The sequence below is a fragment of the Citrobacter sp. On2M genome, from assembly GCF_018035235.1.
Taxonomy (GTDB): Bacteria; Pseudomonadota; Gammaproteobacteria; order Enterobacterales; family Enterobacteriaceae; genus Citrobacter; species Citrobacter meridianamericanus.
Genome location: NZ_WPCV01000002.1, coordinates 1,095,759 through 1,326,444, shown reverse-complemented (window position 1 = coordinate 1,326,444; position 230,686 = coordinate 1,095,759). Strand labels below are relative to the sequence as shown.

Annotated in this window: 210 protein-coding genes, 2 tRNA genes, 4 pseudogenes, 2 riboswitches and 1 other annotated feature (1 of these 219 running past the window's edge); of the genes and pseudogenes, 92 read left to right on the top strand and 124 right to left on the bottom strand. The window is 51.2% G+C overall.

Features of this window, described 5'->3' with window-relative positions:
* The first annotated feature begins 55 nt into the window (after nt 1-55).
* Both On2M_RS08395 and On2M_RS08390 read left to right on the top strand, forming a co-directional pair.
* Nucleotides 56-298: a DUF4224 domain-containing protein gene (locus On2M_RS08395; RefSeq protein ID WP_071667664.1), complete on the top strand. Its 243-nt coding sequence runs from the start codon at nt 56-58 to the stop codon at nt 296-298.
* Entirely contained in the window at nt 273-1,283 is a 1,011-nt protein-coding gene (locus On2M_RS08390; RefSeq protein WP_210904632.1) for a tyrosine-type recombinase/integrase, read from the top strand. The genes On2M_RS08395 and On2M_RS08390 overlap by 26 nt, the downstream gene beginning before the upstream one ends.
* 2 nt (nt 1,284-1,285) lie before the next feature.
* On the opposite strand, the gene On2M_RS08385 is transcribed toward On2M_RS08390, so the two are convergent.
* The 4 genes from On2M_RS08385 to On2M_RS08370 form a co-directional block, all read right to left on the bottom strand.
* The gene (locus On2M_RS08385; protein WP_210904631.1) at nt 1,286-1,909 is read right to left on the bottom strand and encodes a hypothetical protein; all 624 of its coding nucleotides are present in this window, start codon (nt 1,907-1,909) and stop codon (nt 1,286-1,288) included.
* A 12-nt stretch (nt 1,910-1,921) separates the two neighbouring features.
* The gene (locus On2M_RS08380) at nt 1,922-2,248 is read right to left on the bottom strand and encodes an STAS-like domain-containing protein (RefSeq protein WP_149282021.1); all 327 of its coding nucleotides are present in this window, start codon (nt 2,246-2,248) and stop codon (nt 1,922-1,924) included.
* Nucleotides 2,241-3,164: a hypothetical protein gene (locus tag On2M_RS08375; RefSeq protein WP_149282022.1), complete on the bottom strand. Its 924-nt coding sequence runs from the start codon at nt 3,162-3,164 to the stop codon at nt 2,241-2,243. Before On2M_RS08375 ends, On2M_RS08380 begins: the two co-directional genes overlap by 8 nt.
* Before the next feature lie 119 nt (nt 3,165-3,283).
* Nucleotides 3,284-3,373 (bottom strand) — tRNA-Ser (locus On2M_RS08370).
* Nucleotides 3,374-3,466: 93 nt separating this feature from the next.
* Here On2M_RS08370 and mtfA point away from each other — a divergent pair.
* The 5 genes from mtfA to On2M_RS08345 all read left to right on the top strand — a co-directional run bounded on the left by mtfA (nt 3,467) and on the right by On2M_RS08345 (nt 8,103).
* Nucleotides 3,467-4,264: a DgsA anti-repressor MtfA gene (gene mtfA, locus On2M_RS08365; protein WP_151218921.1), complete on the top strand. Its 798-nt coding sequence runs from the start codon at nt 3,467-3,469 to the stop codon at nt 4,262-4,264.
* Between the two features lie 99 nt (nt 4,265-4,363).
* Nucleotides 4,364-4,439 (top strand) — tRNA-Asn (locus tag On2M_RS08360).
* A 260-nt stretch (nt 4,440-4,699) separates the two neighbouring features.
* A complete protein-coding gene (locus On2M_RS08355; RefSeq protein ID WP_151219698.1) occupies nt 4,700-5,737 on the top strand; it encodes an extracellular solute-binding protein in 1,038 nt (345 codons plus the stop codon).
* Complete coding sequence (locus tag On2M_RS08350; protein WP_187258793.1) at nt 5,721-7,409, top strand: iron ABC transporter permease; 1,689 nt, start codon at nt 5,721-5,723, stop codon at nt 7,407-7,409. The genes On2M_RS08355 and On2M_RS08350 overlap by 17 nt, the downstream gene beginning before the upstream one ends.
* Nucleotides 7,410-7,419: 10 nt before the next feature.
* On the top strand, nt 7,420-8,103 hold the full coding sequence (locus On2M_RS08345; RefSeq protein ID WP_187252232.1) for an ABC transporter ATP-binding protein: 684 nt from the start codon (nt 7,420-7,422) through the stop codon (nt 8,101-8,103).
* 24 nt (nt 8,104-8,127) lie between these two features.
* Here the strand turns inward: On2M_RS08345 and ldtA are convergent, their stop codons facing one another.
* The 23 genes from ldtA to pduF form a co-directional block, all read right to left on the bottom strand.
* Nucleotides 8,128-9,057, bottom strand: a complete 930-nt coding sequence (ldtA, locus tag On2M_RS08340) for a L,D-transpeptidase (protein WP_151219701.1) — start codon at nt 9,055-9,057, stop codon at nt 8,128-8,130.
* 116 nt (nt 9,058-9,173) lie between these two features.
* Complete coding sequence (cobT, locus tag On2M_RS08335; protein ID WP_151219702.1) at nt 9,174-10,238, bottom strand: nicotinate-nucleotide--dimethylbenzimidazole phosphoribosyltransferase; 1,065 nt, start codon at nt 10,236-10,238, stop codon at nt 9,174-9,176.
* A gap of 24 nt (nt 10,239-10,262) precedes the next feature.
* Nucleotides 10,263-11,006, bottom strand: coding sequence for an adenosylcobinamide-GDP ribazoletransferase (cobS, locus tag On2M_RS08330; RefSeq protein ID WP_210904630.1), 744 nt, complete (start codon nt 11,004-11,006; stop codon nt 10,263-10,265).
* Entirely contained in the window at nt 11,003-11,548 is a 546-nt protein-coding gene (gene cobU / locus On2M_RS08325; RefSeq protein ID WP_187252230.1) for a bifunctional adenosylcobinamide kinase/adenosylcobinamide-phosphate guanylyltransferase, read from the bottom strand. Before cobU ends, cobS begins: the two co-directional genes overlap by 4 nt.
* Nucleotides 11,545-13,065: a cobyric acid synthase gene (locus On2M_RS08320; protein ID WP_210904629.1), complete on the bottom strand. Its 1,521-nt coding sequence runs from the start codon at nt 13,063-13,065 to the stop codon at nt 11,545-11,547. Before On2M_RS08320 ends, cobU begins: the two co-directional genes overlap by 4 nt.
* On the bottom strand, nt 13,062-13,877 hold the full coding sequence (locus tag On2M_RS08315) for an energy-coupling factor ABC transporter ATP-binding protein (RefSeq protein WP_210904628.1): 816 nt from the start codon (nt 13,875-13,877) through the stop codon (nt 13,062-13,064). The genes On2M_RS08320 and On2M_RS08315 overlap by 4 nt, the downstream gene beginning before the upstream one ends.
* 8 nt (nt 13,878-13,885) lie before the next feature.
* Nucleotides 13,886-14,563 carry an energy-coupling factor ABC transporter transmembrane protein gene (locus tag On2M_RS08310; protein WP_151219964.1) on the bottom strand — a complete coding sequence of 226 codons (678 nt, stop codon included), beginning with the start codon at nt 14,561-14,563 and terminating at the stop codon, nt 13,886-13,888.
* A complete protein-coding gene (locus tag On2M_RS08305; RefSeq protein ID WP_003030289.1) occupies nt 14,550-14,831 on the bottom strand; it encodes an energy-coupling factor ABC transporter substrate-binding protein in 282 nt (93 codons plus the stop codon). Before On2M_RS08305 ends, On2M_RS08310 begins: the two co-directional genes overlap by 14 nt.
* 2 nt (nt 14,832-14,833) lie before the next feature.
* Entirely contained in the window at nt 14,834-15,571 is a 738-nt protein-coding gene (cbiM, locus tag On2M_RS08300; protein ID WP_003834098.1) for a cobalt ECF transporter S component CbiM, read from the bottom strand.
* Nucleotides 15,568-16,281: a cobalt-factor II C(20)-methyltransferase gene (locus On2M_RS08295; RefSeq protein ID WP_210904627.1), complete on the bottom strand. Its 714-nt coding sequence runs from the start codon at nt 16,279-16,281 to the stop codon at nt 15,568-15,570. The genes cbiM and On2M_RS08295 overlap by 4 nt, the downstream gene beginning before the upstream one ends.
* Complete coding sequence (locus On2M_RS08290; protein WP_151224673.1) at nt 16,278-17,072, bottom strand: sirohydrochlorin cobaltochelatase; 795 nt, start codon at nt 17,070-17,072, stop codon at nt 16,278-16,280. Before On2M_RS08290 ends, On2M_RS08295 begins: the two co-directional genes overlap by 4 nt.
* Before the next feature lie 10 nt (nt 17,073-17,082).
* Entirely contained in the window at nt 17,083-17,868 is a 786-nt protein-coding gene (locus On2M_RS08285) for a cobalt-precorrin-6A reductase (RefSeq protein WP_151219707.1), read from the bottom strand.
* Nucleotides 17,865-18,590: a precorrin-3B C(17)-methyltransferase gene (locus tag On2M_RS08280; RefSeq protein ID WP_003030278.1), complete on the bottom strand. Its 726-nt coding sequence runs from the start codon at nt 18,588-18,590 to the stop codon at nt 17,865-17,867. Before On2M_RS08280 ends, On2M_RS08285 begins: the two co-directional genes overlap by 4 nt.
* Complete coding sequence (gene cbiG, locus On2M_RS08275) at nt 18,590-19,645, bottom strand: cobalt-precorrin 5A hydrolase (RefSeq protein WP_187252226.1); 1,056 nt, start codon at nt 19,643-19,645, stop codon at nt 18,590-18,592. Before cbiG ends, On2M_RS08280 begins: the two co-directional genes overlap by 1 nt.
* Nucleotides 19,626-20,399: a cobalt-precorrin-4 methyltransferase gene (locus tag On2M_RS08270; protein WP_151219709.1), complete on the bottom strand. Its 774-nt coding sequence runs from the start codon at nt 20,397-20,399 to the stop codon at nt 19,626-19,628. The genes cbiG and On2M_RS08270 overlap by 20 nt, the downstream gene beginning before the upstream one ends.
* Nucleotides 20,392-20,961, bottom strand: a complete 570-nt coding sequence (locus tag On2M_RS08265) for a decarboxylating cobalt-precorrin-6B (C(15))-methyltransferase (protein ID WP_048235107.1) — start codon at nt 20,959-20,961, stop codon at nt 20,392-20,394. The genes On2M_RS08270 and On2M_RS08265 overlap by 8 nt, the downstream gene beginning before the upstream one ends.
* Nucleotides 20,951-21,556, bottom strand: a complete 606-nt coding sequence (locus On2M_RS08260; protein ID WP_210904626.1) for a cobalt-precorrin-7 (C(5))-methyltransferase — start codon at nt 21,554-21,556, stop codon at nt 20,951-20,953. The genes On2M_RS08265 and On2M_RS08260 overlap by 11 nt, the downstream gene beginning before the upstream one ends.
* Nucleotides 21,550-22,686, bottom strand: coding sequence for a cobalt-precorrin-5B (C(1))-methyltransferase CbiD (gene cbiD / locus On2M_RS08255; protein ID WP_151224675.1), 1,137 nt, complete (start codon nt 22,684-22,686; stop codon nt 21,550-21,552). Before cbiD ends, On2M_RS08260 begins: the two co-directional genes overlap by 7 nt.
* Complete coding sequence (locus On2M_RS08250) at nt 22,683-23,315, bottom strand: cobalt-precorrin-8 methylmutase (RefSeq protein ID WP_151219713.1); 633 nt, start codon at nt 23,313-23,315, stop codon at nt 22,683-22,685. Before On2M_RS08250 ends, cbiD begins: the two co-directional genes overlap by 4 nt.
* A 10-nt stretch (nt 23,316-23,325) precedes the next feature.
* On the bottom strand, nt 23,326-24,285 hold the full coding sequence (gene cbiB, locus On2M_RS08245; protein ID WP_151219714.1) for an adenosylcobinamide-phosphate synthase CbiB: 960 nt from the start codon (nt 24,283-24,285) through the stop codon (nt 23,326-23,328).
* Entirely contained in the window at nt 24,282-25,661 is a 1,380-nt protein-coding gene (locus tag On2M_RS08240) for a cobyrinate a,c-diamide synthase (protein WP_210904625.1), read from the bottom strand. Before On2M_RS08240 ends, cbiB begins: the two co-directional genes overlap by 4 nt.
* A gap of 87 nt (nt 25,662-25,748) precedes the next feature.
* Nucleotides 25,749-25,924: riboswitch (cobalamin riboswitch) on the bottom strand.
* Nucleotides 25,925-26,257: 333 nt separating this feature from the next.
* The gene (gene pocR, locus On2M_RS08235) at nt 26,258-27,169 is read right to left on the bottom strand and encodes a regulatory protein PocR (protein WP_151219716.1); all 912 of its coding nucleotides are present in this window, start codon (nt 27,167-27,169) and stop codon (nt 26,258-26,260) included.
* Nucleotides 27,170-27,369: 200 nt separating this feature from the next.
* On the bottom strand, nt 27,370-28,179 hold the full coding sequence (gene pduF / locus On2M_RS08230) for a propanediol diffusion facilitator PduF (protein WP_151219717.1): 810 nt from the start codon (nt 28,177-28,179) through the stop codon (nt 27,370-27,372).
* A gap of 525 nt (nt 28,180-28,704) precedes the next feature.
* On the opposite strand from pduF, the gene pduA reads away from it, so the two are divergent.
* From pduA to On2M_RS08125, 21 genes are all read left to right on the top strand, one after another.
* Entirely contained in the window at nt 28,705-28,986 is a 282-nt protein-coding gene (gene pduA / locus On2M_RS08225; RefSeq protein WP_003030255.1) for a propanediol utilization microcompartment protein PduA, read from the top strand.
* Entirely contained in the window at nt 28,986-29,798 is an 813-nt protein-coding gene (gene pduB / locus On2M_RS08220) for a propanediol utilization microcompartment protein PduB (protein WP_151219718.1), read from the top strand. The genes pduA and pduB overlap by 1 nt, the downstream gene beginning before the upstream one ends.
* 18 nt (nt 29,799-29,816) lie before the next feature.
* The gene (gene pduC, locus On2M_RS08215; protein ID WP_210904624.1) at nt 29,817-31,481 is read left to right on the top strand and encodes a propanediol/glycerol family dehydratase large subunit; all 1,665 of its coding nucleotides are present in this window, start codon (nt 29,817-29,819) and stop codon (nt 31,479-31,481) included.
* 10 nt (nt 31,482-31,491) lie between these two features.
* Nucleotides 31,492-32,166 (top strand): propanediol dehydratase medium subunit PduD, encoded by a 675-nt coding sequence (gene pduD / locus On2M_RS08210; RefSeq protein ID WP_187252222.1) that lies wholly within the window; start codon nt 31,492-31,494, stop codon nt 32,164-32,166.
* 14 nt (nt 32,167-32,180) lie between these two features.
* The gene (gene pduE, locus On2M_RS08205; protein ID WP_151224677.1) at nt 32,181-32,699 is read left to right on the top strand and encodes a propanediol dehydratase small subunit PduE; all 519 of its coding nucleotides are present in this window, start codon (nt 32,181-32,183) and stop codon (nt 32,697-32,699) included.
* A 15-nt stretch (nt 32,700-32,714) separates the two neighbouring features.
* Nucleotides 32,715-34,547 carry a diol dehydratase reactivase subunit alpha gene (locus tag On2M_RS08200; protein ID WP_210904623.1) on the top strand — a complete coding sequence of 611 codons (1,833 nt, stop codon included), beginning with the start codon at nt 32,715-32,717 and terminating at the stop codon, nt 34,545-34,547.
* Nucleotides 34,537-34,887, top strand: coding sequence for a glycerol dehydratase reactivase beta/small subunit family protein (locus On2M_RS08195; RefSeq protein ID WP_151219720.1), 351 nt, complete (start codon nt 34,537-34,539; stop codon nt 34,885-34,887). The genes On2M_RS08200 and On2M_RS08195 overlap by 11 nt, the downstream gene beginning before the upstream one ends.
* A 19-nt stretch (nt 34,888-34,906) precedes the next feature.
* Nucleotides 34,907-35,182, top strand: a complete 276-nt coding sequence (gene pduJ / locus On2M_RS08190; protein WP_001057752.1) for a propanediol utilization microcompartment protein PduJ — start codon at nt 34,907-34,909, stop codon at nt 35,180-35,182.
* Nucleotides 35,183-35,206: 24 nt separating this feature from the next.
* Nucleotides 35,207-35,671, top strand: coding sequence for a BMC domain-containing protein (locus On2M_RS08185; RefSeq protein WP_151219721.1), 465 nt, complete (start codon nt 35,207-35,209; stop codon nt 35,669-35,671).
* On the top strand, nt 35,671-36,303 hold the full coding sequence (locus On2M_RS08180) for a phosphate propanoyltransferase (RefSeq protein WP_210904622.1): 633 nt from the start codon (nt 35,671-35,673) through the stop codon (nt 36,301-36,303). Before On2M_RS08185 ends, On2M_RS08180 begins: the two co-directional genes overlap by 1 nt.
* Nucleotides 36,300-36,791: a microcompartment protein PduM gene (pduM, locus tag On2M_RS08175; RefSeq protein WP_151219722.1), complete on the top strand. Its 492-nt coding sequence runs from the start codon at nt 36,300-36,302 to the stop codon at nt 36,789-36,791. The genes On2M_RS08180 and pduM overlap by 4 nt, the downstream gene beginning before the upstream one ends.
* Before the next feature lie 3 nt (nt 36,792-36,794).
* Nucleotides 36,795-37,070, top strand: coding sequence for a EutN/CcmL family microcompartment protein (locus On2M_RS08170; protein ID WP_003030211.1), 276 nt, complete (start codon nt 36,795-36,797; stop codon nt 37,068-37,070).
* Nucleotides 37,071-37,078: 8 nt separating this feature from the next.
* Nucleotides 37,079-38,086, top strand: coding sequence for a two-domain cob(I)yrinic acid a,c-diamide adenosyltransferase PduO (pduO, locus tag On2M_RS08165; protein ID WP_151219723.1), 1,008 nt, complete (start codon nt 37,079-37,081; stop codon nt 38,084-38,086).
* A complete protein-coding gene (gene pduP, locus On2M_RS08160; protein ID WP_210904621.1) occupies nt 38,083-39,468 on the top strand; it encodes an aldehyde dehydrogenase family protein in 1,386 nt (461 codons plus the stop codon). The genes pduO and pduP overlap by 4 nt, the downstream gene beginning before the upstream one ends.
* Before the next feature lie 10 nt (nt 39,469-39,478).
* Nucleotides 39,479-40,591 (top strand): 1-propanol dehydrogenase PduQ, encoded by a 1,113-nt coding sequence (locus tag On2M_RS08155; RefSeq protein WP_210904620.1) that lies wholly within the window; start codon nt 39,479-39,481, stop codon nt 40,589-40,591.
* Complete coding sequence (gene pduS, locus On2M_RS08150) at nt 40,588-41,943, top strand: cobalamin reductase PduS (RefSeq protein ID WP_151219726.1); 1,356 nt, start codon at nt 40,588-40,590, stop codon at nt 41,941-41,943. Before On2M_RS08155 ends, pduS begins: the two co-directional genes overlap by 4 nt.
* A gap of 2 nt (nt 41,944-41,945) precedes the next feature.
* Entirely contained in the window at nt 41,946-42,500 is a 555-nt protein-coding gene (gene pduT / locus On2M_RS08145) for a propanediol utilization microcompartment protein PduT (protein ID WP_151224680.1), read from the top strand.
* Nucleotides 42,500-42,850: a propanediol utilization microcompartment protein PduU gene (gene pduU / locus On2M_RS08140; protein ID WP_032939586.1), complete on the top strand. Its 351-nt coding sequence runs from the start codon at nt 42,500-42,502 to the stop codon at nt 42,848-42,850. Before pduT ends, pduU begins: the two co-directional genes overlap by 1 nt.
* 3 nt (nt 42,851-42,853) lie before the next feature.
* Nucleotides 42,854-43,306 (top strand): propanediol utilization protein PduV, encoded by a 453-nt coding sequence (pduV, locus tag On2M_RS08135; protein ID WP_151224681.1) that lies wholly within the window; start codon nt 42,854-42,856, stop codon nt 43,304-43,306.
* Nucleotides 43,291-44,505, top strand: coding sequence for an acetate/propionate family kinase (locus tag On2M_RS08130; RefSeq protein ID WP_151224682.1), 1,215 nt, complete (start codon nt 43,291-43,293; stop codon nt 44,503-44,505). Before pduV ends, On2M_RS08130 begins: the two co-directional genes overlap by 16 nt.
* 92 nt (nt 44,506-44,597) lie before the next feature.
* Nucleotides 44,598-45,464, top strand: a complete 867-nt coding sequence (locus On2M_RS08125) for an L-threonine kinase (RefSeq protein WP_210904619.1) — start codon at nt 44,598-44,600, stop codon at nt 45,462-45,464.
* 40 nt (nt 45,465-45,504) lie between these two features.
* Here the strand turns inward: On2M_RS08125 and On2M_RS08120 are convergent, their stop codons facing one another.
* From On2M_RS08120 to phsA, 7 genes are all read right to left on the bottom strand, one after another.
* Nucleotides 45,505-45,840 carry a DUF496 family protein gene (locus On2M_RS08120; RefSeq protein WP_103771301.1) on the bottom strand — a complete coding sequence of 112 codons (336 nt, stop codon included), beginning with the start codon at nt 45,838-45,840 and terminating at the stop codon, nt 45,505-45,507.
* Nucleotides 45,841-46,077: 237 nt separating this feature from the next.
* Nucleotides 46,078-47,136 carry an FUSC family protein gene (locus tag On2M_RS08115; protein ID WP_210904618.1) on the bottom strand — a complete coding sequence of 353 codons (1,059 nt, stop codon included), beginning with the start codon at nt 47,134-47,136 and terminating at the stop codon, nt 46,078-46,080.
* A gap of 86 nt (nt 47,137-47,222) precedes the next feature.
* Nucleotides 47,223-47,690: a DNA gyrase inhibitor SbmC gene (sbmC, locus tag On2M_RS08110; protein WP_210904617.1), complete on the bottom strand. Its 468-nt coding sequence runs from the start codon at nt 47,688-47,690 to the stop codon at nt 47,223-47,225.
* A gap of 123 nt (nt 47,691-47,813) precedes the next feature.
* Nucleotides 47,814-48,986, bottom strand: coding sequence for a serine-type D-Ala-D-Ala carboxypeptidase DacD (gene dacD, locus On2M_RS08105; RefSeq protein ID WP_151219732.1), 1,173 nt, complete (start codon nt 48,984-48,986; stop codon nt 47,814-47,816).
* A gap of 133 nt (nt 48,987-49,119) precedes the next feature.
* Nucleotides 49,120-49,893, bottom strand: a complete 774-nt coding sequence (gene phsC / locus On2M_RS08100; RefSeq protein ID WP_151219733.1) for a thiosulfate reductase cytochrome B subunit — start codon at nt 49,891-49,893, stop codon at nt 49,120-49,122.
* Nucleotides 49,890-50,468 carry a thiosulfate reductase electron transport protein PhsB gene (gene phsB / locus On2M_RS08095; RefSeq protein WP_151219734.1) on the bottom strand — a complete coding sequence of 193 codons (579 nt, stop codon included), beginning with the start codon at nt 50,466-50,468 and terminating at the stop codon, nt 49,890-49,892. Before phsB ends, phsC begins: the two co-directional genes overlap by 4 nt.
* 14 nt (nt 50,469-50,482) lie before the next feature.
* Nucleotides 50,483-52,756, bottom strand: coding sequence for a thiosulfate reductase PhsA (gene phsA, locus On2M_RS08090; RefSeq protein ID WP_210904616.1), 2,274 nt, complete (start codon nt 52,754-52,756; stop codon nt 50,483-50,485).
* Nucleotides 52,757-53,154: 398 nt separating this feature from the next.
* On the opposite strand from phsA, the gene sbcB reads away from it, so the two are divergent.
* Complete coding sequence (gene sbcB, locus On2M_RS08085; RefSeq protein WP_210904615.1) at nt 53,155-54,579, top strand: exodeoxyribonuclease I; 1,425 nt, start codon at nt 53,155-53,157, stop codon at nt 54,577-54,579.
* A gap of 59 nt (nt 54,580-54,638) precedes the next feature.
* Here sbcB and plaP read toward each other — a convergent pair whose 3' ends face one another.
* The 3 genes and pseudogenes from plaP to On2M_RS08065 all read right to left on the bottom strand — a co-directional run bounded on the left by plaP (nt 54,639) and on the right by On2M_RS08065 (nt 58,064).
* Entirely contained in the window at nt 54,639-56,000 is a 1,362-nt protein-coding gene (plaP, locus tag On2M_RS08080; protein ID WP_151219736.1) for a putrescine/proton symporter PlaP, read from the bottom strand.
* A gap of 214 nt (nt 56,001-56,214) precedes the next feature.
* Nucleotides 56,215-57,199 (bottom strand): annotated as a pseudogene (locus tag On2M_RS08070) (LysR family transcriptional regulator).
* 40 nt (nt 57,200-57,239) lie between these two features.
* Nucleotides 57,240-58,064, bottom strand: a complete 825-nt coding sequence (locus On2M_RS08065; RefSeq protein WP_210904614.1) for an SDR family oxidoreductase — start codon at nt 58,062-58,064, stop codon at nt 57,240-57,242.
* A gap of 175 nt (nt 58,065-58,239) precedes the next feature.
* On the opposite strand from On2M_RS08065, the gene hisL reads away from it, so the two are divergent.
* The 9 genes from hisL to hisIE all read left to right on the top strand — a co-directional run bounded on the left by hisL (nt 58,240) and on the right by hisIE (nt 65,469).
* Complete coding sequence (gene hisL, locus On2M_RS08060) at nt 58,240-58,287, top strand: his operon leader peptide (protein ID WP_100250077.1); 48 nt, start codon at nt 58,240-58,242, stop codon at nt 58,285-58,287.
* Nucleotides 58,263-58,385, top strand: a sequence feature (His leader region). Its footprint overlaps the gene before it by 25 nt.
* Nucleotides 58,386-58,429: 44 nt before the next feature.
* Nucleotides 58,430-59,329 carry an ATP phosphoribosyltransferase gene (gene hisG / locus On2M_RS08055; protein ID WP_003030161.1) on the top strand — a complete coding sequence of 300 codons (900 nt, stop codon included), beginning with the start codon at nt 58,430-58,432 and terminating at the stop codon, nt 59,327-59,329.
* 5 nt (nt 59,330-59,334) lie between these two features.
* Nucleotides 59,335-60,639 (top strand): histidinol dehydrogenase, encoded by a 1,305-nt coding sequence (gene hisD / locus On2M_RS08050; protein WP_187252211.1) that lies wholly within the window; start codon nt 59,335-59,337, stop codon nt 60,637-60,639.
* Nucleotides 60,636-61,715 (top strand): histidinol-phosphate transaminase, encoded by a 1,080-nt coding sequence (gene hisC / locus On2M_RS08045; RefSeq protein ID WP_151219738.1) that lies wholly within the window; start codon nt 60,636-60,638, stop codon nt 61,713-61,715. The genes hisD and hisC overlap by 4 nt, the downstream gene beginning before the upstream one ends.
* Complete coding sequence (gene hisB, locus On2M_RS08040; protein ID WP_210904613.1) at nt 61,712-62,779, top strand: bifunctional histidinol-phosphatase/imidazoleglycerol-phosphate dehydratase HisB; 1,068 nt, start codon at nt 61,712-61,714, stop codon at nt 62,777-62,779. The genes hisC and hisB overlap by 4 nt, the downstream gene beginning before the upstream one ends.
* Entirely contained in the window at nt 62,779-63,369 is a 591-nt protein-coding gene (gene hisH / locus On2M_RS08035; RefSeq protein WP_210904612.1) for an imidazole glycerol phosphate synthase subunit HisH, read from the top strand. The genes hisB and hisH overlap by 1 nt, the downstream gene beginning before the upstream one ends.
* Nucleotides 63,369-64,106, top strand: a complete 738-nt coding sequence (hisA, locus tag On2M_RS08030; protein WP_187252208.1) for a 1-(5-phosphoribosyl)-5-[(5-phosphoribosylamino)methylideneamino]imidazole-4-carboxamide isomerase — start codon at nt 63,369-63,371, stop codon at nt 64,104-64,106. The genes hisH and hisA overlap by 1 nt, the downstream gene beginning before the upstream one ends.
* Nucleotides 64,088-64,864 carry an imidazole glycerol phosphate synthase subunit HisF gene (hisF, locus tag On2M_RS08025; RefSeq protein ID WP_210904611.1) on the top strand — a complete coding sequence of 259 codons (777 nt, stop codon included), beginning with the start codon at nt 64,088-64,090 and terminating at the stop codon, nt 64,862-64,864. The genes hisA and hisF overlap by 19 nt, the downstream gene beginning before the upstream one ends.
* Nucleotides 64,858-65,469 (top strand): bifunctional phosphoribosyl-AMP cyclohydrolase/phosphoribosyl-ATP diphosphatase HisIE, encoded by a 612-nt coding sequence (gene hisIE / locus On2M_RS08020; RefSeq protein ID WP_210904610.1) that lies wholly within the window; start codon nt 64,858-64,860, stop codon nt 65,467-65,469. Before hisF ends, hisIE begins: the two co-directional genes overlap by 7 nt.
* A 54-nt stretch (nt 65,470-65,523) precedes the next feature.
* On the opposite strand, the gene wzzB is transcribed toward hisIE, so the two are convergent.
* A complete protein-coding gene (gene wzzB, locus On2M_RS08015; RefSeq protein ID WP_210904609.1) occupies nt 65,524-66,507 on the bottom strand; it encodes an LPS O-antigen chain length determinant protein WzzB in 984 nt (327 codons plus the stop codon).
* Nucleotides 66,508-66,902: 395 nt separating this feature from the next.
* On the opposite strand from wzzB, the gene On2M_RS08010 reads away from it, so the two are divergent.
* Complete coding sequence (locus tag On2M_RS08010; RefSeq protein ID WP_210904608.1) at nt 66,903-67,907, top strand: NAD-dependent epimerase; 1,005 nt, start codon at nt 66,903-66,905, stop codon at nt 67,905-67,907.
* 59 nt (nt 67,908-67,966) lie between these two features.
* On the opposite strand, the gene ugd is transcribed toward On2M_RS08010, so the two are convergent.
* The 36 genes and pseudogenes from ugd to On2M_RS07830 form a co-directional block, all read right to left on the bottom strand.
* Nucleotides 67,967-69,133: a UDP-glucose 6-dehydrogenase gene (gene ugd / locus On2M_RS08005; RefSeq protein WP_151219744.1), complete on the bottom strand. Its 1,167-nt coding sequence runs from the start codon at nt 69,131-69,133 to the stop codon at nt 67,967-67,969.
* 198 nt (nt 69,134-69,331) lie between these two features.
* Entirely contained in the window at nt 69,332-70,738 is a 1,407-nt protein-coding gene (gndA, locus tag On2M_RS08000; protein WP_210904607.1) for an NADP-dependent phosphogluconate dehydrogenase, read from the bottom strand.
* A gap of 170 nt (nt 70,739-70,908) precedes the next feature.
* Nucleotides 70,909-72,279: a phosphomannomutase CpsG gene (gene cpsG, locus On2M_RS07995; protein ID WP_210904606.1), complete on the bottom strand. Its 1,371-nt coding sequence runs from the start codon at nt 72,277-72,279 to the stop codon at nt 70,909-70,911.
* A gap of 18 nt (nt 72,280-72,297) precedes the next feature.
* Complete coding sequence (gene cpsB / locus On2M_RS07990) at nt 72,298-73,722, bottom strand: mannose-1-phosphate guanyltransferase (protein ID WP_210904605.1); 1,425 nt, start codon at nt 73,720-73,722, stop codon at nt 72,298-72,300.
* Nucleotides 73,723-74,582: 860 nt separating this feature from the next.
* A pseudogene (galE, locus tag On2M_RS07985) lies at nt 74,583-75,564 on the bottom strand (UDP-glucose 4-epimerase GalE).
* Between the two features lie 62 nt (nt 75,565-75,626).
* Nucleotides 75,627-76,763, bottom strand: a complete 1,137-nt coding sequence (locus On2M_RS07980; protein ID WP_210904604.1) for a glycosyltransferase family 4 protein — start codon at nt 76,761-76,763, stop codon at nt 75,627-75,629.
* Entirely contained in the window at nt 76,753-77,784 is a 1,032-nt protein-coding gene (locus On2M_RS07975) for a glycosyltransferase family 4 protein (protein ID WP_210904603.1), read from the bottom strand. The genes On2M_RS07980 and On2M_RS07975 overlap by 11 nt, the downstream gene beginning before the upstream one ends.
* Nucleotides 77,784-78,641 carry a glycosyltransferase family 2 protein gene (locus On2M_RS07970; RefSeq protein WP_210904602.1) on the bottom strand — a complete coding sequence of 286 codons (858 nt, stop codon included), beginning with the start codon at nt 78,639-78,641 and terminating at the stop codon, nt 77,784-77,786. The genes On2M_RS07975 and On2M_RS07970 overlap by 1 nt, the downstream gene beginning before the upstream one ends.
* Nucleotides 78,622-79,995, bottom strand: coding sequence for an O-antigen polysaccharide polymerase Wzy (gene wzy / locus On2M_RS07965; RefSeq protein ID WP_210904601.1), 1,374 nt, complete (start codon nt 79,993-79,995; stop codon nt 78,622-78,624). The genes On2M_RS07970 and wzy overlap by 20 nt, the downstream gene beginning before the upstream one ends.
* On the bottom strand, nt 79,985-81,238 hold the full coding sequence (locus On2M_RS07960) for an oligosaccharide flippase family protein (RefSeq protein ID WP_247604925.1): 1,254 nt from the start codon (nt 81,236-81,238) through the stop codon (nt 79,985-79,987). The genes wzy and On2M_RS07960 overlap by 11 nt, the downstream gene beginning before the upstream one ends.
* Before the next feature lie 236 nt (nt 81,239-81,474).
* Nucleotides 81,475-82,227, bottom strand: coding sequence for a glycosyltransferase family 2 protein (locus tag On2M_RS07955; protein WP_210904600.1), 753 nt, complete (start codon nt 82,225-82,227; stop codon nt 81,475-81,477).
* A 634-nt stretch (nt 82,228-82,861) separates the two neighbouring features.
* Entirely contained in the window at nt 82,862-84,748 is a 1,887-nt protein-coding gene (locus On2M_RS07950; protein ID WP_210904599.1) for a nucleoside-diphosphate sugar epimerase/dehydratase, read from the bottom strand.
* 38 nt (nt 84,749-84,786) lie between these two features.
* Entirely contained in the window at nt 84,787-85,347 is a 561-nt protein-coding gene (locus On2M_RS07945; RefSeq protein WP_210904598.1) for a sugar O-acyltransferase, read from the bottom strand.
* Nucleotides 85,340-86,383 carry a glycosyltransferase family 4 protein gene (locus On2M_RS07940; RefSeq protein WP_210904597.1) on the bottom strand — a complete coding sequence of 348 codons (1,044 nt, stop codon included), beginning with the start codon at nt 86,381-86,383 and terminating at the stop codon, nt 85,340-85,342. Before On2M_RS07940 ends, On2M_RS07945 begins: the two co-directional genes overlap by 8 nt.
* On the bottom strand, nt 86,383-87,327 hold the full coding sequence (locus tag On2M_RS07935; protein ID WP_210904596.1) for an NAD-dependent epimerase/dehydratase family protein: 945 nt from the start codon (nt 87,325-87,327) through the stop codon (nt 86,383-86,385). The genes On2M_RS07940 and On2M_RS07935 overlap by 1 nt, the downstream gene beginning before the upstream one ends.
* A gap of 396 nt (nt 87,328-87,723) precedes the next feature.
* The gene (galF, locus tag On2M_RS07930; protein WP_210904595.1) at nt 87,724-88,617 is read right to left on the bottom strand and encodes a GalU regulator GalF; all 894 of its coding nucleotides are present in this window, start codon (nt 88,615-88,617) and stop codon (nt 87,724-87,726) included.
* A gap of 165 nt (nt 88,618-88,782) precedes the next feature.
* Nucleotides 88,783-90,177 (bottom strand): colanic acid biosynthesis protein WcaM, encoded by a 1,395-nt coding sequence (gene wcaM, locus On2M_RS07925; RefSeq protein WP_210904594.1) that lies wholly within the window; start codon nt 90,175-90,177, stop codon nt 88,783-88,785.
* An 11-nt stretch (nt 90,178-90,188) separates the two neighbouring features.
* Nucleotides 90,189-91,409, bottom strand: coding sequence for a colanic acid biosynthesis glycosyltransferase WcaL (gene wcaL / locus On2M_RS07920; protein ID WP_210904593.1), 1,221 nt, complete (start codon nt 91,407-91,409; stop codon nt 90,189-90,191).
* Nucleotides 91,406-92,686 carry a colanic acid biosynthesis pyruvyl transferase WcaK gene (wcaK, locus tag On2M_RS07915; protein ID WP_210904592.1) on the bottom strand — a complete coding sequence of 427 codons (1,281 nt, stop codon included), beginning with the start codon at nt 92,684-92,686 and terminating at the stop codon, nt 91,406-91,408. Before wcaK ends, wcaL begins: the two co-directional genes overlap by 4 nt.
* A gap of 23 nt (nt 92,687-92,709) precedes the next feature.
* Nucleotides 92,710-94,188 (bottom strand): MOP flippase family protein, encoded by a 1,479-nt coding sequence (wzxC, locus tag On2M_RS07910; RefSeq protein ID WP_210904591.1) that lies wholly within the window; start codon nt 94,186-94,188, stop codon nt 92,710-92,712.
* Nucleotide 94,189: 1 nt separating this feature from the next.
* Nucleotides 94,190-95,584 (bottom strand): undecaprenyl-phosphate glucose phosphotransferase, encoded by a 1,395-nt coding sequence (gene wcaJ, locus On2M_RS07905; RefSeq protein WP_210904590.1) that lies wholly within the window; start codon nt 95,582-95,584, stop codon nt 94,190-94,192.
* 53 nt (nt 95,585-95,637) lie between these two features.
* Complete coding sequence (gene cpsG, locus On2M_RS07900) at nt 95,638-97,008, bottom strand: colanic acid biosynthesis phosphomannomutase CpsG (protein WP_151219758.1); 1,371 nt, start codon at nt 97,006-97,008, stop codon at nt 95,638-95,640.
* 126 nt (nt 97,009-97,134) lie between these two features.
* Complete coding sequence (gene cpsB / locus On2M_RS07895) at nt 97,135-98,571, bottom strand: mannose-1-phosphate guanyltransferase (RefSeq protein WP_187253357.1); 1,437 nt, start codon at nt 98,569-98,571, stop codon at nt 97,135-97,137.
* On the bottom strand, nt 98,571-99,797 hold the full coding sequence (gene wcaI, locus On2M_RS07890) for a colanic acid biosynthesis fucosyltransferase WcaI (RefSeq protein WP_151219759.1): 1,227 nt from the start codon (nt 99,795-99,797) through the stop codon (nt 98,571-98,573). Before wcaI ends, cpsB (On2M_RS07895) begins: the two co-directional genes overlap by 1 nt.
* Nucleotides 99,794-100,273 (bottom strand): GDP-mannose mannosyl hydrolase, encoded by a 480-nt coding sequence (locus On2M_RS07885; RefSeq protein ID WP_151219760.1) that lies wholly within the window; start codon nt 100,271-100,273, stop codon nt 99,794-99,796. Before On2M_RS07885 ends, wcaI begins: the two co-directional genes overlap by 4 nt.
* A 2-nt stretch (nt 100,274-100,275) precedes the next feature.
* Complete coding sequence (locus On2M_RS07880; protein ID WP_210904589.1) at nt 100,276-101,241, bottom strand: GDP-L-fucose synthase; 966 nt, start codon at nt 101,239-101,241, stop codon at nt 100,276-100,278.
* A 2-nt stretch (nt 101,242-101,243) separates the two neighbouring features.
* Nucleotides 101,244-102,365, bottom strand: coding sequence for a GDP-mannose 4,6-dehydratase (gmd, locus tag On2M_RS07875; RefSeq protein ID WP_151219762.1), 1,122 nt, complete (start codon nt 102,363-102,365; stop codon nt 101,244-101,246).
* A gap of 24 nt (nt 102,366-102,389) precedes the next feature.
* The gene (wcaF, locus tag On2M_RS07870; RefSeq protein ID WP_151219763.1) at nt 102,390-102,944 is read right to left on the bottom strand and encodes a colanic acid biosynthesis acetyltransferase WcaF; all 555 of its coding nucleotides are present in this window, start codon (nt 102,942-102,944) and stop codon (nt 102,390-102,392) included.
* Nucleotides 102,945-102,953: 9 nt separating this feature from the next.
* Nucleotides 102,954-103,700, bottom strand: coding sequence for a colanic acid biosynthesis glycosyltransferase WcaE (gene wcaE / locus On2M_RS07865; RefSeq protein WP_210904588.1), 747 nt, complete (start codon nt 103,698-103,700; stop codon nt 102,954-102,956).
* 5 nt (nt 103,701-103,705) lie between these two features.
* Nucleotides 103,706-104,923, bottom strand: a complete 1,218-nt coding sequence (gene wcaD, locus On2M_RS07860) for a colanic acid polymerase WcaD (RefSeq protein WP_210904587.1) — start codon at nt 104,921-104,923, stop codon at nt 103,706-103,708.
* Nucleotides 104,898-106,115 (bottom strand): colanic acid biosynthesis glycosyltransferase WcaC, encoded by a 1,218-nt coding sequence (gene wcaC, locus On2M_RS07855; RefSeq protein ID WP_187253364.1) that lies wholly within the window; start codon nt 106,113-106,115, stop codon nt 104,898-104,900. Before wcaC ends, wcaD begins: the two co-directional genes overlap by 26 nt.
* Nucleotides 106,112-106,600, bottom strand: coding sequence for a colanic acid biosynthesis acetyltransferase WcaB (wcaB, locus tag On2M_RS07850; protein ID WP_210904586.1), 489 nt, complete (start codon nt 106,598-106,600; stop codon nt 106,112-106,114). Before wcaB ends, wcaC begins: the two co-directional genes overlap by 4 nt.
* A 2-nt stretch (nt 106,601-106,602) precedes the next feature.
* On the bottom strand, nt 106,603-107,445 hold the full coding sequence (wcaA, locus tag On2M_RS07845) for a colanic acid biosynthesis glycosyltransferase WcaA (RefSeq protein WP_151219765.1): 843 nt from the start codon (nt 107,443-107,445) through the stop codon (nt 106,603-106,605).
* A 77-nt stretch (nt 107,446-107,522) separates the two neighbouring features.
* On the bottom strand, nt 107,523-109,685 hold the full coding sequence (wzc, locus tag On2M_RS07840) for a tyrosine-protein kinase Wzc (RefSeq protein ID WP_187253366.1): 2,163 nt from the start codon (nt 109,683-109,685) through the stop codon (nt 107,523-107,525).
* Nucleotides 109,682-110,131: a low molecular weight protein-tyrosine-phosphatase Wzb gene (gene wzb, locus On2M_RS07835; RefSeq protein ID WP_210904585.1), complete on the bottom strand. Its 450-nt coding sequence runs from the start codon at nt 110,129-110,131 to the stop codon at nt 109,682-109,684. The genes wzc and wzb overlap by 4 nt, the downstream gene beginning before the upstream one ends.
* Before the next feature lie 5 nt (nt 110,132-110,136).
* A complete protein-coding gene (locus tag On2M_RS07830) occupies nt 110,137-111,276 on the bottom strand; it encodes a polysaccharide export protein (protein WP_151219767.1) in 1,140 nt (379 codons plus the stop codon).
* Between the two features lie 655 nt (nt 111,277-111,931).
* On the opposite strand from On2M_RS07830, the gene On2M_RS07825 reads away from it, so the two are divergent.
* Entirely contained in the window at nt 111,932-113,515 is a 1,584-nt protein-coding gene (locus tag On2M_RS07825; RefSeq protein ID WP_210904584.1) for a TerC family protein, read from the top strand.
* 44 nt (nt 113,516-113,559) lie between these two features.
* On the opposite strand, the gene asmA is transcribed toward On2M_RS07825, so the two are convergent.
* The 3 genes from asmA to udk all read right to left on the bottom strand — a co-directional run bounded on the left by asmA (nt 113,560) and on the right by udk (nt 116,751).
* On the bottom strand, nt 113,560-115,410 hold the full coding sequence (gene asmA, locus On2M_RS07820; protein ID WP_210904583.1) for an outer membrane assembly protein AsmA: 1,851 nt from the start codon (nt 115,408-115,410) through the stop codon (nt 113,560-113,562).
* Nucleotides 115,411-115,436: 26 nt separating this feature from the next.
* A complete protein-coding gene (gene dcd / locus On2M_RS07815; RefSeq protein ID WP_003834269.1) occupies nt 115,437-116,018 on the bottom strand; it encodes a dCTP deaminase in 582 nt (193 codons plus the stop codon).
* 91 nt (nt 116,019-116,109) lie between these two features.
* Entirely contained in the window at nt 116,110-116,751 is a 642-nt protein-coding gene (gene udk, locus On2M_RS07810) for a uridine kinase (RefSeq protein WP_151219770.1), read from the bottom strand.
* Between the two features lie 315 nt (nt 116,752-117,066).
* On the opposite strand from udk, the gene On2M_RS07805 reads away from it, so the two are divergent.
* Nucleotides 117,067-120,396, top strand: a complete 3,330-nt coding sequence (locus tag On2M_RS07805; RefSeq protein ID WP_210904582.1) for a diguanylate cyclase — start codon at nt 117,067-117,069, stop codon at nt 120,394-120,396.
* On the opposite strand, the gene alkA is transcribed toward On2M_RS07805, so the two are convergent.
* Nucleotides 120,364-121,233 carry a DNA-3-methyladenine glycosylase 2 gene (alkA, locus tag On2M_RS07800; protein ID WP_151224702.1) on the bottom strand — a complete coding sequence of 290 codons (870 nt, stop codon included), beginning with the start codon at nt 121,231-121,233 and terminating at the stop codon, nt 120,364-120,366. The genes On2M_RS07805 and alkA overlap by 33 nt on opposite strands.
* Before the next feature lie 136 nt (nt 121,234-121,369).
* Between alkA and yegD the strand changes: the two genes are divergently transcribed.
* On the top strand, nt 121,370-122,722 hold the full coding sequence (yegD, locus tag On2M_RS07795) for a molecular chaperone (protein WP_187258730.1): 1,353 nt from the start codon (nt 121,370-121,372) through the stop codon (nt 122,720-122,722).
* 99 nt (nt 122,723-122,821) lie between these two features.
* Here yegD and On2M_RS07790 read toward each other — a convergent pair whose 3' ends face one another.
* A complete protein-coding gene (locus On2M_RS07790; RefSeq protein WP_151219965.1) occupies nt 122,822-122,881 on the bottom strand; it encodes a type I toxin-antitoxin system Ibs family toxin in 60 nt (19 codons plus the stop codon).
* A 278-nt stretch (nt 122,882-123,159) separates the two neighbouring features.
* Here On2M_RS07790 and On2M_RS07785 point away from each other — a divergent pair, with 278 nt between their 5' ends.
* The 7 genes from On2M_RS07785 (at nt 123,160) to yegQ (ending at nt 135,669) form a co-directional block, all read left to right on the top strand.
* Nucleotides 123,160-124,407 (top strand): MdtA/MuxA family multidrug efflux RND transporter periplasmic adaptor subunit, encoded by a 1,248-nt coding sequence (locus On2M_RS07785; protein WP_187253371.1) that lies wholly within the window; start codon nt 123,160-123,162, stop codon nt 124,405-124,407.
* Nucleotides 124,407-127,529 carry an MdtB/MuxB family multidrug efflux RND transporter permease subunit gene (locus On2M_RS07780; RefSeq protein WP_210904581.1) on the top strand — a complete coding sequence of 1,041 codons (3,123 nt, stop codon included), beginning with the start codon at nt 124,407-124,409 and terminating at the stop codon, nt 127,527-127,529. The genes On2M_RS07785 and On2M_RS07780 overlap by 1 nt, the downstream gene beginning before the upstream one ends.
* Entirely contained in the window at nt 127,530-130,610 is a 3,081-nt protein-coding gene (mdtC, locus tag On2M_RS07775; protein ID WP_210904580.1) for a multidrug efflux RND transporter permease subunit MdtC, read from the top strand.
* Complete coding sequence (locus On2M_RS07770) at nt 130,607-132,019, top strand: MFS transporter (protein WP_187253374.1); 1,413 nt, start codon at nt 130,607-130,609, stop codon at nt 132,017-132,019. The genes mdtC and On2M_RS07770 overlap by 4 nt, the downstream gene beginning before the upstream one ends.
* Nucleotides 132,019-133,422: a two-component system sensor histidine kinase BaeS gene (gene baeS, locus On2M_RS07765; RefSeq protein WP_187253375.1), complete on the top strand. Its 1,404-nt coding sequence runs from the start codon at nt 132,019-132,021 to the stop codon at nt 133,420-133,422. The genes On2M_RS07770 and baeS overlap by 1 nt, the downstream gene beginning before the upstream one ends.
* Nucleotides 133,419-134,141, top strand: coding sequence for a two-component system response regulator BaeR (gene baeR, locus On2M_RS07760; protein ID WP_187258726.1), 723 nt, complete (start codon nt 133,419-133,421; stop codon nt 134,139-134,141). The genes baeS and baeR overlap by 4 nt, the downstream gene beginning before the upstream one ends.
* Nucleotides 134,142-134,307: 166 nt before the next feature.
* The gene (gene yegQ, locus On2M_RS07755; protein ID WP_151219777.1) at nt 134,308-135,669 is read left to right on the top strand and encodes a tRNA 5-hydroxyuridine modification protein YegQ; all 1,362 of its coding nucleotides are present in this window, start codon (nt 134,308-134,310) and stop codon (nt 135,667-135,669) included.
* Between the two features lie 268 nt (nt 135,670-135,937).
* Here yegQ and clpA read toward each other — a convergent pair whose 3' ends face one another.
* Together clpA and clpS are read right to left on the bottom strand one after the other, a co-directional pair.
* Nucleotides 135,938-138,214 carry an ATP-dependent Clp protease ATP-binding subunit ClpA gene (gene clpA, locus On2M_RS07750; protein ID WP_187253378.1) on the bottom strand — a complete coding sequence of 759 codons (2,277 nt, stop codon included), beginning with the start codon at nt 138,212-138,214 and terminating at the stop codon, nt 135,938-135,940.
* A 30-nt stretch (nt 138,215-138,244) separates the two neighbouring features.
* A complete protein-coding gene (gene clpS, locus On2M_RS07745) occupies nt 138,245-138,565 on the bottom strand; it encodes an ATP-dependent Clp protease adapter ClpS (RefSeq protein ID WP_151219778.1) in 321 nt (106 codons plus the stop codon).
* Nucleotides 138,566-138,888: 323 nt separating this feature from the next.
* Here clpS and cspD point away from each other — a divergent pair, with 323 nt between their 5' ends.
* Nucleotides 138,889-139,113 (top strand): cold shock-like protein CspD, encoded by a 225-nt coding sequence (gene cspD, locus On2M_RS07740; RefSeq protein WP_003036813.1) that lies wholly within the window; start codon nt 138,889-138,891, stop codon nt 139,111-139,113.
* Nucleotides 139,114-139,191: 78 nt separating this feature from the next.
* Here cspD and macB read toward each other — a convergent pair whose 3' ends face one another.
* On the bottom strand, nt 139,192-141,138 hold the full coding sequence (gene macB / locus On2M_RS07735; protein ID WP_210904579.1) for a macrolide ABC transporter ATP-binding protein/permease MacB: 1,947 nt from the start codon (nt 141,136-141,138) through the stop codon (nt 139,192-139,194).
* Entirely contained in the window at nt 141,135-142,250 is a 1,116-nt protein-coding gene (gene macA, locus On2M_RS07730) for a macrolide transporter subunit MacA (protein ID WP_187253379.1), read from the bottom strand. Before macA ends, macB begins: the two co-directional genes overlap by 4 nt.
* 160 nt (nt 142,251-142,410) lie before the next feature.
* On the opposite strand from macA, the gene On2M_RS07725 reads away from it, so the two are divergent.
* Nucleotides 142,411-143,358 carry a VirK/YbjX family protein gene (locus tag On2M_RS07725; protein ID WP_151219781.1) on the top strand — a complete coding sequence of 316 codons (948 nt, stop codon included), beginning with the start codon at nt 142,411-142,413 and terminating at the stop codon, nt 143,356-143,358.
* Here the strand turns inward: On2M_RS07725 and On2M_RS07720 are convergent.
* Complete coding sequence (locus On2M_RS07720; protein WP_151219782.1) at nt 143,355-145,013, bottom strand: ATP-dependent endonuclease; 1,659 nt, start codon at nt 145,011-145,013, stop codon at nt 143,355-143,357. The two genes, On2M_RS07725 and On2M_RS07720, sit on opposite strands and share 4 nt — an antisense overlap.
* 369 nt (nt 145,014-145,382) lie before the next feature.
* On the opposite strand from On2M_RS07720, the gene aqpZ reads away from it, so the two are divergent.
* From aqpZ to On2M_RS07695, 5 genes are all read left to right on the top strand, one after another.
* On the top strand, nt 145,383-146,078 hold the full coding sequence (gene aqpZ, locus On2M_RS07715; RefSeq protein WP_151219783.1) for an aquaporin Z: 696 nt from the start codon (nt 145,383-145,385) through the stop codon (nt 146,076-146,078).
* Nucleotides 146,079-146,222: 144 nt separating this feature from the next.
* Nucleotides 146,223-147,122: a lysine exporter LysO family protein gene (locus On2M_RS07710; RefSeq protein WP_210904578.1), complete on the top strand. Its 900-nt coding sequence runs from the start codon at nt 146,223-146,225 to the stop codon at nt 147,120-147,122.
* A 155-nt stretch (nt 147,123-147,277) separates the two neighbouring features.
* Nucleotides 147,278-148,930, top strand: coding sequence for a hydroxylamine reductase (hcp, locus tag On2M_RS07705; RefSeq protein ID WP_151224706.1), 1,653 nt, complete (start codon nt 147,278-147,280; stop codon nt 148,928-148,930).
* 10 nt (nt 148,931-148,940) lie between these two features.
* On the top strand, nt 148,941-149,909 hold the full coding sequence (gene hcr, locus On2M_RS07700) for an NADH oxidoreductase (RefSeq protein WP_187253383.1): 969 nt from the start codon (nt 148,941-148,943) through the stop codon (nt 149,907-149,909).
* Between the two features lie 201 nt (nt 149,910-150,110).
* Entirely contained in the window at nt 150,111-151,730 is a 1,620-nt protein-coding gene (locus On2M_RS07695) for an FAD-NAD(P)-binding protein (protein ID WP_210904577.1), read from the top strand.
* Nucleotides 151,731-151,832: 102 nt separating this feature from the next.
* Here On2M_RS07695 and On2M_RS07690 read toward each other — a convergent pair.
* Nucleotides 151,833-152,006, bottom strand: a pseudogene (locus On2M_RS07690) (DoxX family protein); the annotation flags it as partial.
* A 153-nt stretch (nt 152,007-152,159) separates the two neighbouring features.
* On the opposite strand from On2M_RS07690, the gene poxB reads away from it, so the two are divergent.
* From poxB to On2M_RS07670, 4 genes are all read left to right on the top strand, one after another.
* Nucleotides 152,160-153,878, top strand: a complete 1,719-nt coding sequence (poxB, locus tag On2M_RS07685) for a ubiquinone-dependent pyruvate dehydrogenase (RefSeq protein ID WP_151219788.1) — start codon at nt 152,160-152,162, stop codon at nt 153,876-153,878.
* 155 nt (nt 153,879-154,033) lie between these two features.
* Complete coding sequence (ltaE, locus tag On2M_RS07680) at nt 154,034-155,035, top strand: low-specificity L-threonine aldolase (RefSeq protein WP_061067664.1); 1,002 nt, start codon at nt 154,034-154,036, stop codon at nt 155,033-155,035.
* Nucleotides 155,036-155,045: 10 nt separating this feature from the next.
* Nucleotides 155,046-156,476, top strand: a complete 1,431-nt coding sequence (locus On2M_RS07675; RefSeq protein WP_187253386.1) for an SDR family oxidoreductase — start codon at nt 155,046-155,048, stop codon at nt 156,474-156,476.
* Nucleotides 156,477-156,573: 97 nt separating this feature from the next.
* The gene (locus tag On2M_RS07670) at nt 156,574-157,587 is read left to right on the top strand and encodes an NAD(P)-dependent oxidoreductase (protein WP_115643591.1); all 1,014 of its coding nucleotides are present in this window, start codon (nt 156,574-156,576) and stop codon (nt 157,585-157,587) included.
* Here the strand turns inward: On2M_RS07670 and On2M_RS07665 are convergent.
* Together On2M_RS07665 and On2M_RS07660 are read right to left on the bottom strand one after the other, a co-directional pair.
* Nucleotides 157,584-158,414, bottom strand: a complete 831-nt coding sequence (locus On2M_RS07665) for an N-acetylmuramoyl-L-alanine amidase (protein WP_187253388.1) — start codon at nt 158,412-158,414, stop codon at nt 157,584-157,586. The two genes, On2M_RS07670 and On2M_RS07665, sit on opposite strands and share 4 nt — an antisense overlap.
* Nucleotides 158,411-158,734 (bottom strand): heavy metal-binding domain-containing protein, encoded by a 324-nt coding sequence (locus tag On2M_RS07660; RefSeq protein WP_001160725.1) that lies wholly within the window; start codon nt 158,732-158,734, stop codon nt 158,411-158,413. Before On2M_RS07660 ends, On2M_RS07665 begins: the two co-directional genes overlap by 4 nt.
* 126 nt (nt 158,735-158,860) lie before the next feature.
* Between On2M_RS07660 and On2M_RS07655 the strand changes: the two genes are divergently transcribed.
* The 7 genes from On2M_RS07655 to yegS all read left to right on the top strand — a co-directional run bounded on the left by On2M_RS07655 (nt 158,861) and on the right by yegS (nt 164,412).
* Nucleotides 158,861-159,376, top strand: coding sequence for a lipoprotein (locus On2M_RS07655; RefSeq protein WP_151219791.1), 516 nt, complete (start codon nt 158,861-158,863; stop codon nt 159,374-159,376).
* 225 nt (nt 159,377-159,601) lie between these two features.
* Nucleotides 159,602-160,330 (top strand): arginine ABC transporter ATP-binding protein ArtP, encoded by a 729-nt coding sequence (artP, locus tag On2M_RS07650; RefSeq protein WP_003027295.1) that lies wholly within the window; start codon nt 159,602-159,604, stop codon nt 160,328-160,330.
* Nucleotides 160,331-160,346: 16 nt separating this feature from the next.
* The gene (gene artI / locus On2M_RS07645) at nt 160,347-161,078 is read left to right on the top strand and encodes an arginine ABC transporter substrate-binding protein ArtI (RefSeq protein WP_187253389.1); all 732 of its coding nucleotides are present in this window, start codon (nt 160,347-160,349) and stop codon (nt 161,076-161,078) included.
* Nucleotides 161,079-161,084: 6 nt separating this feature from the next.
* Nucleotides 161,085-161,801 (top strand): arginine ABC transporter permease ArtQ, encoded by a 717-nt coding sequence (artQ, locus tag On2M_RS07640; protein WP_016153668.1) that lies wholly within the window; start codon nt 161,085-161,087, stop codon nt 161,799-161,801.
* Nucleotides 161,801-162,469 carry an arginine ABC transporter permease ArtM gene (gene artM / locus On2M_RS07635; protein ID WP_151219792.1) on the top strand — a complete coding sequence of 223 codons (669 nt, stop codon included), beginning with the start codon at nt 161,801-161,803 and terminating at the stop codon, nt 162,467-162,469. Before artQ ends, artM begins: the two co-directional genes overlap by 1 nt.
* Before the next feature lie 180 nt (nt 162,470-162,649).
* Entirely contained in the window at nt 162,650-163,381 is a 732-nt protein-coding gene (gene artJ / locus On2M_RS07630; RefSeq protein WP_151219793.1) for an arginine ABC transporter substrate-binding protein ArtJ, read from the top strand.
* Nucleotides 163,382-163,512: 131 nt separating this feature from the next.
* Complete coding sequence (yegS, locus tag On2M_RS07625) at nt 163,513-164,412, top strand: lipid kinase YegS (protein WP_151219794.1); 900 nt, start codon at nt 163,513-163,515, stop codon at nt 164,410-164,412.
* Between the two features lie 22 nt (nt 164,413-164,434).
* Here the strand turns inward: yegS and fbaB are convergent, their stop codons facing one another.
* A complete protein-coding gene (gene fbaB, locus On2M_RS07620) occupies nt 164,435-165,487 on the bottom strand; it encodes a class I fructose-bisphosphate aldolase (RefSeq protein WP_210904576.1) in 1,053 nt (350 codons plus the stop codon).
* A gap of 252 nt (nt 165,488-165,739) precedes the next feature.
* Between fbaB and On2M_RS07615 the strand changes: the two genes are divergently transcribed.
* From On2M_RS07615 to On2M_RS07605, 3 genes are read left to right on the top strand one after another with little or no spacing between them, the layout of a single operon-like run.
* Nucleotides 165,740-167,017: a nucleoside permease gene (locus tag On2M_RS07615; protein WP_187253390.1), complete on the top strand. Its 1,278-nt coding sequence runs from the start codon at nt 165,740-165,742 to the stop codon at nt 167,015-167,017.
* The gene (locus On2M_RS07610; protein WP_187258716.1) at nt 167,014-168,018 is read left to right on the top strand and encodes an ADP-ribosylglycohydrolase family protein; all 1,005 of its coding nucleotides are present in this window, start codon (nt 167,014-167,016) and stop codon (nt 168,016-168,018) included. The genes On2M_RS07615 and On2M_RS07610 overlap by 4 nt, the downstream gene beginning before the upstream one ends.
* Complete coding sequence (locus On2M_RS07605; protein ID WP_187258715.1) at nt 168,015-168,980, top strand: PfkB family carbohydrate kinase; 966 nt, start codon at nt 168,015-168,017, stop codon at nt 168,978-168,980. Before On2M_RS07610 ends, On2M_RS07605 begins: the two co-directional genes overlap by 4 nt.
* Here On2M_RS07605 and On2M_RS07600 read toward each other — a convergent pair.
* From On2M_RS07600 to thiM, 3 genes are read right to left on the bottom strand one after another with little or no spacing between them, the layout of a single operon-like run.
* Nucleotides 168,954-169,700, bottom strand: a complete 747-nt coding sequence (locus tag On2M_RS07600) for a GntR family transcriptional regulator (RefSeq protein ID WP_151219797.1) — start codon at nt 169,698-169,700, stop codon at nt 168,954-168,956. The two genes, On2M_RS07605 and On2M_RS07600, sit on opposite strands and share 27 nt — an antisense overlap.
* 40 nt (nt 169,701-169,740) lie before the next feature.
* On the bottom strand, nt 169,741-170,541 hold the full coding sequence (gene thiD, locus On2M_RS07595; RefSeq protein ID WP_187258714.1) for a bifunctional hydroxymethylpyrimidine kinase/phosphomethylpyrimidine kinase: 801 nt from the start codon (nt 170,539-170,541) through the stop codon (nt 169,741-169,743).
* The gene (gene thiM / locus On2M_RS07590; RefSeq protein WP_187258713.1) at nt 170,538-171,326 is read right to left on the bottom strand and encodes a hydroxyethylthiazole kinase; all 789 of its coding nucleotides are present in this window, start codon (nt 171,324-171,326) and stop codon (nt 170,538-170,540) included. The genes thiD and thiM overlap by 4 nt, the downstream gene beginning before the upstream one ends.
* Before the next feature lie 31 nt (nt 171,327-171,357).
* Nucleotides 171,358-171,454: riboswitch (TPP riboswitch) on the bottom strand.
* 204 nt (nt 171,455-171,658) lie between these two features.
* Between thiM and On2M_RS07585 the strand changes: the two genes are divergently transcribed.
* On the top strand, nt 171,659-171,991 hold the full coding sequence (locus On2M_RS07585) for an RcnB family protein (protein ID WP_187253394.1): 333 nt from the start codon (nt 171,659-171,661) through the stop codon (nt 171,989-171,991).
* 55 nt (nt 171,992-172,046) lie between these two features.
* Here the strand turns inward: On2M_RS07585 and On2M_RS07580 are convergent, their stop codons facing one another.
* From On2M_RS07580 to apbC, 6 genes and pseudogenes are all read right to left on the bottom strand, one after another.
* A complete protein-coding gene (locus On2M_RS07580) occupies nt 172,047-173,030 on the bottom strand; it encodes a fimbrial protein (protein ID WP_151219801.1) in 984 nt (327 codons plus the stop codon).
* 11 nt (nt 173,031-173,041) lie between these two features.
* Nucleotides 173,042-175,531 carry a fimbrial biogenesis outer membrane usher protein gene (locus tag On2M_RS07575; protein ID WP_210904575.1) on the bottom strand — a complete coding sequence of 830 codons (2,490 nt, stop codon included), beginning with the start codon at nt 175,529-175,531 and terminating at the stop codon, nt 173,042-173,044.
* Nucleotides 175,532-175,545: 14 nt separating this feature from the next.
* A pseudogene (locus On2M_RS07570) lies at nt 175,546-176,227 on the bottom strand (fimbrial assembly chaperone).
* Nucleotides 176,228-176,290: 63 nt separating this feature from the next.
* Nucleotides 176,291-176,821, bottom strand: coding sequence for a fimbrial protein YehD (gene yehD / locus On2M_RS07565; RefSeq protein WP_210904574.1), 531 nt, complete (start codon nt 176,819-176,821; stop codon nt 176,291-176,293).
* A 282-nt stretch (nt 176,822-177,103) separates the two neighbouring features.
* Entirely contained in the window at nt 177,104-177,379 is a 276-nt protein-coding gene (locus On2M_RS07560) for a DUF2574 family protein (protein WP_151224717.1), read from the bottom strand.
* A 275-nt stretch (nt 177,380-177,654) separates the two neighbouring features.
* A complete protein-coding gene (gene apbC, locus On2M_RS07555) occupies nt 177,655-178,764 on the bottom strand; it encodes an iron-sulfur cluster carrier protein ApbC (RefSeq protein ID WP_048211189.1) in 1,110 nt (369 codons plus the stop codon).
* 163 nt (nt 178,765-178,927) lie between these two features.
* Between apbC and metG the strand changes: the two genes are divergently transcribed.
* Together metG and On2M_RS07545 are read left to right on the top strand one after the other, a co-directional pair.
* Nucleotides 178,928-180,961, top strand: a complete 2,034-nt coding sequence (gene metG / locus On2M_RS07550; protein WP_151224718.1) for a methionine--tRNA ligase — start codon at nt 178,928-178,930, stop codon at nt 180,959-180,961.
* A gap of 163 nt (nt 180,962-181,124) precedes the next feature.
* Nucleotides 181,125-181,583, top strand: coding sequence for a YehR family lipoprotein (locus On2M_RS07545; RefSeq protein ID WP_187253397.1), 459 nt, complete (start codon nt 181,125-181,127; stop codon nt 181,581-181,583).
* Between the two features lie 42 nt (nt 181,584-181,625).
* Here the strand turns inward: On2M_RS07545 and On2M_RS07540 are convergent, their stop codons facing one another.
* Genes On2M_RS07540 through On2M_RS07530 form a run of 3 tightly spaced genes read right to left on the bottom strand, consistent with a single transcriptional unit; the run spans nt 181,626 to nt 184,544 of the window.
* Nucleotides 181,626-182,096 (bottom strand): DUF1456 family protein, encoded by a 471-nt coding sequence (locus On2M_RS07540; protein ID WP_003027346.1) that lies wholly within the window; start codon nt 182,094-182,096, stop codon nt 181,626-181,628.
* A gap of 46 nt (nt 182,097-182,142) precedes the next feature.
* Entirely contained in the window at nt 182,143-182,862 is a 720-nt protein-coding gene (gene btsR / locus On2M_RS07535) for a two-component system response regulator BtsR (RefSeq protein WP_103770480.1), read from the bottom strand.
* Nucleotides 182,859-184,544, bottom strand: coding sequence for a sensor histidine kinase (locus On2M_RS07530; protein ID WP_151219809.1), 1,686 nt, complete (start codon nt 184,542-184,544; stop codon nt 182,859-182,861). The genes btsR and On2M_RS07530 overlap by 4 nt, the downstream gene beginning before the upstream one ends.
* A 225-nt stretch (nt 184,545-184,769) precedes the next feature.
* On the opposite strand from On2M_RS07530, the gene mlrA reads away from it, so the two are divergent.
* Both mlrA and On2M_RS07520 read left to right on the top strand, forming a co-directional pair.
* Nucleotides 184,770-185,501 (top strand): HTH-type transcriptional regulator MlrA, encoded by a 732-nt coding sequence (gene mlrA / locus On2M_RS07525; protein WP_151219810.1) that lies wholly within the window; start codon nt 184,770-184,772, stop codon nt 185,499-185,501.
* Nucleotides 185,502-185,575: 74 nt separating this feature from the next.
* Nucleotides 185,576-185,683, top strand: a complete 108-nt coding sequence (locus On2M_RS07520; RefSeq protein WP_151219811.1) for a protein YohO — start codon at nt 185,576-185,578, stop codon at nt 185,681-185,683.
* Here On2M_RS07520 and On2M_RS07515 read toward each other — a convergent pair.
* The 5 genes from On2M_RS07515 to bglX form a co-directional block, all read right to left on the bottom strand.
* Nucleotides 185,664-186,395 carry an ABC transporter permease gene (locus tag On2M_RS07515; RefSeq protein ID WP_187258709.1) on the bottom strand — a complete coding sequence of 244 codons (732 nt, stop codon included), beginning with the start codon at nt 186,393-186,395 and terminating at the stop codon, nt 185,664-185,666. The genes On2M_RS07520 and On2M_RS07515 overlap by 20 nt on opposite strands.
* Entirely contained in the window at nt 186,379-187,326 is a 948-nt protein-coding gene (locus On2M_RS07510; RefSeq protein ID WP_210904573.1) for an ABC transporter ATP-binding protein, read from the bottom strand. Before On2M_RS07510 ends, On2M_RS07515 begins: the two co-directional genes overlap by 17 nt.
* Complete coding sequence (locus On2M_RS07505; RefSeq protein WP_278237814.1) at nt 187,319-188,485, bottom strand: ABC transporter permease; 1,167 nt, start codon at nt 188,483-188,485, stop codon at nt 187,319-187,321. Before On2M_RS07505 ends, On2M_RS07510 begins: the two co-directional genes overlap by 8 nt.
* Nucleotides 188,486-188,500: 15 nt before the next feature.
* Nucleotides 188,501-189,418 (bottom strand): ABC transporter substrate-binding protein, encoded by a 918-nt coding sequence (locus tag On2M_RS07500; RefSeq protein WP_210904572.1) that lies wholly within the window; start codon nt 189,416-189,418, stop codon nt 188,501-188,503.
* Between the two features lie 225 nt (nt 189,419-189,643).
* Nucleotides 189,644-191,941 carry a beta-glucosidase BglX gene (gene bglX / locus On2M_RS07495; protein ID WP_210904571.1) on the bottom strand — a complete coding sequence of 766 codons (2,298 nt, stop codon included), beginning with the start codon at nt 191,939-191,941 and terminating at the stop codon, nt 189,644-189,646.
* 232 nt (nt 191,942-192,173) lie between these two features.
* Between bglX and dld the strand changes: the two genes are divergently transcribed.
* On the top strand, nt 192,174-193,883 hold the full coding sequence (gene dld, locus On2M_RS07490; protein WP_210904570.1) for a D-lactate dehydrogenase: 1,710 nt from the start codon (nt 192,174-192,176) through the stop codon (nt 193,881-193,883).
* Nucleotides 193,884-193,982: 99 nt separating this feature from the next.
* Here the strand turns inward: dld and pbpG are convergent, their stop codons facing one another.
* Both pbpG and On2M_RS07480 read right to left on the bottom strand, forming a co-directional pair.
* Nucleotides 193,983-194,930, bottom strand: a complete 948-nt coding sequence (pbpG, locus tag On2M_RS07485; RefSeq protein WP_151219817.1) for a D-alanyl-D-alanine endopeptidase — start codon at nt 194,928-194,930, stop codon at nt 193,983-193,985.
* A gap of 180 nt (nt 194,931-195,110) precedes the next feature.
* On the bottom strand, nt 195,111-195,698 hold the full coding sequence (locus On2M_RS07480; RefSeq protein ID WP_151219818.1) for a Yip1 family protein: 588 nt from the start codon (nt 195,696-195,698) through the stop codon (nt 195,111-195,113).
* A gap of 164 nt (nt 195,699-195,862) precedes the next feature.
* Between On2M_RS07480 and On2M_RS07475 the strand changes: the two genes are divergently transcribed.
* Nucleotides 195,863-196,435, top strand: coding sequence for a DedA family protein (locus On2M_RS07475; RefSeq protein ID WP_151219819.1), 573 nt, complete (start codon nt 195,863-195,865; stop codon nt 196,433-196,435).
* Between the two features lie 24 nt (nt 196,436-196,459).
* Here the strand turns inward: On2M_RS07475 and mdtQ are convergent, their stop codons facing one another.
* Complete coding sequence (gene mdtQ / locus On2M_RS07470; RefSeq protein ID WP_210904569.1) at nt 196,460-197,899, bottom strand: multidrug resistance outer membrane protein MdtQ; 1,440 nt, start codon at nt 197,897-197,899, stop codon at nt 196,460-196,462.
* Between the two features lie 169 nt (nt 197,900-198,068).
* Here mdtQ and On2M_RS07465 point away from each other — a divergent pair, with 169 nt between their 5' ends.
* Nucleotides 198,069-198,803 carry a class I SAM-dependent methyltransferase gene (locus On2M_RS07465; protein WP_151219820.1) on the top strand — a complete coding sequence of 245 codons (735 nt, stop codon included), beginning with the start codon at nt 198,069-198,071 and terminating at the stop codon, nt 198,801-198,803.
* A gap of 183 nt (nt 198,804-198,986) precedes the next feature.
* Here the strand turns inward: On2M_RS07465 and dusC are convergent, their stop codons facing one another.
* From dusC to On2M_RS07435, 6 genes are all read right to left on the bottom strand, one after another.
* Nucleotides 198,987-199,937 (bottom strand): tRNA dihydrouridine(16) synthase DusC, encoded by a 951-nt coding sequence (gene dusC, locus On2M_RS07460; protein WP_151219821.1) that lies wholly within the window; start codon nt 199,935-199,937, stop codon nt 198,987-198,989.
* A 61-nt stretch (nt 199,938-199,998) separates the two neighbouring features.
* On the bottom strand, nt 199,999-201,192 hold the full coding sequence (locus On2M_RS07455; RefSeq protein ID WP_151219822.1) for a 3-hydroxybenzoate 6-monooxygenase: 1,194 nt from the start codon (nt 201,190-201,192) through the stop codon (nt 199,999-200,001).
* A 14-nt stretch (nt 201,193-201,206) separates the two neighbouring features.
* A complete protein-coding gene (gene maiA / locus On2M_RS07450; protein WP_210904568.1) occupies nt 201,207-201,851 on the bottom strand; it encodes a maleylacetoacetate isomerase in 645 nt (214 codons plus the stop codon).
* Between the two features lie 8 nt (nt 201,852-201,859).
* Nucleotides 201,860-202,561 (bottom strand): fumarylacetoacetate hydrolase family protein, encoded by a 702-nt coding sequence (locus On2M_RS07445; protein WP_151219823.1) that lies wholly within the window; start codon nt 202,559-202,561, stop codon nt 201,860-201,862.
* A gap of 15 nt (nt 202,562-202,576) precedes the next feature.
* Nucleotides 202,577-203,614 carry a gentisate 1,2-dioxygenase gene (gene gtdA, locus On2M_RS07440; RefSeq protein ID WP_210904567.1) on the bottom strand — a complete coding sequence of 346 codons (1,038 nt, stop codon included), beginning with the start codon at nt 203,612-203,614 and terminating at the stop codon, nt 202,577-202,579.
* Between the two features lie 11 nt (nt 203,615-203,625).
* Nucleotides 203,626-204,984 (bottom strand): aromatic acid/H+ symport family MFS transporter, encoded by a 1,359-nt coding sequence (locus On2M_RS07435; protein WP_210904566.1) that lies wholly within the window; start codon nt 204,982-204,984, stop codon nt 203,626-203,628.
* A 127-nt stretch (nt 204,985-205,111) separates the two neighbouring features.
* On the opposite strand from On2M_RS07435, the gene On2M_RS07430 reads away from it, so the two are divergent.
* The 8 genes from On2M_RS07430 (at nt 205,112) to preA (ending at nt 212,103) form a co-directional block, all read left to right on the top strand.
* Nucleotides 205,112-206,020, top strand: coding sequence for a LysR substrate-binding domain-containing protein (locus On2M_RS07430; RefSeq protein WP_151219826.1), 909 nt, complete (start codon nt 205,112-205,114; stop codon nt 206,018-206,020).
* Nucleotides 206,021-206,151: 131 nt separating this feature from the next.
* Nucleotides 206,152-206,550 carry a CidA/LrgA family protein gene (locus tag On2M_RS07425; protein WP_016153711.1) on the top strand — a complete coding sequence of 133 codons (399 nt, stop codon included), beginning with the start codon at nt 206,152-206,154 and terminating at the stop codon, nt 206,548-206,550.
* Nucleotides 206,547-207,242 (top strand): CidB/LrgB family autolysis modulator, encoded by a 696-nt coding sequence (locus On2M_RS07420; protein WP_210904565.1) that lies wholly within the window; start codon nt 206,547-206,549, stop codon nt 207,240-207,242. Before On2M_RS07425 ends, On2M_RS07420 begins: the two co-directional genes overlap by 4 nt.
* A 148-nt stretch (nt 207,243-207,390) precedes the next feature.
* Nucleotides 207,391-208,275, top strand: a complete 885-nt coding sequence (gene cdd / locus On2M_RS07415; RefSeq protein WP_187253409.1) for a cytidine deaminase — start codon at nt 207,391-207,393, stop codon at nt 208,273-208,275.
* A gap of 163 nt (nt 208,276-208,438) precedes the next feature.
* The gene (gene sanA / locus On2M_RS07410; protein WP_151219829.1) at nt 208,439-209,158 is read left to right on the top strand and encodes an outer membrane permeability protein SanA; all 720 of its coding nucleotides are present in this window, start codon (nt 208,439-208,441) and stop codon (nt 209,156-209,158) included.
* Nucleotides 209,159-209,160: 2 nt separating this feature from the next.
* Nucleotides 209,161-209,400 (top strand): DUF2542 family protein, encoded by a 240-nt coding sequence (locus On2M_RS07405; RefSeq protein ID WP_005129200.1) that lies wholly within the window; start codon nt 209,161-209,163, stop codon nt 209,398-209,400.
* Between the two features lie 232 nt (nt 209,401-209,632).
* Nucleotides 209,633-210,874, top strand: a complete 1,242-nt coding sequence (locus On2M_RS07400; protein ID WP_210904564.1) for an NAD(P)-dependent oxidoreductase — start codon at nt 209,633-209,635, stop codon at nt 210,872-210,874.
* Nucleotides 210,868-212,103 (top strand): NAD-dependent dihydropyrimidine dehydrogenase subunit PreA, encoded by a 1,236-nt coding sequence (gene preA / locus On2M_RS07395; protein WP_210904563.1) that lies wholly within the window; start codon nt 210,868-210,870, stop codon nt 212,101-212,103. Before On2M_RS07400 ends, preA begins: the two co-directional genes overlap by 7 nt.
* A 57-nt stretch (nt 212,104-212,160) precedes the next feature.
* Here the strand turns inward: preA and mglC are convergent, their stop codons facing one another.
* The 6 genes from mglC to folE form a co-directional block, all read right to left on the bottom strand.
* A complete protein-coding gene (gene mglC / locus On2M_RS07390; protein ID WP_003027393.1) occupies nt 212,161-213,171 on the bottom strand; it encodes a galactose/methyl galactoside ABC transporter permease MglC in 1,011 nt (336 codons plus the stop codon).
* 15 nt (nt 213,172-213,186) lie between these two features.
* Complete coding sequence (gene mglA / locus On2M_RS07385; RefSeq protein WP_005129207.1) at nt 213,187-214,707, bottom strand: galactose/methyl galactoside ABC transporter ATP-binding protein MglA; 1,521 nt, start codon at nt 214,705-214,707, stop codon at nt 213,187-213,189.
* 71 nt (nt 214,708-214,778) lie between these two features.
* A complete protein-coding gene (gene mglB / locus On2M_RS07380) occupies nt 214,779-215,777 on the bottom strand; it encodes a galactose/glucose ABC transporter substrate-binding protein MglB (protein WP_003027399.1) in 999 nt (332 codons plus the stop codon).
* Between the two features lie 295 nt (nt 215,778-216,072).
* Nucleotides 216,073-217,095: an HTH-type transcriptional regulator GalS gene (galS, locus tag On2M_RS07375; RefSeq protein WP_151219832.1), complete on the bottom strand. Its 1,023-nt coding sequence runs from the start codon at nt 217,093-217,095 to the stop codon at nt 216,073-216,075.
* Between the two features lie 144 nt (nt 217,096-217,239).
* Nucleotides 217,240-218,397, bottom strand: a complete 1,158-nt coding sequence (yeiB, locus tag On2M_RS07370; RefSeq protein WP_210904562.1) for a DUF418 domain-containing protein YeiB — start codon at nt 218,395-218,397, stop codon at nt 217,240-217,242.
* A gap of 14 nt (nt 218,398-218,411) precedes the next feature.
* Nucleotides 218,412-219,080 carry a GTP cyclohydrolase I FolE gene (folE, locus tag On2M_RS07365; RefSeq protein WP_003027410.1) on the bottom strand — a complete coding sequence of 223 codons (669 nt, stop codon included), beginning with the start codon at nt 219,078-219,080 and terminating at the stop codon, nt 218,412-218,414.
* Nucleotides 219,081-219,401: 321 nt separating this feature from the next.
* On the opposite strand from folE, the gene fghA reads away from it, so the two are divergent.
* Nucleotides 219,402-220,238, top strand: a complete 837-nt coding sequence (gene fghA, locus On2M_RS07360; RefSeq protein WP_187253413.1) for an S-formylglutathione hydrolase — start codon at nt 219,402-219,404, stop codon at nt 220,236-220,238.
* On the opposite strand, the gene On2M_RS07355 is transcribed toward fghA, so the two are convergent.
* Both On2M_RS07355 and On2M_RS07350 read right to left on the bottom strand, forming a co-directional pair.
* Nucleotides 220,239-220,628, bottom strand: coding sequence for a helix-turn-helix domain-containing protein (locus On2M_RS07355; RefSeq protein WP_151219835.1), 390 nt, complete (start codon nt 220,626-220,628; stop codon nt 220,239-220,241).
* The gene (locus tag On2M_RS07350) at nt 220,606-221,988 is read right to left on the bottom strand and encodes an L-serine ammonia-lyase (protein WP_151219836.1); all 1,383 of its coding nucleotides are present in this window, start codon (nt 221,986-221,988) and stop codon (nt 220,606-220,608) included. Before On2M_RS07350 ends, On2M_RS07355 begins: the two co-directional genes overlap by 23 nt.
* A 215-nt stretch (nt 221,989-222,203) precedes the next feature.
* Between On2M_RS07350 and serB the strand changes: the two genes are divergently transcribed.
* The 3 genes from serB (at nt 222,204) to On2M_RS07335 (ending at nt 226,769) form a co-directional block, all read left to right on the top strand.
* Nucleotides 222,204-223,091, top strand: a complete 888-nt coding sequence (serB, locus tag On2M_RS07345) for a phosphoserine phosphatase SerB (protein ID WP_151219837.1) — start codon at nt 222,204-222,206, stop codon at nt 223,089-223,091.
* 30 nt (nt 223,092-223,121) lie between these two features.
* Nucleotides 223,122-224,444, top strand: coding sequence for an MFS transporter (locus tag On2M_RS07340; RefSeq protein ID WP_151219838.1), 1,323 nt, complete (start codon nt 223,122-223,124; stop codon nt 224,442-224,444).
* Between the two features lie 339 nt (nt 224,445-224,783).
* Entirely contained in the window at nt 224,784-226,769 is a 1,986-nt protein-coding gene (locus On2M_RS07335) for a ligand-gated channel protein (protein ID WP_151219839.1), read from the top strand.
* Between the two features lie 63 nt (nt 226,770-226,832).
* Here the strand turns inward: On2M_RS07335 and lysP are convergent, their stop codons facing one another.
* On the bottom strand, nt 226,833-228,302 hold the full coding sequence (gene lysP, locus On2M_RS07330; RefSeq protein ID WP_210904561.1) for an amino acid permease: 1,470 nt from the start codon (nt 228,300-228,302) through the stop codon (nt 226,833-226,835).
* A 195-nt stretch (nt 228,303-228,497) separates the two neighbouring features.
* The gene (yieE, locus tag On2M_RS07325) at nt 228,498-229,379 is read right to left on the bottom strand and encodes a DNA-binding transcriptional regulator YeiE (protein WP_151219840.1); all 882 of its coding nucleotides are present in this window, start codon (nt 229,377-229,379) and stop codon (nt 228,498-228,500) included.
* Between the two features lie 119 nt (nt 229,380-229,498).
* Between yieE and On2M_RS07320 the strand changes: the two genes are divergently transcribed.
* The gene (locus On2M_RS07320) at nt 229,499-230,548 is read left to right on the top strand and encodes a YeiH family protein (protein ID WP_151219841.1); all 1,050 of its coding nucleotides are present in this window, start codon (nt 229,499-229,501) and stop codon (nt 230,546-230,548) included.
* 65 nt (nt 230,549-230,613) lie between these two features.
* Nucleotides 230,614-230,686: the 5' portion of a deoxyribonuclease IV gene (gene nfo, locus On2M_RS07315; protein WP_151224731.1), read on the top strand. Its footprint extends 785 nt past the window's final position; only the first 73 of its 858 coding nucleotides appear in the window; it begins with the start codon at nt 230,614-230,616; its stop codon lies off the right edge, out of view.

The following is a 230,686-nucleotide window of genomic DNA, read 5'->3' as shown; positions in this document are numbered from 1 at the left end:
ATTTACGGATCCTGCCTGGTATGTTTTTACAGGCAGGCCATCAGAGAGATGAGCTATGCACGAACTTACACTGTCTCCTCAGGAAATTGCAGAAATTACTGGCTATCAGCGCTACACCCACCAGCAGCGACAGCTGCGGTGTCACGGCATACCGTTCACCACTGATGGGCGGAACCGCCCAATTGTATTGCGCAGAAGTATTGATCCCGGAGTTTCTGAATTACCTAAGGTCGATGAATATGTTGCACTTGAGCCAAATTACGACGCAATCAATGGGCAGACCAAGAAAAGATCCTAAAGACATGCACCTCCCGCCACGCGTAACTAAAAACCGTTATAGCTATGTGTGGAAGCCAAAAGGAACAAAACAAAGCGTAACTCTTGCACCTATTACCGGGACGAGTATGTCCCGGCTATGGGCGCGTTATGAGGAAGAAAAAGCCAAGCGTTCAGACGTAATGACATTTTCTAAATTATGGAAGTTATTCACCAGCAGCCCAGCTTTTGCTGAACTGGCTCCGCGAACACAGACTGATTACAGGTCGTATGAAAAAAACCTGGTCCCAGTGTTCGGGAATATGCGAGCAGATGACATAAAAATTGAGATGGTCAGGATCTATATGGATAAACGTGGCCAACGCAGTATTAACCAGGCAAACCAGGAACTCGGCGGGATGTCGCGTGTTTTCTCATGGGGATATGAACGAGGGTACGTGAAAGGAAATCCGTGCAAAGGAGTGCGCAAGTTCTCTTTAAAAGCCCGTGACGTGTACGTGACAGACGAAGAATATCAGGCAATCTATGAAGAGGCGGCACCAGCTCTCCGGGTTGGCATGGAGATATCTTACTTATGTGCAGCTCGCGTTTCGGATGTTCTCTCTCTCAAATGGTCGCAAGTAAGTGAGGAAGGCATTTTTATCCAGCAGGGAAAGACAGGGACTAAACAAATAAAAGTCTGGACTGAACGGCTTCATAACGCCATCGAACTTGCAAAAACTCTGGGTGGACGGGAAACGGTTATCTGTAGCAGCAAAAAAACTAAATACTCGAAAAGTGGGTTTAATGATCTGTGGGAAACGGCAAGGGAAGCAGCAGGAAAAAAACTAGATAGAAAACTGCCGTGTACTTTTCATGATCTCAAAGCAAAAGGGATTTCAGATTACGATGGTTCAAGTAGGGAAAAGCAGCTTTTCTCCGGACACAAAACAGAGAGCCAAGTTTTAGTTTATGACAGGAAGATTAAGGTTTCCCCAACTCTAAATTTACCGCCGATTGAAAAATAGCACTAACCTAAACTCTTATGCCATTTTTCAACCACAGACCATTTTTCTTTAAGCAATTTCAGTAGATGTAACGGCTTTGAAGGCAAATGATTATTTTGAAATTGACTATAAACTTGATTCATAGCCTCGCTTGAAAGGGAAAGGATTTCTTGCACTCTAGACGCTCTTTCTTGTTGCGTCATGTTATGTGCAGTTTCGCAGTCAAGTGTTACTTTTGTGAGAAAGTCTGCAATGAATAAATTATCAATGTGAATGCCCCTTGCATCAAGGAGTTCAATGTATTTGATAGATTGATTAATTTTTGTAAAAACCGTCATGATGAACATCTGTGAGGATGCTTCATCATGCTTAATTTGGGTTTTAATCTTGATGCCATTCATGTTTTTAACGACTGGCTTTGGCGATTTACATCTATCTAACCAATAATCAATCGCTAAGTCACTAACTTCATTCAATAATTTTGACAGAGCGTCAACGAGAGATTTGCTTTCAGAGCGAGTAGCAAGCTTTGCAGAGTTGTTATATGTAACAGCCCATCCTATAAATACTAAAACTATACTGGCAAGACTAAAAACCCAAGTATTTTGGGCTACTAAATCCAGTAGCCCAGGTTGCTCTTTGACCACTTAAACTATCCTTTAAGCCTTCTCAGGCTCGGCATTGTCTATAAAACGCTCAATTTGCTCTTTGTAGAATGGTAAATCACTTTTAATCACTAAGCGTTTTTTTATGCCTACTTTTGGCAGTCCCTCTTTTCGAACTAACCCACCAAAGGCTTCTTCAAGGAAAGAGGATCCTATGCCTAAAGCAATGCCGTTGAAGTCCACGACAACCTCTTCGTCACCAGCGCGTAAAGCGGGGACCAAGAAGTCTTTACGGAACTTTTCAGCACTATACGGACTATCGCTTACAAACCGACCAAATGGGGTTTTTGAAAAGTCCTTAGCAATGACGATGTTAATCATCTTCTCCTCTCCTCGGAACCAAAGACCACTCGATTAGGGTTCCTGGTATGTTCTCAGGCAGCCACTCACAATTGGGCTTCCCATCACTAGAATTATAGCGGTATCTGGCGTGTCCAGTTAATACTAGTAGTGTTTCGGACTCCGCACATCCAGAACCTATAGGCCTTTTTATATCCTCAGAACCATTCCCACGTCCAGCATTTAAATGTCTAGAATGGCCTGAAGACAAAGCTGTTGAAACGGTTATGCTCTCACCTATCGTACCAGAAGAATCAATCACTGGTCCAAACGACCTATGTATTCCTAACCCTAGGTCACATATGATGAAAACTACGGCATTTTTTTCTTTACTGTACCATGAGCATTGCCACCAACGTTTTCCACCTAATGCTGCAATTTGCCCTTGAAAACAAGGATCCTCATATGCATGGTATGACACATTAAGCATAGCTTCGTTCAATGCTGAACTCATCAATCCGAAAGCATCGGCATTCAAAAGTGCTTTCTCTTGGAGAGTTGTAACTGTCTCAAGCCAATGCTCAAAAGGTTCGACGGCAGATTGATAGTATCTTTTTTCCTGAACTAAACCTTGTAATTTCTTAAAGGTATTTGCTGTTAGTGCAGATGACAAGCCAGTGCTGACGATCCATCTATGTCCGTCAGGGTTTTCTTCTTTTTTAGGAAATTTGAACCGTATGCGACTTTGGACTTTTGTAATTAACTGAGCTCTGCTAACTATCGCAAACAAAAGTACTGTCGCAGCCGCGCTCGCGTAGACGACCTTAGATAGATCAATAGTGAGCTCGTGCTCATTTTTAACTGCAACAACATCGATAAAATTAAGAAAATTAAGGGTAGCTGGACGATGTTCGTCTGAGTAAACACACAATGTTTTGGGACTGGTGAGTTTAGTCATTTCCGCTATCCTTGCAAAATATTGAAAGGGGGATCAGTTTTTATACCAAGCGAATATACCAACACTTTACCAAGTGTGACATCTGTCGTTGTAGTGAAACGACATAAGTGCTTGAATAGTGGCGGAGAGAGGGGGATTTGAACCCCCGGTAGAGTTGCCCCTACTCCGGTTTTCGAGACCGGTCCATTCAGCCGCTCTGGCATCTCTCCGTTTTAGCGGTTGCCATGATGCCAGGTAATTTGGCATTTTAACAGACCCAGTTCCGTCAATTTCGTTCAAGTGACGAGTTTGCGAGCAAAACGATGATTAAGTGGCCCTGGAAAGAACAAGAAACAACCCGGAGTGATGACTGGCCGTGGGATGACGCCCTGGCCATTCCCCTTCTTGTAAATCTCACCGAGCAAGAACAAGCCAGACTTATCGCCCTTGGCGAGCGCTTTTTGCAACAAAAAAGACTGGTCGCACTGCAGGGGTTTGAGCTGGACCCGCTGAAAAGTGCACGTATTGCTCTGCTTTTCTGTTTACCTGTTCTGGAATTAGGGATCGAGTGGCTCGACGGGTTTCACGAAGTGCTCATCTACCCAGCCCCCTTCGTCGTGGACGATGAGTGGGAAGACGATATTGGGTTGGTGCATAATCAACGCGTTGTACAATCCGGACAGAGCTGGCAGCAAGGCCCGATAATCCTCAATTGGCTTGATATTCAGGATTCCTTTGATGCCTCCGGCTTTAATCTGATCATCCATGAAGTGGCGCATAAGCTTGATATGCGTAACGGCGATCGCGCCAGCGGTGTTCCGGCGATCCCCCTGCGCGATATTGCCGGTTGGGAACACGATCTGCATGCCGCAATGAACAACATTCAGGATGAAATCGATCTGGTTGGTGAAACCGCATGTAGCATAGATGCCTACGCAGCAACGGACCCGGCCGAATGCTTTGCCGTGTTATCCGAGTATTTTTTCAGCGCGCCTGAATTATTTGCTCCGCGTTTTCCTGCCTTATGGCAACGTTTCAACCAATTTTATCGCCAGAACCCTATGGAGCGGTTACGCGATACCCGAGAAGACGACGATTATCGCTCACCAAATGTGCATTAACACTGAATTTGAAGATTAATTAACCAATTGAAATGACGTACTAATTTTACTGTTGACACCTCATGATGAGGTCAGTAATATGCGCCTCGTTCACACGATTCCTCTGTAGTTCAGTCGGTAGAACGGCGGACTGTTAATCCGTATGTCACTGGTTCGAGTCCAGTCAGAGGAGCCAAATTTAAGAAGCCTGCTCAGGAAACTAAGCAGGCTTTTTGCATTTAAATCCGCCTTAAAACATCCCCTTTAAGCGGCCTGCCTGTCATAACATCCCCATTCCACGCCATATCACATCGTTGATTAAAGTTATGTAAATGTAAATTATTTACACTTTGCAATGATTGTAAGTGTTAGTGATTATCATTTATTGTACGCAAGCCATAAGAACGAGCCCCTGCTCGGTTCACTGTATGTTCCAATTACTCTGGGATAAAAACGATGAATGCTCTACCTCGCACCGGACTGCGCCGAATCACGCTTGCCTCTGCCCTGATTTTCTCTGTTAGCCTGCCGGCTTTCGCTCAGGAAACATTAACGCTATACACCACCCGCGAACCGGGCCTGATCCAACCTTTACTTGATAGCTGGACTAACACCAGCGGTATCAAAGTGAGTACGGTCTACATCAAGGACGGTATGCTTGAGCGTGTTAAAGCTGAAGGCAAAAACTCCCCTGCCGACCTGCTGATGACCGTCGATGCCGGTAATCTCATTGACTTAGTGGAAGCGGGTGTTACCCAACCGGTAGAATCCGAAGCGCTAAAAACCGCCATACCTGCCAACCTGCGCGGTGCGGATAATCAGTGGTTTGCGCTTTCTATGCGCGCCCGCGTTCTGTATGCCGAGAAGTCGCTGCCAATCGATAACTGGCACTACGAACAGCTCGCCAGCCCCGAGTACAAAGGTAAGGTTTGTATTCGTTCCGGTCAGCATCCGTACAATACGGCGTTGATCGCCGCGATGATTGCCCATCACGGTGAAGTCAAAACGGAAGAATGGCTGCGCGGCGTGAAGGCCAATCTGGCACGTAAAGCGACCGGCGGCGACCGTGACGTTGCTCGCGATATCCTCGGTGGAATATGTGATATTGGTCTGGCTAACTCCTATTACGTCGGCCATATGAAAAACGCCAAAGAAGGCAGCGATGCTCGTCAGTGGGGCGATGCCATTAAAGTTGTAAAACCTACCTTTGAAAATGGCGGAACGCACGTTAACATCAGCGGCGCTGCCGTAGCCCGCTATGCGCCAAATAAAGCCGATGCGGTTAAACTCTTGGAGTACCTGGTTTCCGCACCAGCTCAACAACAATATGCGAAAGCGAATTTTGAATATCCGGTACTGAAAGGCGTGACGCTTGACCCGGTTATCAGCGCCACAATTGGTGAAATCGACGTTGATAAAACGCCGCTAATCGAAATCGTGAAGTATCGTAAACAGGCTAGTCTGCTGGTAGATAAAGTTGGATTCGATCAATAAACCTCTGCAGGTTCCGACGTTACGCGGCCTGGTTTCCGGGCCGCAGTCATTATTAACGCCACTGCATCTTGGCGCGCTGTGCATAGCACTTGGCGTCCTGACCCCTATCGTTGCACTGATCTGGCAAGCCACTCAGGCCGATTTATCCCACTGGGATAATCTCATGACATATGTACTGCCTTCAGCGCTAAAAAACACCGTGCTGTTGCTGGCAGGTGTCGCGGTAATGGTCGGCGTCATTGGCGTAGGCAGCGCATGGGCGGTAACGGCATGGGATTTTCCTGGGCGCAAAATTCTCAGTTGGGCGCTGCTGTTGCCGCTGGCGATGCCGACTTACATCGTTGCCTTTGCCTGGCTCGATCTGCTGCACCCAATTGGCCCTCTGCAAACCTTTATTCGTTTCTTATTGGGCTTTGACAGCCCGAGACAGTTTCGCTTGCCCGATTTACGTTCCCTTTCCGGCGCAATCCTTCTGCTCGGCTTAGTACTTTATCCTTACGTCTATCTGACAACCCGTGCCATGTTTATCAGCCAGCCGGCCCATTTACTGGAAGCCGCACGTACGTTGGGATGTAGCGCTACCGGAACCTTTTTTCGCGTTGTTCTTCCCATGGCACGTCCGGCACTGGCCGTTGGGATCAGTCTGGCGCTGCTGGAAACGCTTAACGATATCGGCGCATCGGAATTCCTCGGAGTTCAAACGTTGACCGTTACCGTGTACACCACGTGGATCTCTCGCTCAGATTTATCAGCCGCTGCACAAATCGCCTGTATGATGCTGATGTTTATATTCTTGATTCTGACGCTGGAATTTTACGGCCGTAGAAAGCAGGGATTCAGCAGCAGGAGCCTGCGGGAAATTCAACCCACTCGCGTGCAGGGCTGGCGGGGCTGGCTACTTGGTATCGTTATTTCGCTGCCGGTTGTGCTGGGCTTTTTGGCCCCGGTCCTGTTTTTAATCTGGGAAAGCGCTAAACGCATAGGCGACGAGAACCCTGTCTCCTCCTCGTTACTGTCTGCATTACAAAATACGTTATCACTGGCAGCGGGAACCACGCTGGTGGTGGTTTGCGTCAGTATGTTAGTGGCCTGGAGCGCGCGTCATAGCGCCGCAGACAACACCATGCCAGGATTTCGTCGCGGCGTGATGCGTCTGGCCTCTTTAGGCTATGCGGTTCCCGGTACAATTCTGGCGATTGGGTTTTTAACCCCCGCCATGGCCGTCGACCGTTGGTTAGCAGATTTACTGGATGTTCGCGGCCTGCCGCTGATGTCTGCCGGGATCCTGCTGGTAATTTGCTGTGCCATGCGTTTTCAAGCGATTGCCATCGGCGCTCTGGACTCCGGCCTGGGACGTATTCCGCCATCCCTGGAACAGGCTTCGCGACTGTTGGGTGAGAATGGTATAGGGACATTTGCACGGGTTCATTTTCCATTGCTGCGCCCGGCGTTAGTGAGTAGCGCCCTGCTGGTTTTTGCCGATGCCATGAAAGAGCTGCCCACAACGCTGCTTTTACGACCAGTAAATTTCGAAACGCTGGCAACGTTGCTGTATGCAGAAGCTGCGCGTGGAACCTATGAAGAAGGTGCTATCGCCGCGCTAATGATTGTTTTAGCAGGTACGCTACCGGTTATTTTGTTGGTGCGTCACCAGATGACTCGCCGTGGTTAAGAGATCAACAATGTCAGAAATTGCATTACAACTCCGGGATGTGCATGTTGCCTACGGCAACAGCCAGCAATCGGTACTGCACGGATTTTCAATGTCGGTACGTAAAGGGGAAATCGCCTGTCTGCTGGGCGCTTCAGGCTGCGGAAAAACCACGGTGTTACGCGCAGTTGCCGGATTTGAACGACTACGCAGCGGAGAGATTTTTGTGTCGCAGCGCCGCGTGGCTGGCCACGGTGTTCATCTGCCACCGGAAAAACGGCATGTCGGCATGGTCTTTCAGGAATACGCCTTATTCCCCCATTTGACGGCGCAGCAAAATGTGGCCTTTGGGTTGCGACGCATGCCGCGTGAAGAGCAAAAGTTCCGTGTGGAGGAGCTGTTAAAAATGGTGGAACTACACAGCCATGCCAGCCGGTATCCGCATGAACTTTCCGGCGGTCAGCAGCAGCGTATCGCGCTGGCACGGGCGCTGGCCCCGCATCCAGAAATCCTGTTGCTCGACGAACCTTTTTCCAGCCTTGATAAGCGTACACGTGAGCGTCTTGGCAACGAGGTGCGGGATATTTTGCGCGCGGCCGGGCAAACGGCACTGCTGGTTACCCACAGCGAACACGAAGCGCAGCTGATGGCAGACCATATTGGCGTGGTAAAAATGGGGCAGTATCAAATAAAAAAAGCGACCCATCCGACCTGAAGGTCACCAGGGTCGCCCTGAAAATTAATAATGTTTCTGTACCAGGCTGATGTTCACCGGCATACCGGAGCGTCTCTCCAGCGCCTGATTGCCGCGACTCACATCCACGTCATTCCCGCTAATGAAAGTGCGCAGCGCGGGAGTGACCGGCAAGGGAACCTTTCTGTCAGACTCGTATTCCGAACGGTTTCTTGACAAGGGTTCGTGTACTTCCACCCAGCGACTCCCGTCCGGCTCTACGCTGTATTTCACCGGTCGGTCTATCAGTTGCACACGCGTCCCTACCGGTACGGTATCAAACAGATATTTAATGTCGTCGTTACGCAAACGGATGCAACCCTGGCTTACCCGCAGACCAATACCGAAATTCGCATTTGTGCCATGAATGGCATAAAGCCTGCCGATATAAATCGCATACAACCCCATCGGGTTATCTGGCCCTGCAGGAACAAATGCCGGCAAACTTTCCCCGCGAGCCGCGTATTCACGTCGGGTATTAGGCGTCGGCGTCCAGCTCGGCGCTTCCTGCTTACGTTCTACCGCCGTCACCCAATTGCGCGGCGTTTCTCTGCCCGCCTGACCAATACCGATGGGCAAAACTTCAACCGTATTGCCGCCAGCGGGATAATAGTAAAGACGCATTTCTGCGACATTGATGACAATCCCCTCGCGTACGGTATCGGGTAATATCAATTGCTGTGGCACAACCAACGTTGAACCAGACTTAGGCAGAAAAACATCCACGCCGGGATTGGCTTCAAGCATGTTACTCAACCCCTGCCCGTACTGCGCGGCAAAGGCTTCCAGCGGTTGAGTATTGCCATCTGGAATAGTGATTGTCAGAGGGGTGCCCACCAGGCGACTGCCTTCTGGCGGCAGCGGATAACTCACTGCTTGTGATCCCTGACTCACAAGCAGTGCAAAAAGCGCAAAAATCAGTTTTACCCGACGCATTTTTTCCTTTCCTTCGTCGCAGCCGATATCCGTTAAGTATAGCTTTTTTATCTGTTTTAGGGAGTTACATCGAGTTGGCTGATGAAAACCCCGCACTCAAACGGGGTTACAGCTGGCTATGCTTCCTTCCCATCCGGAAGCACAATGTTGCTGGCGGCTAGCTGCCCCATGTTACTGTACATGGCACAGGCGGCTTCAATAATTGGCATCGCCAGAGCGGCCCCGCTGCCTTCCCCCAAACGCATCCCCATATTGAGATACGGATCCAGTTCAAGATGCGCCAGCGCGGTGCGGGCGCCCTTCTCAGCGGAGAAATGTGACGGTATCAGATAGGGTTTAATCTGCGGCGCAATCTGGCAGGCTGCCAGCGCAGCAGAGTAAGAGAGAAAACCATCCAGCACAACTGGAAGGCCACAGGAGGCTGCCCCCAACATCACACCCGCCATGCCGACAAGATCAAACCCACCAACTTTAGCCAGTACATCAATACCGTCATTGCGATCCGGTTGATTGACGGCAATGGCTCGCCGCACAACGTCTACTTTATTGCCTACTCTTGAAAGCGGCAGGTTAGCGCCGATACCGACCACATTCTCGGCATCGCTTCCAGTCAGCACGCTGACGATTGCCGCCGCGGGTGTCGTGTTGGCCATACCAAGTTCACCGACCCCAAACAGCGTTACGCCGTCCCTGGCCAGTCCATGAGTATAACGGATAACTTCCAGCAGTAGCTCCTCGGCCTGTGAACGGCTCATTGCCGGGCCCTGGGCAATATTGCCGCAGCCGCGCGCCACGCGCATATTTACTACGCCAGGAATAGGTTCAGCATCAATACCGACATCAATCACATGTACCTTTGCCCCCGCCTGAGCAGCCAGCACGCAAACGCCGGTCGTCCCACGCGTCATATTAGCAGCCTGAATAGCCGTGACGATTTTAGGCGAAACGGCAACCCCTTCATCCCACACGCCGTGATCGGCGCACATCACCAGCATCGCTTTGCCATTCACATGCGGAACGCCCTTCAGGCCGGGCATTCCGGCCAATTGCACAGCGAGTGACTCGAGCCGACCAAGACTTCCCGGTGGCTTAAGCAAGCCATCGATATGCTGCTGTGCACGCAGCATCGCGGCACTATCAGGTGAAGGTATGGTGTGGAGTAAAGAGGTTAAAGTCTGCATAGGGGTTCCAGTATGTTGGCTGACTCAGAGCAGAGCCAGCAGGAAAATCAACTCGCCAAGTTCAATGGCTGCGCCCAGCGTATCGCCGGTTTGCCCACCCAACGTGCGTTTTAATAACTGCCCAAGAATGAAAATCGCCACTATCGTGACAACCAGTGCTGCTACGCCGTGCATACCGGGAAGCAGTACGGCGGCAAGGACTGCCGCAAATCCCAACGTAACGCAGGTTTGACGCCCGGAGACTTTGCCGATAAAGACATTGCCCAGCCCTTCTTCGCGAGCGTAACGATGTCGATACATCAGCAAAACAGCGGTACCCCGCCCGGCAACACAAGCCGCAGCAAGCGCCGCCAGCATCGGTGTGCCACGCAAAGCCAGTTCGCTCACCACCAGCACTTTCGCCAACAACACGAAAATCAACGCCAGTCCGCCGTGGGTTCCCAGGCGGCTGTCGCGCATGATTTCCAGCATCCGTTCGCGTCGACGGGCAGAGAAAATACCGTCACAGGTATCCGCCAGACCATCGAGATGAAAACCACCGGTCAGCAGCGCGAGGGTCAACACTGCAAACAGCGCCGCCAGGGGGATACCGCACCAGGCCTGCAGCGCCATAAAGACCAGTCCCGTTATCCCGCCCAGCACCACGCCAATCAGCGGAAACATCACAATGCCACGTGAATAGTGCTCGAAATCCAGTCCTTGCGACCAGCGAGCAGGAACGGGCAAGCGACTGATAAAAGAGAGCATTGCCCAGAACAACTTACTCATTTAATTTTGACTCCAATTCCTGATACCACCAGCCAGACCTCATCGGCTGCTGCTGCCAGTCGCTGATTCACACGTCCTGCAATATCGCGAAAATGCCGTGCCAGACGGTTCTCCGGAACAATCCCCATTCCTACCTCATTCGTGACCAGCACAACCTTTGCCGGGCATCGCTGACAGGCGGCAATCAGCGAACGGATCTCATCCTCGATCGACTGTTCCATCGCCGCGTAATCCCAGTTATCCGGATTGCTGTCACCGCCCAGCGCAAACAGCAGGTTGGTCACCATCGTGGTGATGCACTCCAGCAGAATGGCTTCTTGCGGATCGTTTGCAGCCGTTATCAGTTCATCGAGATGTTGCCAGCATTCGGCTGTACGCCAGTGCGCAGGGCGTCCATCGCGATGATGCTGAATTCGTGCCGCCATCTCCTCATCAAAGATCTGCGAAGTCGCGATATACAAAACGTTTGGAGAATCCGCGATCAGCGCTTCCGCATGTCGACTTTTACCGCTTCGCGCGCCGCCGGTAACCAGAATCATCATACTGGCTCCCGGTGTTGCTGCATGATGGTATAAATTTTATCAATATCGATGTGTTGCCTCATCGCATCCGCCAGCAGATCAAACTGCTGCGATTTATATTGCGCGTAATGGAAGGTGGAATCCAGCGGTGCTAACCCTTTACGTACGCGCAGGCCATTAACCAGCCCCCGGGTAAATTCATCGCTGTCAAACAGACCGTGAAGATAAGTACCAAACGCCAGGCCATCCGGCGTAACCGCGCCGTCAGCCACGTTGCCACCGTCCTTGCACAGCGTCATCACCGCCCGGCATTCTTCAGCTAAGGTCGTTTCGCCCATGTGAATTTCATAACCACGAACGGATAACCCCGCCGCGCCCGCCAGCCAGTCAGGCAGCGAGGAGGACATTTTTCCCTCAACCAAAGTGGTAGTTTTGTGCTGGGCAAAATGCGTTACAGTATTGAGCAAGCCCAGCCCCGGCAGCGTGCCGAGTCCTGACTCCACTTCATCGATGATCGTATCGCCGAGCATTTGATAGCCACCGCAAATCCCCACCACCGGCACGTTGTTACTATGCAATTGCACGACACCGTGCGCCATCCCGCTCTCACGCAGCCACACCAGATCGCCCAGCGTATTTTTACTGCCCGGCAGAATCACCAGATCGGCCCCCGCCAGTTCTTCAGGCTGACGCACATAGCGCACACGTACATCCGGCTGTGCGGCAAGCGCATTGAAATCAGTAAAATTCGAAATGTGCGGTATTTGCACAACGGCGATGTCGATGTCGCGCTTATCAGTGCGCAAATATTTACCCTTTTGCAGCGCTACGCCATCTTCATCTTCCAGATCCACATCCAGCCATGGCATGACGCCCAGAACCGGCACTCCGGTCAGCGCTTCAATTTGCTCAATACCGGAATACAGCAACGCCACATCACCGCGAAATTTATTGATGATCACCCCTTTGACCCTGGCGCGTTCATGATCGTGCAATAGCGCCAGTGTGCCGTAAATGGAGGCAAACACCCCGCCACGGTCGATATCCGCCACCAAAATAACAGGACATCGCGCCATTTCAGCCATACCCATATTGACGATATCGCGATCGCGCAGGTTAATCTCTGCCGGGCTTCCCGCCCCCTCCAGCACCAGCACATCGAACTCTTGCGCCAGACTGTTATAAACTGACAGGATTTGATCCCGCAGACGCGGTTTATACTCGTGGTAGCTCACCGCATCCATGTCGGTCGCGACTTTGCCCATCAGCACAACCTGCGCTTTACGGTCGCTGGTTGGTTTAAGCAGCACCGGATTCATACGCACATCTGGCGTAATCCCTGCAGCTTCGGCCTGAAAAATTTGTGCGCGCCCCATCTCCTTGCCTTCTGGCGTAATGCCAGAGTTCAGCGCCATGTTTTGCGATTTGAACGGCGCAGTACGCAGTCCATCCTGATAAAAAATTCGACACAGCCCGGCGACCAACACGCTTTTACCCACATCAGATGCCGTTCCCTGCAACATTATCGCCTGCGTCATGACGCCTCCTTCAGTGCGTTCTCTCGCATACAACTAAAAAATTCAGCCTCTGTTTTACACAGCGGGAAGCCCAGCTCTGTATGCAGCTTCACCAGCCAGGGCTGAGTTAATCCCGCTTGTTCAATCAGTTCCGTACGGGCGAAAACGTCCCCCGGCGTGCCGTGTGTTAGCACCTCGCCCCGGCGTAAAACGTAAACTGCATCACTGACTTCATAGATAAGATCGATATCATGGCTGGAGATAACCACGTGGTTGCCTTGCGCTACGATGCGTTTGATTATCTCAATCATCTGCGTACGGCCTGATGGGTCAAGCCCTGCTGTAGGCTCATCCAGCAACAGGTATTGCGCCTGCAACACCAACGCCCCGGCAATTGCCACACGTTTTTTTTGCCCGTGACTTAAACACTGAATCGGTTGATGGCGAAAATGCTGAGCATCGACCAGCGTCAGCGCATCTTCCACCCGGCGGGCGATTTCAGCTTCATCCACGCCAAGGTTGCGCAGGCTGAAAGCAATGTCACTGTCGATATCGGTGTAAAAGATTTGCTGATCGGGATCCTGAAATACAGTAGCCACCTGCTGACGCAGTGCCAGTAGGCCACGCTTGCTGTAATCCAACGGTTTGCCTTGCCACATCACTGCCCCTTGCTGCGGGCGCAGTAAGCCACTCAGATTCATAAATAGCGTGGATTTTCCGCAGCCATTGGCACCAACCAACCCCGTAACGGCATGCGTAGAAAAGTCCAGCGTTAGCCCCTTGAGGATCGGGTCATCCTGATAGCGAAACCAAAGCGCTGAGGTGGCAAGCATACTTTTCCTTACAGGTGAAAATCACCCTGATAAAGTTTGATATCCAGTGTGGTAGTCATTTGCTGGTAGCGGATCAACACGCGGGTAAACAGCAGTCCCACCAGCATCGCCAGCGAGCGATAGCCCAACGGCAAGCTACGATACCCAAAACGCAGCGTTTGTGCGCGATGAATAGCCAGCGCCTCGTCTAACAGGATAAAAATAAAGCGCCAGGTTAACAGGATCTGCTCAGTAAGCAGGCGAGGAACGTGCGCGCGTTTGAGTAAGATAATCAGCTGCGGAAACGGTAGATTCAGCACCAGCCAGAGCGTTGCCGCCAACGCAGCCAGGCTGCGCCAGAAGGTTTCATTGGCGGTGAAAAGTCCTGAGGCACTAACGCCCAACCAGTAGCTGCCAACGGGAATGCTGGCCAGCAGAGTCTGCGGATCGCGACTAAAACTAAACAGGATGGTCACTACCCCTATCGTCAGAAAACCAAACGGTAATGCCATCCAGCGGCACCAGCGCCAGAACGAAATGCGTAGCAGCCAGCAGCTCAGCGCGGCAATCAGTAACAGCTCGATACCCTGCCCCAACGGGGGCAGAGTAAACGCCAGAATCATCATCATTAGCCAGAGCAGAAATTTCCGCACCGGTGAGACATGAAACCAGCGGCTTTGATAGCTAAGCCTGTCAAGCCCGGTCATCACGACGTTGCCTGCCTTTGGTGTAACCCAGTATGTAGAAAATTACGGCTGCACCCAGCGATCCCTGGAGCGTAAACAACAGGCTTTCAATCTCACCGCTTGCCGGTTCATACAACGGCTGGAACCATGGCTCATAATGCGGGGCAATAGCCTGAATCTGACTCTCTGCTTCACCGTCTGAACCGCCGTATTCTCCACCGTGGTTGATAAAGAACGGCAGGATCACCAGCGCCACTACCATGCCCAATATAATCAGCGTCTTTTTCATCGTTAATGTCCTTGTGCGGTTATTAACTGGCGTTTGGTTAGCTGATCGTAAATCAGCACGGTGAGTAACCCTTCCGCAATCGCGATGGGGATTTGTGTCAGACAGAAAATCCCCATGAATTTAATGATTGAACCGGTAGCGCCAGCAGACGGGTCCGGGAACGCCACGCCCAGTTGCACTGAGGTGACGAAATAGGTGACAAGATCCGCCAACATCGCGCACAAGAAGACACAAACATCACGACGCAGCCCCGCACGGCAGGCCATTTTCCACACCATGTAACCCACTACCGGGCCAATCACCGCCATCGACATGCCGTTAGCGCCGAGCGTCGTCAAACCACCGTGCGCCAGCAGCAGTGCCTGGAACAGCAAAACGATCGCCCCGAGGATAGCAACTACACCTGGCCCGAACAGAATAACCGCCAGGCCTACGCCGGTAGGGTGTGAACAACTTCCGGTAACGGAAGGAATTTTCAGCGCCGACAGCACAAAAATAAAGGCGCCGCACAGTGCCAGTAAAACTTTCTGGTGGTTATCTTCCTGCACGATTTGGCGCAGGCGCACCAGCCCGTACCACAGGCAGGGTAAAAACAGCAGCCACCATGCCAGCGCCCACATCGGCGGCAGGAAACCTTCCATAATGTGCATCGCGAACGCTTGCTCAGGAACAATCATCAGTAATAGCGCCGCAGCCAACCCGCTGAAAGACAGCTGTTTTAGCTGTTGTTCAAGCTTCATTGTGCATACTCCCACTGTTTGTTGACCAGAATGGTCGAGAAATAAGGCAGCGGCTGATCGTCGCTCACCTCGTCGAGATGGCGCCAGCACTGCTCGCCCGGCAGCGTGGCTTCAGACATCATCAGCGCGTAGTCCAACAACCCCTCTTGCTGCAGCAACGCTTTGATGCGCGCAAAGCGACCGTAAACTTTCATCAGCACCAGGCTGTCATGCTGCTTTAACGCCTGCTGAATTTCAGCTTCCGGCGCGGTACAGGAGACCACTGCCAGCGATTGTTGCTCCATGGCGAGCGGAGTTTTCGCACGCGCGGCAATCGCAGCGAAAGAGGTCACGCCCGGGACAATTTCTAACCAGTCAGGCGAACCAATGCGCTGCAGTAAAAAGACCCAGGTGCTGAACAGCATGGCGTCACCGAGCGTAATAAAGCCTACCCTCTTCCCGGCTTCAACTTCCTGAACCAGCGCGGTTGCCACCTCATCCCAGACGGCCTCTTTTTCCGCGCTGTCGGCACTCATGGGAAAATGACAGCAGCGGACCTCGGTCTGCTCGCCGATATACTCCCGTACAATCGACAGCGCCAGGCTATCGCCGCCTTTGCGTCCGGCGGGCGCATAGAGAATATCCAGCATGCCCAGCGTGCATGCAGCACGTACGGTGATCAGATCGGAAGCGCCAGGTCCGGTGCTTAATGCGTACAGTTTTCCGCTCATGCTGCTTCCTCCAGCGCCACATTAAGCGCCTGCTGTAAATGCGCCACAAACATCGCGCGAACCGCCGGGTTTTCCCCCAGTCCGCTGAGCCACGGCGTAGCCGGTATCCCTGCTGCGTTGAACAACGTTTTCCACGAATCGTCTTCGTCGGAGGCCATATCGTTAATCGCATGGTCACCGGCGACTAACATCAGCGGCATCAGATGTACCGCCGTGACGCCTTCCTGAGATAAACTTTCAATCAGCACATCTACTTCCGGGTAGCTTTCCACCGCCCCGACTCGCGCCGGGAAGCGCTGCGCCGTCATCATGTGGTCAAGACAGGCATAGGCAGCAAAAGCGTGATGGCTTGCCCCGTGTCCCATAAACACTACTTTTTCTTTTTCACCCAGCGCCGGCATCTGCTGTTGCAACGCCAGCATCAACTGTGCGTAATCTTCAACGCTGCTCAAAAGCGGTACACCCAGCGTCAGGCGAGAAAACAGCGAGCGCATACTTTGTACTTCGCGGACAATTTTTTCGTATTCGTCGCCGTTGATGATGTGCAGCGACTGAATCGCGACATCCTGATACCCCTGCTCCGCCAGCTTTTGAAGCGCCTGCAGCGGTGTGTCGATTTCAATGCCGTCACGCTGTTTGAGCTTGCGGATTATCATCCCTGAGGTAAACGCCCGGAACAGGTCACGGTCAGGGCAACTGGCTGCGAGATCGCGCTCACAGGCCACAATATTTTTCTCACAGGTGTCGTGATAGCTGGTGCCAAAGCTGACCACCAGAAGCGCCTTTTTCATCTCTAACTCCTTAAGCAGCGGCCAGCCAGCGCGTTAAACGCGCCGCAAAGGCGGCCTGACTTTCCAGTAACTCTTCTCCCGTCACCAACGGTGCCGGACGTGTAATCACGATGCAGGGGATACCGGCATCCAGACAGGGTTGCACTTTTTCCTGATACCCCCCTTCCGCGCCTGATGCCTTAGTAATCACCACATCAGCCTGACAATGTTGATAAAACGCAGCGTTGAACTCGGCGCTAAACGGCCCACACAGAGCAAAGATCTCACCGACGCCAAATCCCAGGTCCGCGCATTGCTGAATGACCTCAGGTACAGGCAAGACGCGCGCCAGCAGCGTTTTCTCTGGCAACTCTTTGCGCCAGATCGCCAGATCTTTACTGCCGGTCGTCAGCAGCACTCGTTCACCGAAACGCCGCGCGACCTCGCTGGCTTGCTGAATACTCTGTACGGTATACAGGTGCGAGTGGGTTAAACCGCTTAACTGTTCGGGGCGCTGATAGCGGCTCAGCAGTACGCCCGCCGCTTCGCAGGCATTCATGATGTTGCGACTCACCACCTCGGCGTAAGGATGCGAAGCATCAATCACCCAGCGCGTCCGATTTTCCTGCAGCCAGGCAATCATTTGCTCACGTTCCAGACGCCCGCAGCGCACCTGACCTTTGATGTCTCCCGCCAGTTGCTTTCCCGTCGGGGTCGCAACTGACAGGGTGTAGGCCACGTTTGCCGCATCCAGTTGCTGGCACAGCATGCGCGCATCGCTGGTGCCGCCCATGACCAGCACATCACCATAATTCACAGCACATAACCTCGGGGTGTGATCATCAGCCCGTCCTGAACATAGGTGGTTTTGTTGCCCACGATCACAAGACTGGTCATATCAACCGGCTCAAAATCCATTTCACCCAGCGTGGTCAGCCATTTTTCCTGCTTTTTACGTCCGGCCGACTTCACAATACCGACCGGCGTTTGTGCACTCTTGCTGGCAGATAACAGCTCAAATGCGCGCGCCAGATGTCCTTCGCGACCCCGACTGCGTGGGTTGTAGAAACAGATAACAAAATCGGCCTCACCGGCGGCAACGATGCGTTTTTCGATAACCGGCCACGGCGTTAACAGATCGCTTAAGCTGATGTGGCAGAAGTCGTGCATCAACGGCGCGCCCAGCAAAGAGGCGGCGGCAATACTGGCGGTCATACCTGGTATCAACCTGACCTCAACGTCCAGCTTTTGCTTGCTGACCAGCTCGAGTACCAGTCCGGCCATACCGTAAATCCCCGCGTCACCGCTGCTGATCAACGCCACATTGTGACCCGCCTGCGCCAGTTCGATCGCCGCCTGACAGCGTTCAATCTCTTTGCACATTCCGGTTTTGATCACCTGCTTGTCACCTGTGAACGCTTTTACCAGGTGGGTGTAGGTTTTATAGCCAACGATGATTTCCGCTGCCTGCAATGCTTCAACAGCTTCCATGGTCATCATTGCCTGCGAGCCAGGGCCAATTCCAATTACGCTTAACATCAGTGTGAAACTCCCAAAGTGATAGTGACGCCCTGTTCTCGCAGGGTCTCGCCTAACAGTTGTCCGTGGCTAAGCAGCCAGGCTGCAGGACCGGAAACGCTTCCTGTGCCCACCGTTTTGCGCACAAACGATGAAGCCGGAAAACGGTGTTCATGCTCACGCAGCGCGTCAGCAGTAAAGGTTTCGAAAGGAACCCGACAGCACGAAGCTAATTGGATAAGTCCCTGTTCATTTTTTTTCAGCGTGATGCTGCCAATTGCTTTTAACGCCAGCGGATCGAGCTGCTGGGCTTCGAGTTGCCTGGCCAGCAGCGCAGCCAGCAGCGGAAACGGCGTATCGCGACGACAACCAATTCCGGCGACAACCCGCTGCGGCACCAGCTTCCAGTGAGGAACCGGCAGGTCGGGTAAATTAGTGCGTAAGGTGATGCACACCAGCGCATCCAGTTCAGGAAGCGAGTTGAGATCGGATACCGTGATAAAACCGCGTCGATCGCAATGGCTGACATCCTGCGTCAGTTCGTCATCCCACCACAGGCCTACGCGCTTGTTACTAACCAGCATCTGATTGACGATCTTCACCGCCGAGCGGAAATCGCTCATCCGGGCATTCAACTGAAATGCCAGCGTATCCAGTGCCGCCATATCATTGACATCTGTCGCCGTGGTGATCACCGGGTCAGCGCCCAACATACCCGCCAGATAACGAGCCAGCGCATTCGCGCCCCCGGCGTGACCGGAGAGCAGGCTGATAACGTGCTGGGCACGTTCATCAATGACCACCACCGCCGGATCGCAAAATTTGTCGTTGACCAGCGGGGCCAGCACGCGCACCGCGATACCGGTCGCGCCGATAAAAATCAGCGCCGAATAATTTGCAAACGCTTCGCGGGCGGTATTGGCAAAGCCGTTTTCGAAGGGAATAAACCCCTCCTCCAGCAGCTTTTCACTGGTAAAACAGGTCACCGGCAGCATGGCCGCCAGACGCTTCGCCAGCACGACACCACCGGGCGTCAGGCAAAAAAGCGCAATGGATTCAGGCTTTACGGTATTCATGGCTAAAGTCCGCCGCATAGAGTTTGGAGTAGTGATACTCCGAGCCCAGGAAATTACCGACCAGAATGAGGGCCGTTTTGCGGATACCCGCATCGCGTACCTTGTCGCCAATATCCGCCAGCGTACCGCGCACAGTCTGGCTTTCCGGCCAGGTTGCTTTGTAGATCACCGCCACGGGCGTGGTCGCAGGATAACCGCCTTCAACAAGGCGTTCAGCCACCCGATGAATACGCTGGACGGACAGATAAATCGCCATTGACGTCTGGTGACTGGCAAATGACTCCAGCTGTTCGCGCTCCGGTACCGGCGTGCGCCCTTCCAGACGTGTGATGATCAGGCTTTGTGAGACCTCTGGTACGGTATACTCAACGCCCAACTCCGCCGCCGCGCCGAGAAATGCGCTGACGCCAGGCACCACCTGCCAGTCAATCCCACGCTTGGTCAGTTCCTCGCCCTGCTCGCGCACGGAACCGTATAGCGAAACATCGCCGGTTTGCAGACGCACGACGGTCTTCCCTGCTTTCACGCCGGCCTCCATCAGGTCGAGGATCTGCTCCAGATGCAGTTCGGCGCTGTCGTGACATTCTGCGCCGGCAGGGCAATATTCCAGCAGTTCGGTGTTAATCAGCGATCCAGCGTAGATAACAACCTGCGCCTGCTGTAGCAACCGGTAACCTTTGAGGGTAATCAGCTCGCGATCGCCAGGACCTGCGCCGACAAACCACACGCTACGGGGATCAAAAATCTCAGACATGGTTTCCTTCCTTCTGACAGGCGATAACAAATACGGGGTTATTCGGTTTGAAATAATGACCATTGCCAAGCGAGGTAAGCGAGGAAACCTGTAGCTGCAGGCAATCCACGCCCTGTACGCCAAGATGGTCCAGATGTGCCAGCGCGGTGTTGAGGTTTTCCTGGAGGATAAACGTCATCACCAGCCGCCCTGCGGGATGCAATTGACGCATTGACCAGTCAATCAGTTCGGTCAAATGGCCGCCGCTGCCACCCATAAAAATGGCATCGGCTTTTTCTGCGATAGTCATCGGTGCAACGCCGGGAAAAATATCGATGTTTGCGCAGGCAAAATGCTGACGGTTCTCATCCAGCAGCCTGAGCGCTGCCGGGTTACGCTCAATTGCTGTCACGCGTAATCCAGGGTATTGCAGCGCGGCTTCTATCGACACGCTGCCGGTTCCGGCACCAATATCAATCAGGTGACTGGCGCGGTGTAATTCAAGTTTTGAGAGGGCAAGTGCGCGTACCGCTTCTTTGGTCATCGGCACTTTCTCTCCACGCAGAAACAGCTCATCTTTCATCAAGGATCACCACTGCATTCATGTCATAGTCGGCGTTAACTTCACTCACGGGCAGGAAATGGATCCGTTCGTTTTCCATCGCCAGGTTTTCGCCAATCACCATCCAGCGATGTCCCTTGCCTCGCGCTATCAGCTGTTGCGCAATTTCACGCGGGCCGCACAGCCCATCTGTCACCATCGCCACCTTGTTATGCCGCGCCAGTTCATCGAAACAGACGCTGCGACCATGGCTACTGGTCAGCCACATATCGTTCATATCAATACCGGACTGCGCACACAGATACTGCACCGCACTAATGCCGGGAATAATGCGCACATTTTCAATACCAAAATGCGCCACCATGCGCGTTCCGATCCCATAGAACAGCGGATCGCCAGACGCCAGCACCACAACCTGTTGCGCCCGGTGCGTATTAATCCAGTCCAGCAGTTCCGGGATATTGGCACCGAGAACAAACTGTTCGCCGGTAAAATCCGCGAACTGCTGCAAATGCCGCTTACCGCCGACCAGAACATCAGCCGTTGCAACCGCTTCGCGTGCCGCAGGCGTCATCAAATGCAAACCGGCAGGTCCCATCCCCACAACGCTTAACATTGCATCTCCTCAGCAATCTCTGCGATCGGACGATTACAACCCAGCACCTGGTTATCAAAGGAGAACATGATGGCGTCGCAGGTCGGGGGATTTTTGGTAAAACGCAACGTTTGCAGGACGCGCATACAAATGCGCTTAGCCAGATGGTCATAAATGCGCTGAAAACCATACGCTTCTATGTGTTCCATCGCCGCCTCGGTGGTATCGCAGTCGCTGACCAGCGTCAGTAGTTCCAGCGGCGCGCCAAGTAACGCGAGATGGGCCACCAGCGTTTCCATACGCGCGTCGGCAATATGGCTATGGGTATGGAAAATGCCCGCCGCGATTTTGACAAGCTTGCCCGGATGTCCCACCAGCACGATTTGCCGGAACCCCAGACGTACAGCTTCTTCAATCATGTAGCCGACAAAGTTGCTCATGGTGACAACCACCTGGGTGTCAATCCCCATCTGCTCGCGCACAAAACGTTCGCCATGGTTTCCCGGTACCAGTACGACGCGTTCCAGCCCCGCCGCTCGCTTAATTTCCAGCTCCAGCGACAGCGAACGTTTCCAGCTCTCTTCCGACATCGGCGTGACGATCCCCGTGGTGCCGATAATCGAAATGCCACCCAGAATACCCAGGCGCGAGTTGTAGGTTTTTTGCGCCCGCTCTTCGCCTTCCGGCGCGAAAATCTCAATCTGTGCCCCTCGATTCGGGCCAATCGCCTCACGCACCGCTGACTCAATGGTCTGGCGAGGTGTGCGGTTAATCGCTGAACTGCCCACCGGCAGGCCGATCCCTTTGCGGGTTACCGTACCAACGCCTTCCCCGCCTTGAAGGGTTATCTCTTTACTCTCGTTTAACGTCACGCGCGCAAAAATCAGCATGCCGTGAGTGGCGTCCACATCATCGCCACCGTCTTTGCGAATAGCGGCTATCGCCTGCTGCCCTTCGATATGCGGCGACTCCACGTTCAGACACAGCGTCACCCCGGAAGGCGTCACAATAGAAACCTGATGGATCAAGTGTTGGCGTAATACCATCAGCGCCGCCACTTTTGCCGCCGCCGTCGCGCAGGATCCGGTGGTATATCCTTTACGCAGTGCTTTACCGTTGTGCCACACCGGCGTATCGAAAGCCTCGCTCATCGCGCCCCCTGCATGTGATAAAGCATGGCATTGACGATAGCGGCAGCGACATTACTTCCCCCTTTACGGCCTAACGCGGCAATGGCGGGCAGACTGCTTTGGGTGAGCGCATCTTTCGACTCTTCGGCACCGACGAACCCTACCGGTACGCCAACCACACCACTGACGGCGACATCATGCTCCAGCAGGCGAAACAACGCTGTCGGCGCGTTACCAAACACAAACAGCTTTTCACCTTCTTCCTTCACTGCGATATCGACGGCCGCCATCGAGCGAGTAATGCCCTGCTCTTTGGCCGTCCGCACAACCCGTGGGTCGCTGATGTAGCAGCGGCATTCACCGCCAAATTTTGCCAGCAACGTTTTATTAATCCCGGACAGAGCCATCGTGGTATCGGTATAAATCACGCTTGAGCGGCTAAGCGCCGCACAAAACTGTTCCAGCACATCACTGGAAAACCACAGAATGTCCAGCCAGTCGAAATCCGCGGTTGTATGAATGACCCGCTTGATAATGGCTTCATGTAACGGGCTGGCAAACTGATAGTCCGGGCGTGTTTCACGAATAATCTCGCCAATAATGTCGAAACTTTTGGCCTCAATCGCCTGGGGTTGCTGGATATATTGCATGGTGTTGTCCTCAGGCCACACCGACCAGCAGCCACCGCAGCGCAATAAACAGCGCCAGTGCCAGCGTCGATGCCACCCACATCAATCGAATCGTATGGGAAATGTCGTCTACCGAAATGTCGCGCTGCGCATCACCGATCCACGGTTTCTCAACGCGCTCGCCAAAGTAGTCATTAGGACCACCCAGACGAATGCCTAATGCCCCGGCCACGGATGCCTCCGACCACGCACAGTTTGGGCTGCTGTGGTTATAGCGATCGCGCCAGCCAATCTGCAAAGCTCGTGCGCCGTTCTGGCGGCATAAAAATGCTGCAGCGCTCAGCAGCAACCAGCTCAGTCTCGCGGGAATATAATTTGCGATATCATCCAGACGGGCGCTGACCATACCGATGGCTCGGTATTTTTCATGTTTGTAGCCCACCATGGAGTCAAGGGTGTTTACCGCTTTATAGGCCATCGCCAGGGGCGCACCACCGAGAAGCAGGAAGAACAGCGGCGCGATAATGCCGTCAACGGTATTCTCCGCTACGGTTTCCACTACACCGCGATTAATCTGCGGCGGTTGTAGTTGCGAGGTATCACGTCCCACAATCCATGACAGCTTTTCCCGACTGGCGGCCAGGTTACCGGCACGTAGCGGACGTTCTACATCCTGCGCGGCGTTTGCCAGGCAGCGCCCGGCCAGCACGGTGAAAATCATCCAGACCTCAACAACCCAACCAAACCAGGGATGAATTGATTGCGCCAGCGCCAGTATTCCCCAGGACACAGCCCAGGTCAGTCCAACCACTACAATCCACATCAGCGCGCCACCGATGCGTAACGCGCGGTCGCTATGGCAGTAACGCCGAACAACACGTTGCACGGCAGAAATCAGATTGCCAATCCAGCGCACCGGATGCGGCCAGTTCTGCGGATCGCCAATGATAAAATCGAGTAGCCAGGCAACACACCACGCGAGGATCGTCATAGCGCACTCCTCGCGGCTGCCAGCCAATGGTTAAGCATCTGCGGGCGTTGAGCAAAATGAACGTGTAGATAGCTGGCGAAGGTATTTCCTGACTGCCAGCCACCAGACCAGGCTTGCAGCGTTTTGCCATCGCGAACTTTGCGACAGTTCATCACTGCTGACGTTTCAGGGGTAAAATCGGAGTAGTGGAATTCATGACCGCGCAGCACTTCGCCTTTGGCAGTTAATAATGTTTGCTGCGCGGCCTGCGCTTCACAGTAACCAAATCGGGTCAAACGTTTACCCATTTTGCTGTGGCCGGGAATAATATCCGCCATCAACCAGGTCTCGCCCTGACTGTCCTCAAGTGAACTACCGAGATACATCAGTCCCCCACACTCCGCGTAAATCGCGACGCCTCGTTGGTGCGCCGCCCGCAACTGTTCAAGCATCGGGACATTTCCGGCCAGCGCTGCAGCATGTAACTCAGGATATCCGCCTCCTAGCCAGATCATCTGACAGTCGGGTAAGCAGTTGTCGTGCAAGGGGCTAAAACGGACAATCTTAAGCCCCGTGCGCTCCAGCAGCGTAATATTGTCCGGATAGTAAAAGTTGAATGCTTCGTCATCGGCGATGGCAAGCGTTAGCCCTGCCCCTGCGTCTGCTGCCGGTAGCGCGGGCCATTCGCCAACAGGAAGGGTGTTTAACTGGCTTAATGCCAACAACGCGTCGATATCAAGGGTTTGCTCCAGCGTCGCGGCGAATGCCTGCCACGGTTGCTGGCTGATAACCGACTCGCGCGCGGTAACTAAACCCAGATGACGTTCAGGAAGCGCAATGCCGTCCACACGGGGAACGTAGCCTAAGACGGGTACGGCGCAGTAACGTTCGATCGCCACCTTCAGCAGTTGGTAATGTGTTTCGCTGTTGACCCGATTAACAATGACGCCTGCGATGTTCAGGGTTGGATCAAAATGCTGAAAGCCCATTACCGTTGCGGCGATCGAGGTGGAAACGGCTTTGCCATCAACCAATAAGATAACCGGACAGCCTAACTGTTTAGCCATCGCGGCAGTGCTGCAATAGTTTGGGTCGGTACCATAGCCGTCATACAGTCCCATGACACCTTCGATAACGGCGATATCCGCATGTTGCATCTGCTCGCGAAATAATGCGTTCAGCGTGGGAACGGGAAGCATGAAGCTATCAAGATTGCGGGAAGCGGTACCGCACACCGCGGTATGCCAGCCGGTATCAAGGTAATCAGGACCGACTTTGCAAGGCTGGACGCGTAATCCGCGCTTTTTCAACAAGCTCAACAAGCCCAGCGTCACCGTGGTTTTACCACAGCCGCTTCCGGTACCTGCAAGAACAAATGCGTGAAAATTGGCCGCCATACCCTGATCCTGTTCAGGGTGGTAGGGGTGTAGAGATACCCAGTCTCTCGACTGTATGCATCTGAACCACCCACTTCCCACCGAAGTTGTTGGTAGTCACTGACAGGCAGGTCTTCTGGCTTAGCGTCATCCTCACCCGCCCTTCCCAATCTTGCGATCAGTGGTCAATACGGGGTCGTCAGCATCACAGCAGCGGGGGCTGCGGGGGATTCTCACCCCCTTCCCTGCCACAAACGTGGCAAACCTGTCAGTTCAAGAGCCTGATTAATTAAGCTCTATGTTATGAGGTAAATTCACGACCTCATGACAATAATTCAATTTAAAATCTTTCCGGGTTCATTCAGCCAATATTCTGGCTTTAACCCATTGACTTCATAAGTTCGTATTCTGAATGAAAATGTCGTTAAAGAATAAAGAAAGTCCTTCACACAGACACTGTATCTCATCACAAAAATAAAAACTGGTGCAGTTTATCCCTCTAATACTATTATTTTGTTGCGCTATGACAATTTATTGGCAGCTGTCATTATTTTTCATTTTATAATGATTGGCATAGCACCACATATCAAAAATCGGCAATAGCAAAATATTGCTATTTACGCAGACTCTCCGCGTGAAATGACATTTATTTGCTGGCGAAATGCCTGCGGCGTAACCTGATACGTTTGACGGAACACCTTGCAAAAATAGCTGGTTTGCGAAAAGCCTAAATTACGCGCAATGCTGGCTATACTCCAGTCACTGTGGCAAAGCAACTCTTTGGCACTTGCCATTCTCTGTTGGTTTACCCATGCGTTAAAACCGATACCCTGATATTTTTTGAACAATTTACTGAAATAGTAAGGGCTAAGGAAAACATGTGAGGCGACATCTTCCAGACGCAATTCGTCTGATAAATGCGCATCAATATAGCGCAGGGCTTTTTTCATCTTACTGTCATGCGGATTGGTACTGCGGTTAGTGCGTACCGGCTCTGACTGCTGTGGATTGTCTTTGATAACGACAAAATTAAGTTGTTTCTTAAGACAGTTTTCTACAATGAGTTTCAGCAGATCTGCTGAGGCGATGACTCGTGAATAGTCCATTTCCGGTACATTTCGAAATTCATTGACCAGTTCGGGATCAGCTTGCCAGCGGTCATCGACGTTGAGAATATCAACCAGACCAACGTCGTTACTTAAGCGTACCTGACCACAGAGCACAAACCCAACCAGGTGGCCCGCGATGACCAGAGGAATGGAAAAATCAGTAAGTCCGGCATGACAACGATAGATGCAGGGTTGATCGGATTTAGACGCTTCCAGCCCTCCGCAGCGGTCGCTCATACGACAACGGGTGCTGTGCTGAGGATGCTGGCGCATCAACTGGCAAAAAGGAGTGAAATTAAAGAGCTCAGAAATTTCATCACCGTGAATATTGACAACCACAACGGCCAGACTGGTGGCCTGTGCAAAATCCTGTGCGATTTTATTAATGAGTTCTGAGTTCAGGGCACTCGCAGAAATCATGATAAAACCTCTCAGTTAATTTATTGTTATAAAGAAACATATTATTCACATTCATTTTCATCCTGCCATTCTGAGCAATGATGAAAGTCATCAGCGAACATAACAAAAGTCTCCCATTGTTGGGAGACTTTTTCAGCGGTTCAGGAAACCGGATCACGAAAACAGTTTTTACCTTTCAAAAATAAGCTTTTTCCGTGAAGCTAGCTCTCATTTTCCTCCAGCTTACACGCATTACACGGTAAATTTTTGCCAATAAAATAACGATAAATTGCAGCACCCGCGCAGGCGCCGATGATGGGGGCCACAATCGGAACAATGAAGTATGGGATATCACGTCCGCCGGTCATCGCGACATCTCCCCATCCGGCCATCCAGGCAAACAATTTGGGACCAAAATCACGTGCCGGATTCATTGCAAATCCGGTAAGCGGGCCGGTGGATGCGCCGATAACAGCAACGAGAATACCAATCAGCAACGGCGCTAACGGCCCCTTGGGAACACCGTTACCGTCGTCGGTCAGCGCCATGATCATCCCCATCAGAATCGAGGTAATCACCACTTCAACCAGCGCGGCCTGCCAGACACTGAGCGCGGCGGCAGGATAAGTACTGAATATGCTGGCAAGTTGCAGGCTTTCAAGACTTCCGCGTATCATCTGGTGGGCTGATTCATACTCGGTAAACAGACTGCCATAGAGCAAATAAGCCAGCAGAGCGCCACCGAAGGCCCCCGCGACCTGAGCCACGGTATAAGGCAAAACCTTGCGCCCCGGAAAGCAGGCAAATAACCACAGAGCGATAGTAATAGCAGGATTGAGATGTGCACCAGAAATTCCGGCCGTCAGGTAAACTGCAAGCGAGATCCCCAGACCCCATATGATGCAGATCTCCCACAATCCCAGGCTGGCACCTGCGACTTTCAGGGCGCTCAGGCATCCAATTCCAAAAAACAAAAACAGCCCGGTACCCAAAAACTCAGCAATGCATTGCGCTTTTAGTGAATCGTTCATTGTGACACCTTCTAAGCAGAGTTCGTGTCTTTACCAGCGGACTCCTTGCTGGCAAGTAGAATACTTCGAGGCTTACTATAAAAAGCCATGTCGGCAAATTGTTGGCAATCTGAGGGCGATATGACTTTCAAAATCGTGTTGCGATAGCAAATTCTTGCGATCACTTTTATTAAACAAAGCCAGATGACGTGGAATTCCTCTATTACATGTACATTTTAAAAATAATAAAATATTGCCAATAGCATAATCTTGTTTTCAGATAACCGTCACAAATTCATCCCCCCCGCATAGCAAATGATATTTCACCTGTCACGTTAAAAAGTGTAAATATGGAATTAACATAGCCAAATAATCACATCAGCATTTCATAATATATTCAATAAAAACAACACTATAAAATAAATAACAGCAATTTTATATCACCAGAACCTCACTATTTTTTCACTCATACTTTCAAGTCAGCCATTCTTTTTCCTCGCTTCTTTTTATAGTCATGAACATCGGGACAACCCAGGCGAGGTCTTTATGCAACAAGAAGCGTTAGGAATGGTAGAAACCAAAGGCTTAACTGCAGCCATAGAGGCCGCAGATGCAATGGTGAAATCAGCCAATGTAATGCTGGTCGGCTACGAAAAAATTGGTTCGGGGCTGGTAACAGTCATTGTCCGCGGCGATGTCGGCGCTGTCAAAGCAGCAACAGATGCTGGTGCCGCCGCAGCCCGAAACGTGGGAGAAGTGAAAGCCGTACACGTCATTCCACGCCCTCATACCGATGTAGAAAAAATCTTACCGAAGGGAATTAGCTAATGAGCAGCAATGAGCTGGTTGAACAGATCATGGCGCAGGTGATTGCTCGCGTGGCGACGCCAGAACAGCAGGCTATCCCTGAAAATAATCCTCCAACACGAGAAACGGCTATGACAGAGAAAAGCTGCAGTTTAACGGAGTTTGTCGGTACCGCGATTGGCGACACAGTCGGTCTGGTAATCGCCAACGTAGATAGCGCCTTACTGGACGCGATGAAACTTGAAAAACGTTATCGATCTATTGGCATCCTTGGCGCACGTACAGGTGCGGGCCCGCACATCATGGCCGCCGATGAAGCGGTAAAAGCCACAAATACTGAAGTCGTCAGCATCGAGTTGCCACGTGATACCAAAGGCGGTGCAGGTCATGGGTCACTGATTATTCTCGGCGGCAACGATGTTTCCGACGTGAAACGCGGCATTGAAGTTGCACTGAAAGAGTTGGATCGCACCTTTGGCGACGTTTATGCCAACGAAGCCGGTCATATCGAGATGCAATACACCGCGCGCGCCAGCTATGCGCTGGAAAAAGCCTTTGGCGCACCGATTGGTCGAGCCTGCGGCATCATTGTCGGCGCACCAGCATCCGTGGGTGTCCTGATGGCTGATACGGCGCTGAAATCTGCCAACGTGGAAGTTGTGGCCTACAGCTCCCCAGCCCACGGCACCAGCTTCAGTAACGAAGCTATCCTGGTCATTTCAGGCGATTCCGGCGCGGTTCGCCAGGCCGTTATCTCCGCCCGCGAAATCGGTAAAACCGTACTCGGGACTCTCGGCTCAGAGCCGAAAAACGATCGTCCGTCCTACATCTGATATCAGTGAGGCTGATTCATGAGATCGAAAAGATTTGAAGCACTGGCGAAGCGCCCTGTGAATCAGGATGGCTTCGTTAAGGAGTGGATCGAGGAAGGCTTCATTGCGATGGAAAGCCCGAACGACCCCAAACCGTCGATTAAAATCGTCAACGGTACAGTCACTGAACTGGACGGCAAATCCGCCAGTGAATTTGACCTAATTGACCATTTTATTGCCCGCTATGGCATTAACCTGGCCCGCGCGGAAGAAGTTATGGCGATGGATTCGGTCAAACTGGCCAATATGCTTTGCGATCCTAACGTGAAGCGCAAAGATATTGTGCCGCTAACCACCGCAATGACACCGGCAAAAATTGTCGAAGTAGTGTCACATATGAACGTCGTTGAGATGATGATGGCCATGCAGAAAATGCGCGCTCGTCGTACCCCGTCTCAACAGGCACACGTCACTAACGTTAAAGATAACCCGGTGCAGATTGCCGCTGATGCCGCTGAAGGCGCATGGCGCGGGTTTGACGAACAGGAAACCACCGTTGCTGTTGCGCGTTATGCGCCATTTAACGCCATTGCACTGTTAGTCGGCTCACAGGTTGGGCGTCCTGGCGTGTTAACCCAGTGTTCACTGGAAGAAGCGACTGAACTGAAACTCGGCATGCTAGGCCACACCTGCTATGCAGAAACAATCTCCGTCTATGGTACAGAACCCGTCTTTACTGACGGCGACGACACGCCATGGTCGAAAGGCTTCCTCGCCTCTTCCTACGCCTCCCGCGGTCTGAAAATGCGCTTTACCTCCGGTTCTGGCTCAGAAGTTCAAATGGGTTATGCCGAAGGTAAATCGATGCTTTATCTGGAAGCCCGCTGTATTTACATCACCAAAGCTGCTGGCGTACAGGGTTTACAAAACGGTTCCGTAAGCTGCATCGGTGTGCCTTCCGCTGTACCGTCGGGTATCCGCGCCGTGCTGGCAGAAAACCTGATCTGTTCTTCTCTGGATCTGGAATGCGCCTCCAGTAACGACCAGACCTTTACCCACTCGGATATGCGCCGTACTGCGCGCCTGCTGATGCAGTTCCTGCCCGGGACTGACTTCATCTCTTCCGGGTATTCCGCAGTGCCCAACTACGACAACATGTTTGCGGGTTCTAACGAGGATGCCGAGGATTTTGACGACTACAACGTTCTTCAGCGCGATCTGAAGGTAGACGGTGGGTTGCGTCCTGTTCGTGAAGAAGACGTTATCGCCATTCGCAACAAAGCAGCGCGCGCGCTACAGGCCGTCTTTGCCGGAATGGGATTACCGCCTATTACCGATGAAGAAGTGGAAGCTGCAACCTACGCTCACGGTTCGAAAGATATGCCGGAGCGAAACATTGTTGAAGACATTAAGTTTGCGCAAGAGATCATCAATAAAAACCGTAACGGTCTGGAAGTGGTGAAAGCCCTTGCTCAGGGCGGGTTTACCGATGTCGCTCAGGACATGCTCAACATCCAGAAAGCCAAGTTAACCGGGGATTATCTGCATACCTCCGCCATTATCGTTGGCGACGGACAGGTGCTGTCCGCAGTAAATGACGTCAATGATTATGCCGGTCCGGCAACAGGTTATCGCTTGCAAGGCGAACGCTGGGAAGAGATCAAAAACATCCCTGGCGCACTTAATCCCAACGAACTTGGCTAAGGGGTGAAAAATGGAAATCAATGAAAAGCTGCTACGCCAGATAATTGAAGACGTACTGTCGGAAATGCAGACCAGCGACAAACCCGTCTCCTTCCGCTCAGCGACAGCGGCCAGCACACCACAGGCTGCTGCGGTACAAGGTGACAGTTTTCTGACTGAGATTGGCGAAGCCAAACAGGGCCAGCAGCAGGACGAAGTGATTATCGCCGTAGGGCCAGCGTTTGGTCTGTCACAAACCGTCAATATCGTGGGAATACCGCACAAAAATATCTTGCGCGAAGTGATTGCCGGTATTGAAGAAGAAGGCATTAAAGCGCGCGTTATCCGCTGCTTTAAATCCTCTGATGTGGCGTTTGTTGCCGTGGAGGGTAATCGTCTGAGTGGTTCTGGGATCTCTATCGGCATCCAGTCAAAAGGCACCACGGTTATTCACCAACAGGGATTACCACCGCTTTCTAACCTGGAGCTGTTCCCTCAGGCACCGCTTTTGACGCTGGAAACCTATCGTCAGATCGGTAAAAACGCCGCACGTTATGCCAAGCGTGAATCTCCGCAACCGGTCCCTACGCTGAATGATCAGATGGCCCGTCCTAAGTACCAGGCGAAATCAGCCATTCTGCACATTAAAGAGACCAAATACGTCGTGACGGGCAAGAACCCGCAGGAACTGCGCGTGGCGCTTTGATAAAGGATAACTCCATGAATACCGACGCAATTGAATCGATGGTTCGGGATGTACTGAGCCGGATGAACAGCCTGCAGGGAGAGTCCACGACTCCGGCCACGGCGAGTTCATCAGCACATACTGCGAAAGTCTCGGACTACCCTCTCGCGAATAAACATCCTGAGTGGGTAAAAACCGCGACCAACAAAACCCTGGATGAGTTCACGCTCGAAAATGTTCTGAGCAACAAAGTAACAGCGCAGGACATGCGCATTACCCCTGAAACGCTGCGCCTTCAGGCGGAAATCGCTAAAGATGCCGGACGTGACAGGCTGGCGATGAACTTCGAACGCGCCGCTGAGCTAACCGCCGTACCTGACGACCGCATTCTGGAGATCTACAACGCGCTGCGTCCGTACCGCTCAACGAAAGACGAGCTGATGGCCATCGCCGACGATCTCGAAAACCGTTATCAGGCAAAGATCTGCGCAGCTTTCGTTCGTGAAGCGGCAGCGCTGTACGTTGAGCGTAAAAAACTCAAAGGCGACGACTAACTCAGGGACAGGATCATGCGATATATAGCTGGCATTGACATAGGCAACTCATCCACGGAAGTCGCTCTGGCTACCCTGGATGATTCTGGCGCACTGAGCATCACTGGCAGCGCGCTGGCGGAAACCACCGGGATTAAGGGCACATTGCGTAATGTGTTTGGCATTCAGGAGGCACTTGCGCTGGCGGCTAAAAACGCTGGAATCAATGTCAGCGATATTTCGCTTATCCGCATTAACGAGGCCACCCCGGTCATTGGCGACGTGGCGATGGAAACAATCACCGAAACCATCATCACTGAATCCACCATGATCGGCCATAACCCTAAAACGCCGGGCGGCGTCGGGCTAGGCGTTGGCATTACGATTACGCCGGAGGACCTGCTCAGTCGTCCGGCGGATACGCCCTATATTCTGGTAGTGTCATCAGCATTTGATTTCGCCGATGTTGCCACGATGATTAATGCCTCCGTCCGCGCCGGATACCAGTTAACTGGCGTTATTTTACAGCAGGACGATGGCGTGTTGGTCAGTAATCGTCTGACTCATCCCATGCCCATCGTAGATGAAGTACTTCATATCGACCGCATTCCGTTGGGGATGCTGGCCGCCATTGAGGTCGCGGTTCCGGGAAAGGTCATTGAAACCCTTTCTAATCCCTACGGGATTGCAACCGTCTTTGGCCTCAATGCCGACGAGACTAAAAACATTGTCCCGATGGCACGGGCACTGATCGGCAACCGTTCTGCCGTAGTCGTGAAAACACCGTCAGGTGATGTGAAAGCACGCGCCATTCCCGCTGGAAATCTGGAACTGCAATCGCAGGGACGTACCGTGCGCGTCGACGTGGCTGCAGGCGCTGAAGCGATTATGAAAGCGGTTGGCGAATGCCCGAAACTGGATAACGTCACCGGTGAAGCCGGTACCAATATTGGCGGCATGCTGGAGCATGTGCGCCAGACAATGGCTGAATTAACCAACAAACCCAGCCACGAAATTTTTATTCAGGATCTGCTGGCCGTTGATACCTCAGTACCCGTCAGCGTGACGGGGGGGCTTGCCGGTGAGTTCTCGCTGGAACAGGCTGTCGGCATTGCCTCCATGGTGAAATCAGACCGTTTGCAAATGGCGATGATTGCGCAGGAAATCACGCAGAAGCTCAACATTAACGTCCAGGTAGGCGGCGCCGAAGCCGAGGCAGCCATTTTGGGAGCCTTAACCACTCCGGGCACAACGCGACCACTGGCTATTCTGGACCTCGGTGCGGGTTCGACAGATGCCTCCATCATCAACCCGAAAGGCGAAATTATTGCCACGCATCTGGCAGGGGCAGGCGATATGGTCACGATGATCATTGCCCGTGAACTAGGGCTGGATGATCGTTATCTTGCAGAAGAGATTAAAAAGCACCCGCTGGCGAAAGTCGAAAGCTTGTTCCATCTTCGCCACGAAGATGGCAGCGTCCAGTTCTTTTCCACCCCGCTTCCGCCAACTGTTTTTGCCCGCGTGTGCGTTGTGAAACCCGATGAACTAGTGCCATTACCAGGGGATCTGGCACTAGAAAAAGTTCGCGCCATTCGCCGTAGCGCCAAGGAGCGCGTTTTCGTTACCAACGCGCTCAGAGCGCTGCGTCAGGTAAGTCCGACCGGGAACATTCGGGATATTCCCTTTGTCGTGCTGGTTGGCGGTTCATCCCTGGACTTCGAAGTTCCACAACTGGTCACCGATGCGCTGGCACATTACCGTCTGGTTGCCGGGCGCGGCAACATTCGTGGCACCGAAGGTCCGCGCAACGCGGTTGCGACAGGGTTGATTCTCTCCTGGTACAAGGCATTCGCTCATGGAAAGTAATCTGACCACGCCAGCCATCGTTATCTTCACTACTGCCGACTGCGCAGGCGTCTGGAATGACGTGTTGCTGGGTATTGAAGAAGAAGGGATCCCCTTTGTGATTCAGGAGAGCCATTCGACTGACGTTATCCACAACGCTTGGCTGGCTGCCTGCCAATCGCCATTGCTGGTTGGTATTGGCTGCAGTCACGAAAAACTGGTTGTGCACTACAAAAACTTACCTACATCAGCGCCACTTTTTACGCTGACGTATCAACAAAATAGCCACGATCGCCGCAGCATTGGTAATAACGCTGCGCGGCTGGTTAAAGGCATTCCTTTCCGCGAATGCCACTCATAACCCACAGGAGAAAAGCAGTATGAATAACGCACTGGGACTGGTTGAAACAAAAGGGCTTGTCGGCGCTATTGAAGCCGCTGATGCCATGGTGAAATCCGCAAACGTGCAGTTGGTTGGTTACGAAAAAATAGGCTCAGGCCTTATCACCGTTATGGTTCGCGGCGATGTCGGCGCAGTGAAAGCTGCCGTAGATGCAGGAAGCGCAGCAGCAAGCGCCGTTGGCGAGGTGAAATCCTGCCACGTTATCCCGCGTCCGCATAGCGACGTTGAAGCCATTTTACCTAAATCTGCATAAGTCGTAGCAACCAAGGAGCACAGCGTGAAGCAATCACTGGGATTACTTGAAGTTAGTGGTCTGGCATTAGCCATCAGTTGCGCGGACGTCATGGCGAAAGCCGCCTCCATCACGCTGGTGGGCCTCGAAAAAACCAACGGCTCAGGCTGGACGGTGATCAAGATAATCGGGGATGTGGCCTCCGTTCAGGCGGCCATTTCCACCGGGGTCAGTTTCGCTGAGCAACGTGACGGGCTGGTGGCTCACAAAGTCATATCCAGACCCGGGGAAGGTATTCTGCCACATAGCGTCACTCCGCAATCTGAACCAGCGCCGGAGCCCACACCAGTTGTACCGCAGGAAGAGATGTTTGTGGATCATGCAGAGCCTGAAACGCCGCAAGAAGCAGAGTTGATTAGCTGCAATCTGTGTCTTGACCCAGCCTGCCCTCGTCAAAAGGGCGAGCCGCGCACTCTTTGTCTGCACTCAGGTAAACGAGGTGAAGCGTAATGGATAAACAGCAACTGGAGACAACGGTCACTAAAGTCCTGGATGAAATGCGCGAGCGCCCTATTCCGCTGGGGATCTCTAATCGTCACATTCATCTTTGCGCTGAAGATTATGGCCGCTTGTTTCCTAATCAGCCCATTAGCGAGAAAAAGGGGCTGTTGCAACCAGGACAATATGCGGCAGAGCAGACTGTCACGTTAGTTGGACCAAAAGGTCAGTTAAAAAATGTGCGCTTACTCGGCCCACTGCGCAGCAAAAGTCAGGTCGAAATTTCTCGTACCGACGCTCGCACGTTGGGAATTGCTGCCCCACTGCGAATGTCGGGCAATATCGAAGGCACGCCAGGCATTCGCCTTGTTAGTCCATTTGCTGAGCTGGATATCGCATCCGGGGTGATCGTCGCCCAACGGCATATCCATATGTCGCCGCTCGATGCCCTGATACTGCGAGTTACCCATGGAGATAAAGTTTCTGTTGCCATTAATGGCGACGAACGTCGACTGATTTTCGATAACGTCGCCGTACGTGTTTCGCCGGATATGCGCCTTGAGATGCATATCGATACAGACGAAGCCAATGCCGCAGGCGCTGATAATCCACAGGCATTTGCCACACTGGTGACCTCACGATGAACAACGAACTGCTGCAACGCATTATCGAGGAGGTTGTTTCCCGATTAAAGAAACGCGCGGAAAGCACGATCTCCCTTAGCGTCGCGCAGTTACGGGAAATCGATCCACGGACATTATGCTGCCAATACTCGTCGCTCCATCTCCTGCAGGCCGACCTGCCCTTACTGGAGCAAATTGCCGATGGCTGCCAAGCCAACATGTCGGTGGTAACGATCCACGAAGCACTGGCATGCGGGGTCCGCGTGAAAATTTCGTTGCAACACCGGTTGTTACCCGCAATCCCCGTGAAAAAGCTCGCGCGTCTGCCACTGGAGTTCAGTGACGAGCTGGGGCGAATCATCGTGTTGCATCCTGAAAAGCTTCTCAGCTACGCCGACGTCGCCCAATTGAAGGGCGGCGTACTGGTACTACGCCGTCGATGTGTCGTGACGGCTCTGGCTCAGGAAGCGGTCGGTACGCGAAAAGTCCAATTAATTAAGCAGGAGTGAGCTATGCATCTGGCCCGGGTTACAGGCGTTGTGGTTTCCACGCAAAAATCTCCATCACTGGTGGGAAAAAAACTGTTGCTGGTACGTCGGGTGAGTGCTGACGGAGAGCTTCCCGCATCCCCTGTGAGTGGAGATGAAGTCGCCGTTGATTCTGTCGGCGCAGGAACTGGAGAACTGGTGTTACTCAGCAGCGGCTCCAGCGCCAGACACGTTTTTTCCGGCCCTAATGAGGCCATCGATCTGGCTATCGTCGGCATTGTCGACACGCTTTCTCGTTAGGAGGAACTATGGCGATTTATACCCGCACTGGCGATGCCGGCACAACAGCTCTCTTTACCGGACAACGCGTGAGTAAAACGCATCCGCGCGTCGAGGCTTACGGTACGCTGGATGAACTTAATGCGGCACTCAGCCTGTGCGTTTGCGCGGCGAAAAACCCGCAGCACCGCCAGTTACTTGAAAATATTCAACTGCAGCTTTTCTGGTTTAGCGCCGAACTGGCAAGCGAGAGCGAACAGCCAACGCCAGAACAGCGCTACATCAGCTCAGAAGAAATTGCGGCGCTGGAAACCGCCATTGATACCGCAATGGGGAGAGTACCGCCCCTACGCAGCTTTATTTTACCTGGCCGTAGTGAGGCCGCCAGCCGTCTGCACTTTGCCCGCACGCTGGCTCGTCGCGCAGAGCGGAGACTGGTCGAACTCTCCACTGGGATCTCCGTCAGACACGTGCTGATGCGTTATATCAATCGCCTGTCTGACTGCTTATATGCGCTCGCACGAGCAGAAGATCACGACGCCCATCAAAACGACATTATTCAGAAAGTGTCGGAGCGCTATCTTGCAGCCATCCGTCGTTCAGCCAACAGGGAGCCGACTATGTCACTGTCTTTTCAGGAGCTCCACCAACTGACTCGCGCTGCGGTGGCGAGAGCAGAAGAAATTCAGGTTCCGGTCGTCATTTGCATTGTTGATGCGAACGGAACTCAAACGGTGACCTGGCGCATGCCTGACGCATTGCTCGTCAGTAGCGAACTGGCACCGAAAAAAGCCTGGACCGCCGTGGCGATGAAAACCGCCACGCACGAGCTGACATCAGCAGTGCAGCCGGGCGCTGCGCTTTACGGTCTGGAAAGCCATATGCAGGGAAAAGTCGTCACTTTCGGTGGCGGGTACGCGTTATGGCGCGAGGGTTTACTCCTTGGGGGTCTTGGCATCAGCGGGGGAAGCGTTGAGCAGGATATGGATATTGCAGAAACGGCCATTGCGGCGATTAACGTGAGAACACATCAATGAATACTTCAGAACTTGAAACGCTTATTCGTAACATTTTGAGTGAACAACTCGCCCCGGCAAAAGCAGGAGTTAAGGGTAATGGAATTTACCCTTCCGTTGACGAAGCGATTGATGCCGCGCATCAGGCTTTTCTGCGTTATCAGCAATGTCCATTGAAAACCCGCAGCGCCATCATTAATGCCCTGCGAGAAGAACTGACGCCTCACCTGGCTTCACTGGCTGCCGAGAGTGCTGCCGAAACCGGAATGGGTAACAAAGAGGATAAATTCCTCAAAAACAAAGCTGCGCTGGACAACACCCCGGGTATCGAAGATCTCACTACCACGGCGCTAACTGGCGACGGCGGCATGGTGTTATTTGAGTATTCACCGTTTGGCGTGATTGGCTCCGTTGCCCCAAGTACTAACCCGACAGAAACCATTATTAACAACAGCATCAGTATGCTGGCTGCGGGAAACAGCGTTTATTTTAGCCCGCATCCGGGTGCTAAAGCGGTTTCACTGAAGCTAATTGCCATGATTGAAGATATTGCCTTCCGCTGCTGTGGGATCCGGAATCTTGTCGTCACGGTCACAGAACCCACTTTTGAAGCTACCCAGCAAATGATGGCGCACCCTAAAATCGCAGTTCTGGCGATTACCGGTGGCCCTGGCATTGTTGCTATGGGCATGAAAAGCGGGAAAAAAGTCATTGGCGCAGGCGCAGGTAATCCGCCCTGCATTGTTGATGAAACAGCCGACCTGGTTAAGGCGGCGGAAGATATCATCAACGGCGCATCCTTTGATTACAATCTCCCCTGCATTGCTGAGAAGAGCCTGATCGTTGTTGATGCCGTTGCCGAACGCCTGGTTCAACAAATGCAGTCATTTGGCGCGATGCTTCTCAATAGCGAAGAGGTAGACAAACTGCGCACAGCTTGTCTGCCAGAAGGCATGGCCAATAAAAAGCTGGTCGGGAAAAGCCCAGCAAGTTTACTGGAAGCCGCTGGAATACCGGTTCCTGCAAAAGCACCGCGATTATTGATAGGTATCGTCAAGGCTGACGACCCGTGGGTTACCAGCGAGCAACTGATGCCAATGCTCCCCGTCGTTACGGTGAGCGATTTTGACAGTGCGTTAACGTTGGCCCTGAAGGTTGAAGAGGGACTGCATCACACCGCCATTATGCACTCACAAAATGTGTCCCGTTTGAATCTTGCCGCGCGCACGCTTCAGACCTCCATTTTTGTGAAAAATGGTCCTTCTTACGCCGGGATTGGCGTGGGTGGAGAAGGCTTTACCACCTTCACCATCGCGACCCCAACCGGTGAAGGAACGACATCTGCGCGCACCTTCGCACGCTCTCGTCGTTGCGTGCTAACAAACGGTTTTTCTATTCGCTAATGGAGCCGTTATGAAACACTTTTCACTGCAAACTCGATTGTACAGCGGCCAGGGAAGTCTGGATGTGCTCAAGCGCTTTACAAATAAGCATATCTGGATTATTTGCGATGGTTTTCTCGCGCGTTCTCCCCTGATTGAAAAGCTGCGCGACGCTCTGCCAGCGGATAACCGCATCAGCATTTTCAGCGATATCACTCCCGATCCCACCATTAGCACGGTAGTGCAAGGGATTGCGCAAATGCAGTCCCTGCGACCGGACGTGGTGATTGGTTTTGGTGGAGGCTCAGCTCTTGATGCCGCAAAAGCCATCGTCTGGTTCAGCCGACAGTTCGGTATCGAAATTGAAACCTGTGTCGCAATCCCTACTACCAGCGGCACGGGATCGGAGGTGACCAGCGCCTGCGTGATTAGCGATCCGGACAAAGGCATTAAGTATCCATTATTCAATAATGCGCTTTACCCGGACATGGCCATCCTCGATCCGACGCTGGTCGTCAGCGTACCGCCAGCCATCACCGCGAATACCGGCATGGACGTGTTAACACACGCGCTGGAAGCTTACGTATCCACGAAGGCCAGCGACTTTACCGACGCGCTGGCTGAGAAAGCGGCACAAATCGTCTTCCAGTACCTGCCTGTCGCCGTCAGCAAAGGTGACTGCCTGGCAACCAGAGGAAAAATGCATAACGCGTCAACGCTCGCGGGAATGGCATTTAGTCAGGCTGGACTGGGTATCAATCATGCGATTGCCCATCAGTTGGGCGGCCAGTTTCATCTGCCCCACGGACTCGCCAATGCGCTGCTGCTGACCCATGTCATTCATTTTAATGCACGCGATCCCCGGGCCGTAAAGCGCTATGCCCGTTTCGCTAAAGCCTGCCACTTATGCCCGAATAACGCGAACGATACGGCGGCACTGAACGCACTGATTCATCATATCGAGCTACTCAAAAAACAGTGTGCGTTACCTTCATTGAATGACGCGCTTAAAGACGGAAAGCAAATCTGGTCACAACGTATACCGTCGATGGTTCAGGCCGCGCTGGCTGACGTCACGCTGCAAACCAATCCTCGTGTTGCTGACGCTAATGCCATGCAGGAACTGCTTGAGGAATTATTATGAAGACAGCCATGACGGCAGAGTCCACGCTTTATGATGCACAGACAATTCGCGAACGCGTTCGCGCAGCGGGTGTTGTCGGGGCTGGAGGCGCGGGCTTTCCTGCTCACGTAAAATTACAGGCGCAGGTCGATACTTTTCTGGTCAATGCAGCAGAATGTGAGCCGATGCTGAAAGTTGACCAGCAATTGATGGCCGTCCAGGCTGAGCGGCTTATCCGCGGCGTTCAATATGCCATGACGGCTACCGGCGCCAGTGGCGGTATTATTGCGCTCAAAGAGAAATACCAGAAGGCTATCAATGCGTTAACGCCCCTTCTGCCTGCCAGCATCCGCTTACATATTTTGCCTGATGTCTACCCGGCAGGTGACGAGGTTCTGACCATCTGGATGGCAACAGGTCGGAGAGTTCCACCTGCCGCGTTGCCGGTCAGCGTCGGCGTGGTGGTCAATAACGTCCAGACCGTGCTCAACATCGCCAGAGCGGTGGAGCAGCAATACCCCGTTACCCGTCGTACTCTGACCGTTAACGGCGCGGTCGCCAGACCAATCACTCTCACCGTCCCAGTCGGCATGTCTTTACGTGACGTTCTGGCACTGGCCGGTGGTTCAACCGTCGACGACCCCGGCTTTATTAACGGTGGTCCGATGATGGGCGGCCTGATTACCTCTCTGGATACCCCTGTCAGCAAGACCACCGGGGGCCTGCTGGTTTTGCCAAAATCTCATGCGTTGATTCAGCGGCGGATGCAGGATGAACGTACCGTGCTTTCCGTCGCAAAAACCGTTTGCGAACAGTGCCGTTTGTGTACGGATTTGTGCCCAAGGCACTTGATTGGCCATGAGTTGTCACCTCACCTGCTGGTTCGCGCAGTTAATTATCAGCAGGCAGCCACACCGCAGTTGCTGCTCACGGCGCTGACCTGCTCAGAATGCAATGTATGTGAAAGCGTCGCCTGTCCGGTTGGAATTTCGCCGATGCGAATCAACCGCATGCTTAAACGCGAGCTACGGGCGCTCAACCATCGTTATGAAGGACCGCTAAATCCTGAGGATGAAATGGCGAAGTACCGGCTGATCCCGGTTAAACGCCTTGTGGCTAAGTTGGGCCTTAGCGACTGGTATCAGGATGCACCACTGGCTGAAACTGATTTTCCCACAGATAAAACGACGCTGTTGCTGCGCCAGCATATTGGTGCCAGCGCCATTCCATGTGTACAGCAAGGCGAACGCGTTGTTCGCGGTCAATGCGTGGCCGATGTGCCGTCCGGTGCATTAGGCGCGCCTGTCCATGCCAGTATTGACGGTATTGTCAGCGAAATTACTGAACAATCCATCACGGTCATAAGAGGTTAATCATGTCTCAGGCTATAGGGATTTTAGAACTCACCAGCATTGCCAAAGGAATGGAAGCTGGTGATGCCATGTTAAAAAGCGCGAATGTGAATTTGCTGGTAAGCAAAACCATCTGTCCGGGAAAATTTCTGCTCATGCTCGGGGGTGACGTAGGTGCAGTTCAGCAGGCGATAGCCACTGGCACTTCTCTTGCTGGTGATATGCTCGTTGACAGTCTGGTACTGCCTAACATTCACCCCAGCGTACTTCCTGCGATTAGTGGATTAAACAGCGTGGATAAGCGCCAGGCCGTAGGCATTGTTGAAACATGGAGCGTTGCGGCCTGCATCTGCGCCGCCGACCGTGCGGTTAAAGCCTCCAACGTCACGCTGGTACGTGTTCATATGGCATTTGGTATTGGCGGCAAGTGCTACATGGTTGTCGCAGGCGACGTGTCTGATGTGAATAACGCAGTGACGGTTGCCAGTGAAAGCGCGGGTGAAAAAGGTCTGCTGGTTTACCGCTCGGTCATCCCTCGCCCACATGAAAGCATGTGGCGACAAATGGTGGAAGGATAATGGAAAGACAACCCACCACGGATCGTATGATTCAGGAATATGTTCCTGGCAAGCAGGTCACGTTGGCGCATCTCATCGCCAATCCTGGTAAGGATTTGTTCAAGAAACTGGGACTACAGGATTCAGTCTCCGCCATCGGTATTCTGACGATTACCCCTAGCGAAGCCTCCATTATCGCCTGTGATATCGCCACAAAGTCCGGGGCGGTAGAGATTGGTTTTCTCGACCGTTTTACTGGCGCAGTGGTACTGACGGGCGATGTTTCCGCCGTTGAGTATGCGCTGAAGCAGGTAACCCGCACGCTGGGTGAAATGATGCGTTTTACCGCGTGTCCCATCACCCGGACGTAACTCATGAAACGCATAATGCTAATTGGTCCCAGTCAATGCGGTAAAACATCACTCACGCAGTGCATGCGGGGAGAGGTGCTTCACTATCAGAAGACCCAGGCCATAGTCTGGTCTCCCACAACAATAGACACACCAGGTGAATATCTCGAAAACCGCTGCCTGTATAGCGCGCTGCTGGCCAGCGCCTGTGAAGCAGACATCATCGCGCTTGTTCTCAATGCTGACGCGCCGTGGTCACCTTTTTCTCCAGGTTTTACGGGGCCAATGAACCGACCCGTTATCGGCCTCGTCACCAAAGCCGATTTAGCCAGCCCACAGCGTATTTCTCTCGTGGAGAGTTGGCTGGTTCAGGCTGGCGCGCAAAAAGTTTTCGTCACCAGCGCACTGGAGAACACCGGGGTCAATGAGATGTTCATTTTTCTGAATGCAAAGGAACCGTCATGTCTCACAAAATAATGGCCATTAACGCGGGCAGCTCCTCACTTAAGTTTCAGTTACTGGCGATGCCGCAGGGTGAAATGATCTGCCAGGGGCTTATTGAGCGAATTGGGATGTCAGATGCGCAGATCACCTTAAAAACACCAGCGCAAAAATGGCAGGAGACATTGCCCGTTGCCGATCATCGTGAAGCTGTAATGCTGCTACTGGAAAACCTTATCAGCCACAATATAATCAGCAGCCTCGATGAGATCGACGGCGTTGGTCATCGCGTTGCGCACGGCGGAGAATCTTTTAAAGATTCGGCGCGGGTAACCGATGAAACGCTGAAGGAAATCGAACGCCTTGCGGAACTGGCACCACTGCATAATCCGGTGAATGCGTTGGGGATTGCAGTATTTCGCCAGCTACTGCCAAACACACCGGCCGTTGCCGTTTTTGACACCGCTTTTCATCAGACTCTTGATGAACCCTCTTTCATCTATCCCCTGCCCTGGCGCTACTACGCTGAGTTGGGTATTCGACGTTATGGTTTTCATGGTACCAGTCACAAATACGTCAGCGCTCAGCTTGCTGAAAAGCTGGGGGTACCGCTCAGCGCCTTGCGCGTTGTTTGTTGTCATCTTGGCAACGGCAGCAGCATCTGCGCTATTAAAGGCGGGCAATCGGTTAATACCTCAATGGGCTTTACGCCGCAGTCTGGTGTCATGATGGGCACGCGAAGTGGTGATATTGATCCATCCATTTTGCCGTGGATTGCCCTGCGTGAAGGTAAAACACCGCAGCAGCTCAACCAATTGCTTAACAATGAGTCTGGATTGCTCGGCGTTTCTGGTGTTTCACCCGACTACCGTGACGTTGAACATGCCGCAGATACGGGCAATCACCAGGCAGCACTGGCGTTAACACTTTTTGCCGAGCGGATTCGCGCCACTATCGGCAGCTATATTATGCAGATGGGCGGGCTGGATGCGTTGGTGTTCACCGGAGGAATTGGCGAGAACTCAGCGCGGGCGCGCGCTGCAATTTGTCACAACCTGAATTTCTTAGGTCTGGCCGTTGATGAAGAAAAAAATCAGCGTAACGCCACCTTTATTCAAACGGAAAATGCGCTGGTTAAAGTGGCGGTAATTAATACCAACGAAGAGCTGATGATAGCGCAAGACGTGATGCGTTTAGCGATTTCAGAAACTGTGACCTTGGGCATTCCCGCTTAATATTGCGACGCGGCAAATTGCGGCAAATCATGGTAATAGCACGATCGCCATGACACTATGCGCCGAGGATTACCGATCATAAAGGTGAAGACGTGGCTGTTGCGCAATGTCCCGCATCGTGCGGAGAACTAATCCAGGGCTGGATTCTGGGCAGTGAGAAACTGGTCTCCTGCCCGGTCGAATGGTATAACACCGTTGAGGTCAGTTCAGGTTCACCGCTGACAGATGAACGCCCACTTTCCCGGGCGATGGTTGACAGGTTGTTGCAGTACTGGCAATACCCGGCGCATATGAGTCAGGATATCCGTATTGATGTTCAGTCAACCATTCCTGTCGCTAAAGGGATGGCCAGCAGTACTGCGGATATTGCCGCCACGGCTATCGCCACGGCGCATTATCTGGGCCATCAGCTAGACGAACAGACACTGGCGCAGCTGTGCGTTTCGCTGGAGCCAACCGACAGCACCGTTTTTCGTAAGCTAACCCTTTTCGACCATAACGACGCTTCCACGCAAATTGGCTGTGAATCACAGCCTCAGCTTGATCTGCTGGTTCTCGAAAGTCCGGAAACATTACGTACCGCGGATTATCACCGTATTCCGCGGCATTCCGGCTTGCAGGCGGGAGCAGCGGCCCTCAGGCGGGCATGGGATAAAGTACAGGAAGCCTGTGTCAGTCAAAATCCTTACCGGTTGGGTGAAGCCGCTACCCTTAGCGCAATCGCCAGCCAGTTGCTGTTGCCGAAACCGGATTTTGATTCACTATTAGCGCTGGTTGAAGAATGTGATTTATACGGTGTCAACGTCGCGCACAGCGGCAGTGTGGTCGGGCTGATGCTGGACAGAACGCGCCATGACGTGGATTACATTAAGTGGATGCTGGCGCAGAAAAAGCTAACGGTTCACTGGCCGCAACAGCATTTGTTGCGAATGGTAACAGGCGGGGTCGAACTGCAATAAGGGTCGCCGCACCGCAGCGACCCGGACAAGCTTAAAATCGTTACTCGGCTTTCGCTTCGGTGTTTTTCACTTCACCCATAGCTTTCAGCTTTTTAGAGATATCGCGACGCTCTTTAGAGATCTCGGCATTTTTGATGATGTAGTCATCAACACGATCTTCATAATCGCTTTTCATACTGGCGATAATGCCCTGAATAGCTTCCACGCTCATACCAGGCTTGATGTAGTCGCTCAGGTTGTCCAACAGCAGGACGCGTTTCTGGTTGTCACGGATCTTTTTCTCAACGTCCTGGATTTCACGTTGCAGTTTGTTTTTACGACGGAACAGACGAACAAATTCCAGCACGTCCTGGAAAGAAGGCTTGGTAGTTTCCATTTTTACACCCCTGATAATGTGAGATTCGGATTCGTTAAAACAACGGCTAAAGTGGGTCAACATTACTTTCATGCCCGCCATACTTCAAGTTGCATCTGCATCGACAATGCCTGGTTGAAACCTGAATTATCGAGGGTAACGCCATTACAGTTACCAATGGTTTTAGCCTTTTCAGTATCATACCTCTTATCTTTGCTGAATCGAAGCAGCAGTAGAACCGATCCCCTCATCTGCTCTTTATTTGCGCAACGCGCGGCAAATTAAATGAGAGAGTAACTCCAGTTGTCGCGCCATTTCCATGTTCAACCAAACGTAGCCGTGGATGGGCGTTTCTGCGACATTATCGCCTTTATGCTCGGCAATCAGCTGGCGCAGTTCAGCCACGGTGTCATTGAGCTTTTCTGTGTTAGCAAGCACCGGTTGCGGATTACCTTCATACAAAGCGTGAGTTATCGTCAGTAGCGCCTGTTGCGTCCTGAGCTGAGTTTCTCGCAGAGTATGCGCGTTTAACATGACAAAGTGGCTGGTTCGACTGGCCCAAAGCGCATTGATTTGCAACTCAAGCATGCAAACGAGGTTGCGATTAACGGTCTGAATAGCCTCAAAGATGGATTTTTGAATGCGGGTTTCTTTACTGGCAGGAACGATGAGCCCACGCATTTTGACCACGTCGGTCAATAGCTGCTGTAAATGCTTCTCCAGCCTTGGCTGCTCAAGCAGATTAGGGGAGAGCGCGGCCTGATACACCCGATTGTACCCCGTTACACAATGTGCCAGTTGGATACGCCAGTGGATAAATGCCCTTTGCGGCCAGATACCGGTAAACAGCATCGCCAGAAACGATCCCAGAATCACGTCGCCACCGCGCCATAACGCCGTATTCATATCCCCGGCGGGCGCGCCTACTACGACAGCAAGCGTTATGCCAATCAGCAGCGCCTGATACGGCCTTTTACCCAGTGCCAGCCAGCCGCAGAGAAACATCGCCACCGCGCACCATATCAACATAAGCGGAAGCGAGAAGAGTTCCAGACGCAGAGCCACCAACCCAAGCACCGACCCGAGGATCGTTCCGCCTATACGCTCAAAAGCCCTGGGAACGACGTTACCCCAAAAAGAAATTGGCCCCATAATCACCACCAGCGTGATCAGAGGCCATGTACCTTCAGGAATGTTCAACAGGCGAACCAACAGAAAAGTAAGGAGAAACGCCAACGCAATGCGAATACCGTGCACCACACGATAATGACGATACAAACGAATTTCAAAAGGACTCAGTGACTTATCTGCACGCACTCATGCACTCCGTCAGGGAATAGCAAAGAAGCGAATTGTACCTGTTTTTTTAGTAATAACATCATCCTGATTTACACTAAATACAGCTATTTCGACTGGACTGGGACGTACATTTCAATATCCCAGTAACCGTCCTCCGTACCATTGTTCAAATAAACTTCAAAACAAGGTTTAGCGGCTATCGAATAAGTCGTATCCTGCATTAAACGCTCAAAGAACTGGTACCACGGCGTCGCAAAATCGTGATTTTGGACGCGCGCTACGGCAACAGCGTAGTCGCCCCCAGCCAGTTCGGTGAGGATCACGCCTTCGCTGTTTTCTGGAATTACAAAACCTTCAGGTACAGAAACGACGGTATCGCAGCGCAGTTTTTCAGCTGGAACAACATCAGGGTTGTCGTAATACACGGCAATCCACTCCAACGGAACAATCTGTTTACCGTCGACCCACTTCATTAACTGCTCAAAGCCTTGTTTAACTGTTTGTTCCCACGGTCCAACCATATGAAAACCGGCAATCATGCGTTTTTCGACCTGCTTTATCTCGTACTCCATACAACCTCCACCGTTATACTGTGTTTATATACAGTATATTTTTTAGGTATGTCGGCCACAAGCAAATAGTGATTATTATGTGAGCAGATTCGCACTCTTGCCAGTCTGACGCATCAGGAAAAACTACGCCTTATGATGGAAATAATCGCTCAGACGCGAGAAAACGCCGCCTTCGTTAACGGACTCCAGCGTCACAAGAGGCCAATGCGCCACCAGCTTATCCCGATCGTAGAGTTCAATTTCACCCACACGTTGATGCGCAGCGATTGGAGCGACCAGTTCTTTCTTATCAAGAACATATTTTGCTTTGATATTAGGAACTTCTGCTTTGGGTAGGGCCATCCAGAAATCCTGCTCGGTACCAAGGCTGATCTTTTCTTTATCGCCATACCAGATCCGCTCAGTACCAACCTGCTTACCACTGCGTAATACCTGTACCGTATCGAAGTTGTGTTGCCCCCATTGCAGCAGTTTACGCGCCTGGTCTTCGCGCCCTTTTGCACTTTCCGCGCCCATCACTACCGCAATCAAGCGGCGCTGCCCATCAACGGCGGAAGCAATCAGATTAAATCCGGCGCCGGACGTATGCCCTGTCTTCAGTCCATCAACGTTCATGGTTTTATCCCACAACAAGCCGTTACGGTTTTGCTGCGTGATTCCATTCCAGGTAAGGCTTTTCTCACTGTACATATGGTAGAAATCTGGTTCCCCGTGGATGATGGCGCGTGACAGCACGGCCAGGTCGTACGCCGAGCTATGCTGACCCGGTGCATCCAGACCATGTACCGTTTCAAAATGGGTGTCCTGCAGGTTAAGCTTTTGCGCATAGTTGTTCATCATCGCGACAAACTGTGGCTGTCCCCCGGCGATGTAATCCGCCAGTGCCACACAGGCATCATTACCAGAATCTACAATTAATCCCCGGCTGAGGTCGCGTACCGAAACGCGATCCCCTGCTTTAAGGAACATCAAAGATGAACCCACAAATACCGGATTATCCTTTGCCCAGGCATCGCGCCCGACGGTCACAATATCTCCCGGACTAATACGCTTGCTGTCGATGGCGCGATCAACAACATAGCCGGTCATCAGCTTAGTCAGACTGGCAGGATTTCGCTGCTGGTGTTCGTTACCGGCTGTCAGAATTTGGCCCGTGGTGTAATCCATTAATACCCACGCTCCGGCATTAATTGCAGGAGGCTGTGGTGAAAAGCTCACGACCCCGGTCGCGTACGCGGGCGAAAAACTCATCGCAAAGAGTGAAGCGGCAACAAACAAACGGCGTTTCAACAGCATGTCCTCAGAAAATGGAAAAATAGCCGTTCTTTTTACGGAAGTTCTGTCGAACAAACTTGGATAAATTGCAAGAAAATGTGACATAAGGCACATTTTCTTGCTATCAGGAAAGGATTTCAGAGATATATATCAGTTAGAACGAGCCTTTACGCGGCGCGGTCTCTGCGTGATGACTGCGATGACGATGATAGCCATCGATCATACTGCGGAAAATTTGCCCTGGCGTGTCACCCAACGTACACAGATAAATATGCGCGCAGATGAACAATAAGCCCACAATTGCTAACGCCATATGCAGCACCAGCATCACCGGCCCCGCCCCGATCACCTGCGGGTAGAGGCATAACAACCCGGTAATAATCAGCAGCGGAACCAGCGCGTACATGATGGCCAGGTAGGCCAACTGCTGCAGCGGGTTGAATTTATCCTCTGCCGTTGCGGCAAACGGATGCGGTTCACCTTTCATGATGCCATACAGATAAAAGCGTGTTTGCAACAGGCAGCGTGATATCAACCCGTTAAACTTCACGCGATAATGACAACCGTTGCCGCTGGTTGCGTTTATTAACACAAAGCCAATCCAGAATGCCAGCAATGCAAAGCCACACCAGGTATGTACCTGCACCATCAATGCCACCGGTCCGACAGAGAAGTGGCCAAACATACCGCTCAGCAGAAGCAGGATAAAGAGCAGCGCGTTGCCCCAGTGCCAACGGCGGACCGCCAGCGAATAGAGATAGTCCCGATGTTCTTCTCCAGTTGCCGTTTTGGGTGCCAACATTCGACGTAACAGCGCGTGCGTGACCAGACCTGCAATCATCAACACAATAACTACGCCTGCGTAAATAAGCCACAGCGGCCAGTAGTCCGGCGTATAGTGAAGCTCTGCTCCCCAGATAGAATTCATACATTACCCTCCTGATGGATCTCTTTACGCCGATAGACACTTACCGGGCCACTACGCGTATCCTGCTGGCGATAAACCTCTTTTTGATTTATCCAGTGCTGAATTTCCGGGTCATCGCGACGGCCAAACTTCAGCGCATCCGTCGGACAAACAGAAACGCAGGCAGGTGACTGACCACTTTCCAGGCGAGTATCTGCGCAGAAGTTACATTTGTCGGCAATCCCTGTTTGCGGGTTAAGGTAACGAACATGGAACGGACAAGCGGCAACACAGTAGTCGCAGCCAATACAGCGAGACTTATCCACTTGCACTATGCCATTTTCATCACGAAATGAAGCTCCGGTCGGACAGACGCTGACGCACGGAGCATCTTCACAATGCTGGCAAGAAACACGAACAAACTGGAAGTGGGACAGGACCTCAGGTTCATGTTCGGGTGAACGGATCTGCACCTGTAAGCGGCTATATCCTTCCGGTACGTCATTGAGTACTTTGCAAGCGACCGTACACGCCTGACAACCAATACAGCGTTTCTCGTCATGCAGCATGACATAAGGGTTTGTTGCTTGATTCATGATGTTCTCCTTTCTCATGCCCGACGAAGCGTAACGCCAGCGGTGTGCACCACCGTACCGGAAACCGGACTGGTAACATGTGGCAGCAAATTACCGCAGTGTATACCGTGCGTCGTCGCCGCTGTTTTGGCTCCCGCCTTGGCGCCAAATCCCATATAAACAAACAGTGTATCGGGCCGAATTCCGGCGGTGACCAGCGCTTTACCTTTTTCTTTACCGGTCGCATTCTCCAGCCAAATCTCATCACCGCTTTTAATGCCTTTTTCACGAGCTGTTTGCGGGTGGATCCACACTGCGTTGTCCCACATCAACTCGCTAAGCAGTGGCACATATTGCGTCGCGCCGTTGGTGTGAACCGCCACTTTCCCTTGAATGAAATAGAGTTCATTGTCGCCTTTGAGCGCAAAATCGCGGACTCGCGGAATGCCGTAGCCAGGCAGAAGCGCTTCCAGCTCTTCAGAGTAGAGTTCAATTTTGCCAGATGGGGATTTAAAGCGCAGTTGCTCACCATAGGTCCCGTCGCTGTCAACCGCCACCGCCCCCGGATAACGCGCCACAAACTGACGCACCGCTTCAGGTTCACGTAGCAGCAGCGGAACACCCCACTCCCGATATCCTTTCTCACGCAGTTCAGCAGACAGCGCATGGTCGCCATTAAGCTGGTACAACTGCCGTGTCTGCATGTCCTGCCAGGGGTAGAACTGCCCAAGGCCTAATTGCACAGCCAGTTCTTTCCAGATTTGCCAACTCGGACGCGCATCACCTATAGGCTCTACAACCTGCTGACGCAGGGCATACGCTGGATTCAGGCCCGACATGTCAGAGATTTCTTCATCGCGTTCAAGGTAGGTGCATTCGGGTAACAGATAGTCAGCATATGCCGCGCTTTCGCTTAAATAGACATCGCAGCTTACCACCAGATCGAGTTGTTCAACGGTTTTGACCAGATCAGGTCGGCAGGTCACGGTCTGGAAAGGATTATGGCGGGACATGATCCAGCCTTTCACCGGATAAGGAGTCTGGTTTAACACGGCGTCGATAATGCTTTGCACCACGCCACCGCCCGCCGCGATGTACTTGAATTGCGGAGCAACCAGATCGATGCGCTGGGCCGTGGGTTTGGGTAATTTGGCATCGGGTTTTGCCAGCACTGGAGCAACCTTCTCACCGGCAAGTTTATTGTAGGTCGCCGCGGCTTTTTTCTGGTACAAGCCCCCCTCACGCTCAACATTTCCCAGCAACGCATTAAGGCTGAAAATCATACGTCGCATATCAATTTCTTCTTGTGAAAACGTCGCACGATGGCCCGGGCTAACGATAGCATGCGGCGCGCAGGCAGCCATTTCCCGGGTGACCCGAACAATGACATCAGCAGGAACATCAGCTTGCTTTTGCGCCCATTCCGGCGTGGTCTCTTGTACTGCTTCTGCCAGTTGGTCAAACCCTGTGGTGTAGCGCGTAACGAAGTCCGCGTCATACAGTTTTTCATTGATCATGACGTGACACATGGCCATCAGCACCGGCAAGTCGCCGCCCGGTTTGAGCGCATGCCATTCATCCGCCTTGCTGGAGAAGACGGACAGTCGGGGATCGAAGCTGACCATTTTTGCGCCCTTTTCCTGCGCGGCCATCAATTCATGCGTTTCGGCAACCTCAATCCCTTCATAGAGGTTGTGACCAAAAGAGACCATATAACGAGTATTGGCGATATCCATGGCCAAATCGCCGCCCATCATCACTTTGGCGGCAATCGATTTCCCGGCCGGGCATGTCGACGCGTGCGTAAAGGTATTTGGCGATCCGAAAGCCGTCGCCAGGTGAAATAAATGCCCTGAAAGCGAACCGGATTTAGAAGAAAACACGACGCCCTGAGGACCATGCTGTGTTTTTATTGCCGTCATTTTTTCGGCAATTTCTTTGTAAGCCTGTTGCCAGCTAATAACCTGCCATTCTCCGCTCCCGCGAGGTCCTGTGCGTTTCATGGGTTTAACAATACGGTGCGGGTCGTTGACCAGACTAACACCGCTGCCTCCGCGCGCGCAGACACGCGTGCCTTGTTGAGGCGCATTAGGATTCCCTTGAATAAAAACCGTTTTGTTATTAATCACCTGTGCCTGTATCGGGCAACGATAAGAACACATTTCACACAAACTTGGCGTCAGGGATGTTTTCCCCTTAATGCGCTCCGGAGAATTTCGCGCCAGTGCGCCTGGCGGAAAACTTCCTATCGCGCAGGCAGAGCAACCTATACCTACTCCTCGCAAAAAATTACGCCGACTAATGCTCATATAACCTCCTGTTATTAGATATATCCAATGATTATATGGCGTTTAAATTATTAATTTTTAACCTCACTCACATTTTATTACAATGTTGGTCAGCTAATCGGACAAAATAAAACCCCTTGTTTACAAAAGAATTTTAAAATCCCCAGAATCCAACAAATCAGCGAAAAATAACAATAACGGTTCTCATTTATATTATTTAGCAGCTAGTAACTTTCAGAAAATTTATTCCAGTAATTTCCTTTAATAGTGCAAAACTTATTAATCAATTTTATAAAAATCCTGTTCACCTCAATTTTATTGCGTACACCATTCAGCATCGATAATCGCATTGCTGATTACCTTGCTCTTTTTTGGTATTCTTAGATGAGCGCTAAATTGATCCCGGACATAACCAAACAATGAATGACGGCAAGCAGCACCCGACTTTTCTCTTCCACGATTACGAGACCTTTGGTACTCATCCGGCACTGGACAGACCCGCGCAATTTGCGGCTATCCGCACAGATAGCGATTTCAACATTATCGGCGAACCTGAAGTCTTTTATTGCAAATCCGCAGACGACTATCTGCCGCAGCCTGAGGCGGTGTTGATTACCGGCATTACGCCGCAGGAAGCACGGGAAAAGGGAGAGAATGAAGCCGCTTTTGCAGCGCGCATACACACTCTGTTCACCGTGCCGAAAACTTGTATTCTCGGCTATAACAACGTGCGCTTCGACGATGAGGTGACGCGTAACATCCTGTATCGCAATTTCTACGATCCCTATGCCTGGAGCTGGCAGAACGACAATTCGCGCTGGGATCTCCTGGACGTGATGCGCGCCTGCTATGCCCTGCGTCCTGAAGGCATTAACTGGCCGGAAAACGACGATGGCTTACCCAGCTTTCGCCTGGAGCATTTGACCAAAGCTAATGGTATCGAGCATGCGAATGCTCACGATGCGATGGCCGACGTGTATGCCACGATTGCAATGGCGCAATTAGTTAAATCACGTCAGCCGCGTTTGTTTGAATATCTCTTCAGCCATCGCAATAAGCACAAGCTGGCCGCACTGATTGATGTCCCGCAAATGAAGCCGCTGGTTCATGTTTCAGGAATGCTCGGCGCGTGGCGCGGCAATACCAGTTGGGTAGCGCCATTGGCCTGGCACCCGGAGAATCGCAACGCGGTGATTATGGTTGACCTGGCCGGTGATATTTCACCGCTACTTGACCTGGACAGCGACGCGCTGCGTGAACGGCTCTACACGGCGAAGGCAGATCTGGGTGATAACCCAGCCGTACCGGTTAAACTGGTGCACATCAACAAGTGCCCAGTACTGGCCCAGGCGAATACGCTGCGCCCGGAAGATGCCGATCGACTGGGCATTAACCGCCAGCATTGTCTTGATAATCTCAAAGTTCTGCGCGAAAACCCGCAGGTACGCGACAAAGTAGTGGCTATCTTTGCCGAGGCGGAACCCTTTGCGCCATCCGATAACGTAGACGCCCAGCTGTATAACGGTTTTTTCAGCGATGCCGACCGCGCAGCGATGAAAATCGTTCTGGAAACAGAACCGCGTAATTTACCGGCTCTGGATATCTCTTTTGTCGATAAACGCATTGAAAAGTTGCTGTTTAACTACCGTGCCCGTAACTTCCCCGGAACACTGGATGAAGCCGAGCAGCAGCGCTGGCTGGACCATCGTCGTCAGGTGTTCACGCCGGAGTTTTTACAAAATTACGCCAATGAATTGCAGTTGCTGAGCCAGCAATATGCCGATAACAAAGAAAAACTGATGCTACTGAAATCACTCTGGCAGTATGCGCAAGAGATTGTGTAAATCCCACGTATAAAAAAACGGAGAACATGTCTCTGTTTTTTTTCAGATAAACGCCGTGATTACGCGATATCTTCGTCGTACTGCGGTACCGGGTTGCGGAAGCTTTTGGTCACGCAGGCCAGATAGATCAGACCAATAGCGGCCCAAATCAGGCCCAGAACCATTGAACTCTCTTCCAGGTTTACCCACAGCGCGCCAACGGTCAGCGCACCGCACATTGGCAGGAACAGATACTGGAAGTGGTCTTTCAGCGTCTTGTTACGCTTCTCACGGATCCAGAACTGGGAGATCACCGACAGGTTAACGAAGGTAAACGCCACCAACGCACCAAAGTTAATCAGCGCAGTCGCCATCACCAGGTCGAAGTTGATTGCCAACAGAGCAATCGCACCAACCAGAATGATGTTCATGGACGGAGTACGCCATTTCGGGTGTACGTAACCGAAGAAACTTTTCGGGAATACACCGTCACGACCCATCACGTACATCAGACGCGCTACGCCTGCATGTGCCGCCATACCGGACGCCAGTACGGTAATGGTAGAGAAAATCAGCGCACCAACCTGGAAGAACTTACCAGCAACGTACAGCATGATTTCCGGCTGCGAAGCGTCTGGATCCTTGAAGCGCGAGATGTCCGGGAAGTACAGCTGCAACAGATAAGTGGAGACGATAAAGATCAGGCCACCAATCAGCGCGGTCAGGAAAATCGCACGCGGGATCACGCGTTCAGCGTCTTTGGTTTCTTCTGACAGGTTGCTGATACCGTCAAAACCGGTGAACGAGAAGCACAGAATAGTCGCCCCCGTGATCATCGGGATCACATGCGCATCACCTGACCAGAACGGACGGCTGCTCGCCAGCGTACCAGCACCTTCACCTTCGAACACGCCATAAATGACCATGCCGAGGATCACCGCAATTAGCACCACCTGCAACAACACGATGACGGTGTTGAAATTAGCAACGGATTTAAGGCTGCGCAGGTTAAAGGCGGTCATAAAGGCCACCAGCGCCACCACGAATATCCATGACGGTATCGACGGCACCAGAGCTTCAAAATAGATTTTCGCCAACAGAATGTTGATCATCGGTGCGAACAGGTAGTCCAGCAGTGATGACCATCCCACCATAAAGCCAACGGTCGGGCTAATGGATTTCTGGGCGTAAGTGTAGGCAGAGCCTGCAGACGGATAGCGACGCACCAGTTTACCGTAGCTCAGAGCGGTAAAGAGGATGGCTATCAGTGCAAAGGCGTAAGCTGTCGGGACGTGACCATCGGTCATTCCTGATACGATACCGAATGTATCGAACAGCGTCATCGGCTGCATATAGGCAAGGCCCATCATGACAACCGGAACCAGCGTAAGCGTTTTACGTAATTCCACGCGAGAGGTGTTTGGAGTAGCGTTATGCGACATGGTTATCCCCCATTACGGCGAAAACCGTCGCGTAAGCAAAAAATTGCCCCATTTTTTGTTAATCCTCAGCGACAACAACTGTCGATTTTTAAGTAAGTATCTATCCGGTACGAAGCCCGGCCTCTTTTATGAATGATTGGTTTGATGCAAAAAAATAACCGACGCGTATGAAAACGTCGGTTAATGTCATTTTTTGCAAGCGGCGTATTTTGCACTAATTTGGAGAGAAATAACAAGAGATTGAAGCCACTACAAAAGAATATTTTTTCTTAACCGCTTGATTTATCAGCAGCCGCTTTAACGTACACCCCAGCGATCGCACTATTTGCTAAAATCTCATCCCGCCACCAGGCACTAGCCAACCCGGCGGTCTGTTCATTCCAACCGATCCACACGGGCTCAAAGATATTTTGCGCGACCACTTTTTTCTCAATCAGCGCGCCACTCTCCAAAAAACGCTGCGCCAGATAGCGCGGAATATAGCCACATCCCAGGCCGCTGATTTGCAGTTCCAGCTTGGTTTTAAAGTCAAAAACGGTAATGGCTTCCTGATCGTCCAGCACCTGCGAGCCCGAGGCGTTGGCATGTTGCGTATTGTCGCCCACCACAATGGCGCGAAAACGCCGAATGGTGCGACGATTTAACGGCTCCTGCTCCTGCGCCAGCGGATGATGCGGCGCAACCACGAACACCTGTTCCAGAATCCCTAGTCGCGCAAAACCAAACTCGCTCGCGGAAGGCGGTTCATGCATGGCACCGACAATAATATCCGCCCGCCCCTGTGTGAGGGCTTCCCATGAGCCACCCAGCACGCCGTTGATAAATTTCAGGCGCGTCACACTGTGGTGTTGATAGAAAGATTCGATGAGCGGGGCCAGAAGTGAAAAGGGAAACGTATCATCTACGCCAATGACCAGTTCATTCTCCCAACCTTCGTGCAGTTTAATCGCCTGCTTTTCAAGTTCACGGACGGTGTGCAACACCTCCCGTCCCTTTTCCAGTAGCATCTGCCCTGTGCGGGTGAACCTGGCCCGATGTCCGCTGCGATCGAGTAGCTGAATATTAAGATCACTTTCCAGCTTATGGACGGTATAGCTAAGCGCTGACGGCGTCTTGAACAATTTTGCCGACGCCGCTGCGAAGCTGCCCTCTTTTTCTAACGCATCGAGGATGATAAGAACGTCCAGCAGTGGTTTCATACTCGCCCCCTTGCGGTATCAGCGGCACTCTGCTGGTCTGTCACTCCATCGGCATCACCAGCGGGTCGGGATACTGGTACTCAAACCCAAGCTCATTACAAATCCGGTTGCCATCAATGACTTTACCTTTACCGTTATCCTCACTGCCGCGAAATTCCGGCGGCTCCATCCCCAACTGACGAGCCATCTGCGGATAGAACACGTTACGCGCCGGATGCATAGGCGCACATATATTATAGATGTGTCCCCCTTTAGGCGCTTGCAGCAGTAATGTGATAGCAGAAACCACATCATCCAGATGCACCAGATTGACCCCATGGTGCCCATCTGGCGCAGTCTTGCCAGCAAAAAAACGACCGGGATGTCTCCCCGGGCCGACAAGCCCGGCCAGGCGCAAGATATCCACCGACGTGCCAGGTAAATTGTGCAGCCAGTCTTCAAGTTCTTTCAGAACACGACCGCTCGCCGTGACCGGGTTACGCGACGTCCCTTCTTTCACGGTACCCTGCACATCGCCATAGACCGATGTCGAACTGGTAAAAATAATCCTCGGGATACGGTACGCCAGCGCACTGTCGACCAGCTCCTGCATAGCCTGAAGGTAAAAGGCCTCGCCAGGACCGCTACGACGCGCAGGCAGCGTAATCACCAGCGCATCAACGTCCATCAGTGCGTCGAGATCGTCTGCCTCGCAGACCAGTTCAGGCTCAAGGTGCAGCAAATAGCTCTCGATACCGCTCATGCGGGCCGCCTCCACCCCATCTAATGTGGTTTTGCTGCCGGTAACCTGCCAGCCTCTCGCCGCCAGCGACATGGCTAACGGCATGCCTAACCAACCTAAACCGACAATTGCGACCTTTTTCATGCCTTCTCTCCTGACTTTTGGCCTATAACGCAAGGCTACGCTAGCCCACGACGACTGACAATTCATAGTATCAATATGAAATGAATTAATGATCAAAAAAAAGCCCTTGCTTTCCGTAGCTAAAGTGGTTTAGGTTAAAAGACATCAAATGAATAAACATTCATCGAGAAAATTTATGACACGCGCTCAATTTAAACACCATCATCACCATCATCCTGACTAGTCTTTCAGGCGATGTGTGCTGGGAGACATTTAAATCTTCCAGCGGTGCATGAGCGTATGAGAAAGCCCCCGGAAGATTTCTTCCGGGGGCTTTTTTTTGTGCGTGACCCAACTGATTCAGACAGGATAACGAGGAATAAAGAATGTTAGACAACACCCGTTTACGCATAGCTATGCAGAAATCTGGCCGCTTAAGCGATGATTCACGCGAATTACTGGCCCGTTGCGGCATTAAAATTAATCTTCACACCCAGCGCCTGATTGCGATGGCGGAGAACATGCCGATTGATATTCTGCGCGTACGTGATGACGATATCCCGGGTCTGGTGATGGATGGCGTTGTTGACCTCGGCATCATCGGGGAAAACGTTCTCGAAGAGGAATTGCTCAACCGCCGGGCACAAGGTGAAGATCCTCGCTATTTTACCCTGCGTCGTCTGGACTTCGGCGGCTGCCGTCTTTCGCTGGCAACCCCGGTTGATGAAGCCTGGGATGGCCCAGCTGCGCTGAACGGTAAACGTATCGCGACCTCTTACCCACACCTGCTCAAACGTTATCTCGATCAAAAAGGGGTGTCGTTTAAATCCTGTCTGCTAAACGGTTCAGTCGAAGTCGCCCCCCGCGCAGGCCTGGCTGATGCGATTTGCGATCTGGTGTCAACCGGCGCGACGCTTGAGGCCAACGGTCTGCGTGAAGTGGAAGTCATTTACCGCTCTAAAGCCTGCCTGATTCAGCGTGATGGCGAAATGGCCGACGCCAAGCAACAGCTAATCGACAAATTGCTGACCCGTATTCAGGGCGTTATTCAGGCTCGTGAATCGAAATACATCATGATGCACGCGCCGAGCGAGCGTCTGGATGAAGTTATCGCTCTGCTGCCTGGCGCTGAGCGCCCAACCATTCTGCCACTGGCCGGTGATCAGCAGCGCGTTGCCATGCACATGGTCAGCAGCGAAACTCTGTTCTGGGAAACGATGGAAAAACTGAAAGCGCTCGGTGCCAGCTCAATTCTGGTGCTGCCAATTGAGAAGATGATGGAGTGATAGCCATGAGCTTCAATACCCTGATTGACTGGAATAGCTGTAGCCCCGAGCAGCAACGAGAGCTGCTGATGCGTCCGGCGATTTCCGCCTCTGACAGCATCAGCCGCACGGTGGCCGAGATCCTTGAAAACGTCAAAAACAACGGCGACCAGGCACTGCGAGAATACAGCGCGAAGTTTGATAAAACCGAGGTCGGCGCGCTACGCGTCACCGAGGAAGAAATTCAGCAGGCCAGCAATCGCCTGAGCGACGAACTGAAGCAAGCCATGCAAGCGGCGGTGCGTAATATTGATGCCTTCCACACCGCGCAGATCCTGCCGCCGGTGGATATCGAAACTCAGCCTGGCGTTCGCTGCCAGCAGGTGACTCGTCCCATCGCCTCCGTGGGTCTGTATATTCCCGGCGGTTCTGCGCCGCTGTTTTCTACGGTGCTGATGCTGGCAACCCCGGCGCGCATCGCGGGCTGCAAAAAAGTAGTGCTGTGCTCGCCGCCGCCGATTGCCGATGAAATCCTTTATGCCGCGCAGCTGTGTGGCGTAAAAGAGGTATTTAACGTCGGCGGTGCGCAGGCCGTTGCCGCGCTGGCGCTGGGTACCGAATCCATTCCTAAGGTCGATAAAATCTTTGGGCCGGGCAATGCGTATGTGACCGAAGCCAAACGCCAGGTCAGCCAACGTCTTGACGGCGCGGCCATCGACATGCCTGCTGGCCCGTCCGAAGTGCTGGTTATCGCTGACAGCGGCGCGACGCCGGATTTTGTCGCCTCCGACCTGCTTTCTCAGGCTGAACACGGCCCCGACTCACAAGTGATCCTGCTGACGCCCGACGCGACGCTTGCCGAAGGTGTTGCCGAAGCCGTTGAACGCCAGCTGGCTGAGCTTTCCCGCGCCGACACCGCACGTCAGGCGCTCGCCGCCAGCCGACTGATTATCGCCAAAGATCTTGAACAGTGCGTGGCCATTTCTAACGCCTACGGTCCGGAGCACCTGATTATTCAGACCCGTAACGCGCGTGAACTGGTTGATGATATCACCAGCGCCGGTTCGGTGTTCCTCGGCGACTGGTCGCCAGAATCTGCAGGCGACTATGCTTCCGGCACCAACCACGTTTTACCGACCTACGGCTATACCGCAACCTGCTCAAGCCTGGGGCTGGCAGATTTCCAGAAACGGATGACCGTGCAGGAATTAACCCCTCAAGGTTTCTCTGCCCTGGCCTCAACTATTGAAACACTGGCCGCTGCTGAGCGCCTGACAGCCCACAAAAATGCCGTTACCCTGCGCGTTAACGCCCTGAAGGAGCAAGCATGAGTACTGACAACTTTCTCAGCGTCACTGATTTAGCCCGAAAGAATGTTCGCGAGTTAACGCCCTATCAGTCTGCCCGTCGTCTTGGCGGTAACGGCGACGTCTGGCTCAACGCCAATGAATACCCAACCGCCGTTGAGTTCCGGCTCACTCAGCAGACACTAAACCGATATCCGGAATGTCAACCGAAAGCTGTAATTGAGAATTATGCGCAGTATGCCGGCGTCAAACCGGAACAGGTGTTGGTCAGCCGCGGTGCAGATGAAGGGATCGAACTGTTGGTACGCGCGTTTTGCGAACCCGGTAAAGATGCCATTCTCTACTGTCCGCCGACTTACGGCATGTACAGCGTCAGCGCTGAAACGATTGGTGTTGAATGCCGCACCGTTCCGACCCTTGATAACTGGCAACTGGATTTGCAAGGCATCGCGGACAAGCTTGATGGCGTGAAGGTGGTCTACGTATGCAGCCCCAATAACCCAACGGGTCAGCTGATTAACCCACAGGATCTGCGTTCACTGCTCGAAATGGCGCAGGGAAAAGCCATTGTGGTCGCTGATGAAGCCTATATTGAATTTTGTCCGCAGGCCACGCTGGCAGGATGGCTGGCTGAGTATCCACATCTGGTGGTACTGCGAACCCTGTCCAAAGCGTTTGCGCTCGCCGGTTTACGCTGTGGGTTTACGCTGGCGAATGAAGAGGTTATCAATCTGTTGTTAAAGGTGATTGCCCCCTACCCGCTCTCTACGCCAGTAGCGGATATCGCCGCCCAGGCACTGACGCCGCAGGGGATTTCCGCCATGCGCCAACGCGTAGAACAGATCCTGGAAGAACGTCAGTACCTGGTGGAAAACCTGAAAACAATTCGCTGTGTAGAGCAGGTTTTCGAGTCTGAAACCAACTATGTTCTGGCGCGCTTCACTGCCTCAAGCAGCGTATTTAAATCTTTGTGGGATCAGGGCATTATCTTACGAGATCAGAATAAACAACCTTCGTTAAGCGGCTGCCTGCGAATAACTGTCGGAACCCGTGAAGAGAGCCAGCGCGTCATTGACGCTTTACGTGCGGAGCAAGTATGAGCCAGAAGTATCTTTTTATTGACCGTGATGGAACCCTGATTTCCGAACCGCCAAGTGACTTTCAGGTCGATCGCTTTGACAAGCTCGCCTTCGAGCCTGGCGTCGTTCCCGTTTTACTCAAGCTGCAAAAAGCCGGCTTTAAGCTGGTAATGATTACGAACCAGGATGGGCTTGGCACGCAAAGTTTCCCGCAGGCCGATTTTGACGGTCCGCATAACCTGATGATGCAAATATTCACCTCTCAGGGCGTCGCATTTGATGAGGTGCTTATCTGTCCGCACCTGCCAGCGGACGAGTGCGATTGCCGTAAGCCAAAAGTGAAGCTGGTCGAGCAGTATCTGGTTGAGCAAGCTATGGACGTCGCAAACAGCTATGTGATTGGCGACCGGGCGACCGATATTCAGCTCGCCGAAAACATGGGCATTCGCGGATTACGCTATCACCCCGATACCCTGAACTGGGCGATGATCGGCGAGCAGTTGACCAAACGTGACCGCTACGCGCACGTTGAGCGTAATACCAAAGAAACGCAGATTGACGTCAAAGTCTGGCTGGACCGCGAAGGTCAAAGCAAAATCAACACAGGCGTGGGATTCTTTGACCATATGCTGGATCAAATCGCCACCCACGGCGGTTTTCGCATGGAGATAGCCGTTAAGGGCGATCTGTATATTGACGATCACCACACCGTAGAAGATACCGGTCTGGCGCTGGGTGAAGCCTTAAAACTGGCATTAGGCGATAAACGCGGTATCAACCGTTTTGGTTTTGTGCTGCCGATGGACGAGTGCCTGGCACGTTGCGCACTGGATATCTCCGGGCGTCCGCACCTGGAATATCGCGCAGAGTTTACCTATCAGCGCGTTGGCGATCTGAGTACAGAGATGATCGAACACTTCTTCCGTTCACTCTCTTACACCATGGGCGTCACCTTGCACCTGAAAACCAAAGGGAAAAATGACCACCACAGAGTGGAAAGTCTGTTTAAAGCCTTTGGTCGTACGTTGCGTCAGGCGATTCGCGTCGAAGGCGACACACTGCCCTCCTCAAAAGGAGTGCTGTAATGGACGTAGTGATCCTTGATACCGGCTGCGCCAACCTGCACTCAGTAAAATCCGCCGTCGCGCGCCATGGATACGACCCGGTTGTCAGCCGCGACCCTGACGTGGTGCTGCGAGCCGATAAGCTGTTTCTGCCAGGCGTCGGTACCGCCCAGGCGGCGATGGACCAGTTGCACGAGCGTGAACTGATTGAGCTGATCAAAGCCTGTACGCAACCGGTGCTGGGGATCTGCTTAGGCATGCAACTGCTTGGCCGTCGCAGCGAAGAGAGTAACGGCGTATCCCTGCTGGGCATTATTGAGGAGGACGTCCCGAAGATGACCGATTTCGGTCTGCCGCTGCCGCATATGGGCTGGAATCGCGTCTATCCTCAGGCGGGAAATCGTCTGTTCCAGGGCATTGAAGATGGTGCGTATTTCTACTTTGTACACAGCTATGCTATGCCGGTGAACCCGTGGACCATCGCCCAGTGTCATTACGGCGAGCCGTTTACCGCGGCAGTACAAAAGGACAATTTCTTTGGCGTGCAGTTCCACCCTGAACGTTCGGGCGCGGCTGGAGCGCAGTTGCTGAAAAACTTTCTGGAGATGTAATGATTATTCCGGCATTAGATTTAATCGACGGCACGGTAGTGCGTCTTCATCAGGGCGATTACTCAACGCAACGTGATTACGGCAACGATCCTCTCCCCCGTTTGCAGGATTACGCCGCCCAGGGTGCTGAGGTACTGCATCTTGTTGATTTAACCGGTGCAAAAGACCCTGCGCAGCGCCAGATCCCGCTGATTAAAACGCTGGTCGCTGGTGTCAACGTTCCGGTGCAGGTTGGCGGCGGCGTACGTACCGAAGCGGATGTTGAAGCGCTGCTTGACGCTGGCGTCGCGCGCGTAGTGGTGGGTTCGACGGCGGTAAAATCTCCCGAAGTCGTCAAGAGCTGGTTTTCCCGTTTTGGCGCCGACGCGCTGGTGCTGGCGCTGGACGTTCGAATTGACGAGCGCGGTAATAAACAGGTAGCAGTCAGCGGCTGGCAGGAGGATTCCGGGGTTTCTCTGGAAGAACTGGTTGAGACCTATTTACCCGTCGGCCTGAAACACGTGCTGTGCACCGATATTTCCCGTGACGGTACGCTGGCTGGCTCAAACGTCGCGCTTTATGAAGAAGTGTGTGCCAAATATCCACAGGTGGCGTTTCAGTCATCTGGCGGTATTGGTGGCATTGATGACGTAGCCGCCCTGCGCGGAACCGGCGTACGCGGCGTGATCGTCGGACGCGCGCTGCTGGAAGGTAAGTTCACCGTTGAGGAGGCCATCCAATGCTGGCAAAACGCATAATTCCTTGCCTGGACGTCCGTGATGGGCAGGTCGTAAAAGGCGTACAGTTCCGCAATCATGAGATTATTGGCGACATTGTCCCGCTGGCAAAACGCTATGCGGATGAAGGTGCTGATGAACTGGTGTTTTACGATATCACCGCCTCCAGCGATGGTCGTGTAGTGGATAAAAGCTGGGTATCACGCGTGGCGGAAGTGATCGATATTCCGTTCTGCGTTGCCGGCGGGATTAAGTCCATCGACGATGCGGCGCGCATCCTCTCCTTCGGGGCGGATAAAATCTCCATCAACTCCCCGGCGCTGGCCGAACCGGAGCTTATCACTCGTCTGGCTGACCGCTTTGGCGTGCAGTGTATCGTGGTAGGCATTGATACGTGGTATGACGCCGAAACCGGCAAATATCACGTTAATCAGTATACCGGAGATGAAAGCCGTACCCGCGTCACGCAATGGGAAACGCTGGACTGGGTGCAGGAAGTACAGAAGCGCGGCGCGGGTGAAATCGTCCTGAACATGATGAATCAGGACGGCGTACGCAACGGCTACGACCTGGAGCAACTGAAAAAAGTGCGCAATGTGTGCCACGTACCGTTGATTGCCTCTGGCGGCGCGGGCACCATGGAACACTTCCTTGAAGCTTTCCGGGATGCCGACGTTGACGGCGCGCTTGCCGCCTCCGTCTTCCACAAACAAATTATCAATATTGGCGAATTAAAAGCGTACCTGGCAACACAGGGCGTGGAGATCAGGATATGTTAACGAAGCAACAATGCCGCGAGCTGGACTGGGAAAAAACCGACGGGCTGATGCCGGTAGTAGTGCAGCATGCGGTTTCCGGCGAAGTGCTGATGCTGGGTTATATGAACCCGGAAGCGCTGGAAAAAACGCTCGAAAGTGGCAAAGTGACCTTTTTCTCGCGGACCAAGCAGCGCCTGTGGACCAAAGGAGAGACCTCAGGTCACTTCCTGAATGTGGTGAGCATTGCGCCTGACTGCGACAACGACACTCTGCTCGTCCTGGTTAATCCGATTGGCCCGACCTGCCATAAAGGGACGTCAAGTTGCTTTGGCGATGCCAGCCACCAGTGGCTGTTCCTGTATCAACTGGAGCAACTGCTTGCCGAACGTAAAACCGCAGATCCGGCAAGTTCTTACACTGCGAAGTTGTATGCCAGCGGTACCAAACGCATTGCGCAGAAAGTCGGCGAAGAAGGCGTAGAAACCGCACTGGCAGCGACCGTAAACGACCGCTTCGAGCTGACAAATGAAGCCTCTGATCTGATGTATCACCTGCTGGTTTTACTGCAGGATCAGAACCTTGACCTGACGACGGTGATTGAGAATTTACGCAAAAGACATCAGTAATTTGTGGATGTAAAAAAACCGGGCAAGCCCGGTTTTTTTTATGGAGATGAGCGCTTACTCTGCTTTGCCTTTGTAGCTGCGCAGCGCATTTCGCCCCAACACCACGCCAGCCCCAATCATCCCGCCGAGCAGAACCGCAAGCACCAGGGTAATCGCTTTTTTCGGACTGTCACGACGAATCGGCAACGTTGGTTTCAATACATAGCGATAGGCGTGTAACTCAGCCCCATCAAGCTTAAGATTTTCGATATCCAACAGCTTTTGCTTGGTCTGAAAGTAGTTGTCAGACAATATCAACGGACGCGTAGATTCGTGCTCAATCATAGACTTCAGGGCATCACTCCCCAACAGCAGCATGCTGTCCTGCGTCACATCCTGAGTTTGCTGAATTTGCGGCTTAGTCACACCCGCCTGCAGTGCATACCGCAGCGCTTCCTGGATTTGCTTGATACGCAAATCTTTTTGCTCCTGAGCAACCACTTCCTGAGTTTTCAAGGAATCCTGAAGCGTAGTTGTTTGCAATTTGATGTTATCAACCAGGTCAAGTTCTAGTTCTTTGGCAACCTTTTCATCTGTTTGTTGAATGTATTCAGCCAGCTGGCGCTGAGCTTCTTCTGGGGAAGCGCCAACATAAGAGACAGCCAACGGCAATGGTTGCCCTTTGACGGACTGCTCAATCGACAGTTTTTCAGGCTTTTCCTGATTATCCAGCGTTTCCGCCAATGCAGAAAATGACGTGCTAAAACGGCCAATCACATTTGACTGTAACTCAGTAACCTTAGGGGCGCTGACACCATACAACACGTTGAGTGCGTTGTTATACGTGGCAATCTGTCCAACATCCGGTTGAGTGATAATTGCTGTAGAGGTCCATTTCTCCTTAGCAACCGCTAAATAACCGACAGCACAGGCAATAGCAATAACGATAGCAACAATAATCGTCAATTTCCCACGCCACAGCTGTATCAATAAATCAATCAGATCAATCTGTTCCGGATCGTTACTGCGCCCGGATACGTTGTTATCACTCACAGACATAGATATCCTAAATGAGGAAAGCTAAAACTGGGATTAGTTTAGTCATAATTAGGCGTAATGCCATAGGATTATTGATTAAAAAGACAGATTATTTAAGTGATTTTAATTGGTATTTTAATCATTACTGAAAAAGAAGAAGTAATTTATTAAGAGTGTCAATACTTCGGGTTCCCACTCTGAACAAAAAACCGTTCAACAGGCTAAATATTGGTCAGGGCTATGTCCAACGCTTTCGCACATAAAATTCACGACATGAATACATAATAGCTAACCCGTTAAATTGGCAAGCGTGAAAAAAGATAACGATTAGCTTTTTTGCCATCTAACGGTATCATTTCACTCCTGATAGCACCTGCTGGTGCCTGGCTACCCTTTAGCCGATAAGAGGAACGAACATGAAATACCTGGTTACGGGTGCCGCTGGTTTCATCGGCTTCCACGTTAGCAAGCGCCTCCTTGAGGCAGGCCATCAAGTAGTCGGGATTGATAATCTGAACGATTACTACGACGTCAACCTTAAGCAGGCTCGTCTGGCGTTACTGGTACATCCCGGTTTCCATTTTCATAAGATTGATTTAGCCGACCGGGACAGCATGGCTGCACTCTTCGCCTCAGAGCATTTTGAACGTGTGATTCATCTTGCTGCCCAGGCGGGCGTGCGCTATTCACTCGAAAACCCGCATGCATACGCTGACGCAAATCTCACAGGCTTTCTCAACATACTGGAAGGCTGTCGTCATAATAAAATTCAACATTTACTCTATGCATCCTCCAGTTCGGTATACGGCCTGAATCGGAAAATGCCTTTCTCAACGGAGGATTCCGTTGATCACCCCGTATCCCTGTATGCGGCAACCAAAAAAGCCAACGAACTGATGGCTCATACTTACTCCCACCTGTACGGATTGCCTACAACCGGGCTGCGCTTCTTTACCGTGTACGGCCCTTGGGGGCGTCCGGATATGGCGTTATTCAAATTCACCAAAGCGATGCTGGAAGGGAAAAGTATTGACGTCTATAACTACGGCAAAATGAAGCGCGATTTCACCTATATTGATGATATCGCAGAAGCAATCATTCGCCTACAGGATGTTATTCCTGAGCCCAACGGGAAGTGGACTGTCGAAAGCGGTTCCCCGGCAACCAGCTCCGCGCCGTATCGCGTCTACAATATCGGCAATAGTTCACCGGTTGAGCTAATGGACTATATCCAGGCTTTGGAAGATGCTCTGGGTATTGAAGCGAAGAAAAACATTCTACCGCTTCAGCCTGGAGATGTACTGGAAACCAGCGCAGATACTAAAGCACTGTATGATGTTATTGGTTTTAAACCTGAAACGTCAGTCAAAGATGGGGTGAGGAACTTTGTTGACTGGTACCGTGATTTCTACAAAGTTTAATTACGGACCAATTTAGAATAAAAAGGCCTTTAATAAGGCCTTTTATATGAAGAGTGAGATTAATCGCTACCAAAAAGATCGCGTGTATACACTTTTTCGGCAACATCAGATAATTCTGACGTCATGCGGTTAGAAATAATAATATCTGCCTCATTTTTGAACGTATGAAGATCACGAACGACCCGAGAGTGGAAAAACTCATCTTCCTCCATCACAGGTTCATAAATAATAACGGGCACACCCTTGGCTTTAATACGCTTCATGATTCCCTGAATAGAGGATGCCCGGAAGTTATCGGAACCACTTTTCATGATCAAACGATACACGCCAACCACTTTAGGTTTGCGCGCAAGGATAGAATCGGCAATAAAATCTTTGCGCGTGCGGTTAGCATCAACGATCGCGCCAATAATGTTGTTCGGCACAGACGCATAGTTAGCCAGCAACTGCTTCGTATCTTTCGGCAGGCAATAGCCACCGTAGCCAAATGACGGGTTGTTGTAATGATTACCAATTCGCGGATCCAGGCACACACCTTCAATGATCTGTCGGGAGTTCAGACCAAGACTTTCAGCATAGCTATCCAATTCGTTAAAGTAGGCCACGCGTAACGCCAGATAAGTATTAGCGAAAAGCTTGATGGCTTCGGCTTCAGTTGAGTCGGTGAACAGCGTCGGAATGTCCTTTTTCACCGCCCCCTCCTGCAGCAATGCTGCAAAACGCTCCGCGCGCTCGGAACGTTCACCAATGACGATACGGGACGGATGCAAATTGTCGTACAGCGCGCGGCCTTCACGCAGAAACTCCGGCGAGAAGAAGATATTGTCGATGCCCAACTGTTCTTTAATCGAATTTGTAAAACCGACCGGGATGGTAGACTTGATGACCATTACCGCATTTGGGTTGATTTCGACCACATCGCGGATCACTGACTCGACGCTCGAGGTGTTAAAATAGTTAGTCTTAGGATCGTAATCAGTAGGTGTCGCGATGATAACGTAATCCGCATCGCGGTAGGCATCATGCTTATCTGTCGTGGCGCGGAAATTCAGTTGCTTCGTCGCCAGATACTCTTCAATCTCTTTGTCAACAATCGGTGATTTCTTCTGATTCAGCATCTCAACTTTCGCCGGAACAATATCCAGCGCGACCACTTCGTGGTGCTGGGCAATCAGAATACCGTTCGACAAACCTACGTAACCTGTTCCTGAGATAGTTATCTTCATTCGCTCTGTAACTTCTTCCGGTTAAACATTTGAGGGTAAACAGACCGCCAGCATTGTGGCGTATCGGCTCAGCATGTCGTCAGTATATCGTGATTTGCCATAACACCGGCTATCAGACCTGGCTGAATCCCATTTTTTGGCAATAAAAAAGCCCGGAGGAACGCTCCGGGCCTGGATTTACAGCAGGGATAAATCAGATTAATCCAGCCATTCGGTGTGGAACACACCTTCTTTATCGGTACGTTTATACGTATGCGCGCCGAAGTAGTCACGCTGTGCCTGGATCAGGTTAGCTGGCAGCAACGCAGAACGGTAGCTGTCGTAGTACGCCACTGCAGCGGAGAAGGTTGGCACCGGAATACCGTTCTGCACAGCGTAAGCCACAACGTCACGCAGCGCTTGCTGATACTCATCAGCGATATTTTTAAAGTACGGTGCCAGCAGCAGGTTGGCGATACCTTTGTTTTCAGCATAGGCGTCGGTGATTTTCTGCAGGAACTGCGCACGAATGATGCAACCCGCGCGGAAGATCTTCGCGATTTCACCGTAGTTCAGATCCCAGTTGTATTCGTCAGATGCAGCACGCAGCTGAGAGAAGCCCTGCGCGTAGGAGACGATTTTACCCAGATACAGTGCGCGACGGACTTTCTCAACGAACTCTGCTTTATCACCAGCCAGTTTAGCCTGCGGGCCAGAGAGAACTTTAGATGCCGCCACGCGCTGGTCTTTCAGAGAAGAGATGTAGCGCGCGAAGACGGACTCGGTGATCAGCGACAGCGGTTCGCCCAGATCCAGAGAGCTCTGGCTGGTCCACTTACCGGTACCTTTGTTCGCGGCTTCGTCGAGGATCACATCAACCAGATATTTACCCTCTTCATCTTTTTTGGTGAAGATATCTTTGGTGATGTCGATCAGGTAGCTGCTCAGCTCACCTTCGTTCCACTCGGTGAAGGTGGTTGCCAGCTCTTCGTTAGACAGGTTCAGGCCGCCTTTAAGCAGGGAATAGGCTTCAGCAATCAGTTGCATATCGCCGTATTCGATACCGTTGTGTACCATCTTCACATAGTGACCTGCACCATCCGCACCGATATAGGTCACGCACGGTTCGCCATCTTCAGCAACCGCAGCAATCTTAGTCAGGATAGGTGCAACCAGTTCGTATGCTTCTTTCTGGCCACCAGGCATGATGGATGGGCCTTTCAGGGCGCCCTCTTCACCGCCGGAAACACCGGTACCGATGAAGTTGAAGCCTTCAGCAGACAGTTCGCGGTTACGACGAATGGTATCCTGGAAGAAGGTATTACCGCCATCAATGATGATGTCGCCTTTATCCAGATACGGTTTCAGGGAATCGATGGCAGCATCGGTGCCAGCGCCCGCTTTCACCATTAACAGGATACGACGTGGGGTTTCAAGAGACTCGACGAACTCTTTCACCGTGTAATAAGGTACCAGTTTCTTACCCGGGTTCTCGGCAACAACTTCTTCAGTTTTTTCGCGTGAGCGGTTGAAGATGGAGACGGTATAACCACGGCTTTCGATGTTGAGCGCCAGGTTGCGCCCCATCACTGCCATACCGACGACGCCGATCTGTTGCTTGGACATTACATACTCCTGTCAGGTGTGGTCACCGCGCAAGGTATGCGCGGCTTGAAATATGGTATGGATGTTAACTCAGGAATAGATGAGATGAATAGCATTTGCTGCGCTATGTCACACTGATTGGAAAATTAGGCAGTCAAAAGAATCTTTCCTGAACAGTAACCCATAGATTTCTATTTTCGCAACAGTTCAAGTATTTCTTGGGTGCGAGCTTCCATCAGCGCCGGGTTACCGCGTGATTCCACGTTCAGGCGCACCACCGGCTCGGTATTCGACGAACGCAGGTTAAAGCGCCAGTCGGCCCAGGCCATGCTGATACCATCGGTGTTGTCGACCTCCAGCGCGTGGCTGGCAAAGTGTTCTGCCACCCGGGCGATGGCCGTCTCGGGTTCGGCAAGCTTGCTGTTGATTTCGCCGCTCGCCGGGAAGGCTGCCATGCGGTCACACACCAGTTCCCCCAGCGTTTTACCGCGCAGGCACAGCAGTTCGGTCACCAGCAGCCACGGAATCATCCCGCTGTCGCAGTAAGCAAAATCGCGGAAGTAGTGATGGGCGCTCATCTCGCCACCGTAAATTGCATCTTCCTGACGCATGCGCTCCTTGATGAAGGCATGACCGGTTTTCGACATCACCGGCGTGCCGCCTGCGGCGCTCACCACGTCCACGGTGTTCCACGATAAACGCGGGTCATGAATAATTTTCGCCCCCGGGTTGCGCTTTAGGAACGCCTCCGCCAGCAGGCCGACGATGTAGTAGCCCTCGATGAACTGCCCGGTTTCATCGAACAGGAAGCAGCGGTCGAAATCACCGTCGAAGGCAATCCCCATGTCGGCATCGTGTTCAATGACCGCATTGCGAGTGTCGGCCCTGCACTCCGGCAGCAATGGGTTTGGAATACCGTTGGGAAAATTACCGTCGGGTGTGTTGTGCACTTTGATGAAGGTTATCGGTATGTTCAACGCCTTAAAGCGCGCTTCCAGCGCATCCACCACCGGGCCCGCCGCACCGTTACCGGAATTGATAACCAACTTCAGCGGTCTGAGGTTTTTCACGTCGATATAGCCAAGCAGATGGTCGAGATACGCCTCGCGCAGGTCGATTTTCTGATAACCGCCGCGCTGCGACGCTTCCACCAAAGGGAAGTCATTGGTTTCCGCCAGACGCTGAACATCACGCAGCCCAGTATCGCCGCTTATCGGGCGAGCACCTTGGCGTACGAGCTTCATGCCGTTGTAATCCATTGGGTTGTGACTGGCAGTCACTTCAATACCGCCGTCTACGCCGAGGTGGAAGGTGGCGAAATAAATCTCTTCCGTACCGGAGAGTCCGATATCCAACACATCAACGCCCGCGTCGCGCAGGCCCTTCGCCAGTGCCATCTTCAGCGCTTCACTGGTAAGACGCACGTCGCCGCCAAGGACGATGGTTTTCGGTTTCAGGTATTCGCCATAGGCCCGGCCAATACGCCAGGCGATGTCTTCGTTAAGCTCATCGCCCAAACGGCCGCGAATATCGTAGGCTTTAAAACAGGTTAACTTTTCCATAATGACCTTATGCTACCCTCAAGCTCGACCATACCGGTCTGCCAAACGCACAATATCGTCCTCTCCAAGATAGGAGCCTGAGCGAACTTCAATCAATTCAAGCGGGATCTTTCCAGGATTTTCAAGACAGTGTTTCGCACCGACGGGAATATAAACGGACTCATTTTCGCCCAACAAGCGAATCTGGTCATTAATCGTAACCTGTGCAGTTCCCGCAACGATTATCCAATGCTCAGCGCGGTGATGATGCATCTGCAAAGAGATCCCTTCGCCAGGTTTAACCGTCAGCCGTTTCACTTGGTAACGTTCACCGGTATCGATGGAATCGTACTTCCCCCAAGGACGATATACTTCGCGGTGGGTATGATGTTCATGCCGGCCATCAGTTTTAATGGATTCGACAATTTTTTTGACATCCTGAACAGAGTTACGATCGGCAATCAGCACCGCATCTTTAGTATGAACCACAACTAAATCCTTCACGCCGACTGTAGCCAACAAGCCTGATTCGGAATACAGAAAACTGTTTTCAGTGTTATGAGAAAGTACATCACCAGTAATCACATTTCCTTCCGGCGACTTGGGACTGATATCCCACAAAGAGGACCAAGAACCTACATCGCTCCAGCCAGCATCCATAGGTACAACCACAGCGTCAGAAGTCTGTTCCATAACTGCGTAATCAATTGATTCATCAGGACAAGCCAGAAATGCTTCTTCATCAACCCGAATAAAATCAAGATCTGGATCGACTACGCTCATAGCATTTTCGCACGCGGCTAAGATATCGGGACGGAACTTCTGTAATTCTTCTACATAGCGATCGGCGCGGAATAAGAACATACCGCTGTTCCAGTAGTATTCGCCACTAGCCACGTATGTTTCAGCCTTTTCCATATTTGGCTTCTCAACAAACTGAGCTACCTTGAATGCACCAGTAGTATCAACACTGCTACTGGCATCTCCTCGGCGAATGTAGCCATAACCCGTTTCAGGTTTATTTGGAACAATGCCGAAGGTTACAAGCTTTCCATTCTGCGCATGAGGTAAAGCTTTGCGCACTGCAGCACGAAAGGCTTCTTCGTCCTGAATAACATGGTCGGCAGCTAAAACCAGCATCAGGGAGTGATCGTCAGGCCCAGTCCGAGCTGCAGCTAACGCCGCCAACGCAATCGCCGGAGCAGTGTTGCGACCAACCGGCTCCAGAATAATATTTTTCGTCAGTTTATCCATCTGACGCAATTGTTCAGCGACTATGAAGCGGTGTTGTTCATTGCAAATCACTACAGGATTATCACAGTCAATCCCTTTCAGGCGATGAATTGTCGCCTGTAACATCGTCAACTCTCCATCCAGGCAAAGGAACTGCTTTGGAAAGAGTACACGAGAGAGTGGCCATAAACGGCTACCGGTTCCACCGGCCATAATGATTGGTAAAATCATATTATTTTTCCGCATAAAACTCGTCTTCTTTAGCGTTCATAAATGTTGATTGTCGTAATTTCCAGGAGAAACTCGACATAACAAACTCACATGTATGGTTAGCGAAAACAGAGTAATAATCTTGATCGTTAACCAATCTATTAACCGTCCTTCACAGCCATATATGGTGGTTACAATTATTATCTGTATGCCTTCTTTGATCTCATGCCCTCGAAACCGATGCTTGAATTAGTGCAGGTTTTACTGAAGCCATTCACTCAGTAATATTATATTAAACACTCTCAACATGTCTCACATGATATATACTAACATAACTCTTTAGAAATTTCATTAACATCATTCACTATAGACATATGGGTATATTACTGTAACAATCAACTGTATTTACAACTATCGATAAATATTTTCTTGATGTTGAGTATCAAATTAAACTCTTTTGTTAATTCAGAGGAATTTTTCAAGTACAACTAGATGCTGAATCAGTCAGTTTTCATCAATTCACGCAGCTAGTAAATACGCGACAAATCGATTTTCCGCTCGATAAAAAGTTGGCAACATGTATCAGAACCTTTGCTGATTTATATATTGCTAATAGTAATATATAAATCAGCAAGCGATTGTAATCCCCTACAGTAACGTGCATACCAGTAGCTCTTTTAAATTATTTTACCGGAGTTTCTCTTAAAAATAAATTCAACAATATCCTTGTTGAAATTATGATTTTTATATGTGCTTGCTATCTAGTCGAAATTCCTATTGGGATAGACTCTTATAAATGTAAACCATTCACTGTACAAATGAAACCAAAAATTAAGAGGGAAACATATTTTCATTACATCAATAAAACACTGTGGGATAAATCATACATCTTCAAATCCGTATGGGAACTTTTGTTTCCAATCCCATGAGTCATGTAACATTGTGGGGAGATCTTTTTCAGCCTTCCAATTTAATAGCTTATTTGCTTGTTCTGCATCAGCCCAGTATGAAGCAATATCACCTTGTCGCCTGTCTGAAAAAACTTTATTAATTATTATCCCAGTTTGTTTTCAAAGGCAGTAATGAGATCCAGCACTGAATATCCTATCCCTGTACCTAAATTGAAAAAATGATATCCAGGATTCGTGGACAAGTAATCAATAGCAGCTAAATGACCTTTGGCAAGATCTACTACATGTATATAATCTCTGACGCCAGTTCCATCATGTGTAGGATAATCATAGCCAAATATATGTAGATCCTGGAGGACGCCGCTCGCAACATCCAGTAAAAATAGGACCAGATTGTTTGGAACACCTACTGGGCATTCACCAATCAACCCGCTAGAATGAGCGTAGACTGAATTAAAAAAACGTAGGCAAACTATGTCAAAGTATTTAGTATGATTTAAGTCTTCTAAAATTTTCTCCACAAATAATTTTGAGGTTCCGTAGGGATTTGTTGTACCACCAATTATGGAGTTTTCCGATAATGGCACACTTTCAAGTTGGCCATGAACGGTTGCGGAAGAACTAAATATAAACTTACGCACGTCGAATTGCTTCATTTTTTCTAACAAAGTTAGATTAGCACAGACATTATTTTTATAATATTTGATTGGCTGATGTTGTGATTCTGAAACTTATTTAAATCCAGCAAAATGGATTACAGCATCAAATTTTCATTTTTAAATACAGTATCAAATATTGGCCCGCTACCAACGTCACCAACAACATGCGAAAATTCTTTATTAGTAATGTTTTTAATTTTCTTCAAGCACTTCGGAGAAGAATTGCTAAAATCATCCAAAACAATAACTGAGTGGCCAGTATTTAATACTTCAACAACTGTATGTGATCCAATCTAACCTGCACCACTGGTAACTAAAATATTCATGTGGCCTCTTTGTGAAAAATATAAATGTGCTACGCAGATAAAATTTTTAATTCATTTCCAGAAAATCGCTCGGAAGAGTAATATTTTTCGTGTATTAATTGAATGACTGCCTTATCAAAAACATTATTAGTGACATTATTTGGTAAAGGCTCAGCAACATCGTTAATTAACGATACACACTCTTTATTATCTATTATATCTTCATATCCGATCATCGTGTGCCTGCTGCCATAAATATGTAACCCGTAAGATATAGCCTCAGCAACCTTTGTCTTCATTCCACTCCCCAAGGTCAAAGGAGAATAAAAAATGTCACAAGAAGATAAAAGTGATGACATTTCCGCGCTAGTTAAATCTTCAAACATATAAATATTATCAGGCACTTTAAGTCCCAATGAAGACAATTTTCGCCCAGCAAGCACAAAAATGAAGTCCTTGTTATTTGTGGCTGTATCCAATACTACTTTTGCAGCTTGTACATTAGGGAAAAAGTCAAATGATGCAGTAAAAATGAACTTACGTCTAGGGTCACATTTTAATAATTCAAGTTTAACTAAGAATTCCACCGACTTGAAACCATTATTTTCTTGTTTTTCAAAAACCACAGGTATAATTAAGCTCTTTACATTTTTCAGCCGATAAAAGCGTTCAATCTCTTTTTTGTCATGTTGAGTAATATATGTTACTAGATCCGCAAACTGTAGGCCAAGTTTTTCATTTAGCTTTACAAGAATTCTTTCGAAAGCTGTGCTTATGGTTGTCTTTTTCTGCTGTAAGAGATGATATTCAAAATTATCAGTAAACAAAATGAATTTCTTTTTTGGGAAAAGAAACTTTAATAAACAGCAGATTATACCAAGCCGTGAGTTATGCAAGCCTATAATATCATTTAGACGGCATATGCGAATAATGGAAAAGAGATGAACCATATAAAAGGATGGCAGAAGAAAAAATCTTGAGATTACATCTTGCATACGACCTTTAGAACAAGAAAAATGCTCCTTAAAGGTAGGCGTAAAGTTTTTCACTGCATTTTTTTTATCGATGAGTGTAAGCTCTAACTTTTGTTTTTTAAGAAAGGCAACCAGCGTACGCAAGTATAATCCACCACCTGTTAATTCATTGTAAGAATTTATTGATATCAGACAGAATTTTTCAACAGCCATTTTCGAAAGCCTTTTTCATTATATCTTCGTAGTGATTTTCAGAGAAAACATTTCGTTGCTCGTAAATATCTCGCCTTAATTTAAAATAATTAACATCCGACTGATTCATTATATGGCCAATCTTAGAAATAAGTTCGTCTTTGTTTTCAACCATGAAAACACCTGGATGCCTGTCTGAATACAGTTCACTTATAGCCCCGACATCGTATCCTACTACAGGTGTGCCACAACATAGTGCTTCAACTGTAACAAGCTCAAAACCCTCATACATTGAAGGTAAAATTAATAATTTAGCCTCTTTAAAAACTTGTGGCATCGACTCATAAGGAACACCAATACTAAATGTAACGTTATTTAAGACAGTTAACTCTTCTGGCGGAGGTATACTCGACACCAGATTAAACTGAAATTCAGGATGTGCACTGCAGATATCAATGAGTTCGGCAACGCCCTTTCCTTTTTCAAGCCGTCCTACAAAGGTAATGTACCGCTGAATAGTCACTTCATCTTCGGTAAATTTATTTAAATTGATATAGTTTCTAACTACATCAATTTTACTAGTATCTACGCCATAATATTCCTTCCATTCTCTTTTTACTCTTCTGGATACCGCCCAAATTTTTTTCGAAAATCTTCCGGCACATCTTTCATAGAAAGCTATGACCCCGCTGCCAGATAATAACCGAAGATTTCTTTTCATTATTGTCTGTGAGTAACATTTCATATTACCATGTGCTATTAACAGATCATTGCTGTAAAATGGCGATGAATATCCATGCGATATTACGGTAAATTTATGGCCGAAGATCTTTTTAAAAAAGAAATAAAATGATGTTAAGAGAGGATACAGTAGGACCAGAATTTTTTTATTAGTCACAACCCTTGTCAAACGAAAATAATTTTTATCAGCAAGAATTACTGTATGATTTAACTTCTGCAGCACTCTTTTTTGTTGTGAAACTACTCGCTCCACACCTCCCTGACCACCATCGCCATTAAATGCAGCTATATAAATAATCATTAAAGAAACTTCCTTGAGAATGAGGATAACTTTGAGTAAATAAAATAAAGCTGGCGATACAATATCGTGTGGTTATCGTTGGTAACTTCATTAATTTGTTGATTAAATTTTTTTAAGAACCGATAATTATTTATTACACTCTCATAATGATATTTAAGTTTGTTAGCTGTTCTTGCACCTCCAGTAGCCTGTTGTGGAGGTAAATTAATTAATAGCGCCTGGGAATCATAAACAAATTTATATTTCTGCAAATACAAACTTAACATGAAATCTGTTTCTTCCCGATAACAATTTCCGGTATAAATTTCGCTAAAACGTGAATTGCCAATAAGTTCGCGTCTGACAAGTATGAGTGCTTGCGCATAAAAACACTCCACCGGGCTCTCTAATTCAGCAGTAAAGCTAAATTCCATTTTACTTAGGTCACTTACAAATCTGCCTTCGCGTTTATGCCGCGCAATACATTGTGTAAACTCAGTCTCATTATTATTCATGTAAAGAATTCTGGCACCAACAATATCTGCGTTCGTTTTTTTCTTTGTGTCTAACATTCTTGCAATTGTTCCCTCCTGCAAAAATGAGTCATCATCACCAAAGAAAATATATTCCCCTTTCGCAATATCTAATCCGCGGTTCTTTGAAAAAGTTTGTTTCTTATTTGTGTCGTTTTCAAGCACAATCAAATTTGGGAATTTATATTGCATTTCCAATAGCACTTCACGAGTATTATCAGTCGAGCAATCATTGATAACAATGACTTCCTGTACTTCTTCCTGAAAGTACCCTGGTAAAATTTTACACAATAAATGTGCACGATTATAACTAGGTATTATCACACTAACATTTTTTTTGATCATATCCTGACACTCTAGTTTTGTAATTTGAGTATAAAACTATAAAGAATGCAACAAATATACTTTTCAGCAAATAAGGGAAGAAGTATAACAATGTTTCTCTGGGAATAAAGAATATTGGTGGTAAAATACTAAAATAAACAAAGTATATCAGTGGGTTTTCTTTTGTAAACTTTTCAGAACTATTCAATAGCAGCAGTACAAGTAAGGGCATTATTAGACATCCAATAAGCCCCATTGCCAACAATGATTCAGAAAGATAGCTCCCACCTAACCCATATCCTTCACTATATAGTTCTGGATTAGCTGTGGCAGATGCCAGATTGCTATAACTAATTGAGGGCAGCTCCACTCCAATACCAAGAATAGATGTCACCGTTATGATAATCTGACTAAATAAATATGAAATATTGGATATGCCATCAACCATGTGAAGTTTTACACTCTGGAAAACTGTGATGTAAGACACTCCCATTCCATATAAAAAATCCACTATTGGGTTATTTCCCTCCAGCAAGGCGATAAAACTACCACCAGACCGCCACATAGAAATGAACTCACTCAAAGCGAAAACTATCAAGAAGACAATCAGCATTTTTGCAATGAGCTTTTTATTTCTAATTTGAATATCGTTGTAATAAATGCAGATTACTGTCAGCAAAAATGTTATAAATTCCCCCCTACTTCCCTTTAGTGAACTAAAGGCAGCTATAATAACTGCCACCAGAAGAAAAGTTTTCCTGACTCTGAATTTCTTAAAGAAGGCACAGATCAGGAAAAAAGAGTAGTAGAACAGGCTAGAAAGAAAATTATAACCAAGCGGTACACTTATATTATTCTGATAGATACCAACATAACTATTTGATTCTATATAGTAGAAGAAATAAAGCCCCTTCAAGACCATTCCTACTGAACCCAGAATGAAAAGTATAAACAGGAACTTTAAAGAAGGTGCAGAATATCGCCCTCCACACTCAGAGACATGACAGGCCCGAGTGTTCTTACTAATAACTAATGCTATAATATATCCGAAATACATTAGTGAGATGGCATAATTAGCATATGCAACATTATCGTCCATGTAACCAGTGATAAACCAATCCGCAATACGAAAATCATAGTTGGTAAAAACTGACAGGAATGGCCTACATCCTAAAAAAACAAACGAAGATATAATCAGGAGACTGGCAGGGGAAGTAACTTTATTACATAAAAAGGATACAATGAAGACTGTTATAGTAGCAACAACCAAAATATAAGTCGATCTAGCCACATTGTCGTCAACTAAAAATGAAACTACAAGTATTACCAGAAGGCTAACATACACAACCAAGAGTGGTGTTCGCTTAAATTGCACTGTTGCTATCTCCTTTCCATTTTCGTTTCGCAACGCAGGCTAAAAATATAAACACCAATAACTCACCCAGAAGATTCAATGCGACTCCACCGAGCACATTGTAATTATTAATCATAAACCATGATATTGAGACAACAACAATACCGGACATAATGTTAGCGGTTCTAAGCAATCTGACGTTATCTGTTGGTATTAAAAACTGTACGCCAAGTACATTATTAAGAGATGAGAATATCGTTATTACGGAAGATATCGCAATTATTGTAAAAGAAACATTCACATTACCAATGATCCGGGCTGTAACCTGTCCAAATAGAAGATAACAAACACAGGCTATTGAACTTATTGTTAAATGAATCACCAGGCTTTGCTTAATTTTTGAAGTGAATTCAGTTTCGCTTGTTGTATGTTGCTTCGAAACCTCTGAGAGCATGTACTGAGAGACAGGAACAATTAAGCTTTGGCAAGCAGCAGTAAGCTTTTGTACTATCGAATAAATACCTAAACTGACATGTCCACAATAATTCCCAATTAATATAGGTATTAAGCTACCATAGCTAATTGTTCCTAACACACCAACGAAAACGTTTCCTGCTTGCTTAATTTCTGAAAGGCATTGTTTATGTTCAAGCTGTCTAATATTGATCGGAAAAGTTCTTTTCCTGACATAAAAATAACAAAGGAGCAAACTCCCATTCTGCAACAGGCTAATAATGAATAAATTCTTTCCGTCACATATTAAATAAATTAAAAGCGAGAAAAATAATAATACACGTGTAATTATTTGGCATGATGATAGGAATTTAAAGTCTCCTAACCCCTGAAATAGCCATAAAGGAGTAAATACGTTCCCTATCGCACATAAAAATACTGATGCAATATAAATAGGTGAAGATTGTATAAAATTCAACAACGATAACAAACTTACTGTAACCAAAGCAAAAATAAACAATATGCTTTTCAGAAATATTATTGTCGTATGGTATATATGTAATTCTTCTTTATTATTGCGATATCGAGCTGCAGCCACTGGCGATGTATAGGTAAATCCAAAATCAACGAATAATGAAACCACTTGATATATAGCTGTAATGTATATTAGCTCACCATATTTATCCAACCCAATGTGGCTAATAATTATAGGGATAATGATCACAGGAGCAACATAGTTAAACAATTGTAAAATATATAGACCCAAGAATACATCTTTGATCATTTTCTTTTTATTGGCAAAACTAGACAATTTTTTATCCTGCGTTTTTAATTCCAGAAAAGAATTAATGATAAACCTAGCAATTTTTTTACTTCTAAATACATTAAAGCAAATTTATGCCCTAGGCGAATAATCAATGCAATGGCATTTGGGCCTCAAAACTCATCGCTGATGTACTACTGCTTGTAGCCTGTTATACATTTTTCTACAAAACAGCGTAACACATCCTGCAATAAAAATCTTAGGATAGTTTATTATTAAAACTATTAATTTAAAAATTTCTTTAACAGCCCCCGAAAGGCATATTGAGAGAAAAAATATAACGCAGGGAATATTGATAATTTTAATTCTCTCCTATAGATATTCCACGTCCATCGAGCAGCAACCAACTTATTAGCTGATAATGATTCCCTTGAAACCCTATATTGTGCAAGACATTCTTGTATGCATTGGGCATAATTAGTTGCTCTTAATATTTCCAACCACATTAAGTAGTCCTCATGCCCAATACTCTTTTGATAAAACTTCCCTAGTTTCTTTGCATTATAAATACCAGTTAAATTCGCGATGTAGTTTTTGCCTAGCATCATTTTATAAGTAATGAATTGTGGAGCGTTGACTTCAGCCATCTTTTCACCTTTCATATTAATAGTGCTATAATTGGAACAAACAACATCAATATCACCTGTATCGAGTATATTTAATTGTTTCTCTAGTTTCGTCTCACTCCATAAATCATCTGAATCGCAAAATGCAATATACTCCCCCTGCGATTTTTCAATTCCAACATTCCGTGTTTTTGCAACTCCCAAATTTTTGTTATTCTTAAAAATTACAACCTTGCTATTTGTAGAATAAAGACTCTCTAATAGATTTAGAGTCCCATCAGTACTACAATCATCAATGACATATAGCCTTATATTTTTGTAAGTCTGATTCATTATAGAATCAATCGATTGTACAACTGTAGATTTCCCATTGTAAACGGGCATGATAACCGAGACTTTTTCACTTTCCATATCATTGAATTCTTTTTTGTTTCAAGATCGATTTTACACAAACTGGCAAGTAACATTAGTATTTGTAACTTGCACTAATATCGTACTTTATTTGTGATGAATTGGACCAAATGGAGCTTTGTGAATATAAAAATCACAGCTGCACTGGCTCTTTAACGTGGATTATACAGAACATGGCGACGTATTCGCTTGTACGTTTAGCCCACGTTTTGAAAAAAACTACCGGAAGCGAGTAACAACAATTAGAAATTGAGATAATTACCCGAAAAACGATTTGCTTTCCTTGTTCTGGTGAACAGCATGCATAGAAGCCAGTACTTTCTTTGAGGAATACACGTTCAATTAATGTAAGTCACTACCGCATTTACTGGTCTTCGTCGGAAAACGTGTAGCATATATTCGAAATAATATCAGTATCTAAAGCAGAACGATGCCAACATTTTGCGCAAGTCTACTCAACCATGTTTATCACGTAATCCATTATATTATTTATAATATTCAGAAAAGCGGATAAAACCTTTACCACAATGACGCTAATATACCCCCTTAAGGTCAATAGTAATTGCCCCTCGTAAAATCGGCTTTATTGTTTTTTATGCATCCAGCCAGATCTTCTTCAAGCTCGATTCGTTACTTAACTAATCCTTTCATTCCAGAGCAAATCACAGATACCATCGGTTGGATTGAACGCCGCAGGTGCCCGCAACAGTATTTCACGTACGCACTCATAGTCGAACTCCCGGCAGGCGGTATCCAGTTCAGCAAGAAGTTTACTCATTTCACTCCACGGCAGCATAACCTCATTTGCAGTCTTTATGCGAGGATGCTGCGTAGTAGAAACGTTGTTGCCAATGAGCAATTCTTCATAAAGTTTCTCACCCGGACGCAAGCCCGTTGTCTGTACCGCTATATCGCCGTAAGGATGTTTATCATCGCGAACAGATAGCCCCTGCAGCGCAATCATACGGTGCGCAAGGTCAATAATTTTCACCGGCTCACCCATGTCGAGAACAAAAACATCGCCGCCGGTTCCCATCGCTCCCGCCTGAATCACTAACTGAGCCGCCTCAGGGATAGTCATGAAGTAACGCGTGATATCTTTATGAGTCAACGTTACCGGACCACCAGAAGCAATCTGTTTTTCAAACAGCGGCACAACCGAGCCCGAAGACCCTAGCACGTTGCCAAAACGAACCATGCTGAAGCAGGTTTTGCTGTGTTCCTTCGCTAGTGCCTGCAACACCAGCTCAGCGATACGTTTGGTCGCACCCATCGTATTTGTAGGCCGTACTGCTTTATCAGTGGAAATTAAAACAAAGTTTTCCACTCCGCAGTTCGCCGCCGCCTGGGCACAGTACAAAGTACCGAAGATGTTATTGCGAACACCATCAAGGACGTTGAACTCAACAAGAGGCACATGCTTATAAGCAGCTGCGTGATAAATCGTATCAACCTTGAATGCATTAATTAATCTTTCGAGATGCTCTTTATCCTGCACGTTACCAAGAATTGGATAAATCTTCACCTGCAAATCCTGGCTGAGATTCAGATTACGCAGTTCAGAATCAATAGAGTACAGTGAGAACTCTGACAGCTCGAACAGAATGATCTGATTGGGCTTATTTTTGATTATCTGCCGACACAGTTCGGAGCCAATAGAACCACCGGCACCGGTCACCATAACCGTTTTCCCGTTGATATTACGAGACACTAATTCTGGAATTGGAGAAACCGGATCTCGCCCCAGCAGGTCGGTGATGACCACTTTGCGTAACGCATCGATCCGCGCTTTACCTTCTACCAGGTCGACCATCCCAGGAATAGAAAGCACTTCGCAGGGTAAACCTTCCAGTGTCTTAATCACTTCATTCTTTCTGGAACGACTAGCACTTGGCATCGCAAGCAAAATTTTCTTCGCTTCGTATTTCTCAATCAACCAGGCCAGTTTTTCTGGTGCAAAGACGCTGACTCCGTGAATAACCTGCCCCTGCAGGGCACGGTTGTCATCGACAAAAGCGACCGGATAATATTCATCCATCTGGCTCAGCGCTGGCAGCAACTGACGACCCGACGCCCCAGCACCGTAAATGACGACTCGGGTGCCCCGCTTCATGCCGCGGTTTACCAGCATTCGCATTCCGAGTCTTGAACCGGCAATAAGCAATAATCCAAATGAGAAGTAAATGAATGGAATCGTTCTCGGCAGATAAAGATTGGTATAGAACGCCGCAATAATCAGCAATATCGACGATATAAACATACCAACTGCTACGACCAGCAGAATCTTAGCCGTAATATAGCGAATAACTGCACGATACAGCCCCAATCTGACAAATATTGCCAAAGTGACGACGATTATTGAAAATATCAATAGCCAATGCGACGTACTATATAATGGTGTCAGTGAATCTATACGTACCCAAAACGCAAACCAGAATGCGCATAAGAGCAGTACCACATCGATAGATAACGTAATGATTCGTTTTATTGGTCTTGGTAAAGATATTAAATAAATTAGCATACTAAAAACTAGTCGCCTCGTTAAAGCTTGCCTTCAGTTTATAAAACAGTACCAGCAGGACACACTGAGTAATCGTCCACTTTTGCATTATAACCACCCACTGTACCAGCTTGCAGAAAAGCTGATTTCCCAATTTTAGCACTTCCTGCAAGATGAACACCGACACCTAAATGAGCAAAATCGCCGAGAATAGAATCGTGATCTACCGTCGAATGACTATTTACAATTGAAGCCACACCTAATTTTGCATTAGCCCCCACCACTGCTCCTGCTAATATCACTGAACCATCAGCTATCGTTGCCGATGGGCTGACAAATGCAGACGGATGTATAAGAGTGGCAGGTTGGATACCCAGGCTGATAACCTGCAGATAGAGTTGTTCCCTGACTTTATTATTTCCAATGCCAATAACGACGTTATTAGCATTGTTGATGTGTAATGGTAGCTCTGAAATTTTACCAATGATATATTTGTTGGTCTCATGGCAAAGGGAGGCATTATCATCGAGAAACACAATATCCGCATAGCCCAGTAGTCTGGCCAATTCGCATAGTGTGCGTCCATGGCCACCAGCTCCCAAAATCATCAGGTCATGCATTGACGTTGCTCTCTTTATCTTTCACGCCAGCACCACATTTAAATGCAACAAAGAATAGTGGTAACCAGGCGATAATCAGTCCCACAAAGCCATCAATTTTGGCATCTGCTATTAGATAAGCAATTGGCAAGAGCCAGAGCAGGTTAACGGCGATCGCCATCATCGTCACCGGAACATGACTGCCATATTTCCGGGCCAAGATCTGATAACCATGGCTCGCATGCGCCTCGTAGACTTTCTTCCCAGCCACCACTCTGCGCAGCAGTGTGGTAGTCGCGTCGACGATGAAGACCCCCAGCAAACATAACTCTGCAATAAAGAAGTTTGAATCGACTTTCGCGATATGGAGGATCATCAGCCCGATGGTTATACCGAGGAAACCGCTCCCGGCATCCCCCATAAAGATTTTGGCAACCGGGAAGTTCCAGACAATAAAACCTGCAGCAGCGCCAGCAAGGGCAAGCGTCAGCTGATATATGCTACCAGGAGCAAACGTATACTGGTTGACGACCATTAACAACGCACTGCTTGCCGCAAAGGTGATCGCTTCCGAACTGGCTAAACCGTTAATTCCATCCATGAAATTGTATAAATTCAACATCCAGACTAAATAGAAGCAGCCCAGAATCATCCCAATCCATGATAATGAGAGATCGTAACCAAACAGAGTAATAATCGGGAAAGATCCCAAGAAATATAGGCCAATTGCCGCAGCCAGAAAATGCATCATCAGACGCCAGCGTGCCGCAATATGACCGTGGTCATCCAGGAACCCGATTACTGCAACAATTAACCCCGGAATGAACAAACCTAAGAAGCCATCTACCGTCAGCGCGTTGCTGAAATAAAACCACACCAGCGCGGCTAAAAGCGTCAGGACAATAGCCACCCCCCCCCCACGCGGAGTCGGCACAGAATGCGAACTTCTCTGGTTTGGTAGGTCAATCACGTTATGTTTAATCGCATAACCGCGTAATCCCCAAGTCAGTGCACATGACACTAAAAATGCGAATATTACGATCCCTAAATTCAACATTATTTATTACCTTCGATATAATACTTCGCCGTTTTTTTCATAGTTTCATGCAGTGTGATCGGTGGTGCCCAGTGCAGTTGCTCTCTCGATTTACTGGCATCAACTTCAAGATCACCGAATAACTGATCGTAAATTCCACCTTTACCCACGGCCGAAAGTATTAATTTCAGGACGCTCTTCGGGAAATAGATAATTTTTGCGTGAATACCCATTCCAGTCGCAAAGGCGTTAATCATATCCTCGGTTGAAGGTCGCTCTGCATCGGCGAGCAAGTAGAGTTGATTTTTCGACTTCTCATTTACGACGCATTCTTTAATAAAGCTGACAACGTTGTCCAACGACACCAGCGCACGTTTGTTTTTGACGTTTTTAAACGGTAATGGCAGATTTTTCGACACCAGTTTTAACAGTCGCTGAATATTACCTGGCGCATTTTCACCACAAATCAACGCAGGACGGACAATAGTTAACGCCATTTCGCTTTTGGCAAAGGTTTGCCGCAGACTTTGCTCAGCCTCAAGTTTAGAAATGGCGTAGTCAGAAATTGGCCAAGGCTCTGACATTTCAGTGAAGGGGGTGCCTGAGGTGGCATTGCCGTTCACCCCAATCGAACTGACAAAAATGAAATGCTTAACGCCGCAGATGGCGGAGTCTTTAGCCAACTTCAAGGTCGCGTCGTGGTTAACACGACGAAATTCCGCTAACGCATTCTGAGCATTATCATTCAGGATATGTGCCCTTCCCGCTGTATGAATGACGGTATCACATCCTTGCAAAAGGTTTACCCAGTTGGTTTCAGCTGAAATATCACCCAGGTTGTAAATTCCCTGTTCAATATCTTCCTGCTGACGCGTTGTTAATATCACCTGATGCCCCGCTGATTTCAACGCCTGGACTAAAGCAGTACCAAGAAACCCGGTCCCACCAGTCACTAATACCTTCATTGCCGTCCCCTATCTGCTCGATCTGATAGTTTTTAACCACGATATGTTTTATCAGCCATCAAACAATGTTTTACGTTCATTCGCAAATGCGAGATATGCTACCGCCCCTGGCTCAAGAGCTACCAGTGCACTAAACACATAGAAAGTCTGCTGCCCTGCTGCGTTTTTACGCGGTCAGAACATGTTAAAATTTGATGATGTATTGTGGTCCTAATCGCACTTTATGACAAGGACAATTCCTGTGTACAATCATCGAATATAAATACAACTGTTTTTTTAGTGGTTGATTTAAATGACAAAACGGCAGCGGCATTTTAAAAACCCGTTTGGTTTTTAAATACCCAACTGCCGTTTATAGTTATACATTTAATAAATTCATAGCATCGCTACAGAGCCCTACTCAGCCAGTAACTTCTCAATGCTCTTACGGAACTTCGCTCCTTCTTTCAGGTTGCGCAGCCCGTACTTCACAAACGCCTGCATATAACCCATCTTTTTACCGCAGTCGTAGCTGTCACCCGTCATCAACATGGCATCAACAGACTGTTTTTTCGCCAGTTCTGCAATGGCATCTGTTAACTGAATACGTCCCCAGGCACCTGGTTCAGTTTTTTCCAGCTCTGCCCAGATATCAGCAGAAAGCACATAGCGTCCTACGGCCATGAGATCGGAATCCAGCGTTTGCGGCTGATCCGGTTTTTCGATGAACTCAACGATACGGCTGACTTTTCCTTCGTTGTCCAAAGGCTCTTTGGTCTGAATAACCGAATACTCAGACAGATCGCCCTCCATGCGCTTAGCCAGCACCTGACTGCGCCCGGTTTCGTTAAAACGAGCAACCATGGCAGCAAGGTTGTAGCGCAGGGGATCTGCACTCGCATTATCAAGAACAACATCAGGAAGCACCACGACGAACGGGTTGTCCCCAACAATTGGGCGAGCACAAAGAATGGAATGACCCAGACCGAGCAGCTGTGCCTGACGAACGTTCATAATAGTCACGCCGGGAGGACAAATAGACTGTACCTCGGCTAATAGCTGACGCTTAACACGCTGCTCAAGCAGCGATTCGAGTTCGTAAGAGGTGTCGAAGTGGTTCTCAACCGCGTTCTTAGACGCATGAGTCACCAGAACGATTTCTTTGATACCTGCAGCTACAATTTCGTCGACAATGTATTGAATCATCGGCTTGTCTACGATCGGCAGCATCTCTTTAGGGATTGCCTTCGTGGCTGGCAACATGTGCATCCCCAGACCCGCTACCGGAATAACTGCTTTCAAATTAATCATTAAGTCATTCACCTATTCATTAGTTGCTGAATTATAGCTTTTTAGCTTGTTTTAGCCAGTATGAATTACATTGTACAGTTGCCGCGTATGTTACGCCGCTTATCTGTAGAATGCAGTAATCTTAAGCTCAAGTATGTGCAACTTAAGCCAGGAATGGTCGCAAAGTTACCTCTCCTTCCCCGGCAGTCGAAAATTCACCGCTTCGACATTCACTACCTGATGGTTTACCCGGTCAATGTCAACTGAACTTTTCCCTGCTTCGTTGACTGCATGAACATTGGCCAGCGAGAGCAGTGTGTCCTGTTTAGCCATAAACTTACCGCGCACATCCTGGCGTAGGTCGAAGTGCATCTTAAGCGCGGGCCCCGTAGCTGATTGCTGCATCACCTTGATATTTCGTAAAAAAAGGTGCTGCGGTTGGTTGTGTAACTCAAGCGTGGCATGTTTCATCTCCACATTGGTGATGGCCACGAATGACGTTGCATTACCTGAGGAGATCTGAATGCCGCGTAATTTGTATTCACGTTTGGTGTTATCGAGATGAATATTATTCAGCTTAAAGTTTTGTGGAATGGATAAATATCGCCCTTTGATAACGCCGTATCCAATAAGCATACCTGCGCTATTCTCCATATTTACATTATCAATGACGAAATTATCGCATCCATAAATCGCGACCGTCGCATTGTCAATGCCCGCTTTCTTACTATAATCCGGAGTGATATTTCGCGCGGTTATATTACGAATGATAAAATGCTTGCCGTTCTCCACATGGACTAACTGTCGACAGTCGGTACCAGTGATGTTCGCCACAACAAAGTTTTTTACCGCCAGTCCATCGGGGTAGGTATTGTCATAGGTACTACCCGCCAGCCCGATGCCGATGCCCCAGTTCACGTTGCCGTTGGTACAATTGATACGTTCGATGACATGGTCAGAAATGAGGATGTTGCTGTCGTTGATCGCCACATTCCACTCAATGGCATCGCCTTGCAGATCGCTAAAACGGCTGTTCGTGATCTTTACGCCGTCCATTCGGTTATGAAAACCCTGACGCAAAATCCCATAGTTAGCGCGCGAGACAGTAATATCATCGATAATCAGATTACGCATCAGCCTTGAGGTTTTACCGCCGATATAGATTTGCGTCACCGGACCGAAACCACTCATGGCTATTCCTTTTATTACACAGTCCGAACCGCGTATATCCAGGGTAACGTTCCTCAGGCTCCCGTCCTGCTCGCCCACAACTTTGCATCCATCCTGCAGAACAAAGCGACCACGGCCATTGCCGCTGATTCTGCCTTGCAGGTGTAGCGTTTTGCCTGGAGGAATAACGATAGCGGTATTGAGATCCTCACATTCCAGTCCATATGGTACGACTACCGTTTGTCCTTCTTTGAACGCCTGCCTGAAAGAGGCCACCCAATCCTGTGGGTTGTAATCCTGAATGTTGACGCTCCCCGATGATTCAAGCGCGCGAACAACGGGAGTATGCAGTACGACAAGCGCAGAGCCTGCCGTCAGAAAAGTACGGCGTGAGAGTTTGTTCTCTGACATACAACCTCGATTTACATCGTTTGCAGCAGACTGGCTAACTGTTTATTGATCACTACCTGATTAAATTCATTTTCAATTTTTTCGCGCGCGCACTGCACAATCGACTGTACCTGCTCACTGTCGAGCAGGCTAAATGCCGCTAAACGTTCTGCCAGTGCCTGCGCGTCGTTTTCCGGTGCCAGCCAGCCTGATTTACCCGACTCGACCAGCTCCGGGATCCCGCTGTGAACAGTGGAAATCACCGGAATACCCACCGCCATCGCCTCCATCAGCGCCACCGGGATCCCCTCCATGTCGCCATCCCTTCCGGTGATTGAGGGCAGCAAAAAGACATCCGCCTGTTCAAGCATCTGCTTTACCTGATGACTGGGTTTAAAGCCGGGCATCTCAATCATATCATCAAGCTGATATTGCTCGATCAGCGTCCGCAACCGACGCTCCCACGGGCCAATCCCCAGAATGCGATATCGAAATGAGATGCCCTGCTCTTTCAACTGACGACAAGCTTCGATGGCGAGGTGCAGTCCTTTTTTCTCGGTTAACCGGGCGACAGAGATTATTTCCAGCGGTGCGGCTGGTACTTTTAGTTGGCGAGGGGTAAAACGCGTCATATCAATACCCATACGCGAAACCGCGATTTTTTGCGGCGGGCATCCCATGTTTTTTAAACGTCCGGCCCAGAGATTGCTGATGGGTAACATCAAATCTCCACGTTGAAACAGCTGCTGATACTCAGGGGTATAGCGGGTAAGCACATCCCGATGCGAAACATCGACGCCGTGAAATACCGTAGCGATTTTTCCGCGGATCATCCCAAGCTCACGCAGCTTAGCGGCCGTTACGCCTGCTGGCCCAAAATGAGCAATAAAGACATCCGCTTCAAACGCCCGCGGATTCCCGCCGCATATGGCGGCCAAAATCAGATTGCGCGCTTCCTCGCCATAGCGTGCAACATTAAGCGCTTTCCAGGTCGCTGCGCGGGTGAGACCGTGCAGAGCCGCCGCCGCCCTATATTTCAGCTTCGCCAGTTTGCTTTCCGGTTCATTCAGCAACCAGCGCGTTTTTTCACCCAGACGGCAGGTATTAAAGGAGGCATGAGTATTTTCAAGATCGCCCTTCTGCAAAGCGACAATCTCCACGTCATAGCCCATATCGATAAATGCGGTTATCTGATTGAGTACAAATGTCTCGGAGGAGAGCGGAAATTTAAGCAGGAAAAAACCAATCTTCATTTTTCCCCCTCAATACGCGTTAAAACCGACTGCACCATGCGTACCCCACGTTCGCGCTCGCGCATAACCGCTTCGCCGAGACGTATGCGCAGCTCAGGTAACTGTCCGAGAGTATCGGCAACCTTCCCTTCCAGACTGCCATCGAGAAGATGACGAATATCAACAGCCATCTCCGGTAACCCCAGTTGTCGCATGATCCCAGCCGATTTGTGCTCGTAGTTAATGGCGATGGCAGGCGTCATAAAATTCATCGAGATGATGGCAGAGTGCAAGCGAGTCCCCACCGTCAGATCGCATGCGCCCAGAATCTTCCCCATCTCCAGATCGTTAAGTTCATCCATCACCACGTGGTATCGGGTAGGATCGTTAACATACTGGCGCAGGTTTAACGCCACCATGCGATCATCTTTGTTGTAACTATCAATACCGGTGCAGGTTGACAGTGCAATCACCTGATAACCTTCATCAAGGATGCGGTTCGCCACCCCGGCAAAGGCTTGCTCATAGGCCTGCTGCGTTGTCCCCAGACGCTTATCAAAAGGCGCCAACTCACGCAATGTAATGGCAACGGTCTTCTGTTTAGCCGCCATGTCTAACCAGTGCTGTACCGCATAACCGGGCTCAAAATCCTCATGATGATTGTCGACCAGCCAGGCCGTATCTACGCCTGTTTCGACTTTATCCGTGATAATTGCGCTGCGCTTCATCAGATCCAGACTGACGGATTCACGTAAAATCAATGCATTACAGTGGCCAAACACGTAGTTCGCCAGTTGATTAAACTGCTCATCCTGGAATGGCCCCACGCTGTGACCAATCATGTACAGCGGTTTTTTCGCCATAAACGAACACAGGGCATGTTCAAACTGCGGCACACCATACAGATCGACAAAGAACGATCCGCCGACCTGGATGATGGCGTCATAGCGCGACAGCAGACGAACAAAATCGGTAAAGCCCTGGGCGATAGCGATATTGCGCAGATTACCGGAATCGGTAACACGCGAGAGCAGTACCTGATGCTGATAGCGACGACGCAGCACTTTCTTCACGCGCCCCATAACACCCGCTGCGTTGTTGTGTTGCTTCATCTGCAAATACAGCGGGTCGCCCATCACCGGGCGGTTTAGCAACCACGAAGAGCTCACCGGGTAACGACTCATCACATCCACTTCGGTCTCGGGACGCAACGCGTTAATGGCATCCAGCAAACCGCGCAGGATCGCGCTATCCCCTCGGTTCCCGCAGGTATGGTTGCCTAAAATTAGTAATTTCATTATGACCTCTTAAAACGTTGTTCTTATCCCGCACGGAGCAAGGTTTTCATTTTTTCACTGCGACAGAGTTGGCGTTTTATTTCCACCACCAGCGGATGGCGCGACAGCACGATCATTAGCGCAAACACCAGTGCTCCTGCCGCTATCTGGATCCCCAGCAGCGCGCTTAATGGCACCTGGTTACGCAGGGTTAAGCCCAACGCATAGCTCACCACAAGGGTTGGTAAGGAGAGATACAACGGCAGCCACAGGCTGAGCATGTACTGACGGTAGCTGGAGCCAAGAACAGGTTTGATCATCACGAAGTAGCTGAGGATCGTGTTAATCACCTGGACCAACAGAAAGCCCAGCGTCACGCCAATCGCCCCCGCCAGATGACCGCCAATGAAAATGGCAGGAATAAACAGAAAGGTTTTGAACACATTGAATTTGAAGCTGATATCGACCCGGGCTTTCGCCATCAAAAGCGATCCTATTGGATTCCCCACCGAGCGCAGCAGACCCACAATGCACAATAGTTGCAGGACCGGAATAATGCCGTTCCACTTATCGCCGAATACCAGCGGCACCACGTTATTCGACACCACCATCAGTCCCAGTAGCGCCGGGAAGTTGATAATCCCAACCACTGACAGCAGCTTGTAAAAATTCACCCGTAGTTTTTCGCTGTCGTCCTGGATTTTGGCAAACGCCGGAAACAGCACGCGGGTGATAATCGGGTTCAGTTTGATCGGCGGGACAACCGCCACGTTCCAGGCGAGATTGAATCCGCCCGCCACGCCAGCTCCCAACGTGCGGGCTAAAACCAGCGTGGAAAGGTTGGTATTGATGTAATTGATGATGCTGTCTGCCGTCAGCCATGCGCCAAAACGCAGGTTCGACGAAACGGATGCCAGTGAAAAATGCAGCCCGGGTCGGTAAATCCGGCGGCCAAAATAGCCGAACAGCAGCGTACGTAGCGCACTGTTCACCAGATACCCGAGAATGGCCGTCAGCGCGAGCGGCCAGAAATGGGCGCTGACCACGGTAAAGGTAAATCCAGCCAGCACCGAACTGGTTTCAATCATGCCAATTTTGTTGAAGGCCAGCTCTTTTTGCATCAGCGCGCGAAACTGCTGCCCGTGCGGTATCACCACAAACGCCAGTGATAAGGTTTTGATGAGCGGTGCCAGTTCTGGGTTATTGAGCACATGGGCAATCGTCTCGCTCAGCAAAAACATCGCCACGCATACCACGATACCCAGCCCAACGTTTAGCCAGTACAGCGTCGTCAGTTCCAGATAACCAATCTCTTTGCGTTGAATAATTGAGTTGGCGATGCCGAAATCCGACAGCGTATCGGCCAGCGCTATGATCACCAGCGACACGGTTAACAACCCGAACTGGTGGTTATCAATAATTCGCGCCAGGACAGTCATCTGAATAAGTCCGAGGCCAATAATGATCACCGTGGCAATCGCCGACCACTTTGCACCATTAAGCGTTTTTTCTCGTAAGCTCATGTTAATACGCCGCTTTGTTAACAAAGCCTTTGAATATCGTCAGAAAAACAATTTTGATATCGAACCACACGCTCCACTCGCGAATGTATTCGAGGTCAAACTCCACACGTTTCTCCATTTTTTCCAGCGTATCGGTTTCACCGCGCCAGCCGTTGATTTGCGCCCAGCCGGTAATACCCGGTTTCACCTTATGGCGTAACATGTATCCCTCAATCAGTTGGCGGTACTGTTCGTTATGCGCCACCGCATGCGGACGTGGTCCGACGATAGACATCCCTCCCGTCAGCACGTTAATAAACTGCGGCAGTTCATCAAGCGACGTCCGACGCAGGAAATTCCCCACAGGAGTAACGCGCGGATCGTTTTGCGTCGCCTGCGTCACCACCGCATCGTTTTCCATCACTTTCATTGAGCGAAACTTCCAGACTTTGATCGGCTTCCCATCCATGCCGTAACGGGTCTGGCGGAAAATCACCGGTCCTTTGGAAGTCAGTTTTACCAGTAGCGCTATGCCACATAGCACCGGGGAAATAAGCAGCAGGATCAGTGAAGCCAGCACGATATCTTCCGCGCGCTTTAACAGACGATTAATCCCCGAGAGTGGCGTGTCATACAGCGGCACCACCGGAATGCCGTTCATCTCTTCAATCCGTGAATGTAGAATGTTGAAGGTAAACACATCAGGAATAAGGAGCACTGAACAGGTGGTATCGGCCAACTCGCGCACTAATTTTTTGACGCTGGCACCATCGCTCATCGACATGGCGATATAAACGTTATGAATGCGTGAGGCTTTAGCGTCATCCACCAGTTGTTGCAGATTACCGGCCCAGTCGCGGGAGTTTTTCCCAGGGATTGGATCGTGATAGACACCCGCTACTTCAAATCCCAACCAGGGTTCATGACGAAAGCTGTCCAGCAGCATTTGTCCGGCGGGCAGCTCGCCTGCTACCGCCACCCGGCGAGTGTTGTAACCGCGATTACGTAGCCATCCTGCACCGTAGCGAATAAATGACCGGCTTAACACCAGGCCAACGCTTGAAAGCAGATACCATGCCAGCCAGACGGCGAAGCGGTTATCGAAATCGTTATTGAAGGCGATCAGACCTGCGCAAAAAATCAGGCTCAGCGTCCAGTTTTGCAGCAACAGCACCAGCTCAGTGGATATTTTGACGCCGCGCCAGGAGCGGTAAAAATCTGTTATCCCCCCGAGCATCTGAAAAACCACCAGCGTGATCAACGCCACCAGCAGGTGCATGTACAGGAAAGGCAAACCGCTTAATTCGCAGATTATCCACAACCCGCCAAACATGATGGTGATATCTGAAAAGCGTTGCACCATCGAAATTAACGACGCATTGGTTTTGGCGCGTTCGCGCTTTTTTAGATGTGTCATCGTGGTTCCTGTTAGTCACCCTTTGCCCACATCGGGCAAAGGAAGCACCGGCATTACTGATTCAGCAACGCCAGAAGAGTGCGCGTTCGCGCTTCCATCAACGGAATATCTCCGCGCGATTCCACGTTCAGGCGCACTACCGGTTCAGTATTGGAAGAACGTAAGTTGAAGCGCCAGTCGACAAACGCCATGCTGATACCGTCCGTTCTGTCCACCGTCAGCGCCTCACGGGAAAAGTGTTGCTCCACGCGTGCTATCGCTGCCGCCGGCTCTGCCAGCGTACTGTTTATCTCTCCGCTCGCCGGGTAGGCCACCATACGGTCGCGGACCAGTTCGCCGAGCGAAAGTCCCTTCAGACACAGCAGTTCAGCCACCAGCAGCCACGGGATCATGCCGCTGTCGCAGTAGGCAAAATCGCGGAAATAGTGATGCGCGCTCATTTCGCCGCCATAAATGGCATCTTCGTGACGCATCCGCTCTTTGATAAACGCGTGCCCGGTTTTTGACATCACCGGTTTACCGCCTGCCGCCGTCACCACGTCCACGGTGTTCCAGGACAGACGCGGGTCGTGGATAATTTTCGCCCCCGGATTCTTCTCCAGGAACGCTTCCGCCAGCAGGCCGACAATGTAGTACCCTTCAATAAACTGACCGTTTTCATCGAACAGGAAGCAGCGGTCAAAATCACCGTCGAAGGCAATCCCCATATCCGCGCCGTATTCGATCACCGCATTGCGCGTATCTGCCCGGCACTCCGGCAGCAGAGGATTGGGAATACCGTTGGGAAAGTTGCCATCCGGCGTATTGTGAATTTTGATGAACTCGACCGGCACGCCCAGCGCCTTAAAACGGGCCTCAATGGCGTCAACTACCGGACCTGCCGCGCCGTTGCCGGAATTGAGCACCAGCCTCATCGGTTTCAGGTTGCCGGTATTGATGTAACCCAGCAGATGGTCAATGTAGGCATCGCGGGTAGTAATGCGCTGGTAGCGGCCACGTTTCGCCTCATCAACCGCCGGGAAGTCATTTAATTCCGCCAGGCGCTGCACGTCACGCAGACCGGTATCACCGCTGATGGGCCGAGCCCCTTCCCGCACCAGCTTCATCCCGTTGTAATCCATCGGATTATGGCTGGCGGTCACTTCAATTCCGCCGTCAATACCCAGGTGAAAGGTGGCGAAATAAATCTCTTCGGTGCCCGACATGCCGATATCCAGCACATCCACCCCCGCATCCTGGAGGCCTTTCGCCAGCGCCAGCTTTAGCGCCTCGCTGGTCAGGCGCACATCGCCGCCCAGAACAATCGTTTTTGGCTTCAGGAATTCGCCGTAAGCGCGACCAATACGCCACGCAATCTCTTCATTTAACTCTTCGCCCAGTTGGCCGCGGATGTCATACGCTTTAAAACAGGTCAGTTTTGTCATGATTTACCCTTTTTCAGGCAACAGGAGGCCCTGACTCTTAATGAGCCTTTTTAATGAGTGTTAAACGCATTGCCCGGTGCGCATCAGCGCATCAGACATCAGGCATCAGGCATCAGGCATCAGGCATCAGGCGCGCCCGTATCTGTCCGCAAACCGCACCACGTCATCCTCATCGAGGTAAGATCCGGAGCGTACTTCAATCAGATCGAGCGGGATTTTCCCGGGGTTCTCCAGACAGTGGGTCGCCCCCAGCGGAATATAGACAGACTCGTTTTCAGCGAGCAGCTTGATGTCATCATTAATTGTCACTTTCGCGGTACCTGCCACCACCACCCAGTGTTCAGCCCGGTGATGATGCATCTGCACGGACAATCCCTCGCCAGGCTTAACGGTAATTCGCTTCACCTGGTAACGGTCTCCGGCATCAATAGAGTCGTACTTGCCCCATGGACGATAAACTTCACGGTGAATATGGTGCTCATGGCGCCCATCGGCTTTAATTTGCTCCACCACTTTTTTGACATCCTGTACCGCGTTGCGATCGGCTATCAGCACCGCATCTTTGGTCTGCACCACCACCAGATCTTTCACTCCGACGGTGGTTACCAGGCCGGATTCGGCATACACGTAACTGTTTTCCGTTTTGTGACTAATGACGTCACCATGATGCACATTGCCTTCAGCAGTATGGGCACTGATTTCCCACAGCGATGACCAGGAGCCAACATCGCTCCAGCCTGCGTTCATGGGCATCACCACCGCATCCGCCGTACGTTCCATTACCGCATAGTCCACAGACTCTTCCGGACAGGCGAGAAACGCCTGTTCATCAACGCGGATAAAATCGAGATCGGGGTCGACCGTACTCATGGCATTCACACAAGCCTCAAGAATGTCGGGGCGGTACTTTTCCAGTTCTTCCAGGTAACGTCCGGCGCGGAACAAGAACATACCGCTGTTCCAGTAGTAATCACCGCTCGCCACGTAAGCCTGCGCGGTTTCCAGATTGGGCTTTTCAACAAACTGCGCCACTTCGAACGCCACGGCGTCGGTATTCGTTGGCGAAACCTCGCCACGGCGGATATAGCCATAGCCCGTTTCCGGCTGGTCCGGCACGATACCAAACGTCACCAGCTTACCCGCACTGGCATAGGGCATCGCATTGCGTACCGCCTCGCGAAATGCCTCTTCGTCGGCAATCATGTGATCGGCCGCTAATACCAGCAGCAGCGGATCGTCCCCCGGACTTTGACGTTTTGCCGCCAGTGCGGCCAGCGCTATCGCCGGTGCCGTGTTACGTCCGGCGGGTTCGAGAATAATATTCTCAGTCAGCTTGTGCAGTTGCCGTAGCTGTTCCGCGACGATGAAACGGTGTTGTTCATTACAGATAACCACCGGGCTTTCACACTCCACGCCGTTCAGACGACAGATCGTTGTCTGCAACATGGTGAGATCGCCTTTCAGACACAGGAACTGCTTTGGATACAGCACGCGGGACAGCGGCCATAAACGGCTACCCGAGCCACCGGCCATCACCACTGGAAAGAGTTTGCTTTGACTCATCATGAACCCCGAATATCAGCAATAAATTGGCTTAGCACGTTATCTTTATCCAGCGTGCGTTCGGCATAGTCACGTGCCACCGTATTGACTTTTGGCATCATCAACGCCTGTTGAATACCGCAAACCAGCGCGTTTACCGATTCCGGCTCCACGCATACTGCGATGCCTGGAACAATGTTACAGAGCTGCCCCAGCTCGGTTTCTGGCTCGGCGGTAATCACCGCGTTACCACCAACAGCGAGGATATTGGTCAGTTTGGAGGGCAATACGGCATCTGCCGCACCGCGCTTTTGCACGACAAGATGGCAATCTGCAATCTTGAGCAACGCTGGCAGCGCGTCATAAGATTGCAGCGGAAAAAACAGCACATTGTTCAGGCCACGTTCACGGACCATACTCTCCAGTCGCGCTTTACCCCCGCCCTGCCCAACAATCACAAATAGCCAGGGGTGCTCGCTCAGCTCCACTGCGGCGTTAATCACGCTCTCCAGCCCCTGCTTTTCACCAATATTGCCTGAATAAAGAACAATCTTTTGGGAGACAGGTAATCCCAGCTTCTGGCGCAACGCCAGGGCCTCGGCGTCGCTCACATCGCGAAAACGCGCCACTTCCGACCAGTTCGGGAAGAAAATAACCTTGTGCGGCGCAACGCCTTTTTCCATCGCTTTACGCATCATGGAACGAGAGATGGTCGAAATATGGTCCATATTCAACAGTCCACTGCGCTCAAAGGCGCTGGCCAGTTTTGCTACTACGCCGCGCTTGCCGTTGCCCGCCATACCAAGCCCCAACATGGCATCGACTTCGTAATCCTGAACGTGCAACAACGTGCGCGCACCACACAGTTTTGCAAGCAGACGCATACCCGGCGTGCAAAACAGCGTCGGTACCACGCCGATAATGCGATCTGGCTTCCAGCGACGCTGCGCCAACAGCGGGAAGAAACTGCTCAGGGCGAAACTGCCTAAATGCAGCAGGCGCTTGAGCGTTGAGGGTTGCTCAGGCACATACAACGGACAACGCCAGACGAGGGCGTCGCCCTCTTCACGACGATAGCGCCAGGATGAATAGCGACCATTAACTTTCCATTGCGGATAATAAGGTGGTGCGGTGATCACCCGCACGTCATGACCTTGTTGCGCCATCCACTGCACCATTTCACCGGTGTACTTGCCGATACCGGTCAGCTCCGGCGAGTAGTTAATGCCATACACCAGGATCCTCATAGCCCGGGTACTCCGGCCTGACTCTTCTCACAGAAATAAGCCCGGCTATTGTCGTGCACATCCTCATTGACCAGAATCTCTGTCGCCGCCAGCCAGCGGTAGGCATCATGTTGTGCATCAGGCAGTTGCAGGTCGTTTTCTGATACGCGCAGACGAAATCCCAGCACGATGTAATGCGTTGAGAAATCATCCCCGGAAAAGTTGTCATCGTAGAAGTGCTGCCAGACACCATAAAACTCAGCGGCGGACAGCGGTAGACGCAACCCCAACTCAGCTTCAGTCAGCCGTTCAAAAGCCGCATGTAGCGATTCATCTTTTTGCACCCGACCGCCGGGCACGAACCAGTAGCCCTGCGCCGGACGATTGAGACGCTTGCCGAGCAGAAACTCTCCCTCGGCGTTTTCCACGATCAAGTCGATAGAAATCAGCGGGGTTGAACGTACGACGGTGGCAAAATCCTCATGACGTAAAAACATGCTTACCCCCGATAACGCTGCTGGTTTTCAAGGAACCACTGCCAGGTGCTGGCAAGCCCTGCCTCAAGTGATATCTCGTGATACCAGCCCAACTGATGCAAACGCGTAACGTCGAGTAATTTGCGCGGCGTCCCGTCCGGTTTGCTGGCGTCAAACACCACGCGCCCCTTGTAACCCACTACCTTTGCAATGGTCTGGGCCAGTTCACGGATGGTGCAGTCCACGCCGGTCCCCACGTTGATATGCGACAGCATCGGCTGGGTATATTCCTGCCAGACTTCATGAGCCAGCTCCATTACGTGGATGCTGGCCGCCGCCATATCATCCACATGCAGAAACTCGCGCATCGGCGTGCCGCTTCCCCACACCACCACATCCGGCGCATTTTGCTCGCAGGCTTCGTGAAAGCGGCGCAGCAGCGCCGGGATCACATGCGAATTGCTCGGATGAAAATTGTCATGCGGCCCGTACAAATTCGTCGGCATTACCGAACGATAATCACGGCCATACTGACGGTTATACGATTCACACAGCTTGATGCCGGCTATTTTGGCAATCGCATACGGTTCGTTGGTCGGCTCCAGTTGCCCCTGCAACAGTTCGCTTTCGGCTATTGGCTGGGAGGCATGTTTGGGATAAATGCAGGATGACCCGAGAAACAGCAGTTTATTCACGTTATGCAGGTGCGCCGCATGAATGATGTTGCTCTCAATCATCATGTTTTCGTAAATAAAATCAGCGGGATAACTGTTATTAGCTACAATTCCACCCACTTTTGCCGCCGCCAGGTACACCTGGTCAATACGTTCAGCGGCGAAGAACTGACGCACCGCGACTCCGTCCAGCAGGTTAAGTTCATCGCGGGTACGCAGCACCAGTTCGACATTATCTCGCTGCGATAATTGTCTGACGATGGCGGCCCCCACCATCCCGCGATGGCCCGCCACAAAAATACGTTGTGTCTTCATCCTTAGTACTCCAGCGCGATGGCGACCTCGTAACCGTGCGACTTCAGCAGAGAGTGTTTCTTCGCCGCCTCAAGATCGTTGGCAACCATTTCCGAGATCATCTGGCGCAGGGTGATTTCCGGTTTCCAGCCCAGTTTTTCATGTGCTCTGGCCGGGTCGCCCAATAGCGTTTCTACTTCTGCCGGACGGAAATAGCGCGGGTCGACGGCAATCATTACGTCGCCTGGCTTCACGCCCGGCGCATCGTGTCCGGTCACGGAAACCACAATGCCTTTTTCATTCACGCCTTCACCTTCAAAACGCAGTTTGATACCCAGTTGCGCCGCCGCCATTTCTACAAACTGACGCACGGAGTACTGCACGCCGGTGGCAATCACGAAATCTTCCGGCTTTTCCTGCTGCAGCATCATCCACTGCATCCTGACGTAATCTTTGGCATGTCCCCAGTCACGCAGCGAATCCATGTTGCCCAGGTACAGGCAAGACTCCAGCCCCTGAGCGATGTTGGCGATAGCACGGGTGATTTTGCGCGTAACGAAAGTTTCGCCGCGGCGCGGAGATTCGTGGTTAAACAGAATGCCGTTACAGGCAAACATTCCGTAAGATTCGCGGTAGTTGACGGTTATCCAGTAGGCGTACAGCTTAGCCACAGCATACGGCGAACGCGGGTAAAACGGCGTGGTCTCTTTCTGCGGGATTTCCTGCACCAGGCCGTAGAGTTCTGAGGTGGAGGCCTGATAGAAACGGGTCTTCTTTTCCAGACCAAGGAAGCGGATAGCCTCCAGCAAACGCAACGTACCTATTGCATCGACGTCCGCGGTGTATTCCGGCGAATCAAACGACACCGCGACGTGACTCATGGCGCCCAGGTTATAGACCTCGTCCGGTTGGACCTCTTTTAAAATACGGGTCAGGTTGGAGGAGTCCGTCAAATCGCCATAGTGCAGATGGAATTTGGGGTTGCCTGAATGCGGATCCTGGTAGATATGGTCCACACGTTCGGTGTTGAATGATGAAGCGCGACGCTTAATGCCGTGCACTTCATACCCTTTTTCCAGCAGGAATTCTGCCAGGTAAGAACCATCCTGCCCGGTTACGCCAGTGATGAGAGCGACTTTTGACATGTTATTACCTCTTAAATGATCCCCTCAGGGAGTAACTTTCTCGACGCGTTCGCGCGTGACTACTGCGGGGTTTCCCCGACAAACGACATTTGCTGGCAGCGATTTAAATACGCTGCTGCGTGCTCCAACGACGGTGCCATCGCCAATCGTCACGCCTGGCGCGACAAAGACATCTGTCGCCAGCCAGCATTTATCGCCAACCACAATCGGTGTGGCGTTAATATCAAAATATTGGCTGGCGTAATCATGACTTCCGGTACATAAATAACTTTTTTGCGAAATAACCGCGTGTGCGCCAATCGTAATATTACCCAACGTATATAAAACCGCGTCATCACCCACCCAGGCATAATCTCCCAGGGTTAATTTCCACGGATAAGTAATTTTTACTGAAGGTCGAATAACTACGTTTTTTCCTATTTTCGCACCGAACATTCGTAATAAAAACGCACGCCAGCGATACATTACCTGGGGTGACCAGCGAAACAGTGTTGCCTGTACCGCCCACCATAATTGCACTTTAATAGCGCCGCCACCGCGAAAACCTTTCGGCACGCTGAAGCCGCTTAAATCCTGCATAATGTGACCTTACGTTTTGCCATATAATGTTTTTGTTTTACCGGTTGTACGCAGCCGTAAATATTCTGACAACCCGGTCCAAAAACCTGGCATGTGTAATATCTGCCGCTGTACCTTTTTGGCATCCCGGCACAATTCCAGATTATTCGTCGTTGACACTCCGCCCATCGAAAACTCCGACACCAGCCCGTTCAGCTTTTTAAAAGCAAATCCGGACTTATATAATTGGGCGGCCAGCGCGTAATCGGAAGATATTTTATATTGCAAATCATAACGCCAGACATTCAGTCCAGAGACTGGAAAGAAGATGGCCTGATGGCTGGCGGGCAGACTGTGATAAATATACCACCCCGGCTTTGCCCGTCGTTTTATTTTTTTTCCATTGCCAAAATCCAGCAACGCGTCGCCTATAACCATGGTTTTATCACTCTGCGTTTTTAACTGGCGGATGAACTGAGCCGCATCGGCATGCAGAATATCCCCGGAATTGAGGAACAGCGCAAAGCGCCCGCACGCCATCGCAATGCCTTTGTTCATCGCATCATAAATGCCGTTATCCGGTTCGCTGACAAACCGTAACCGGTGTTCTCCACCGAGACCTTCAAGAAACGCCGACGTACCGTCAGAGGAGCCGCCATCAACAACAATCCACTCAAAACTGATATCGCTCGCCTGCGCCAAATGTGCCAGCGACGCATGTGTTTTGACGATCCCTTCCAGATTACGAAAGGCGACGGTAATAATACTGAGCAGCATGTGATTTACCTCGCGATGTTCAGCGCCTTGCGCAAAATAAACGGACAGACAATTAAAAATGCGTATTCCGGACTAAATACCGACCCTGTAAAAAACAGCGACAGCGGCGTAAACAGATAAAGCTGCACCCGGTAATTCGGATTATCGCCAAAAGCATTTATCATCATCTTCATGACTTTCCCCATGTACCACAGGGCTAATATCACCGCAAACCATGAAAAATAAATAATCAACAGATACAAACCATTGTCTATTGTTTTACCAACATCTGCACCGTTAAAAATTCCGAATGACGCAACATATTCATAAAGTGAGCCAAATCTCACTACCCCATCAACATTCAGTAACGAATAACCGACCATCACTAGCGGCCCCACGATTCGATAATACGATGATGACCCCTCGGTGCCTAAATCCCCAAGGCGCGTTGCGATGTACGGAAACGCAAATATCACGCCGACTAAAAACACGCTTAATGAGATTATCGCCAGCGGCAACTTCTTTTTTATCGCATCTTTATTCAGGTACTGGAATGCCCACTCCAGGAGATAGAACAAAATAAACGTCATCACCCCTGAAAATGAACCCGATAATATTATCCCTGCCAGAATCATAGCATCGGACTTAGGGGTTTTGATACCAAACTGTTTGATACTGAGCCAAATTGAGATTAACGCCAGAGCGAAGAATGCCGGTTCGAAATAAAGCGCAGTGGTGCGCTTCCCGCCAAACTTAATAAAGTTCAGAACATAACTGTTACTGTAAATAAGATATTTCGAAATAGCTTCCATTAAGCTGCTGCCGCCGCTAAGAATGATTTGCGCCATTTCAACTGCAGCTAACCCCACCACCAGTCCCACGACCAGCCAAAAAAAACGCAAAATCTTAATGTAGTTATGCGGCGAAATCGTTTTGAAGCGAATACTCCATACCATGCCAATAATCACCACGGTATAGATAAACAGCATAGCGGACGTCACATACTTACTGGCATCCAGTGACTGACCAAACAAATAGTTAAATACCGTCAGCCCGCCCCCCAAACCCAGCGCTATCATTAGCTTTTTAATATTGATGCGTTCAACAAACAGCAACAGCAGAACAGGTAAGAATGTGACGAGGGTTATCGGGAAGCTCTCGCCAAGCTGAGCAAGTTTGACGTTAACCAGCAGATAAAGCAGCGGTAGCACCAGATAGCTACAGATTCTGATAGAACGAGACATATTCCTCCAGCATCTGTTGCCCACTGTATGCCACCCGGCTGCGCTGGCTAAATTCGGCAAGCGACGTGTTAAAGACTGCCTGCGCAATGTCTGATTTTTTCAGTTGCACCAGTTGCAAAACGTCTGATTCACTGAACGTTTTGCCGCCCGATTTTTCCAGCACTTCCCGCGCGGCATCGCTGTGCGTGGCAATCACCGGTACGCCGATGGACAGCGCTTCGCACAGAATCAGCGGGTAGTTATCAACGCGAGAACTGAACACCAGGCCGTCCATCTCGTTAAGCGCGCTCATCAACGTTCGTTTATCGCTTTCAAACCCGTGGTTGATGACGTTATCCCCGACAAATGGCGAAAATTTGCCAAAAGTATGCAGTTCAACTTTGTCGCCGAGCGCGATAATCTCCCGCACCAGCTGTTGACGGGTTTTCCCGTCATAGCGCAGATCATGAGCCACCACGGCAATTTTCGGTCGACCGCTCTCCTCATGCTTAGCGGGAAGCTCGGCAAGAATGGCTTCAGTTGCCACATCGATGCCGTTGTTAATAATGCGGCAGCACCCTACGCCATACAGGCTGTTGAATGCGTCGGCCACATGTTGACTGGGCGAGATAAACTGGCAGCCCACCGCCAGCATGGCGCGAAACATCTGTCGCTTACCGGGCAACTGCTGATGGGCTTTATCGATTTTTACCGGCGGATAGTTGCTGAGCGTTGGGCATTTCTGGCAGCCCGTTTTCCAGCTTTCACAGCCATCTGTAAATGCACAGCGCCCGGTCACGCTCCAGTGATCGTGTAGCGTCCAGACGAAGGTGATATCTGGTTTGTGCACCTTCACTTTTTGGCAAAAGGTGACCACTTCTTCCAGATTCAACCAGTAGCTGTGCAACACATGAAAATGCAGTACCAGCGGGCCGGTAGTGCAAGTAACCGTACGGTATAACTTGTCGAGATTGCCAAACATATCGCGATTGGCGAAACGGAACAGCGCAATATTTGCCGCCGAGGTCAGACGTGGCGTATGTTTGATAACCTGCGGGTAATTCGCGTGGCTGGCGCTTTTCTTGCCCCCTTTGCCATAGCCGTAGATAAAACGCGACGACAGTCCTTTCTTCAGCGCTCTCAGATGCAAATCCAACGCCACCCCTGCTGCCCCGCCTTCTGCGAGTCGCACATTAAACTGTAATATCTTCATTTTATTACCTTCGCTCGTGCCTTCTCGCCCACGACCAGCGCATTGTCCGGAATGCTATCCACCACCACGCTGCCAGCGCCAATCGTCACGTTATCGCCAATCGTAATATCACCGAGCAGAGTGACGCAGGCCCCCAGTTCAACGCCATTACCGATGACCGGACAGGACTGGTCGTTGCCACCAGAATTGCCGATAGTGACGCCGTGGCGCACGGTGAAGTCATCCCCCGCCACCACGTGTTTATTGATCACCAGCCCATAACCATGGTGGATGGTGAAACGACGACCAATAGACGCAGCAGCCTGAACCTCATATCCAAACAGACATTCCGTGATCAGGCGATATAGCACCAGCACTGGTGCGGCCCACAGGTTGTTCAGGACATTTTTTTTACGCCATACAGAGCAAAAATGGGCAATCCGATAGGCCACCACCATACAGCAGGGACGCAGACTCCAGCTGTTGGCGCGTAAATCTTCCAGCATACTTAGCGCCCTCGCAGTCCGTCGGCCAGACGCTTACTGTTGCGAACGGAAAGCAGCGTCAGCAGCGTCCGCCAGTTCATCCGTTTGTTGCGGATCTGATAGAGAGTAAACAGCTGATATTTCTTGCTGGCCCGGTCAAATTTGCCTTTGTGTTTGCGGTAAAACTGAAAGTAGCCGGAGAATTTTTTCGGCGATGAAGTAATACGCATTTCACCGTGATTGACATGCAGGATCTGCGTTGCCTCTTTAACCTTCCATGGTTTGCCATACGCCACCACCATGCGCAGGAAGATGTCGTAATCCTGCGCCGCTTTTAGCGTGGTATCGAACAGGCAGGCTTTAAATCGCCAGGCCCAGGTAAACACCTGATTGCCAATGATGTTGCGCTTGTAAAATTTACGGCGTGAATAGCCGGATTTCGGATAGATCGGCAGGCTGGTCGGCTGAGAATACACTTCGCCTTCACAGACATAATCATTGGCATACAGAAACGCCCGCGTGACCAGATGATGACGATAGTTGAGAAAGACGCTCAGGCGGTTCGGCGTCCATTCGTCATCATCATCAATCCCCGTAATATATTGCCCGCTGGCCTGCATGATGGCTTGATTACGTACCGCGCAGGCCCCGGAGTTGGTGGCATTGTGCGTGTAAGACACGCGCGGATCGCTGAGTTCCTCAACAAACTGCTGCAGTTGCTCATACGAGGAAGAGCAATCATCTACAATGATCATCTCCCAGTGAGGATAGTCCTGGCGCAATACTGATTTAATCGCCCGGATGGCCAGCTGCTGACGATTCCAGGTTGGCATATAAATTGAAATGAGTGGGTTGTCTGTCGTCATTTTCGTTTCCCAAATAAAGTTGCCTGATGGCGCTGCGCTTATCAGGCCTACATTTGATATGCGTTACTGTGCGTTATCTATTTCGCATCCGACGTGTACTCGTATTCGTAGTAACCGTAATCCTGATATCCGCTGGCGCGGCGGAAAATAGAGTTAAGGATCACCCCTTTCACCTGAATGCCGTTTTGCTCAAAGCGACTCAAGCTGGTTTCCACCTCTTTCAACGTGTTGACCGCGTAACGTGCCACCATCAACGTGGTTCCGACGTGACGCCCCACGATAGCCGCATCGGTCACCGCCAGAATTGGCGGGGTATCAATCAGCACCAGGTCATAGTGTGAGCTGGCCCAGGCAATCAGTTCGCCAAAGCGCTCGCTCATCAGTAGCTCAGAAGGATTGGGAGGGATTTGTCCGCGCGGGATCAGATCGAAATGCGCAATGGCTGTCGTTTTCGCGCTGGTTGAGATATCCCCCTTGCCGATGAGGATCTCAGACAGACCGTTGAGGTTATTGGTCCCCAGCAGTTCGTGGGTATAGCCTTTGCGCATGTCGCAGTCGATCAACAGCACGCGTTTGTTGGTCTGGCTGATGACCGCCGCGAGGTTGGCGCAGACAAATGTTTTACCAATCGACGGGCTGACGCCGGTAAGCATCAAAACATTGTTACGCGCCTGCATCATGGCAAAATGCAGACTGGTGCGCAGGCTGCGGATCGCTTCGATGGCGAGATCCGTCGGATTCCCCACCGCCAGCAACTGGCTTTGCTTGTAACGTTTCACACCTTTAATGGTTTGCACGTTATCACGCGCTTTTTGCCATTCAGACAGCGGAATACTGGCATATACGCTGATGCCGTGTTCTTCCAGCGCCTGGGGGCTTTCAATACCGCGATTAAACAGCGACCGTAGCAGGACGCCCACCACAGAAAGCATCAAGCCGAGAATGATACTGCCGAGGATAATCAACGCCGTTTTCGGCTTCAGTACACCGGGTTGAGCAATCGCCGGATCGACAATGCGCACATCTCCGACCGTACTGGCTTCGGTAATCTTTAGTTCTTGTTGCTTGTTCAGCAACTGCATATAGACCTGCTGACCAGACTCCACGTCACGCGTCAGGCGAACAATCTCCTGCTGCGTTTTCGGCATCGCCGTTACGCGCCCGTTTAGCTTGCTTTTCTCATCTTCCAGCGCCTGGCGTTTTTCCAGCAGCGTACGATACGCCGGGTGCGCTTTGGTGAACAACTTGGAAATCTCCGCTTCTTTGAAGGTCAGCTCATTGAGCTGAGCATCAATGTTCACCATCGAATCCAGCACCGCTTTGGCTTCCAGCGGCAAATCCACAGAGTCTTTGTCCTGACGAAAAGCGTTCAGCTTGTTTTCGGCAACATCCAGCCGGTTACGCACTTCGGGCAACTGTCTGGCCAGAAAAGCCAGACTTTTAGCGGCTTCTTCAGACTTACGCTCTACGTTTTGTTGCAGATAGTTGCGGGTAATACTGTCGAGGATCCGACGGATTTGCTCACGGTCTTCGCCGGTAAAGGTCAGGCTCAATACGCCGGTATCTTTGCCGGTTTCTGTCACCATCAGATTATTTTGCAAGGTGTTGATCATGCCCAGCGTGGAGAATTTAGTGACGGTAAAACGACTCTCAGGGCTGGCATGAATAGCCCCGACCAGCATCGTCACACCGTCTTGCTTCAGCATCTGCCCAACCCGTCCCTGAGCGCTAAAGCCCTCGTCACTCACCAGCTGATAGCGTTTGTCATCCAGTACGCTGAGCGTGAAGGTCTGTCCGTTCATTGCCTTTGGCAGCGTAAAGGTGGTCACATTAACCGTTTCGTTCTGGCGACCCATTAACCTTTCCCAACCAGCGCCAAATATGGGGAATGTTTCTTTGGTAACACCGATATCCAGATTGAGATCGTCTACCGTTTTCCCCAGCACCAGTCTTGACTGGATGAGCTGAATTTCCGCTTCCGAGGCCGGAGGTTTGTTCGACAGCGCAGAGCCAATATCCTGCACCAGTGAATTTCCGGTATTTTGCTCAATTTGCACCAGCGCGTCCGCACTGTAGATGGGTGTAGCAAACAGCGTGTAAACTGCGGCACACAACGCAAAAACCGCAGTAATGCCAAGCACCCACCAACGGGCTTCTACCACCGTTGCGACCAGACGACCAATATCGATTTCATCATTGCCCGTTACCGGCGCTGCAGACTGTTTAACTTTTTCTGTCATTGTTTTCCCTGCTCTGCGTTCAGTGCCTGAGCCCATTGGCGGGCAGACCGTTCAAGTAAGGCGTACACCGCGTCAAACGCGTCACGACTTTTACGATACGGATCGGGAATTTCGCGCTCACTGTCCCAGTGACCAAAGAGCATCACTTTGCCCCGCATCTCCGGTACCATTTCGCACAGGGCTGAGATATGCCGTTTTTCCATGGTCAGGATCAGGTCATACTCCCGGCACATTCGTCCCGAGATCTGCCGGGCACAATGATTTTCCAGTGACAGGTTGTGCGCCTGTGCTACGCTAATCGCGCGCGGATCCGCACCTTTCCCCACCAGCGCCCCGAGGCCAGCAGAAGAGACCGTCAACGCCGGGTGAAATTGCCTTAACAAGCGCTCCGCCGTCGGAGAGCGGCAAATGTTCCCCACACAGACAACTAAGATTTTGTTAAACATGATGATTACCAGTTGTGAAGGTCGCTGGCCGTGTCCGTCATATAGCGAACACCGCTAATAGTCGGCAGCAACTGATTGATCAAACGGTTCCAGCGAGCAACCGGCGCGGTAGTGACATACACCACATCGTATGGCTGGAGTCGGAATGACGTCGCCATTACCAGCGATGTCGCATCGGACATATCAAGCTGATAAATATTGGCGATCTTGCCGTTGTTTCCACCCTCACCTTTAAGTGGACGAATAACGAAAATACCGCTGGCGTTGGAAGTGGTCAGATCGATACCTTCCGCGTTGCCGAGCGCTTCGGTGAGCGTCATGCCGCTGAAGTCCATTTTGAGGGTGCTCTGTTTTTTCACTTCTCCCATCACGAAGACTTTCAAATCGTCATTACGCGGGACAAACAGAATGTCGCCAGGATAAAGCAGACGGTTCTGGCTCAGGTCGCCATTTTGCATCAGCGCTTGCAGTGAAATGCGTTGTTCCTTCCCGTTATGCGTCAATACAACGTTGCGCCAGTCTGCCGCCTCGGTAAGACCACCTGCGGCGTTAATGGCATCGAGAACGGTAAGTGGCACGTTGGTGATGGCCTGCTGGCCAGATTTGTTTACCTGCCCAGAGACATAAGCCTTCTGCGAGCGGAAAGCGGCGATATTAACGTCCACCTGCGGGTCAGCAATGTACTTCGCTAAGCGCCCGGTAATATCACTACGAATTTCGGCCAACGTCTTTCCGACCACCCTGACTTTGCCGATGTAGGGGTAAAACATGGTGCCATCAGGCTGCACCCAGTTGCCGGTATCGCTTGAGCTACGGTACTGTCCGGCTGGCGTGGTAAGTTCAGGGTGATCCCAGACGGTCACATTCAGAACATCACCCGGGCCGACCCGATACTGATACTCAGCAATCTCCTGGTCCAAAGACATATTAGGCTGCGCAACATTAGGTCGGGGACGTAATTGTTCGACCAGTCGAGGGGTGAGCGGGTAAACATTCACCATGCGATCGATATCAAAATCAGCGTCCTGCTGTTTAATCACATCTTTGCCCATCGTAGACATATTGCTGCCCGGTAGTACGGTACAACCGTTTATCAAGATTACCGATACCAATACTGGCATCAATTTAAGTTTGGATTTCATCATTGATTATTTATCACTTTGGCAGAGTAATTATCACGTGCGATCTAAATAGCGACCTCGCCTGTACGTATTTACCTTGCCGTTAATTGAAATGAAATTTAACTGGCATCAGTCCTAAAAAAATGAATTCATCTGCGAGCTCTTGACAAAATAATTTAGGCTTGTCTCAGGCGACCAGACACGCTACCGTCCCTGGCTTTATTAGCTACCAATGCACTGATTAATTTTAATTTTCACCTTCTCCTTTATTTTCATCACATTCAGAACGACAACGCATCGGGAATATCGTCGCTGGTTGATGAAGATATATTTACCTTTTGATTATTACCGGAGGAATTGTTACAGCTAAGCGAAAGTCAGGCAAGATAACAAACCATCAACAACTTGCTTTTAAGATTAATATTAAGCGCTGTACTTTTATATTTTTAGGATTTTATTGATGTTGACAACGCAGCTATTAAAATACCTTACCTGCGATATTTCCTAAATATATCCGGATTAACAAAATAGTTTCCTGTAGTGACATCAGGGCTATTATCTCGTGTCTAACCTGATATCGCCGACAGAGAAATCCCTGCCCCGCCATTGCATTTTTCGCCAGTTTTACCCATGATCGAATTGTGACAATTGTCATACAACTATGGGTATAGCATTTACTATGGAATGGATTGCCGATCCGTCAATCTGGGCCGGACTCGTCACGTTAATCGTGATCGAACTTGTTCTTGGCATTGATAATCTTGTTTTTATTGCCATCCTCGCGGAGAAACTGCCTCCTGCCCAGCGGGATAAGGCGCGTATTACCGGGCTACTGCTGGCGATGGTCATGCGCCTGCTGCTGCTGGCATCGATATCCTGGCTGGTGACGCTGACCACGCCGCTGTTCAGCATTCGCGACCTGAGCTTCAGCGCGCGCGATCTGATCATGCTGTTCGGTGGTTTCTTCCTGCTGTTTAAAGCCACCATGGAACTCAACGAACGGCTGGAAGGGAAAGACAGCGATAACCCCACCCAGCGTAAAGGCGCTAAATTCTGGGGTGTCGTCGCGCAAATCGTCGTACTGGACGCTATCTTCTCCCTGGACTCCGTCATTACCGCGGTTGGGATGGTCGATCACCTGGCAGTGATGATGGCTGCGGTGATTATTGCCATCAGCCTGATGGTGCTGGCGAGCAAGTCGCTGACGCGCTTTGTCAACAGCCATCCAACTATCGTTATTCTGTGCCTGAGCTTCTTGCTGATGATTGGTTTCAGCCTGGTCGCCGAAGGATTTGGCTTCCATATCCCGAAAGGTTACCTGTACGCCGCCATCGGTTTCTCGGTCATGATTGAAGCACTGAACCAATTGGCTATCTTTAACCGTCGTCGCTTCCTGTCAGCTAACCATACCTTGCGCCAACGTACTGCTGAAGCGGTAATGCGACTCTTAAGCGGGCAAAAAGAAGACGCTGAACTGGATGCTGAAACCTCAGCGATGCTGGCGGATCATCATGAAGGTCAGATTTTTGCCCCGCAGGAACGGCGGATGATAGAACGTGTGCTGAACCTTAATCAGCGAACCGTCAGCAGCATCATGACCTCGCGCCATGATATTGAACATATCGACCTCAATGCGCCGGAAACAGAAGTCCGCGCTTTGCTGGAAAAAAACCAGCATACGCGTCTGGTGGTCACCGGTGAAGACGAGCAGGAAGAGCTGCTGGGCGTGGTGCATGTCATCGACCTGCTGCAGCAGTCCCTGCGCTGTGAACCGCTTGATTTACGCGTCTTGATTCGTCAGCCGCTGGTGTTCCCGGAAACGCTGCCGCTGCTTCCGGCGCTCGAGCAGTTTCGTAACGCCCGGACGCACTTCGCTTTTGTTGCCGATGAATTTGGTTCCGTCGAGGGGATTGTGACACTCAGTGACGTAATGGAAACCATCGCCGGTAATCTGCCGAACGAGGTTGAGGAGATTGATGCCCGCCACGACATTCAGAAAAATGCTGATGGTTCATGGACCGCTAACGGTCATATGCCGTTGGAAGATCTGGTGCAGTACGTACCTATTCCGTTAGATGAAAAACGTGAGTATCACACCATTGCCGGGCTGTTAATGGAGTATTTGCAGCGCATCCCGAAAACCGGGGAGGAAGTTCAGGTTGGCAACTACCGACTGAGAACTCTGCAGGTGGAAAATCATCGCGTGCAAAAAGTCCAGCTGATACCGCTACACAGTGAAGAAGAGATGGATTACGAAGTGTAAGTCACAAGCCGGATGGGGCATCAGCCGCCATCCGGCAATTTGAATCAGAGTTTATCCAGCAATTTTTTAACATCTTTACCGTTGCGGGAGTCTTTATTACGATCGGCCCAGTCGTTGAGGCGACGTTTCGCTTCATCCTGCAAATGCTTCCGCAATAGCTGGTCGACCTGCAGACTATAATTAAGCGCTTGCCACTGGCCGTACACCCTGAGAGGAACCGGGGTGGCTTTCAGGAAGTTAATCAACTTACTTTCGCCTTCCCAACCGCCCAGCACGCGAATGTTAAACAGCGTGTCGCAATTCTGCTTCACCAGATCCAGCGTTCCCTTGCCGGTCAGCGCCAGCATAGCGGACTCGCCGGCCATGTTATCCAGCGTTACCTCGCCGTTATCCAGCGTCATATCGGTCACGAAGTGATCCAGCCGGGTCACGTTCTCCATATTTTGCTGGGCTTTAGCATCTCCACCGCTACGCTCAACGGCCTGCTGTATCATCTGCTGGAAGTTCATCCCTTCCATTCGCGTATCGTTCATTTCGACACGGGCCTGCCCTTGCCAGCTGTGACGAAACGCCTGGGCATCAATATCTGAGCCAGAGAAATCACCTGTCAGAGAAAGTTTACCCGTGAGAGCGATTGGGTAATCGAAGGCTTTCAGGATTGCGCCAATTTCGACACCGTCGAGGCGCGGATGGAAGACCGCTCGCGGCTGTCCTTTTCTGGCATCCAGCGTGCCCGGAAGCGACACCAGCCCACCGTCACTTTTCCCTTGCAGCTGCGCAACGTTTAATAAACCGAACTGGTTGTCTATTTTTGCCGAGACATTGTCAAACGCCATTTTCCGCCACAGCACTTTGTCCGCTTGCAAAGTGATGTCTGCCGCAAATCCCTTGAGACCTTGATAAGAAACAGCATCAACCTGCGAAGCAATGACAGGGCGCGCCAGCGTCGACTGACTCTGACCTTGCTGTACCTCACTGTTCTTCGTCACGGGATCACGTTGCACGAGTAGATTGTCCAGATTGAGCTGACTAAATTTCAGGTCAACGGTCCATTCTGGTTTATCCAACAATGTCACCTGAACTTGCCCAGCGAGAGAGCTGTCGTTAGCAGTCAAATGAATCTGGTTAAACGTGAGCTGTTTTTTCTCTTCCTGCCACTGCGCCTGAAGCTGTCCCTGACCGTTAATCCCCTGCGGCGGTAGATCGGCCCCTTGCAGTTGCCAGCTTATCTGCGCAATATTCGCGGATAAGTTATGCGGATAATCGGAAGCATCAACAGTACCGTTGAAGGATAACGCGAGGTCACGCTGATCGCGGTTCACGCGCCCGGAGAAATCAAACGTGCCGCGGTGCTGGTTATCTTGTTCCATCTCCAGCCGGATATCACGAACCGTGACCTGCTCATCGTCCTCATGCTGGAATACCAGAACGCTATCAGCAACGCGCAGACGGGCGATATCAAAGGACCATCCTTTGTCTTCAGCCATGTCGGGCAACGTATTGTCTTTTGGAGCCACGGGTGCATCTTTTCCACGCACCGCCTCAGTTTGCGGGGTCAGTTGAATCACCGCGCCCTTGAGCATCACCTGCTTAACGCTGAGCTGATGGCTCAGCAACGGCCACAACGCGACGTCAAGACGCATATTATCGGCACGAACCAGAGGCTCGCTGGCACCTTCCGCCGTTAGCACCATGCGCCCTGAGAGGATACTCAACTGAGGCCATACGTGCCAACGCAGAGGACCATCCAACTGCAGTTGATATCCGCTACGCGCAGCAACCTGCTTGACCATATACGAGCGGAAATCATTCGGATTCACCAACAGTACTAACGCAGAAAAACCGGCCACCAGCACGACCAGTAGGATCATCAGCGTCGTCAGAAATCGTCTCATGCTATCCCCAATGGACTGAAAAACACTCAGTCTTTATCGATCCGGCTGGCAACGGCGCCCTGCTGATCGCGATACTTCGCGTCCTGACGACGGTTGTAGGGTCGCGCCGCCGGACCGGAAAGCGGTTCGAAACTTAATGCGCCAATCGGCATGCCAGGACGCAGGGCCAGCGGTAATTTTCCGGAGTTGTAAAATTCCAGCACGATGCAGCCTGACCAGCCCGGATCGATGCGGTGCGCGGTGACGTGTACCATCAGTCCCAGACGTGCCAGCGAAGAACGGCCATCTAACCAGCCGACAAGATCGGAAGGCAGCGTAACGGATTCGAACGTCACGGCCAGCGCCAGTTCTCCCGGGTGCAGGAAAAACGCCTCGCCATCTTTGAGGACGATTTCATCACTCATCACGCGATCCAGCGCGGCGCTGACTTCATCTTTTGGTCCACTCAAATCGATATACGCCGCCGTATGACCCCGGAACGTACGGAATTTGTTGCCAAGACGCACATCTACCGTGGCGCCATTGATTCGCTCGACAGGAGGGCGGGGAGTGATCGACAGGCGACCTTCATCCAACCAGGCTTCAATATCTCGGTCACATAAACGCATGGCACTTTCTCCTTTCGTGCTTCAAACCCTTAATGCCAGGTGCGTTAAGGGCGAACCAGGTTATCACTGAACGGTACACAATTCGCTGAACTTATTCAAAGAACTGACTAATTTTAGCCTTCAGAATATCGATGGCGATGCGGTTTTTCCCCCCGCGCGGCACAATGATGTCGGCGTATTGTTTTGAAGGCTCAATAAATTGCAGGAACATTGGGCGGACGGTTTTCTGGTATTGCGCCATTACCGAATCCATTGAACGACCACGTTCGTTCACATCCCGCTTGATACGGCGCATCAGGCAAATATCCAATGGCGTATCAACGAAAATAGAGAAGTTCATCTCTTCACGCAAACGCGCATCCGTCAGCAGCAGAATGCCTTCCAGAATAATCACTTTCTTGGGTTCAATATGAATAGTGTCCTGCGTACGCGTGTGCTCGACATAGCTGTACACGGGCAGTTCAATAGCACAACCACGTTTCAACGTTTGCAGATGTTGAAACAGCAGGCTGTGGTCCATCGCATTCGGATGGTCATAGTTAGTTTTAACACGTTCTTCCATCGACAGATGGCTTTGATCTTTGTAATAGCTGTCTTCGGGAATAACGCCAATATGTTCGTCACCGACTTGTTCACGCAATTCGCGATAAAGAGTACTGGCAATAAGACTCTTGCCGGAAGCCGATGCGCCGGCAATGCCGATAATGACGCACTGATGGGACTGATCAGTCATAAATTTAGCGACCTGATTAACCTGGATGTAAGGAAGGGCGGCGTCGAAACGCCAAACGCGGCAATTATAGGGATTTCAGCGGCGCGATGCCAGCCCAGCCTGCACCAATGCCGTCCCTGTCGCAAATTAAAATGGTCAGTTTTAAAGCAGGTGCTTTATTTATTCCCATGGCTTAGGAATTAATAGCTTGAGAGTGTTAATTTATGAGCTGCTGGCGTATAAATTGTAAATTATTTGTACTAGCATAATCCCAGATTAAATGTGATGCCTCCGGCGTCTCTACTGGGCGTCATCGGCTATTTGGGTAGAGTGGTAATGAGTAAACAATCCCAACATGTTTTAGTTACATTACCTCATCCTCTACTGCGCCTGGCCAGTTTAGGTCTGGTGGCGTTCATCTTTACGCTGTTCTCGCTCGAACTATCACGTTTCGGCGCACAGCTGGCACCGCTGTGGTTCCCAACCTCAATCATGATGGTGGCCTTTTACCGTCATGCAGGAAAAATGTGGCCGGGGATCGCACTGGCCTGCTCTTTGGGTAACATCGGCGCTTCTTTGCTCTTCTTCCCCAGTGAGTCGCTGAATTTCACCTTCACGGCGATTAACATTATTGAGGCTGTCGTTGGCGCAATGCTCTTGCGTAAACTTTTACCCTGGTACAATCCTTTACAAAATCTTAACGACTGGGCGCGCCTGGCATTTGGCAGCGCGGTTGTTCCGCCGCTGCTGGGCGGCATATTAATGTGGATGTTGCTGCCGAAGGAAACTACGTTAAATACCTTTCTCATTTGGGTACTGTCAGAATCCATCGGCGCGCTGGCGCTGGTGCCGCTGGGTTTACTGTTTAAACCCCATTATTTGTTGCGCCATCGCAATCCACGTTTACTGTTTGAGACCCTGATTACACTGTTGGTGACCTTAACGCTCAGTTGGCTGTCAATGATGTACATTCCATGGCCGTTTACCTGCGTTATTGTCCTGCTGATGTGGAGCGCCGTGCGTCTGCCGCGAATGGAGGCGTTTTTAATATTCCTCAGCACCGTGATGATGGTTTCGCTGATGTTGGCCGCCGACCCTTCGCTGCTCTACACCCCCAAACTGAACATGTTTACCAGCATTCCCTGGCTGCCGTTTTTAATGATCCTGCTGCCAGCCAATATGATGACCATGGTGATGTACGCATTTCGGGCTGAACGTAAACATATCTCAGAAAGTGAATTACGCTTTCGCAACGCGATGGAATATTCCGCGATTGGCATGGCGCTGGTCGGTACCGAGGGGCAGTGGCTGCAGGCCAATAAAGCCTTGTGCCAGTTTCTGGGCTATAGCCAGGAGGAGCTACGTTCACTCACCTTCCAGCAATTAACCTGGCCGGAAGATTTGAATAATGACCTCGAACAGTTGGACATGCTGGCACGCGGGGAAATCAACAGCTATTCCATGGAAAAACGCTATTACACCCGCGCGGGCGAGGTTGTCTGGGCCTTGCTGGCGGTGTCACTGGTACGTCATAGCGACAATACCCCACTCTACTTTATCGCCCAGGTTGAAGACATTAACGATCTCAAGCATACCGAGTGGATTAATAAACGGCTGATGGAGCGCATTACTCTCGCGAATGAGGCCGGTGGGATCGGCATTTGGGAATGGGAACTGCAGCCTGATGTGATCAGTTGGGATAAGCGTATGTTCGATCTGTATGAAGTTCCCCCACATATCAAACCCAGTTGGCAAGTCTGGTATCAATGCCTCGTGCCTGAAGATCGCGAGCACGCCGAAAATGTGATTCGAGATTCGTTGGCCGCGCGGGTTCCGTTTAAGCTTGAGTTTCGTATCACGGTGAAAGATGGCGTACGGCATATCCGTTCGTTGGCCAACCGGGTGCTTAATAAAGACGGTGAAGTCGAACGCTTGCTTGGCATCAATATGGATATGACCGAAGTGAAGCAGCTTAACGAAGCGTTGTATCAGGAAAAAGAGCGCCTGCACATTACGCTTGATTCCATTGGCGAAGCCGTGATTTGTATTGATGTCGATATGAACGTGACCTTTATGAATCCGGTCGCTGAGAAAATGAGCGGTTGGCAGCAGGAAAGCGCGATCGGCATACCACTCCTGACGGTACTGCGTATTACCTTCGGTGATAACGGCCCGCTGATGGAAAATATCTACAGTGCCGACATGTCCCGCACCGCAATTGAGCAGGAAGTGGTGCTGCATTGTCGCAATGGCAACAGTTATGACATTCAGTACAGCATCACGCCCCTTAGCACCCTGGATGGCGGCAGCATTGGCTCGGTGCTGGTCATACAGGATGTCACCGAGTCGCGTAAAATGCTGCGCCAGCTTAGCTACAGCGCTTCGCATGACGATCTGACGCAGTTGGCCAATCGAGTCAGCTTTGAAAACCATCTTAAACAGTTGCTGCATACAGTACACGACGCACGCCAACATCATGTGCTGGTTTTTATCGATCTCGATCGTTTTAAAGCAGTGAACGACAGCGCAGGTCATGCCGCGGGCGATGCCTTGCTTCGCGAACTCTCTTCACTGATGCTGAGCATGCTGCGATCCAGCGATATGCTGGCGCGCCTTGGCGGCGACGAGTTTGGTCTGTTGCTGCCAGATTGCAATATCGAAAGCGCCCGCTTTATCTCAGGCCGCATCATTAGCGCCATTAACGATTACCACTTCATGTGGGAAGGCCGCTTGCACCGCATTGGCGCCAGTGCGGGGATTACATTGATTGATGAGAAAAACCATGTTGCGACCGAGGTTATGTCTCAGGCGGATATCGCCTGCTACGCGGCGAAAAACAGCGGGCGCGGACGAGTCTGCGTCTATGAACCCCAGCAAAGTCAGGCCCATGCCACGCGTAGTCAACTGTCATTGGATGAACAAAGACACTCCATCACCCATAACCCCATGCTGATGATCGCCAGGGGCGTGGCCTCCCCGCGTATACCAGAGACGTTTAGCTTCTGGCTTGTTTCATTACGTTTAGGCACCGAGGAAGGCGAACTGATTGAAGAGCATTCTTTCCGTACCGGACTGGTCGATCCCGCATTGAATCAAGCCCTCGACCGCCGGGTATTCCGCGAATTCTTCCAGAACGCTGCTCCGGCAGTCGCCAGCAAGGGGCTCAGTATTGCCCTGCCCCTTTCCGCCGCAGGTTTGCTCAATTCAGAACTTGTTGATGAGCTACTGGAACAATTGCAACGCAGCCCGCTACCGCCACGGTTGTTGCACCTGACCGTTCCAGCCATCGTCATCAAAACAAATCCTACGTTGGCAGTATCCGTCCTGCATCGGCTACGTCAGTTCGGCTGTCGAATTGTGTTAAGTCAGGTTGGCCGTGATTTAGAGCTTTTTGACAATCTGAAATATCACATGGTTGATTACCTGTTACTCGACAGCGAGCTAAGCGCCAGCGCCCACGGTGACCTGATTGACGAAATGTGGGTGTCCATTATCCAGGGCCATGCCCAGCGCCTCGACATTAAAACCATCGCTGGCCCGGTGCAACTACCGCTTATCATGGATACGCTCTCTGGCATCGGTATCGATATGATTTATGGTGACATTATTGCCGACGCCCAACCTATAGATCTGCTACTGAATACCAGTAATTTCGCTATCAACTGACGGCTGCCAGCCATCTGTATACCAGATATGCAAGAGCGCGTAGGAGCGCCAGGGTATCCAGCGCTCTGCATACCGTCGGATCTGGGCTGGCGTCATACCAGGAAATCGCTGTTTAATCAGATAATCATCCGGCAGAAATACATCCTTCGCCTGCCAACCACGCAGCGCGAAATAATTGGCGGTCCAGCGCCCTATCCCGGGAAACGTTTGTAGTTGCTTAACGCCTTGCTCAATATCGTCAGGCGCGGCTGTCAGCAGCGTTCCTTCAAGCGTTGCGCGAGCCAGGTAAATCAACGCTTCAGCGCGTTTGAGTGGCATACCTAACGCTTTAAGATGCAATGGTTCGGCTTTAGCTAACGCTTCAGGCGTAGGAAAACAAACGTACCCGGGAGCATCCTCCAGCATATCCCCATAAGCAAGCGCGACTTTCGCCGTCAGTTTTGCCGCCATCGCCACGCTGACTAACTGCCCTAAAATCGCCCGTACGCCTTGCTCAAAAACATCGACACATCCCGGCAGACGCAGTCCCGGACGCGCCGCACCGAGACTTCCTAGCGCGCTGGTGATTTGTTGTGGACAGCAGTTCAGATCGAACAGGCGCGTTATTTTTTCCAGGCACACGGAGGAGACCGGCTGTAATCCCTGGCTCAACGTCACCTGTAGCGCGTTGGCCTGCAGATCCGCGACGACGCGTACCAGACCACAATGTCCTTCAACGGAGAGGCTTCTGACATAACTCAGTTCACCTACAGTTTCGACACCTTCAACCGCACGGGCGGCAAGAAACCCCAGCATCCAGGGCCAGTCATAAGGCGGTTGCCAGCTCAGCGTGAACATTCAGTTTTCCTTTTTACGCAAACCTACAGCATAAACGGTATTCAACCGATACGCCTTGCTTTCATATTCCAGTTGTCGGGGCGTCAACATTTCGTTAAAGTCACGCCCCTTCTTCACTGGCATGGGGATTTTTACGGTGTTTATTGGTTTTGACTACGGTACGGCAAACTGTTCAGTGGCCGTTATGCGTGACGGGCAGCCACACCTGCTCAAAATGGAAAATAACAGCACGCTGCTGCCTTCAATGCTGTGCGCGCCAACGCGTGAAGCAGTCAGCGAGTGGTTGTATCGTCATCACGACGTCCCAACAACGGACGATGAAACGCAGGCGCTGCTTCGCCGGGCAATGCGCTTTAACCGCGAAGAAGACATCGACGTTAACGTCAACAGCGTGCAGTTCGGTCTGTCGTCGCTGGGTCAGTATATTGCAGACCCGGAAGAGGTGTACTTTGTTAAATCACCAAAATCATTTTTGGGTGCCAACGGTCTGAAGCCGCAGCAGGTTGCGCTGTTTGAGGATCTGGTCTGCGCGATGATGTTGCACATACGCAACCAGGCGCAAAATCAGTTGCCGGAAGCGATCACCCAGGCCGTTATTGGTCGCCCCATCAACTTCCAGGGGTTAGGTGGCGATGATGCCAACGCCCAGGCGCAAGGAATTCTTGAACGTGCGGCCAAACGCGCCGGTTTTCAGGATGTCGTCTTCCAGTACGAGCCGGTCGCGGCTGGGCTGGATTTCGAAGCCACGCTACTGGAAGAAAAACGTGTGTTAGTGGTGGATATTGGCGGGGGTACGACCGACTGTTCACTGCTGCTGATGGGGCCGCAATGGCATCAGCGCGCCGATCGCGAAAATAGCCTGCTGGGACACAGTGGCTGTCGCGTAGGCGGGAACGATCTGGACATCGCGTTGGCGTTTAAACACCTGATGCCGCTGCTCGGCATGGGGGGAGAAACGGAAAAAGGTATCGCCTTACCTATTCTTCCCTGGTGGAATGCGGTCGCGATCAACGATGTTCCCGCGCAAAGTGATTTCTACAGTAGCGCCAACGGTCGCTTGCTCAACGATCTTGTCCGCGACGCGAGAGAAGCCGATAAAGTCGCACTGTTGCTTAAAGTCTGGCGCGAGCGTCTGAGTTACCGCCTGGTGCGCAGCGCAGAAGAGAGCAAAATTGCGCTTTCCGACCAGACTATCGTTACAGCGGCGATCCCGTTTATCAGCGACACGCTGGCAACCGATATCAGTCAGCACGGTCTGGAAACTGCACTTAATCAACCCCTGGCGCGTATTCTGGAGCAGGTGCAACTGGCGCTGGAAAACGCACAGGAAAAACCGGACGTGATTTACCTGACCGGCGGTAGCGCGCGTTCGCCGTTGATCAAAAAGGCTCTCACCGAGCAGCTTCCTGGGATCCCTATCGCGGGCGGCGATGATTTCGGCTCCGTCACCGCCGGACTGGCCCGCTGGGCTGACGTTGTTTTCCGCTAAGCGGCCCGCAGGCTTAAAGGTACGCGTATTGACGTCATCGTTACTGTGTCTTATTTTCAGGAGTGAGGGTTAGGGAGGGTTTCCCCTCCCCCTGGTGTCTTAGTAAGCCGCGAAGCTAATGACGAAGAGTATCACCAGTATGATGACCTGCTTCATCATAACCTTTTCCTTATTTTGGTCCCTTCCTCGGGAGGGGCTTTCCCGTTCCAGCGTCCCGCTGAAATCTCTGGCTTACCTCCTTTTGCCTTGGCTGCACTCTAACGCACAATGACGCATTCGCTATTTTCGCCGCAGATTGTTGTGTAACGCCTCGCAAAGCCGCATCGGCATTCAGACGAATCCAGACAGTGTTTCATAATTCCTCCATCTTTCACCCTTGTTCACTGGCTAAACTAGTATCATTCCGCGAATCGTTTCAGGATGAGAAACTCATAAGAATGAAAGGCAGTAATAAATCCCGCTGGGTGATAGCAATCGCGATCGTCGTGGCTTCCATCGCCGCAATCTGGTTCTGGCAAAGCCGCAGCGCTTCCCAGGAAACCGCACCGGGCGCGACCAAACCAGCGCAGCAAACGCCAGGGTCAGGACGGCGTGGAATGCGTTCCGGACCGTTAGCTCCCGTTCAGGCTGCCACCGCCACCGAGGAAGCCGTTCCGCGTTACCTGACAGGGCTGGGTACCATTACTGCCGCCAATACCGCCACGGTACGTAGCCGGGTGGACGGACAGCTCATCGCCTTACATTTCGAAGAAGGGCAGCAGGTAAAAGCTGGCGATCTGCTGGCTGAGATAGACCCCAGTCAGTTCAAAGTCGCTCTGGCTCAGGCGCAGGGGCAACTGGCAAAAGATAAAGCCACGCTGGCGAATGCCCGTCGCGATCTTGCCCGCTATCAACAGTTGGTTAAAACCAATCTGGTCTCCCGCCAGGAGCTGGACGCCCAGCAGGCGCTGGTCAATGAGACGTTAGGGACGATTAAAGCGGATGAGGCCAGCGTCGCCAGCGCCCAACTGCAGCTCGACTGGAGCCGGATAACCGCCCCTGTCGATGGTCGCGTCGGTCTGAAACAGGTCGATGTGGGTAACCAAATATCCAGCGGCGATACCACCGGGATTGTCGTCATTACGCAAACGCATCCCATCGACCTGATATTCACCTTGCCTGAAAACGACATCGCCACCGTGTTGCGGGCACAAAAATCGGGGGAGCCGCTCAAAGTCGAAGCCTGGGACCGAACCAATTCACAAAAACTGAGTGAAGGCGTCCTGCTCAGTCTCGACAATCAGATTGATGCCACTACAGGAACCATCAAAGTTAAAGCCCGTTTTAACAATCAGGATGATGCGTTATTCCCTAACCAGTTCGTCAACGCCCGCATGCTGGTCGACACGCAGCAAAATGCCGTGGTGATCCCAACAGCCGCCCTGCAGATGGGCAACGAAGGCCACTTTGTCTGGGTGCTGAACAGCGATAATAAAGTGAGCAAACATCTGGTTAAACCGGGTATTCAGGATAGCCAAAAAGTGGTAATCGCCGCGGGGTTGTCCGCAGGTGATCGGGTCGTAACTGACGGTATTGACCGCCTGACGGAAGGCGCAAAAGTCGAAGTCGTTGAGGCGCATGACGCCTTAGCGACGGACGAGAAAACTGCGCCACGCGGATACGGCAAAAAAGGAGCCGATTCCTGATGCAGGCGTTACCTCCGGACAATACAGGCGGACCATCGCGCCTGTTCATTCTGCGCCCCGTCGCCACCACGTTGCTGATGGTCGCGATTTTACTGGCCGGTATTATCGGTTATCGCTTCCTGCCGATCGCCGCCTTGCCGGAAGTTGATTACCCAACAATTCAGGTCGTTACGCTCTACCCCGGCGCCAGCCCGGACGTCATGACTTCGGCGGTCACCGCACCGCTTGAACGTCAGTTCGGACAGATGTCTGGCTTGAAGCAGATGTCCTCGCAAAGCTCCGGCGGCGCATCGGTCGTCACGTTGCAGTTTCAACTGACGCTCCCGTTAGATGTTGCCGAGCAGGAAGTTCAGGCTGCGATTAACGCCGCCACTAATTTACTGCCGAACGATCTGCCCAACCCACCGGTTTACAGCAAGGTAAACCCGGCAGATCCACCAATCATGACGCTGGCGGTCACTTCCAGCGCCATGCCGATGACGCAGGTGGAAGATATGGTCGAAACCCGCGTCGCGCAGAAAATCTCTCAGGTTTCCGGCGTTGGTCTGGTAACCCTTTCCGGTGGACAACGTCCGGCGGTCCGCGTGAAGCTTAACGCTCAGGCCATTGCCGCCCTCGGTCTTACCAGCGAAACTATCCGTACGGCCATCACCGGAGCCAACGTTAATTCAGCGAAAGGGAGTCTTGATGGCCCAACGCGTGCCGTCACGCTTTCAGCCAATGACCAGATGCAGTCCGCGGACGAATATCGTCAACTGATTGTGGCCTATAAAAATGGCGCGCCGGTGCGCCTGGGCGATGTCGCTACCGTCGAACAAGGGGCAGAAAATAGCTGGCTGGGCGCGTGGGCCAATAAGCAACAAGCGATTGTGATGAATGTGCAGCGCCAACCTGGGGCGAACATCATCTCCACGGCAGACAGTATCCGTCAAATGTTGCCGCAGCTCACCGAAAGTCTGCCCAAATCAGTCAATGTCAGCGTGCTTTCAGATCGTACAACCAATATTCGTGCCTCTGTTGCAGACACCCAGTTTGAGCTGATGCTGGCAATAGCACTGGTGGTGATGATTATCTACCTGTTTCTGCGCAATATTCCGGCGACGATTATTCCCGCCGTCGCCGTACCGCTATCGCTAGTCGGCACTTTCGCGGTGATGGTATTTCTTGATTTCTCCATCAACAACCTGACTTTAATGGCGCTCACCATCGCAACGGGCTTTGTGGTGGATGACGCTATCGTGGTTATTGAGAATATTTCACGCTACCTTGAAAAAGGCGAGAAACCGCTGACTGCCGCCCTGAAAGGTGCAGGCGAGATTGGTTTTACCATCATCTCGCTAACATTTTCGCTGATCGCCGTCCTGATTCCACTGTTGTTTATGGGTGATATCGTTGGCCGATTATTCCGTGAATTTGCCGTTACGCTGGCCGTGGCAATTCTGATTTCCGCCGTCGTCTCACTTACCCTCACGCCGATGATGTGCGCGCGTATGCTTAGTCAAGCCTCGTTGCGCAAGCAAAACCGCTTCTCCCGCGCCTCGGAGCGCATGTTCGATCGCGTCATTGCCGGGTACGGCCACTGGCTGGCAAAAGTACTAAACCACCCTTGGCTGACGCTGAGCGTGGCACTCGGCACGCTGGCACTGAGCGTCATGCTATGGGTTTTCATCCCAAAAGGTTTCTTCCCGATCCAGGACAACGGTATTATCCAGGGTACGCTACAGGCACCGCAGTCCAGTTCGTTTGCCAGCATGGCCCAGCGCCAGCAACAGGTTTCAGATGTCATCCTTAAAGATCCGGCGGTAGAGAGCCTGACCGCGTTTGTTGGCGTGGATGGTACGAATCCGGCATTAAACAGCGCGCGTTTGCAAATCAACCTTAAACCGCTGGATGAACGTGACGATCGCGTACAGAAAGTGATCGCCCGGTTACAGGACGCGGTTGACAGAGTCCCCGGCGTTGACCTCTACCTTCAGCCGACCCAGGACCTGACGATTGATACTCAGGTTAGCCGGACGCAATATCAGTTTACGCTGCAAGCAACTTCCCTGGATGCCCTCAGCACCTGGGTTCCACAACTGTTAGCAAAACTACAGCAGCTACCGCAACTGTCCGACGTCAGCAGCGACTGGCAGGATAAAGGACTGGTGGCGTATGTGAATGTCAATCGCGACAGCGCCAGCCGTTTAGGCATTAGCATGGCGGATGTCGATAATGCCCTGTATAACGCCTTCGGCCAGCGACTGATTTCAACCATTTACACCCAGGCCAACCAGTATCGCGTCGTGTTAGAACATGACACCAATAATACGCCAGGCATTGCCGCGCTGGACACTATCCGTCTGACCAGTAGTGACGGCGGCATGGTACCGCTCAGCGCGATCGCCAGCATTGAACAGCGTTTTGCCCCTCTGTCGATTAACCACCTCGATCAATTCCCGGTCACCACCATCTCATTCAACGTGCCGGAAGATCATTCGCTGGGCGATGCGGTACAGGCAATTCTGGATGCCGAAAAAACGCTTAACCTGCCCGCGAATATTACCACCCAGTTCCAGGGCAGTACCCTCGCCTTCCAGGCCGCGTTGGGCAACACTATCTGGTTGATTGTGGCCGCGGTTGTGGCGATGTATATCGTGCTCGGCGTGTTGTACGAGAGCTTTATTCACCCGATTACCATTCTCTCCACGCTGCCTACAGCGGGTGTCGGAGCACTGCTGGCGTTAATGATTGCAGGCAGCGAACTGGACGTCATCGCGATCATCGGCATTATTTTGTTGATCGGTATCGTCAAGAAAAACGCCATCATGATGATCGACTTTGCCCTTGCTGCGGAGCGCGAACAGGGTATGGCGCCGCGCGATGCCATTTTCCAGGCGTGTTTACTGCGTTTTCGTCCAATCCTGATGACGACGCTGGCAGCGCTGCTCGGCGCGTTGCCGCTGATGTTAAGTACCGGTGTGGGCGCAGAGTTACGCCGCCCATTAGGGATTGGCATGGTTGGCGGGCTGCTGGTAAGTCAGGTGTTAACCCTGTTTACTACGCCGGTGATTTACCTGCTGTTTGACCGCCTGTCGCTGTACGTGAAAAACCGCTTCCCGCGCCAGGAAGAGGAAGCGTAAATGAAATTTTTCGCGCTTTTCATTCATCGTCCGGTGGCGACCATTCTCATTTCGGTGGCTATCACCCTGTGCGGTATTCTGGGTTTTCGACTGCTGCCGGTCGCTCCGCTGCCGCAGGTGGATTTTCCGGTGATAATGGTCAGCGCATCATTACCCGGTGCCTCCCCTGAAACAATGGCCTCCTCGGTCGCGACCCCGCTGGAGCGCTCGCTGGGGCGCATCGCGGGTGTGAACGAAATGACCTCAAGCAGTTCGCTTGGCAGTACGCGCATTATTCTCGAATTCAAATTCGACCGTGACATCAATGGTGCAGCGCGGGACGTTCAGGCCGCGATTAACGCGGCGCAAAGCCTGTTACCCAGCGGGATGCCAAGCCGACCAACGTACCGCAAAGCCAACCCTTCCGATGCGCCAATAATGATCCTGACGCTCACGTCAGACACTTACTCGCAGGGTGAACTGTACGATTTCGCATCGACCCAACTGGCACAAACCATCGCGCAAATCGACGGAGTGGGTGACGTGGACGTCGGCGGGAGTTCTCTGCCTGCCGTACGGGTCGGACTCAACCCGCAAGCGCTGTTTAACCAGGGGGTGTCACTGGACGACGTGCGTAGCGCGATCGACAACGCCAACGTGCGTAAGCCGCAGGGAGCAATCGAGAATGATACCCATCGCTGGCAGGTACAAACTAACGATGAGCTGAAAACCGCCGCCGAATACCAACCGATTATCATCCACTATAACAACGGCGCGGCGGTGCGGCTTGGTGACGTTGCGTCTGTAACCGACTCGGTACAGGACGTTCGTAACGCGGGGATGACCAACGCCAAACCCGCCATCCTGCTGATGATCCGCAAACTGCCGGAAGCCAATATTATTCAGACGGTAGACAGCATTCGCGCCAAATTACCGGAGTTACAAACACTAGTCCCGGCCGCCATCGACCTGCAAATTGCCCAGGACCGTTCGCCGACTATTCGCGCCTCACTGGAGGAAGTCGAACAGACGCTGATTATCTCTGTAGCACTGGTTATCCTGGTGGTCTTTGTTTTCCTGCGTTCCGGGCGCGCGACCCTGATCCCCGCAGTAGCGGTTCCGGTCTCGCTGATTGGTACCTTTGCCGCCATGTATCTGTGCGGATTCAGCCTGAATAACCTGTCGTTGATGGCGCTGACCATTGCGACGGGATTTGTCGTGGATGACGCCATCGTGGTACTGGAAAATATTGCTCGCCATCTGGAAGCGGGCATGAAGCCACTGCAGGCGGCATTACAGGGCACGCGCGAAGTGGGATTCACCGTGCTCTCTATGAGCCTGTCGCTGGTGGCGGTATTCCTGCCACTGCTGTTAATGGAGGGATTGCCTGGGCGCCTGCTGCGCGAATTTGCCGTCACGCTGTCGGTTGCCATCGGTATCTCGCTGCTGGTGTCACTCACATTAACGCCAATGATGTGCGGCTGGATGCTCAAATCCAGCGCCCCGCGTGAACAGTCGCGTAAACGGGGATTTGGTCGTGTGTTGGTAGCACTGCAGCAGAGTTACGGCACTTCGCTTAAATGGGTGTTGCGCCACACGCGAATGGTGGGTGTGGTGTTGCTCGGCACTATTGCGCTGAATATCTGGCTTTATATTTCCATTCCCAAAACCTTCTTCCCGGAGCAGGATACGGGCGTATTGATGGGAGGGATCCAGGCCGACCAGAGCATCTCTTTCCAGGCTATGCGCGGCAAACTGCAGGACTTTATGAAGATCATCCGCGACGACCCGGCAGTAAATAACGTCACTGGTTTTACAGGCGGTTCCCGGGTTAACAGTGGGATGATGTTTATTACCCTCAAGCCGCGCGATGAACGCCGCGAAACCGCTCAGCAGGTGATCGACCGCCTACGAGTGAAGTTGGCAAAAGAGCCGGGCGCGAATCTGTTTTTGATGGCAGTCCAGGATATTCGCGTCGGTGGACGCCAGGCCAACGCCAGCTATCAATACACATTGCTGTCCGACGATCTCGCAGCGCTTCGTGAGTGGGAACCGAAAATCCGTAAGGCGCTTGCCGCCCTGCCCCAACTGGCGGACGTCAATTCCGATCAGCAGGATAATGGTGCGGAGATGAACCTTTCCTACGATCGTGACACCATGTCGCGTCTGGGGATCGACGTCGCAGCCGCTAACAGCCTGTTGAACAACGCGTTTGGCCAACGGCAAATTTCGACTATTTATCAGCCGATGAACCAGTACAAAGTGGTGATGGAGGTCGATCGACGTTACACACAGGACATTAGCGCGCTGGACAAAATGTTCGTCATCAACAATGACGGTAAGGCGATCCCGTTATCGTACTTTGCCAAATGGCAACCGGCGAATGCCCCGCTGTCGGTTAACCATCAGGGCTTATCTGCCGCCTCAACCGTGTCGTTTAACCTGCCGACAGGCTCTTCTTTATCTGAGGCGACAGAGGCCATCAACAGAACAATGACCCAACTCGGCGTTCCCTCCACGGTGCGCGGCAGCTTTGCCGGTACAGCACAAGTATTTCAGGACACCATGAAGTCACAGGTGATCCTGATTATCGCCGCTATCGCCACGGTCTACATCGTGCTGGGCATGTTGTATGAAAGCTATGTTCACCCTCTGACCATTCTCTCCACGCTACCTTCCGCTGGCGTTGGGGCTTTGCTGGCGCTGGAGCTGTTCAATGCCCCGTTCAGCCTAATCGCCCTGATAGGGATCATGCTATTAATTGGCATTGTGAAGAAAAACGCCATCATGATGGTCGATTTTGCGCTGGAAGCACAGAGAAACGGCAAGCTGCAGCCGGAGGAAGCCATTTTCCAGGCCTGCCTGTTGCGCTTTCGCCCAATCATGATGACCACGCTGGCAGCGTTGTTTGGCGCGCTGCCGCTGGTGTTATCCGCAGGAGATGGCTCTGAACTGCGCCAGCCGTTGGGGATAACCATAGTCGGCGGTCTGGTCGTGAGCCAACTCCTGACGCTGTATACCACGCCCGTGGTGTATCTCTTTTTCGACCGTCTGCGTCTGCGTTTTTCGCGTAAAAACAGCAAACCGGTAGCAGAGTTATGACAGAACTTCCCGACAGCACCCGCTGGCAGCTTTGGATTGTGGCATTCGGCTTTTTTATGCAATCGCTGGATACCACCATCGTTAATACCGCGCTTCCCTCGATGGCGGCAAGCCTCGGGGAAAGCCCGTTACATATGCATATGGTCATTGTGTCATATGTATTAACCGTTGCCGTCATGTTGCCCGCCAGCGGATGGCTGGCAGACAAAGTCGGCGTGCGTAATATCTTCTTCAGCGCCATCATTCTGTTTACACTTGGTTCGCTGTTTTGCGCCTGGTCGAGCACGCTCAACGAGCTGGTGATGGCACGCGTCTTACAAGGCGTTGGCGGTGCGATGATGGTGCCGGTCGGCAGGCTAACGGTGATGAAAATCGTCCCGCGCGAGCAATATATGGCGGCAATGACGTTTGTCACACTGCCCGGTCAGATTGGTCCATTACTGGGACCGGCATTAGGCGGTATTCTGGTTGAGTACGCCTCCTGGCACTGGATATTTTTGATTAACATTCCGGTAGGTATTGTCGGCGCGATAGCAACGTTGATGCTGATGCCCAACTACACCATGCAAACCCGACGCTTCGACCTCTCCGGATTCGCGATGCTGGCGGTCGGTATGGCAGTTCTGACGCTGGCGCTCGATGGTAGCAAAGGAACCGGCCTCTCCGGTATCACGCTGGCGGCGCTGGTTATCTGTGGGGTGTTGGCAATTACGCTGTATCTGAAACACGCTCATCGAAATCCCCGCGCGCTATTCAGCTTAAATCTGTTTCGCACATCGACCTTCTCACTCGGTCTGTTTGGTAGTTTTGCCGGACGCATCGGCAGCGGTATGCTGCCGTTTATGACGCCGGTGTTTTTACAGATTGGCCTCGGTTTTTCACCGTTTCATGCCGGGTTAATGATGATCCCGATGGTGCTGGGCAGTATGGGCATGAAGCGCATTGTGGTGCAGGTCGTTAACCGGTTTGGCTACCGTCGCGTACTGGTCGCTACTACGCTTGGCCTGTCGCTGGTCTGTGTGCTGTTGATGACCACCGCGCTACTCGGCTGGTATTACGCCCTGCCCTTCGTGCTGTTCTTACAGGGAATGGTCAACTCAACGCGCTTTTCATCCATGAACACCCTGACGCTAAAAGATCTGCCTGACGATCTCGCCAGCAGCGGCAACAGCCTGCTGTCGATGATCATGCAGCTGTCGATGAGTATCGGGGTAACTATCGCGGGTCTGCTGTTAGGCATGTTTGGCCAGCAACATATCACCGTTGACAGCAATAGTACGCATAACGTCTTTATGTATACCTGGCTGTGCATTGCACTCATTATTGCGCTGCCCGCTATCATTTTTTCCCGCGTGCCGAATGACACGCAAACCAACGCGGTGATTTCACGGCGCAAAAGGAGCACCTGATGAAGTTCTGGCGGCCCGGTATCACCGGCAAACTGTTTCTGGCGATTTTCGCCACCTGCATTGTGTTGCTGATCAGCATGCACTGGGCCGTACGCATAAGCTTCGAACGCGGTTTTATCGATTATATTAAGAACGGTAACGAACAGCGGCTGCAAATGCTCAGCGATGCGCTCGGCGAACAGTATGAGCAACATGGCAACTGGCGATTCTTGCGCAATAACGATCGGTTTGTTTTTCAGATCCTGCGTTCTTTTGAACACGACAATGACGATGATAAACCGGGTCCAGCCATGCCGCCACACGGCTGGCGTACGCAGTTTTGGGTTGTCGATCAAAATGCCCGCGTGCTGGTCGGCCCGCGGGCCCCGGTCCCCCGTGACGGTATGCGCCATCCCATCCGCGTTAACGGTAGCGAAGTGGGTGCCGTGATTGCCTCACCCGTGGAGCGCTTAACGCGTAATACGGATATCAATTTCGACAAGCAGCAAAGACGTTCCAGTTGGCTTATCGTCGCGCTCTCCACGATCCTGGCGGCGCTGGCAACGTTTACGCTGGCGCGCAGCCTGCTGGCACCGGTCAAACGGCTGGTGGAAGGCACACACAAACTGGCGGCTGGCGATTTCACCACTCGCGTTGCGCCGACCAGTACGGATGAGCTAGGTAAACTGGCACTGGACTTTAACCAGCTCGCCAGTACGCTGGAAAAAAACCAGCAGATGCGCCGTGATTTTATGGCCGATATTTCTCACGAACTGCGCACACCGTTGGCAGTATTGCGCGGTGAACTGGAGGCTATTCAGGATGGCGTACGCCAGTTTACGCCCGAGTCGGTGGCCTCTTTACAGGCTGAAGTCGGTACACTCACCAAGCTGGTTAACGATCTTCATCAGCTCTCCATGTCAGATGAGGGCGCTCTGGCCTATCAGAAAACATCGCTGGATCTTATCCCGTTACTGGAAGTGGCAAGCGGCGCATTTCGTGAACGCTTTGCCAGCCGTGGACTGACGATACAGCTTTCGCTCCCGGACAGTATGGCGGTTTTCGGTGACAGAGATCGTTTGATGCAGTTGTTCAACAATCTGCTGGAAAACAGCCTGCGCTACACCGACAGCGGCGGTGGACTGCACATCAGTGCCGAACAACGTGAGCGTATGGTTTTATTAACCTTCGCTGATTCCGCTCCTGGCGTCAGTGACGACCAGTTGCAGAGGCTGTTCGAGCGATTTTATCGCACCGAAGGCTCGCGTAACCGCGCCAGCGGAGGTTCCGGACTGGGGCTGGCGATTTGCGTCAATATCGTACAGGCGCATAATGGTCTGATCCGCGCCGCCCATTCGCCTTTTGGCGGGGTTAGCATTACAGTAGAGTTTCCGCTGGAACGCGATTTACAGAGAGATGTATGACTGAGTTACCCATTGATGAAAACACGCCGCGTATTCTGATCGTGGAAGACGAGCCCAAGCTGGGGCAACTACTTATCGACTACCTGCGAGCGGCAGGCTACGCCCCTACGCTTATCAGCCACGGTGATTTGGTTCTGCCTTTTGTGCGGCAGACACCGCCCGATATGATCTTGTTAGATCTGATGCTGCCCGGTACCGACGGTCTGACTCTGTGTCGGGAGATTCGTCGTTTCTCGGAAATCCCCATCATGATGGTAACCGCCAAAATTGAAGAAATAGATCGCCTGTTGGGGCTGGAGATCGGTGCAGATGACTACATTTGCAAACCTTACAGCCCGCGCGAAGTTGTCGCTCGCGTGAAGACGATTCTGCGCCGTTGCAAACCGCAGCGCGAACTGCAACAAATGGATGCAGCCAGCCCGCTGATTGTCGATGAAGGTCGTTTTCAGGCGTCCTGGCGTGGGAAAATGCTCGACTTAACGCCCGCCGAATTCCGCTTACTCAAAACGCTGTCACATGAACCGGGAAAAGTCTTCTCCCGCGAACAGTTACTCAATCATCTCTACGACGATTACCGCGTGGTTACCGATCGCACTATCGACAGCCATATTAAGAACTTGCGACGCAAGCTGGAGTCGCTGGATGCGGAGCAGTCATTTATCCGCGCGGTCTATGGCGTAGGGTATCGTTGGGAAGCCGATGCGTGCCGAATTGTGTAATCAGAGATAGCCCAACCGATGTCAGATAAGGCGGAGCGACCACCAGGTACAATGACTTTACCTGCCCGCCCCTCAGCGCTACAATGCCCGCCCTTAATATGGGGGCACTCCCCTAACCGCCTCACCGAGTGTGGCGAGTCTGACCTGTCATCAGAACGAGAAAATTATGTTTAAACCGGAACTCCTTTCCCCGGCGGGAACGCTGAAAAACATGCGTTACGCTTTCGCCTATGGCGCAGACGCCGTGTATGCGGGCCAACCGCGTTATTCATTGCGCGTACGCAACAACGAATTCAACCACGAAAACCTGCAGCTCGGCATTAATGAAGCCCATGAACTGGGTAAAAAATTCTACGTGGTGGTGAACATTGCCCCTCACAACGCCAAGCTGAAAACCTTCATTCGTGATCTGAAACCGGTGGTGGAAATGGGGCCGGATGCCCTGATCATGTCAGACCCGGGGCTTATCATGCTGGTGCGCGAAAACTTCCCGGAGATGGACATTCACCTTTCAGTACAGGCTAACGCCGTAAACTGGGCAACGGTGAAGTTCTGGAAACAGATGGGGCTGACCCGCGTGATCCTCTCCCGCGAGCTATCGCTGGAAGAAATTGAAGAGATCCGCACCCAGGTGCCGGATATGGAGCTTGAGATCTTCGTGCACGGTGCGCTGTGCATGGCCTACTCCGGCCGTTGCCTGCTCTCTGGCTACATCAATAAGCGTGACCCGAACCAAGGCACCTGTACCAATGCCTGCCGCTGGGAATACAACGTGCAGGAAGGCAAAGAAGACGTGGTGGGCAATATCGTGCATAAATACGAGCCTATCCCGGTACAAAACGTTGAGCCGACGCTGGGGATTGGCGCGCCGACAGACAAAGTATTTATGATCGAAGAAGCCCAGCGTCCGGGTGAGTATATGACCGCGTTTGAAGACGAACACGGTACTTACATCATGAACTCGAAGGATTTGCGAGCTATTGCCCACGTTGAACGACTGACTCAAATGGGCGTGCATTCGCTGAAAATTGAAGGTCGCACCAAGTCCTATTACTACTGTGCGCGCACCGCACAGGTATATCGCAAAGCGATTGATGATGCCGCAGCCGGTAAACCGTTCGACCCGCAACTGCTGGAAACGCTGGAAGGTCTGGCGCATCGTGGTTACACCGAAGGCTTCCTGCGCCGCCATACGCATGACGACTATCAGAACTATGAATACGGCTTCTCTGTTTCCGAGCGCCAGCAGTTTGTCGGTGAATTCACTGGTGAACGTAAAGGTGAACTGGCGGCAGTACTGGTGAAAAACAAATTCACCGTCGGCGACAGCCTGGAGCTGATGACCCCACAAGGCAACATCAACTTTACTCTCGAGCAGATGGAAAACGCGAAAGGCGAAGCAATGCCGGTTGCACCGGGTGATGGCTACACCGTCTGGATGCCAGTACCGGAGGATATCGATCTGAATTATGCATTGTTGATGCGTAATTTTGCCGGTGAGTCCACACGCAACCCACATGCTAAGTAGTTAATTACGGTTATTTTTCAGCGTACGGAAGATTCTTAGAAATCGATCACATACCGTTTCGTTCATTAAGGGTATTATCTCCTCCGCTGAAAAACATAACCCATAAATGCTAGCTGTACCAGGAACCACCTCCTTAGCCTGCGTAATCTCCCTTACGCAGGCTTATTTTTTGCCTGCCGTTTAAATTCTCCGAGTATCCCCAATTCAAATCACTACTTTCAGGCGAAAAAAAACCGGGCATTACGCCCGGCTCATCGGTGATTAGAAATTAATGTGCTGCTTCGGGCTTGTGCTTTTGCGCACTCTGGAAGCCATAGGTCAGCTCATTTTTCTCTTTATCCAGCGCAACGGTTACCTGACCGCCATCAACCAGCGAACCGAACAGCAATTCGTTAGCCAGTGGTTTTTTCAGGTTATCCTGGACCACACGCGTCATCGGACGTGCGCCCATTGCGCGGTCATAGCCCTTCTCAGCCAGCCAGTCTCGGGCTTCCTGACTCACTTCCAGAGAGACACCTTTCTGATCCAGCTGAACCTGAAGCTCGACGATAAACTTGTCAACAACCTGATGAATCACCTCAGTTGAGAGATGATCGAACCAGATAATGTTATCGAGACGATTACGGAACTCCGGCGTAAACACTTTTTTGATTTCGCCCATCGCATCAGTACTGTTGTCCTGATGAATCAGCCCAATCGATTTACGCTCGGTTTCACGCACGCCTGCGTTAGTGGTCATGACCAGAACCACGTTGCGGAAATCCGCTTTACGCCCGTTATTGTCGGTCAGCGTACCGTTATCCATCACCTGAAGCAGCAGGTTAAAGACATCCGGGTGTGCTTTTTCAATCTCATCCAGCAGCAGTACCGCATGCGGATGCTTAATAACTGCATCTGTCAGCAAACCGCCCTGGTCGAAACCGACATAGCCCGGAGGCGCACCAATCAGGCGGCTGACGGTGTGGCGCTCCATATACTCGGACATATCAAAACGCAGCAACTCAATGCCGAGTGCTTTGGACAGTTGTACCGTGACCTCGGTCTTACCGACGCCAGTCGGCCCGGCAAACAGGAACGACCCGACAGGTTTATGCTCGTGTCCCAGACCGGCACGGCTCATTTTGATCGCTTCCGTCAGTGCCTCAATGGCTTTGTCTTGTCCGAATACCAGCATTTTCAGGCGGTTGCCCAAAGTTTTCAGCGTATCACGATCGCTTTGCGAAACGCTCTTCTCCGGGATCCGCGCAATGCGGGCCACCACGGACTCGATATCCGCTACGTTGACGGTTTTCTTGCGTTTGCTAACCGGCACTAAACGCGCCCGCGCGCCCGCTTCGTCAATTACGTCAATTGCTTTATCCGGCAGATGACGATCGTTAATATATTTCACCGCCAGTTCGACCGCTGCACGCACCGCTTTGGCAGTGTAACGAACGTCATGGTGTGCTTCGTATTTCGGTTTCAGGCCGTTGATGATCTGCACGGTCTCTTCTACCGACGGCTCAGTGATATCGATTTTCTGGAAACGACGCGCTAACGCACGGTCCTTTTCAAAGATATTGCTGAACTCCTGATAGGTGGTTGAGCCTATCACGCGGATTTTGCCGCTGGAGAGCAACGGTTTGATCAGGTTAGCCGCATCCACCTGGCCGCCCGATGCCGCCCCCGCACCAATGATGGTGTGGATCTCATCAATAAACAGAATGCTGTTAGTATCCTGTTCCAGCTGTTTTAACAGCGCCTTAAAGCGTTTTTCAAAATCGCCGCGGTATTTGGTGCCTGCCAGCAGCGAACCGATATCCAGAGAGTAAAGGGTGCAATCAGCCATGACTTCTGGCACATCTCCCTGGACGATACGCCAGGCGAGACCTTCGGCAATGGCGGTTTTACCGACACCAGACTCTCCCACCAGCAACGGGTTGTTTTTTCTACGACGGCACAGGACCTGAATGGCGCGCTCCAGCTCTTTGTCCCGGCCAATGAGCGGATCAATTCCGCCCACACGGGCAAGCTGGTTAAGGTTAGTCGTGAAGTTCTCCATACGGTCCTCCCCGCCAGCTTGCTCTTCATTATTCGGCTGATTACCAGAGTCAGAAGACTGACTTGGTTCGTCTTTGCGCGTGCCATGAGAAATAAAATTCACCACATCAAGGCGACTCACTTCATGCTTACGCAGCAGATAAGCCGCCTGAGATTCCTGCTCGCTGAAGATGGCGACCAGCACATTCGCGCCAGTAACTTCATTGCGCCCGGAGGACTGAACATGGAAGACCGCACGTTGCAACACGCGCTGAAAACTCAACGTTGGCTGCGTGTCGCGCTCTTCTTCACTGGCAGGCAATACGGGTGTGGTTTGTTCAATGAAGGCTTCAAGTTCCTGACGCAGCGCCACCAGATCCACAGAACACGCTTCCAGCGCTTCGCGGGCCGACGGGTTACTGAGCAAAGCCAGTAACAAGTGCTCGACGGTCATAAACTCATGTCGGTGCTCGCGCGCTCTGGCGAAAGCCATGTTTAAACTGAGTTCCAGTTCTTGATTGAGCATAGGCACCTCCCCCAATATTTATGCCTGCATTCAGGCTTTTTCCAGCGTACACAGCAACGGATGCTCGTTCTCCCTCGCATACTTGTTCACCATCGCAACTTTGGTTTCAGCCACTTCGGCAGTGAATACGCCGCAAATCGCTTTACCTTGATAGTGAACTGCAAGCATCAGTTGCGTTGCACGTTCTACATCATAAGAAAAGAATTTTTGTAACACGTCAATAACAAACTCCATCGGAGTGTAATCATCATTGATTAATATCACTTTATACATAGATGGCGGTTTTAGCGCGTCGCGCAATTTATCTTCCGCCAGCAGATCGAAATCCAGCCAGTCGTTCGTCTTACCCATGGTCAGTTGTCATCTTCAGTTACGGTTTCCGGCAGAAAATCTTGCCGCTGACCAGCAGCCTATGCGCACAATCAATCTACCTCAAGTATTAGATAACTATCATCTATTAGTGCCATTCGCGACATCTGTCACATAACCGACAATAGCGTTAACTGCTTCAAATTTTGATGCATTTTTACCCTATTCCGGCTGCCTGGCGCTTGACGCCCCGCCTGATTTCTCTAAATTGTAATTTCGAGAGTTGGCGAGGTTTTGAACAGCCCCCACTCCGCCACCGGTTCATTCCATCTTACTTATATAAGATTTACGAAGGATGTCGAAGTATGGAAACGGGTACTGTTAAGTGGTTCAACAACGCCAAAGGGTTTGGTTTCATCTGCCCCGAAGGCGGCGGCGAAGATATTTTCGCCCATTACTCCACCATTCAGATGGATGGTTACAGAACGCTAAAAGCCGGACAGTCTGTCCAGTTTGATGTCCACCAGGGGCCAAAAGGCAATCATGCCAGTGTCATCGTGCCTGTCATTGAAGCAGAAGCTGTCGCATAAATAACTCTTCTGTTTCATTGTGTACATCCTGCAGTCAAAATGCCAGCCCTTGCGGCTGGCATTTTTATCTCTGTGGCATTATTCCCGCGCCAGAGCATCTACTGGATCCAACCGCGCGGCATTTCGCGCCGGAAGCCAGCCAAACAAAATCCCGGTCGCGGTCGAGCACAGGAACGCCGTCAACAAAGCTACGGGTGAGAAACCGATTTCCCAGCCGGGCAGGAATAGCTGAAGCGTAAAGGCGATCAGCATCGACAAGCTAATGCCCAACGCGCCGCCAACCAGACACACCAGCACCGCCTCAATTAAGAACTGTTGCAGCACGTCGCTGGCACGCGCGCCAACCGCCATACGAATGCCAATCTCGCGCGTTCGCTCGGTCACCGAAACCAGCATGATGTTCATCACGCCAATCCCACCGACGACCAGTGAAATCACAGCCACCAGTGTCAGGAAGAGTTGTAATGTACGTGTGGTCTTTTCGGCGGTTTTCAAGACACCGTCCATATTCCAGGTGAAGAAATCCTTTTTACCGTGACGCAACGTCAGCAGCCGGGTGAGTTGCTGCTCGGCCTGGGCACTATCATATCCATCCTTCACCCGCACGGTGATCGAGTTCAGCCACGACTGCCCCATAATTCGCCCGGACATAGTGCTGTAGGGCAGCCAGACCCGCAGGATCTTGCTGCTGCCGAACATCGACTGTTTCTCTTCTGCAACGCCAATGACCGTGGCCGGCATATTTCCCACCAGCACGACTTCGCCGACAACTTTCGCTTTATTGGGGAACAACTGGCGCCGGGTATTACTGTCGAGCACAACCACCTGAGCGCGCCCTGCCAGTTGCTCCGCGTTAAAAGTCGTTCCTTCGCTAAACGTCATGCCATAGACGTTGAAATAGTCGCCGCTAACGCCGTTCGCGCTGGCTGCCACGTCAATATTGCCATAACGGAGCCGCAGGTTCTTCGACACCGCTGGCGTAACCGAACTGACCCAGGGCTGTTTCTGTAATGCCGTTAAATCGTCATATTTCAGCGACTGTTGATATTGTGGATCGTCGTCGCCGAAATCTTTGCCAGGATAGATATCAATGGTGTTAGTACCAATAGCGCGAATATCTGCCAGTACCAGTTGTTTAGCCGCATCGCCTACCACCACGATCGACACCACAGAAGCAATACCGATGATGATCCCAAGCATGGTGAGTAGCGTTCGCATCTTATTCGCAGCCATTGCCAGCCAGGCCATGGTAAGCGCTTCACGAAATCCGCTGACAAACTGGCTCCAGCCGGATGCCGTTTTCACCGTTGGCTCCGCGATATCGCGTCCACCAGAGGGTTTCTGTGGCGGCGGATTGCGCACAATCTCGCCGTCACGAATTTCAATGACCCGCTCGGCCTGTGCGGCAACCTGCGGGTCGTGCGTGACGATAATTACCGAGTGTCCGCGATCGCGCAGCTGATGCAAAATCGCCATCACCTCTTCGCCGGAATGGCTATCCAGCGCGCCGGTAGGTTCGTCGGCGAGGATCACCTGCCCCCCGTTCATCAGCGCACGCGCAATACTGACTCGCTGCTGCTGTCCACCGGAAAGTTGAGAAGGCTGATAATCAACCCTGTCGCCCAGACCCAGTCGCTGGAGTAATTCCTGCGCACGCGCCAGACGCTGCTTACGTTCGGTGCCTGCGTAGACCGCAGGCACCTCAACGTTTTGCGCGGCGGTCAAATGTGACAGCAAATGATAACGCTGGAAGATAAACCCGAAATGCTCGCGACGCAGTTGCGCTAACGCATCGCTATCCAGCGTGGAGACATCGCGTCCTGCAACCCGATACGTACCGCTGGTGGGCTTGTCCAGACAGCCAAGAATGTTCATCAGCGTCGATTTTCCCGATCCCGATGCCCCGACAATCGCCACCATTTCCCCGGCCTGAATGCGCAAGGATACGTCCTTCAATACCTCGACCAGCCCTTCGCCGGACGGGTAGCTGCGGCGGATATTGCTTAGTTCAAGCAATGCCGTCATTTTGCAACTCCTGCGTTGCCCTCGCCGGTGATGACTTCATCCCCCTCTTCCAGCCCTTTCACGATCTCCACATCGGTGTCATTACGCGCACCGATAACCACTTCACGTTCGCGGGTTTCGCCATTACGCAGCAGCCTGACGTTATAACGGTTATTGCCAATAGGATCGCCCAGCGCCGACAGTGGGATCGTCAGAACATTTTTGATATCCGTGAGTTGAATATGAACCTGCGCAGTCATATCCAGACGCAGGATCCCTTTCGGGTTAGGAACTTCGAAGCGAGCATAGTAGAAGATCGCATCATTCACTTTCTCTGGCGTCGGAAGAACATCTTTGAGCGTACCTTCGTAGCGCGTCTGCGGATCGCCGAGGACGGTAAACCAGGCCTTTTGCCCGGCATGCAGATGAATCACATCCGCCTCGGAAACCTGCGCTTTCACCAGCATGGTGCTCATATCTGCCAGCGTCAAAATATTAGGCGCCTGTTGGGCGGCAATAACGGTTTGCCCCTGCAGAGTGGTAATTTGCGTTACTTCGCCAGCCATTGGTGCGACGATGCGGGTGTAGTCAAGGTTGGTTTTGGCGGTATCGAGAGAAGCCTGATTACGTTTAATCTGCGCGTCGATGGTACCGATTTGTGCCTGTTTCACCGCCATCTCGGTCGCTGCCGTATCGAGATCCTGCTGCGAGACCGCCTGGGTTTTTGCCAGCTGTTGCTGACGGGAAAGCGTCACCCGCGCCAGTTTCCACTCAGCTTCAGCCTGTAAACGCTGAGCACGTAATTCCATCAGCGTCGCTTCAACCTCTTTGATCTGGTTTTGCGCCTGTTCAGGATCGATAACACCGAGCAGCTGATCTTTTTTTACTTTATCACCGATCGCAACCGACAGCGTTTTTAACTGCCCACTGACCTGCGCCCCGACATCTACTTTACGCAACGCATCCAGTTTCCCGGTAGCCAGAACGCTTTGCTGCAGATCGCCCGGACGAACAATTAAGGTTTGATACTGAGGTAAAGGCGCATTGAGCGTTCTCCAAAGTGCAATTACTGCCACAATAATGATGATGGCGAAGAGAAAATAGCGCTTTTTGATTTTTCCCTTGAGCTTCATAAATGTCCTGGTTCCCCCAATACGCCCACCAGAGTGGACTGATAAACATCAACACTAAATTAACAGGCGTTGAAAAGTGCAAAGAATAACAGAGTTATTGATGAATGGTTAAGATCCGCTGTGCTGAAATTAGTACTAAGGTATCAATCGGATTTTAATTATGAGTCAGCTAACTGAAGGCACTTTTCTTTCCACTAAACCCATTACCAGCTTTGGCCTTTTTTACCGGCTTAGTAGCGGTCATTTACGCCCCGCCCATTGCTGGGATAAAAGGAGCTTTCGTCGTAAGTTTATCTGGCGCTCATTGTTGATACCTCATCTTACTCAGGAATGGATGACAGAACTCGCCCAATGGCCGGATCTTGAAAACCTGCTATCCCGCCAACCCCGACTGCCGGTGCGTTTACATCGTCCTTACCTTGCCGCAAACTTCACCCGTAAAATGCGTTTAGACGCGGTGCGTTTTCATTATCATGTTATCCGCCACGCATTTTTACCCGCAGAATTTAACGCCTTATTAAGCAATGATGGCTTACAGCTGGCGCAAATTGAAGGCAAAGATGACGACGTATTTAACGTCACCATGATGATGTTGCCGGTACTGGATAAAGAGGGAGAAAGTACCATTCAGGTACAAAATAGCGACGGAGACGTACTGACTAAAATGACGTTTACGTTCTGCGAATATAATGGCAAAAGGACATTATTTATTGGCGGTGTGCAGGGCAATGCGCAACTTCCTCACGAAGCAATACAAAAAGCGACCAAGTCCTGTCACGGGATATTTCCAAAACGTATTGTGATGGAAGCCATTTGCCGGTTAGCAGAACGATTGAATATTGATAATGTTATGGCTGTCAGCAATGAACAGCATATCTTTCGCAGCCAACGCTACCACGATAAAAATAAGGTCATTCATTCCGACTACAACGCATTTTGGGAATCAGTTGGCGGCGAGTGCGACAATCTCGGTTACTACCATATTCCACGCACAATCGCGCGGAAAAGCGAGGCGGAAATTGCCAGTAAAAAACGCGCGGAATACCGCCGTCGCTATCAATTACTGGATGCAATACACGCCCAGCTATCCCAACTATTTCGCCACTAATCCGCTCTGCCGCGTGCCAGCCACAGCACGCGGGAAAACATTTTCCGCAGCAGCGTGGGCACCGCGTCAACGCCGCGCCTTCCGGCTTCCATCGCCACCTCAATGGCCAAATCCGGTTTTGATGAACGGTGAATCGCCTTCGAGATAATTTTGCGCATATTCATGGGCACGTTTTCCGGAATTTGCGCCACTCTGTGAAAGACGTCTGCAAACCCCTGGCGATACATAAAGTGTTCCATGTCCAGCGCGGGAAGCATGGTTAAATGATCGCGCTCTTCTTCTCTGTCGTTATTCAACAAACCGCGCACGGTAGCCGCATACTTTTTCCCGGCCTCATCACCGTCGACCAGCACATGCCACTCAATACCCATCCGACGGGCAAACTTCACCAGCGGCTTCAGGCCGGACTGGGCAAATTCAATAACTTTAATACCTTCCGCATCAAAATGGTGCCCGCACTGGCGAGCCAGTTCATTGATAACCCAGGTTTCCGTTTCACCTTCCACCAGCAGCCAACAGCGGGCAAACAATGACGATGCACGATTAAAACGAATATGAAAGGCAATACGACGACCGTCTTCAGCGCTGATCCCACCCGGCCCCAGCCGCCAGGCGGCGACGCGAGAGGACTCACGCACCAGACGGACAACGTGTTCCACGGGCGTCAGGGACAGTAGTTCGCCGGAGTTAGTGGTTGCCACCCGCTGCAGAGGGAGTAGATTCAGCAGGTGCCAGGCGACCGACAGCATAATAGGATGTAAACGTGTTTCCGGGTCTTCAACCAGCAGTAAAGGCCGGGCGTCTTTATCCAGTCTCAGCGTTCCTTTAGCTTGCAACAGCGTCGAAAACAGTCCCAACAGGATCACCCGGTGTGTGCGTCCGCCAGGTTTATCAATCATACGGTTAATAATATCCAGATAGCGCCAGCTACGTTGTTCGTTATTGGAACGACGACGCATCAGCCGATAGCGTGCCTGGCCAGAACCCTGCTCAGAAAAGTAATGTTCCAGCAGTTGTACCATGGCCGATAGCCCCTGACGTATTTGCCCATCGGTCAGGTTTTGCGGTCGGGTAGCCAATTCGCGCGCCAGAAAATCCAGTTGCCGCGCTGTCACTTCGATTTCCGCTGAATCCGGCACCGTACCGTTGCGGATCCGTCGCATAAAACGGGCATCGCGCAAGCGCAATACCGGCATCAAACGCACGAGGTGTCGCGCCTGATCGTTAATATCGTCGAGGGTTAGCGGATGGCCCTCGCCGTCAAGAAAACTGCGTAACGTCAGAACGCTACCGTCATCACCACACTCACCTTCCAGACGATAGAAAATACGGTGATAGCCATCCTGGCACGGCGTCCAGCAGGCTTCCAGAGGACGATAGCGACGCACCCGATGACGGCCCGGCTGAGACTCACGAAACGTCAGGATAATATGCAAATGATGTTCCCGGCCCTGTATATCGCCCGGTGGGAACCAGAAATCTTCGCGGTCAAAGTGGTACAAATCAGTTTCCGGCGACAGCAACAAGGTTAAGGCATCCAGCAGACTGGACTTACCCCACGCGTTCTCACCAATCAGCACGTTGCTCTGCTCCAGCATCAGTGACAGACGGTTAATACCACGAAATCCAACAATCTCAACGCGTTCGAGAATCATATAGCCTCCGGAAATGCTAACTTTTTCCTTCAAGTTATCAGGAGTATAACGGCAAGCGGCGCTCAGGACACCCGATATCATCAGGAGGTTAATCGTAGGACCCCATAATATAAGAATATTCTTCTTATGTTTTCCCTTGAATATTATTTCCGGACTCAATCATCGTCTTTTGTTAATTGAACTATGCTTCATTCATCCAATATTCAAAAAGGAATCACAACATATTGCCTTAAATCAAATTTTTTCATCAATTTAACTGGCGAAGGGATGATGTTTTTTTCTAAAATACCCGCTCTTTCATCATCGTCCCTTTTAGCGATGAATTACCGGGCGAGAAACACGAACCCGGAACTTTTAATTGAGGTGGTTATGTTCAGGAAATTAGCAGCCGAATTCTTCGGTACGTTTTGGCTCGTCTTTGGTGGGTGCGGCAGTGCAGTTTTGGCAGCCGCATTCCCGGAGTTGGGTATTGGGTTTGTCGGTGTGGCATTGGCGTTTGGTCTGACCGTACTGACTATGGCATTCGCGGTAGGACATATTTCTGGTGGACACTTTAACCCAGCGGTAACCTTCGGTTTATGGGCTGGCGGCCGATTCCCGGCAAAAGACGTTATTGGTTACGTTATTGCTCAGGTTGTTGGCGGTATTGTTGCCGCTGCGGCTCTGTATCTTATTGCCAGCGGTAAAGCGGGTTTTGATGCAACAACCAGTGGTTTTGCCTCGAACGGCTTTGGTGAACATTCTCCGGGCGGCTATTCCATGCTTTCTGCCGTAGTGATTGAAATTATTCTGACTGCTGGTTTCTTATTAGTGATCCACGGCGCGACCGATAAACATGCTCCGGCAGGTTTTGCCCCCATTGCAATTGGTCTGGCGTTAACCTTGATCCACTTGATCAGTATTCCGGTTACCAACACGTCGGTGAACCCGGCGCGTAGTACCGCTGTCGCCATCTTCCAGGGCGGCTGGGCATTACAACAATTGTGGTTCTTCTGGGTTATGCCGATTATCGGTGGGGTCCTCGGCGGTCTTATTTACCGCACTCTGCTGGAAAAACGCGATTAATCGCTAACAAAAAAGGCCTGGCGCAAGTCAGGTCTTTTTTATCCTCTCTATATTTCCTTTTATTTGCAACTTTACTCCCCTCTTTGCTTTGAGTAGTGTGTGCTGGCGCATTTCGTCTTACTTCTCAGCAAGGATCTGATTTTCATGTTTTCAGGGCTGTTAATCATTCTGGTTCCCCTTATTGCGGGCTACCTTATTCCGCTTCGGCACAGGGCTGCATTAAAACTCATCAATCGCCTGTTAAGCTGGATCGTTTACCTTATTCTCTTTTTTATGGGTATCAGTCTGGCGTTTCTGGATAATCTCGCCAGCAATCTGTTAGCCATTCTTCATTATTCTGCCGTCAGCGTGACGGTCATTTTGCTGTGTAATATTGCCGCACTGTTCTGGCTGGAGCGCTCGCTGCCCTGGCGACACAATCATAAGCAAGAAAAGCTACCTTCGCGAATCGCAATGGCGTTGGAGTCTCTCCAGCTGTGTGGCGTTGTCGTCGTGGGTTTCCTGCTCGGCCTCACCGGTATTTCCATTCTGCAGCACGCCACCGAAGCCAGCGAATATACGCTCATATTTTTACTGTTCCTCGTGGGTATTCAACTGCGCAACAGCGGCATGACCTTAAAGCAAATCGTGCTGAATCGCCGGGGGATGATTGTGGCGGTGGTCGTCGTTGCCAGTTCGATGTTGGCGGGGGTTATCAATGCGTTGATTCTCGACCTGCCGATGAAAACCGCGCTGGCGATGGCATCAGGTTTTGGTTGGTACTCCCTGTCCGGTATTCTGTTGACCGAATCGTTCGGACCGGTGATTGGTAGCGCCGCTTTCTTTAACGATCTGGGTCGAGAACTGATCGCTATTATGTTGATTCCAGGCCTGGTCGGTCGCAGCCGCTCTACCGCGTTAGGGCTATGTGGCGCGACATCAATGGATTTCACCCTGCCCGTATTACAACGTAGCGGCGGTCTGGAAATGGTTCCCGCAGCCATCGTTCACGGCTTTATCCTGAGTCTGTTAGTGCCTCTGTTGATGGCCTTTTTCTCCGCCTGATACACAGACAAATACCTCTCTGGCGGTAGTCAGCTACCGCCAAAATTGCGCTAAATCAATCTCCCTGCAAGTTGTAGCAGAAATCTCTTTTATCCCTTCGCGCACAGGCATAACCTCAAACATGTATATCAAATATAACTTTAAAAGGTGTGACCATGTTTTGTGTGCAATGTGAACAAACCATCCGTACTCCGGCAGGAAACGGCTGCTCTTACGCGCAGGGTATGTGCGGTAAAACGGCCGAAACCTCCGATTTGCAGGATCTGCTGATTGCTGCCCTACAAGGTCTGTCTGCATGGGCTGTTAAAGCACGTGAATACGGCATCATCGACCATGAGGTTGATAACTTTGCGCCGCGTGCATTCTTCTCCACGCTGACTAACGTAAACTTCGATTCCCCGCGTATTGTTGGCTATGCCCGTGAAGCTATCGCCATGCGCGATGCCCTGAAAGCACAATGCCTGAATATCGACGCGAACGCAGCGGTCGCTAACCCGATGGCCGATCTACAACTGGTCAGCGACGATCTGGGCGACCTGCAACGTCAGGCGGCTGAATTTACCCCAAATAAAGATAAAGCAGCCATTGGCGAGAACATTCTCGGCCTGCGTCTGCTGTGCTTGTACGGCCTGAAAGGTGCCGCTGCCTATATGGAACATGCGCACGTTCTCGGCCAATACGACAACGCTATTTACGCGCAGTACCACAAAATCATGGCGTGGTTGGGTACCTGGCCTTCCGATATGAACGCTCTGCTGGAGTGCTCAATGGAAATCGGCCAGATGAACTTCAAAGTGATGAGCATCCTGGATGCTGGTGAAACCACGAAATATGGCCACCCGACCCCGACTCAGGTCAACGTTAAAGCAACCGAAGGTAAATGTATTCTGATCTCCGGCCACGACCTGAAAGATCTGTACAACCTGCTTGAGCAAACCGAAGGGACCGGCGTGAACGTCTATACCCACGGTGAAATGCTGCCGGCGCACGGCTACCCGGAACTGCGTAAGTTCAAACACCTGATCGGTAACTACGGCAGCGGCTGGCAGAATCAGCAGGTTGAATTCGCCCGCTTCCCAGGTCCAATCGTGATGACCTCTAACTGCATCATCGACCCAACCGTTGGCGCTTACGATGACCGTATCTGGACGCGTAGCATCGTCGGCTGGCCAGGTGTGAGCCACCTTGAAGGTGACGATTTCGGTCCGGTTATTGCTCAGGCGCAACAGATGGCTGGCTTCCCGTATAGCGAAATTCCGCACCTGATCACCGTTGGTTTCGGTCGCCAGACCCTGCTGGGTGCTGCTGATACGCTGATTGACCTGGTCAGCCGTGAAAAACTGCGTCATATCTTCCTGGTGGGCGGTTGTGACGGCGCACGCGGCGAACGTAACTACTTCACCGACTTCGCGACCAGCGTGCCAGACGACTGCCTAATCCTGACCCTGGCCTGTGGTAAATACCGTTTCAACAAACTGGATTTCGGTGATATTGAAGGTCTGCCACGTCTGGTGGATGCCGGTCAGTGTAACGATGCTTACTCTGCCATCATCCTGGCGGTAACCCTGGCTGAGAAACTGGGTTGTGGCGTGAACGATCTGCCGCTGTCTCTGGTGCTCTCCTGGTTCGAACAGAAAGCGATTGTTATTCTGCTGACCCTACTGTCGCTTGGCGTGAAAAATATCGTTACTGGCCCGACTGCACCTGGTTTCTTCACGCCAGACCTGCTGGCAGTGCTCAACGAGAAGTTTGGTCTGCGTTCCGTAACCACTGTTGAAGAAGACATGAAGCAACTGCTGAGCGCGTAAGGAGTAAAGAATGACAATGCCAACTCATCAGTGCCCATGGCGGATGCAGGTTCATCACATCCATCAGGAAACGCCGGATGTATGGACAATTTCGTTGCTGTGCCACGACTATTATCCGTACCGCGCCGGGCAGTATGCACTGGTCAGCGTACGTAATTCAGCGGACACGCTGCGTGCTTACACTCTTTCTTCGACGCCGGGCGTTAGCGAATATATTACGCTGACTATCCGCCGGATTGACGAGGGTGCAGGTTCACAGTGGCTGACCCGCGACGTGAAGCGCGGCGACTATATCTGGCTGTCCGATGCCATGGGTGAATTCACCTGTGAAGATAAAGCAGAAGACAAGTTCCTGATGCTGGCAGCCGGCTGCGGCGTTACGCCAATCATGTCAATGCGTCGCTGGTTGGCAAAATACCGCCCGCAGGTTGATGTGCAGGTGATCTTTAACGTTCGTTCGCCGCAGGATGTCATTTTTGCTGACGAATGGCGTGAATATCCGGTGACGATAGTCGCTGAAAACAACGCCACTCACGGCTTTGTTTCTGGTCGACTGACTACCGAACTGCTGCAAAGCGTGCCAGATCTGACTTCGCGTACGGTAATGACCTGCGGCCCGGCGCCGTATATGGATCTGGTCGAAAAAGAAGTGAAAGCGCTGGGCGTGACGCGCTTCTTTAAAGAGCAGTTCTTCACCCCAGTGGCAGAAGCTGCCACCAGTGGTCTGAAGTTCACCAAACTGCAGCCGGCGAAAGCGTTTTACGCGCCGGTGGGTAGCACGCTGCTGGAAGCACTGGAAAGCAATAAAGTCCCGGTTGTCGCTGCCTGTCGTGCGGGCGTTTGCGGCTGCTGCAAAACCAAAGTGGTTGACGGTAACTACACGGTCAGCAGCACCATGACGCTGACCGACGCGGAAATCGCTGAAGGGTATGTGCTGGCCTGCTCCTGTCATCCGCAGGGTGATTTAGTGCTGGCGTAATTAGCTGACCTCTGATGTACAAAAGGCTGCCAGGCTCAACCGGGTAGCCTTTTTTTTATGCTGACAGGCGCTGCAAAATTCCGATTTTTCCCCCGCTTCGACAAAATTCTTCCTTCATCCCACAATTTATCGACCACACTTACTCTGCACTGATTAAGCAATATTCCCGACTACCACGTCGAACTTTCTACAAGGACCCCCATGAAAAAAGTGGCCATCGTCGGCGTCGGTCCCACCGGAATCTATACGCTTCATGCCCTGGTGGAACGTGGTGAACCGCTGGAAATAGAGCTTTATGAGCAAGCTGAGGAAGCAGGCGTCGGCATGCCTTACAACAGCGACAACAACGCAGACTTCATGCTGGCAAATATAGCCAGCATTGAGATCCCACCGATTTATATCAGTTATCTGACGTGGCTACAGAATCAAAGTGATGACTATCTGGCGCAGTTTAGGATTGAACGGACGTCTCTGCATGAACGGCAATTTTTACCCCGCGTGCTCCTCGGTGACTATTATCGCGATCGTTTATTCGCTATCGTCGAGAAAGCGCGAGGCTCAGGCTTCACGATTAGCATAAACGAATCAAGCGAAGTCACCGACCTGCGCGCAAACCCGAATGGCGTCTCGCTGTGGATCAATCATGCTTCACAGCCAGTCGAGGTGGATTTCGCCGCCATTGCCACCGGTCATCTGTGGCCTGAAACGGATGTACAGACGCGGAAGTTTTTCCCCTGTCCGTGGACCGGTCTGATGGATGTACAGATTAGCGCTTGCCGGGTGGGAATTCTTGGCACCTCGCTCAGCGCGATTGACGCGGCGATGGCCGTGGCCTGCCAACACGGAGCCTTCACTACCGGGGCTGATAACGCACTCCAGTTTATCTGTAAATCCGACAGCCAAAGCCTGAAGCTGACCCTGATGTCGCGCAGCGGCGTGCTGCCTGAAGCGGATTTTTACTGCCCTCTGCCCTATGAATCGTTGAATATCGCAACGCCAGAAGCAATTGAAGACGCCATTGCCCGTGGGCAAAAAGGATTACTGGACCGTATTTTCCGGATTATTGCGCAACAATTACAAGATGCCGCTCCACAGTGGAGTCGAGAGATAGCACTTGAGGAACTTAATGCCGATACATTCCCAGAGGCCTACTTTGCCGACAGGCTCGAGCACGATCCTTTTGAATGGGCGAAGCGCAACCTGATTGAAGTTGAACGCAACAAACAGGAACAGCGCACCGTTGCGTGGCGCTATACCCTGCTACGACTACACGAGGTTATCGAAGAGATCGTCCCACATCTTGATCCGCTTGATGAAAAACGCTTTAAGCGAGGACTGGCGCGCGTATTTATTGATAACTATGCGGCAATCCCTTCTGAATCAGTACGCCGACTGCTGGCGCTCCACGACGCCGGACTAATTGAGATCCTTACACTTGGTGCGGATTATGAGCGCACGAATGAACAGGAAATGACGGTAATTTATCACCACGGTCGACGCAGCGAATTTGATGTGTTTATTGACGCCCGAGGGCAGCGGGCATTGCAGAGCAAAGATATCCCTTTCCCAACGTTACGCGCTCAGTTGCTGGCCTGTGGCGATAAGATCCCGGATATCGGTGAAGATTACACGCTGCAAGCGCCAGAAAATGCCCGCAACCGCCTTGCCTTTGGCGGGTTGCCGTGGTTAATGCACGCTCGTCCCTTTATTCAGGGTCTGGTGGTTAGCGCTGAGATAGGCGCCGCGATGGCAAAGGCACTGACGCAACGTGCGCAAAGGCGTCGGCACAATCTGTGGGACACTGGCGAGCTGGATGAGTAAATGGATTTAATGGCGAGGCGGGCAAAATGTTAACGCGTTGCTGCCTCAGTATTGACGCTCAGACAGCAAACTACCGCCAGGTCGAATTCCCGGCAATGGAAAAAAGCCTGGGAAACCTTTCGCTATCAGCATGCCGCTGATGCCATCAATACCCGCGAACAGTTTATGCAGCCCATGAAACAGCATCAGTCCACCGACAGCAAGGCGTAACAAAAACTTGCCAAAACCCGCATGATCGCGCATCCGGTTAACTGTATTTAATAGTTTTATAACCATTTGAATTTATTACTTGTTTCACTATGTGCAATTAACAAACTACAGTTAATACAGATTAAATGAAACCTGCCGGAAATAAGGGGTAATGAGAAGCATAACGATTATCTTCATCTAAACTTGTAACCGGTATCACATCAGAGGAGAAGGAAAACCATGAAACAAACGGTTGCCGCTTTTATTGCTAAAACACTCGAACAAGCTGGCGTAAAACGCATTTGGGGTGTAACGGGTGACTCACTCAATGGCCTTAGTGACAGCCTTAATCGTATGGGAACAATTGACTGGATGCCAACCCGTCATGAAGAGGTTGCGGCCTTCGCCGCGGGCGCTGAAGCACAGTTATCAGGCGAGCTGGCTGTCTGCGCAGGCTCGTGTGGACCCGGAAACTTGCACCTGATCAACGGCCTGTTTGATTGCCACCGCAACCACGTCCCGGTGCTGGCGATTGCCGCGCATATTCCATCCAGTGAAATAGGCAGCGGTTATTTTCAGGAGACCCACCCGCAAGAGTTGTTCCGTGAATGTAGCCACTATTGCGAGCTGGTGTCCAGCCCTGAGCAGATCCCCCAGGTGTTAGCTATAGCTATGCGTAAAGCGGTGCTCAACCGTGGCGTCTCCGTGGTGGTATTACCCGGCGACGTGGCGCTGAAGCCCGCCCCTGAAAGCGCCACCACGCACTGGTACCATGCGCCGCTCCCGGTAGTCACCCCGGAAGAGGAAGAGCTGAGAAAACTGGCGCAACTGCTGCGCTACTCCAGCAACATCGCCCTGATGTGCGGCAGCGGCTGCGCCGGTGCGCATAAAGAGCTGGTTGAGTTTGCGGCTAAGATCAAAGCCCCGATCGTGCACGCTCTGCGCGGGAAAGAGCATGTTGAGTACGACAACCCTTACGACGTGGGTATGACCGGGTTAATTGGCTTTTCATCCGGCTTCCATACCATGATGAATGCCGACACGCTGATTTTGCTCGGCACCCAGTTCCCCTATCGCCCGTTCTATCCCACCGACGCCAAGATTATTCAAATTGATATCAACCCTGCAAGCATTGGTGCGCACAGTAAAGTTGATATGGCGCTGGTAGGCGATATTAAATCCACCCTCCGCGCCCTGCTGCCTTTGGTGGAAGAAAAAACCGAGCGGCAGTTCCTGGATAAAGCGCTGGAACATTATCGCGAAGCACGCAAAGGGCTGGATGATTTAGCCAAACCCAGTGATAAAGCCATTCACCCGCAATATTTGGCACAACAAATCAGCCACTTCGCCGCTGACGACGCCATCTTCACTTGCGACGTGGGCACACCAACGGTTTGGGCGGCGCGCTATCTGAAAATGAACGGCAAACGCCGCCTGATCGGCTCCTTTAACCACGGGTCGATGGCCAATGCCATGCCGCAGGCACTCGGCGCACAAGCGACTGAACCGGGACGTCAGGTCATCGCCATGTGTGGTGACGGCGGCTTTAGCATGCTGATGGGCGATTTTCTGTCGGTGGTACAAATGAAATTGCCGGTGAAAATTATTGTCTTCAACAACAGCGTGCTGGGATTTGTAGCGATGGAGATGAAGGCTGGTGGTTATCTGACCGACGGCACCGAACTGCACGACACGAATTTCGCGCGGATTGCCGAGGCCTGTGGTATCACGGGCATTCGCGTGGAGAAATCTTCAGAGGTTGATGAGGCGCTGCAAAGGGCGATGTCAATTGACGGTCCGGTGCTGGTCGATGTGGTGGTGGCAAAAGAAGAGCTGGCGATCCCGCCGCAGATCAAGCTCGAACAAGCCAAAGGTTTTAGCCTGTATATGCTGCGCGCTATCATCAGCGGACGCGGTGATGAAGTGATCGAACTGGCGAAAACTAACTGGCTCAGGTAAAACATCCTTATTAAACCACACACAAAATCATTCATGATGCATCAAGGCGGCAAGCCCGAAAATCCCCAGGAGCATAGGAATACTATGTGACTGGGGTTTGAGGGTGCGGCCAACGGCGAGGCAGCTTGAAGGATGAAGTGTAATAAGGAGATACCATGATTGATTTACGCAGTGATACTGTCACCCGACCCAGTCGCGCCATGCTCGAAGAGATGATGGCCGCCCCGGTCGGGGACGACGTCTACGGTGATGACCCTACCGTTAATGCCCTCCAGCAATACGCAGCCGAGCTTTCTGGTAAAGAAGCCGCAATTTTCTTACCTACCGGCACTCAGGCGAACCTGGTGGCCCTGCTCAGCCATTGTCAGCGCGGCGAAGAGTATATCGCCGGTCAGGGCGCGCATAACTATCTCTACGAAGCGGGTGGCGCAGCGGTGCTCGGCAGCATTCAACCGCAACCCATCGATGCCGCGCCGGATGGCTCCCTGCCGCTGGACAAAGTGGCAGCAAAAATCAAAGCAGACGATATCCATTTTGCCCGCACCCGTCTGCTCAGTCTGGAAAACACACATAACGGCAAAGTGCTGCCGCGTGAGTATCTGAAAGAGGCCTGGGAATTCACCCGGGAGCGCAACCTTGCCCTGCACGTCGACGGCGCGCGTATTTTTAACGCCATCGTCGCCTATGGCTGTGAGCTTAAAGATGTCACACAATACTGCGACTCGTTCACCATTTGTCTTTCCAAAGGTCTGGGAACGCCGGTAGGCTCGCTGCTGGTCGGCAGCCACGAGTACATCAAGCGTGCCATTCGCTGGCGAAAAATGACCGGCGGCGGAATGCGCCAGGCTGGTATTCTGGCGGCGGCCGGGCTGTATGCGTTGAAAAATAACGTGGCGCGTTTGCAGGAAGACCATGACAACGCTGCCTGGATGGCTGAACAGCTGCGCGAAGCAGGTGCGGACGTCATGCGCCACGACACCAACATGCTGTTTGTTCGCGTTGGCGAAGAGCACGCTGCCGCGCTGGGCGAATACATGAAAGCACAAGGCGTGCTGATTAACGCCTCGCCGATTGTGCGCCTGGTGATGCATCTGGACGTATCGCGTGAACAACTTGCTGAAGTCGTCGCCCACTGGCGCGCTTTTTTAACCCGCTAAGGAGATAGGTGTGCCGCAACGGATTTTGGTTCTTGGCGCCAGTGGCTACATTGGTCAGCATCTGGTAAAGGCACTCAGCCAACAAGGGCATCAGGTGCTGGCTGCGGCACGCCGCATTGAACGGCTGGAAAAGCAGCAACTGGCCAACGTCAGTTGCCATAAGATCGATTTAAACTGGCCAGATAATCTTGCGCCGCTGCTGATCGGTGTTGATACGGTCTATTATCTGGTCCACGGTATGGGTGAAGGCGGTGATTTTATCGCCCACGAACGCCAGGTGGCGATGAACGTACGCGATGCGCTACGTAATACCCCGGTCAAACAGCTTATTTTCCTGAGCTCATTGCAAGCTCCCCGGCATGAACAATCCGATCATCTGCGTGCGCGGCAAATAACCGCCGATACCCTGCGTGAATCAGGCGTACCGATGACTGAATTGCGTGCTGGCATCATCGTCGGGGCAGGTTCCGCTGCCTTTGAAGTGATGCGCGACATGGTCTACAACTTGCCGGTTCTCACTCCTCCACGTTGGGTGCGTTCGCGAACAACACCTATCGCGCTGGAGAATTTGATGTATTACCTGGTGGCGCTGTTGGATCATCCCACACAACATAACCGCGTACTCGAAGCCGCCGGACCGCAGGTGTTGAGCTATCAGGAACAGTTCGAACATTTTATGGCGGTCAGCGGTAAACATCGCCTGCTGATCCCCATTCCCTTTCCTACCCGCTGGATTTCGGTTTGGTTTTTAAACGTCATTACGTCGGTGCCGCCGACCACGGCAAAAGCACTGATCCAGGGCTTAAAACACGACCTGTTGGCCGATGACACCGAATTACGTGCGTTGATCCCGCAAAAGCTGATTGCCTTTGATGACGCAGTGCGCAGCACGTTGAAGGAAGAGGAAAAGCTGGTCAACTCCAGCGACTGGGGTTACGACGCGCAGGCGTTTGCCCGCTGGCGTCCTGAATATGGCTATTTCGCCAAACAGGCTGGCTTTAGCGTCGAAACCTCCGCCAGCAAAAAAGCGCTGTGGCAGGTCGTGAATCGACTTGGCGGCAAAGAAGGCTACTTCTTTGGCAATATTTTATGGAAAACGCGTGCGGCGTTAGATCTGTTGGTCGGCCATAAGCTCGCTAAAGGCCGACCGCAACACCCGCTGTTACAAGTTGGCGATACTGTCGATAGCTGGAAAGTTATCATTGTTGAACCCGAGAAACAGCTGACGCTGCTGTTTGGAATGAAAGCGCCAGGTTTGGGTCGCCTGAGCTTCACGCTGGAAGATAAAGGCGATCACCGACGCATTGATGTACGCGCCTGGTGGCATCCACACGGCATGCCAGGTCTCTTCTACTGGTTGTTGATGATTCCAGCCCATCTGTTTATTTTCAGAGGTATGGCGAAGCGTATTGCCAAACTTGCAGAACAAATCACAGACTAATGCGAAAAAGAGACTGTATTCTTTCATGTTTCCCATTGCATACAGACGTAATTCACGGAAGAATGCGCACGACGTTTTTTAAACACAGTGGATTGATATGAAGGTACTGGTTACCGGAGCCACCAGCGGCTTAGGCCGAAACGCGGTTGAGTTCTTATGTAGCAGAGGCGTCAGCGTCAGAGCGACCGGTCGCAACGAAGCGATGGGCAAGCTGCTGGAGAAAATGGGCGCAGAATTTGTGCATGCCGATTTGACCGAGCTGGTTTCCTCGCAGGCAAAAGTGATGCTTGCCGGCATTGACACGCTGTGGCACTGCTCCAGTTTTACCTCACCGTGGGGAACTCAGGAAGCCTTCGATCTGGCCAACGTCCGCGCAACTCGCCGTCTGGGCGAGTGGGCAGTGGCCTGGGGCGTTCGTAACTTCATTCATATCTCCTCGCCGTCGCTCTATTTTGATTATCACCACCATCGCGATATCAAAGAGGACTTTCGTCCCCACCGCTTCGCCAATGAATTTGCCCGCAGCAAAGCGGCTGGCGAAGACGTGATCGCGTTGCTGGCACAGGCCAACCCGCAGACCCGTTTTACGGTATTGCGTCCGCAAAGTCTGTTCGGACCTCACGATAAAGTATTCATTCCCCGTCTGGCCCATATGATGTACCACTATGGCAGCATCCTGTTGCCGCACGGCGGAAGTGCACTGGTGGATATGACCTACTACGAAAATGCGGTGCACGCGATGTGGCTGGCAAGTCAGCAAGCCTGCGATAAGCTGCCGTCAGGTCGCGCGTACAACATTACCAACGGCGAGCATCGCACTCTGCGCAGCATTGTGCAGAAGCTCATCGACGAGCTGAATATTGATTGTCGGATCCGCTCCGTTCCCTACCCGATGCTGGACATGATTGCCCGCAGCATGGAGCGTTTAGGCAATAAATCGGCAAAAGAGCCAAAACTGACGCATTACGGCGTCTCGAAGCTAAATTTTGATTTTACCCTGGATACTACCCGCGCTCAGGAAGAGTTGGGTTATCAGCCCATTGTGACGCTGGATGCAGGAATTGAACGTACCGCGGCCTGGTTACGTGACCACGGTAAGCTGCCGCGTTAGCCCTGCCCGTATTTCTCCAGTAACGCTTCGGCAATCGCCTGAGTTTCTGCATCCGCCACGCCGTTCCACAACGTCGGGCGGAAGTGCATCTGGAAGGCCATAATCACCCGCTGCTGTTCACGCGGCGTCATATCAGATTTTATCTCATAGCCGTAACGCGACAGCAGATCGAGTAAAGATTCGGTTGCTACCGGCGTGTGAGGCGCTCGCCCGGCAAGATAAAATGCCACACGCTGAGGGTCCGGCCACGCGCCAATGCCCTGTTCGGCCAGCACTTTCCATGGGAAAAGCGGTCCGGGATCGTCCTTTCGTTGCGGGGCGATGTCCGCATGGGCTACCACGTTCTGCGGTTTGATGTCGTAGCGGGCGATAATATCTTTCGCTAATGGGATCAGCGCCTGAATCTGCGCAGGCTCAAACGGCGCAAAATATTTTATCCCTGCCGATTTTTGCCAGCCGCGGTTTTCCAGCTCAATGCCAATTGAGGTATCGTTGATGCGCGTAGCGCCGCGCCAGAAGCTAATCCCCGCATGCCAGGCCAGATCTTGTTCGGGGACCAGTTGCCAGATGCGCGGTTTGCCGTGGTAGAGCGGCGGCACAGCCGGGATCAGATAGTGCGAACTGACGTTTTTATCCGTCAGCGTAGCCAGAGAAGAATCAAAATCATCCGCCGTGTAATGGATAACCAGCACTTTAATGCGCGGGTAAGCAGCCTGCGCCTGACGCCGGGTGTCTAACTGATACCCTTCTTTGTCGACAATGCCTTTTTCGCCAGCGCACCCCACCAGCAGCAGCGTAAATGCCAGTAGATACAGCAGACGCTTCATCGGCGGGTTTTCACCGCAGTGCCGCTGACGCTCACCATCAGCATACTGCCGTCTTTGCCCACGGTTTCGTAATCGATATCGATACCGACAACGGCATCAGCACCCAGCGCTTTAGCCTGTTCACCAAGCTCCTGAAAAGCAATTTCGCGCGCTTTTCGCAGCTCTTTTTCATACGCGCCGGAGCGACCGCCGACAATATCGCGGATGCCAGCAAAGAAATCGCGGAAGATATTCGCGCCTAGAATGGCTTCACCGGTAACAACACCGCAGTATTCCACGATGCTTTGCCCTTCCAGCGTAGGGGTAGTCGAAAACTGCATGTTTAATCTCCTTTTTGCGCTAAGAGCACGATCTCAAAAGCATTATCGAACCGATCCACTATCATTGAAAGGATATATTCTATCAACGTAGAACACTAATAGTAGAAAGCTAATAAGGAAATCATTATGCGCTACTCGAAACTCTCTCTGCTGGTCCCCTGTGCACTCCTTCTCAGCGCCTGTACTACCGTGACGCCGGTTTATAAAGATAACGGCGCACGTAGTGGTTCATGCGTAGAAGGTGGGCCAGACAGCGTGGCTCAACAATTCTATGATTACCGTATTCAGCATCGAAACAATGATCTTACCCCACTTCGTCCATACCTTAGTGACAACCTGGCTAAACTGCTGAACGATGCCAGTCGCGATAACGCGCATCGCGCTCTGTTTAACAGCGATCCGTTCTCCAGCCGCGCCACACTTCCGGACAGTGCCAGCGTCGCCAGCGCATCAACTATTCCGAATAGTGATGCACGCAACATCCCGCTACGCGTAGAACTTAAACAAGGCGATCAAAGCTGGCGTGATGAAGTGCTGATGATCCGTGAGGGCCAGTGCTGGGTCATTGATGATGTCCGCTATTTGGGCGGCAGCGTACACGCGCCAGCCGGGACGCTGCGCCAGTCTGTCGAAAACCGTTAATCGCCCCATTTACTCACCCAAATCATAACCCCCATTAATTGTCTGGCATTCTGCATAGAATGCCGACAATTATTCTTGCCCGCTGGTAGCCCCGCTATTTTGTGCTATGTTTAGATAAGAATGCGGTTTGCATTTAACTTTTAACGCATAAATATTGCATAACTATTCTGTCAAAGGTAGTATCTGCGGCTTCAATAGCTATCAGACTGCCAGTATCGAGTGTCAATGAGTATTCAATTAAACGGCATTAACTGCTTCTACGGCGCACATCAGGCGCTGTTCGATATCACGCTGGATTGCCCTCAGGGTGAAACACTGGTGTTACTTGGCCCAAGTGGAGCCGGGAAAAGCTCGCTACTGCGCGTACTCAACCTGCTTGAGATGCCGCGCTCGGGCACGCTCTCTATTGCAGGTAACCGTTTCGACTTCACAAAAACCCCGTCAGATAAAGCCATTCGGGATCTGCGTCAAAACGTCGGCATGGTCTTTCAGCAATATAATCTTTGGCCGCATCTCACGGTGGTGCAGAACCTGATTGAAGCGCCCTGCCGCGTACTGGGTCTGACAAAAGAGCAAGCGATGGCGCGTGCCGAGAAACTGCTGGAACGTCTGCGCCTTAAGCCATACAGCGATCGCTATCCGCTGCATCTCTCCGGTGGTCAGCAACAGCGTGTCGCCATTGCCCGCGCGTTGATGATGGAACCGCAGGTGCTGCTGTTTGATGAGCCTACCGCAGCGCTTGATCCGGAAATTACCGCCCAAATCGTCAGCATCATTCGTGAACTGGCGGAAACCAATATTACTCAGGTGATCGTCACCCACGAAGTGGAAGTTGCTCGTAAAACGGCCAGCCGTGTGGTGTACATGGAAAACGGTCATATCGTCGAGTTTGGGGATGCGAGCTGCTTTGCCAACCCGCAAACCGAAGCGTTTAAAAACTATCTTTCTCACTAAGATTCGGGACAATACAATGAAAAAAGTTCTGATTGCCGCGCTAATCGCAAGTTTTAGCCTTTCCGCTACCGCAGCCCAAACCATTCGTTTCGCCACCGAAGCGTCTTATCCTCCGTTTGAATCGATCGATGCTAACAACAAGATCGTAGGGTTTGACGTTGATCTGGCGAATGCGCTGTGTAAAGAGATTGACGCTACCTGTACCTTCACCAATCAGGCCTTCGACAGCCTGATCCCGAGCCTGAAATTCCGCCGTTTTGACGCGGTAATGGCCGGCATGGACATCACGCCTGAACGTGAAAAACAGGTTCTGTTCACCACTCCGTATTACGACAACTCTGCGCTGTTTGTTGGCCAACAGGGTAAATACACCAGCATTGATCAGCTGAAAGGCAAAAAAGTTGGTGTTCAAAACGGTACTACGCACCAGAAATTCATCATGGATAAACATCCGGAAGTGACCACCGTGCCGTATGACAGCTACCAGAATGCCAAACTCGATCTGCAAAACGGGCGTATTGACGGCGTCTTTGGTGATACCGCTGTAGTGACTGAATGGCTGAAAGACAATCCAAAACTGGCCGCGGTTGGCGACAAAGTCACGGATAAAGATTACTTCGGCACCGGTCTGGGCATCGCTGTGCGCCAGGGCAATACCGAGCTGCAGCAGAAATTTAACGCTGCGCTGGAAAAAGTGAAAAAAGATGGGACTTACGAGACCATCTACAACAAATGGTTCCAGAAGTAATATTTGATGAATGAATTTTTTCCTTTAGCAAGCGCCGCCGGGATGACCGTCGGCCTTGCCGTTTGTGCGCTGATCATCGGCCTCGCGCTCGCCATGTTTTTTGCCGTCTGGGAGTCAGTAAAATGGCGCCCGGTGGCATGGACGGGTTCTGCCCTGGTCACCATCCTGCGCGGTCTGCCGGAAATTCTGGTGGTTCTGTTTATCTATTTCGGCTCCTCACAGCTGCTGCTGACGCTGGCCGATGGCTTTACGATCAATCTCGGTTTTGTACAAATCCCGGTGCAGATGCAGATCGAAAACTTCGACGTCAGTCCATTCCTGTGCGGTGTCATTGCACTGTCATTGCTGTATGCCGCTTACGCGTCGCAAACGCTGCGTGGCGCGCTCAAGGCCGTACCACTCGGGCAATGGGAGTCAGGTCAGGCGTTAGGTTTGTCTAAAGCTGCGATCTTCTTTCGTCTGGTGATGCCGCAGATGTGGCGTCACGCGCTGCCGGGACTGGGAAACCAGTGGCTGGTATTGCTGAAAGATACTGCGCTGGTCAGCCTTATCAGCGTCAACGATCTGATGCTGCAAACCAAGAGTATCGCCACGCGTACCCAGGAGCCATTTACCTGGTACATTGTGGCGGCGGCTATTTACCTGGTGATTACGCTGGTGAGTCAGTACATTCTCAAACGCATTGACCTGCGCGCGACACGTTTTGAGCGGAGACCGGGCTGATGCTTGAGTATTTACCTGAATTGTTGAAAGGGCTGCATACCAGTCTGACGCTGACGGTCGCCTCCATCGTAGTTGCTCTGGTGCTGGCGCTGATTTTCACTGTCATCCTGACGCTTAAGACGCCGATCGTGGTCTGGCTGGTTCGCGCCTATATCACGTTGTTTACCGGTACACCGCTGCTGGTGCAAATATTCCTGATCTACTACGGGCCAGGGCAGTTTCCGACGTTGCAGGAGTATCCGGTTCTATGGCATCTGCTCTCTGAACCGTGGCTGTGCGCTTTAATTGCCCTGTCGTTAAACAGTGCGGCCTATACCACCCAGCTGTTCTATGGCGCTATCCGTGCAATCCCGGAAGGCCAGTGGCAATCCTGCAGTGCGTTGGGGATGAGCAAGAAGGATACGCTGGCGATTCTGCTGCCGTACGCCTTTAAACGCGCCCTATCTTCGTATTCCAACGAAGTGGTGCTGGTGTTTAAAAGTACTTCACTGGCATACACCATCACGCTGATGGAAGTGATGGGCTATAGCCAGCTGCTGTACGGTCGTACTTATGACGTGATGGTTTTCGGCGCGGCTGGCGTGATTTATCTGATCGTTAACGGCTTGCTGACGCTGATGATGCGCTTAATTGAACGTAAAGCACTGGCCTTTGAACATCGTAATTAAGCGAAATAACTGCATAAACCTAAAAACACAAGACGGGCAAGTCTCACAACAGCCCGTCTTTTTTTACGCCAATAAAAATATTTAATCATTTTTATTGCATATAAATTCATTAAATGGCATTGTTAGTCCACGCCGCAGACACGGTAAATAATCATAAGATAGACAGACGGGAGTTCCACCATGAAAAAGTTAGTACTGGCTGCATTACTTGCTACTTTCGCCGCTGGCGCCTCAGCTGCTGATAAAATTAATTTCGGTGTATCAGCGACTTACCCGCCATTTGAGTCGCTGGACGCCAGCAATAAAATTGTCGGTTTTGACATCGACCTGGCAACGGCGCTGTGCAAACAAATGCAGGCTGACTGTACTTTCACCAATCACGCTTTCGACAGCCTGATTCCCGCGCTGAAATTTAAGAAATATGATGCGGTAATTTCCGGAATGGATATTACGCCTGAGCGTAGCAAGCAGGTTGCATTTACTCAGCCTTACTATGCCAACTCCGCGCTGGTGATTGCGAAAAAAGACACCTATAAAACCTTTGCCGACCTGAAAGGTAAACGCATCGGTATGGAAAACGGCACCACGCACCAGAAATACCTGCAGGACAAGCATCCTGAGGTGAAAACCGTGGCCTACGATAGCTATCAGAATGCGATTATCGACCTGAAAAATGGTCGTATTGATGGCGTATTTGGCGATACCGCCGTGGTTAACGAGTGGCTGAAAACCAATCCGCAGTTAGGCGTAGCCACTGACAAAGTGACCGACCCACAATACTTCGGAACAGGCCTTGGCATCGCGGTTCGCCCGGATAACAAAGCCCTGCTGGAAAAACTAAACAGCGCGCTGGCGGCCATCAAAGCGGACGGCACCTACCAGAAAATCAGCGATCAGTGGTTCCCCCAGTAACGTCTGTCCAATCTGAAAAGCCGCTCTCTGCGGCTTTTTTTATCTCTTTGCCTGCGCTTTCAGTCAGTTCTTACGCCATAAATGCATTCCTGGCATACACTTGTTAAAACGAAAAAAAGTGAGGCAAAAGGATGATAGCATTCCCTGCCAGTTTACTGATCCTCAATGGAAAAAGTGCTGATAATCTTCCCCTGCGTAACGCTATTACACAGTTGCGTGATGAGGGCGTGGAAATCCATGTTCGCGTTACCTGGGAAAAAGGTGACGCCCAACGCTACGTTGATGAAGCTCGTCAGTTGGGCGTTGAAACGGTGATTGCCGGCGGCGGCGACGGCACAATAAACGAAGTCTCGACGGCGCTTATCCAGTCGCAGGGCGGCAATATACCGGCGCTGGGTATTTTACCGTTGGGAACGGCAAATGACTTTGCCACCAGCGTAGGTATACCCGACGACATTGATAAGGCATTAAAGCTGGCTATCGCCGCAAATGCGACGGCGATCGATATGGTGCAGGTCAATGATAAAACCTGTTTTATCAACATGGCGACCGGCGGCTTCGGCACACGCATCACTACCGAGACACCAGAAAAACTCAAGGCTGCGTTGGGTGGCGTATCATACTTTATCCACGGATTAATGCGCATGGATACGCTCAAACCCGACGTCTGCGATATCCGTGGAGAAGATTTTCACTGGCAGGGTAAGGCGCTGGTGATTGGTATCGGTAATGGTCGTCAGGCTGGTGGTGGGCAACAGCTTTGCCCGACGGCGCTGATCAACGATGGTCTGCTGCAACTGCGCATTTTTACCGGCGAAGAACTGTTGCCAGGGCTGCTTTCGGCGTTAACACAATCCGAAGACAACCCTAACATCATCGAGGGCGCATCATCATGGTTTGATATCCGCGCCCCACACGAAATTACCTTTAATCTCGATGGCGAACCGCTCAGCGGACAGGAGTTTCATATTGAAATCCTGCCCGCGGCGTTACGTTGCAGACTGCCGCCGGGTTGTCCACTGTTGCGCTAACACGACAACATCCCGGCTGGAATCAGGCGATAGTGACTTTGCTGTCCAGATAAACATCCTGCACGGCGTTAATCAGCTTAACGCCGTCGGCCATGGTTTTCTTGAATGCTTTGCGTCCAAGAATCAGCCCCATGCCGCCTGCTCGTTTGTTAATCACTGCCGTACGTACCGCATCACTGAGATCGGTTTCGCCGCCAGCCGCGCCGCCGGAGTTAATCAACCCGGCACGCCCCATATAGCAGTTCACCAGTTGATAACGCACCAGGTCAATTGGGTTGTCGCTGGTCAGCTTACTGTAGACGCGATCGTCGGTGTAGCCAAAGTTAACCGCTTTATACCCGCCGTTGTTTTCCGCCATTTTCTGCTTAACAATATCCGCCCCAATAGTGGCCGCCAGATGGTTTGCCTGCCCGGTGAGATCGGCAGAAACATGGTAATCCACGCCGTCTTTCTTAAACGCTGAGTTACGCAGGTACGCCCACAGTACGGTGACCATCCCCAGCTCATGAGCACGCTCGAACGCGGCAGAAATCTCCTCAATCTGGCGACGGGACTCTTCTGAACCGAAATAGATGGTTGCCCCTACCGCTACCGCGCCCATATTGAACGCCTGTTCTACGCTGGCATACAGCGTCTGATCGAACGTATTAGGGTAGCTCAGCGTTTCGTTGTGGTTAATCTTCACGAGGAACGGAATGCGGTGCGCGTAGCGACGGGAAACAGAAGCCAGCACGCCATAGGTCGACGCCACACAGTTACACCCTGCTTCAATAGCCAGCTCCACAATATTCTTCGGATCAAAGTACAGCGGGTTAGCCGCAAATGATGCCCCAGCGGAGTGCTCCACGCCCTGGTCCACCGGTAGAATCGACAGATAACCTGTCCCGGCCAGTCGCCCCGTGTTATACAGCGTCTGCATATTACGCAGCACGGCTGGCGGACGGTTGTTATCCACCATCACGCGATCGACGTAATCATGTCCGGGCAGGTAAAGTTGGTCAGAAGGAATGGTCATACAACGATGCTGTAAAAGGTTGTCGGCGTCTTTGCCAAGCAACTGCGCAATATCAGTCATAGCTATGCTCCCGTAATTTCCGATTTGAAACCGGAATGTGGATTGTCCTGACCCGCTTTGTTGCGGGCAGCAATAAGCCTGGTACCGACTGCCCTTTTTTTCCATCTTTAGCGCACTTTTCAGCAACTTCTGCTGGCTCGATTCAGGAGGAAATAATGTTAAGGCGGTCAAATTTAGACCACAAAGGTATTTTAAAGGTATTATCAAATGGTACTATCAATGCGTACCTTACCTGTCATGAAGGATTTAAAGATGAAAACTACAGTTAAGCTGTCGTTCATGATGTTTGTAGAGTGGTTTATCTGGGGCGCCTGGTTTGTACCGCTGTGGCTATGGCTGAGTAAAAGTGGCTTTAGCGCCGGGGAGATCGGCTGGTCTTACGCCTGTACCGCGATAGCCGCGATCCTGTCACCCATCCTGGTCGGCTCTGTCACTGACCGTTTTTTCTCCGCACAAAAAGTCCTTGCGGTGTTGATGTTCGTCGGCGCTGTTTTGATGTACTTCGCCGCACAACAAACCACCTTCGCCGGTTTTTTCCCGCTGTTACTTGCCTATTCGCTGACCTATATGCCGACGATTGCGCTGACCAACAGCATTGCTTTTGCCAACGTCCCGGACGTTGAACGTGATTTCCCGCGTATCCGCGTGATGGGCACCATTGGCTGGATTGCTTCAGGTTTAGCCTGCGGTTTCTTACCGCAAATGCTTGGCTATAGCGACATCTCACCCACCAATATTCCTCTGCTTATTACTGCCGGAAGCTCAGCACTGTTGGGCGTCTTTGCGTTCTTTTTGCCGGATACGCCGCCGAAAAGCACCGGCAAAATGGATTTCAAAGTCATGTTGGGTCTGGATGCGCTGATCCTGCTGCGGGATAAGAACTTCCTCGTCTTTTTCTTTTGCTCTTTCCTGTTTGCGATGCCGCTGGCGTTCTATTACATCTTCGCCAACGGTTACCTGACGGAAGTCGGGATGAAAAACGCCACCGGTTGGATGACACTGGGCCAATTCTCTGAAATCTTCTTTATGCTGGCGCTGCCGTTTTTCACCAAACGTTTTGGCATTAAAAAGGTATTACTGCTTGGTCTTATTACTGCGGCTATCCGCTACGGATTTTTCGTTTACGGCGGCGCGGAAGAATATTTCACTTATGCCCTGCTATTTCTCGGCATTCTGCTTCATGGCGTCAGTTACGACTTCTACTATGTCACGGCCTACATCTATGTCGACAAAAAAGCGCCGGTACATATGCGCACCGCAGCGCAAGGGCTTATCACCCTCTGCTGTCAGGGATTCGGCAGCCTGCTCGGATACCGTCTGGGCGGCGTAATGATGGAAAAAATGTTTGCTTACAAGGAGCCAGTTAATGGTCTTACCTTTAACTGGGCCGGCATGTGGGGATTTGGCGCGATCATGATCGCCATTATTGCCGTGCTGTTTATGATTTTCTTTCGCGAATCAGATGGAGAAATCACCGCCATTACGGTGGATGATCGCGATGTAGCATTGAAACAAGGGGAAGTAAAATGAAAGCAGAACGTATTCTCGGAGCTCTTTATGGGCAGGCGTTAGGGGATGCGATGGGCATGCCATCGGAACTGTGGCCAAGAACCCGGGTTAAAGCCCATTTCGGTTGGATCGACAGTTTTTTGCCTGGTCCGGCTGAAAATAATGCCGCCTGCTACTTTAACCAGGCAGAGTTTACTGATGATACGTCTATGGCACTGTGCCTGGCAGATGCCCTGCTTGAGTGCGATGGAGAGATTGTACCCGATGTTATTGGCCGCAATATTCTGGCCTGGGCAGAGCGTTTTGATGCCTTTAATAAAAACGTGCTCGGCCCGACCTCAAAAATTGCACTCAAAGCCATTCGCGACGGCAAACTTGTCGCCGAACTGGAGAATAATGGTGTGACCAACGGGGCGGCAATGCGCGTTTCACCGCTGGGTTGCCTGCTGCCCGCCCGCTGTCTTGATGCGTTTATTGATGATGTAGCATTGGCCTCCAGCCCGACGCATAAATCGGATCTGGCGGTGGCCGGTGCGGTCGTGGTCGCATGGGCGGTATCACGCGCCATTGATGGCGAAAAATGGTCAGAGATTGTCGACGCGCTGCCTGCCATTGCCCGGCATGCCCAGCAAAAAAGGATCACCACCTTTAGCGCCTCGCTCTCGGCACGCCTTGAGCTGGCACTGAAAATCGTCCGTAATGCCGACGGCATTGAGTCCGCCTGCGAGCAGCTGTATCAGGTGGTGGGAGCCGGAACCAGCACCATTGAATCCGTGCCTTGCGCCATCGCCATGGTCGAACTGGCGCAGACCGATCCCAACCGCTGCGCCATTCTGTGTGCGAATCTGGGGGGCGATACTGACACCATCGGGGCGATGGCAACCGCCATTTGTGGCGCGCTGCACGGCATAAACGCGATTAACCCGGTCTTGAAACATGAGCTCGATGCGGTAAATCAGCTGGACTTTATGCGCTACGCCAGCGGATTACTGCGACTGCGCGAGCAACGGGAGGCGCTATGAGCACCACGCGTCTGCAACAACTTCTCCCGCAGTTACGCACGCAGCGGCCGGTGACGGTGGTAGGCGCTGCGGTGATTGATGTCATTGCCGATGCGTATGCCCTTCCCTGGCGCGGATGTGACATTGAACTCAAACAGCAAGGGGTGAACGTTGGCGGCTGTGCGCTCAATATTGCCGTAGCGCTCAAACGTTTAGGTATCGACGCCAGTAATGCGTTACCGCTGGGTCAGGGGGTATGGGCCGATATTATCCGCAACCGGATGGCAAAAGAGGGACTGCAAAGTTTAATCGACAATGCTGAAGGCGATAACGGCTGGTGTCTGGCACTAGTGGAGCCTGATGGTGAACGTACCTTTATGTCCTTTAGCGGCGTTGAGAATCAATGGAATGCAGACTGGCTGGCGCAGCTTGATATCCCTCGCCACAGCCTGGTTTATCTTTCGGGCTATCAGTTAGCCTCTGGATGCGGTGAACTGCTGGTGCAGTGGCTGGAAGGTCTGGATGAAGTGATGCCATTTATCGATTTTGGACCACGTATAGGTGACATTTCCGAGGACTTGATGACCCGCATTATGGCCTGCCGCCCGCTGGTATCACTCAATCGTCAGGAGGCGGAAATTGCCGCCGAGCGGTTTGCATTGAGTCAGGATGTAGAAGGTTTTGGCGCAGAGTGGGTACGACGTTTCGCCGCGCCGGTGGTGGTCCGTCACGATAAAGACGGTGCGTGGTATTTCAGCGCGCAGACATCCGGTTGCGTACCGGCATTTGCGACGACGGTTGTTGATACCATTGGTGCAGGTGACAGCCATGCTGGCGGCATGCTGGCCGGGCTGGCATCTGGCTGGACGCTGGCGGAAGCCGTACTGCTGGGTAACGCGGTAGCGTCCTGGGTAGTCGGGCATCGCGGCGGCGATTGCGCACCCTCGCGCGAGGCGCTACTCCTCGCACACAAAGACGTATAGATCGCTTCGACAGTAGCTGATGCTGTATTCAATGGGCCGTTGCTGTTGGTCAAGCGCTACCTGCTTGATCACCAGTACCGGCACTTTGCTGTCCATTTGGATATGTGCCTGGAACTCTGCGTCAGGCATTCGGGCGCTGACGCGTGAGCGCGTGCGCTGCGGGAAGATATGCTGGCTGCGAAAATAGTCATACAGTGAAACGCCGATGGCATCGACATCATGGATTAGATGGACAGGAACCCATGACTCTTCAATAGAAACCGCGTCTTCATCTACATAGCGAATGCGCTTGAGCAGAAAGACGTCACTCCCTACGGCAACCGCCAGATGCTGGGCCACCTCTTCCGGGCAGGGCACAATGCGCTTGTTGACCCACAACGTATCTGGTTTTTTACCGCGCAACACCACCTGCTGGGAAAAACCACGCGCCTCTTTGAGCGAATACTCGAAAATGTTGTTGATCTGTGTCCCATAACCACGGGCACGCGTCACTACGCCTTCTTCTTCCAGGGCCTGCATCGCCTTACGCACCGTAATTCGCGAAACGCCGGTCAACTGACTGAGATCGCGCTCGCCCGGCAGGATATTCCCATGCTCCAGAACCCCGCTGCGCACAGCGTTTTTCACCGTTTGGGCAAACTTCAGATACAGCGGTGTGTTATCAGCCGCTGAAATGCGCTCATTCAGTTGCGCGATAAGCTGGGTATGCGCTTGTTCCATTTATCTTTTCCTGCAGCCGTTTCTGCAGCCAGTATACCGATTACCACCACGCGTGGAAATGATGCACCGGACCTATTCCCTCGCCAACTTCCAGGGTGTCGGCTTGCGCCAGCGCAGCTGAAAGCCACAGCTTTGCCTCCTGTACTGTTTCTGCCCAGTTATCATGACGTGGGCGCAGCGCCGCCAGCGCCGCCGAGAGCGTACAGCCGGTGCCATGGGTATTTTTGGTCATCACCCTTGGCGCGGTAAAACGCTGTTCACCCTCACGGGTAAAGAGCCAGTCCGGGCTTTGCACATCATCGAGATGTCCCCCTTTCATTAACACCGCCTCACAGCCCAGCGCCCGTAGCGCCCTTCCCTGCTCTAACATCTCCTGCTCAGTTTGCGCATGCGATGCCCCGAGAAGTGCCGCGGCTTCGGGTAAATTTGGTGTGATAATCGAGACCTGTGGCAGCAAACGGGTACGCAGCGTTTCTACCGCAGAAGGAGATAACAGCGGATCGCCGCTTTTCGCCAGCATCACCGTATCCAGCACCACATTTCGCACTCGATGACGACGCAAACGTTCGGCAACCGCTTCAACAATATCAGTCTCCGCCAGCATACCAATTTTGGTTGTGTCGATACGTACATCACTAAACACCGAGTCCAGTTGTGCAGCAACAAAGTCAGGTTCAATGCGATACACCGACTGCACCCCGCGCGTATTTTGTGCCACCAACGCGGTAATAACCGAGCAGCCGTATGCGCCAAGCGCCGAGAAGGTTTTTAAATCGGCCTGAATACCTGCGCCACCGCTTGGATCGGTTCCTGCGATCGTTAATGCGTTAATCCGTTTCATGCTTGCTCCTGGGCGGTCAGGTTATAGAGGGCGTCGATAAATGCCGGAACAAAACTTCCCGGTCCGGTTGATTGTTCTGTAGCTATTTGTCCGGCCTGTTTCATCCAGCTGCAGGCTGAAGCGACGTTATCAAGTCTGTCACCACGCAAAGCACAACTGGCCGCAACAACCGCCGACAGCGCACATCCGGTACCCACCACTCGGGTCATCAACGGGTCACCGCCGTTCACGCAGACGGTACGCTGACCATCGGTAACGTAGTCAACTTCGCCGGTAACCACGACAACGGTCCCAACCTGACGCGCCAGCGCCTGCGCAGCCGGGAGGGCTACCGCTGGTGTATCAGTCGTGTCTACACCGCGCCCTCCACCGTTCATCCCCGCCAGCGCAAGGATTTCCGAGGCATTACCGCGAATAGCGGCGGGCTGTAGCGCCAGTAAATCCAGACAGAAGCGACGACGAAACGCCAGTGCGCCTACGGCAACGGGATCGAGCGTCCAGGGAGTATTAGCCCGCAGCGCCTGTTCGACCGCCGCGCGCATGGCAATGGCGCGGCTCTCGGTCAGCGTACCCACGTTAATTAGCAGCGCACTGGCGATAGCCGCAAACTGGCTTGCTTCTTCAGGTTCGATCACCATCGCTGGTGATGCGCCAAGTGCGAGTAACGTATTGGCCGTAAAGCTTTGCACAACCTCGTTGGTCATACAGTGTGTGAGTGGGCAAAGCGTTCTAAATTGATGTAAGGTGTGGGCCGCAAGCGCGCGGCAGTGCAGGTCAGGCTGCATGGTTCAGCTCCTGCCCGCGCGAAGAAGGGACACGAGCAGTGTCAGACTTCCCTACGCTGGCATTATCCAGATCAGGTGGTACGGGTATTTCTCAGCCTTCACAAAGAAGGGCACCCCGAGTCGTTGAAACCGAAACATGTTACACCGGTTTCAGCGACAGGATACTGTCTGCACGCCATGTTGTAAATTGCGGGCCAACATTGCCGCATATCTGCACTTCATTTACACTTTTTACGAAATAACTGGAGTACTCACAAAATAGTGCTTGTCAGATATCCTGTAAGCCAGAAATGATACACGACTGATTTTGACGACCCGAATAAGTAGAGAGGATGGGTATGAAAAATAAAATGTTGCTGAGCGCACTTCTGCTTGCGAGCAGTGTCGTCTGGGCCGCACCGGCCACAAAAGCTGCCCCCACCGGAATTGATAAGTATGAGCTGAGCAGCTTTATTGCTGACTTCACCCATTTCAAACCCGGTGACAAGGTTCCACCACTGTATCTCACCGACGAATACACCATAAAGCAGTGGAATCTGCGCAACCTGCCCGCACCGACGGCAGGCACCCACTGGACCTACATGGGCGGCGCGTATGTGCTGGTCAATGATGCCGATGCTAAGATCATTAAAGCCTACGACGGCGAGATTTTTTATCATCGTTAATAGAATAAAAACACGTACTTTCAGCAAGAAAGTACGTGAAATAACCACCAATCAATCAGTCGTAAGATACCGCAAAGATCACTTTACTTTGTACCTCACCAGGCTGTAGTGATTCTCCTGTTACGCGAACATATTTCGCGGTGATGGGGAACGTGTAGCCACTTTTGATTTCAGTCAGTTTAGGTATTTTGTTCATCAGCGTATCCCCCAATTTCAACGGCGAGGTCGCACTGCCGTTGTAAATCTGGAAACCTACGCCCTTTGCACCACCCGTTAAAGTATTTATCAATATTGTCCCACTATCATTCCAGTCGCCACGCGCAACTTTAAAACTGACTGGATTGGTAGTGACGCCGTTGATACCTTCGCAACTCAGTGTGAGATCTGTAGAACCTGATTTAGTATTGTTTGCACTTAATATTTCTTTTAGCGTCGTATCCGGCATTTTTATCTCATATGTAGTTTTTGAGAAACGACAGGTTGTTGGTTTGTGCGTTACAGTGAAGTTCATATTCTGGGTAAAGGTTGAAGTATTCGACAACCGCTTTGTAGCCCAACAAAAAAGATAAGCTAACCAGTTTGCTGTGCAGTCATTTTCAGCAGTAATACTGACCGCTGAATCGCTCAAACTAAACGCATCGCCAGATACCGTCTGTTTTGCGGTGCCTGAACTCAAATAACTTGCTGTAATGGTGAAATTCTTGGTATTTAGTGTTTCACCGGCACTTACAGTTGTTCGACCAATACTGACAGGAAAATCATTACTCGTTAAATTAATACTAATTAATACCTTCTTACCGCTGCTCCCCTGGATAGCAACAATATAATCCTTGAGGGGTGTTGCATAATATAAACTATCGGTATTAGCAGTACATGTTATATTGCCACTGGCATTGAGATTTACTTTTGCTGTCGCCTTACCGGATGTCATATCCAGATTGATTGTCGATGTTCCCCCGTTTAATGACTGAAACGTACATCCCGCCTGTACCCCAAAGGATGACAATAGCAAAAATAGTAAATACAGATACTCTTTCATATTTCGCATCCTTATCGGCAAATATAGACTTCATTCTCATCAACCGCCTTATCGAAGGTAATCGTGCAGAATTGTCCCAGCTGTTTATTAACCGCGACGCGTACCGACGCAGGAATGTCGTTGGTGCGAATAAATAACCGACTGCCCTGGCCGACCAGACCAATGTTATTACCCGCACTATCTTCAACCTCATAGCCAAACGATAACGGAGAGCCGTCCGGACGCTGGGCAAGAAAATACCAGGGTTTACGCCTGTCAGTTTCATACTCCGCCAGTACAACCGCACCGCGATAAGGTACCGCACCTTTGCGGTTGCCAAGTAAGGCAACATCGCTGTGGCTGTCAGAAAGATCCAGCATCAGCATATTTTCGCGATACGGGGTCAGGCCGTCATAAACCGCGTAACCTTTGCTGTTCGTCGTTAAGTAACGCTGTCCCTGCACCGCCGCCCCCTGTAACCCCGGCGCTTTAACAATGGCGAAAGTATCGGAAAGCCGGGACGTCAGCGCCACGCCGTCAGACCACACCACAACACCGCCCTGAATATTACCGCTGGCCTGTTGATACTTATTCGACTGGCTGTAGCTGCCGCCCACAGTCGCCATTGCCGCGCGCCAGACCATGCTACCGCCCGCCGTTGTCTCGTTCTCTTGTCGTTGGTGACTGAGGTTGGCGCCATAGCTGAATTGATCGCGATTACCCGCCACCCCGCTTAAGCTGGCGTTATTCGACTGATAACCATCATCATCAAACGTTGTTGAGTTAGAAACGAACAGATCGCGCCGAGGAGCGGAAATACCGTCCCCCCACGAAAACGGGATGGAAATGTACAGGTTAAAACGCTTATCCTCGTGATTATCCTGATCGTACGTTTGGCTAACGGCAAAGGTATAGCTAACTCGCTGCCACGTGTTCGAATAACTCAACTGATAATCTTTACCCGTTCCACTACGTTGCCAGTAGTCACGCCACAAACCGCTGACGGCCAGAAATCCCCAATCAGCAGCCAGTGCCTGGTTGATGTTCAGAGAAAAACTGTTCTTACGGCCAAAGTCGTTCTGATAGTAGTCCGCAAGGTCATAAACATCATTTTCATCGCGGTGATAGTGATTTTTATTATTCGCCCACACGTAGTCATTAAAGCTACGATAATCCCGCGATGAATAACGATAAGCTGCCAGCGCAAACTGCGTGCTGGTCTGGGCGACATACTTGTTCCACGCAACCTGATAGCTCTGACCATCAAAAACATCACCATTATCCTGTTCGCTATGTGATCGCGTGGCATCTACCAATACCGAGCCAATAGGTGTATTCCAGCCGGTCCCGAGCACAAATGAAGAATAATTCTGCGACAGCATTGTACCGCCATAGACCGTTAGCAAATTGTTCATACCATACTGATAACTGCCCTGTAGGAAATCATACTGATTGCCAGCCCCCTCAATATGGCTACGCCCGGCAGCAAAATCATATTTTGATACGCCTGACTGCAGCATATTCGGCACAGATGAATAAGGCACCAGGTAATGGGATACTGAGCCGTCGGCCTCTTTCACGCTCACATCTAAATCCGCGCCGCCGCCAGCAAGTTGCAGATCATCAATAGCAAATGGGCCTGGTGGAACTTCTTTCTGATAAATAACAAAGCCGTTTTGTTCGATGGTTACCAACGCGTTGCTCTGGGCAATCCCATGTACTACTGGGGTAAAATTCTGTTTTGAGTTCGGTAACATTTGCATATCACGCCAGATACGCACACCGCGAAAACGTACCGCGTCAAAGATATCCGAACCGGTGTACATATCTCCGGTACGTAGCGTGCCAAGTATTTGCGGGATACCGCGCTCCATATATAACGTGTTACTTTTCCAATTACCGCTGTCCTCGTTGCCTTTTATATAGTTGGCATTTGAGTGCAACTGCCATCCAAGCAGGTTCAACCCGCTATTCAGGTTCACATAGCTACTTTTATCATCGCCGCCGTGTTTATAATTACTGTAATACTGGCTGGCGTAATAAGATGTATAAAAAGCGTTAACCCCGCGTTCCCAGGTTTCAGGCGACATATATCCTGACTCATGTTCAAGCACATACGCATGCGGCACGCTTAGATTCAGAATAAATTGCCCTATGTCATAACCGACACTGCCGCCCTGAACTGCCGCGCGCAGTGGTACACACTCTACAGTTTTATCTGCTTTAATCCCCTCAGTACGAATACCAATTTTCTGCAACTGCGCCCAGGATAAGCATGCCGCATCCGGATCGGATTCAATATCAATATTATAATGACCCCGCCAATGATTATTTACATAAACATCCATTTCATACATTCCGGGCATTGGCTTATCGCCATCAATTTGATAGCGGGATATTTTTTCACCATTTAAACCACCGATCATAAAGTGGGTATCAAAGGTTTCTTCTTCAGCCCATGCAGATGATGAGGCCGTCAGCACCGACAGGATGGCCAGTGTAATCGAATTGATCTTTAACATAGCCAGTCCTTGAGCTATTTTTCAGTTTCTATTCTTTCACTCAAATAATTACCGTAATCGTCAATAAGTGTAACCTTGTAGTCACTAACAACAGCGGTAGTACTTAACATTTTCTCTGACCACGGTGCTAACAGTAACGTTTCCTTATTAATTTTTGAACCACCTATCAATTCAGGAATAGTAATCCAGTTAGCAGAATTATTTTTAATTTTTATCCCACCACTAGCATGACTGACATTCAGATGGGTAAAACTTTTTTTATCAACACCAGAAACACCCTGTGGGCGATAAATAAAATTTGATGCGGTTCTGCATAGCAAATTTAATTATATTTTTACCTTCTGATTCCGCTGAATTAGGAGGTATATCGAGCACATTAAGAAAAAAAAGGCTTTCACGATCTTTCGGTAACGTTTTTGCTAACTGCTTAATTTTCAGCTGCTGGCCGGAACCACCGCTAACCTTTGCTACTGGCGGAGTCATCACAAACGGTACCTGAATTTTCTCTGGCGGCAGGCTGGTATCACCATCGTCAATCCACGACTGAACCAGAGCACCACGACTGCCTTCGTTCATGATTTGCACGGTAATTTCTTTTTTCTGCGCCGGATAAATGACACGAGTGCCGTAAATATAAATACCTCCCCACGCCGGCATTACCGAGCCAGCAAAAAATAATATTAATAACTTTTTCATTATAATTATCCTTACTACAGCAAAAACCGGCGGCCACAGCCGCCGACAAACAGGATTGTAATCTTAATCAGTAACTACAGTCATCGTCAGCGAAGAGGCCACATCACCAGCGGTGACGTCAGTTGAACCCACTTTCGCGTAGCGTGCGCTAAAGTCCAGAACATATTTATTGTCTGCGGTTTTCGTTAAATTAATACTTGAATCAGGATTAACCTGTTTATCACCATAATAGACCGCAAAACCAGCACCATTATTTGATGCGGTATTTCGTGTAATGTGTTTATTATTACTGTCAAATTGCGAGCTGGAGAAAGTTATTTTCGGCGCTGCAGTACCAGTACATTCAACGGTTAAGGGAACGGTGGTTTTATTTGAGTATCCATCATAAACACCACCAGCGCTTAAGGTATTTAATCTGTCAGCACCAATTTGGTTCATACCAATGGTCGCCGTACTATCGCCCGTAAATTTACAGGTAGTTCCCACCACCTTACCAGTAATAATCAGTTCACCCTGATCGGTATCAGCAGCAAAAACCCCTGCGCTCATAAATACAGCAGAAAGAACAGTAGCAGAAATGATTGAAGCTTTCATAATATCTTCCTTAATGAATTAATTTCTATTATTAAGAGGTGGTATTTCTTGAAATTAAATTCTCACAGGAAAAAAGTTACCGCAATGTAAACGCGTTGTTTTATTGACTTAACTCAAATTAATCATTGCAATATAATCACAACAAATAAGTGACAGTTTAAGTTATTATTAGAATTAATAACTTAATGGCATTAACTAGCTGGGGCGAGATTCTTCAAACAAATATAAAACTAGGCATCATTCTTCAAAACTATATCTAGCCATGAATAAAAAGAAACTTTTTTAATCATAGCTATTTAGCACGATCTGCCGCGAACTATCACCATGAACAATAACAATATCAGTCACCACGCCTCGCGCAGGCGAAGACGTCACATTGTTGATAGTTGAAAGATGAAGAGTTTCTCCACATCGTTGATGTATTTCATTATTTACAACATCAGTACTACAAGTCGGTTCGACTACCCTGCCGTCGATGGTTAAAGAGGCAGTATCGGAAGCAAAAACACTCATTCCATAAGTCAGAATTATAATTCCCATCAGCCAATGTTTTTTCATTTGATAGTAACTCCTGTGGTTAACATCAAATAACATGCAGATGGCCTGTTAAGTGACAGTATGGGCGAAATACACCGCTCAATCCAATCGGAATTGTAGATTGATGGGATTAGATTGATCAATTTAAATGATGCATTAAAGAGGATTATTCAGAAAAAGACATGAATTATACAGGCTGGATAAATATCAGGGTTCAACTTTTCACTAAATACATTCACCGCATCAATATATTATTGATACGGCGAATGGATTAAAAACCACGGCTACAGCTAAAATTACACTGCGCGGAAGGCGATCTCACCAGGGATAACTTCTCCCTGCCAGTAGAGCTGGGCAGCGACACGCCCTGCCAGGCTGCGGTAAATGGCAGTAAATTCGCTGTCAGGACGGCTGATGACCGTCGGCATACCACGATCGAGGTCCTCACGCAGGGAAATATGCAGCGGCATCTGTCCCAGCAGTTGAGTGTGATACTGCTCTGCCAGCTTCTGCGCCCCACCGGTGCCAAAGATTGGCTCGTGATGACCGCAGTTGCTGCAAATATGCATACTCATATTCTCAACAATACCCAGCACCGGTACTTCGACTTTTTCGAACATCACAATGCCTTTTTTGGCATCGATTAGTGCAATGTCCTGCGGAGTGGTCACCACAACAGCTCCCGTTACCGGAATGTTCTGCGCCAGCGTCAACTGGATGTCACCCGTACCCGGCGGCATATCCAGTACCAGGTAATCAAGATCCGGCCATAAGGTTTCCTGCAGCATCTGCAGCAACGCTTTGCTGGCCATCGGGCCACGCCACACCATGGCGTTATCGTCAGTGACCAGATAACCAATGGAGTTCGTCGCCAGACCGTGAGACATGATCGGCGCCATGTGCGTACCGTCAGGTGAGGTTGGACGCTGGTTTTCCGCGCCGAGCATTGTCGGAATTGACGGGCCATAAATATCGGCGTCCAGAATACCTACCTTCGCTCCTTCAGCAGCCAGCGCCAGCGCCAGGTTCACGGCGGTAGAGGATTTACCTACACCACCTTTACCCGAGCTGACTGCGATGATGTTTTTTACACCATTTATGCCCGGCTGGTTTTTCACGCGTTTTAACGTCGCGATGTTATGCGACAGTTTCCAGTCGATCGCTTTCGCACCGGTAATGCGCAGCAGGTCGGCACTACATTGCTCTTTTAAGTCCTCAAACGCGCTATGCCAGACGAACGGCATGACCAGCTCAACGTGCAACGTGTCATCCATCCAGGCGACGTGATGCAACGCTTTAAGCGTCGTCAGATTATGCTTCAGGGTTGAATGCTGAAAATTCGCCAGCGTCCCGGCAACCATGGCGCGCAGGGTCTCTGGTGATTTGGCCTGGGATTGTGCGTTCATCCCGACTCCTTTTTGTTGTTCTGAATATACAATAGTCACCGCTAGTTTACTCCAACGGCAACAATTATTCATTTACGGATAAATGCCCTTATCGCTTGGCGCAGTAATTACCATTTTGGTACTATCAAAGCCCTTTTCACTACAAAAGAAGTAATTGCCTACTATGACTCAAGTCGCGAAGAAAATTCTGGTAACGTGCGCGCTGCCGTACGCCAACGGCTCTATCCACCTCGGCCATATGCTGGAGCACATCCAGGCTGATGTCTGGGTCCGTTACCAGCGAATGCGCGGCCACCAGGTTAACTTCATCTGCGCAGACGACGCACACGGTACGCCAATCATGCTGAAAGCGCAGCAGCTTGGGGTCACGCCAGAGCAGATGATCGGTGAAATGAGTCAGGAGCATCAGACTGATTTTGCGGGTTTTGACATCAGCTATGACAACTACCACTCTACGCACAGCGAAGAGAACCGTGAATTGTCTGAGCTGATTTACACACGTCTGAAGGAGAACGGTTTTATTAAGAACCGTACTATCTCCCAGCTTTACGATCCAGAAAAAGGCATGTTCCTGCCGGATCGTTTCGTTAAAGGCACCTGCCCGAAATGTAAATCTCCGGATCAGTACGGCGATAACTGTGAAGTGTGCGGCGCAACCTACAGCCCTACCGAGCTTATCGAGCCGAAATCTGTGGTTTCTGGCGCGACGCCGGAAATGCGTGACTCCGAACACTTCTTCTTTGACCTGCCGTCATTCAGCGAAATGTTGCAGGCGTGGACACGCAGCGGTGCGTTGCAGGAGCAAGTGGCGAACAAAATGCAGGAATGGTTCGAATCCGGCCTGCAGCAGTGGGATATTTCCCGCGATTCCCCGTACTTCGGTTTTGAAATCCCGAACGCGCCCGGCAAGTACTTCTACGTCTGGCTGGATGCGCCAATCGGCTATATGGGCTCGTTCAAAAACCTGTGCGACAAGCGCGGCGACACGACCAGCTTTGATGAGTACTGGAAGAAGGATTCCGACGCCGAGCTGTATCACTTCATCGGTAAGGATATCGTCTACTTCCACAGCCTGTTCTGGCCTGCCATGCTGGAAGGCAGTAACTTCCGTAAGCCGACTAACCTGTTCGTTCACGGGTATGTGACGGTAAACGGCGCGAAGATGTCTAAATCTCGCGGCACTTTCATTAAGGCCAGCACCTGGCTGAAGCACTTTGACGCCGACAGCCTGCGCTACTACTACACGGCGAAGCTTTCTTCACGTATTGATGATATCGACCTGAACCTGGAAGATTTTGTCCAGCGCGTCAACGCTGATATCGTCAACAAAGTGGTCAACCTGGCGTCCCGTAACGCGGGCTTTATCAGTAAGCGCTTTGACGGCGTGCTGGCGGCTGAACTGGCCGATCCTGCGCTGTATAAAACCTTTACAGACGCTGCAGTGGTGATTGGTGAAGCGTGGGAAAACCGTGAATTCGGTAAAGCAATCCGCGAAATCATGGCGCTGGCCGACGTAGCTAACCGCTACGTTGACGAACAGGCTCCGTGGGTCGTGGCTAAACAGGAAGGCCGTGACGCCGACCTGCAGGCAATTTGCTCCATGGGCATTAACCTGTTCCGCGTCCTGATGACCTGGCTGAAGCCGGTACTGCCGACGCTTGCTGAACGTGTCGAAGCATTCCTCAACAGCGAACTGACCTGGGATGGCATCGAACAACCGCTGCTCGGTCATAAAGTCAACACCTTTAAGGCGCTCTACAACCGCATCGACATGAAACAAGTTGAAGCGCTGGTTGAGGCGTCGAAAGAAGAAGTGAAAGCCGCTGCCGCACCGGTAACCGGCCCACTGGCGGATGATCCAATTCAGGAAACCATCACTTTTGACGATTTCGCCAAAGTTGATCTGCGCGTGGCGCTGATTGAAAACGCAGAGTTCGTGGAAGGTTCCGATAAACTGCTGCGCCTGACGCTGGATCTCGGCGGCGAGAAGCGCAACGTTTTCTCTGGTATTCGTTCTGCTTATCCGGATCCGCAGACCCTGATTGGGCGTCAGACCATTATGGTTGCCAACCTGGCTCCTCGTAAGATGCGCTTCGGCATTTCTGAAGGGATGGTGATGGCAGCAGGTCCTGGTGGGAAAGATATCTTCCTGTTAAGCCCGGATGAAGGTGCAAAACCAGGCCAACAGGTGAAGTAAGTTAGAAACAACAAGCGCTGCAACCGCAGCGCTTTTTTTTATTGCATCAATTCTTCCCCTAATCTGAAATTCTCCCCTGCTCCATTTCCGGACTGCTCAGCCACTGCTATTCGCCTTATTCTATCTCTCACTGGTATTCGATATTCATAAAATGGAGTTTTACATGAAAGCGTTGCAAAAATTTGTTTCTCTCGCTGTTGCGTCGATTGTTGTTTTTTTCCTGGCGGGATGTGGTGATAAAGAAGAAACGAAAACATTCAATGCCAATCTTAACGGTTCTGATATCACCGTTTCTTACACGTATAAAGGTGATAAGGTCCTGAAGCAAATCTCTGAAAGTAAAATCAGCTATGCGTCAGTCGGTGCCAGCAATAAAGAAGAAGCAGCAATAGTATTCAACGCGTTAAGCACCAAATATCAAAACATTACTGGTATAGAAGAAAAACTTACCTATTCAGATACCTACGCGCAAGAAAATGTCACTATCGATATGGAAAAAGTTGATATAAAAGCGTTGCAGGCCATTTCAGGAATTAAACTATCTGAAAACGCCGATAAAAACATCAGCATGAAGCAAATGCAAACGGTAATGGAATCGGCGGGTTTTAAAGAAGTGAAGTAAAGCATCGGCGACCCGATTTTGAACGTGGTCGCCAGCGCTGCTTTACGCTTTCTTTTTATGCTCTCGCGACGTTAAACCACGCAGGAAATAACGCAGGAACTGATCGCCGCATTCGCGATAATTCTTATGGTCCGGTGCGCGCATCATAGCGGTAATTTCCGGCATCGACACACGGAATTTCTGCTCGGTCATAATCGCCAGAATATCATCGGTTTTCAGCGAAAAGGCGATACGCAGCTTTTTCAGCACCGTATTGTTATTAACACGACGCTCAAGCGCCAGTTCCGGCGCAGAATCATCTTTGCCGCGCAGATGATAAATCAGACCGTTTAAAAAACCGGAAAGAATGATATCCGGGCAGCGAACAAACCCGTCTTCATCTTCTTTTGTCGTCCAGGTATCGAAATTTGCGGAGATGGATTCCATGTCAGCAAGCGCAAGAATACGCACCATGTCGTTATTGTTCGCTTTCAGGGTGTAGCGCAGGCTACGAAGAATATCGTTACTTAGCATAGAGCCTTCAACTGTCGGTGATGCAATGGCGCGCAGTGTATCAGTTTTACAGTCCAATCGCCTCTTTTAGACTTTTAAGATAACGACGACTTACCGGAACCGTCAGACCGTTACGTAAAATCAACTCGGCCTGGCCATTGTCTTCCAGGCGTATCTCCTGTAATTGCGCCATATTCACCAGGTATTGTCGATGACAGCGCAACAGCGGCGTGCGACTCTCCAGCGTCCTGAGTGTAAGCTCGGTAAAGCCTTCTTTGCCGTCGCTGCTGGTCACATACACGCCACTCATACGGCTGCTGATAAACGCCACGTCATCCATTTGCAGTAAATAAATTCGGCTGTGGCCGCTGCACGGAATAAATTTCAGCGCCTGTTGATTCTCTGGCAGTAGCGAAACATCCTGTTTCGTGCGTTCCTGACGCAAACGGCTCAGCGTTTTTTCCAGCCGCGCCTCTTCAATCGGCTTGAGAAGATAATCAAACGCGTGTTCTTCAAATGCTTTCACCGCATATTCATCAAAAGCGGTCAGGAAAACAATGTACGGGCGATGCTCGGGATCAAGCATGCCAACCATTTCCAGACCGCTGATACGCGGCATCTGAATATCAAGGAACAGGACATCCGGACGCAGTTTATGTACCGCGCCGATGGCTTCCACCGCATTCGAACATTCGCCGACAATCTCGATGTCGCTTTGCTCTTGCAACAGGATCCGCAGATTCTCCCGCGCTAACGGTTCGTCATCGACAATCAGCACTTTGATCATGCCAGTTCCTCCAGAGGAAGTCGTAAAGTGATTCGGGTAAAGCGGTCAGGTTCACACGCTACGCTGATGCCAAAATCATCGCCAAACCGCTCGCGCAGTCGTTTATCAACCAGACTCATACCCAATCCGCTGGCCTCAGACGTTGGCTGATACAACCCGGCATTATCTTCAATATCCAGCATCAGATACTGTCCTTCGCGACGGGCGGTAATCGACACTTCCCCGGTATCCAGCAGCTGAGAGGTACCGTGCTTGATAGCATTCTCCACAATAGGTTGTAGGGTAAAGGCGGGTAATTGCTGATACGAAAGCGCATCCGGCACCGTCAAAGTTACCTGCAGGCGCGACTGAAACCGTGCCTTTTCAATTTGCAAATAAGCGTTAACGTGTTCAATTTCATCGGCCAGCGTCACAATCTCCGATGGGCGTTTTAAGTTTTTGCGAAAGAACGTCGACAGATACTGCACCAGTTGGCTGGCCTGCTCGCTATCACGTCGGATCACGGCTTTGATCGTGTTGAGCGCATTAAACAGAAAATGGGGATTCACCTGCGCATGCAGTAGTTTGATTTCCGACTGCGTGAGCATCGCTTTTTGCCGCTCATACTGCCCGGCCAGTATCTGCGCCGAAAGCAGTTGGGCGATCCCTTCCCCCAACGTGCGGTTGATCGAGCTAAAGAGACGGTTTTTGGCCTCATACAATTTGATGGTCCCCATCACCCTCTGGTTCTCTCCCCGCAAAGGGATCACTAGCGTCGAGCCTAATTTGCATTGCGGATGCAAAGAGCAGCGATAAGGGACTTCATTGCCGTCGGCATAAACCACCTCTCCGGTTTCAATCGCCCTCTGAGTGTACGAGGAAGAGATAGGTTTACCCGGCAGATGATGGTCGTCACCGATACCGGTAAACGCCAGCAGCTTCTCGCGGTCGGTAATCGCCACGGCACCGATGTCCAGCTCTTCATACAGCACCTGAGCGACTTTCATGCTGTTAACCTCGTTGAAGCCCTGGCGCAAAATCCCTTCCGTTGAGGCGGCAACTTTGAGCGCGGTGGCGGAAAAAGCCGAAGTATATTTTTCAAACATCGCTCGTTTATCGAGCAAAATACGCATAAACAAGGCCGCGCCCACGGTATTCGTCACCATCATCGGCGCGGCGATATTGCTGACCAGTCGATAGGCATCATCAAACGGCCGGGCGATTAATAAGATGATCAACATCTGCACCAGTTCGGCGACAAAAGTTATGGCACCCGCCGTCAACGGGCTGAAGACTTTATCGGTACGGCCACGGCGGGTAAGCACGCTATGCACCAGCCCGCCAAGCAAACCTTCCACAATGGTCGAAATCATGCAGCTAAGTGCCGTCATTCCGCCCATCGAATAACGATGCAAACCGCCGGTCAGGCCAACTAAACCGCCGACCACCGGGCCGCCAAGCAACCCGCCCATTACAGCGCCAATAGCGCGAGTGTTCGCAATGGAGTCATCAATGTGCAGCCCGAAATAGGTGCCCAAAATGCAGAAAATGGAAAAGGTAACGTAGCAAAGCAGTTTGTGCGGCAACCGGATAGTCACCTGCATCAGCGGAATAAACAAACGCGTTTTGCTCATGAGCCACGCGATAACGAGAAACACGCACATCTGCTGAAGCAGCAGCAACACCAGATTAAACTCGTACATACCCGCCAACCACACATCACTTAAAAGCGCGTAACATACATGGGCTGCGCGTAACTTTCTTTGAAGTGTTGCAAAAAAAAAGGAATTTGTGAGAACGATCACTCGAAAGCGCGAGCATGGCTACAAACCCACCCATTTATTGATCAAAAAACAGCCAAAACTACCTGGTTCGCAAAAGAGCGTCTAAAGTAAAACTGGGACCTCGCAAGCATAAGTGAGACAACGATGGCGCTTTACACAATAGGTGAAGTGGCTTTGCTTTGTGATATCAACCCTGTCACTTTACGCGCGTGGCAGAGGCGTTACGGATTACTGAAACCGCAGCGGACAGATGGCGGGCATCGCCTGTTCAACGACGCGGATATCGACCGGATCCGTGAGATAAAACGCTGGATCAACAATGGCGTTCAGGTCAGTAAGGTAAAAACGTTGCTCAGCAATGAAAATATTGATGTGCATAACGGCTGGCGCGAACAACAAGAGACGCTGTTGAGCTATTTGCAAAGTAGTAATCTGCACAGCCTCAGAATGTGGATCAAAGAGCGTGGTCAGGATTATCCCGCACAAACGCTCAACACCCATTTATTCATTCCGTTACGCCGACGTCTGCAATGTCAGCAGCCGATCCTCCAGGCGTTACTGGGGATCCTCGACGGCGTCCTCATTAATTACATCGCGATTTGTCTGGCTTCGGCACGCAAGAAACAGGGCAAAGATGCCCTGGTTGTCGGCTGGAATATTCATGATACCACCCGCTTATGGTTGGAGGGGTGGGTCGCCAGCCAGCAGGGATGGCGCGTTGACGTCCTCGCCCACTCACTGAACCAATTGCGACCAGAGCTGTTTGCAGGCCGCACCTTACTTATCTGGTGCGGCGAAAGCCAAACGCCCGCTCAGGAGCAACAGTTAAGCGAATGGCGCGCGTTAGGTCACGATATTTATCCACTCGGTATTTAGAGCCTACTGGGATAAGCTCTTAATATTTTATTAACAAAAGTGTACAATCCTTAGATTCACATAAGGAGTGCATAATGAACGCAGCTAAAATCGGTGTCATCACCCTCTTCCTGCTGATGGCCATCGGCGGTATCGGCGGTGTCATGCTGGCAGGTTACACATTCATTTTACGTGCAGGGTAAGGCAGCTCGCTAATCGTTCAAATCCGCGGTCGACAATTACCGCCGCCAGCGCGACCAGCAGCGCTCCCTGAATCACATAGGCGGTATTGAACCCGCTAAGCCCGATGATAATCGGCGTGCCCAGCGTATTTGCCCCGACGGTTGAAGCTATCGTTGCGGTGCCAATATTAATAATGACCGACGTGCGAATGCCCGCCAGAATAACCGGTGCCGCCAGCGGCAACTCCACTTTACGCAGCCGCTGCCCCTGACTCATGCCCATTCCACTGGCGATATCCATCACGCTGGAAGAAATGCCGCCAAGTCCCGCCAGAGTTGCCTGTAAGATCGGTAATACCCCATACAGGATCAGCGCAATAATTGCAGGCTCAGGACCAAACCCCATCACCGGTACGGCGATAGCCAGCACAGCGACCGGAGGAAATGTCTGCCCCACGGCGGCAATGGTTTCCACTATCGGCCTGAATTCCGTGCCCCAGGGTCGGGTTACCGCAATACCCGCCCCAACGCCAATCAATACGGCGATAAGGCTTGAGATCCCCACCAGAGAAAAATGGGCCAGCGCCAACGCCATAAAACTTTCCTGCTGATACACGGGGCGCGGCAACGCTGGGAACAGCGAACTAAACAGGGCCTGACTATGAGGCAACCCCACCAACAGGATCAGGAACACGACAATAAGCCATAGCAGCGGATCAGCAAGACGTTTCACGGGTCGGCATCTCCGAAAGCAAATCGCGAAAATGAAGCGTACCGCAGGACAATCCCTGCGTGGTCACGACCGGCAATACGTCGCAGCCCCGCGCCACAAACACCGACAACGCATCACGAAGCGTCATTTCATCCACCAGCGGCTCGCCGTCCGAGTGTTCGCCGCGACGGATAAAATCACCTACCGTACGCAACGACAACAGCCGTACGCCCAGTTCACTGCGGCCAAAAAAAGTTTGCACGAAATCATTCGCTGGCGCGGTCAGCATCGACAGCGGTGTACCTTGCTGGACAACCTTTCCAGCATCCATCAGGACCAGATGCTCAGCCAGCCTTAGCGCCTCGTCGATATCATGCGTCACTAACACAATAGTACGCCCCAGCAAACGGTGAATACGCGTCATCTCCTGCTGTAGCGCACCACGGGTGACAGGATCCAGCGCGCCAAAAGGCTCATCCATCAGTAGTACCTGCGGATCTGCCGCCAACGCGCGCGCAACCCCGACCCGTTGCTGCTGTCCGCCGGAAAGCTGATGCGGATAACGGTGACGCAAATTCGCCTCAAGGCCCAGCAGGGCCATCAGTTCATCTGTGCGGTCATCAATACGTGAGCGCGACCACTTTTGCAGCTGCGGTACGGTGGCGATGTTCTGCGCGACGGTCCAATGGGGAAACAAACCAATAGACTGAATCGCGTACCCCATGCGCCGCCTTAGCTCCAGCACCGGCAGGCTACGAATTTCTTCTCCGGCAAAACGGATCTGCCCACTGTCGTGCTCAACCAGTCGGTTAATCATCTTCAGCGTGGTGGACTTCCCCGAACCTGACGTACCGATTAACACCGAAAAGCTGCCCTCCCCTAACTGCAGGTTAAGGTCATCGACGGCTTTTTGCTGACCATAGATTTTACTGACGTGACGAAATTCAATCATTATTCGATACCTTTAGCAGCGCGAGCCCTAAATCAAACAGCGCATCAATCAACACTGCCAAGACAACAACCGGGATCACACCCAACAGCACTAAATCAACGGCGCTACTGAGCAATCCCTGAAAGACCAGGGTGCCAAATCCCCCTGCGCCAATCAGCGCGGCTATCACGGCCATCCCCACCGTCTGGACCATCACCACGCGCAAACTGCGTAAGAAGACCGGCAGCGCCAGGGGAAATTGCACTGAGATAAACCGCTGACGCGTGCTCATCCCCATCGCCCGGGCGCTTTCCAGCACATCGCGCGGAACCTGATTCAGGCCAGCAACGACGCCACGAACCAGCGGTAACAGCGCATACAACACCAACGCAATAAGCGCAGGCGTCAGACCGGTTCCGGCAACACCGAGCGAGCCCAATACGGGAAAGTGCTTCACCAGCCCGGCCAGCGGCGCAATTAACAGGCCAAACAGCGCGACGGAGGGAATGGTCTGGATGATGTTCAGTAGTGCGAAAACTGGCCCCTGGCGGGCGACGGAAAAAGCACACCAGACGCCCAGCGGCACGCCAATAAGCAACGCGGGCACCACGGTTGCGAACAGAATCGTCAAATGTTGCGCCAGCGCATCGTTAAAGACGTCCTGACGGTTGGCATACTCTTTAAGCAGAGAAAGATCGTTAAGCGTGCCGGAGAACAAAAGCACCAGCGGCACAATGAATATTTGCGCATGCAGCACCCAACGCCACAGCGCCTTAGCGGTGATGCGACGAATAGCGTCACTGGCGGCCAGCAGCATCAGCCCCACGCCTAACCAGAACCCGCTGCCCAGGCTGGTTCTGGCCAGCGGACTACCCGTCTTCGCCAGATACGTTGCCGTTGTACCTGCGGTTACCAGCGCGGCAATCACCAACAGTTGGCAAACGATAAGCGCCAATATATTGCCGGACCTTCCCGGTACAACGCTCAACACACACAGCAGCAAACACGCCACCGCCAATCCCCATGTCGTGTAGGAGCTGATATCCCAGAGTTGACGACCTTCGCCGGACACCAGGCGATTGGGAGCATAGCTAATAAAAGGAAGCGCTGCCGCCGCGAAAGTAAGAAGCACCAGCAGCAACAGCACCCGATTGACTGAAAAATTCGACAAAACACCCACCCGCTGCAGACGCCGTTACTTAACCCATCCTTTTTGCTTCAGGTAATCTGATGCGACTTTTTTCGCATCCAGTCCCTCCACGGCAATGCTGGCATTCAGCTGTTGCAACGTTTTTTCATCCAGGCTGGCAAATACCGGTTGCAGCCATTCTCCCATTTGCGGGTAGTCCTTCAGCACCGATTCACGCACGACGGGCGCTGGCGCATAAATGGGCTGGACGCCTTTTGGATCGCTCAATGTTTGCAAACCCAACGCCGCAACCGGACCATCGGTGCCATAGGCCATCGCCGCATTGACCCCTGAGGTCTGCTGCGCCGCTGCTTTAATCGTCACCGCGGTATCCCCTCCCGCCAGCGACAGCAGCTGATTCTGATTCAGTTTAAAATCATAGGCTTTTTCAAACGCAGGCAGCGCGTCAGCCCGCTCGATGAATTCCGCAGAGGCGGCAAGTTTGAACGTCCCTCCCTCTTTCAGGTAGCGGCCTAAATCAGCAAGGGACTCAAGTTTGTTCTTTTGCGCGACATCCTGACGTACCGCAATGGTCCACGTGTTGTTGGCGGGGGCAGGCGTTAGCCAGACCAGTTTATTTTTCTCAGCGTCCAGCTTTTTCACTTTTTCATAACCAGCGCTGGCATTTTTCCACGCCGGATCATTTTCATCTTTAAAAAAGAATGCCCCATTGCCGGTGTATTCCGGATAAATATCCAGCTCACCAGAGGTAATTGCCCCACGCACCACCGGAGTAGTCCCCAGCTGCACTTTATTGACGGTTTTCACGCCATGGCTTTCGAGCACCTGCAAAATAATATTGCCGAGCAGCGCGCCTTCGGTATCTATTTTTGAACCGACCGTGACGGGTGACGCGGCCTGTAAGGGCATGCTCACCACCGCTAACAACGCCAGCGAACCCACCCAAACTTTTGAGATTATCATGCAGCTCTCCTCATTCTTTTACGGCTCCTTTCAGAGACTTGAGGAAAAAGCATAGTCGAAAAATCAGGCATTAACCTGGCAATTGGGTAATAACGCTGAGAGATATTCTCGGTAAGGCGATCATAAAATAAAAAAATCCGGCAAACCCAAAGTGAATTTGCCGGATGATCTGATTTTGCAGGCCCGATAAGTGTATCCATCAGGCATGATGCGTGGCGTTATTAATTACAGCAGTTCAAACTCGCCCTGCTTCACTCTGGCGGAATCCACGCCGATAAAGACGTTAAACTTGCCCGGTTCTGCATCGTATTGCATACGCTGATTCCAGAACTTCAGCGCTTCAATGTCGATCGGGAAGCTGACTGTCTGGGTTTCGCCCGGCTTAAGATTCACTTTCTCAAAACCTTTCAGCTGTTTTACCGGACGACTCATGGAAGCGGTCACGTCCTGTAAATACATCTGAATCACCGTCGCACCTTCGCGCTTCCCGGTGTTGGTCACCTGCACGCTGGCCGTCACGGTCCCGTCACGTTTCATCGTTGGAGAAGAAAGCTTCACATCAGAAACCGTGAACGTGGTGTAGCTCAGGCCATAGCCAAAGGGATACAACGGACCATTCGCTTCATCAAAGTAGCGCGATGTGTACTTGTTCGGCTTTTCCGCATTATACGGGCGTCCAGTATTAAGATGGCTGTAATAGACCGGGATCTGTCCGACAGAGCGCGGGAAAGACATCGGCAGCTTACCTGACGGGTTGTAATCGCCAAACAGCACATCGGCGATGGCGTTACCGCCTTCAGTCCCGGCAAACCAGGTTTCGAGGATCGCATCGGCCTGTTGATCTTCTTTAACCAACGCCAACGGACGTCCGTTCATCAGCACCAGAACCAGCGGTTTACCCGTTGCTTTGAGGGCGGCAATCAGGTCACGCTGACTCTGTGGAATAGTGATATCGGTGCGGCTGGAGGCTTCATGCGCCATGCCCTGCGCTTCGCCGACCACCGCAACCACCACGTCAGACTGCTTCGCGGCGTTCACGGCTTCATCGATCATCGCCTGCGGCGAGCGAGGATCAACCTTCACTGCCTCTTCATACAGGTTGAGGAAATCGACAATGCCTTTGTCGTTGGTGATATTCGCCCCTTTGGCGTACACCACTTTCCCCTGCTCGCCGAGGGCATTTTTAATTCCCGTCAGCACTGTTACTGACTGTTCGGCAACACCGGCAGCGGACCAACTGCCCATAACATCACGCTTGCTATCGGCCAGCGGACCGACGACTGCTACGGTGGCGGATTTTTTCAGCGGCAAGGTTTCCAAACGGTTTTTCAGCAGCACCAGGCTTTCACGCGCCACTTCACGCGCCTCTTTGCGATGCAAACGGCTTTCCGCGTTGGTGTCCTGTGGGTCAGACTCTTTAGCCCCCAGATGGCTGTACGGATCGTTAAACAGCCCCATATCATATTTTACGTTCAGCACATGACGCGCGGCGTCGTCCAGCTCCGCCATCGTCACTTTGCCTGACTTAATCAACCCCGGCAGGTATTTGCTGTAATACTCATCGCTCATACTCATGTTGATACCGGACTTGATCGCCACGCGCACCGCGTCCTCAGGATCGGCAGCGGCACCGTGCTTAATCAGTTCCTTAATCGCACCGTGATCGGAAACGGTGATGCCCTTAAAGCCCCACTCATCGCGCAGCACGTCTTTTAACAGCCAGGCATCCGACGTCGCCGGTGTACCGTTCAGCGAATTAAGACCCACCATTACCGCACCGCTACCGGCGTCCAGCCCGGCTTTGTACGGTGGCATATAATCATTGAACAGACGCTGCGGGCTCATATCGACGGTGTTGTATTCCTTCCCACCTTCAACCGCGCCATATGCGGCGAAGTGCTTGACGCTGGTCATTACCGAATACCTGTCTGCCGGGCTTTTCCCCTGCATCGCTTCCACCATGGTTTTGCCCATCGTGGCGGTCAAATAGGTATCTTCACCAAACCCTTCCGAGGCGCGCCCCCAGCGAGGATCGCGTGAGACATCGACCATCGGCGCCCAGGTCATATTCAGACCATCATCGGCAGCTTCATAGGCGGAAACCCGCCCCACGGTTCTGACCGCATCGAGATTAAAGGAGGATGCCAGACCGAGGCTTATCGGGAACACGGTACGCTGGCCGTGTAATACGTCGTAGGCAAAAAAGAGAGGAATTTTCAGGCGGCTAAGTTCCATCACCTGATCCTGCATTTTGCGGATATCCTGGCGCGTGACGGTGTTAAAAATTGCCCCAACCTGCCCGTCTTTGATCATCTCGCGGATGGCTTCTTTCGGGTTATCAGGCCCGACGCTTATCAAACGAAGTTGCCCAATTTTCTCATCCACGGTCATCTGTTTAAGTAAATCGGTAACGAAGGCATCCCGCGCTTCTGGCGTCAGTGGATGGTTACCAAACAGAGTGTCCGCCAACGCGGGCTGCAACGCCAGACTCACCGCGACACCTACAGAACATAGCCATTTCATGTTGATTCTCTCTTTATTTTTTCCCGACGGAGCAGCGAAAATATAACAAAAACCGCAGTTTGCCGTAAGACTAAACGGGAGTGATAAAGAAAGCTAAGGTTATTCTCCTAATTTTCAAAACCAGCGCAAATCATTAGAAGACGAACCAGAGACAATATGAATGAGAAAGCGTATTGTCATACAAAGCGCTATGCTTGTTCCTGATATTGAGTCCCACCACAAGGAGTGGAGAATGTCTTCCATTACAACCGATAATAAAGCTTTCCTTAATGAACTGACCCGTCTGGTGGGTCATTCTCACCTGCTTACTGAACCTGCTAAAACTGCCCGCTATCGCAAGGGATTCCGCTCCGGTCAGGGCGAAGCGCTCGCCGTTGTATTCCCGGGCTCGCTTTTAGAACTGTGGCGCGTCCTCAACGCTTGCGTCGCCGCAGATAAAATTGTCCTCATGCAGGCCGCCAATACCGGCCTGACCGAAGGATCTACGCCGAGCGGTAATGATTACGACCGCGAGATTGTCATTATCAGCACCCTGCGTCTGGATAAACTGCACGTCATCGGCAAAGGCGAACAGGTGCTGGCTTATCCCGGTACAACGCTGTATTCGCTGGAAAAGGCGCTCAAACCGTTTGGCCGTGAGCCGCATTCAGTGATCGGATCCTCCTGTATTGGCGCTTCGGTAATTGGCGGCATTTGCAACAACTCCGGCGGCTCGCTGGTACAACGCGGCCCGGCATACACCGAGATGTCGCTGTTTGCACGTATTGACGAACAGGGCAAATTGCAGTTGGTCAACCATCTGGGTATCGAGCTGGGCCAGACCCCGGAGCAGATCCTGAGCAAACTTGATGACGAACGGATTAAAGATGATGATGTCCGCCACGACGGGCGACACGCGCACGATCACGACTACGTCACCCGCGTCAGAGATATTGAGGCGGACACGCCAGCCCGCTATAACGCCGACCCGGATCGCTTGTTTGAATCATCCGGTTGTGCAGGTAAGCTCGCGGTTTTCGCCGTGCGTCTGGACACCTTCGAGGCCGAAAAAAATCAGCAGGTCTTTTACATCGGCACCAATCAGCCTGAGGTGCTAACGGAAATTCGCCGTCATATTCTGGCAAAATTTGAGCATCTGCCGGTCGCCGGTGAATACATGCACCGCGACATTTACGATATCGCAGAGCAATACGGCAAAGATACGTTTCTGATGATCGACAAGCTCGGCACCGACAAAATGCCGTTCTTCTTCACCCTGAAAGGCCGCACCGATGCGATGCTGGAAAAAGTGAAAATTTTCCGTCCGCACTTTACCGATCGCGCCATGCAGAAGTTTGGCCATTTGTTCCCCAGCCACTTACCGGCGCGCATGAAAAGCTGGCGCGATAAATACGAACATCACCTGCTGTTAAAAATGGCCGGTGGCGGCGTGGCTGAAGCACAAAACTGGCTCAGCGAGTATTTCAAAACCGCTGAAGGCGACTTCTTTGCCTGTACGCCGGAAGAAGGCAGCAAGGCATTTTTGCATCGTTTTGCGGCGGCTGGCGCGGCGATACGTTATCAGGCCGTGCATGCAGATGAAGTGGAAGATATTCTGGCGCTGGATATCGCGCTACGCCGTAACGACACCGAATGGTACGAGCATCTGCCGCCAGAGATCGACAGCCAGCTGGTGCACAAACTCTATTACGGTCACTTTATGTGTTACGTCTTCCATCAGGATTACATCGTGAAAAAAGGCGTGGATGCGCATGCGCTGAAAGAGCAGATGCTGGAACTCCTGCGCGAGCGCGGGGCGCAGTACCCGGCAGAGCATAACGTCGGGCATCTGTATCAGGCACCGGAAACCCTGACCCGTTTTTACCGTGAGAATGACCCGACCAATAGTATGAATCCGGGTATCGGTAAAACGAGTAAGCTGAAATACTGGAAAGAGTCGTAAACCGGGAAAAGATAAGCGCCCCCGGACATGTTGCCGGAGGCGCTTTGCTTGCCTGACCTACAGCAACATGAGTGCCATGTAGGCCAGATAGCGTCTTATTTAATCGTTTTGCGCGGTTTGCTCACCCGTCGCAGTACCTGCCGACGCCATCTGCGCCGCTTTTTGCTTTTTATAGCTCAGCGCCGCCGCCGGAACCGGCATTACCTTGCCCGTTTCGATCCAGGTACGTAAACGGCTGGCATCGGCAAAGTGGGTATATTTGCCAAAGGCATCCATCACCACCAGTGCAACCGGTTTGTTGTTAATCACCGTGCGCATCACCAGACAGTGGCCCGCCGCATTGGTAAACCCGGTTTTGGTTAACTGAATATTCCAGTTATCGCGGTATACCAGATGGTTGGTGTTACGAAACGGCAGCGTATACGCCGGGTTGGCAAATGTCGCCATATCTTCACGCGTCGTACTTAGCTGGCCAATCAGCGGATACTGTTTGCTGGCAATCAGCAGTTTGGTTAAATCACGGGCGGTCGAGACGTTATGGATCGATAACCCGGTGGGTTCCACAAAGCGTGTCTGGGTCATGCCCAGCGCTTTCGCTTTGGCATTCATGGCCTTGATAAACGCGTTATACCCGCCCGGGTAATGATGCGCCAGGCTCGCCGCCGCGCGGTTTTCTGATGACATCAGCGCCAGCAGCAGCATGTCTTTGCGGCTGATTTCACTGTTCAGTCGTACGCGAGAGTAAATGCCTTTCATCTCCGGCGTCTGGCTGATATCCACTTTCAACTTTTCATTCAGCGGCAGTCGCGCGTCAAGCACCACCATCGCCGTCATTAATTTGGTAATCGACGCAATCGGACGCACCAGGTCCGGGTGGTTCGAATAGATAACTTTGTTGGTATTCAGATCAACAATCATCGCGCTACCGGACGCTATCTCTGGTTGAGAAGCCGCTGCGGTAGTTGCCGTTTTCGCCACGGCTTGGGGTGCAAAAGGAACAGCCAGCACCAGGGCAAGGCTTAATAATGAAACTCGGAATTTCAGCATGATGAGATTTCTGATAATGGTTTACGCACGTCACAACGCACACCGCCAGAGATTAAGTATTATCTCAAGCTAGCTCAGGCATCATAGCGATCCGGCAGGTTTGCCGCCACAGGAGAATCGTCTCGAAATGCTGCGTTGCTGACTTTTACGGCAACAACGCAGCGCAGACAGGTTTATCCGTCAGAATAACCGATAGCCATAACCCCACAGGATCACCGTAATAGCCAGCAGAACCTCCAGTACCAGTACACCAATCGCCAGCGTCGAGCTGGAAAAGCTTAACCCTTCCTCGCGGGTGATATTCAGGAATGTCGGAATGCCGAGATAAAGTAGATAACCGGTGTAAAACAGCGCGATAGTTCCGACCAATGCGCACAGCCAGACCAGCGGATAAAGTGCGACCAGTCCGCTTAAAAATAGCGGCGTCGCGACATATCCAGCAAAGACCATACAATGTGCCAGCGACGGACGTTGCGAATAATTACGCGCCATCCACCAGATTACCCGGCCCATAACGGCGACGCCTGCCAGCATCACCCCGTAAAACAGAATTGCCATTGCAAATCCGGTCAACAGGGATAATTTCAGGACATTGCCATCGCCGAAACTCCAGCCAATTTGTGTGGTACCAATAAACGCGCAAATAACCGGGATTGCCGCCATCAGCAGTACATGATGGGTATAGTGATGCGAAACGCTTTCGTTTTCGCTGTTGATCACATGCATTTCACGATCGGGATGGGAAAACAGCCCCCAGACATGGTTCATACCGCCCCCTTCTTGCCAGCTCCGGACCTCAACAGTTCAAGTATAATTCAGCTTTGGATTAATTTTTGTACAACAACAAAAATGACGAACTGCTAATTCCACGCTTTTAAACCCAACGATGATTCACAGGGTGTATGCTTGATGTCAGGAGGTCATCCAGACGTATGGATATAAACAATCTTATTGCACATTACGGTTACGCCGCGTTGGTCATTGGCAGTTTGGCCGAAGGCGAAACCATTACCCTGCTGGGCGGCGTAGCGGCACATCAGGGGTTACTTAAATTTCCTTTGGTGGTTATCTCGGTGGCCCTGGGCGGGATGATTGGCGATCAATTGCTGTATCTGCTGGGGCGTCGTTACGGTGGCAAAATTTTGCGTCGTTTCTCAAAACATCGCGACAAAATCCGCCGGGCACAGAAAATGATCCAGCGCCGTCCCTATTTGTTCGTGATTGGTACCCGTTTTATGTACGGTTTTCGCGTGATCGGCCCATTGCTGATTGGCGCAAGCCATCTGCCGCCTAAAATTTTCCTGCCGTTGAATATTCTGGGAGCGCTGGCGTGGGCGCTGATATTTACCACGCTGGGCTATGTGGGAGGAGAAGTCATCGCGCCGTGGCTACACAATCTCGACCAACACATTAAGCATTGGATATGGCTGGTTCTGGTAATTGCGCTGGTAGTGGGCGCTCGGTGGTGGTTAAAAAAACGCAGCAGCAAAAGTACAGCCCGGTAGGGTGATATCTACCGGGCCGGTGCGTTACGACGCGTGGTAACCGCCCCCCAACGCGCTGGTCAACTGGATGGAAGCATCCAGCCACTGTCCCTGTAAAATCAGAGCATTACAATGTTCGCGTAGTGCTGGGATCTTTGCCTGACTGACCCGGGAACCGGCAATAATTCCGGCATTAAAGCGCGCCTGCGCCAGCCCCACTACGCGCTGCGCATCATGCTCAATCTGCTGCTGATGCTGATTCTTCTGCGCCAGGGTTGCCACTTGCGATACTGCACGCGCCACGTCATTCACCGCATCCACCACGGCTTTGTTGTAATTCGCCACCGTCAGGTTACTTTGCGCTTTCGTTATGTCGAGATTCGCGTTCAGCCTGCCGCTGTCAAAGATAGGCAGCGTCAGCCCGGCCGTTACGCCCAGTTGCTGCGCGGAATGACGGAAAAGATCACTCAGATGCAACGCATCCTGTTGTAAAAATGCCATCAGATTCACATCGGGATAAAACGCTGCTTTCGCGGCATCAATGCTGCTCAGGGATGATTCAATGTACCAGTGCGCCGCCTGTAAATCCGCTCGGCGAGCCAGCAACGAATAACCTAACCGGGGCGGGAGCTGACTTTCAACGGCGGGCAGCGTAGTTGAATGGAGCTTCAGGGCAGTAGACTGCGCGTTGGTTAGCGCGCTCAGCCGCGCTTCAATTACCTTCATTTTACCGCTGACATCGTTCAGCTGTTGTTCCGTCTTGCTGGAATCAATATCGGTTTCAACGCCTTCCACCGAAGACGTAATACCGTTTTGGTACAGCTGACGATCGACGGCAATGATATTCTTCTGCTCGGTTTCGATTTGCGTCAAAACGGTTTTCAGGGCTGCCTGCGTTTGCCATTCCCAGTACAGACGAGAGACGCCGCTCGCCAACAGTTGTCGGGTTTGTTCGCGCTCGGCTTCACGCGCCTTAACGACCCCAATACGCGCCGTCACTTCGGCCCTGTTTTTCCCCCACAGATCCAGATTCCAGCCTGCAGTTAATCCAAAGGTGCCGTTGGTGTACCACGGCCCTGTCGTCCCGGCAGCCGGATCGGTAAGCGCAAACGGCCCCATCAACCCTTCCGCGGACATTCTCTGACGTTCTACGTCCGCAGAGAAATCAATTTCCGGGCCATCCTGCGCCTCTACGGCCTTAGCCTGTGCCTCCGCCAGTTGAATACGTTGTTCCGCTACCTGCATATCTGGAGAATTTCGCAACGTGCTGTCAATCAACGCATTAAGCTGGGGATCGTGATATGCCTTCCACCATTGACTGTCCGGCCAGCCATTTTTTAACGCAGCAGGCAATGTAGTATCGGCATTCGTTGCTGGGGTCTGCTGTGCAAGAGACTGGCGATCATCATGCTTGGGCGCGCAGCCTGACATAAAAATAAAAAGCGGCAACAATGCCGTAGTAATAAAAAGGGAATTACGATTCATGGAGAGATACTGGTAAGAAAAGATGTGCAGAGATTACGACGTGTCGCTATTGCTTTTTTAGTTACGCGTGGCAATACACCTTTGGCAATAAAAATATATAATCAGAAAAATATAGGCCAAACAAATAAGATAGATTAATTAATTTTAATAATTTATAGATGGAGATATCATGTCACAGAATATCTATGACAACCCCGAGTTCTTTGCCGGATATGCCACACTGGATCGTTCAGTAAAAGGACTCGACGGCGCGCCAGAATGGCCGACAATACAAGCGATGCTCCCCGCTCTGCAGGGAAAAAATATACTCGATTTGGGCTGTGGATATGGCTGGTTTTGCCGCTACGCGCGCGATAACCATGCAGCCAGCGTAGTGGGGCTGGATATTTCACAAAAGATGTTAACCCAGGCGCAGAGTATGACACAGGGTGATGGCATCATCTATCAGCGTGAAGATCTTGAAACGCTTACCCTGTCACCGAATTCCTTTGACCTGGTTTACAGCTCGCTTGCCTTGCACTATTTGCGCGATATAGAGCGATTATTAGTAACGATTTACCAGTCGTTAACACCGGGAGGTATGTTGGTTTTCTCTGCCGAGCATCCCATTTATACCGCGCCGCTTAATCAGGGCTGGATAAAAGACAAAACCGGGCAACAATCCTGGCCGGTCAATCATTATCAGCAGGAAGGTGAGCGCATCAGTAACTGGTTCGCGGATGGCGTCATAAAGCAGCACCGTAAGCTGGCGACCTGGATTAATGCGCTGATTGCCGCCGGATTCGAAATCGTCTGTGTCGATGAATGGGGGCCGTCTGCAGAACAGATTGCTGAAAACCCGGCGCTGGATGAAGAAAAAGAGCGGCCAATGGTGTTTCTGCTCAGCGCACGTAAACCTGGGTAAGGTCATTACAGGAAGATTTCAGATGCTTTCCTATACTTAACCTGAACTCACCAAAAAGGAACGCTGATGAAAATCTTATTGTGGATTATTTTAATTATTTTTCTGATTGGGTTATTGGTGGTAACTGGCGTGTTTAAGATGATTTTTTAAAGAAACAGGCCACTCCGGTGGCCGCTTAATTTGTTAATGCAATTTAGCTATATCAATGGCCTGAATCGCGCGGGCGATATCCGGGGAATTGTTTAGCGCGCGAATTTCCTGAAACAGCGCGGTTGCCTCTGAATATTCTTTGCGCAAATACCCTAACCATTGCTTAATCCGCGCCACGTGATACAGCCCGGTATCCCCCTGCTTTTCAAGACGGGTATATTTTTGCAATAGTGTTACGACATCAGGCCACGGCATACGCGGCTCGTTATACTTCACTACCCGGCTCAGGTTAGGAATATTTAATGCTCCCCGACCGATCATCACCGCATCGCAGCCGGTGATAGCCATGCAATCCTGAGCACTTTGCCAGTTCCAGATTTCGCCATTCGCGATAACCGGAATGGTAAGCCGCTGGCGAATCTCACCGATCGCCTGCCAGTTGATATGTTCGGCCTTGTAACCCTGCTCCTTGGTTCGGCCATGCACCGCCAGCTCGCTGGCGCCAGCCTGCTGGACGGCATCAGCAATTTCAAACTGTCGATCGCTGTTGTCCCAGCCCAGACGCACTTTCACCGTCACGGGCAGGTGATCAGGAACCGCCTCGCGCATGGCTTTTGCTCCGCGGTAAATAAGCTCAGGATCCTTCAGCAACGTTGCGCCACCGCCGCTGCCGTTGACCAGTTTTGACGGACAACCGCAGTTCAGATCGACACCGTATGATCCCAGTTCTACCGCACGCGCCGCATTCTCCGCCAGCCACTGCGGGTATTGCCCCAACAGCTGTATGCGAACCTGCGTACCGGATGACGTGCGGCTATTGTTATGCAGTTCCGGGCAGAGTCGATGGAATACTTTTGCCGGCAGGAGCTGATCCACCACGCGCACAAACTCGGTGATGCACAGATCGTAATCATTCACTTCAGTCAGCAGCTCGCGCACCAGTGAGTCGAGCACGCCTTCCATCGGCGCCAGTAAAACACGCATATCGTCACCCGTAAAAAAAGAGGCGCTATGGTAGCGCCTCCGTTCGGGAGATTAAAGAGGCTCAACGTGGCAGCAGGCAGTTATCTTCTTTCCAGCCGTATAACCATTCCATTGCGCGATAAAATTCCGCCTGCGATTTGTCTTTCCATAACAGATTACGCACCTGACGCTCGACGCCTGCGGCGTGGTAAACACGCCCCATTTCGCGTGTTGACCAGACAATGCGTGCCGTGCGTGGAATACGCACCGACTCATACAAAGCAAAGGCATCAGCCGCATCACCGTCACACTGGTGTATCGCCCTACCGAGGGTGACGGCATCTTCCAGCGCCATACAGGCCCCCTGCGCCATATATTGCGCCACCGGATGCGCGGCGTCCCCTACCAGGGTAATTCGGTCACTACCCCATTTATCTACCGGTTCGCGGTCAGCGGTTGACCAGCGACGCCATGACGTTGGTTTATCCAGCATCTGACGCGGACGCGCATGGATCCCGGCAAAATAGGAGAGCACTTCCTCTTTACTGCCATCCTTCACGCCCCACTCTTCCTGCTGACGACTGTGGAAGGTCACCACCAGGTTGTATTGTTTACCGCCACGCAGTGGATAGTGCACCAGGTGACAATGCGGTCCGGCCCACAGCACCGGCGCGTTAATGCGCAAATCTTCCGGCATATCATCACAATCAATCACGGCACGATAAACGACGTGCCCGGTCACGCGTGGCGCATCGCCAATCAGATACTGACGAACAACCGACTTCACGCCGTCACAGCCCACCAGGATATCCGCCGTCCAGCTGTTGCCCTGCTCGTCAAAGACCGTTACGTCATCTTCTGTCTGGCGAATATCCACCACGTTAGTTGACGTGCGATACTCAACGTTGGGATGAACCAGCGCCGCTTCCCAGACGCTGGCGTGAATATCCACCCGATGGATAACCGCATAAGGACCGCCAAAGTGATCGCGAAACGCCTGCCCGGTTTCAATGCGTACCACCTCTTTGGCGTTTACCGCATCCATCATGGTGATGTGATCGGTAAAAACGGCACGCTGACGGGCGGCTTCCCCCACGCCGAGGCTATCCAGAGCAGAGAAGGCGTTCGGCCCGAGCTGAATACCCGCGCCAATTTCACCAATCTCGTGCGCTTTCTCCAGCAACATCACTTTAATGCCCTGACGGGCCAGCGATAGCGCGGTCGCCGCGCCGCCAATCCCACCACCCACGATAATTGCGCGTGTCACTTTAGCCATTGTCGTTCTCCTTATCAGGCTGGAATTTTGTCTTGTTGATTCTCAGGCGCGGCGGCGATAAACGCCGGAAGCTGGGTACAGGCATCATATACCGCCTGACAGCGCGGATATCCGCTCAGATCGCAACCCATCCGTAAGGCGTTTGCCCACTGCGGGATCAGACAGCAATCCGCCAGCGTCGGCGCGTCTCCCACGCAGAACGTCCCCGAGTGACTCTGGCGTAGCATCTGTTCCACCGCGCTTAACCCTTGCTGGATCCAGTGGGCATACCAGCGTTTTTTATCTTCTTCACTGACCTTTAGCTCTTCGCTCAGGTAGCGCAGCACCCGCATGTTATTCACGGGGTGGATATCACAGGCGATGGCATAAACAATTTCCAGCACCTTACTGCGCGCCGGGTAGCTAACAGGCAGCAGCGGCGACTGTGGAAAGTGATGATCCAGCCAGTCGGTTATCGCCAGCGACTGTCCGAGCGATTCGCCATCATCGGTGACCAACGTTGGCACCAGCCCCACCGGGTTCATCCGCCGGTAGGCCAGCGCGTTCTGCTGACCAATACGAATGTTGACACCAACCGTCTGGTAATCGAGCCCCTTCAGCGCCAGCGCAATACGCACGCGATATGACGCGGAGCTATTAAAGAAACTGTACAGCTTCATCATCCACCTCAGACAATCTTCACGGCGATGGGGGTTAAACCGTCTACGTTGCCGGTGATCACATCGCCTTTCACCACCGCACCCACGCCTTCCGGTGTACCGGTGTAAATCAGATCGCCCGGCTGCAGTTCGAAAAAGCCGGACAGATAGCTAATGGTTTCATTGACTGACCAGATGAGATGACGAATATCGCTCCGCTGATGATCATCGCCATTAACCTGCAACCAGATAGGCGCACTGTTAACATCCGCGCTTTCACTGGCTCTATGCAACGGCGCGATAGGGGCAGAGAGATCAAACGCTTTGCCAATTTCCCACGGACGCCCCATCTGGCGCATTTCCATCTGCCTGTCGCGACGGGTCATATCCAGACCAGTGGCATAGCCCCAGATATACTCGTGCGCTTTTTCCAGCGGTATATCACTGCCCTTTTTACCGATCGCCACCACCAGCTCTATCTCATAGTGATAGTTATCGGTCTGCGCCGGGTATGGCAGCGCCAGGATTTGACCGGCTGCTACCGGGACCACCGCGTCGGCGGGTTTACAGAAGAAGAACGGCGGTTCGCGATCCGGGTCAAAACCCATTTCACGCGCATGAGCGGCATAGTTACGGCCCACACAGTAAACACGGTGCACAGGAAATAGTTCATCACTACCAACCACCGGAACGGTAACAGGCGCTTGCGGTTCGAATACGTATTGCGTCATTTTTTCTCTCCCAAATTAATAACGTGCTTCACGGAACAACCCCAGCGCTTCCTGAACCGGTCTGTCCGAAAAACTAAATAAAACGGTGTCTTCGCCGGTCTGGAACGACACGCCGTGCCAGGTTGGGACCACAAAGATATCTTTTGGCGAAAAATTGAAAGTCTCATTACCGATGGAGACTTGTCCGCGGCCTTCCACAACATGGTAGATAGTGCTGTCGGTGGTTCGCGCCATCCGCGAAGTAAAGCCCTTCGGCAACAGTTGCAGGAAGGTCCCCATTGAAGGCATGGGATAGCCGCCGGTTACCGGGTTGACGTAGCGCATCTTGTAGCCATCCCACTCGTCGGCATCGCCGAGGCGAGTCAGGTCATACAGCGCTTCACGACTGCGATCGTAGCGATAATTAAAAATTGGCGATGAGTTACCTTTCTGATGACGCAGCGGCAACATATTGGCTGCATAGCGCGGTAAATAATCTCCTTCCTTGCGCGTGACCGGCTGCTGATCCTCCGGGTAGTCTTCCGCAAAGCCGCAGCCCAGCAGGTTCACCAGCGGCAGATCCAGACCGTCCAGCCACACCACCGGTTCACTGCCCGGATTGCCGTGATCGTGCCAGCGCCACTGCGGCGTCAGAATAAAATCGCCTTCATGCATCTGGGTTCGCTCACCGTCTACGGCGGTAAATGCCCCTTTCCCTTCAACAATAAAACGCAGTGCAGACTGATTATGGCGGTGACTCGGCGCAACCTCGCCCGGCATGATTAACTGCAATCCGGCATACAGGGTTGGGGTGATTGAAGACTGACCGCGCAGCATGGGGTTTTCCAGCACCAGTACGCGCCGAATCGCCTCTTTCGCGCCAATCAGATCGCCGCTTTCCAGCAGTAACGGACGGATCTCCTGATAATTCCAGTACGCAGGCGCGCAGTTCGCGTTCGGCGTTGGCGGCACCAGACGGTGCAGCGACTCCCACAGTGGGGTCAGATTCTGCCCGGAAATATGCTGGTAAAACTGCTGACGGCTGTTCTTAACATCCTGATTCAGTTCAGACATAGGGATTCTCCTTATTCATTCACAACGCTTGCACGTGGCAGGGTATTTGAGGCACAGGCCGACTGGCGGATAACAACCGTCAGTAGCGTAAGCATCACCGCACTGATGGCCGCCGGAACGGCAATGATGAAAAACAAATTATCGAAAGAGAAATTCATTGCCATCATCACGCCGCCGGAAAGCGAGCCGACAATCGCGCCGCAGCGGCCAATCGCATTAGACCAGCTGACGCCCGTGGCCCGGCTCTGTGTCGGATACAGCGTGGCGGTTAACGCATTGAGACCCACCTGCGATCCGCTGATCCCGATACCGGTGCCAAAAATGGCCAGCGCCATCAGCCACAGGCCGTTCTCGCTTAAGCCAATCATGACGATACACACCGCCCCCAGCGCATAGCTCACTGCCAGCACGCGGAAAGGATTGTATTTATCCATCAGTACCCCGAGCGCCAGCGCCCCGAGCGTGCCGCCAATCTGGAAGGCGGCGGTCACCCATGAGGCGTGCTGCAGGTCAATTCCACGATGGTTTAACAGCGTTGGCATCCAACTGGAGAGCAGATAAATAATCAGCAGGCTCATAAAGAACACCACCCATAACATCAGGGTAATGGGCAACTGTCGCCCGACGAACAGCTGGCGGATACTGCCTTTGGCAATCGCTGCGCCCTCGTTGAGATAAAAATGGGTATTGTCATAACGTTCCCGGGTGATGGCGCTAACGGTTCTGGCAATCACGTTAGGCGGCAACTGACGACGAACCTGCCAGCGCGGAGATTCCGGTAGTGCAAACAGCAGAGCGACAAACAGCATCAGCGGTAGAACGCCTCCCAGCACCAGAATGCCGTGCCAGCCAATAACCGGCACCAGTTGCGCACTCACAATCCCGCCCATCGCCGATCCCAGGGTAAATCCACAAAACATCATGGTCACCAGCGCGCCACGCCGCCGCGCTGGCAGGTATTCTGACGTCATGGTGATGGTATTCGGCATCGCACCGCCCAGACCTAATCCGGTAAGAAAGCGCAAAATAACCAGCGTTTGTAGATCGGGAGAAAAAGCCGAAATCAGGCTCAGGGCGCCGAACAGCGCCACGCAGAGTTCTATCACCCGTTTGCGGCCAAAACGGTCTGACAGCGGGCCACAGAGCAGTGCGCCAGCGGTTAGTCCCAACAGGCCTGCGCCAAACAACGGTGCCAGATCGCCGGCAGTCAGCTGCCAGTGAGTCCGGATGTCTGGAGCGATGAAGCCGATAGCTGCGGTATCAAATCCGTCGAGCATGACGACCAAAAAACAGCAAATGATGACGCGCCATTGCGTCTTACCGACAGGAGCGGAATCGATCAGTGCTTGTAGATCACGTTGTTGAGTCATAGTGAATGCCTCAGTGCAGGTATAAGTAGATGTCTGTTTTGTTTTAGGTATGTTGCGACTTTGTATGTTTGGAGATGAAATGTACAATGGCTTTTCATGCAGAGGCATAACCTGGAGGTTATAGCAAATGGCTAACTGGGCGCAGAAACTTAAGTTGCATCACCTGCAAACGCTTATCGCACTGGGGGAACAGGGAAATTTGACTCACGTCGCCCGAATGATGAATATCACCCAGCCGGCGCTGTCAAAATGGTTATCACAGCTCGAAGATGAGATTGGCATCACGCTCTTTGAACGCCACAGTAAAGGCTTACGTCCCTCCGAAGGCGGCAAGCTGCTACTGCAGCACGCGCAACGCCTGATCAATGATATGGAACGTTCTCAGGTTGAAATCGCCCGTTTTAAACAGGGCGGCCTGGTAGGAAGTCTGAAGATCGGCTGCTCGCCAGTGGCGACCGACTGCGTCTCACAAGCGATACTGGGTTTGCTTAAAGAACTGCCGACCCTGCATCTTAATATTGAAGAGAAGGTGATGACCCCGCTGCTGCACGATCTGCTCGCGGGTTCGGTGGATGTGGTCGTCGGGCGCGTCGGGGGCCGGGCGCTACAACTGCCGCTCAATTATCAGGTGCTGTATACCGAGCCGGTTTGTTTCGTCGCCCGCCCTGACCATCCGCTGGCAAACTCTCCCCTGCTCACCTGGAATGATCTCGCTGACTGGCGCTGGATTGTCTGGCCGACAGGAACGCCCATTCGCATCAGCATTGACAACGCGCTGGTTGACAACGGTGTGATGCTGCCGGAAAACACGATTGAATCTGCATCAATGAACGTCAGCACCAACCTGCTGCAAAGTAGCGATATGATCTCTATTCTTTCTCTGCGTCTGGCGCAGCGTTATGCCACCCAGGGACAGCTGGCTATTCTGAATTTGCCGAAGATTGAACAAAAAGGCAGCGTGGGCGTATTCTGGCGCAACAATGAAACGCCCTCCACGGCCCTGAGTCGTTTTCTGTATTACCTGGCACAGGTTTAACGCGCTGATTTAGGGGCATCGCCTAATGTTCCCAATGTCTATTTCTCCTATGCTTAGAATTCATGATGTGATCGGTAGCACGTTTTAAAGTTTAATTGTATGATGAATCAGTCTCGTCAAGGGTTCCAATTATGAGCAAAGCACTGAATATTATCTGGCAATATTTGCGCGCATTCGTCCTGATTTATGCCTGCCTCTATGCAGGTATTTTTCTTGCATCGCTACTTCCTATCACCATTCCGGGCAGTATTATCGGCATGCTGATTCTGTTTGTCTTACTGGCTTTGCAGGTGTTACCGGCAAAATGGGTTAATCCCGGCTGCTACGTCCTGATTCGCTATATGGCCCTATTGTTTGTCCCAATTGGCGTAGGGATCATGCAGTACTTTGATCTGCTCCGCGCGCAATTTGGTCCGGTGGTGGTGTCCTGTACCATCAGTACGCTGGTCGTTTTCCTGGTGGTGAGCTGGAGTTCACATATTGTGCACGGTGAGCGCAAAATCGTTGGGCAAAAAGGGTCTAAAGAATGATGTCGTATATCTGGTGGTCGTTACCGCTTACCCTGGCGGTGTTTTTTGCCGCACGTAAGCTGGCAGCACGATTTAAAATGCCACTATTGAATCCGTTGCTGGTCGCCATGGTGGTGATTATTCCGATACTGATGTTGACCGGTATTCCCTACGATCACTATTTCAAAGGCAGCGAGGTGCTGAACGATTTGCTACAGCCTGCCGTGGTCGCACTGGCCTATCCGTTATACGAACAGTTGCACCAGATTCGCGCCCGCTGGAAATCAATCATTGCCATTTGTTTTGCGGGGAGCGTCGTGGCGATGGTGACAGGTACAACAATCGCCTTATTGATGGGCGCATCGCCGCAAATTGCCGCATCTATTATGCCGAAATCGGTCACTACGCCTATTGCTATGGCGGTGGGAGGCAGCATTGGCGGTATTCCGGCAATCAGCGCCGTATGCGTCATTTTTGTCGGTATCCTCGGGGCGGTGTTTGGTCATACATTGCTCAACGCCATGCGTATTCGTACTAAGGCCGCTCGTGGGCTGGCCATGGGTACCGCTTCGCACGCCCTGGGCACTGCACGCTGCGCAGAACTGGACTATCAGGAAGGCGCGTTTAGCTCACTGGCGCTGGTTATTTGCGGCATTATCACCTCGTTGGTTGCCCCATTCCTGTTCCCAATTATTCTGGCAATGGTCGGTTAACCTTTACTTTTTGCTGATTTATTTGCGATGCGTTGCACATTTTTAATTTAAGTTTCATAAGTTGCACACACAATGGGATTTGGATCACATATAAAGCCGTAACAGGCCCGTAAACTACGATTCCATTACATTGTTATGAGGCATCGCCATGCATCCACGTTTTCAAACTGCTTTTGCCCAACTCGCGGATAACTTGCAAACAGCCCTGGCCCCTGTTCTGGCGGATGTGCACTTCCCCGCTATGCTGACTGCTGAACAGGTCTCTTTGCTGAAACGCGAATCGGGACTGGACGAAGACGCGCTGGCATTCGCTCTGCTGCCGCTGGCTGCGGCCTGCGCGCGTACCCCGCTGTCCAACTTTAACGTCGGTGCAATCTCTCGCGGCATCAGCGGAACCTGGTACTTCGGTGGGAACATGGAGTTCCTGGGCGCAACAATGCAGCAAACCGTTCATGCCGAGCAGAGCGCTATTAGCCATGCCTGGTTACGTGGCGAAAAAGGACTCGCCGCGATTACCGTCAACTACACCCCTTGCGGGCACTGCCGTCAGTTTATGAACGAACTAAATAGCGGACTGGATTTACGTATTCATCTGCCAGGTCGTGCGCCACACGCGCTGCGCGATTACCTGCCAGATGCCTTCGGCCCGAAAGATCTGGAAATTAAAACGCTGCTAATGGACGATCAGGATCACGGCTTCGTGCTGCAGGGCGATGCGTTGACCCAGGCAGCAATCACCGCCGCCAACAGATGCCATATGCCGTACAGCAAATCCCCAAGCGGTGTTGCGCTGGAGTGTAAAGATGGCCAAATTTTTAGCGGCAGCTATGCTGAAAACGCCGCCTTCAACCCAACTCTTCCGCCGCTGCAGGGCGCGTTAAACCTGTTGAATCTCAACGGCTATGACTACCCGGATATCCAACGCGCCGTGCTGGCTGAAAAAGCCGATGCGCCATTGATTCAGTGGGATGCGACCTCCGCCACCCTGAAAGCGCTGGGCTGTAATAATATTGAGCGCGTTCTCCTGAGTTAATCGTCTCAATAACGCCAGTTCGTAGGCCGGATAAAGTGTTTACACCGTTATCCGGCAATATGCAGAATGTCTAAAATCCCCTCAATCAGATTGCTGTTTCTTGCGCTACGTCTTCGGGTACAGTAGCCTGATTGAAATTCCATCCAAATAACGAGTTTTCTGCATGTTAAAGCGCGTGTTTTACAGCCTGTTAGTCTTGTCTGGCTTGCTGCTGTTGACTGTGCTTGGACTCGACAGATGGATGAGCTGGAAGACTGCTCCCTACATTTACGACGAACTGCAGGATTTACCCTACCGCCAGGTAGGTGTGGTTCTGGGCACGGCGAAGTATTACCGCACCGGCGTCATCAATCAGTATTACCGCTACCGCATTCAGGGTGCATTGAACGCCTATAACAGCGGGAAGGTAAACTATCTGCTGCTGAGCGGCGACAACGCGCAGCAAAGCTACAACGAACCGATGACGATGCGTAAGGATCTGATTGCTGCAGGCGTTGATCCGGCTGATATTGTGCTTGATTACGCCGGGTTCCGTACGCTCGACTCCATCGTGCGTACCCGCAAGGTATTTGATACCAACGATTTCATCATTATTACTCAGCGATTCCACTGTGAACGCGCCTTATTTATTGCGCTACATATGGGGATTCAGGCCCAGTGTTATGCGGTACCTTCGCCAAAAGATATGCTCACCGTGCGAGTACGTGAATTTGGTGCTCGTTTTGGCGCACTTGCTGATCTCTACATTTTCAAACGTGAACCGCGCTTTTTAGGCCCCCTGGTGCCAATTCCTACTATGCATCAGGTACCGGACGATGCACAGGGATATCCGGCGGTCACAGCCGAACAATTACTCGAATTACAAAAGAAACAAGGAAAATAAGCATGGATGTACAAACCCTTTTTGTCGTATTGGCCTTTCTGCTCATCCCTGTGTTTTGTTTCCGTGAAGCCTGGAAAGGCTGGCGTACTGGCGCGGTAGATAAAATTAAGAAGAATGCGCGTGAGCCGGTTTATGCCTACCGGAATGAAGCCCCATTACAGTTCTGGTCTTATGTATTGGTTTATGCCGGATGCGGATGTTTATCTTTCGGTATGGTTATTTATTTAGTCTTTTATCGCTAAAGAGATTACCGTTATATTAGCGCTTGAGAATAGCTAATATTATGATAATGGTTAACATTTCAATATAAGGGATTAATGCTGCGCGCCAGCATTTCCCTCAAACTATCTTCTATTTGTGAATCTTTTCACAGAATACTCTTCCTGCAGTGCTTAGCCTTAAGAATAGCTTTCTATTTTTATATTTTGTTATTAACAGTTTGCCTTAATTTACTCAAGCATTAAGGAATAAAATATGCCACAACAAAATTATCTGGATGAGCTCACGCCTGCTTTTACCCCATTATTAGCAATAAAAGAGGCTTCCCGCTGTTTATTATGTCACGATGCCCCCTGTAGTCAGGATTGCCCGGCGCAAACCGATCCCGGAAAATTTATTCGATCCATTTATTTCCGCAATTTTAAAGGCGCTGCCGAAACTATCCGGGAAAATAATGCGCTCGGTGCAGTATGCGCCAGGGTTTGCCCAACCGAAAAATTATGTCAGCGCGGATGTACACGTTCAGGTATTGATAAACCGATCGATATTGCACGTCTGCAGCGCTTTATTACCGATTTTGAACAGCAAACGGCAATGAAAATCTATCAGCCAGCGACAAAAAAGCTGGGCAAGGTTGCCGTCATCGGTGCGGGCCCGGCAGGGTTACAGGCCAGCGTAACGCTAAGTAATCTTGGTTATGACGTCACCATCTTCGAAAAACAGGCTCAGCCAGGTGGCTGGTTGCGCTATGGCATCCCTGAGTTTCGTCTGCCGCAATCGGTTTTGGATCTTGAAATTGCCCGTATCGTTGAAATGGGCGTGACCATCACGTGCAATTGCGAAGTCGGCAATGCCCTTTCCGTTGAGCAACTCAAAGCGAATTATCGCGCCGTACTGGTTACCGTGGGGATGTCTTACGGTTCAACGTTACCTCTGTTTGAGAGAGCGAATAACGTTGAAATTGCCGTCGATTTCCTGCAACGCGCCCGGCAAGCCAGCGGCGATATTACCGTCGCGCAAAGTGCATTAATCATCGGCGGTGGCGACGTGGCGATGGATGTCGCCAGTACCTTAAAGTTGCTGGGCTGTCCGTCAGTCACCTGTGTAGCGCGTGAAGAACTGGCTGATTTCCCGGCCAGCGACAAAGAATTCAACAGCACCCAGGCATTAGGGGTATCGATTATTGACGGTTTCACGCCTGTGGCGGTTAACGGAAATCGGGTTTCCTTTAAACACGTACGCTTGCCAGGTGAACTCTCGCTTGAAGCCGAGCACATTATTCTTGCCGTCGGCCAACACGCTCAGCTTGATAATTTTGCCGCGTTAAAGCCCCAGCACAATCTTATCGATACGCAAAACTACCAAACCACCGATCCTGTCCTGTTTGCTGCTGGTGATATTGTTGAGGGCGATAAAACGGTTGTTTACGCCGTGAAAACCGGTAAAGAAGCAGCTCAGGCCATTCATCACTATTTAGAGGGAGCTTGCTCATGTTAACGAAAGATCTTTCTATTACCTTTTGCGGCGTCAAATTCCCCAACCCATTCTGCCTCTCTTCCTCTCCGGTGGGCAATTGCTATGAAATGTGCGCCAAAGCCTATGAAAGTGGCTGGGGCGGTATTGTTTTTAAAACGATCGGGTTCTTTATTGCGAATGAGGTCTCTCCGCGCTTTGATCATCTCAGCAAAGAAGATACCGGCTTTATTGGCTTCAAAAACATGGAGCAAATTGCCGAGCATCCGCTGGAGGAGAATCTGGCCGCAATCCGCCGACTGAAACAGGACTATCCGAACAAGGTTCTGATTGCGTCGATCATGGGGGAAAATGAACAGCAATGGCAGGAACTGGCCCGCCTGGTTGAAGAGGCCGGTGCCGACATGATCGAGTGTAACTTCTCGTGCCCGCAAATGACCTCGCATGCTATGGGCAGCGATGTAGGACAAAGCCCTGAGCTGGTTGAAAAATATTGTCGGGCAGTGAAACGCGGATCGTCCCTGCCAATGCTGGCAAAAATGACGCCGAACATTGGTGATATGTGTGAGGTGGCGCTGGCGGCAAAACGTGGAGGTGCGGATGGTATTGCGACCATCAATACAGTTAAATCCATCACTAACATCGACCTGAACAGGAAAATCGGGATGCCGGTCGTCAACGGCAAATCCAGTATTTCCGGCTACTCCGGCAAGGCCGTTAAGCCTATCGCCCTGCGATTTATCCAACAACTGCGGATGCACCCTGAACTGCGGGATTTCCCAATTAGCGGCATCGGAGGAATTGAAACCTGGGAAGATGCAGCCGAGTTTTTACTGTTAGGCGCGGCCACGCTGCAGGTGACCACCGGGATCATGCAGTATGGATATCGGATTGTGGAGGACATGATCAGCGGATTGTCACATTACCTCGCCGATCAAGGGTTTGACTCACTGGAGGAGATGGTGGGTCTGGCCAATGCCAATATTATCCCCGCTGAGGAACTTGACCGTAGCTACATCGTCTATCCGAATATCCATCTGGATAAATGCGTTGGCTGCGGTCGCTGCTACATCTCCTGTTACGACGGTGGGCATCAGGCGATGGAATGGAACGAAGAAACCCGCACGCCGCACTGCAACACGGAAAAATGTGTCGGATGCTTGCTGTGCGGTCACGTTTGCCCGGTAGCCTGTATCGAACTGGGTGAGGTGAAATTTAAACCTGGTGAGAAAGCGCACGAGTTAACGTTGTAATACTGACAAAAAAGCCCGGTACAGATTGCGCTGTGCCGGGCTTTTTGCGTTATACGATTACTTCTTACGCGCGTACTTCAGTGAGTCCAGCGCGACCGCGAAGATAATAATGCCGCCCTTGATAATATACTGCCAGTAAGGGTTCACACCAATGTAGGTCAGACCATAGTTGATAACGGTGAAGATAATCACACCGGTCACCACGCCAAACACGGTCCCTACCCCGCCGCTGAACGACACGCCGCCAACCACGCACGCGGCAATCGCATCCAGCTCATACATAAAGCCGAGGTTGTTGGTTGCCGAACCGATACGCCCGGCTTCGAGCAAACCACCAAACGCATAGAACACGCCAGACAACGCATAGATGATCAGCAGGTTCAGCGCAACGTTTACCCCGGACACTTTCGCCGCTTCCGGGTTTCCGCCGATAGCAAAAATATTCTTACCGAAGCGGGTTTTATTCCACAGCACCCATACAAAGGCCACGGCAATCAGCGCGTAGAAGGTGATGTAGGAGAGTCGGAAACTGCCCAGCGCAATAAAGCCCTGCGCAAAGGTTGAGAATCCGCTGTCAAAGCCAGAAATTGGCGATGCGCCGACGAAGTCGTAGTACAGGGAGTTGATCCCGTAAACGATAATCATCGTACCCAGGGTGGTAATAAACGGCGTCACGTTCAGATAAGCGATGATGATACCGTTCACCAGACCGATAATGGCGCCAATCACGCAGACAATCAGCACCACCACGATAATTGGCATCGTCGCCATTTCCGGGAACACCTTGTTGGCGTTCTCCATCGACTGCAGCAAGGTTGCCGCCACGACCGCCGCAAGGCCAACCTGACGTCCCGCAGACAGGTCGGTCCCCTGGGTAACAATCAGCCCTGCCACACCCAATGCGATAATAATACGCACCGAAGATTGCGTCAGAATATTACTCAGGTTCAGTAAGCTTAAGAAAGTGGGATCCTGGAAAATAATAATCGCCAGCAAAACCAAAAGAACAACGTAAATTCCGCCTTCTTTCAGATAAGTAAGAAAACTTTTCTTATTTAACGCACTCATGAGGAGCCCCTAATCTTAAAGGTGCAAAGACGCAAGACGGAGGATTTCGTTTTGCGTTGTCGTTTTAGTGTCAACAATCCCGGCAACGAGACCATTACTCATCACCAGGATACGATCGGTAATACCCAATAGCTCCGGCATTTCAGAGGAAATAATAATAATCCCCTTATCCTTTTTCGCGAGTTCGGCAATCAGCTGATAAATTTCAAATTTCGCGCCGACATCGATACCACGTGTAGGTTCATCCAGCATCAGAATTTCTGGCTGCGTTAATAGCCAGCGGCCAATAACCACCTTTTGCTGATTACCACCAGACAGTGAACCGATTTGTGTACGATGGCCCGGCGTTTTCACCCTCATGGAGTCAATTACCCATTGGGTATCACTCTTCATGCGGGAATTATCCAGCAGACCGACTTTATTTTTATAGTTTTGGATATTGGAGATTAACGAGTTAAAACCAATATCCAGGTACGCGTAAATACCGGTTGAGCGGCGTTCTTCCGTGACCAGCGCAAAACCATGATTGATGGCCTCATTTGCGCTGTGGTTATTAATTTTTTTGCCGTGTAGCGTAATTGTACCCGATGATTTCTCACGAATACCAAACAGCGTTTCAACGATATCAGTACGTTTAGCGCCGACCAGACCAGCAATCCCGAGAATTTCCCCTTTGTGCAAATCAAACGAGACATCACGAATTGACGGCTGACGCAGCGAGGTCAGGTTACGCACTTGCAGAATCACTTCACCGGGCTTGTTTTCTTTGTCCGGAAAACGTTGGTTCAGTGAACGCCCTACCATCATGGCGATGATCTTATCCATATCCAGCCCTTCCAGCGGCTGGGTCGCAATCCACTGGCCGTCGCGCAGCACGGTGATTTCATCACACAGTTGGAAAATTTCTTCCATTTTGTGAGAAATATAAACAATACCGCATCCACGTTCTTTCAGCTTACGGATGATGGTGAACAGATGATTAACTTCTTTCTCGGTTAACGATGACGTTGGTTCATCCATGATGACGATTTTGGCGTCATAGGAGAACGCTTTCGCAATTTCAATCATCTGCATTTGTGAAACGGATAATGTGCCGACGCGTGCGCGCGGATCGATATCAATATCCAGCTCATCAAATATCGCTTTGGTATCACGGTACATTTTTTCCTGATCGACAAACATACCTTTGGTGGGATAGCGTCCCAACCACATGTTGTCCATCACAGAACGTTGTAATACCAGGTTTAATTCCTGATGTACCATCGAAATACCATTCTCAAGCGCTTCTTTAGCAGAATGAAAATCGATTTCTTTACCCTGAAATAAAATACTACCGGAATCTTTTTGATAGATGCCGAAAAGACATTTCAATAATGTGGATTTCCCCGCACCATTCTCCCCCATTAAGGCGTGGATCGAATGTGGGCGGACTTTTAAATTGACATTATCAAGAGCCTTAACGCCGGGGAAGGACTTGTTGATGCCGGTCATTTCCAACAAGTATTCGCCTGACGACTGAGTATGTGTGCTGACCATAATTATACCTTGTTGGCCTTGCAGAGTACGTTATTAAGGGCGCAATGATATTGCGCCCACAGACGGAGTATTTACTTATTGGTAAACTCTGCCAGATTATCTTTATCAACACCTACGTACGGAACACGAACAATTTTGTTCTCAATTTTCCAGTTGGTGCCATCAGCCGCACCTTTGCCATCAGCAAGGTTTTTCGCCAGATCAAAGGTAGCTTTCGCCTGGTTGTTAGCATCGTTCAGCACGGTACCGGCCATAGCGCCAGATTTCACCAGCGCCAGTGCTTCAGGCAGGGCATCCACGCCAAATACCGGTACGCTGGTTTTGTTATGTGCCTTCAGCGCTTCAACTGCGCCCATTGCCATCGCATCGTTGTTGGCGATAACCACTTCGATTTTGTTCGCGTTCGGACCGGACATCCACGCATCCATCTTATCTTTCGCCTGAGCGGTATCCCACATTGCAGTATCTAACTGCAGTTGCTCAGTTTTAATGCCTTTGTCGTTCAGCTCTTTAATCACGTAAGTAGTACGTGCTTCAGCATCCGGGTGTCCCGGTTCGCCTTTCAGCAGAACAAACTGAATTTTGCCGTCTTTGTTCAGGTCCCAGTTCGGGTTAGCTGCCCAGTGTTTAGCAATCAAATCACCCTGAATAATACCGGACTCTTTAGAGTCAGTACCGACATAATACGCTTTGTCATAGCTGTCCAGCGCCTTGCGAGAAGGTTCTTTGTTGAAGAACACGATCGGTACGTTCTGCCCGCGTGCTTTTTCAATGACCGTGCCTGCCGCTGCCGGGTCAACCAGGTTAATCGCCAGTGCTTTAACGCCTTTTGCCAGCAGCACGTCGATCTGATCGTTTTGTTTGGACTGGTCGTTCTGCGAGTCGTTCATCAGCAGCTGTACATCTGGCGCCGCTTTGGCATCTTTTTCAATAGCCTTACGTACTACTGACATAAAGTTATCGTCATACTTATAGATAGTCACACCAATGCGGGTATCAGCAGCGTGCGCAGCCGCGCCGAATAACATGCTTGCCATTACAGCAGACAGGGTCAACACCTTCTTATTCATGGTATCTCCGGTTTTAATATGCAGGGTAGTACTTGAGATAAATGCTCGGCAGGCAGAACGTTACTGAAGTGTTACTGAACGCCGAAGCTCACTTTTAAAAATATTTCTTCCGTGTCTGGCAACGCTCCAAAAACAGGCTTTATTAGTTGTTTAAGGCAGCTATACCTCGATGAAAGTGATTATTCACCGTTACATAGTAGTTACAGCGCAACAAACAGTGTCATCATAGCTATCGCATTGTTAATATACTGTGAATTTACTCACATATTGAAAGCGGTTACATCGCGCTGAGTTATTAGTTAGTGATCGATGCCGCATTCTGCCGCAGCGCCACTGAATGGCGACGTACCAGCGTCGGCATAAAGCAATGCGTCGCCTGCGGATCTAACGTACCTGCCGCCCCTTGTAACGCGAGCTCCGTCGCCATTTTTGCCATTGAGGCAATGGGATAACGCACGGTGGTCAGTTGCGGATCGGTGTAACGTGCGATGGGAATATCATCGAAGCCAATGATTGAAAGGTGTAATGGAATAGCAATACCGTTATCTTTTAGCGCGGTCAGCGCGCCGGCAGCCATATTGTCGTTGTAGGCGAACACCGCCGTCAGTTGTAAATTGCGCCCCAGCAGTTCCACCATCGCAGATTCTCCGCCCTGCATATCGGGCGAACCGGTGCCGACCCAGCTTTCTGCCGCCACTATCCCCTGCTCATTCAGGGCGCTTAACCATCCCTCTTTACGCATGGCATCATCTTCAATGCGGTGGCTTGATGCCAGATACCCGATGCGTTGATGACCATTATTAAGCAACATGCGGGTCGCCATTTTGGCACCGCTGATGTTATCCAGGCAGACGCAACGATGGGCGTAACCCGGCACCAGGCGGTTGATCAGCACCATGCCAGGGATCTGATCCATAAACTCAGCCAGCTCCCGATCGCTCAGTGCTTTAGAGTGAACAATCAGTGCGTTACAGCGTTGACGAATCAACACTTCAATGGCGTGGCGTTCTTTTTCAGCCTCATGGTAGCTGTTGCCAATCAGGACGTACTTCTGATGCTGTTGGGCAACCATATCCACGGCTTTTACCAGCGCGCCAAAAAATGCGTCTGAAACATCCATGACCACAACGCCAATTGTGTCGCTCACCTGCGTCGCCAGCGCTTGCGCGTTGGCATTCGGTCGATAGCCCAACTGAGTGACCGCCTTCATTACCGCTTCACGCGTATCGGGACTCACCAGCGCGCTGTTATTCAGTACGCGGGAAACAGTCGCGACCGAAACGCCAGACTGCCGTGCTACATCACGGATGGTTACCATATTCACTGCCCTGTTTTAGATTGCGGTTAACCGCAGACACCCCAGGCTGGATATTTTGTCAGCACAATGAAATGGGCTGCGTGAGTGAGGTCACAGGAATGAAAGCGCTTACATCCATTTTGTTAATGAATGTGATCCAGATCGTTATCTGGATGTACGAGGCAATGACGTCCCCGCCGCACGCAGAGTTAATTGGCGCCACAACCACTCCACCGGGCCCTGCCGGTAAAAACGTAGCCATATGACGGAGAACAGCAGATTTACGGCCCAGACCGGAATGACGAAATACAGCAGCTCCAGCCGGTCGAATTTCATAAACAAGCCCGCCTGGTAAAACAGCGTGGTACAGATTAAGGTCTGTAACAGATAGTTGGTTAGCGCCATGCGCCCCACGCAGGCGATGGCAATGACCCATTTTAAGCGGCTAAGCTGCGGCCAGAAACCGAACATCAGCGCTGCGTAACCAAGGGTCTGCAACGGCGCGCCCAACTCTCGCGGGGCTTGTAACAGGAAAGCACACCAGCGGTAGGCCCAGTCCAGTTGCCACTGAGCGATGATAGCAGGCAGGTTAATCGCCATCCCTGTAATGATCAGCAGCACGCCGGTACGTCTATAGTGCTGCAAACTATACTGTCCTTTTAGCCAGCCGCTGCGCATTAATGCTGCGCCGAGCAGCATCATCCCCGCCAGTTGCCAGCCGTACTGCGCACCCAACGCCAGCAAGCTATTGGACATCATATCCACGCGATTGCTGACTGCTTCCATTCCGCCGTTCACCTTCCAGTATTTTTCATACAGCAACGCTGAAGCATCCGGTGTCCAGGCGCGACTGGTCTCACTCCCAGAGATCACGCCCAGCAGCAGCAGTACGCCAACGCCCACCAAATAAAGCAGCACGCCGGTATTAAATAAACTTTTTACCGACGGCGCATCACGGATCAACCGCCAACAAATCAGGCCGATTAAGCCATATGCCAGCAGAATATCGCCATCCCAGAAGAGTAAACCGTGAATAAAACCCAATAGCACCATCAGCGTAAGCCGCGACTGGATCCAGCGTTTACCGCGTGGGAGCAGCATTTGCAGACCAGCACCGAACAGCAGCGCAAAAAGCGTGAGGAATTTTACCTGCGCAAAGAGATCGAGCAGCGCCCAGGTCCAGGCGTCGGATAAGGTGATGTTGCCATACCACGCGGGATTGAGGTATGCCGCCTTTGGCAGGCCAAAGGCGCTAATATTGAGAAGCAGGATACCCAGGATGGCGACGCCACGAATAAAATCCAGCGTGACATTACGCTCCATGGTCCCTGCCCCGATCAGTTGTGGTGGCGTACTGCGCGCAGGAATTCCTGACGCGTGTTCTGGCTGGACTTAAACAATCCGCCAAGAGACGTGGTCGTGGTCGCGCTGGTCGCATCACGAATGCCGCGCGCTTTCACACAGTAATGCACCGCATCAATCGACACTGCTACATTGTTCGTCCCGAGCAGCGTTTGCAGCGCAGTGAGAATTTGCTGAGTCAGGCGTTCCTGTACCTGCGGACGCTGAGCGAAGAACTGCACAATGCGGTTAATCTTCGACAGACCAATGACCGAATCTTTCGGGATGTACGCCACTGTCGCCTTGCCATCGATAGTGACAAAGTGGTGTTCGCAGGTGCTGGTCAGCGTGATATCGCGGACCGTGACCATCTCATCCACCTTCATTTTGTTTTCAATGACGGTGATTTTCGGGAAGTTGGCGTAATCGAGGCCGGAGAAAATCTCATCAACATACATTTTCGCAATGCGATGCGGAGTTTCCATCAAACTGTCATCGCTCAAATCAAGGTTGAGCAATTGCATAATCTCGGTCATATGACCTGAGATCAGACGTTTGCGCGTTTCGTTATCCATCTCTTGCACGGGCGGGCGCAGTGGTGTTTCAAGACCACGCGCCACCAGCGCTTCATGAACCAGGGCCGCTTCTTTACTGAGTGATGACATTTCTTCTTCTCCTGCAGGTGGGGCGCCTCTGCCCTGCATGGGGCAAAGTTTTTAGGCTGTGTCACAGCCAGAACATTGTGCGTGAGGCGGCGCACATAATCCAGTATTCACCGCGATAATTATTGAAATTGGCACAGCCTTTCAGCGTAGCAATTTCACTTACTGTTTAGCCCGGTGATATCGAGTGTTAATGTAAAGTTATATAGATGATGAAGTATGTTTGCTCAATGCGGAAGTGAAAGTTACTCACGGTGCAATGAATAATCTGTATTATGGTGAGTTCGCAAACACATTCAGGTTCAACACAACAAGGAGCCACGCATGGAAATGCTTGAAGAGCACCGCTGTTTTGAAGGTTGGCAGCAACGCTGGCGTCACGACTCCGCCACGCTAAATTGCGCTATGACCTTCAGTATTTTTCTTCCCCCACCCCGCGATAACGCCCCGCCTCCGGTGCTGTACTGGCTGTCAGGTTTGACCTGCAATGATGAAAACTTCACGACGAAAGCCGGGGCGCAACGCATCGCGGCTGAACTGGGTATAGTCCTGGTGATGCCGGACACCAGCCCGCGTGGCGAGCAGGTTGCCAACGATGAGGGTTACGATTTAGGTCAGGGAGCCGGTTTTTACCTTAATGCCACCCAGCAGCCGTGGGCAAGCCATTTTCGCATGTATGACTATCTGCGTGACGAACTGCCGGCACTGATTCAGTCTCAGTTTAACGTCAGCGATCGCTGCGCGATCAGCGGGCATTCTATGGGCGGTCACGGCGCATTAATTATGGCGCTGAAAAATCCCGGGAAATACACCAGTGTTTCCGCCTTTGCGCCGATCGTAAATCCTTGCCGCGTTCCCTGGGGCGAGAAAGCCTTCAATGCTTATCTGGGTGAAGATAAATCGCTGTGGGCCGAATGGGATAGCTGCGCGTTAATGTTGGCCAGCAAGCCCGCAGATGCGATTCCAACGCTGATTGATCAGGGTGACAGCGATCAGTTTCTTGCCGATCAGTTGCAGCCCGCGGTACTGGCCGAAACAGCACGTCAAACCGCATGGCCAATGACGCTGCGCATCCAGCCCGGTTATGACCACAGCTATTACTTTATTGCGTCGTTTATCGAGGATCACCTGCGATTCCACGCCCAGTATTTGCTGAAGTGATCACCAGTAAAGGGTATTTTCTATTGCCGCGCTGTAGCTCATCTCTTCTGACTGCGGCGCGGACGCTTTACGATTTAGATCGGCCGCCTGTTGGCGTACCTGTAATCGCCCCACGCTCTCACCGCCTTCATGACCTTCATTAAAATTACGCACTTCAGACTCGAATAAGATTGCATCCAGGTGATGCAACTTATTCAGTGCACGCAACAGGGAGATAAGCGTATCAAGATTCAATCCCCCACCTTTCTCAATTCGTTTAATGGTTGCAATCCCCACCTGAGCACTGTCGGCAAACTGCTGCTGGGTCAGGGCCAAGGAAATCCGCGTTTCCCGGATACGCGCGCATAATGACAAGATGATTTCATCATTATTCATGGTGTGATATTTCATGCCACTCTCTCCGTTTTCTGGGCTGAATTTTTCCCAGACAGCCATGATACGTTTCACGGTATTTCGCGCTCATGTCTTTACCCGTTTCATACATAGCTGCAATTACCTCATCGAGCGAAACGCATGGCTCACTGATGCGGCTTATCGCCATCGTTGCGGCGTTAATTGCTTTTACTGACGAAATCGCGTTGCGTTCAACACAGGGAATTTGTACCTGCCCGCCAACCGGATCGCAGGTAAGCCCCAGATGATGTTCCATGGCAATTTCTGCGGCGCTCAGCACCTGACCGACTGAGGCCCCCATCAGTTCTGCTAAGCCGGCTGCCGCCATCGAACTTGCCACGCCGATCTCCCCCTGACACCCGACCTCAGAACCTAAAATAGAGGCATTTTGTTTGAACAGTAACGCGATGGCGCCAGCGGTAAGAAAAAAGCGGGTAACCGATGCGTTATCCAGTTCACAGATAAACTTATCGTACCAACTAAGGACCGCCGGGATGATACCGCTCGCGCCATTAGTCGGCGCGGTCACCACCCGCCCACCGGCGGCATTCTCCTCACTGACGGCAATCGCAAAGGCATTGACCCAGTTGAGGTTGGTGAGAAAGTCGTTAGCAGAGGGTCTCATTGCCAGTGATTTATGCAATGCGCAAGCTCTGCGCGGTACCTGATACGGCCCCGGCAACAGCCCCTCAGTATGCAGACCGCGATGGACTGCCTGCTGCATAATCGCCCAAACGTACGAAAAATAGTCATGCAACGCCGCCTGGGAATGCACCTGTAACTCATTTTTCATCATTAATGCCGCAACGGATAAACCATTGCGCTGACACAGATCCTGCAGTTGCGCCGCATGCTGAAAAGCAAAAGGATATACGTTTTCTTGCGCCGCTGTCTCGGGCGTCGACGCGCCGGGTTTACGAACCTGTCCGGCGCCGGTTGAAAACCATGTTTCTTCATACAACGTAAAATAATCATCCCGGGCGCGAAACGTCATCGCATAGGGATGACCGGCATGCGGTTGCTGATTAGCCAGAATCGTCACCGTCACGGCAACTGAAGGAGAGAGCAGCAAAATACCGTTCTGTTCAGCACGTTTAATGGCCTCCATTTGCTGACGTAAATCAACATCATCCGGCTGGTTACCCAACAGCCCCAGATAAAGAGCGATATCAACGTTATGACACTTGCGGCTTAATGAGAGCGCACCGTATAGCTCAACCTCGATTTCTCGCGTTAGCGGTAAGATCTCCTGTAGCTTTAATTGTGAAATGAAGTTAAACGCGGCACGCATTGGCCCTACTGTTCTTGAACTGGAAGGCCCAATGACGACTTTAAAAATATCAATACAACTTTCCATTTTAGACCCATCCTGTTAGTCAAAATAGAATATACCGCCAGTAGCAACAGACCGTGACGTGTATATCAAAAATGATACCTTTCAGACTTTGTTTATTTATTGGTATAAAAAACAATACTATTTTTTCTTTTTTTTAACATTCACATCTGTGATAAAGCAGGATTCAATCGCCACCCCCTACTATTACAATAACCTTAATTTACAGGAGTGACATAATGGCAATTATTTATTTTATTAGTGCAAAAGAACCTGAAAAACTGCAGGCATGGTTGCATGAAACGTTTCTAAATCGCGATACAAAAGAAAATCAGTGCACACTGGAACAATCACATATAACGCACATCAATAAATCATATTTTAAATTGTCAATACCAGATAAATCATTCACAAATGAAATATATAAAAAACTGCGAATCACGTCATTCGCTCAGCAGTTTGATTTTTTCATTAAACCGCAAATCATTCCAGCGAAAGGAATTATTGCATTCGACATGGACTCGACATTTATCGAAGAAGAAGGTGTCGATGAAATTGCGCGCGTGCTCGGCATCTCCGCACAGATAGCAGAGCTGACGAAGCAGGCGATGGAAGGAAAGCTGGATTTCAATAGCAGCTTTACCCGGCGCATCGGGATGTTAAAAGGAACCCATATCGATGTGATTAATGCCGTATGCGATCAAATGACCGCTTCTCCCGGCATTACCACTATTTTGCCCATTCTCAAACAGAAAGGATTTAAATCGGCGATCATTTCTGGTGGTTTAGACATTTTTACTCGCAGGTTACAGGAAAAATATCATCTGGATTATGTTTTTTCTAATACCGTTGAAATCAGGGACGGTAAACTGACAGATAATATCGCTGCGCCTATCATGAATGCAGATAATAAACAAAAAACATTGGAGCGACTCGCCAATACATTGCAGATACCGCAGCATAATATTATCGCCTGCGGTGATGGCGCTAACGATATTCCCATGCTGACATATGCAGGCACGGGGATTGCTTGGAAAGCTAAACCGGCGGTCAGAGAGTTAATAACAAATCAAATTAACTTTCACGGATTCGAGTCACTTTTGTTCTTGATCGAAAATGGATTATAACCCACGAGCACTGCCTGAAGGGAAACTCATATGAGCTTAAAATCGTTTATATTCAGCCAGACTGATAAGCCGGTTGTAAAAGAAAAACAAGAGATTGACCATACTTACAAAAAATTCAGGATAGAGATCATTACCTCGGTTTTTATCTCTTACGCTGTCTTTTATTTAACGCGTAAAAACTTTTCAGCGGCCATGCCGGCAATGTTGTCTGATACCGCTCTGACTGCAGAAGATTTTGCCATCATGTCTTCACTGTTTTACATCCTGTATGGGTCAATGAAGTTTGTTGGCGGCATGCTGGTTGATAAAATCAATCCGAAAGCCATGACCGGCCCGGTGCTCATTGGCGTTGGGATCGTCAATATTCTTTTTGGTTTTTCCGACAGCGTCGCTGCGTTTTATGTGCTGTACAGCCTCAACGCCATTCTCCAGGGCACCAGTTTTCCGCCAATGGCAAAGATCATGGCATCCTGGTTTTCCAAAAATGAACGTGGGCGTTGGTGGGCGGTCGTTGAGGCGGCGCATAATATCGGCGGCAGTCTCGCCCCACTGTTGACCAGTTTTGCGATTGTCTGGAGCGGCAGCTGGAAAATGGGTTTTTATGTGCCGGGCGCGATCTCCCTGCTGATGGGGATTGTTGCACTCTTTACGATTAAAGACCGTCCCGGGACCTTAGGTTTGCCTAACGTTGGAGAATGGCGCAATGATCCGACAGAACTTGCCCAGGTTAAGGCCAGTCCAGTTAACCTCTCCTTTTGGCAGATTTTCGTTAAATATATCCTGATTAACCCGCTGGTATGGATTATTATCATCGGCGATATGTCTGTTTATATTGCCCGCACCATTCTCAACGACTGGCCGCAAATTTACTATTCGCAGGTACATGGCTGGAGCCTGATTAAGGCCAACTCCATTATCTCGTGGTTTGAAGGCGGTGGACTTGCCGGAGGACTACTGGCGGGTTACTTATCGGACTTTATGTTTAAAAGTAATCGCTGGATGACAGGACTAATATTCGCCTTAATGCTGTGCGTGTGTATTACCTTAATCCCAGTGGTACAGGATACTTCATATACCATTACGGCGATACTCTTCACCATAATGGGGTTCGCCCTGTACGGCCCGCATATGCTTTTTGCCGTCGGTTGTCTGGATGTTACTCATAAAGATGCAGCGGGATCGATAACCGGCTTCCGGGGATTATTTAGCTATGTCGGCGCGGCATTAGCAGGCGTACCGGTGATATTAGTGAAGAATAGCTGGGAGTGGTCTGGTGTTTATCTGTATGCCGTGATCGCCATCCTGTTAACAACCCTGTCACTGGCCTTACTCGCCAAATTCCATCGGCTATAAGCCAGCCAAAACAGGACAGCGGTGTTATAGCCGCTGTCCTTAAGTCAAAAACGTAAGCCATTCTTCAGCATCAAAAAGGTTTCCCCTCTTCATTCGTCTCGCTTTCATTACTTTTTCTCCTTTTTTCTCACTCCATTATCTTATTGATTAAAAAGCATTTCCCTCGAAATAAAATCAAACACAAATGATTTCTATTATCATTTGTGTTTACAAAAATTAATGATTTTGTACAATCACCCCGCTTCTTTACTGAAAAGAGTCCTTAAAAGACAAATACATACAATTGTCATGGCCTTTCACATGACGCGCAGTTTGATTCATTTAAATGGAATGATACAAATGACTATACCTCACGTTAAGGCTGTAGCTGCCGCAGTATGCGTCGCCAGTCTCCCATCACTCGGCCATGCCGCAGAACAAGACACCGTGGTAGTAACAGCTACCGGCTTTGAGCAGAAAATACAGGATGCTCCGGCGTCGATATCTGTTATTACCAAGCAGCAGATCGAAGATAAAGCCTATCGCGATGTCACCGATGCGCTAAAAGATGTCCCTGGCGTCGTCGTCACCGGCGGGGGGAGCAGCAGCGACATCAGTATTCGCGGTATGGCTTCGCAATACACGCTCTTCCTGGTCAACGGTAAACGCATCAGCACCCGCGGCACACGCCCGAACAGCGACAATTCAGGTATTGAGCAAGGTTGGCTGCCGCCGCTGGAATCCATCGAGCGTATTGAAGTCATCCGTGGCCCGATGTCGTCCCTGTATGGTTCCGATGCGATGGGCGGCGTCATTAACGTCATCACCAAGAAAGTCTCGAATACCAAAGCCTGGACCGGCTCTCTGCACGGCGACGCCACGTTCCAGGAGGACAGAGACTCCGGCGATATTTACCAGACCAACGCCTATGCGTCCGGGCCACTGATTGACGGATTACTTGGTGCGAAGGTGACCGGGTTATTCTCCCATCGGGCGGAAGATAAAATCCTCAATGGCTACAATGAACAGCGTATGCGTAACGGAGGGTTAACCCTGAACTTTACGCCAGATGATAAAAATGACGTCGACTTCGATTACGCTCGTGAATTGCAAGACCGCGACAGTACGCCGGGCAAATCTATGGCTGAGGAAAACTGCCGCAACGGAAGCTGTAAGCCCAACAGTAAAAGCGAAAGCAAGTATGTACACACGACCTATTCCTTAACCCACAGTGGTTATTACGACGACTTCAACTCCACCAGCTATGTCCAGCAGGAAGAGAGCGAAAACCCGGGTCGCCAGATGAAGTCTTACAACACGATTTTCAATAACCAGAATCAGGTCTTCCTCGGGGCGCACACCCTGACGTTAGGCGGGCAATACCGTTATGAGAAATTGCGTGATAACGGGAATCAGCTACAAGCTGCTGATGGGCTGAACAAACTGACCCGCTGGAGCTGGGCGTTGTTTGCTGAAGATGAATGGGCCGTTACCGATACCTTTACGTTGACCGGTGGTCTGCGTATGGATAAAGATGAAAACTACGGTGACAACTGGACGCCGCGCGGCTATGGCGTATGGCATCTGAGCGATCAATGGACCTTAAAAGGCGGCGTTTCGGCGGGCTACCGTGCGCCAGACCTGCGCCAGTCATCAGCAAACTGGGGACAGGTCACCGGCGGCGGACGTCTGAACGGAATCATTGTCGGCAATCCAGACCTGAAGCCGGAGAAAAGCCTCAGCGAAGAAATCGGCTTACTGTGGGATAACGGCGACAACCTCAACGCAGGCGTCACCCTGTTCAATACCGACTTCAAAAACAAAATCACCGAGGTGCGTCGCTGTAACAGCAGTTCCGACCCGGCCTGTACTATCGGCAATACCACTTATGACTTCGTCAGCGATCGCGTTAACGTCGATAAAGCTAATATGCGCGGCGTAGAATCCACCTTCGGCTGGAAAATAACCTCCGACGTCAACTGGACGGCGAACTACACCTACACGGAATCTGAGCAGAAAAGCGGTCAGTTCTCCGGCCAGCCATTGAACAAAATGCCAAAGCATATGTTCAACACCACGCTGGACTGGCAGGCCACGCAGGATCTCGGTTTCTGGAGCCGCCTGAATCTGCGCGGGAAAACGTCTGAATACCTGAGCCGTACTTCTATGGCGCAGGGCACGCCGTCCTATACCCAGGTCGATGTGGGTTTACGCTACTATGCCACCAAGGATCTGTTGATGACTGCCGGCGTGTATAACGTGCTGGATAAGCAAATCGATTACGATACCTACGACACCGTCCTCGATGGTCGTCGTTACACGGTTGGCCTGACTTACAGCTTCTAAGTCTGGCGCAATAAAAAACCCCGGCACTCACCATGCCGGGGTTTTGTTATGCTTTTTATACTGTTATTTCTTCACGCGGCCCGGGAATTTCATTTCGCTATAGCGAACAAAATGGGTTCCTTTCGTCAGCTTATAGCCAAACCAGATAATCAGGAACAGTGGGATACCGATATAGGTAGCCATCACGCCGCCCCAGTCAATGCTGTCTTTCAGGAACGCTTCGTAGTTCTGACCGAGGGTAATAATCAGGCACAGCACAAAGGCGAAGATCGGCCCCAGCGGGAAGAAGCCAGAACGATACGGCAGATCTTTCACATCATGACCCTGCAGCACATAACCGCGACGGAAGCGATAGTGGCTAATGGCGATCCCCAGCCAGGCGATAAAGCCCGTCATCCCGGAGGTATTCAGCAACCACAGGTATACGGTCTGGTTGCCAAACATCGAGGTCAGGAAGCACAGCCCCGCCACCACGGTGGTAGCATACAACGCGTTACGCGGTACGCCGCCACAAGACAGTTTACCGAAAATACGTGGCGCTTTGCCGTCACATGCCAGGGTGTAAAGCATACGCGTGGAGGCATACATCCCGGAGTTACCCGCAGATAGCACTGCCGTCAGGATAACTGCGTTCATCACCGCCGCCGCAGACAGCAGACCCGCATGCTGGAATACCAGCGTGAACGGGCTAACGCTAATGTCTTTCACATCGTTACGCAGCAGGCTCGGATCGGTGTACGGAATGATCAGGCTGATAATCAAAATCGCGAACACATAGAACAGCAGGATTCGCCAGAACACCTGACGGACCGCACGTGGGATATTCTTCTCAGGATCTTCAGATTCGCCTGCCGCGATACCGATCAGCTCAGTTCCCTGGAAGGAGAAGCCAACGATCATCGCCACGCCAATCATCGCAGCAAAACCACCGGCAAACGGTGCATCACCGGTCGTCCAGTTGCTCCAGCCCACTGGCTGAGCGCCTTTGAAGATACCGAAAATCATCATCACGCCAACCACGATGAAGATAATGACGGTGGTCACTTTGATCAGTGAGAACCAGTATTCCGCCTCACCGAATCCGCGAACGGAAATGTAGTTCAGCAGGAAAATAACGCCGAGGAACAGCGCGCTCCAGATCCAGCCCGGCGTGTCCGGGAACCACCAGCTCATTACCAACTGTGCGGCCACCAGGTCAACGGCAATCGTTACTGCCCAGTTGTACCAGTAGTTCCACCCCAGCGCGAAACCAAAGCCTTCTTCTACATAGTTCTGACCGTAGGTGGAGAACGAGCCGGAAACCGGCATGTAGGCAGCCAGTTCACCGAGACTGGTCATCAGGAAGTACACCATCAGGCCAATCAGAATATAGGAAAACAGCGCGCCGCCAGGACCCGCCGCAGAAATGGTTGCACCAGATGCAACGAAAAGACCCGTACCGATGGAACCACCAATGGCGATCATCGTCAGGTGACGCGCCTTCAGTTCACGACGTAGCGTGGGCGCTTCTGTGGTTTTAGTTTCGGAAACCATGTGAAAATGCTATCCATCCAAAAAATGAGGCGCGATTGTAGCAGACGAAACGGCATTCTTCCGGCACAAATGCGCTGTTATAAGAGACCTTCATGACTGGCCGCGGATTATAAGTAAAGCAGAAAACAGAGGGTGCAAGGCGGTTAAAACGTAACCGCCATTATGCAAAAAGGAGTCATCACGACAGTGAACGTCTTATTCCCCCTGCTCTACCTGGTCGCTGTAGTGCAAAAAGCGCGTAATGGCATTGGAGATATGTTTTTGTCGATGATGAACACGCCATAGCGTGCGGACCAAATGCGGAAGCGGCACGGGAACTTCGCTCAGCGTTCCCGCCTGTAACTGCTCGGCAATGACCCGCCGCGACAAACAGCTGATCCCGAGACCATGGCGCACCGCATGCTTAATGGCCTCGGAGTTACCCAACTCCATTGCCATCTGAAATCTCGGTAAATGAGACAACAGCAGGTAATCCACCAGTTCACGCGTACCTGATCCTCGTTCACGCAGGATCCACGGCGAAGCAGCCAGCTGTTCCAGCGTAACGGGTCCCTTTGTCAGCGGTGACGACGGTGCCGCGAACACTACCAGCTCGTCTTCAAGCCACGGTTCAGAGATTATTTCCGTACTATGACACGGCCCTTCAATCAGCCCGATATCTACCCGGAAATCCAGTACCGCATTGATCACATCCTGGCTGTTGCCCACGCTAAGCTCCAGCGGCAAATCGGGGAAATCATGCCGATAGCGGGCAATCATGGCAGGCAGAATATAGTTGCCAATGGTGCTACTGGCATAAACCCGAATGGCACCATTATCTTCGCGGAAAAGCTGTTCGATTTCGGTCGTTTGCTCGAGTAGTGCCAGCGCCCGTGGGTAGAGCAAGCGCCCGTGCTCGTTGACTACCAGTCGTTTGCCCACCCGGTCAAAGAGCTGTACGCCAAGCTGTCCTTCCAGATCGGTAAGCGCGGCACTCACCGCCGACTGCGACAATGCCAGCATGACAGACGCCTGGGTCGTTGAGCCGCTTTTTAATACCTCAGCAAACACTTCAAGTTGTCGCAGGGTGATATGCATAGTCGTTTTCCACCGGATATCCGTCACTTACCACTTATAGAGATTAATTATAAATATATAATCAATTTTATTTTTATACCACTTCGCCGTACTCTTTTACCCAGATAAAGGAGAAGGATATGACAGAACTCACCTTGCAGACTCATCGTCGTACAGCGTGGCATTTTATTCCGGGGCTCGCCCTGAGTGCAGTTATCACTGGGGTCGCCTTATGGGGTGGATCCATTCCCGCCGTCGCAGGTGCCGGGTTCAGCGCCCTCACCCTGGCAATCTTACTGGGGATGGTTCTCGGCAATACCGTCTATCCGCACATCTGGAAAAGCTGTGACGGCGGTGTGCTGTTTGCTAAACAACATTTATTGCGTCTGGGGATTATCCTCTACGGGTTTCGCCTCACCTTCGCGCAAATTGCTGACGTTGGCGTCAGCGGTATCGTGATTGATGTGTTAACGCTAAGCAGTACCTTTATGATTGCCTGCTTCCTTGGGCAGAAAGTGTTTGGTCTGGACCGCCATACCAGTTGGCTGATTGGCGCGGGGAGCAGCATTTGTGGTGCCGCCGCCGTGCTGGCAACTGAACCGGTGGTGAAAGCGGAAGCCAGTAAGGTGACCGTCGCTGTCGCCACAGTGGTCATCTTCGGTACCATCGCTATCTTCCTGTATCCGGCGATGTACCCGCTACTGGCGCACTGGTTTAGCCCGGAAACCTACGGCATTTACATTGGTTCCACCATGCATGAAGTCGCTCAGGTTGTGGCTGCCGGTCACGCCATTAACCCGGATGCGGAAAACGCCGCGGTTATTGCCAAAATGCTGCGCGTCATGATGCTGGCACCGTTCCTTATCCTGTTGGCCGCTCGCGTTAAACAGCTTTCTCCGGCCACCGGTGGTGAGAAGAGCAAAATCACCATTCCGTGGTTTGCCATCCTGTTCATTGTGGTCGCGATTTTTAACTCGTTCCACTTTCTGCCGCAGTCGGTAGTGAATATGCTGGTAACACTGGATACCATTTTGCTGGCAATGGCGATGGCTGCACTGGGGCTGACCACTCACGTTAGCGCCCTGAAAAAAGCCGGTGCTAAACCGTTACTGATGGCCCTGCTGCTGTTTGTCTGGCTGATTGTGGGCGGTGGCGCGATTAACCTCGCTATCCACGCACTGATGGCATAAACGAGCACGACTCCCCCCCATTAACCCGCTATACTCTCCCCTTTTGAGTATGGCGGGTTTAATTTATGAAATATATTGGAGCGCACGTAAGCGCCGCTGGCGGTCTGGCTAACGCCGCTATTCGAGCCGCAGAAATCG

Bases quoted from the DNA above. Each gene is read 5' to 3' on its own strand.
- On2M_RS08395 (WP_071667664.1), top strand. From the start codon at position 56: ATGCACGAACTTACACTGTCTCCTCAGGAAATTGCAGAAATTACTGGC.
- On2M_RS08390 (WP_210904632.1), top strand. From the start codon at position 273: ATGGGCAGACCAAGAAAAGATCCTAAAGACATGCACCTCCCGCCACGC.
- On2M_RS08380 (WP_149282021.1), bottom strand. From the start codon at position 2,248: ATGATTAACATCGTCATTGCTAAGGACTTTTCAAAAACCCCATTTGGT.
- On2M_RS08375 (WP_149282022.1), bottom strand. From the start codon at position 3,164: ATGACTAAACTCACCAGTCCCAAAACATTGTGTGTTTACTCAGACGAA.
- mtfA (WP_151218921.1), top strand. From the start codon at position 3,467: ATGATTAAGTGGCCCTGGAAAGAACAAGAAACAACCCGGAGTGATGAC.
- On2M_RS08355 (WP_151219698.1), top strand. From the start codon at position 4,700: ATGAATGCTCTACCTCGCACCGGACTGCGCCGAATCACGCTTGCCTCT.
- On2M_RS08345 (WP_187252232.1), top strand. From the start codon at position 7,420: ATGTCAGAAATTGCATTACAACTCCGGGATGTGCATGTTGCCTACGGC.
- ldtA (WP_151219701.1), bottom strand. From the start codon at position 9,057: ATGCGTCGGGTAAAACTGATTTTTGCGCTTTTTGCACTGCTTGTGAGT.
- cobT (WP_151219702.1), bottom strand. From the start codon at position 10,238: ATGCAGACTTTAACCTCTTTACTCCACACCATACCTTCACCTGATAGT.
- cobS (WP_210904630.1), bottom strand. From the start codon at position 11,006: ATGAGTAAGTTGTTCTGGGCAATGCTCTCTTTTATCAGTCGCTTGCCC.
- cobU (WP_187252230.1), bottom strand. From the start codon at position 11,548: ATGATGATTCTGGTTACCGGCGGCGCGCGAAGCGGTAAAAGTCGACAT.
- On2M_RS08320 (WP_210904629.1), bottom strand. From the start codon at position 13,065: ATGACGCAGGCGATAATGTTGCAGGGAACGGCATCTGATGTGGGTAAA.
- On2M_RS08315 (WP_210904628.1), bottom strand. From the start codon at position 13,877: ATGCTTGCCACCTCAGCGCTTTGGTTTCGCTATCAGGATGACCCGATC.
- On2M_RS08310 (WP_151219964.1), bottom strand. From the start codon at position 14,563: ATGACCGGGCTTGACAGGCTTAGCTATCAAAGCCGCTGGTTTCATGTC.
- On2M_RS08305 (WP_003030289.1), bottom strand. From the start codon at position 14,831: ATGAAAAAGACGCTGATTATATTGGGCATGGTAGTGGCGCTGGTGATC.
- cbiM (WP_003834098.1), bottom strand. From the start codon at position 15,571: ATGAAGCTTGAACAACAGCTAAAACAGCTGTCTTTCAGCGGGTTGGCT.
- On2M_RS08295 (WP_210904627.1), bottom strand. From the start codon at position 16,281: ATGAGCGGAAAACTGTACGCATTAAGCACCGGACCTGGCGCTTCCGAT.
- On2M_RS08290 (WP_151224673.1), bottom strand. From the start codon at position 17,072: ATGAAAAAGGCGCTTCTGGTGGTCAGCTTTGGCACCAGCTATCACGAC.
- On2M_RS08280 (WP_003030278.1), bottom strand. From the start codon at position 18,590: ATGTTAAGCGTAATTGGAATTGGCCCTGGCTCGCAGGCAATGATGACC.
- cbiG (WP_187252226.1), bottom strand. From the start codon at position 19,645: ATGAATACCGTAAAGCCTGAATCCATTGCGCTTTTTTGCCTGACGCCC.
- On2M_RS08270 (WP_151219709.1), bottom strand. From the start codon at position 20,399: ATGTCTGAGATTTTTGATCCCCGTAGCGTGTGGTTTGTCGGCGCAGGT.
- On2M_RS08265 (WP_048235107.1), bottom strand. From the start codon at position 20,961: ATGAAAGATGAGCTGTTTCTGCGTGGAGAGAAAGTGCCGATGACCAAA.
- On2M_RS08260 (WP_210904626.1), bottom strand. From the start codon at position 21,556: ATGTTAAGCGTTGTGGGGATGGGACCTGCCGGTTTGCATTTGATGACG.
- cbiD (WP_151224675.1), bottom strand. From the start codon at position 22,686: ATGAGCGAGGCTTTCGATACGCCGGTGTGGCACAACGGTAAAGCACTG.
- On2M_RS08250 (WP_151219713.1), bottom strand. From the start codon at position 23,315: ATGCAATATATCCAGCAACCCCAGGCGATTGAGGCCAAAAGTTTCGAC.
- cbiB (WP_151219714.1), bottom strand. From the start codon at position 24,285: ATGACGATCCTCGCGTGGTGTGTTGCCTGGCTACTCGATTTTATCATT.
- On2M_RS08240 (WP_210904625.1), bottom strand. From the start codon at position 25,661: ATGGCGGCCAATTTTCACGCATTTGTTCTTGCAGGTACCGGAAGCGGC.
- pocR (WP_151219716.1), bottom strand. From the start codon at position 27,169: ATGATTTCTGCGAGTGCCCTGAACTCAGAACTCATTAATAAAATCGCA.
- pduF (WP_151219717.1), bottom strand. From the start codon at position 28,179: ATGAACGATTCACTAAAAGCGCAATGCATTGCTGAGTTTTTGGGTACC.
- pduA (WP_003030255.1), top strand. From the start codon at position 28,705: ATGCAACAAGAAGCGTTAGGAATGGTAGAAACCAAAGGCTTAACTGCA.
- pduB (WP_151219718.1), top strand. From the start codon at position 28,986: ATGAGCAGCAATGAGCTGGTTGAACAGATCATGGCGCAGGTGATTGCT.
- pduC (WP_210904624.1), top strand. From the start codon at position 29,817: ATGAGATCGAAAAGATTTGAAGCACTGGCGAAGCGCCCTGTGAATCAG.
- pduD (WP_187252222.1), top strand. From the start codon at position 31,492: ATGGAAATCAATGAAAAGCTGCTACGCCAGATAATTGAAGACGTACTG.
- pduE (WP_151224677.1), top strand. From the start codon at position 32,181: ATGAATACCGACGCAATTGAATCGATGGTTCGGGATGTACTGAGCCGG.
- On2M_RS08200 (WP_210904623.1), top strand. From the start codon at position 32,715: ATGCGATATATAGCTGGCATTGACATAGGCAACTCATCCACGGAAGTC.
- On2M_RS08195 (WP_151219720.1), top strand. From the start codon at position 34,537: ATGGAAAGTAATCTGACCACGCCAGCCATCGTTATCTTCACTACTGCC.
- pduJ (WP_001057752.1), top strand. From the start codon at position 34,907: ATGAATAACGCACTGGGACTGGTTGAAACAAAAGGGCTTGTCGGCGCT.
- On2M_RS08180 (WP_210904622.1), top strand. From the start codon at position 35,671: ATGGATAAACAGCAACTGGAGACAACGGTCACTAAAGTCCTGGATGAA.
- pduM (WP_151219722.1), top strand. From the start codon at position 36,300: ATGAACAACGAACTGCTGCAACGCATTATCGAGGAGGTTGTTTCCCGA.
- On2M_RS08170 (WP_003030211.1), top strand. From the start codon at position 36,795: ATGCATCTGGCCCGGGTTACAGGCGTTGTGGTTTCCACGCAAAAATCT.
- pduO (WP_151219723.1), top strand. From the start codon at position 37,079: ATGGCGATTTATACCCGCACTGGCGATGCCGGCACAACAGCTCTCTTT.
- pduP (WP_210904621.1), top strand. From the start codon at position 38,083: ATGAATACTTCAGAACTTGAAACGCTTATTCGTAACATTTTGAGTGAA.
- On2M_RS08155 (WP_210904620.1), top strand. From the start codon at position 39,479: ATGAAACACTTTTCACTGCAAACTCGATTGTACAGCGGCCAGGGAAGT.
- pduS (WP_151219726.1), top strand. From the start codon at position 40,588: ATGAAGACAGCCATGACGGCAGAGTCCACGCTTTATGATGCACAGACA.
- pduT (WP_151224680.1), top strand. From the start codon at position 41,946: ATGTCTCAGGCTATAGGGATTTTAGAACTCACCAGCATTGCCAAAGGA.
- pduU (WP_032939586.1), top strand. From the start codon at position 42,500: ATGGAAAGACAACCCACCACGGATCGTATGATTCAGGAATATGTTCCT.
- pduV (WP_151224681.1), top strand. From the start codon at position 42,854: ATGAAACGCATAATGCTAATTGGTCCCAGTCAATGCGGTAAAACATCA.
- On2M_RS08130 (WP_151224682.1), top strand. From the start codon at position 43,291: ATGTCTCACAAAATAATGGCCATTAACGCGGGCAGCTCCTCACTTAAG.
- On2M_RS08120 (WP_103771301.1), bottom strand. From the start codon at position 45,840: ATGGAAACTACCAAGCCTTCTTTCCAGGACGTGCTGGAATTTGTTCGT.
- sbmC (WP_210904617.1), bottom strand. From the start codon at position 47,690: ATGGAGTACGAGATAAAGCAGGTCGAAAAACGCATGATTGCCGGTTTT.
- dacD (WP_151219732.1), bottom strand. From the start codon at position 48,986: ATGCTGTTGAAACGCCGTTTGTTTGTTGCCGCTTCACTCTTTGCGATG.
- phsC (WP_151219733.1), bottom strand. From the start codon at position 49,893: ATGAATTCTATCTGGGGAGCAGAGCTTCACTATACGCCGGACTACTGG.
- phsB (WP_151219734.1), bottom strand. From the start codon at position 50,468: ATGAATCAAGCAACAAACCCTTATGTCATGCTGCATGACGAGAAACGC.
- phsA (WP_210904616.1), bottom strand. From the start codon at position 52,756: ATGAGCATTAGTCGGCGTAATTTTTTGCGAGGAGTAGGTATAGGTTGC.
- sbcB (WP_210904615.1), top strand. From the start codon at position 53,155: ATGAATGACGGCAAGCAGCACCCGACTTTTCTCTTCCACGATTACGAG.
- plaP (WP_151219736.1), bottom strand. From the start codon at position 56,000: ATGTCGCATAACGCTACTCCAAACACCTCTCGCGTGGAATTACGTAAA.
- On2M_RS08065 (WP_210904614.1), bottom strand. From the start codon at position 58,064: ATGAAAAAGGTCGCAATTGTCGGTTTAGGTTGGTTAGGCATGCCGTTA.
- hisG (WP_003030161.1), top strand. From the start codon at position 58,430: ATGTTAGACAACACCCGTTTACGCATAGCTATGCAGAAATCTGGCCGC.
- hisD (WP_187252211.1), top strand. From the start codon at position 59,335: ATGAGCTTCAATACCCTGATTGACTGGAATAGCTGTAGCCCCGAGCAG.
- hisC (WP_151219738.1), top strand. From the start codon at position 60,636: ATGAGTACTGACAACTTTCTCAGCGTCACTGATTTAGCCCGAAAGAAT.
- hisB (WP_210904613.1), top strand. From the start codon at position 61,712: ATGAGCCAGAAGTATCTTTTTATTGACCGTGATGGAACCCTGATTTCC.
- hisH (WP_210904612.1), top strand. From the start codon at position 62,779: ATGGACGTAGTGATCCTTGATACCGGCTGCGCCAACCTGCACTCAGTA.
- hisA (WP_187252208.1), top strand. From the start codon at position 63,369: ATGATTATTCCGGCATTAGATTTAATCGACGGCACGGTAGTGCGTCTT.
- hisF (WP_210904611.1), top strand. From the start codon at position 64,088: ATGCTGGCAAAACGCATAATTCCTTGCCTGGACGTCCGTGATGGGCAG.
- hisIE (WP_210904610.1), top strand. From the start codon at position 64,858: ATGTTAACGAAGCAACAATGCCGCGAGCTGGACTGGGAAAAAACCGAC.
- wzzB (WP_210904609.1), bottom strand. From the start codon at position 66,507: ATGTCTGTGAGTGATAACAACGTATCCGGGCGCAGTAACGATCCGGAA.
- On2M_RS08010 (WP_210904608.1), top strand. From the start codon at position 66,903: ATGAAATACCTGGTTACGGGTGCCGCTGGTTTCATCGGCTTCCACGTT.
- ugd (WP_151219744.1), bottom strand. From the start codon at position 69,133: ATGAAGATAACTATCTCAGGAACAGGTTACGTAGGTTTGTCGAACGGT.
- gndA (WP_210904607.1), bottom strand. From the start codon at position 70,738: ATGTCCAAGCAACAGATCGGCGTCGTCGGTATGGCAGTGATGGGGCGC.
- cpsG (WP_210904606.1), bottom strand. From the start codon at position 72,279: ATGGAAAAGTTAACCTGTTTTAAAGCCTACGATATTCGCGGCCGTTTG.
- cpsB (WP_210904605.1), bottom strand. From the start codon at position 73,722: ATGATTTTACCAATCATTATGGCCGGTGGAACCGGTAGCCGTTTATGG.
- On2M_RS07980 (WP_210904604.1), bottom strand. From the start codon at position 76,763: ATGGCTGTTGAAAAATTCTGTCTGATATCAATAAATTCTTACAATGAA.
- On2M_RS07975 (WP_210904603.1), bottom strand. From the start codon at position 77,784: ATGATTATTTATATAGCTGCATTTAATGGCGATGGTGGTCAGGGAGGT.
- On2M_RS07970 (WP_210904602.1), bottom strand. From the start codon at position 78,641: ATGATCAAAAAAAATGTTAGTGTGATAATACCTAGTTATAATCGTGCA.
- On2M_RS07955 (WP_210904600.1), bottom strand. From the start codon at position 82,227: ATGGAAAGTGAAAAAGTCTCGGTTATCATGCCCGTTTACAATGGGAAA.
- On2M_RS07950 (WP_210904599.1), bottom strand. From the start codon at position 84,748: ATGCTAATTTATTTAATATCTTTACCAAGACCAATAAAACGAATCATT.
- On2M_RS07945 (WP_210904598.1), bottom strand. From the start codon at position 85,347: ATGCATGACCTGATGATTTTGGGAGCTGGTGGCCATGGACGCACACTA.
- On2M_RS07940 (WP_210904597.1), bottom strand. From the start codon at position 86,383: ATGTTGAATTTAGGGATCGTAATATTCGCATTTTTAGTGTCATGTGCA.
- On2M_RS07935 (WP_210904596.1), bottom strand. From the start codon at position 87,327: ATGAAGGTATTAGTGACTGGTGGGACCGGGTTTCTTGGTACTGCTTTA.
- galF (WP_210904595.1), bottom strand. From the start codon at position 88,617: ATGATTAATTTGAAAGCAGTTATTCCGGTAGCGGGTCTGGGGATGCAC.
- wcaM (WP_210904594.1), bottom strand. From the start codon at position 90,177: ATGTCAGAGAACAAACTCTCACGCCGTACTTTTCTGACGGCAGGCTCT.
- wcaL (WP_210904593.1), bottom strand. From the start codon at position 91,409: ATGAAGATTGGTTTTTTCCTGCTTAAATTTCCGCTCTCCTCCGAGACA.
- wcaK (WP_210904592.1), bottom strand. From the start codon at position 92,686: ATGAAATTACTAATTTTAGGCAACCATACCTGCGGGAACCGAGGGGAT.
- wzxC (WP_210904591.1), bottom strand. From the start codon at position 94,188: ATGAGCTTACGAGAAAAAACGCTTAATGGTGCAAAGTGGTCGGCGATT.
- wcaJ (WP_210904590.1), bottom strand. From the start codon at position 95,584: ATGACACATCTAAAAAAGCGCGAACGCGCCAAAACCAATGCGTCGTTA.
- cpsG (WP_151219758.1), bottom strand. From the start codon at position 97,008: ATGACAAAACTGACCTGTTTTAAAGCGTATGACATCCGCGGCCAACTG.
- cpsB (WP_187253357.1), bottom strand. From the start codon at position 98,571: ATGAGTCAAAGCAAACTCTTTCCAGTGGTGATGGCCGGTGGCTCGGGT.
- wcaI (WP_151219759.1), bottom strand. From the start codon at position 99,797: ATGAGGATCCTGGTGTATGGCATTAACTACTCGCCGGAGCTGACCGGT.
- On2M_RS07885 (WP_151219760.1), bottom strand. From the start codon at position 100,273: ATGTTTTTACGTCATGAGGATTTTGCCACCGTCGTACGTTCAACCCCG.
- On2M_RS07880 (WP_210904589.1), bottom strand. From the start codon at position 101,241: ATGAAGACACAACGTATTTTTGTGGCGGGCCATCGCGGGATGGTGGGG.
- gmd (WP_151219762.1), bottom strand. From the start codon at position 102,365: ATGTCAAAAGTCGCTCTCATCACTGGCGTAACCGGGCAGGATGGTTCT.
- wcaF (WP_151219763.1), bottom strand. From the start codon at position 102,944: ATGCAGGATTTAAGCGGCTTCAGCGTGCCGAAAGGTTTTCGCGGTGGC.
- wcaE (WP_210904588.1), bottom strand. From the start codon at position 103,700: ATGCTGCTCAGTATTATTACCGTCGCCTTTCGTAATCTGGAAGGGATC.
- wcaD (WP_210904587.1), bottom strand. From the start codon at position 104,923: ATGTCTCGTTCTATCAGAATCTGTAGCTATCTGGTGCTACCGCTGCTT.
- wcaC (WP_187253364.1), bottom strand. From the start codon at position 106,115: ATGAAGATATTACAGTTTAATGTGCGACTCGCAGAAGGCGGGGCAGCA.
- wcaB (WP_210904586.1), bottom strand. From the start codon at position 106,600: ATGCTGGAAGATTTACGCGCCAACAGCTGGAGTCTGCGTCCCTGCTGT.
- wcaA (WP_151219765.1), bottom strand. From the start codon at position 107,445: ATGACGACAGACAACCCACTCATTTCAATTTATATGCCAACCTGGAAT.
- wzc (WP_187253366.1), bottom strand. From the start codon at position 109,685: ATGACAGAAAAAGTTAAACAGTCTGCAGCGCCGGTAACGGGCAATGAT.
- wzb (WP_210904585.1), bottom strand. From the start codon at position 110,131: ATGTTTAACAAAATCTTAGTTGTCTGTGTGGGGAACATTTGCCGCTCT.
- On2M_RS07830 (WP_151219767.1), bottom strand. From the start codon at position 111,276: ATGATGAAATCCAAACTTAAATTGATGCCAGTATTGGTATCGGTAATC.
- On2M_RS07825 (WP_210904584.1), top strand. From the start codon at position 111,932: ATGGAATGGATTGCCGATCCGTCAATCTGGGCCGGACTCGTCACGTTA.
- asmA (WP_210904583.1), bottom strand. From the start codon at position 115,410: ATGAGACGATTTCTGACGACGCTGATGATCCTACTGGTCGTGCTGGTG.
- dcd (WP_003834269.1), bottom strand. From the start codon at position 116,018: ATGCGTTTATGTGACCGAGATATTGAAGCCTGGTTGGATGAAGGTCGC.
- udk (WP_151219770.1), bottom strand. From the start codon at position 116,751: ATGACTGATCAGTCCCATCAGTGCGTCATTATCGGCATTGCCGGCGCA.
- On2M_RS07805 (WP_210904582.1), top strand. From the start codon at position 117,067: ATGAGTAAACAATCCCAACATGTTTTAGTTACATTACCTCATCCTCTA.
- alkA (WP_151224702.1), bottom strand. From the start codon at position 121,233: ATGTTCACGCTGAGCTGGCAACCGCCTTATGACTGGCCCTGGATGCTG.
- On2M_RS07785 (WP_187253371.1), top strand. From the start codon at position 123,160: ATGAAAGGCAGTAATAAATCCCGCTGGGTGATAGCAATCGCGATCGTC.
- On2M_RS07780 (WP_210904581.1), top strand. From the start codon at position 124,407: ATGCAGGCGTTACCTCCGGACAATACAGGCGGACCATCGCGCCTGTTC.
- mdtC (WP_210904580.1), top strand. From the start codon at position 127,530: ATGAAATTTTTCGCGCTTTTCATTCATCGTCCGGTGGCGACCATTCTC.
- On2M_RS07770 (WP_187253374.1), top strand. From the start codon at position 130,607: ATGACAGAACTTCCCGACAGCACCCGCTGGCAGCTTTGGATTGTGGCA.
- baeS (WP_187253375.1), top strand. From the start codon at position 132,019: ATGAAGTTCTGGCGGCCCGGTATCACCGGCAAACTGTTTCTGGCGATT.
- baeR (WP_187258726.1), top strand. From the start codon at position 133,419: ATGACTGAGTTACCCATTGATGAAAACACGCCGCGTATTCTGATCGTG.
- yegQ (WP_151219777.1), top strand. From the start codon at position 134,308: ATGTTTAAACCGGAACTCCTTTCCCCGGCGGGAACGCTGAAAAACATG.
- clpA (WP_187253378.1), bottom strand. From the start codon at position 138,214: ATGCTCAATCAAGAACTGGAACTCAGTTTAAACATGGCTTTCGCCAGA.
- clpS (WP_151219778.1), bottom strand. From the start codon at position 138,565: ATGGGTAAGACGAACGACTGGCTGGATTTCGATCTGCTGGCGGAAGAT.
- cspD (WP_003036813.1), top strand. From the start codon at position 138,889: ATGGAAACGGGTACTGTTAAGTGGTTCAACAACGCCAAAGGGTTTGGT.
- macB (WP_210904579.1), bottom strand. From the start codon at position 141,138: ATGACGGCATTGCTTGAACTAAGCAATATCCGCCGCAGCTACCCGTCC.
- macA (WP_187253379.1), bottom strand. From the start codon at position 142,250: ATGAAGCTCAAGGGAAAAATCAAAAAGCGCTATTTTCTCTTCGCCATC.
- On2M_RS07725 (WP_151219781.1), top strand. From the start codon at position 142,411: ATGAGTCAGCTAACTGAAGGCACTTTTCTTTCCACTAAACCCATTACC.
- On2M_RS07720 (WP_151219782.1), bottom strand. From the start codon at position 145,013: ATGATTCTCGAACGCGTTGAGATTGTTGGATTTCGTGGTATTAACCGT.
- aqpZ (WP_151219783.1), top strand. From the start codon at position 145,383: ATGTTCAGGAAATTAGCAGCCGAATTCTTCGGTACGTTTTGGCTCGTC.
- On2M_RS07710 (WP_210904578.1), top strand. From the start codon at position 146,223: ATGTTTTCAGGGCTGTTAATCATTCTGGTTCCCCTTATTGCGGGCTAC.
- hcp (WP_151224706.1), top strand. From the start codon at position 147,278: ATGTTTTGTGTGCAATGTGAACAAACCATCCGTACTCCGGCAGGAAAC.
- hcr (WP_187253383.1), top strand. From the start codon at position 148,941: ATGACAATGCCAACTCATCAGTGCCCATGGCGGATGCAGGTTCATCAC.
- On2M_RS07695 (WP_210904577.1), top strand. From the start codon at position 150,111: ATGAAAAAAGTGGCCATCGTCGGCGTCGGTCCCACCGGAATCTATACG.
- poxB (WP_151219788.1), top strand. From the start codon at position 152,160: ATGAAACAAACGGTTGCCGCTTTTATTGCTAAAACACTCGAACAAGCT.
- ltaE (WP_061067664.1), top strand. From the start codon at position 154,034: ATGATTGATTTACGCAGTGATACTGTCACCCGACCCAGTCGCGCCATG.
- On2M_RS07670 (WP_115643591.1), top strand. From the start codon at position 156,574: ATGAAGGTACTGGTTACCGGAGCCACCAGCGGCTTAGGCCGAAACGCG.
- On2M_RS07665 (WP_187253388.1), bottom strand. From the start codon at position 158,414: ATGAAGCGTCTGCTGTATCTACTGGCATTTACGCTGCTGCTGGTGGGG.
- On2M_RS07660 (WP_001160725.1), bottom strand. From the start codon at position 158,734: ATGCAGTTTTCGACTACCCCTACGCTGGAAGGGCAAAGCATCGTGGAA.
- On2M_RS07655 (WP_151219791.1), top strand. From the start codon at position 158,861: ATGCGCTACTCGAAACTCTCTCTGCTGGTCCCCTGTGCACTCCTTCTC.
- artP (WP_003027295.1), top strand. From the start codon at position 159,602: ATGAGTATTCAATTAAACGGCATTAACTGCTTCTACGGCGCACATCAG.
- artI (WP_187253389.1), top strand. From the start codon at position 160,347: ATGAAAAAAGTTCTGATTGCCGCGCTAATCGCAAGTTTTAGCCTTTCC.
- artQ (WP_016153668.1), top strand. From the start codon at position 161,085: ATGAATGAATTTTTTCCTTTAGCAAGCGCCGCCGGGATGACCGTCGGC.
- artM (WP_151219792.1), top strand. From the start codon at position 161,801: ATGCTTGAGTATTTACCTGAATTGTTGAAAGGGCTGCATACCAGTCTG.
- artJ (WP_151219793.1), top strand. From the start codon at position 162,650: ATGAAAAAGTTAGTACTGGCTGCATTACTTGCTACTTTCGCCGCTGGC.
- yegS (WP_151219794.1), top strand. From the start codon at position 163,513: ATGATAGCATTCCCTGCCAGTTTACTGATCCTCAATGGAAAAAGTGCT.
- fbaB (WP_210904576.1), bottom strand. From the start codon at position 165,487: ATGACTGATATTGCGCAGTTGCTTGGCAAAGACGCCGACAACCTTTTA.
- On2M_RS07615 (WP_187253390.1), top strand. From the start codon at position 165,740: ATGAAAACTACAGTTAAGCTGTCGTTCATGATGTTTGTAGAGTGGTTT.
- On2M_RS07610 (WP_187258716.1), top strand. From the start codon at position 167,014: ATGAAAGCAGAACGTATTCTCGGAGCTCTTTATGGGCAGGCGTTAGGG.
- On2M_RS07605 (WP_187258715.1), top strand. From the start codon at position 168,015: ATGAGCACCACGCGTCTGCAACAACTTCTCCCGCAGTTACGCACGCAG.
- On2M_RS07600 (WP_151219797.1), bottom strand. From the start codon at position 169,700: ATGGAACAAGCGCATACCCAGCTTATCGCGCAACTGAATGAGCGCATT.
- thiD (WP_187258714.1), bottom strand. From the start codon at position 170,541: ATGAAACGGATTAACGCATTAACGATCGCAGGAACCGATCCAAGCGGT.
- thiM (WP_187258713.1), bottom strand. From the start codon at position 171,326: ATGCAGCCTGACCTGCACTGCCGCGCGCTTGCGGCCCACACCTTACAT.
- On2M_RS07585 (WP_187253394.1), top strand. From the start codon at position 171,659: ATGGGTATGAAAAATAAAATGTTGCTGAGCGCACTTCTGCTTGCGAGC.
- On2M_RS07580 (WP_151219801.1), bottom strand. From the start codon at position 173,030: ATGAAAGAGTATCTGTATTTACTATTTTTGCTATTGTCATCCTTTGGG.
- On2M_RS07575 (WP_210904575.1), bottom strand. From the start codon at position 175,531: ATGTTAAAGATCAATTCGATTACACTGGCCATCCTGTCGGTGCTGACG.
- yehD (WP_210904574.1), bottom strand. From the start codon at position 176,821: ATGAAAGCTTCAATCATTTCTGCTACTGTTCTTTCTGCTGTATTTATG.
- On2M_RS07560 (WP_151224717.1), bottom strand. From the start codon at position 177,379: ATGAAAAAACATTGGCTGATGGGAATTATAATTCTGACTTATGGAATG.
- apbC (WP_048211189.1), bottom strand. From the start codon at position 178,764: ATGAACGCACAATCCCAGGCCAAATCACCAGAGACCCTGCGCGCCATG.
- metG (WP_151224718.1), top strand. From the start codon at position 178,928: ATGACTCAAGTCGCGAAGAAAATTCTGGTAACGTGCGCGCTGCCGTAC.
- On2M_RS07545 (WP_187253397.1), top strand. From the start codon at position 181,125: ATGAAAGCGTTGCAAAAATTTGTTTCTCTCGCTGTTGCGTCGATTGTT.
- On2M_RS07540 (WP_003027346.1), bottom strand. From the start codon at position 182,096: ATGCTAAGTAACGATATTCTTCGTAGCCTGCGCTACACCCTGAAAGCG.
- btsR (WP_103770480.1), bottom strand. From the start codon at position 182,862: ATGATCAAAGTGCTGATTGTCGATGACGAACCGTTAGCGCGGGAGAAT.
- On2M_RS07530 (WP_151219809.1), bottom strand. From the start codon at position 184,544: ATGTACGAGTTTAATCTGGTGTTGCTGCTGCTTCAGCAGATGTGCGTG.
- mlrA (WP_151219810.1), top strand. From the start codon at position 184,770: ATGGCGCTTTACACAATAGGTGAAGTGGCTTTGCTTTGTGATATCAAC.
- On2M_RS07520 (WP_151219811.1), top strand. From the start codon at position 185,576: ATGAACGCAGCTAAAATCGGTGTCATCACCCTCTTCCTGCTGATGGCC.
- On2M_RS07510 (WP_210904573.1), bottom strand. From the start codon at position 187,326: ATGATTGAATTTCGTCACGTCAGTAAAATCTATGGTCAGCAAAAAGCC.
- On2M_RS07500 (WP_210904572.1), bottom strand. From the start codon at position 189,418: ATGATAATCTCAAAAGTTTGGGTGGGTTCGCTGGCGTTGTTAGCGGTG.
- bglX (WP_210904571.1), bottom strand. From the start codon at position 191,941: ATGAAATGGCTATGTTCTGTAGGTGTCGCGGTGAGTCTGGCGTTGCAG.
- dld (WP_210904570.1), top strand. From the start codon at position 192,174: ATGTCTTCCATTACAACCGATAATAAAGCTTTCCTTAATGAACTGACC.
- pbpG (WP_151219817.1), bottom strand. From the start codon at position 194,930: ATGCTGAAATTCCGAGTTTCATTATTAAGCCTTGCCCTGGTGCTGGCT.
- On2M_RS07480 (WP_151219818.1), bottom strand. From the start codon at position 195,698: ATGAACCATGTCTGGGGGCTGTTTTCCCATCCCGATCGTGAAATGCAT.
- On2M_RS07475 (WP_151219819.1), top strand. From the start codon at position 195,863: ATGGATATAAACAATCTTATTGCACATTACGGTTACGCCGCGTTGGTC.
- mdtQ (WP_210904569.1), bottom strand. From the start codon at position 197,899: ATGAATCGTAATTCCCTTTTTATTACTACGGCATTGTTGCCGCTTTTT.
- On2M_RS07465 (WP_151219820.1), top strand. From the start codon at position 198,069: ATGTCACAGAATATCTATGACAACCCCGAGTTCTTTGCCGGATATGCC.
- dusC (WP_151219821.1), bottom strand. From the start codon at position 199,937: ATGCGTGTTTTACTGGCGCCGATGGAAGGCGTGCTCGACTCACTGGTG.
- On2M_RS07455 (WP_151219822.1), bottom strand. From the start codon at position 201,192: ATGGCTAAAGTGACACGCGCAATTATCGTGGGTGGTGGGATTGGCGGC.
- maiA (WP_210904568.1), bottom strand. From the start codon at position 201,851: ATGAAGCTGTACAGTTTCTTTAATAGCTCCGCGTCATATCGCGTGCGT.
- On2M_RS07445 (WP_151219823.1), bottom strand. From the start codon at position 202,561: ATGACGCAATACGTATTCGAACCGCAAGCGCCTGTTACCGTTCCGGTG.
- gtdA (WP_210904567.1), bottom strand. From the start codon at position 203,614: ATGTCTGAACTGAATCAGGATGTTAAGAACAGCCGTCAGCAGTTTTAC.
- On2M_RS07435 (WP_210904566.1), bottom strand. From the start codon at position 204,984: ATGACTCAACAACGTGATCTACAAGCACTGATCGATTCCGCTCCTGTC.
- On2M_RS07430 (WP_151219826.1), top strand. From the start codon at position 205,112: ATGGCTAACTGGGCGCAGAAACTTAAGTTGCATCACCTGCAAACGCTT.
- On2M_RS07425 (WP_016153711.1), top strand. From the start codon at position 206,152: ATGAGCAAAGCACTGAATATTATCTGGCAATATTTGCGCGCATTCGTC.
- On2M_RS07420 (WP_210904565.1), top strand. From the start codon at position 206,547: ATGATGTCGTATATCTGGTGGTCGTTACCGCTTACCCTGGCGGTGTTT.
- cdd (WP_187253409.1), top strand. From the start codon at position 207,391: ATGCATCCACGTTTTCAAACTGCTTTTGCCCAACTCGCGGATAACTTG.
- sanA (WP_151219829.1), top strand. From the start codon at position 208,439: ATGTTAAAGCGCGTGTTTTACAGCCTGTTAGTCTTGTCTGGCTTGCTG.
- On2M_RS07405 (WP_005129200.1), top strand. From the start codon at position 209,161: ATGGATGTACAAACCCTTTTTGTCGTATTGGCCTTTCTGCTCATCCCT.
- On2M_RS07400 (WP_210904564.1), top strand. From the start codon at position 209,633: ATGCCACAACAAAATTATCTGGATGAGCTCACGCCTGCTTTTACCCCA.
- preA (WP_210904563.1), top strand. From the start codon at position 210,868: ATGTTAACGAAAGATCTTTCTATTACCTTTTGCGGCGTCAAATTCCCC.
- mglC (WP_003027393.1), bottom strand. From the start codon at position 213,171: ATGAGTGCGTTAAATAAGAAAAGTTTTCTTACTTATCTGAAAGAAGGC.
- mglA (WP_005129207.1), bottom strand. From the start codon at position 214,707: ATGGTCAGCACACATACTCAGTCGTCAGGCGAATACTTGTTGGAAATG.
- mglB (WP_003027399.1), bottom strand. From the start codon at position 215,777: ATGAATAAGAAGGTGTTGACCCTGTCTGCTGTAATGGCAAGCATGTTA.
- galS (WP_151219832.1), bottom strand. From the start codon at position 217,095: ATGGTAACCATCCGTGATGTAGCACGGCAGTCTGGCGTTTCGGTCGCG.
- yeiB (WP_210904562.1), bottom strand. From the start codon at position 218,397: ATGGAGCGTAATGTCACGCTGGATTTTATTCGTGGCGTCGCCATCCTG.
- folE (WP_003027410.1), bottom strand. From the start codon at position 219,080: ATGTCATCACTCAGTAAAGAAGCGGCCCTGGTTCATGAAGCGCTGGTG.
- fghA (WP_187253413.1), top strand. From the start codon at position 219,402: ATGGAAATGCTTGAAGAGCACCGCTGTTTTGAAGGTTGGCAGCAACGC.
- On2M_RS07355 (WP_151219835.1), bottom strand. From the start codon at position 220,628: ATGAAATATCACACCATGAATAATGATGAAATCATCTTGTCATTATGC.
- On2M_RS07350 (WP_151219836.1), bottom strand. From the start codon at position 221,988: ATGGAAAGTTGTATTGATATTTTTAAAGTCGTCATTGGGCCTTCCAGT.
- serB (WP_151219837.1), top strand. From the start codon at position 222,204: ATGGCAATTATTTATTTTATTAGTGCAAAAGAACCTGAAAAACTGCAG.
- On2M_RS07340 (WP_151219838.1), top strand. From the start codon at position 223,122: ATGAGCTTAAAATCGTTTATATTCAGCCAGACTGATAAGCCGGTTGTA.
- On2M_RS07335 (WP_151219839.1), top strand. From the start codon at position 224,784: ATGACTATACCTCACGTTAAGGCTGTAGCTGCCGCAGTATGCGTCGCC.
- lysP (WP_210904561.1), bottom strand. From the start codon at position 228,302: ATGGTTTCCGAAACTAAAACCACAGAAGCGCCCACGCTACGTCGTGAA.
- yieE (WP_151219840.1), bottom strand. From the start codon at position 229,379: ATGCATATCACCCTGCGACAACTTGAAGTGTTTGCTGAGGTATTAAAA.
- On2M_RS07320 (WP_151219841.1), top strand. From the start codon at position 229,499: ATGACAGAACTCACCTTGCAGACTCATCGTCGTACAGCGTGGCATTTT.